The organism is Halorussus marinus (assembly GCF_004765795.1).
Taxonomy (GTDB): domain Archaea; phylum Halobacteriota; class Halobacteria; order Halobacteriales; family Haladaptataceae; genus Halorussus; species Halorussus marinus.
In genome coordinates this window covers 1-200834 of sequence record NZ_SBIV01000008.1, presented here as the reverse complement: position 1 = coordinate 200834, position 200834 = coordinate 1, and the positions used below count along the sequence as shown (strand labels likewise).

The 200834-nt window shown below is 68.9% G+C and carries 206 protein-coding genes and 6 tRNA genes; 129 read left to right on the top strand and 83 right to left on the bottom strand.

The features are described from left to right. Positions 1-245 precede the first annotated feature (245 nt). Both EPY72_RS16025 and EPY72_RS16020 read left to right on the top strand, forming a co-directional pair. Complete coding sequence (locus EPY72_RS16025) at positions 246-881, top strand: IS6 family transposase (RefSeq protein ID WP_135807068.1); 636 nt, start codon at positions 246-248, stop codon at positions 879-881. A gap of 59 nt (positions 882-940) precedes the next feature. Further along, positions 941-2005: a M20/M25/M40 family metallo-hydrolase gene (locus EPY72_RS16020; RefSeq protein WP_134669786.1), complete on the top strand. Its 1065-nt coding sequence runs from the start codon at positions 941-943 to the stop codon at positions 2003-2005. Here EPY72_RS16020 and EPY72_RS16015 read toward each other — a convergent pair. Both EPY72_RS16015 and EPY72_RS16010 read right to left on the bottom strand, forming a co-directional pair. Beyond that, positions 2002-2355, bottom strand: coding sequence for a 2Fe-2S iron-sulfur cluster-binding protein (locus EPY72_RS16015; RefSeq protein ID WP_135807067.1), 354 nt, complete (start codon positions 2353-2355; stop codon positions 2002-2004). The two genes, EPY72_RS16020 and EPY72_RS16015, sit on opposite strands and share 4 nt — an antisense overlap. A 66-nt stretch (positions 2356-2421) precedes the next feature. Beyond that, positions 2422-2772: a VOC family protein gene (locus EPY72_RS16010; protein ID WP_134669782.1), complete on the bottom strand. Its 351-nt coding sequence runs from the start codon at positions 2770-2772 to the stop codon at positions 2422-2424. 352 nt (positions 2773-3124) lie between these two features. Between EPY72_RS16010 and EPY72_RS16005 the strand changes: the two genes are divergently transcribed. Genes EPY72_RS16005 through EPY72_RS15995 form a run of 3 tightly spaced genes read left to right on the top strand, consistent with a single transcriptional unit; the run spans position 3125 to position 4964 of the window. Continuing rightward, the gene (locus EPY72_RS16005; protein WP_134669780.1) at positions 3125-3322 is read left to right on the top strand and encodes a DUF7996 family protein; all 198 of its coding nucleotides are present in this window, start codon (positions 3125-3127) and stop codon (positions 3320-3322) included. A 55-nt stretch (positions 3323-3377) separates the two neighbouring features. Further along, positions 3378-3638, top strand: coding sequence for a DUF8006 family protein (locus EPY72_RS16000; RefSeq protein WP_134669778.1), 261 nt, complete (start codon positions 3378-3380; stop codon positions 3636-3638). Positions 3639-3692: 54 nt separating this feature from the next. Then, positions 3693-4964, top strand: coding sequence for an amidohydrolase (locus EPY72_RS15995; RefSeq protein WP_135807066.1), 1272 nt, complete (start codon positions 3693-3695; stop codon positions 4962-4964). A gap of 380 nt (positions 4965-5344) precedes the next feature. Here EPY72_RS15995 and EPY72_RS15990 read toward each other — a convergent pair whose 3' ends face one another. Continuing rightward, positions 5345-6307 carry a succinylglutamate desuccinylase/aspartoacylase family protein gene (locus EPY72_RS15990; protein WP_135807065.1) on the bottom strand — a complete coding sequence of 321 codons (963 nt, stop codon included), beginning with the start codon at positions 6305-6307 and terminating at the stop codon, positions 5345-5347. Between the two features lie 79 nt (positions 6308-6386). Between EPY72_RS15990 and EPY72_RS15985 the strand changes: the two genes are divergently transcribed. Further along, on the top strand, positions 6387-6935 hold the full coding sequence (locus EPY72_RS15985; protein ID WP_135807064.1) for a peptidylprolyl isomerase: 549 nt from the start codon (positions 6387-6389) through the stop codon (positions 6933-6935). A 56-nt stretch (positions 6936-6991) separates the two neighbouring features. Continuing rightward, a tRNA-Leu gene (locus tag EPY72_RS15980) sits at positions 6992-7076 on the top strand. 163 nt (positions 7077-7239) lie between these two features. Here the strand turns inward: EPY72_RS15980 and EPY72_RS15975 are convergent. After that, a complete protein-coding gene (locus tag EPY72_RS15975) occupies positions 7240-9555 on the bottom strand; it encodes a PAS domain S-box protein (protein WP_244605607.1) in 2316 nt (771 codons plus the stop codon). Positions 9556-9654: 99 nt separating this feature from the next. Between EPY72_RS15975 and EPY72_RS15970 the strand changes: the two genes are divergently transcribed. Beyond that, positions 9655-10173, top strand: a complete 519-nt coding sequence (locus EPY72_RS15970; RefSeq protein WP_135807063.1) for a DUF5813 family protein — start codon at positions 9655-9657, stop codon at positions 10171-10173. A 9-nt stretch (positions 10174-10182) separates the two neighbouring features. Here the strand turns inward: EPY72_RS15970 and EPY72_RS15965 are convergent, their stop codons facing one another. Together EPY72_RS15965 and EPY72_RS15960 are read right to left on the bottom strand one after the other, a co-directional pair. Next, a complete protein-coding gene (locus EPY72_RS15965) occupies positions 10183-10413 on the bottom strand; it encodes an Lrp/AsnC family transcriptional regulator (RefSeq protein WP_135807062.1) in 231 nt (76 codons plus the stop codon). A gap of 1 nt (position 10414) precedes the next feature. After that, a complete protein-coding gene (locus tag EPY72_RS15960) occupies positions 10415-11119 on the bottom strand; it encodes a potassium channel family protein (protein WP_135807061.1) in 705 nt (234 codons plus the stop codon). Positions 11120-11202: 83 nt separating this feature from the next. On the opposite strand from EPY72_RS15960, the gene EPY72_RS15955 reads away from it, so the two are divergent. The 7 genes from EPY72_RS15955 to nadC all read left to right on the top strand — a co-directional run bounded on the left by EPY72_RS15955 (position 11203) and on the right by nadC (position 17951). Next, positions 11203-11433 carry an Lrp/AsnC ligand binding domain-containing protein gene (locus tag EPY72_RS15955; RefSeq protein ID WP_134669765.1) on the top strand — a complete coding sequence of 77 codons (231 nt, stop codon included), beginning with the start codon at positions 11203-11205 and terminating at the stop codon, positions 11431-11433. Positions 11434-11531: 98 nt separating this feature from the next. Continuing rightward, positions 11532-12179 carry a helix-turn-helix domain-containing protein gene (locus EPY72_RS15950; RefSeq protein ID WP_135807060.1) on the top strand — a complete coding sequence of 216 codons (648 nt, stop codon included), beginning with the start codon at positions 11532-11534 and terminating at the stop codon, positions 12177-12179. 99 nt (positions 12180-12278) lie between these two features. Next, complete coding sequence (locus EPY72_RS15945; protein ID WP_134669761.1) at positions 12279-12572, top strand: DdfA family disk-determining factor; 294 nt, start codon at positions 12279-12281, stop codon at positions 12570-12572. Positions 12573-12646: 74 nt separating this feature from the next. Continuing rightward, positions 12647-14179, top strand: a complete 1533-nt coding sequence (locus EPY72_RS15940) for an amidohydrolase (protein ID WP_135807059.1) — start codon at positions 12647-12649, stop codon at positions 14177-14179. Positions 14180-14453: 274 nt separating this feature from the next. Next, positions 14454-15587 carry a quinolinate synthase NadA gene (nadA, locus tag EPY72_RS15935; protein WP_135807058.1) on the top strand — a complete coding sequence of 378 codons (1134 nt, stop codon included), beginning with the start codon at positions 14454-14456 and terminating at the stop codon, positions 15585-15587. Positions 15588-15589: 2 nt separating this feature from the next. Beyond that, a complete protein-coding gene (locus EPY72_RS15930) occupies positions 15590-17152 on the top strand; it encodes an L-aspartate oxidase (RefSeq protein ID WP_135807057.1) in 1563 nt (520 codons plus the stop codon). Further along, on the top strand, positions 17139-17951 hold the full coding sequence (nadC, locus tag EPY72_RS15925) for a carboxylating nicotinate-nucleotide diphosphorylase (protein ID WP_134669754.1): 813 nt from the start codon (positions 17139-17141) through the stop codon (positions 17949-17951). Before EPY72_RS15930 ends, nadC begins: the two co-directional genes overlap by 14 nt. A gap of 67 nt (positions 17952-18018) precedes the next feature. On the opposite strand, the gene EPY72_RS19540 is transcribed toward nadC, so the two are convergent. Together EPY72_RS19540 and gpmI are read right to left on the bottom strand one after the other, a co-directional pair. After that, on the bottom strand, positions 18019-18177 hold the full coding sequence (locus tag EPY72_RS19540; protein WP_167599410.1) for a hypothetical protein: 159 nt from the start codon (positions 18175-18177) through the stop codon (positions 18019-18021). A 63-nt stretch (positions 18178-18240) separates the two neighbouring features. Further along, positions 18241-19758, bottom strand: a complete 1518-nt coding sequence (gpmI, locus tag EPY72_RS15920; RefSeq protein ID WP_135807056.1) for a 2,3-bisphosphoglycerate-independent phosphoglycerate mutase — start codon at positions 19756-19758, stop codon at positions 18241-18243. Positions 19759-19840: 82 nt separating this feature from the next. Here gpmI and EPY72_RS15915 point away from each other — a divergent pair, with 82 nt between their 5' ends. After that, entirely contained in the window at positions 19841-20122 is a 282-nt protein-coding gene (locus EPY72_RS15915; RefSeq protein WP_134669750.1) for an acylphosphatase, read from the top strand. A gap of 44 nt (positions 20123-20166) precedes the next feature. Here EPY72_RS15915 and EPY72_RS15910 read toward each other — a convergent pair whose 3' ends face one another. Beyond that, positions 20167-21069, bottom strand: a complete 903-nt coding sequence (locus EPY72_RS15910; protein WP_134669748.1) for an NAD(P)-dependent oxidoreductase — start codon at positions 21067-21069, stop codon at positions 20167-20169. A 93-nt stretch (positions 21070-21162) separates the two neighbouring features. Here EPY72_RS15910 and EPY72_RS15905 point away from each other — a divergent pair, with 93 nt between their 5' ends. Next, the gene (locus EPY72_RS15905; protein ID WP_135807055.1) at positions 21163-22659 is read left to right on the top strand and encodes an NAD(P)H-hydrate epimerase; all 1497 of its coding nucleotides are present in this window, start codon (positions 21163-21165) and stop codon (positions 22657-22659) included. After that, positions 22652-23134: a cyclic pyranopterin monophosphate synthase MoaC gene (gene moaC, locus EPY72_RS15900; protein WP_210423555.1), complete on the top strand. Its 483-nt coding sequence runs from the start codon at positions 22652-22654 to the stop codon at positions 23132-23134. The genes EPY72_RS15905 and moaC overlap by 8 nt, the downstream gene beginning before the upstream one ends. Here the strand turns inward: moaC and EPY72_RS15895 are convergent. From EPY72_RS15895 to EPY72_RS15880, 4 genes are all read right to left on the bottom strand, one after another. After that, entirely contained in the window at positions 23129-23992 is an 864-nt protein-coding gene (locus EPY72_RS15895; protein WP_210423554.1) for an ABC transporter permease subunit, read from the bottom strand. The genes moaC and EPY72_RS15895 overlap by 6 nt on opposite strands. Next, positions 23989-24915: an ABC transporter ATP-binding protein gene (locus EPY72_RS15890; RefSeq protein ID WP_134669743.1), complete on the bottom strand. Its 927-nt coding sequence runs from the start codon at positions 24913-24915 to the stop codon at positions 23989-23991. The genes EPY72_RS15895 and EPY72_RS15890 overlap by 4 nt, the downstream gene beginning before the upstream one ends. An 87-nt stretch (positions 24916-25002) precedes the next feature. Continuing rightward, entirely contained in the window at positions 25003-26298 is a 1296-nt protein-coding gene (gene hflX / locus EPY72_RS15885; RefSeq protein WP_134669741.1) for a GTPase HflX, read from the bottom strand. Next, positions 26295-26651 carry a DUF2209 family protein gene (locus tag EPY72_RS15880; protein WP_134669739.1) on the bottom strand — a complete coding sequence of 119 codons (357 nt, stop codon included), beginning with the start codon at positions 26649-26651 and terminating at the stop codon, positions 26295-26297. The genes hflX and EPY72_RS15880 overlap by 4 nt, the downstream gene beginning before the upstream one ends. Before the next feature lie 220 nt (positions 26652-26871). On the opposite strand from EPY72_RS15880, the gene EPY72_RS15875 reads away from it, so the two are divergent. The 3 genes from EPY72_RS15875 (at position 26872) to EPY72_RS15865 (ending at position 29471) form a co-directional block, all read left to right on the top strand. Further along, a complete protein-coding gene (locus EPY72_RS15875) occupies positions 26872-27678 on the top strand; it encodes an N-acyl homoserine lactonase family protein (RefSeq protein WP_134669737.1) in 807 nt (268 codons plus the stop codon). Continuing rightward, on the top strand, positions 27675-28985 hold the full coding sequence (locus tag EPY72_RS15870) for a hydroxyacid-oxoacid transhydrogenase (RefSeq protein ID WP_134669735.1): 1311 nt from the start codon (positions 27675-27677) through the stop codon (positions 28983-28985). Before EPY72_RS15875 ends, EPY72_RS15870 begins: the two co-directional genes overlap by 4 nt. Before the next feature lie 165 nt (positions 28986-29150). Beyond that, positions 29151-29471: an FUN14 domain-containing protein gene (locus tag EPY72_RS15865; RefSeq protein ID WP_134669733.1), complete on the top strand. Its 321-nt coding sequence runs from the start codon at positions 29151-29153 to the stop codon at positions 29469-29471. Positions 29472-29481: 10 nt separating this feature from the next. On the opposite strand, the gene EPY72_RS15860 is transcribed toward EPY72_RS15865, so the two are convergent. Then, the gene (locus tag EPY72_RS15860) at positions 29482-30207 is read right to left on the bottom strand and encodes a ribosome assembly factor SBDS (RefSeq protein ID WP_134669731.1); all 726 of its coding nucleotides are present in this window, start codon (positions 30205-30207) and stop codon (positions 29482-29484) included. Between the two features lie 85 nt (positions 30208-30292). Beyond that, positions 30293-31012, bottom strand: a complete 720-nt coding sequence (locus EPY72_RS15855) for a hypothetical protein (protein WP_135807053.1) — start codon at positions 31010-31012, stop codon at positions 30293-30295. A gap of 142 nt (positions 31013-31154) precedes the next feature. Between EPY72_RS15855 and EPY72_RS15850 the strand changes: the two genes are divergently transcribed. The 6 genes from EPY72_RS15850 (at position 31155) to prf1 (ending at position 38361) form a co-directional block, all read left to right on the top strand. Further along, positions 31155-31922, top strand: a complete 768-nt coding sequence (locus EPY72_RS15850) for a Nif3-like dinuclear metal center hexameric protein (protein ID WP_134669727.1) — start codon at positions 31155-31157, stop codon at positions 31920-31922. Positions 31923-32286: 364 nt separating this feature from the next. Beyond that, positions 32287-34608, top strand: coding sequence for a methyl-accepting chemotaxis protein (locus EPY72_RS15845; RefSeq protein ID WP_135807052.1), 2322 nt, complete (start codon positions 32287-32289; stop codon positions 34606-34608). Further along, positions 34605-35321, top strand: a complete 717-nt coding sequence (locus tag EPY72_RS15840; protein WP_244605605.1) for a bacteriorhodopsin — start codon at positions 34605-34607, stop codon at positions 35319-35321. The genes EPY72_RS15845 and EPY72_RS15840 overlap by 4 nt, the downstream gene beginning before the upstream one ends. A gap of 55 nt (positions 35322-35376) precedes the next feature. After that, positions 35377-36396 (top strand): deoxyhypusine synthase, encoded by a 1020-nt coding sequence (locus tag EPY72_RS15835; protein WP_135807051.1) that lies wholly within the window; start codon positions 35377-35379, stop codon positions 36394-36396. Positions 36397-36457: 61 nt separating this feature from the next. After that, a complete protein-coding gene (locus EPY72_RS15830) occupies positions 36458-37087 on the top strand; it encodes a SprT-like domain-containing protein (protein ID WP_134669721.1) in 630 nt (209 codons plus the stop codon). A gap of 164 nt (positions 37088-37251) precedes the next feature. Beyond that, positions 37252-38361 (top strand): peptide chain release factor aRF-1, encoded by a 1110-nt coding sequence (gene prf1, locus EPY72_RS15825; RefSeq protein ID WP_134669719.1) that lies wholly within the window; start codon positions 37252-37254, stop codon positions 38359-38361. Here prf1 and EPY72_RS15820 read toward each other — a convergent pair. Then, positions 38358-38747 (bottom strand): pyridoxamine 5'-phosphate oxidase family protein, encoded by a 390-nt coding sequence (locus EPY72_RS15820; protein WP_134669717.1) that lies wholly within the window; start codon positions 38745-38747, stop codon positions 38358-38360. The two genes, prf1 and EPY72_RS15820, sit on opposite strands and share 4 nt — an antisense overlap. A gap of 43 nt (positions 38748-38790) precedes the next feature. Continuing rightward, entirely contained in the window at positions 38791-39321 is a 531-nt protein-coding gene (locus EPY72_RS15815) for a hypothetical protein (RefSeq protein ID WP_134669715.1), read from the bottom strand. 127 nt (positions 39322-39448) lie between these two features. Here EPY72_RS15815 and EPY72_RS15810 point away from each other — a divergent pair, with 127 nt between their 5' ends. Both EPY72_RS15810 and EPY72_RS15805 read left to right on the top strand, forming a co-directional pair. Beyond that, a complete protein-coding gene (locus EPY72_RS15810) occupies positions 39449-40258 on the top strand; it encodes a manganese catalase family protein (RefSeq protein WP_134669713.1) in 810 nt (269 codons plus the stop codon). 5 nt (positions 40259-40263) lie between these two features. Next, the gene (locus EPY72_RS15805) at positions 40264-40500 is read left to right on the top strand and encodes a hypothetical protein (RefSeq protein ID WP_134669711.1); all 237 of its coding nucleotides are present in this window, start codon (positions 40264-40266) and stop codon (positions 40498-40500) included. Positions 40501-40587: 87 nt separating this feature from the next. Here the strand turns inward: EPY72_RS15805 and msrB are convergent, their stop codons facing one another. After that, the gene (gene msrB / locus EPY72_RS15800; protein ID WP_135807050.1) at positions 40588-40992 is read right to left on the bottom strand and encodes a peptide-methionine (R)-S-oxide reductase MsrB; all 405 of its coding nucleotides are present in this window, start codon (positions 40990-40992) and stop codon (positions 40588-40590) included. 111 nt (positions 40993-41103) lie between these two features. On the opposite strand from msrB, the gene EPY72_RS19535 reads away from it, so the two are divergent. After that, entirely contained in the window at positions 41104-41250 is a 147-nt protein-coding gene (locus EPY72_RS19535; protein WP_167599409.1) for a hypothetical protein, read from the top strand. An 80-nt stretch (positions 41251-41330) separates the two neighbouring features. Then, positions 41331-41747, top strand: coding sequence for a DUF7344 domain-containing protein (locus EPY72_RS15795; protein ID WP_135807049.1), 417 nt, complete (start codon positions 41331-41333; stop codon positions 41745-41747). Between the two features lie 74 nt (positions 41748-41821). Here the strand turns inward: EPY72_RS15795 and EPY72_RS15790 are convergent, their stop codons facing one another. Next, positions 41822-42328 carry a metal-dependent hydrolase gene (locus EPY72_RS15790; RefSeq protein WP_134669705.1) on the bottom strand — a complete coding sequence of 169 codons (507 nt, stop codon included), beginning with the start codon at positions 42326-42328 and terminating at the stop codon, positions 41822-41824. A 145-nt stretch (positions 42329-42473) separates the two neighbouring features. On the opposite strand from EPY72_RS15790, the gene EPY72_RS15785 reads away from it, so the two are divergent. The 3 genes from EPY72_RS15785 (at position 42474) to EPY72_RS15775 (ending at position 46626) form a co-directional block, all read left to right on the top strand. After that, complete coding sequence (locus EPY72_RS15785; RefSeq protein WP_135807048.1) at positions 42474-42683, top strand: hypothetical protein; 210 nt, start codon at positions 42474-42476, stop codon at positions 42681-42683. A 53-nt stretch (positions 42684-42736) separates the two neighbouring features. Next, the gene (locus EPY72_RS15780; RefSeq protein WP_135807047.1) at positions 42737-44824 is read left to right on the top strand and encodes a DHH family phosphoesterase; all 2088 of its coding nucleotides are present in this window, start codon (positions 42737-42739) and stop codon (positions 44822-44824) included. A 146-nt stretch (positions 44825-44970) separates the two neighbouring features. Then, positions 44971-46626 (top strand): tRNA uridine(34) 5-carboxymethylaminomethyl modification radical SAM/GNAT enzyme Elp3, encoded by a 1656-nt coding sequence (locus EPY72_RS15775; RefSeq protein ID WP_135807046.1) that lies wholly within the window; start codon positions 44971-44973, stop codon positions 46624-46626. 201 nt (positions 46627-46827) lie between these two features. Here EPY72_RS15775 and EPY72_RS15770 read toward each other — a convergent pair whose 3' ends face one another. Continuing rightward, positions 46828-48936, bottom strand: a complete 2109-nt coding sequence (locus EPY72_RS15770; RefSeq protein WP_168216057.1) for a PAS domain-containing protein — start codon at positions 48934-48936, stop codon at positions 46828-46830. 131 nt (positions 48937-49067) lie between these two features. Here EPY72_RS15770 and EPY72_RS15765 point away from each other — a divergent pair, with 131 nt between their 5' ends. The 6 genes from EPY72_RS15765 (at position 49068) to EPY72_RS15740 (ending at position 55284) form a co-directional block, all read left to right on the top strand. Beyond that, a complete protein-coding gene (locus EPY72_RS15765) occupies positions 49068-49937 on the top strand; it encodes an MBL fold metallo-hydrolase (protein ID WP_135807044.1) in 870 nt (289 codons plus the stop codon). 62 nt (positions 49938-49999) lie between these two features. Beyond that, a complete protein-coding gene (locus tag EPY72_RS15760) occupies positions 50000-50401 on the top strand; it encodes a hypothetical protein (protein WP_135807043.1) in 402 nt (133 codons plus the stop codon). A gap of 102 nt (positions 50402-50503) precedes the next feature. Beyond that, positions 50504-52600, top strand: coding sequence for a ribosome rescue protein RqcH (gene rqcH / locus EPY72_RS15755; protein WP_135807042.1), 2097 nt, complete (start codon positions 50504-50506; stop codon positions 52598-52600). A 96-nt stretch (positions 52601-52696) separates the two neighbouring features. Continuing rightward, positions 52697-53452, top strand: a complete 756-nt coding sequence (locus EPY72_RS15750; RefSeq protein ID WP_135807041.1) for a DUF4013 domain-containing protein — start codon at positions 52697-52699, stop codon at positions 53450-53452. Positions 53453-53504: 52 nt separating this feature from the next. Then, positions 53505-54188, top strand: coding sequence for a DUF4013 domain-containing protein (locus EPY72_RS15745; protein ID WP_167599485.1), 684 nt, complete (start codon positions 53505-53507; stop codon positions 54186-54188). A 28-nt stretch (positions 54189-54216) separates the two neighbouring features. Next, positions 54217-55284, top strand: a complete 1068-nt coding sequence (locus EPY72_RS15740; protein WP_135807040.1) for an mRNA surveillance protein pelota — start codon at positions 54217-54219, stop codon at positions 55282-55284. Here EPY72_RS15740 and EPY72_RS15735 read toward each other — a convergent pair whose 3' ends face one another. After that, positions 55285-56022 carry an MBL fold metallo-hydrolase gene (locus EPY72_RS15735; protein ID WP_134671828.1) on the bottom strand — a complete coding sequence of 246 codons (738 nt, stop codon included), beginning with the start codon at positions 56020-56022 and terminating at the stop codon, positions 55285-55287. A 423-nt stretch (positions 56023-56445) separates the two neighbouring features. Between EPY72_RS15735 and EPY72_RS15730 the strand changes: the two genes are divergently transcribed. Continuing rightward, positions 56446-59232 (top strand): ATP-dependent helicase, encoded by a 2787-nt coding sequence (locus tag EPY72_RS15730; RefSeq protein WP_135807039.1) that lies wholly within the window; start codon positions 56446-56448, stop codon positions 59230-59232. Positions 59233-59326: 94 nt separating this feature from the next. Here EPY72_RS15730 and EPY72_RS15725 read toward each other — a convergent pair whose 3' ends face one another. From EPY72_RS15725 to EPY72_RS15710, 4 genes are all read right to left on the bottom strand, one after another. Beyond that, positions 59327-60709, bottom strand: a complete 1383-nt coding sequence (locus EPY72_RS15725; protein ID WP_135807038.1) for a uracil-xanthine permease family protein — start codon at positions 60707-60709, stop codon at positions 59327-59329. Between the two features lie 182 nt (positions 60710-60891). Continuing rightward, the gene (hpt, locus tag EPY72_RS15720) at positions 60892-61437 is read right to left on the bottom strand and encodes a hypoxanthine/guanine phosphoribosyltransferase (protein ID WP_135807037.1); all 546 of its coding nucleotides are present in this window, start codon (positions 61435-61437) and stop codon (positions 60892-60894) included. A 128-nt stretch (positions 61438-61565) separates the two neighbouring features. Continuing rightward, on the bottom strand, positions 61566-63002 hold the full coding sequence (locus EPY72_RS15715; RefSeq protein WP_135807036.1) for a DASH family cryptochrome: 1437 nt from the start codon (positions 63000-63002) through the stop codon (positions 61566-61568). 30 nt (positions 63003-63032) lie between these two features. Then, positions 63033-64559, bottom strand: coding sequence for a cryptochrome/photolyase family protein (locus tag EPY72_RS15710; RefSeq protein ID WP_135807035.1), 1527 nt, complete (start codon positions 64557-64559; stop codon positions 63033-63035). 177 nt (positions 64560-64736) lie between these two features. Between EPY72_RS15710 and EPY72_RS15705 the strand changes: the two genes are divergently transcribed. From EPY72_RS15705 to EPY72_RS15685, 5 genes are all read left to right on the top strand, one after another. Continuing rightward, complete coding sequence (locus tag EPY72_RS15705) at positions 64737-65285, top strand: DUF4385 domain-containing protein (protein WP_135807034.1); 549 nt, start codon at positions 64737-64739, stop codon at positions 65283-65285. Between the two features lie 175 nt (positions 65286-65460). Further along, entirely contained in the window at positions 65461-66126 is a 666-nt protein-coding gene (locus EPY72_RS15700; RefSeq protein ID WP_135807033.1) for a glycosyltransferase family 2 protein, read from the top strand. A gap of 43 nt (positions 66127-66169) precedes the next feature. Next, positions 66170-66760: an FxsA family protein gene (locus EPY72_RS15695; protein ID WP_135807032.1), complete on the top strand. Its 591-nt coding sequence runs from the start codon at positions 66170-66172 to the stop codon at positions 66758-66760. A gap of 125 nt (positions 66761-66885) precedes the next feature. Beyond that, a tRNA-Ile gene (locus EPY72_RS15690) sits at positions 66886-66959 on the top strand. Positions 66960-67149: 190 nt separating this feature from the next. Further along, complete coding sequence (locus tag EPY72_RS15685) at positions 67150-67518, top strand: DUF7522 family protein (RefSeq protein WP_135807031.1); 369 nt, start codon at positions 67150-67152, stop codon at positions 67516-67518. Between the two features lie 21 nt (positions 67519-67539). On the opposite strand, the gene EPY72_RS15680 is transcribed toward EPY72_RS15685, so the two are convergent. Further along, positions 67540-69099 carry an ABC transporter permease gene (locus tag EPY72_RS15680; protein ID WP_244605604.1) on the bottom strand — a complete coding sequence of 520 codons (1560 nt, stop codon included), beginning with the start codon at positions 69097-69099 and terminating at the stop codon, positions 67540-67542. Positions 69100-69283: 184 nt separating this feature from the next. Here EPY72_RS15680 and solA point away from each other — a divergent pair, with 184 nt between their 5' ends. The 6 genes from solA (at position 69284) to ppk1 (ending at position 76949) form a co-directional block, all read left to right on the top strand. Beyond that, entirely contained in the window at positions 69284-70435 is a 1152-nt protein-coding gene (gene solA / locus EPY72_RS15675; protein WP_244605603.1) for an N-methyl-L-tryptophan oxidase, read from the top strand. Between the two features lie 164 nt (positions 70436-70599). Next, positions 70600-72093, top strand: a complete 1494-nt coding sequence (locus EPY72_RS15670; protein ID WP_134671838.1) for a COG1361 family protein — start codon at positions 70600-70602, stop codon at positions 72091-72093. A gap of 1 nt (position 72094) precedes the next feature. Further along, positions 72095-72802 (top strand): ABC transporter ATP-binding protein, encoded by a 708-nt coding sequence (locus EPY72_RS15665; protein WP_134671839.1) that lies wholly within the window; start codon positions 72095-72097, stop codon positions 72800-72802. Beyond that, the gene (locus tag EPY72_RS15660; protein WP_210423553.1) at positions 72795-73964 is read left to right on the top strand and encodes an ABC transporter permease; all 1170 of its coding nucleotides are present in this window, start codon (positions 72795-72797) and stop codon (positions 73962-73964) included. The genes EPY72_RS15665 and EPY72_RS15660 overlap by 8 nt, the downstream gene beginning before the upstream one ends. Positions 73965-74070: 106 nt before the next feature. Beyond that, entirely contained in the window at positions 74071-74811 is a 741-nt protein-coding gene (locus tag EPY72_RS15655; protein WP_134671841.1) for a metallophosphoesterase family protein, read from the top strand. After that, the gene (gene ppk1 / locus EPY72_RS15650) at positions 74703-76949 is read left to right on the top strand and encodes a polyphosphate kinase 1 (RefSeq protein WP_394346151.1); all 2247 of its coding nucleotides are present in this window, start codon (positions 74703-74705) and stop codon (positions 76947-76949) included. The genes EPY72_RS15655 and ppk1 overlap by 109 nt, the downstream gene beginning before the upstream one ends. Before the next feature lies 1 nt (position 76950). Here ppk1 and EPY72_RS15645 read toward each other — a convergent pair whose 3' ends face one another. Together EPY72_RS15645 and EPY72_RS15640 are read right to left on the bottom strand one after the other, a co-directional pair. After that, the gene (locus EPY72_RS15645) at positions 76951-77226 is read right to left on the bottom strand and encodes a DUF8060 family membrane protein (protein WP_134671843.1); all 276 of its coding nucleotides are present in this window, start codon (positions 77224-77226) and stop codon (positions 76951-76953) included. Then, entirely contained in the window at positions 77223-78230 is a 1008-nt protein-coding gene (locus EPY72_RS15640) for a DUF7490 domain-containing protein (protein ID WP_135807029.1), read from the bottom strand. The genes EPY72_RS15645 and EPY72_RS15640 overlap by 4 nt, the downstream gene beginning before the upstream one ends. A gap of 105 nt (positions 78231-78335) precedes the next feature. Between EPY72_RS15640 and EPY72_RS15635 the strand changes: the two genes are divergently transcribed. Next, complete coding sequence (locus EPY72_RS15635) at positions 78336-79121, top strand: HAD-IIA family hydrolase (protein WP_135807028.1); 786 nt, start codon at positions 78336-78338, stop codon at positions 79119-79121. Positions 79122-79158: 37 nt separating this feature from the next. Further along, on the top strand, positions 79159-80817 hold the full coding sequence (locus EPY72_RS15630; RefSeq protein ID WP_168216056.1) for a threonyl-tRNA synthetase editing domain-containing protein: 1659 nt from the start codon (positions 79159-79161) through the stop codon (positions 80815-80817). Positions 80818-80828: 11 nt separating this feature from the next. Here the strand turns inward: EPY72_RS15630 and EPY72_RS15625 are convergent, their stop codons facing one another. The 11 genes from EPY72_RS15625 to EPY72_RS15575 are packed head-to-tail and all read right to left on the bottom strand — an operon-like array spanning position 80829 to position 92409. Further along, positions 80829-82157: a P-loop NTPase gene (locus tag EPY72_RS15625; RefSeq protein WP_135807026.1), complete on the bottom strand. Its 1329-nt coding sequence runs from the start codon at positions 82155-82157 to the stop codon at positions 80829-80831. Positions 82158-82159: 2 nt separating this feature from the next. Further along, positions 82160-82987 (bottom strand): HEAT repeat domain-containing protein, encoded by an 828-nt coding sequence (locus tag EPY72_RS15620; protein ID WP_135807025.1) that lies wholly within the window; start codon positions 82985-82987, stop codon positions 82160-82162. Next, complete coding sequence (locus tag EPY72_RS15615; RefSeq protein ID WP_135807024.1) at positions 82984-83880, bottom strand: DUF8068 family protein; 897 nt, start codon at positions 83878-83880, stop codon at positions 82984-82986. Before EPY72_RS15615 ends, EPY72_RS15620 begins: the two co-directional genes overlap by 4 nt. Beyond that, entirely contained in the window at positions 83877-84590 is a 714-nt protein-coding gene (locus tag EPY72_RS15610; RefSeq protein WP_135807023.1) for a molecular chaperone TorD family protein, read from the bottom strand. Before EPY72_RS15610 ends, EPY72_RS15615 begins: the two co-directional genes overlap by 4 nt. Further along, positions 84587-85414 carry an ethylbenzene dehydrogenase-related protein gene (locus tag EPY72_RS15605; protein ID WP_135807022.1) on the bottom strand — a complete coding sequence of 276 codons (828 nt, stop codon included), beginning with the start codon at positions 85412-85414 and terminating at the stop codon, positions 84587-84589. The genes EPY72_RS15610 and EPY72_RS15605 overlap by 4 nt, the downstream gene beginning before the upstream one ends. A 44-nt stretch (positions 85415-85458) precedes the next feature. After that, positions 85459-86535: a nitrate reductase subunit beta gene (gene narH / locus EPY72_RS15600; protein WP_135807021.1), complete on the bottom strand. Its 1077-nt coding sequence runs from the start codon at positions 86533-86535 to the stop codon at positions 85459-85461. Beyond that, positions 86532-89468, bottom strand: coding sequence for a nitrate reductase subunit alpha (gene narG / locus EPY72_RS15595; protein WP_135807020.1), 2937 nt, complete (start codon positions 89466-89468; stop codon positions 86532-86534). Before narG ends, narH begins: the two co-directional genes overlap by 4 nt. Next, entirely contained in the window at positions 89465-89677 is a 213-nt protein-coding gene (locus EPY72_RS15590; protein ID WP_135807019.1) for a DUF8120 family protein, read from the bottom strand. Before EPY72_RS15590 ends, narG begins: the two co-directional genes overlap by 4 nt. Beyond that, positions 89670-91175, bottom strand: a complete 1506-nt coding sequence (locus tag EPY72_RS15585; RefSeq protein ID WP_135807018.1) for a cytochrome b — start codon at positions 91173-91175, stop codon at positions 89670-89672. The genes EPY72_RS15590 and EPY72_RS15585 overlap by 8 nt, the downstream gene beginning before the upstream one ends. Further along, a complete protein-coding gene (locus tag EPY72_RS15580; protein ID WP_135807017.1) occupies positions 91175-91834 on the bottom strand; it encodes a QcrA and Rieske domain-containing protein in 660 nt (219 codons plus the stop codon). Before EPY72_RS15580 ends, EPY72_RS15585 begins: the two co-directional genes overlap by 1 nt. Further along, positions 91834-92409 carry a hypothetical protein gene (locus EPY72_RS15575; RefSeq protein ID WP_135807016.1) on the bottom strand — a complete coding sequence of 192 codons (576 nt, stop codon included), beginning with the start codon at positions 92407-92409 and terminating at the stop codon, positions 91834-91836. Before EPY72_RS15575 ends, EPY72_RS15580 begins: the two co-directional genes overlap by 1 nt. Positions 92410-92666: 257 nt before the next feature. On the opposite strand from EPY72_RS15575, the gene EPY72_RS15570 reads away from it, so the two are divergent. From EPY72_RS15570 to arcD, 3 genes are all read left to right on the top strand, one after another. Further along, complete coding sequence (locus tag EPY72_RS15570; RefSeq protein ID WP_135807015.1) at positions 92667-93302, top strand: helix-turn-helix domain-containing protein; 636 nt, start codon at positions 92667-92669, stop codon at positions 93300-93302. Between the two features lie 106 nt (positions 93303-93408). After that, positions 93409-93570 (top strand): DUF7560 family zinc ribbon protein, encoded by a 162-nt coding sequence (locus EPY72_RS20195; protein ID WP_455429245.1) that lies wholly within the window; start codon positions 93409-93411, stop codon positions 93568-93570. 153 nt (positions 93571-93723) lie between these two features. Then, positions 93724-95181 (top strand): arginine/ornithine antiporter ArcD, encoded by a 1458-nt coding sequence (arcD, locus tag EPY72_RS15565; RefSeq protein WP_134671847.1) that lies wholly within the window; start codon positions 93724-93726, stop codon positions 95179-95181. Between the two features lie 48 nt (positions 95182-95229). On the opposite strand, the gene EPY72_RS15560 is transcribed toward arcD, so the two are convergent. The 3 genes from EPY72_RS15560 to EPY72_RS15550 form a co-directional block, all read right to left on the bottom strand. Further along, positions 95230-96018 carry a DUF502 domain-containing protein gene (locus EPY72_RS15560; RefSeq protein WP_134671848.1) on the bottom strand — a complete coding sequence of 263 codons (789 nt, stop codon included), beginning with the start codon at positions 96016-96018 and terminating at the stop codon, positions 95230-95232. Between the two features lie 71 nt (positions 96019-96089). Further along, entirely contained in the window at positions 96090-97130 is a 1041-nt protein-coding gene (locus tag EPY72_RS15555) for a dipeptide epimerase (protein ID WP_134671849.1), read from the bottom strand. Further along, complete coding sequence (locus tag EPY72_RS15550; RefSeq protein WP_135807014.1) at positions 97127-98140, bottom strand: N-acetyltransferase DgcN family protein; 1014 nt, start codon at positions 98138-98140, stop codon at positions 97127-97129. The genes EPY72_RS15555 and EPY72_RS15550 overlap by 4 nt, the downstream gene beginning before the upstream one ends. A gap of 186 nt (positions 98141-98326) precedes the next feature. Here EPY72_RS15550 and EPY72_RS15545 point away from each other — a divergent pair, with 186 nt between their 5' ends. After that, the gene (locus EPY72_RS15545) at positions 98327-99730 is read left to right on the top strand and encodes a serpin family protein (protein WP_135807013.1); all 1404 of its coding nucleotides are present in this window, start codon (positions 98327-98329) and stop codon (positions 99728-99730) included. A gap of 107 nt (positions 99731-99837) precedes the next feature. Here the strand turns inward: EPY72_RS15545 and gdhB are convergent, their stop codons facing one another. From gdhB to EPY72_RS15530, 3 genes are all read right to left on the bottom strand, one after another. Beyond that, positions 99838-101124 carry a glutamate dehydrogenase GdhB gene (gene gdhB / locus EPY72_RS15540; RefSeq protein WP_135807012.1) on the bottom strand — a complete coding sequence of 429 codons (1287 nt, stop codon included), beginning with the start codon at positions 101122-101124 and terminating at the stop codon, positions 99838-99840. A gap of 1 nt (position 101125) precedes the next feature. Then, complete coding sequence (locus EPY72_RS15535) at positions 101126-101275, bottom strand: rubrerythrin-like domain-containing protein (RefSeq protein WP_134671853.1); 150 nt, start codon at positions 101273-101275, stop codon at positions 101126-101128. Between the two features lie 82 nt (positions 101276-101357). Continuing rightward, the gene (locus EPY72_RS15530) at positions 101358-104222 is read right to left on the bottom strand and encodes a bacterio-opsin activator domain-containing protein (RefSeq protein ID WP_135807011.1); all 2865 of its coding nucleotides are present in this window, start codon (positions 104220-104222) and stop codon (positions 101358-101360) included. A gap of 102 nt (positions 104223-104324) precedes the next feature. Between EPY72_RS15530 and EPY72_RS15525 the strand changes: the two genes are divergently transcribed. Together EPY72_RS15525 and EPY72_RS15520 are read left to right on the top strand one after the other, a co-directional pair. After that, positions 104325-104906, top strand: a complete 582-nt coding sequence (locus tag EPY72_RS15525) for an NADPH-dependent FMN reductase (RefSeq protein WP_135807010.1) — start codon at positions 104325-104327, stop codon at positions 104904-104906. Between the two features lie 70 nt (positions 104907-104976). Then, positions 104977-105996: an NADP-dependent oxidoreductase gene (locus EPY72_RS15520; RefSeq protein ID WP_135807009.1), complete on the top strand. Its 1020-nt coding sequence runs from the start codon at positions 104977-104979 to the stop codon at positions 105994-105996. A gap of 22 nt (positions 105997-106018) precedes the next feature. Here the strand turns inward: EPY72_RS15520 and EPY72_RS15515 are convergent, their stop codons facing one another. The 7 genes from EPY72_RS15515 to EPY72_RS15485 all read right to left on the bottom strand — a co-directional run bounded on the left by EPY72_RS15515 (position 106019) and on the right by EPY72_RS15485 (position 113818). Beyond that, complete coding sequence (locus EPY72_RS15515) at positions 106019-106753, bottom strand: competence/damage-inducible protein A (RefSeq protein ID WP_135807008.1); 735 nt, start codon at positions 106751-106753, stop codon at positions 106019-106021. A gap of 61 nt (positions 106754-106814) precedes the next feature. Then, on the bottom strand, positions 106815-108095 hold the full coding sequence (locus EPY72_RS15510; RefSeq protein ID WP_135807007.1) for a DUF7405 family protein: 1281 nt from the start codon (positions 108093-108095) through the stop codon (positions 106815-106817). A 38-nt stretch (positions 108096-108133) separates the two neighbouring features. After that, positions 108134-109288, bottom strand: coding sequence for a DUF7350 domain-containing protein (locus EPY72_RS15505; RefSeq protein ID WP_244605602.1), 1155 nt, complete (start codon positions 109286-109288; stop codon positions 108134-108136). 4 nt (positions 109289-109292) lie between these two features. Beyond that, positions 109293-110183, bottom strand: a complete 891-nt coding sequence (locus EPY72_RS15500; protein WP_134671859.1) for a DUF7282 domain-containing protein — start codon at positions 110181-110183, stop codon at positions 109293-109295. 50 nt (positions 110184-110233) lie between these two features. Next, positions 110234-111736: an LVIVD repeat-containing protein gene (locus EPY72_RS15495; RefSeq protein WP_134671860.1), complete on the bottom strand. Its 1503-nt coding sequence runs from the start codon at positions 111734-111736 to the stop codon at positions 110234-110236. A 126-nt stretch (positions 111737-111862) separates the two neighbouring features. Then, positions 111863-113425 carry a DUF192 domain-containing protein gene (locus EPY72_RS15490; protein ID WP_135807006.1) on the bottom strand — a complete coding sequence of 521 codons (1563 nt, stop codon included), beginning with the start codon at positions 113423-113425 and terminating at the stop codon, positions 111863-111865. Between the two features lie 180 nt (positions 113426-113605). Beyond that, the gene (locus EPY72_RS15485; RefSeq protein ID WP_134671862.1) at positions 113606-113818 is read right to left on the bottom strand and encodes a hypothetical protein; all 213 of its coding nucleotides are present in this window, start codon (positions 113816-113818) and stop codon (positions 113606-113608) included. A 177-nt stretch (positions 113819-113995) separates the two neighbouring features. Between EPY72_RS15485 and EPY72_RS15480 the strand changes: the two genes are divergently transcribed. The 7 genes from EPY72_RS15480 (at position 113996) to EPY72_RS15450 (ending at position 118609) form a co-directional block, all read left to right on the top strand. After that, entirely contained in the window at positions 113996-114580 is a 585-nt protein-coding gene (locus tag EPY72_RS15480) for a thymidine kinase (protein ID WP_134671863.1), read from the top strand. A 7-nt stretch (positions 114581-114587) separates the two neighbouring features. Beyond that, positions 114588-115241, top strand: a complete 654-nt coding sequence (locus EPY72_RS15475; protein ID WP_134671864.1) for a YIP1 family protein — start codon at positions 114588-114590, stop codon at positions 115239-115241. A 61-nt stretch (positions 115242-115302) separates the two neighbouring features. Further along, positions 115303-115566 (top strand): hypothetical protein, encoded by a 264-nt coding sequence (locus tag EPY72_RS15470; protein WP_134671865.1) that lies wholly within the window; start codon positions 115303-115305, stop codon positions 115564-115566. A 70-nt stretch (positions 115567-115636) separates the two neighbouring features. Then, on the top strand, positions 115637-116332 hold the full coding sequence (locus tag EPY72_RS15465; RefSeq protein ID WP_134671866.1) for an SDR family NAD(P)-dependent oxidoreductase: 696 nt from the start codon (positions 115637-115639) through the stop codon (positions 116330-116332). 86 nt (positions 116333-116418) lie between these two features. Further along, positions 116419-117249, top strand: coding sequence for a ZIP family metal transporter (locus tag EPY72_RS15460; RefSeq protein WP_134671867.1), 831 nt, complete (start codon positions 116419-116421; stop codon positions 117247-117249). Between the two features lie 75 nt (positions 117250-117324). Next, positions 117325-117588, top strand: coding sequence for a YgaP family membrane protein (locus EPY72_RS15455; RefSeq protein ID WP_134671868.1), 264 nt, complete (start codon positions 117325-117327; stop codon positions 117586-117588). A 58-nt stretch (positions 117589-117646) separates the two neighbouring features. Further along, the gene (locus tag EPY72_RS15450; protein ID WP_135807005.1) at positions 117647-118609 is read left to right on the top strand and encodes an HhH-GPD family protein; all 963 of its coding nucleotides are present in this window, start codon (positions 117647-117649) and stop codon (positions 118607-118609) included. 27 nt (positions 118610-118636) lie between these two features. Here the strand turns inward: EPY72_RS15450 and EPY72_RS15445 are convergent, their stop codons facing one another. The 9 genes from EPY72_RS15445 to mbhE all read right to left on the bottom strand — a co-directional run bounded on the left by EPY72_RS15445 (position 118637) and on the right by mbhE (position 126186). After that, positions 118637-119221 carry a helix-turn-helix domain-containing protein gene (locus tag EPY72_RS15445; RefSeq protein WP_135807004.1) on the bottom strand — a complete coding sequence of 195 codons (585 nt, stop codon included), beginning with the start codon at positions 119219-119221 and terminating at the stop codon, positions 118637-118639. 66 nt (positions 119222-119287) lie between these two features. Next, complete coding sequence (locus EPY72_RS15440; RefSeq protein WP_135807003.1) at positions 119288-119962, bottom strand: class I SAM-dependent methyltransferase; 675 nt, start codon at positions 119960-119962, stop codon at positions 119288-119290. Between the two features lie 63 nt (positions 119963-120025). Beyond that, positions 120026-120358, bottom strand: a complete 333-nt coding sequence (mnhG, locus tag EPY72_RS15435; RefSeq protein ID WP_134671872.1) for a monovalent cation/H(+) antiporter subunit G — start codon at positions 120356-120358, stop codon at positions 120026-120028. A 121-nt stretch (positions 120359-120479) separates the two neighbouring features. Further along, entirely contained in the window at positions 120480-120776 is a 297-nt protein-coding gene (locus EPY72_RS15430) for an MrpF/PhaF family protein (RefSeq protein WP_134671873.1), read from the bottom strand. Next, positions 120766-121386, bottom strand: coding sequence for a Na+/H+ antiporter subunit E (locus EPY72_RS15425; RefSeq protein WP_135807077.1), 621 nt, complete (start codon positions 121384-121386; stop codon positions 120766-120768). The genes EPY72_RS15430 and EPY72_RS15425 overlap by 11 nt, the downstream gene beginning before the upstream one ends. Then, entirely contained in the window at positions 121386-122993 is a 1608-nt protein-coding gene (locus EPY72_RS15420) for a complex I subunit 5 family protein (protein WP_135807002.1), read from the bottom strand. Before EPY72_RS15420 ends, EPY72_RS15425 begins: the two co-directional genes overlap by 1 nt. A 1-nt stretch (position 122994) precedes the next feature. Then, the gene (locus tag EPY72_RS15415) at positions 122995-123336 is read right to left on the bottom strand and encodes a sodium:proton antiporter (RefSeq protein WP_134671875.1); all 342 of its coding nucleotides are present in this window, start codon (positions 123334-123336) and stop codon (positions 122995-122997) included. Between the two features lie 37 nt (positions 123337-123373). Then, on the bottom strand, positions 123374-123838 hold the full coding sequence (locus EPY72_RS15410; protein ID WP_135807001.1) for an MnhB domain-containing protein: 465 nt from the start codon (positions 123836-123838) through the stop codon (positions 123374-123376). Next, complete coding sequence (gene mbhE, locus EPY72_RS15405) at positions 123835-126186, bottom strand: hydrogen gas-evolving membrane-bound hydrogenase subunit E (RefSeq protein ID WP_134671877.1); 2352 nt, start codon at positions 126184-126186, stop codon at positions 123835-123837. The genes EPY72_RS15410 and mbhE overlap by 4 nt, the downstream gene beginning before the upstream one ends. A gap of 122 nt (positions 126187-126308) precedes the next feature. On the opposite strand from mbhE, the gene EPY72_RS15400 reads away from it, so the two are divergent. The 3 genes from EPY72_RS15400 (at position 126309) to EPY72_RS15390 (ending at position 128083) form a co-directional block, all read left to right on the top strand. Continuing rightward, positions 126309-126638 (top strand): ribbon-helix-helix protein, encoded by a 330-nt coding sequence (locus EPY72_RS15400; RefSeq protein ID WP_134671878.1) that lies wholly within the window; start codon positions 126309-126311, stop codon positions 126636-126638. A gap of 145 nt (positions 126639-126783) precedes the next feature. After that, positions 126784-127488: an RNase P subunit p30 family protein gene (locus EPY72_RS15395; protein WP_135807076.1), complete on the top strand. Its 705-nt coding sequence runs from the start codon at positions 126784-126786 to the stop codon at positions 127486-127488. After that, positions 127472-128083, top strand: coding sequence for a class I SAM-dependent methyltransferase (locus tag EPY72_RS15390; protein WP_135807000.1), 612 nt, complete (start codon positions 127472-127474; stop codon positions 128081-128083). Before EPY72_RS15395 ends, EPY72_RS15390 begins: the two co-directional genes overlap by 17 nt. A 1-nt stretch (position 128084) precedes the next feature. On the opposite strand, the gene EPY72_RS15385 is transcribed toward EPY72_RS15390, so the two are convergent. Both EPY72_RS15385 and EPY72_RS15380 read right to left on the bottom strand, forming a co-directional pair. After that, on the bottom strand, positions 128085-130343 hold the full coding sequence (locus tag EPY72_RS15385; RefSeq protein ID WP_135806999.1) for a PGF-CTERM sorting domain-containing protein: 2259 nt from the start codon (positions 130341-130343) through the stop codon (positions 128085-128087). A gap of 202 nt (positions 130344-130545) precedes the next feature. Next, positions 130546-130704, bottom strand: coding sequence for a ribbon-helix-helix protein, CopG family (locus tag EPY72_RS15380; protein ID WP_134671881.1), 159 nt, complete (start codon positions 130702-130704; stop codon positions 130546-130548). Positions 130705-130839: 135 nt separating this feature from the next. Here EPY72_RS15380 and EPY72_RS15375 point away from each other — a divergent pair, with 135 nt between their 5' ends. Both EPY72_RS15375 and psmA read left to right on the top strand, forming a co-directional pair. Further along, complete coding sequence (locus EPY72_RS15375; RefSeq protein WP_135806998.1) at positions 130840-131319, top strand: Rpp14/Pop5 family protein; 480 nt, start codon at positions 130840-130842, stop codon at positions 131317-131319. Between the two features lie 4 nt (positions 131320-131323). After that, positions 131324-132088, top strand: a complete 765-nt coding sequence (gene psmA / locus EPY72_RS15370; RefSeq protein ID WP_135806997.1) for an archaeal proteasome endopeptidase complex subunit alpha — start codon at positions 131324-131326, stop codon at positions 132086-132088. A gap of 70 nt (positions 132089-132158) precedes the next feature. On the opposite strand, the gene EPY72_RS15365 is transcribed toward psmA, so the two are convergent. Further along, positions 132159-132956, bottom strand: coding sequence for a M14 family metallopeptidase (locus EPY72_RS15365; protein WP_134671884.1), 798 nt, complete (start codon positions 132954-132956; stop codon positions 132159-132161). 45 nt (positions 132957-133001) lie between these two features. Beyond that, positions 133002-133664, bottom strand: a complete 663-nt coding sequence (locus EPY72_RS19710) for a DUF7344 domain-containing protein (protein ID WP_209019637.1) — start codon at positions 133662-133664, stop codon at positions 133002-133004. A gap of 215 nt (positions 133665-133879) precedes the next feature. On the opposite strand from EPY72_RS19710, the gene EPY72_RS15355 reads away from it, so the two are divergent. Then, positions 133880-134464, top strand: coding sequence for a MaoC family dehydratase (locus EPY72_RS15355; protein ID WP_134671885.1), 585 nt, complete (start codon positions 133880-133882; stop codon positions 134462-134464). A gap of 6 nt (positions 134465-134470) precedes the next feature. Here the strand turns inward: EPY72_RS15355 and EPY72_RS15350 are convergent, their stop codons facing one another. Together EPY72_RS15350 and EPY72_RS15345 are read right to left on the bottom strand one after the other, a co-directional pair. Continuing rightward, complete coding sequence (locus EPY72_RS15350) at positions 134471-135661, bottom strand: MFS transporter (protein ID WP_135806996.1); 1191 nt, start codon at positions 135659-135661, stop codon at positions 134471-134473. Between the two features lie 96 nt (positions 135662-135757). Then, a complete protein-coding gene (locus EPY72_RS15345; RefSeq protein WP_134671887.1) occupies positions 135758-136240 on the bottom strand; it encodes a DUF309 domain-containing protein in 483 nt (160 codons plus the stop codon). Positions 136241-136385: 145 nt separating this feature from the next. On the opposite strand from EPY72_RS15345, the gene sugE reads away from it, so the two are divergent. From sugE to EPY72_RS15330, 3 genes are all read left to right on the top strand, one after another. Beyond that, positions 136386-136706 (top strand): quaternary ammonium compound efflux SMR transporter SugE, encoded by a 321-nt coding sequence (gene sugE, locus EPY72_RS15340; RefSeq protein WP_134671888.1) that lies wholly within the window; start codon positions 136386-136388, stop codon positions 136704-136706. A gap of 168 nt (positions 136707-136874) precedes the next feature. Beyond that, positions 136875-137132 carry a DdfA family disk-determining factor gene (locus tag EPY72_RS15335; protein ID WP_135806995.1) on the top strand — a complete coding sequence of 86 codons (258 nt, stop codon included), beginning with the start codon at positions 136875-136877 and terminating at the stop codon, positions 137130-137132. 57 nt (positions 137133-137189) lie between these two features. Continuing rightward, a complete protein-coding gene (locus EPY72_RS15330; protein ID WP_210423552.1) occupies positions 137190-137969 on the top strand; it encodes a PHP domain-containing protein in 780 nt (259 codons plus the stop codon). 206 nt (positions 137970-138175) lie between these two features. Here EPY72_RS15330 and EPY72_RS15325 read toward each other — a convergent pair. After that, a tRNA-Leu gene (locus tag EPY72_RS15325) sits at positions 138176-138259 on the bottom strand. 238 nt (positions 138260-138497) lie between these two features. Here EPY72_RS15325 and EPY72_RS15320 point away from each other — a divergent pair. The 5 genes from EPY72_RS15320 (at position 138498) to EPY72_RS15300 (ending at position 142464) form a co-directional block, all read left to right on the top strand. Next, positions 138498-139406 (top strand): prohibitin family protein, encoded by a 909-nt coding sequence (locus tag EPY72_RS15320; protein WP_135806994.1) that lies wholly within the window; start codon positions 138498-138500, stop codon positions 139404-139406. Positions 139407-139433: 27 nt separating this feature from the next. After that, on the top strand, positions 139434-139862 hold the full coding sequence (locus EPY72_RS15315; RefSeq protein ID WP_135806993.1) for a DUF8108 domain-containing protein: 429 nt from the start codon (positions 139434-139436) through the stop codon (positions 139860-139862). A 101-nt stretch (positions 139863-139963) separates the two neighbouring features. Continuing rightward, the gene (locus EPY72_RS15310) at positions 139964-140761 is read left to right on the top strand and encodes an inositol monophosphatase family protein (protein WP_135806992.1); all 798 of its coding nucleotides are present in this window, start codon (positions 139964-139966) and stop codon (positions 140759-140761) included. Positions 140762-140825: 64 nt separating this feature from the next. After that, complete coding sequence (locus tag EPY72_RS15305; RefSeq protein WP_134671893.1) at positions 140826-141287, top strand: Lrp/AsnC family transcriptional regulator; 462 nt, start codon at positions 140826-140828, stop codon at positions 141285-141287. A gap of 52 nt (positions 141288-141339) precedes the next feature. After that, positions 141340-142464: a DUF63 family protein gene (locus EPY72_RS15300; protein WP_134671894.1), complete on the top strand. Its 1125-nt coding sequence runs from the start codon at positions 141340-141342 to the stop codon at positions 142462-142464. Here EPY72_RS15300 and EPY72_RS19530 read toward each other — a convergent pair. The 4 genes from EPY72_RS19530 to EPY72_RS15285 all read right to left on the bottom strand — a co-directional run bounded on the left by EPY72_RS19530 (position 142461) and on the right by EPY72_RS15285 (position 148060). Beyond that, positions 142461-142634 carry a hypothetical protein gene (locus EPY72_RS19530; RefSeq protein WP_167599487.1) on the bottom strand — a complete coding sequence of 58 codons (174 nt, stop codon included), beginning with the start codon at positions 142632-142634 and terminating at the stop codon, positions 142461-142463. The two genes, EPY72_RS15300 and EPY72_RS19530, sit on opposite strands and share 4 nt — an antisense overlap. A gap of 100 nt (positions 142635-142734) precedes the next feature. Beyond that, positions 142735-144471, bottom strand: coding sequence for a YcaO-like family protein (locus EPY72_RS15295; protein ID WP_135806991.1), 1737 nt, complete (start codon positions 144469-144471; stop codon positions 142735-142737). Between the two features lie 104 nt (positions 144472-144575). Next, a complete protein-coding gene (tbsP, locus tag EPY72_RS15290) occupies positions 144576-145400 on the bottom strand; it encodes a transcriptional regulator TbsP (protein ID WP_134671896.1) in 825 nt (274 codons plus the stop codon). A 449-nt stretch (positions 145401-145849) separates the two neighbouring features. After that, a complete protein-coding gene (locus EPY72_RS15285) occupies positions 145850-148060 on the bottom strand; it encodes a hypothetical protein (RefSeq protein WP_244605601.1) in 2211 nt (736 codons plus the stop codon). On the opposite strand from EPY72_RS15285, the gene glyA reads away from it, so the two are divergent. Continuing rightward, positions 148059-149306 carry a serine hydroxymethyltransferase gene (gene glyA / locus EPY72_RS15280; protein ID WP_135806990.1) on the top strand — a complete coding sequence of 416 codons (1248 nt, stop codon included), beginning with the start codon at positions 148059-148061 and terminating at the stop codon, positions 149304-149306. The two genes, EPY72_RS15285 and glyA, sit on opposite strands and share 2 nt — an antisense overlap. Positions 149307-149395: 89 nt before the next feature. Beyond that, positions 149396-150289 (top strand): bifunctional methylenetetrahydrofolate dehydrogenase/methenyltetrahydrofolate cyclohydrolase FolD, encoded by an 894-nt coding sequence (gene folD, locus EPY72_RS15275; protein WP_135806989.1) that lies wholly within the window; start codon positions 149396-149398, stop codon positions 150287-150289. A gap of 5 nt (positions 150290-150294) precedes the next feature. On the opposite strand, the gene EPY72_RS15270 is transcribed toward folD, so the two are convergent. Then, a complete protein-coding gene (locus EPY72_RS15270) occupies positions 150295-150681 on the bottom strand; it encodes a hypothetical protein (RefSeq protein ID WP_135806988.1) in 387 nt (128 codons plus the stop codon). 46 nt (positions 150682-150727) lie between these two features. After that, on the bottom strand, positions 150728-151450 hold the full coding sequence (locus EPY72_RS15265; RefSeq protein ID WP_135806987.1) for a DUF7117 family protein: 723 nt from the start codon (positions 151448-151450) through the stop codon (positions 150728-150730). A gap of 111 nt (positions 151451-151561) precedes the next feature. On the opposite strand from EPY72_RS15265, the gene EPY72_RS15260 reads away from it, so the two are divergent. The 7 genes from EPY72_RS15260 to EPY72_RS15230 all read left to right on the top strand — a co-directional run bounded on the left by EPY72_RS15260 (position 151562) and on the right by EPY72_RS15230 (position 158891). Then, positions 151562-151813, top strand: a complete 252-nt coding sequence (locus EPY72_RS15260; protein WP_134671902.1) for a hypothetical protein — start codon at positions 151562-151564, stop codon at positions 151811-151813. A 112-nt stretch (positions 151814-151925) separates the two neighbouring features. After that, complete coding sequence (locus tag EPY72_RS20090; protein ID WP_134671903.1) at positions 151926-152363, top strand: DUF7528 family protein; 438 nt, start codon at positions 151926-151928, stop codon at positions 152361-152363. Between the two features lie 46 nt (positions 152364-152409). Beyond that, positions 152410-153336 carry a DUF1028 domain-containing protein gene (locus EPY72_RS15250; RefSeq protein ID WP_135806986.1) on the top strand — a complete coding sequence of 309 codons (927 nt, stop codon included), beginning with the start codon at positions 152410-152412 and terminating at the stop codon, positions 153334-153336. 70 nt (positions 153337-153406) lie between these two features. Next, positions 153407-154723 carry a 3-phosphoshikimate 1-carboxyvinyltransferase gene (gene aroA, locus EPY72_RS15245; protein ID WP_135806985.1) on the top strand — a complete coding sequence of 439 codons (1317 nt, stop codon included), beginning with the start codon at positions 153407-153409 and terminating at the stop codon, positions 154721-154723. Between the two features lie 121 nt (positions 154724-154844). Beyond that, positions 154845-155465: a trimeric intracellular cation channel family protein gene (locus EPY72_RS15240; RefSeq protein ID WP_135807073.1), complete on the top strand. Its 621-nt coding sequence runs from the start codon at positions 154845-154847 to the stop codon at positions 155463-155465. A gap of 95 nt (positions 155466-155560) precedes the next feature. Next, positions 155561-156763, top strand: coding sequence for a chorismate synthase (aroC, locus tag EPY72_RS15235; protein ID WP_135806984.1), 1203 nt, complete (start codon positions 155561-155563; stop codon positions 156761-156763). A gap of 79 nt (positions 156764-156842) precedes the next feature. Further along, positions 156843-158891, top strand: a complete 2049-nt coding sequence (locus EPY72_RS15230) for a hypothetical protein (protein ID WP_135806983.1) — start codon at positions 156843-156845, stop codon at positions 158889-158891. Here the strand turns inward: EPY72_RS15230 and EPY72_RS20000 are convergent. Beyond that, positions 158888-159022, bottom strand: coding sequence for a DUF7503 family protein (locus EPY72_RS20000; protein WP_280178003.1), 135 nt, complete (start codon positions 159020-159022; stop codon positions 158888-158890). The genes EPY72_RS15230 and EPY72_RS20000 overlap by 4 nt on opposite strands. 196 nt (positions 159023-159218) lie before the next feature. On the opposite strand from EPY72_RS20000, the gene EPY72_RS15225 reads away from it, so the two are divergent. From EPY72_RS15225 to EPY72_RS15210, 4 genes are read left to right on the top strand one after another with little or no spacing between them, the layout of a single operon-like run. Next, the gene (locus EPY72_RS15225; RefSeq protein ID WP_168216055.1) at positions 159219-159533 is read left to right on the top strand and encodes a HalOD1 output domain-containing protein; all 315 of its coding nucleotides are present in this window, start codon (positions 159219-159221) and stop codon (positions 159531-159533) included. Position 159534: 1 nt separating this feature from the next. Continuing rightward, positions 159535-160125, top strand: a complete 591-nt coding sequence (locus tag EPY72_RS15220; protein ID WP_135806982.1) for a DUF7504 family protein — start codon at positions 159535-159537, stop codon at positions 160123-160125. Positions 160126-160178: 53 nt separating this feature from the next. Further along, positions 160179-160451 (top strand): hypothetical protein, encoded by a 273-nt coding sequence (locus EPY72_RS15215; RefSeq protein ID WP_134671909.1) that lies wholly within the window; start codon positions 160179-160181, stop codon positions 160449-160451. 55 nt (positions 160452-160506) lie between these two features. After that, the gene (locus EPY72_RS15210) at positions 160507-161139 is read left to right on the top strand and encodes a uracil-DNA glycosylase (RefSeq protein WP_135806981.1); all 633 of its coding nucleotides are present in this window, start codon (positions 160507-160509) and stop codon (positions 161137-161139) included. 7 nt (positions 161140-161146) lie between these two features. Here the strand turns inward: EPY72_RS15210 and EPY72_RS15205 are convergent, their stop codons facing one another. Both EPY72_RS15205 and EPY72_RS15200 read right to left on the bottom strand, forming a co-directional pair. After that, positions 161147-161347, bottom strand: a complete 201-nt coding sequence (locus EPY72_RS15205) for a hypothetical protein (RefSeq protein WP_135806980.1) — start codon at positions 161345-161347, stop codon at positions 161147-161149. Positions 161348-161405: 58 nt separating this feature from the next. After that, positions 161406-161777 (bottom strand): hypothetical protein, encoded by a 372-nt coding sequence (locus EPY72_RS15200; protein ID WP_135806979.1) that lies wholly within the window; start codon positions 161775-161777, stop codon positions 161406-161408. Positions 161778-161921: 144 nt separating this feature from the next. On the opposite strand from EPY72_RS15200, the gene EPY72_RS15195 reads away from it, so the two are divergent. The 3 genes from EPY72_RS15195 to EPY72_RS15185 all read left to right on the top strand — a co-directional run bounded on the left by EPY72_RS15195 (position 161922) and on the right by EPY72_RS15185 (position 163342). Beyond that, positions 161922-162677 carry a TIGR04282 family arsenosugar biosynthesis glycosyltransferase gene (locus EPY72_RS15195; RefSeq protein ID WP_135806978.1) on the top strand — a complete coding sequence of 252 codons (756 nt, stop codon included), beginning with the start codon at positions 161922-161924 and terminating at the stop codon, positions 162675-162677. 42 nt (positions 162678-162719) lie between these two features. Beyond that, positions 162720-162802: transfer RNA gene (locus tag EPY72_RS15190), tRNA-Ser, on the top strand. Positions 162803-163021: 219 nt separating this feature from the next. Beyond that, complete coding sequence (locus EPY72_RS15185) at positions 163022-163342, top strand: DUF5785 family protein (RefSeq protein WP_135806977.1); 321 nt, start codon at positions 163022-163024, stop codon at positions 163340-163342. On the opposite strand, the gene udk is transcribed toward EPY72_RS15185, so the two are convergent. Continuing rightward, positions 163339-164079, bottom strand: coding sequence for a uridine kinase (udk, locus tag EPY72_RS15180; protein WP_134671915.1), 741 nt, complete (start codon positions 164077-164079; stop codon positions 163339-163341). The two genes, EPY72_RS15185 and udk, sit on opposite strands and share 4 nt — an antisense overlap. 122 nt (positions 164080-164201) lie before the next feature. Here udk and EPY72_RS15175 point away from each other — a divergent pair, with 122 nt between their 5' ends. The 11 genes from EPY72_RS15175 to EPY72_RS15125 all read left to right on the top strand — a co-directional run bounded on the left by EPY72_RS15175 (position 164202) and on the right by EPY72_RS15125 (position 176511). Then, complete coding sequence (locus EPY72_RS15175) at positions 164202-164963, top strand: GTP cyclohydrolase III (RefSeq protein WP_135806976.1); 762 nt, start codon at positions 164202-164204, stop codon at positions 164961-164963. A gap of 95 nt (positions 164964-165058) precedes the next feature. Beyond that, positions 165059-165670, top strand: a complete 612-nt coding sequence (locus EPY72_RS15170) for a CBS domain-containing protein (RefSeq protein ID WP_135806975.1) — start codon at positions 165059-165061, stop codon at positions 165668-165670. 143 nt (positions 165671-165813) lie between these two features. Next, positions 165814-167709: an ABC transporter substrate-binding protein gene (locus tag EPY72_RS15165; RefSeq protein WP_135806974.1), complete on the top strand. Its 1896-nt coding sequence runs from the start codon at positions 165814-165816 to the stop codon at positions 167707-167709. A 55-nt stretch (positions 167710-167764) separates the two neighbouring features. Further along, complete coding sequence (locus tag EPY72_RS15160; protein ID WP_135806973.1) at positions 167765-168739, top strand: ABC transporter permease; 975 nt, start codon at positions 167765-167767, stop codon at positions 168737-168739. A gap of 1 nt (position 168740) precedes the next feature. Next, positions 168741-169928, top strand: coding sequence for an ABC transporter permease (locus EPY72_RS15155; RefSeq protein ID WP_134671920.1), 1188 nt, complete (start codon positions 168741-168743; stop codon positions 169926-169928). Between the two features lie 6 nt (positions 169929-169934). Then, positions 169935-170981 carry an ABC transporter ATP-binding protein gene (locus EPY72_RS15150; RefSeq protein ID WP_135806972.1) on the top strand — a complete coding sequence of 349 codons (1047 nt, stop codon included), beginning with the start codon at positions 169935-169937 and terminating at the stop codon, positions 170979-170981. Beyond that, positions 170974-172335, top strand: coding sequence for an ABC transporter ATP-binding protein (locus EPY72_RS15145; protein ID WP_134671922.1), 1362 nt, complete (start codon positions 170974-170976; stop codon positions 172333-172335). The genes EPY72_RS15150 and EPY72_RS15145 overlap by 8 nt, the downstream gene beginning before the upstream one ends. Before the next feature lie 171 nt (positions 172336-172506). Beyond that, on the top strand, positions 172507-173619 hold the full coding sequence (locus tag EPY72_RS15140) for a branched-chain amino acid ABC transporter permease (protein ID WP_135806971.1): 1113 nt from the start codon (positions 172507-172509) through the stop codon (positions 173617-173619). Next, positions 173616-174980, top strand: coding sequence for a branched-chain amino acid ABC transporter permease (locus tag EPY72_RS15135; protein ID WP_134671924.1), 1365 nt, complete (start codon positions 173616-173618; stop codon positions 174978-174980). Before EPY72_RS15140 ends, EPY72_RS15135 begins: the two co-directional genes overlap by 4 nt. Positions 174981-175012: 32 nt before the next feature. Further along, positions 175013-175810 carry an ABC transporter ATP-binding protein gene (locus EPY72_RS15130; RefSeq protein ID WP_209019639.1) on the top strand — a complete coding sequence of 266 codons (798 nt, stop codon included), beginning with the start codon at positions 175013-175015 and terminating at the stop codon, positions 175808-175810. Continuing rightward, a complete protein-coding gene (locus EPY72_RS15125) occupies positions 175807-176511 on the top strand; it encodes an ABC transporter ATP-binding protein (protein WP_134671926.1) in 705 nt (234 codons plus the stop codon). The genes EPY72_RS15130 and EPY72_RS15125 overlap by 4 nt, the downstream gene beginning before the upstream one ends. Before the next feature lie 100 nt (positions 176512-176611). On the opposite strand, the gene EPY72_RS15120 is transcribed toward EPY72_RS15125, so the two are convergent. Beyond that, complete coding sequence (locus tag EPY72_RS15120; RefSeq protein ID WP_134671927.1) at positions 176612-177922, bottom strand: ABC transporter substrate-binding protein; 1311 nt, start codon at positions 177920-177922, stop codon at positions 176612-176614. A 277-nt stretch (positions 177923-178199) separates the two neighbouring features. Between EPY72_RS15120 and EPY72_RS15115 the strand changes: the two genes are divergently transcribed. The 3 genes from EPY72_RS15115 to EPY72_RS15105 all read left to right on the top strand — a co-directional run bounded on the left by EPY72_RS15115 (position 178200) and on the right by EPY72_RS15105 (position 179970). Next, a complete protein-coding gene (locus EPY72_RS15115; RefSeq protein WP_134671928.1) occupies positions 178200-179399 on the top strand; it encodes a phosphoglycerate kinase in 1200 nt (399 codons plus the stop codon). Next, positions 179400-179879, top strand: a complete 480-nt coding sequence (locus EPY72_RS15110) for a GNAT family N-acetyltransferase (protein ID WP_135806970.1) — start codon at positions 179400-179402, stop codon at positions 179877-179879. Positions 179880-179896: 17 nt separating this feature from the next. Then, a tRNA-Thr gene (locus EPY72_RS15105) sits at positions 179897-179970 on the top strand. Positions 179971-180460: 490 nt separating this feature from the next. Here EPY72_RS15105 and EPY72_RS15100 read toward each other — a convergent pair. Together EPY72_RS15100 and EPY72_RS15095 are read right to left on the bottom strand one after the other, a co-directional pair. Beyond that, positions 180461-180661 carry a hypothetical protein gene (locus EPY72_RS15100; protein ID WP_134671930.1) on the bottom strand — a complete coding sequence of 67 codons (201 nt, stop codon included), beginning with the start codon at positions 180659-180661 and terminating at the stop codon, positions 180461-180463. A 245-nt stretch (positions 180662-180906) separates the two neighbouring features. After that, positions 180907-181131: a TrmB family transcriptional regulator gene (locus tag EPY72_RS15095; RefSeq protein ID WP_135806969.1), complete on the bottom strand. Its 225-nt coding sequence runs from the start codon at positions 181129-181131 to the stop codon at positions 180907-180909. Positions 181132-181305: 174 nt separating this feature from the next. Here EPY72_RS15095 and EPY72_RS15090 point away from each other — a divergent pair, with 174 nt between their 5' ends. The 17 genes from EPY72_RS15090 (at position 181306) to EPY72_RS15010 (ending at position 197315) form a co-directional block, all read left to right on the top strand. Beyond that, positions 181306-181929 (top strand): DUF7500 family protein, encoded by a 624-nt coding sequence (locus tag EPY72_RS15090; RefSeq protein ID WP_244605598.1) that lies wholly within the window; start codon positions 181306-181308, stop codon positions 181927-181929. A 57-nt stretch (positions 181930-181986) separates the two neighbouring features. Further along, positions 181987-182526 (top strand): chemotaxis protein CheW, encoded by a 540-nt coding sequence (locus EPY72_RS15085; protein ID WP_244605597.1) that lies wholly within the window; start codon positions 181987-181989, stop codon positions 182524-182526. A 92-nt stretch (positions 182527-182618) separates the two neighbouring features. Further along, positions 182619-182981 (top strand): chemotaxis protein CheY, encoded by a 363-nt coding sequence (gene cheY / locus EPY72_RS15080; protein WP_134671932.1) that lies wholly within the window; start codon positions 182619-182621, stop codon positions 182979-182981. Continuing rightward, on the top strand, positions 182978-184015 hold the full coding sequence (cheB, locus tag EPY72_RS15075) for a chemotaxis-specific protein-glutamate methyltransferase CheB (protein ID WP_135806968.1): 1038 nt from the start codon (positions 182978-182980) through the stop codon (positions 184013-184015). The genes cheY and cheB overlap by 4 nt, the downstream gene beginning before the upstream one ends. 6 nt (positions 184016-184021) lie before the next feature. Beyond that, on the top strand, positions 184022-186103 hold the full coding sequence (gene cheA, locus EPY72_RS15070) for a chemotaxis protein CheA (RefSeq protein ID WP_135806967.1): 2082 nt from the start codon (positions 184022-184024) through the stop codon (positions 186101-186103). Next, positions 186100-186711 carry a chemotaxis protein CheC gene (locus tag EPY72_RS15065; protein ID WP_134671935.1) on the top strand — a complete coding sequence of 204 codons (612 nt, stop codon included), beginning with the start codon at positions 186100-186102 and terminating at the stop codon, positions 186709-186711. The genes cheA and EPY72_RS15065 overlap by 4 nt, the downstream gene beginning before the upstream one ends. After that, positions 186708-187889, top strand: coding sequence for a chemotaxis protein CheC (locus tag EPY72_RS15060; RefSeq protein ID WP_135806966.1), 1182 nt, complete (start codon positions 186708-186710; stop codon positions 187887-187889). The genes EPY72_RS15065 and EPY72_RS15060 overlap by 4 nt, the downstream gene beginning before the upstream one ends. A 2-nt stretch (positions 187890-187891) precedes the next feature. Then, entirely contained in the window at positions 187892-188398 is a 507-nt protein-coding gene (locus EPY72_RS15055; protein ID WP_135806965.1) for a chemotaxis protein CheD, read from the top strand. Then, positions 188395-189216: a CheR family methyltransferase gene (locus tag EPY72_RS15050; RefSeq protein WP_135806964.1), complete on the top strand. Its 822-nt coding sequence runs from the start codon at positions 188395-188397 to the stop codon at positions 189214-189216. The genes EPY72_RS15055 and EPY72_RS15050 overlap by 4 nt, the downstream gene beginning before the upstream one ends. Positions 189217-189333: 117 nt before the next feature. After that, positions 189334-190848 carry a FlaD/FlaE family flagellar protein gene (locus tag EPY72_RS15045; RefSeq protein WP_244605596.1) on the top strand — a complete coding sequence of 505 codons (1515 nt, stop codon included), beginning with the start codon at positions 189334-189336 and terminating at the stop codon, positions 190846-190848. Next, on the top strand, positions 190832-191281 hold the full coding sequence (locus EPY72_RS15040; RefSeq protein ID WP_134671939.1) for an archaellum stator protein ArlF: 450 nt from the start codon (positions 190832-190834) through the stop codon (positions 191279-191281). The genes EPY72_RS15045 and EPY72_RS15040 overlap by 17 nt, the downstream gene beginning before the upstream one ends. Then, on the top strand, positions 191282-191737 hold the full coding sequence (locus tag EPY72_RS15035; protein ID WP_134671940.1) for an archaellum stator protein ArlG: 456 nt from the start codon (positions 191282-191284) through the stop codon (positions 191735-191737). It begins immediately after the preceding gene. After that, entirely contained in the window at positions 191734-192501 is a 768-nt protein-coding gene (locus EPY72_RS15030) for an archaellum protein ArlH (protein ID WP_134671941.1), read from the top strand. Before EPY72_RS15035 ends, EPY72_RS15030 begins: the two co-directional genes overlap by 4 nt. Before the next feature lie 8 nt (positions 192502-192509). After that, entirely contained in the window at positions 192510-194291 is a 1782-nt protein-coding gene (locus tag EPY72_RS15025) for a type II/IV secretion system ATPase subunit (RefSeq protein ID WP_135806963.1), read from the top strand. A 150-nt stretch (positions 194292-194441) separates the two neighbouring features. Continuing rightward, positions 194442-196169, top strand: a complete 1728-nt coding sequence (gene flaJ, locus EPY72_RS15020; protein WP_135806962.1) for an archaellar assembly protein FlaJ — start codon at positions 194442-194444, stop codon at positions 196167-196169. A gap of 83 nt (positions 196170-196252) precedes the next feature. Further along, a complete protein-coding gene (locus tag EPY72_RS15015; protein WP_135806961.1) occupies positions 196253-197107 on the top strand; it encodes a CheF family chemotaxis protein in 855 nt (284 codons plus the stop codon). A gap of 123 nt (positions 197108-197230) precedes the next feature. Next, positions 197231-197315, top strand: a tRNA-OTHER gene (locus tag EPY72_RS15010). A 102-nt stretch (positions 197316-197417) separates the two neighbouring features. Here the strand turns inward: EPY72_RS15010 and EPY72_RS15005 are convergent. Both EPY72_RS15005 and glmS read right to left on the bottom strand, forming a co-directional pair. Then, entirely contained in the window at positions 197418-198365 is a 948-nt protein-coding gene (locus EPY72_RS15005) for a polysaccharide deacetylase family protein (RefSeq protein WP_135806960.1), read from the bottom strand. Between the two features lie 79 nt (positions 198366-198444). Further along, complete coding sequence (gene glmS, locus EPY72_RS15000; RefSeq protein WP_134671946.1) at positions 198445-200265, bottom strand: glutamine--fructose-6-phosphate transaminase (isomerizing); 1821 nt, start codon at positions 200263-200265, stop codon at positions 198445-198447. Between the two features lie 420 nt (positions 200266-200685). Between glmS and EPY72_RS14995 the strand changes: the two genes are divergently transcribed. Then, positions 200686-200834: nucleotidyltransferase family protein (locus EPY72_RS14995; RefSeq protein WP_168216054.1), on the top strand; the 149-nt coding region annotated here is incomplete at its 3' end.

Genomic DNA, 200834 nt, shown 5'->3' with positions numbered 1-200834 from the left:
CATCGACGGCGGTCGGGCCGTGCCGCCGTCCGAGACGGTCTCGGGGTCTCGGCGACCCACCGAGAGCAACCGTCCCTCCGATTCGCCGGCGTCGAACGTCCAGTTGAACTCCGCGTCGTGGAAGTGTAGTTCGAGGATTCCCATACGGTCGGTTCGCCGAGCGCGGACTTAGCGGTTGGGGCAGGTCGGCGGGGCACTGTTCAGATAAGGATGAAGGATGAGGCGGTTCGATTTGCTAGTGATCCATGCCAGAAATCGACCGCCTCAACGGAGCTAGCGACTCGATCGAGTTAGAGTTTATGGAGCGAGAAGCGACACCGGAGCCGTTGATGAAGCTCAGTATCCACCTGCATGCGGCCAGACTATCACTCTCGGATACTGTTTCGGTCTTAGAACAATTCGGTGTCAAACGATGTCGCTCCACTATCCACAATTGGGTGCAGAAAGCCGATCTACAGCCGACTGACGGCAAAAACCCGAATCACGTTGCCGTCGATGAAACCGTGATTCAACTCAACGATCAACGCTACTGGCTGTACGCCGCCGTCGATCCTCAAACCAACAAATTTCTCCACGCCAAGCTCTATCCGACACGAACTATCGTTGTGACGAAGCAGTTTCTCACCGAATTACAAGAGAAACACCGCGTCGCCGACGCGGTGTTTCTCGTCGATGGCGCGCCGTGGTTACAGGCCGCACTCTTCGAGCAAAACCTCCGATTTCAGCATGTCACACATGGAAATCGGAATAGCGTCGAACGTGTCTTCAAAGAGCTAAAACGCCGAACGAAACAGTTCGCCAATCATTTTCGCCACGCGACTCACCGCTCTGCCGAAAATTGGTTGCAGACCTTCGCCTTCGCATGGAATCAGCTAATCTGAACAATGCCTCGGCGGAGCGAGTCGTGACGTTCTTTACCACGCGACGGGTTCGTCGAGACATGGACGACTCACAGCGAGCGTTTCTCGATCGACTTCTCACGACACCCAGTCCCTCGGGCTTCGAGGCCGACGTCCAGCGCGAGTGGGTCGCGTACGTCTCGGAGTTCGCCGACGAGGTCCGCACCGACGAGTACGGCAACGCCGTCGCCGTCGTCGAGGGCGACGAGCCCGCCGTCGCGTTCGCCGGCCACGCCGACGAGATCGGGCTGATGGTCTCGAGCGTCGACGAGGACGGCTACGTCCGCCCCTCGCGGGTCGGGGGCTCCGACCCGACGGTCACGAAGGGCCAGCACGTCGAGATCCACACCGACGACGGCGTCGTCCGTGGGGTCGTCGGCCAGACCGCCATCCACCTCCGGGACACCGACGACGACGAGATCGAGGACGTCGCCGAACAGCACGTCGACATCGGCGTCGAGACCGAGGCCGAGGCCCGCGAACTCGTCGACGTTGGCGATCCCATCACCTTCGACACGCCGGTCCGCGAGCTTCAGGGCACCCGGATGGCGGCCCGGGGGATGGACAACCGCGTCGGCATCTGGGTCGCCGCGGAGGCGGCCCGGCGCGCGGCCGCGGCCGACGTCGCGCCGACGGTGTACGCGGTCAGCACCGTTCAGGAGGAGCTGGGCAAGCAGGGCGCAAAGATGGTGGGCTTCGATCTCGACGCCGACGCCGCGATCGCGATCGACGTGACCCACGCGGTCGACTCGCCCGACGTCGGCGACGAGCGCCACCAGCACGGCGAAGTGGAACTCGGTGCCGGGCCGGTCGTCGCCCGCGGCTCGTCGAACCACCCCGAGGTCGTCGCCCTCGCCCGCGAGGCGGCCGCCGACGCCGACCTGCCGGTCCAACTGCAGGCGTCGGGGCGGTCGACCGGGACCGACGCGGACGCCTTCTACACCTCGCAGGGCGGCATCCCGTCGCTCAACCTCGGGCTCCCGAACCGCTACATGCACACGCCGGTCGAGGTGATCGACACCGAGGATCTGGACGCCGCCGCGGACCTGCTCGCGGCGTTCGCCGAGCGGTCGACCGGCCGGGACGGCTTCGGCGTCGACGTTTAGCGCTCGGCGGCGGTCGGCTCGCGGCGCTCGTCGCGCTCGACGGTCTGGCCCCAGAACCCGCGGTGTTTCACGACGCGCACGTCGCCGCGGACTTCGGCCTGACACGACAGCCTGAGCCCCGAGTCGAGGCTGTGGGGCGGTAGCGACAGCCGGCGACGCTCGTCGGCGTTCATCTCGCTCACTTCGCCCCGGACCTCGACCGCGCAGGTGCCACAGGTGGCGTTACCTCGGCAGTTGACCCACTCCGACGTGCGGTTGTGCGGCGACAGCCCGGCGTCCAACAGCACGTCGCGCAACGCCGCTCCCGCCTCGCAGTCGATTCTCTCCCCCCGGAATTCGACGGTCGGCATGGTCGGAAGTACGGGCCGGGATGTGTTATACGTTATCGTGGTTCGTTGAGGGTTCGGCGCCGCGGGTCACACCGGATCGGTCGGATGGAGGAACGTCTGGCACTCGACGGTCCGTCCGTCGGGGTCCTCCGCGAAGAACTGGTAGACCTCGTACTCGTCGTTCTCGCGGGGCTCCTCGCGGGCGCGGTCGGCGAGCGTCCGGTGCATCTCGTCGACGCCCGCCCGGTCGGGGTAGACGAACGTGAGGATGCCCTCGGTGTCCGGATCGTCGCGGTCGCAGAACCCGAGCAGTTGGTTGTCGTACTTCAGGATCGTGCAGTCGGTCTGTTCGAGCCACACCTCTGCGCCGATCTCTTCGACGTAGAAGTCGACGATACGTTCCAGGTCGGTCGTCCCGAAGAAGGTAATCGCGCTCACATCTCGACGGTCGGACGCCGCCGACAAAAAGCCACCCCCGGTGAGCCGGCCGTTTACCCCGCCCATCGGTCGATCGCCCGATATAGAGACCTATATTGAACAATTAGCGAGCCTTTTTACTATCCGATGGCTCGGAGAAAGCGTGGCGTGCGTCGCCCCCGATTCGCCGTCGCCTGGAACCGCCTGTCATCCGGCCCGCTGTGCTCGCACGCCACACGCCAGTCACTACAGCCACCGCCGCCGCGCCGTTTCTCTCCTGTTCGGGGCGCCGGTCCGCGCCCCGAACCGAGCCGTTAACTGTGCCAGAGTCCGAACGTGGCGATATGCGCGAACGATTCGAGGGTGGTCGGTGATGGGCTCGGACGAGAAACTCCGGTTCGGCGCCGCGCTCGCGATCGGCGTCGTCGCACCCGGCCTCGCCCACTACGCGCTGAGCGCCGCGGGGCACGGGACGCTCGGGTCGCTCGTGTGGGCGAGCGGCTATCTCACCGCGATGATCGCGATCTGGTTCGTCTGGATTCGGCCCCTCGACTTGCGTGGTACGACGTGATCACGGGGGTATAGCGGAACTTTAAAGGGTATTTCGGCTCGATTCTCAGCCAAGGATGTTCGAGTTCGTACCACTGCCCCTGGTCGACGACTTCGTGAACCAGTACAACGCCGGCCAGGCGTTGTTGCTGTTGTTCGTGCTCTCGCTGCTGGCGGCCATCCCGCTGGGCTCCCGGAAGGTCCTGTCGCTTAACGCCACCGCGTTCGGGCTGATCTTCCTCATCACGCCCGCCGACCTCGCGCCCCTCCAGTTCAAGTTCCTCGGTATCGCGCTCCTCGTGGTCGCGCCGGTGCTGTACGTCACCGCGAAGCGATAGTCCGATTGCCGACACCGTCACTCCTTTGTCCGTTTGCGATCGTCTCTCAGTATCATGGCCCAGACGAGCGAGCAGACGCTGACAGAACTGCGCAGAGACCTCCACGAGCGACCGGAGGCCGGCTGGAAGGAGTTCCGGACGACCGCGCTGGTCGCCGAGGAACTCGACGAACTCGGCTACGAGGTCCACCTCGGCGAGGCGGCGGTCGCGGCCGACGCCCGACTCGGGGTGCCGGGCGACGACGAGATCGACGCCGCGATCGAACGCGCCCGCGAGGAGGGCGCTCCCGAGGCGTACCTCGACCGGACCGGCGGCATCACCGGGCTGGTCGCCGAGCGCGCCTTCGGCGACGCCACCGGGCCCGCGGTCGGCGTCCGGGTCGACATCGACGCGCTCGAACGCGCCGAGGCGACCGACGACGACCACCGGCCGGCCCGCGAGGGGTTCGCGAGCACCCACCCCGAGGAGATGCACGCCTGCGGCCACGACGGCCACACCGCCATCGGCGTGGGCATCGCTCGGGAGTTCGCCGAGAACGACGGCTTCGACGGCACCCTCAAACTCTTCTTCCAGCCCGCCGAGGAGGGCGGTCGCGGCGGGAAACCGATGAGCGAGACCGACCACCTCGCGGACCTCGACTACCTGCTGGCGCTCCACCTCGGGCTCGGACTGGAGACCGGCACCGTCGTGGCGAGCTACGAGCGCCCGCTGGCCAACGCGAAGCTCGACGTGGTCTTCGAGGGCGAGCCGGCTCACGCGGGCGGGCGGCCAAACGAGGGCCGCAACGCCCTGCAGGCGGCCGCGACCGCCGTCCAGAACCTCTATGCGATCCCGCGCCACGAGGACGGCGCGACCCGGATCAACGTCGGGAAGGTCCACTCGCCGAACGCTCAGAACGTCATCGCCGAGCGCGCCGAGATGCGTGTCGAGGTCCGGGGCCGGACCGCCGACCTCAACGAGTACATGCTCGGGAAGGCCGAGCGCGTTCTCGATGCCGCCGCGGAGATGCACGACGTCGACCTCTCGACCAGCCTGTACGGGAAGACAACGACCTTCGGCGCCGACGATGCGGTGGTCGAGGCGGTGCTGGACGCGGCGCCCGAGGCCGCGGGCGTCGAGGAGGTCCGCGAGCGCAAGGAGTTCGGCGGGAGCGAAGACGCCTCGTATCTCATCCGGCGGGTTCAGGAGGAAGGCGGACGGGCGACCTACCTCGGGATCGGCGCGAGCAACCCCGCGGGCCACCACACCGCCTACTTCGACATCGAGGAGGAGTCGCTCGACATCGGCGTCGGCGTGGTCGCCGAGACGATCCGAAGCCTCGACTAAGCCGGCTCGGGCCCGCGACGGCGCTCGCGGCGCGTCAGACGTGTCTTTTATCTAACTTAATCTGCGTTCAGCGAGCATATTAGTGGCTCCCGCTCGAAGCGACGCGTGGCGCTCGCGCCTTCGACGACGGCAGTTGGGTCTCTTCAGGGCGGCGGCGTCGACCGCCGTCCACTCGACCGCCCAGCGCGCTCCGATCTCGCCGATCGCGACGGCGCGCAGGTCACCCCCGCTGACGCGATAGATTGCAGTCGCCGCCCTCGACCGATTCGCGAATCCAGACGACGCTCAGTTGCGACGCGACGACGCCAGCCCTCTGCCGCGAGGACGCCCGACCCGACCCGTCGTCGAGTCCTCTGATGGGACTGTCGGGCGCTATCCGGCTACTCGCGGCGCCACGCCACGTTCAGGAGCGTGTCGCCTCCGGCGACCGTCGCCTCTTGGGCCAGCGAGTAGAGGATACCGTCCCGATCTGCCCGCGCTTCTTGGAGCACCTCGTAGGAGGCGGGATCGTACAGCGTCCCGAGGTGTTCGCCCTCCTCGACCTCGTCGCCGACCGCGTGGTCGGGGCTCGCCCGAAACAGCCCCGAGTCGTCGGCGGTGACCCGCCCGAGGTGGTTGCGCGCCAGCGTCGGATCGCCGTTCTCCTCGATCGCGCCGTCGAGCACGCCGAGGTGCCGGAACGCGTTCAGCGTGCCGACAACCCCGCGCTCGACGGCGTCCTCGACGATCTGCTTGTTGTGCGCGAGTTCGGGCGTGATCGAGGGGATGCCCTCGTCGGTGGCCGCGACCCGGAGCTTGCCGCCGAAATCCCGGGCCGCCCACTCGGCGTCGGCGTCCTCGCCCGCCTCCTCAGAGAGCAGGAGGTCGGTGCCAAACGCCTCGGCGAGCGCCCGCGACTCCTCGTCGCCCTCCATGAACACGACGTGGGTCAGGTAGTTCGGGCCGCCGGTGTGGAGGTCGACGATGGCGTCGGCGTCGCCGGCGTACTCCCAGAGCGCGGCGGCCATCCGCTGGTGGAGCGTCCCGTCGGGGTCGCCCGGCCAGACGCGGTTCATGTTCGGGTTGACGCTGTCGAACTGCTCGGGAGTCGTGTACGAGACGTGATCGAAGGTCAGCGGGTCGGCGACCGGCACCGCGACGATCCGGCCGGCCCCCTCGGCGTCGAGCAGGCGGTCGTGGACCCGCCGGAGGGTTTCGGTGCCGTTGATTTCCTGACCGTGCTGGGCCGCCTGCACGTAGACGGTCGGCCCGTCGGCCGCGCCCTCGTATGTGTGGATGGTTGTGGCGATCTCGACGCCCGACGGGAGTCGCGCGAGCGTCAGTCGGTCTGCGGTGTGGTCCATCGTCTCACGCCTCGCCGCCGCGGTAGTTGAATGTCCGGTCTCCGGCAGGGTTTTCCCTCCGGCCGCCCTCCGATGAGCCATGGCAGACGAGCTAACGGCGACGCTTCACACGAATCGCGGCGACATCGAGGTCCGACTGTTCGACGAGCGCGCGCCGACGACGGTCGAGAACTTCGTCAATCTCGCGAAACACGACCCCGCGGCCGACGCCGAGCCCGCTCCGGAGACGAAGACGTGGGCCGACCCCGAGACCGGCGAGGTGCGGGGCGACGCGCTGTACGACGACGTGGTGTTCCACCGGATCATCGAGGACTTCATGATTCAGGGCGGCGACCCGACCGAGACCGGCCGCGGCGGCCCCGGCTACGAGTTCGAAGACGAGTTCCACGACGAACTCCGCCACGACGACGCCGGCGTCCTCTCGATGGCCAACAGCGGCCCGGACACCAACGGCTCGCAGTTCTTCATCACGCTGGACGCCCAGCCCCACCTCGACGACAAGCACGCCGTCTTCGGCGAGGTCGTCGACGGGATGGACGTCGTCGAGGAGATCGGGTCGGTCGAGACCGACCGCAACGACCAGCCTCGCGAGGACGTGGTGCTCGAATCGGTCGAGATCCACGAGTAGTCGCCCGGCTTTCGGACCGAAACCCACTTCTTGACCGACAGACAACCCCGAACCGCGCGAGGGTTGCCCAGCCTGGCCAACGGCGGCGGGCTTAAGACCCGCTCCTGTAGAGGTCCATGGGTTCGAATCCCATCCCTCGCATACCGACCGTCTTATCGCGAGCGTGGCCGACGGCGACGCTCGCTCGATACAAAGCTCGATCGAAAAACCTGGGCTCGTCCCTCCGGCCCTCGCTCGGCCCGCTCGCTCCCGTCGGTCGCTCGCGCCACGACTGCTTGCGCGCTACGGCACGGCGACCGCTCCGCTACTCTCCGCCGTCTGGGGCCGGTCGCGTCACGCCGCGGATCTCGAAGCGCGCGCCGCCGTCAGTTCCCTCGGTCGCGGCGACATCCCAGCCGTGGACCTCCGCGATGTCGCGGACGACCGCGAGCCCGATACCGGTCCCGCTCCCCGATGTGTAGCCGTACTCGAACACCTCCTCGCGCTTGTCGGGCGGGATCCCGGGCCCGTCGTCTTCGACGTAGAAGCCGTCGTCGTGGTGTCCGACGCGGACGGTCGTGCCGCCGGCCGCGTCGTCGGCCGGCGAGCCGTACTCCATCGCGTTGCGAAACAGGTTCTCCAGCACGGTCTTGAGCTGGTCGGCGTCTGCCACCACGCTCCCCGTCTCGTCCCCGACGACCAGCGTCGCGTCGGGCGTCTCGACGGTCTGCCATGCCTGCTCGGCGACGCCGGCGACCGCGACCGCCTCGGTCGCGGCGACCCCCTGCCCGCCGCGGCTCGTCGTGAGCAGGTTCCGGATGATGGTCTCCATCCGGTCGAGCGCGCGCTCGATCTGGTCGAAGTCCCCGGGGTCGCCGTCGTCCCGGGCCATGTCGAGGTAGATCTGGGCGATCTCCAGCGGGTTCCGGAGCCCGTGGGAGATGACGCTCGCGAACCGCTCCAGTCGGCGCTCGCGCTCCTTGCGCTCGGTGATGTCAAGCGACATGGTCATCCCGGAGGTGACCGTCCCGTCCTCGCGGTCGACCGGGACCGCGTAGACGACCCACTCCCGGCCGGCGTACGCGATCTCGATCGACTCCTCGTCGCCGTCGAGGGCGGCGTCCATCGTCTCCTCGATGGTCTCGGCGACCGTCTCGTCGTTCCACACGTCGGTCGGCGTTCGACCCTCGACGTCCGCCGGGGCGAGATCGAGCGAGTCGAACGCTTCGCCGGCCGCGACCGTGTACCGGTGGTCGTCGTCGAACAGCGTGACGATCCCGTTCGGGAAGTTCTCGGCGAGCGTGCGGTATCGGCGCTCGGAGTCGGCGAGCGCCCGCTCGCGGTCGATCCGCTCGGACACGTCCCGGAAGTACACCGACACGCCGGTCTCGGAGGGGTAGACGCTGGCCTCCACCCAGAGGTCGAGGGGCTCGAAGTACACCTCGTAGCTGGTGGCGGTCTGGGTGTCGACCGCCTCGTGGAAGCTCCCCCAGACGTCGTCGTCGTCGGCGGCCTCGGGGAATACCTCCCAGAGGCGCTCGCCGAGCAGTTCCGACTCCGAGCGCTGGAGGAGCTCTTGGGCGCGGTCGTTGACGTGGGTGAACCGGAACTCCTCGTCGAGCGCGTAGAAGGCGTCCGAGACCCGTCCGAGAATCTCCGCCAGTTCGGTTTCGAGTTCGCGCTCGCGTCGCTTGAGGTCGGTCACGTCCTCGCCCGCGACGATCACCCGTTCGAGGCCGCCGTCGGCGTCGAACACCGGCGCGGCGCTCACCGAGAGCCACCGGCGCTCGCCGTCGGCCGACTCTATGGGGACGAGTTGGTCGGAGACGGGCTCGCCGGTCTCCCGGACCCGTGCCGTCGGGAACGCTTCGCTCCCGCCACCCGCGTCCGGGACCGCTCTCTCGTCGAGGCCCCACCCGGTTTCGCCGAACAGCTCTCGGGCGCGTTCGTTCGCCAACTGCACCTCGCCCTCGGCGTCACGCACGGCGAGGGCCACCGGCGACGTCTTGAGCAACTGTCGGGTCTGGTCGCGCTCGCGGCGGAACCGCTGTTCGCGCTCGCGGCGCTCGGTCATGTCGCGGGTCACCTTCGCGAACCCTTCGAGCGTCCCGTCGTCGTCCCGGATGGCGGTGAGGACGATGTTTGCCCAGAACCGCGAGCCGTCCGCCCGGACCCGCCACCCCTCGTCTTCGGTGCGGCCCCGCTCGGCCGCGGCCGCGAGGTTCCGCTCGGGGACGCCAGCCTCGACGTCCTCGGCCGTGTAGAACGTCGAGAAGTGTTCGCCGATGATCTCGCGTTCGTCGTACCCCTTGATCGCGCTGGCCCCGGAGTTCCACGTCACGACCCGCCCTTCGGGGTCGAGCATGAAGATGGCGTACTCCTCGACCGCGTCGACGAGCGAGCGGAATCGAGCCGCTCCGAGCGCCTCGGGGTCCGGCGACCGCCACCACACCCGCTCGCCGCCGACGGACTTGGTCTCGGCGTCGCCGCGCTCGACGAGTTCGTCGAGGCGCTCGGCCGCCGCCTCCCGAGCGCCGCCGAACTCGGCTGCGATCTCGCCCGCGGTGACCGGTTCGCCCGCCGAACCGATCGCTTCGAGCGCTCCCAGCATCTCGGCGATCGTCCCGCCCCCGGAATCCATAGCGTCTGTATGTGTACTGAGCGGTATAGTGATTTTGATGGGCGTCGGTCGCATCCCAGTCGAAACTCACATTCCCCCGACTCCCCTACTCTCGCCCGAATGACCGACGACTCCGCCGAGCGAGCCTTTCGCCGTCATCCCGACTTCGAGCCGACCGACGGCGGCGCGTTCGCCGTGACTTCCACGCCGTTCGAGAACACCACCGTCGCGGATGACGGCGCGTACCGCGTGACCGTCCGGGCGCCCGAGATCGACGCCGTCGTCGCGGGCGAGACCGTCGCCGACGTGGTCGCGGACGGCTGGTTCGAGACGCTCGAACGCCGACTCGACGACGTCCACGCGGTCGCCGAGACCGACGACGCCGACCCGCCCGAGATACGCCGCGAGGGCGAGGCGGTCTCGGTCGTCGTCGGGTTCGCCCGCGAGGACCCCGCCGGCGCGCCCGACGACGCGAAGGCGATCGTCGACTACGTCGAGGGGACGTGGGTCCAGGGGATCATCCCCGGCTACGACTACCGAGAGCCGGCCGCGAGCCTGCTCGACCGGGCGACTCAAAACTACGACGACGAGCCCGGCGACGACGCGCCCGACGGTCCGTCGGGCGCCCCGCCGCTCTGAGCGGTTACGTCAGTCCATCGCGATGTACGTCTGGGTGTCCTCGACCCCCGCGACGTGCTGGATCCCGTCGGCCGCGATCTCCTTGACCGCCGCGGGCGACTCGACGTCGACCTTGGCGATGATGTCGACGTCGCCGGCCACGATGTGCGCGTCGTCGACCCCCCCGATGTCGAGGATCTGGGATTTCAGCCGGTCGGCCTCGCCGGTGTTGGCCTTGACCATGACGTAGGCGGTGACCATCTCAGTTCCCCCCCGCGTTCGCGGTCAGTTCGTCGGCCGCCCCGCGGCTCGCGTCGCCGACCAGGATCCGCCGCACGTCCTCTAACACGTCGAAGTCGGCGAGCACCGCCACCCGGTCGCCGACCCCGATCGAGTCGTCGGGCAGGGGAATGTCCATCGACTCGTCGCGTTTGCCGAACGCGAGGATCCGGGCGTCGGCCGGGATCGAGAGCTCGCTGATCGAGTAGCCTTTCACGGGCGACTCGTCGGTGATCGTGAGCTCGACCACCTGGAGGTTCTGGGCGATGTCGGCGATCGCGCGGATGTTGCCGCCGAGCAACGCGTTTTTCGCGCCGATCGCGCCGAGTCGCTCGGGGTAGACCACCTCGTCGACGTCGCTGGCGAACTTCCGGTAGATGTCCTCGCGGTAGTCCTCGTCGATCCGCAGGACCGTCCGACAGCCAAAGTGCTTGGCGACCATACACGCCGCGAAGTTGACGTTGAGATCCCCGGTCAGCGCCCCGAGCGCGTCGGCGCTCTCCAGGTCGACCTTGTCTAAGACCGCCTCGCGGGCGCCGTCGCCCTCGACCACCTCGAACTCGTCGTTGCGGGCGCGCTCGGCCTTGTTGGCGTCTCGCTCCACGATGGTGACGTCGTGGCCCTCCTCGCGTAGCACGCGGGCGGTCCGGAGGCCGACCCGTCCCGCACCGATGATAACAAATCGCATGATAGTCGTTACGCGCGACGGCCTGAATAATGTTACTACGCCCCAAAGGTTTTTCTCGCGTGGTACTGAACCACACACTACGGATGGTTCACGCGTTTATTATGGTAGAAACCGCCGCAGGGCGCTCTGAAGACATCGTGGAGTCGGTCCGGGCGCTCGACGCCGTCTCGGAGGCCCACATCGTGGCGGGGGAGTTCGATATCATCGCGGAGGCCGACGCCGAGGAAGTGTACGACGTGCTTCACGCCTCCTCGACCGACATCTCGGGGATGGAGGGGGTCGCGAAGACCAAGACGTACATGGCGCTCGACTGATCGGTCGGAACCGATCTGTCGCCTCCTTCTCGTGGGGTCGACCACTGCGTGTCCCCACGTCCCCAACCGACTTGGTCGTCGCGCCCGAACCGCGTACGATGAGCGTCATCGCGGAGGTGACGGTCCCCGTCGCGGACTTCCCGCTCGGGCGAGCACTGACCGCGGCTCCCGAGATGCGGATCGAACTCGAACGGGTCGTCCCGACCGGCGAGGGCGTCATGCCGTTCTTCTGGGTGTGGGGCGACGACGTCGACTCGTTCGTCGCGGCGCTCGAATCCAACCCCGCCGTCGACCGGGTGGCGGTCCTCGACCGCCTCGACGACGGCGCGCTCGTGGAGGCGGTCTGGAGCGACGACCCCGGGCTGATCGAGGGCGTCATCGAGTCGCGGGCGACGCTACTGGAGGTCGTCCGTCGCGAGGACTGGTGGGTGTTCCGGCTTCGGTCGCCCGACCACGGGGCCATCGCCGGCCTCCAGCGCTACTGCGCCGACAACGGCGTCGACCTCCGGCTCAACTGGATCCACACCCTCTCGGAGTTCGACGCGGGCGAACAGTACGGGCTGACCGACGACCAGCGCGAGACGCTGGTCGCGGCCTTCGAGGCGGGCTACTTCGACGATCCGCGCGGGACGTCGCTGGCGGCGCTCGGCGAGCGGTTCGGCATCTCGCCGCGCGCGGTGTCGAAGCGACTCCGGCGCGGGCTCCGGAACCTCGTGGACGCCGCGCTCGCCGACCGCGACCGGTGACGTATAAACCCGTTCGGTAGCGAACCATCAGTAGGTACTGGGGATCGTCCCGAACACATCGCAAGGACTGCGCCGGAAGCGCTCTGGCGGACCGTACCTATGATCGAACACAGATCCCACCAGCAGGACGCACAGACGGTACTGACGCGCGAAGTCGGCGGCGACGAACGAGTGAGCGAGGCGGTGGTCGCGGCGGTGACCGCCGCTTCGAACGTCGATCCGGCCGAGATGGCTCCCCTCGCCGAATCGGTCGACCCCGACGCGCTCGACGCGCTGTTCGCCGACAGATACGACGGAACGCCGCGCGCGGACGGGACCGCGCGGTTCGGTTTCTTCGACTACGAGGTCGTGGTGACCGACGCGTCCGAGGTCACGGTTCGGGGCGGCCGGTAACGGCCGATCGGCCGGCGCGCAAGCGGCCCGCCGGTTCCCCAACGATTATCGCCTCGCGCCCGCAGGCTCTGAGTATGACAGCGCCGGCTGACATCCTGTTCACGAACGCCGACGTCCACACGCTCGAGGAGTCCGACCGGACCGCCGAGGCGGTCGCGGTGCGGGACGGCGAGGTCGCCCGCGTCGACTCGGCTTACGAGGTCGAGTTCCTCGACGGCGTCGAGACGGAGGTTGTCGATCTCGGCGGGCGGACCCTGCTCCCGGGGTTCATCGACGCCCACACCCACCTCCAGCACCTCGGTCGCTCGCTGGTCTACGCCGACCTCTCGGGGGCCGACTCGCCGGCCGACGCGGTCGAGCGCGTCGCCGACGCCGCCGACACCGACCGCGAGTGGGTCCTCGGGTTCGGCTACGACGAGAGTACGTGGGACGACTCCCGATACCTCACCCGTGCCGATCTCGATCGAGTGAGCGAGGAGCGGCCGGTCGCGGCGTTCCGCGAGGACATGCACATCGCGGCGGTCAACTCCGTCGCGCTCGACCGGTACGGCGACGAGATGCCCGACGCCGACGTGAAGGCCGAGGGCGGCGAGCCGACCGGCGTCATCGTCGAGGAGGCGGTCGACGTCGTCTACGAGGCCATCGAACCGGACGCCGCGGAGATGCGCGAACTCCTCGAGGCGGCCCAGCGGGAGGCCAACCGCAAGGGCGTGACGGGCGTCCACGACATGGTCCGGAACTCGCGGGCTCCGGAGGTGTACCGCGAGATGGATCTCGACGACGACCTGTCGCTCCGGGTCCGGCTCAACTACTGGTCGGACCACCTCGACGCCCTGATCGAGACGGGGCTCCGGACGAACCACGGCTCGGAGTTCGTCGCGGTCGGGGGCGTCAAGACGTTCACCGACGGGAGCCTCGGCGGCCGGACCGCGAAGCTCTCGGAGCCGTACGCCGACGCCGACGGCGAGACCGGTCAGTGGGTGGTCGATCCCGAGTCGCTCCGGGCGTTCGTCGAGGAGGCCGCCGACGCGGGCTATCAGCTGACCGCCCACGCCATCGGCGACGAGGCGGTCCGAGAGGTGCTGGCCGCGTACGACGACACCGACGACCCCGGCGAGGCCCGCCACCGGGTCGAGCACGCCGAACTCACCGACGACGACGCGCTCGATCGGTTCGCCGACTCGGGCGCGGTCGCGTCGGTCCAGCCGAACTTCCTGAAGTGGGCCCGGGAGGGCGGCCTCTACGACGACCGGATCGGCACCGAGCGCCGCGAGCGCTCGAACCGCTACGCCGACATGCTCGAAGCCGGCGTGAACCTCGCGTTCGGGAGCGACTGTATGCCCCTCGACCCCCTGCTCGGGATCCACCAGACCGTCAACGCGCCCGCCGACTGCCAGCGCCTCTCGGTCACCGAGGCGGTCCGGGCCTACACCGGCGGGGCGGCGTACGCGGGCTTCGACGAGGATCGACTCGGGACGGTCGAACCGGGCAAAAGGGCCGACTTCACGGTGCTTGAGCGCTCCCCGTGGGACCACCCCGAGACGATCGAGGACATCGACGTGGCGATGACCGTCGTCGACGGCGAGGTCGTCTACGACGGACGATAAACCCGCGAGACTATCGACGAGGGGCGGTAGACCGGCGGAATCGTCGGCGGCGGCGAGTCGGATACCGGAATCTTCGACGACGTAACTGTCGGAGGCGTGCGCGCCGCGCTTTTCTCCGCGGCTCTCTCGGAGAATCCTATTCGAAACTACCTAAACAGACCTCTCCTCACTCTGTTCGCTCTTCGTAGTCTGCTTGAGCTCCGAACCGCGTCTGTGAAGAGAAAATATTTTCAATACAGTCCTATGATGCCTAGAGAACTCGGTGCAAACGACTGTGCCAAAAATGGAAACGGCAGACATCGAAACGGAACTGAGCCTCTTCAAATACGACGACGTCGAGCAGTTACCCGAAACGTATCGGGGGTTGAGCGAAGAAGAGCGAACGGAGCGCATCGCGGCCGCGAAGGCCGAACTGGGCGACGACGTCGTGATACTGGGCCACAACTACCAGCGCCGGGAGATCGTCGAGCACGCCGACTCCGTCGGGGACTCCTACCAGTTGAGCGTCGAGGCGGCCGAGGCCGACGCCGAGTACGTCGTCTTCGGGGGCGTGACGTTCATGGCCGAGTCGGCCGACATCATCACCGGCGACGACCAGACGGTCCTCCTGCCCTCGATGGAGGCGTCGTGTCCGATGGCGGGGATGGCAGAAGCCCTGCAGGTGGACGCGGCGTGGGCCGAGATCACTGACGCCGCGCCCGACGCCGAGATCGTCCCGGTCACGTACATGAACTCCTACGCCGACCTGAAGGCGTTCTGCGCCGAGCAGGGCGGGGCGGTCTGTACCTCCTCGAACGCCCACGACGTGTTCGAGTGGGCGCTCGACAGGGGCGACAAGGTGCTGTTCCTGCCCGACAAGCACCTCGGCGAGAACACCGCCCACCGGCTCGGCATGGCCGACGAGATCGCCGAGTGGGACCCGTGGGATCCCGCGGGCAAGTCGGCCGCGGAGGTCGCGGCGGCCGACATCGTCCTCTGGGACGGCTACTGTCAGGTCCACGAGCGCTTCGGGGCCGACCACGTCGAGCGGATACGCGACGACCACCCCGAGGCCGAGGTGGTCGTCCACCCCGAGTGCCGCCGAGAGGTCGTCGAGGCCGCCGACGTGGCGGGGTCGACGTCGACCATCACCCGGACGATCGAGGCGGCCGACCCCGGCGAGACGTGGGCCGTCGGGACGGAGATCCACCTCGTGAACCACCTCCAGCGGTGGCACCCCGAGGTGAACGTCGTGCCCCTCTGCGGGGAGGCCTGCATGGACTGCAACGCGATGCGCCAGATCGACCCCAACTACCTGACGTGGGTGCTAGAGGAACTGGTCGCCGGGCGCGAACGCAACGTCGTCGAGGTCCCGCCCCGGGAGGCGAAACTGGCGAACGCGGCGATGGAGCGCATGCTGGAGCTATGACGATGCACGAACGCCACACCCCATCGGAGCCCGACGTACTCGACGCTCCGACAGAGACCGACGTCCTCGTCGTCGGAAGCGGTATCGCGGGCTGTGCAACCGCGCTCGCGGCCGCACGCGAGGGTGCGGACGTGCTCCTCGTCACGAAGGCGACTCGGCCCGAGGAGACCACCACCCATTGGGCGCAGGGCGGGGTCGCCATCGCCCGGAGCGATCCCGAGTCGTTCGAGCAGGACGTGCTCGCCGCCAGCGCCGCCACCGCCGACCCCGAAGCCGTGGCGGTGCTGGTCGACGAATCGCGCGAGGCGGTCGAGGACGTACTGGTCGAGACGCTCGAGGTGCCCTTCGACCGCGTGGCGGACGAGTCCGACTCCGCCGGGTTCGACTACGCCCGCGAGGCCGCCCACTCCGAGGAGCGCATCCTGCACGTCGACGCCAGCACCGGCAAGCACGTCCGCGGACCGTTCCTGAATCATCTCGACGCCCACGAACGCGTGACGTTGCGAGAGGACACCGCCGCGCTCGACCTGATCGCCGACGAGGGCCGGGTCCACGGCGCGGTCGTGGAGACCGACGGCGAGACGGCCCCGGTCTTCGCGGGCGCGACCGTCCTCGCCACCGGCGGAATCGGCGCGCTCTACGAGCGCTCGACCAACCCGGCGACCGCGACGGGCGACGGCATCGCGATGGCCGCGCTGGCGGGGGCAGACGTCGAAGACGTGGCCTACGTCCAGTTTCACCCCACTGCGTACGCGGGCGAGGACCCCTTCCTCGTCAGCGAGGCGGTCCGGGGCGAGGGCGCGCTCCTCTGGAACGGGGACGGCGAGCGCTTCATGCCCGACTACCACGAGGACGCCGAACTGGCCCCCCGCGACGTGGTCGCCCGCGCCGTCGCCGACGAGCGCGAGCGCACGGGCGAGGTCGCGCTGGACGTGGGGCCCGTCGAGTTCGCCGGGGAGTTCCCCGGTCTCGCGGCCAAGTGCGAGGCCCGGGGCGTCGACTGGCGCGAGGGGATTCCGGTCGAACCGAGCGAGCACTTCCTCTGTGGCGGGATCGCGGTGGACGACCGCGGCCGGACCGACCTCGACCGGCTGTTCGCGGTCGGCGAGTGTGCCCGGACCGGCGTCCACGGCGCGAACCGCCTCGCCTCGACGAGCCTGCTGGAGGGGCTGGTCTGGGGCCTGCGCGCCGGGGAGTCGGCGGCCGACGAGTCGGCGACCGGCCTCGACCACGACCGCGTCGACGCGCCGGACTGCCGCGATAGCGACCCCGACCTCCCCGAGGGGTTCGCCCGCGAGAAGTTCGTCCGCCTGCGTCGCGTGATGGACGACCGGGTGGGACTCCGGCGGACGCCCGAGGGACTCGAGCGGGCGACTGCGGTCCTTCGGCGGCTCAAGGGTGAGGTCGACGCCTACACGCGCACCCGGACGAGTCGGAGCCTCTACGAGCTCAGAAACGCCAGCGTCGTCGCGCTCCTCGTCGCGCGCGAGGCGATGGCGGCCGAGCCAGTTGGCTGTCACGCGCTGGCGGACGCCGAGGAGGTGACCGCGAATGCGAGTGACTGACCGGACGGTCGAGGAGTGGCTCCGAGAGGACGTGGGCCACCGCGACGTGACCAACCACGTTCCCGGCGAGACCACAGGTCGCCTCGTCGCGAAGGAGGGCGGCGTCGCGGCGGGACTCGACGCCGCCGGGGCCGTCTTCGAGTACCTCGACGCGGACTGCGAAGCGACCGCGGAAGCCGGCGACAGGATCGCACCGGGAGAGACGGTTCTCGCGGTCGAAGGGCCCGCGGAATCGGTCCTCCGGGGCGAGCGCGTCGCGGTCAACATCGCGGGCCACGCCTCGGGGGTGGCGACGAAGACTCGCCGGGCGGTCGAAGCGGTCCGCGAGGTGAACGACGACGTCGCCGTCGCGGCCACCCGCAAGACCACGCCCGGCCTCCGCGGGGTGGAGAAGCGCGCGGTCGCGGCCGGGGGCGGAGACACCCACCGACTCACGCTGTCGGGGCTGGTGATGGTCAAGGACAACCACGTCGCCGAGATGGGGCTGGAGGATGCGGTGGCGCACTTCCGCGCCGAGAAGTCGTTCGCGACGAAGATCGAGGTCGAGGTCGAATCCCCCGACGACGCCGTCCGGGCCGCCGAGGCCGGGGCGGACGTCGTGCTGTTAGACAACATGGACCCCGAGACGGTCCGCGAGAGCGTCGAGACGCTCCCGGACGGCGTTCTCGCCGAGGCGAGCGGTGGGATCACCGTCGAAGCCGTTCGGGAGTACGCGGCCACCGGCGTGGACGTGATCTCGATGGGGTCGCTGACCCACTCGGCGGCGTCGCTGGACCTGTCGTTCCGGACCGGCGAGTAGCGACCGAACGGGGCGACTGGGACCCGCGGCGAACACGGCCGAGAGCTGGGGCGGTCGGCCCTGTCGGCTACTCCGCGTCGTCGGGCGCTGGCGACTCGGTCGGGGCGGCGTCTCGGGTCGACCGATAGAGGTTGACCGCGAGCCCCGCGACGAACGCGACGAGCCCGGCCGCGCCGACCCAGAGCAGGTTCGGATGTTCGACCCCGACGTGCAACGGTGAGATCATATCACGGTCGAGACGGCCGGGCCACTAAACGGCTTCCACTTCCGGAGGCGACGTCGACGACGGCTACTCCAACAGCGACCGGCCGGTCATCGCGGCCGGCCGGTCGACGCCGACGAGTTCGAGTAGCGTCGGCGCGACGTCACAGAGCGACCCGCCCTCCCGGACGAGTCGCCCGGCGTCGTCGCCGGCCGGCGACCGGTAGACGAACGGCACCGGGTTGCGCGTGTGGGCGGTGTGGGGGTCCTCGGGCGTCCCCATGTCGTCGGCGTTGCCGTGGTCGGCGGTCACCAGGACGTGGCCGCCCGCCGATTCGACCGCGGCGACGAGCCGGCCGAGCTGTTCGTCGACCGCCGCGACCGCCGCGACCGCGGCGTCGAAGTCGCCGGTGTGGCCCACCATGTCGGGGTTCGCGTAGTTGAGCACCAACACGTCGGGGTCGTCTTCCTCGATTGACGCGATCGCGGTGTCTGTGACCTCGGGCGCGCTCATCTCGGGCCGGCGGTCGTAGGTCGCCACGTCCGGCGAGGGGACGATCTCGCGGCGCTCGCCCGGGAACTCGACTTCTCGGCCGCCGTTCAGGAAGTAGGTGACGTGGGCGTACTTCTCGGACTCGGCGATCCGCAACTGGGTGAGCCCCGCCTCGGCGAGCACCTCGCCGAGCACGTCCTCGGGGCGGTGGGGCGGGAACGCGACCGGCAGGTCGAACGCCGCGTCGTACTGGGTCATCGTCGCCAGTTCGATCTCGGGCGGGTCGGTCTCGAACGGCCACGCCGGCTCGATGTCCGCGAGCATCCGGGTGAGCTGGCGCGCGCGGTCGGCCCGGAAGTTGAAAAAGAGCGCCGCGTCCCCGTCCGAGAGGGCGGGGCCGCCCTCGATCAGCGTCGGCTCGACGAACTCGTCGGTCTCGCCCCGGTCGTAGCTCTCCTCGACGGCGCCGACCCCCGACTCGGCGGTGTGGTCGGCCTCCCGGTTCACGATGGCGTCGTACGCCCGCCGGGTGCGATCCCAGTTCTGATCGCGGTCCATCGCGTAGTAGCGTCCCGAGACGGTCGCCACCTCGCCGGTCCCCTCGCGGTCGATCACGTCTCGGAGGTCACCGAGGAACCCCGCGCCGCTCTCGGGCGGGGTGTCCCGACCGTCGGTGAACGCGTGGGTGACGGCGTCGACGCCCCGGTCGGCCGCGAGCGCGATCAGCGCGTGGAGGTGGTCCTGATCGGAGTGGACCCCGCCGTCGCTCACCAACCCCACGAAGTGGACCCGGCCGTCGTTGTCGGTCGCGTAGTCGAACGCCCGGGCGATCGCGTCGTTGTCGCCCAGTTCACCCGCCTCGATCGCGTCGGTGATCCGGGTGTACTCCTGTTTGACGACCCGGCCCGCCCCGATGTTGAGGTGGCCGACCTCGCTGTTGCCCATCTGTCCCTCCGGGAGGCCGACCCGCCGTCCGGACACGGTGAGGGTGCCGTCGGCGCCGGTCGCGACGAACCGATCGAAGTTCGGCGTGTCGGCGGCCTCGACCGCGTTCCGTCTCCCGTCCTCGGGTCCGAGCCCCCACCCGTCCAGCACGATGAGCGCGGCTTTCATGGTCGGGACGTCGGCGTGGGCGCCTAACTACTCTTCGAACCCCGACCGACTTTACCCCTCCCGGACGAACTCCCGACCGACTATGTCCGAGGACCGAACCCGCGCACACGTCTTCGTCTCCGGCACGGTACAGGGCGTCTACTACCGGGCGAACACCCGGGACGCGGCCCGCGAGAAGGGCGTCGACGGCTGGGTCCGCAACCTCGCCGACGGTCGGGTTGAGGCCGTCTTCGAGGGGCCCGTGGCGGCCGTCGAGTCGATGGTCGAGTGGTGTCACACCGGCAGTCCGGCCGCCGAGGTCGGGGACGTCGCGGTTGAGTACGCCGACCCCGAGGGCGAGGACGGGTTCCGGATCCGCCGGTAGCGTCGCCCCGACGCCGACGAGCGGTCGCCCCGACGCCGCCGGTGTCACTCCTCGTCGACCCGGGCCTCGGTTCCCGCGAGCATCTCGACCACCTGCATGACCCCGGAGTTGTCGTCGAGGCCCATCCCGTTTTCCTCCATCGACTTGTACATCTCGTGGGTGACCTCGGTCGCCGGCATCGGCGCGCCGAACGCCTCGCCCGCGTCGGTCGCGATCCGGAGGTCCTTGTACTGGTAGCTCGCGAAAAAGCCCGGCTCGAAGTCGCCCCGGATCATCGACGGCGCGCGGTTGTCGAGCGCCCAACAGCCCGCGGCGCCGCCGCTGATCGCGTCGACTACCGCCTGCAGGTCCGCGCCCGCCTTCTCGGCGAACACCAGCGCCTCGCTGATCGCCTCCATCGTGTTGGCCACGACGATCTGGTTGCACGCCTTCGTGACCTGCCCCGAGCCGGCGGGCCCGCAGTGGGTGATGGTCTCGCCCATCGCCGAAAGCAGGTCGCGGTGGTCGTCTACCACCGCCTCGTCGCCGCCGACCATGATCGAGAGCGTCCCGTCGATCGCGCCCTCCTCGCCGCCGCTGATCGGCGCGTCGAGCATCTCGACGTCGATCGCCGCGAGCTCCTCGGCGAGCTCCTCGGTCACGGTCGGCGAGATGGTCGACATGTCGATCACCGTCTCGCCGCCGTCGAGCCCCGCGATGATACCGTCGTCGGCGCGCATCACCTCGGCGACGACCGCCGAGTCCGGCAGGCAGGTGATCACCACGTCCGACCGCGAGGCGGCCTCGCTCGCGGTGTCGGCGCCTTCCCCGCCGTACTCGACGATCGCCTCGACCGGCTCCTGCGAGCGGTTGTGGCCCACCACGAGGTAGCCCGCGTCGAGGAGGTTTTTCGCCATCGGTTCGCCCATGAGTCCGAGGCCGACGAAGCCGACCGTCTCGGGTGACATACTCTCTCAATTGCGGGCCGCCCCGATAAAACGTGTCCTCGCGGCGATCCGTCGACGACAGCATTTAACGCGCTCGCAGGCCAACGCCCGGGTATGATTTCCGCCGAGCGAATGGCGCAGGTCGACGAGAACGCGGCCGCACTCGGAATCCCGCGCAAGCAGTTGATGGAGTCGAGCGGCAACGCCGTCGCCCGCGAAGTCCGAGCGGTCGCGGATCCGGGCGCCCGCGTCGCGGTCGTCGCCGGGCGGGGTAACAACGGCGGTGACGCCTTCGTCGCCGCCCGGTTTCTCTCGGCGTACGACGTGTCGGTCCACCTCCTCGGGAGGGCCGAGACGATCGCGACCGACATCGCCCGCGAGAACTGGGACGCGCTCGGGCGGGCGGGGATCGACCGCGAGGCGGTCGGCGATTCCCGTGACGTCGACCTCCCGGACGCCGACGTGGTCGTCGACGCGATGCTCGGGACCGGGGTGACCGGCGCGCTTCGGGACCCCGAGGCCACCGCCGCCCGAGCGATCAACGACGCCGAGGCGACCGTCGTCGCGGTCGACGTCCCGTCGGGCGTCGACGCCGACACGGGTGTGGCCCCGGGCGCCGCGGTCGCGGCCGACCGCGTCGTGACCTTCCACGACCAAAAGCCCGGCCTCGACGCGCTCGAGGCCGCGGTGACGGTCGCGGACATCGGCATCCCAGCGGCCGCCGAACGATACCTCGGGCCCGGCGACATGCGACCGGTCCGTCGCGGTCCCCCGGCCGACGACGCCCGGGTCTTCGTCGTTGGCGGCGGCCCCTACACCGGAGCGCCGGCGCTCGCCGCGCAGGCCGCCCTCCGGGCGGGCGCGGACCTCTCGTTCGTCGCCGCGCCCGAGACGGTCGCCGACGGGATTCAGGGGTTCGCCGAGGACCTCATCGTCCAGTCGTACGACGGCGAGCGACTCGCGCCCGATCAGGTCGACGCCCTCGTCGAGACCGCCGAGGCGTACGACGACGTCGTGGTGCTCGGGCCCGGCCTCGGGACCGCCGACGAGACCGTCGAGGCCGCCGAGCGCTTCCTCGAATCGTTCTCCGGGAGGGCGGTCGTCGACGCCGACGCAGTGTCGGTGGTGCCCGCAGTCGAGACCGACGCCGAGCTGGTCTGCACCCCGAACCGCAAAGAACTCGCGGAGATGGGCGGCCCCGAGATCGAGGGCGCCGACGAACTGGGCGAGCGCGCCGACGAGATCGCGGACTTCGCGGCCGACCTCGGCCACGTCGTGGTCGCGAAGGCCCGCGAGGACGTCGTGGCCGACGGTCGGAAATCGGCGGACGATTTCCGAGCCCATCAGAACTCCCAGAGTTCTGAGGACGGCGAGCGGACCCGCGTCTCGCGAGCCGGCACCTCCGGCATGACCGTCGGCGGCACCGGCGACACCCTCGCGGGCGCGATCGCCGGCCTGCTCGCCGGCCACGACGCGTTCGCGGCCGCCTGCATGGGGACCTACGCGAACGGCCGGGCGGCCGAACTGCTCGACGACCGCCGCGGCGGACTGGTCGCCTCGGACCTGCTGGATGCCCTGCCCCGCGCCGTGTGGGGTGATCGCGATGAGTGACTCCGACGACCTGACCCACACCGACGCCGACGGCGACGTCCAGATGGTCGACGTGGGCGACAAGCCAGACACCGCCCGGCGGGCGGTCGCGGCGGGCGAACTCACCCTCCGGCCCGAGACGATCGCGGCCATCCGCGACGACGAAGTGAGCAAGGGCGACGTGCTCGCGACCGCCCGGGTCGGGGCGGTGCAGGCGGTCAAACACACTTGGGAGACGATCCCGATGTGCCACCAGATCCCGATCACGAACGTCGAGACCGACTTCGAACTCGACGACGATCGGGTGACTCTGGAGGTCGCGGTCGAGACGACCGGCAAGACCGGCTGTGAGATGGAGGCCTTAGAAGGGGTCACGACCGGGCTGAACGTGGTCTGGGACATGGTGAAGGCCGCCGAGAAGGACGCCGACGGCCAGTACCCCGACACCGCGATCGACCGCGTCCGGGTCCTCGACAAGCAGAAACGCGAGCTATAGGTCGGCGCTCCGGAATCGGAGGTGGCCCGCGATCACGGGCAGGACGGTCCACGCCCCGAGGATGACGAGCATGAACCAGTCTTTCAGGTAGAACGGCTCTGCTCCGGCTATCCGGCTCTGGAAGGGGTTGGCGGCGCCCTCGCCGCCCCCGCCACCGCCCGCGGTCATCTCGGCGCCCGAGCCGAGTGCGGCGTCCACGAGCTGGCTGAACGCCCGCGAGGGGTTCGACTGCTCGACGAGCACCTGCCAGGCCGGCACCGTTCCGCCGAGATCCAGCCCGCCGGTCCGGAGGTAGGTGAGCGCGAACGGGACCAGATCCCACAGGAGCGCGAACACGAAGAACACCCCGATAGCCAGCGCCATCGCCCGCGAGCGGGTGCTGGTCGCGGCCGAGATGCCGACCGCGATGCCGACGAACGTCACCCCGAGCGCCGCGGTCAGCACCGTCACCGAGACGAACTCGCCGATCGCGAGCTCGCCGTAAGCGACCACCGCGACCAGCCCCGCGACGACGAACCCGGCGAGCACGCCGACCAGAACGACGCCCGCGCGCCCGACGAATTTCCCGACGGTCACGTCCAACCGCGAGTGGGGCGCCCCGAGCAGGAGCTTGATACTGCCCGACTCGCGCTCGCCCGCGATAGCGAGGTAGGCCGCGACGAGCGCGGTCACCGGCACCAGCGTCTGGGCGAGGTCCGCCGCGAAATTGTAACCGAGGGTCGCTCCCCCGATATCGAGGAGGCTCGGGACGAGCGCCGAGACCCCCATCAGGAGCGCGAACAGCCCGACGATGCCCCACAGCATCCGCGACCGGACCGCGTCCGCGAAGTCCTTCCGGGCGACGACGCGCCAGCTCACGCCCGAACCCCCTCCGTTTGGCGGTCGACCGTGTAGGCCGTAAAGAGGTCTTCGAGCGACGACTCGCGGGTCGTGATGTCCCGGATCGCGGCGCCCTCCTCGCGGACCCGATCGATCACGGCCAGCTTCGCGCTCGGGTCGAGGCAGGTCGCCCGGATCGTCCCGTCCGCCGCGGTCAGGTCGCTGACGCCGTCGATCGACAGCGACTCGACGCCGTCGGGAACTCGATCGACTTCCAGTTCGATTGTCGCGCCGCTCCCGATGGAGTCTCTGAGCCCGTCGATGGTGTCGACCGCGACAAGCCGCCCCTCGCGCATGATGCCGACGCGGTCACACACCGCCTCGACCTGCCCGAGGACGTGACTCGAGAAAAACACCGTCGTCCCGCCGTCGGCGAGGTCCCGGACGATCCGGCGGACCTCCCGGGCGCCGTTGGGGTCGAGACCGGTCGAGGGCTCGTCGAGGATCAGCAGGTCGGGGTCGCCGACAAGCGCCATCCCGAGCACGAGCCGCTGGGCCATCCCCTTCGAGTAACCGCCGACGGCTCGCTCGGCGTCCTCGGCGTCGAGCCCGACCAGATCGAGGAGCCGGCCGGGATCGTCGTCGACCTCCTTCGACTCGATCATGAACTCGACGTGCTTCCGGCCCGAGAGCCGGTCGTAGAGCCCGTAGCCCTCCGGCAGGATCCCGACGCGCTGGTGGATCTCGGTCGGCGACCGCTGGGCGTCGTAGCCGAGCACCTCCGCGGTGCCCGCCGTCGGCCGGACGAAATCGAGCAGTATGTCGATCGTCGTCGACTTGCCCGCGCCGTTCGGGCCGAGAAAGCCAAACACCTCCCCGGACTCGACGGTCAGATCGAGCTCCTCGACCGCCCGTACGTCGCCGAACCGCTTGGTCAACCCCGTCGTTTCGATAGCCGCCATGGCCCGGGGTACACCGAACCGCTAATTATAGGTGTTTGTCAGTTATGGGGTCGCGCCGGGCGAGAAAAACCGGGCCGAGAGCGCCGCTCACGCCGAGGGCGCGGACGCCAGATCGCCGGCCTTCGCCCGCGCCCGTTCGACGACCGAGGGCCGGGCCTCGAAGTCGACGACCACTTCGTCGTCGGCGTAGGTCACGTCGTCGACCCGCGCGTGGTCGTGGATCCACGACACCGCGCTCATGGTGTCGTCGGTCATCGGGAGGACCAGCCGCTCGCGCCGCCAGTCGGGGAGCTCGGCGTCGATCCGGGCCCGAAGGTCGTCGAGGTTGAGCTGTTCTCTGCCCGAGACTGCGATCGGATCGGGCGCGAGCGCCGAGAGGGCCTCGCGTTTCTCTTCGAGCTCCGCGTCGCTCACCGCGTCGATCTTGTTGAGTACCGTGACGATCGGCGCCTCGTTGCGCTCGTAGAGGGTGTCGTGGCAGGTGACCAGCTTCTCGCGGATCTCGTCGATCGGCTCGCTCACGTCGACGACGAGCAACACCAGATCGGCGTAGTACACCGCATCGAGGGTGGACTTGAACGACTCGACCAGCCAGTGGGGCAGGTCGCTGATGAACCCGACCGTGTCGGTCAACAGCACGTCCCGGCGGTCCATGTCCATCTTCCGGGTGGTGGTGCCGAGCGTCGTGAACAGCCGGTCCTGTGCCTCGGCGGTGGTGTCGAGGTCGGGGTGGAGGTCGTCGTTCTCGCCCAGTTCGATGTCGGCCGCGAGGCTCTGCATCAGCGTCGACTTGCCGGCGTTGGTGTAGCCCGCCATCGCCACCAGATCGAACCCCGACTCGCGGCGCCGGTCGCGGCGGTCGGCCTCGGTCCGGGCGATGGAGTCTAGCTCGTCGTTGATCCGGGAGATCTGGTCTTTGATGTCCTGCTCGCGGCTCTCGTCGTACTCGCCCAGTCCCATGAACCCCGGGCGCTCGTCGCGCTTGGCGAGGCTGGTCTTGGCCTCCGCACGCGGCAGTTCGTACCGGAGCTCGGCGAGCTCGACTTGGAGCTGGGCCTTCCGGGTCTGTGCGCGCTGGCCGAAGATCTCGAGGATGAGCCGGAACCGGTCGATCACCTTGACGCCATCGGGGAGCTTCTGGCCCAGATTGTACGTCTGGTACGGCCCGAGCTCGTTGTCGAAGACCACGACCTCCGCGCCGGTGTCGGCGACGGCCGCCGCCAGCTCCTCGGCTTTCCCCTCGCCGATCTGGAGCGCGGCGTCCTCGGTGCGCGTCTGGGTGAACTCCGCGACCACGTCGTAGCCCGCGGCGCGGGTCAGGTCGCGGATCTCCTCGGTGTCTGGCGTGCCTGAGTCGACTCGCTTTGCGATTATCGCTTTCATAAGAGCAGTTTTCGGGCGGCGTACGCGGCGTGGTGTGCGGCCTGCACTGTCTCGCGTTGAGCTATGCTTTCGACGTACTTGAACTCCGTGTCGAAAAACGGCGCGACCTCCCACTCGGGCTCCTCGTAGAACTCGCCGCGCTCGGCGACCACGGGGCCGTCGGGCGGCGCGGGGAGGTCGGCGACCGCGTCGGCGACGAGTCGGGCGACGTTCTCGAAGGTCGGCGGACTGCGGTCGGTGGCAAAGCCCATCCCCTCGACGCTCCGCGGAGCGGTAGCGCCGACGACCGCGTGGACGGCCGCGGCCACCATGAGGTACTCGCCGTCCTCCTCGTGGCGGCCGCTCACGTCCACGCCGACGACCTCAGCCGCGCCGGCCCTTCACCTCGGTTGGCGCACCCACGGTGCCCATACCCCCGGGTACGTCGTCGGGCCTTTTGAATCCGACTTTTCGTTTCGCGCTCCATCGTCCGAACGCATCCCGGGATCGGTTTCCAGCGTACGTATTCGCACCCGGATAAGTTAACACGCACAGAAAGTTTATGATACTGACATCCGACGTACCGTTCGCAACATGGTTCAGGCAACCGTCGACGTGCTCGACCGCGGCGGACTCAAGTGCGACCTCAACTACCTCGTCGAGGCGAACACCATCGGCTCCCACGACGCGCCGAACCCCGACACCGACTACGTCGAGATTCCGGTGTGGAGCCTCGTGATCGACCACCCCGAGGGGACGATCCTCTGGGACACCGGCTCGCACCACGAGGCGCTCGACGGCTACTGGCCCGAGGGGCTCCTCCAGGCGTTCTACCCCCACGACGTCCGGGACCACCGGCTGGACGACGACCTCGAGGCCGCGGGGTACGCGCTCGACGACATCGACTACGTGTTCCAGACCCACCTCCACCTCGACCACGCGGGCGGACTGGAGTTCTTCGAGGGGACGGACGTGCCGATCTTCGTCCACGAAGAAGAGCTCAAGTTCGCGTACTACAGCGCAAAGACCTCGAAGGGAAGCGACGCGTACGTCCTCGAGGACTTCGATCGGGACCTCAACTGGCGGGTCCTCCACCGCGACCGAGAAAAGCACTTCGAGGACGTGGAGTTCGTCCGGTTCCCGGGCCACACCCCGGGGCTGACCGGAACCGTGATCCACCTCGACGGCGACGGGACGGTCATCTTCACCGGCGACGAGGTGTACCAGTCGGAGAACTACGAGGACGAACAGCCCCTCGGCGGCCCGCTGACCTGGGCGAAACGCGACTGGTTCGAGAGCCTCCAGCGCATCAAGGACCTCCAGCGGACCCACGACGCCGAGGTGGTGTACGGCCACGACCCCGACCAGTTCGAGGCGATCCGCTCGGGGTGGGGCCAGTGAGCTACGACCGCTCGGTCTCGGCGTCGGCCCACGAACTCGGCTCCGAGACTGTCTGGCACATCCAGATGCCCGAGATCAGGTTCGGCGCGAACGCCGTCGAAGAGCTCGGATTTCAGCTCGGGGACCTCGGCGCGGCCGAGGGCGCCGCCGGACTGGTGGTGACCGACCAGACGCTCGTCGACCTCGGTCACGCCGATCGGGTCACCGACCAGCTCGAGGCCGCCGGGTTCGGCGTCGACGTCTGGGACGGCGCCGAACGCGAGCCCTCGATCGAGACCGTCGAGTCGTGCATCTCGTTCGTCCGCGACGAGCGCGGCGAGGACGGCTACGACTTCTACGTCGGGCTCGGCGGCGGGAGCTGTATCGACATCGCGAAGACGACCCGGGCGGTCACCGCCAACGGCGGTGAGATCCTCGACTACGTCGCCGAGCCCACCGGCCGCGGCGAGGACCTGACCGAGTCGGGGCCGCCGCTCGTGTTGATGCCGACGACCGCGGGCACCGGGGCCGAAATCTCGCCGGTCGCCATCCTCTCGGTCGAGGACAAAGACATCAAGGAGGCCATTTCGAGCCACCACGTCCGGGCCGACGCCGCGGTGCTCGACCCGACGCTCACGACGACTCTGCCCGCCGACGTGACCGCCAAGACCGCGATGGACGCGCTCGGCCACGCCATCGAGGGGTACACGACCCACCGCTACGACGACCTGCTCCGGCCGTCTGACCCGGCCGAACGACCGGTGTACGCCGGCCGGACCGACTTCACCGAGGCGTTCAGCGAACGGGCGATCCGACTGCTGTCGAACAACGTCCGGCGGGTCGTCAACAACGGCGACGATCTGGAGGCCCGCTCGAAGATGCTGAAGGGGGCGCTGTTCGGCGCCATCGCCGGACTGACCGCCGGCGCGAGCCTCTGTCACGCGATGGCGTATCCGGTCGGAAACAAGTACCACACCTACCACGGCGAGACGATCGCCGCGCTCACCCCCGCGAGCACGCTCGGGTACAACGCCGCGAGCGACCCAGAACGCTTCGCGCGGATCGCGGAGATGCTGGGCGCCGAGACCGACGGCGTGAGCACGCGCGAGGCCGCCGACCGCGCGAAAGAGGAGTACGTCCGGTTACAGCGAGACCTCAACGTCCTGCCGAGCGGTCTCAACGAGCTGGCGGGCATCACCGAGGAGGACGTGGGCTGGCTCGCCGACCAGACCGTCGAGACCCAAAAGCGTCTGCTTCGGTGCAACCCCCGACCGGTGACGAAAGAAGACGCCGAGGAGATCTTCACCGACGCCCTCTACAACTGGTAATCTCGGCTCGGCGTCGGCGTCGATCGCTCGGGGTCGGGTCGAAAGCCCGCCCCGAATCGAACGCCCGTTCCCCGAACTCCGGGATCGTCGACCGACCCAGAAACGTTCAGCGCCGAACCTCTCTAACCCACAAAAGTCTTAACGTAGTACTTAGATCATCCGGCCATGGAACTCGGAATCGACCCCCAGCAACTCGGGCTGGAATTCGGCTCGGGCGCCGTCATCGGCGGCGTGATCGGGTTCGCGGCGAAAAAGATCGCGAAGCTCATCGCGGTGATCGTCGGCATCGAACTCGCGCTGTTCAAATTCCTCGAATCTCGGGGCATCCTCACGGTCGACTGGGACCGGCTCTCGGCCGGGGTGCTGAAGACCGGCGAAGTCGCACAGAACGGCACCCCGCCCTCGTGGCTGACTTCGGTCATCTCGACGCTCTCGATCGGCGCCGGGTTCACCGGCGGCTTCATGGTCGGCTTCCGGAAGGGATAGTTTCCCGCGCTCACCGCGTCTGCAGTTCGTCTTCGTCCTTGATGATCTGGGTCTCGGCCTCGCCGCTCGTGATCTCGTTGACCAGATCGTAGAACTCGTTTTGCATCCCCGCCGGGAACGTGAGTACGCCGACCCACGAGCCGTCGTTCTGCCACTCCTCGCGTTCGAGCTCGCCGAACTGCCGGATTTGGGACTGGGCGCTCCCGGCGTAGTCGGCCGGCACCTGGACCGCGATGGTGACCTCGTCGAACCGGATCGGGATCACCGGCCGGAGCGCGTCGAGCGCGTCGTCGACCTGCGTCTCGACCGGCTCCATCGGGTCGATGCGAAAGTCGGTCTCCTCCAGAGCGCTCTCGATCCGCTCGGGCGGGTGGGGCGCGTTGTCCATCTGGGGGTTGACCGCGTTGCGCGTGATCCGGTTGACCAACTGCTTGTGCTTTTGCTCTTGCATCTCGCGGCGCTGTTCGGCGGTGATCTGAATCTCCCCGCGCTCGATGACTTCGGGGATGACTTCGAGGGGCTCGGTCGTGTCGAACACCTCTTCGAGCGCGCTCTCGGCGGGGCGGTCGCCCCGGCTCGCGTCCTCGAAGACGTCCTCGGCCGCGATGACGTCTTCGAGGTCGCCGTCGAACTCCCCGCGCTTGATCGCGAGCGCGGCGTCGGGGTCGACCAGCACTTCGAACCGCTCGCCGTGGGATTCGAGGCGCGCGGTCACCGCTTCTTCGAGTGGTATCATACCGTACGGTACTCCCCCCCGGCTAAACAACTTTTTCCTGCACGCCGAGGGGTTCGGCCGACGCGACGCTCGCCGATCGGCGCCCTCAGTCCCCGTCGGTCGTCGTCTCGGTGTCCGTCGGGAGTCGCGTCGCCTCGCTCGTCGGCGCCGGTGCTGGCTCGGGTGTCGTCCTCGCGGCGGCGTCGGTCGTCGCGGGGTCCGCCTGCTCGCCGGCGGGGGCCGTCTCGGAGTCGGCTTCGACGGTGGTCGAGGGCGGTTCCGGATCGTCAGTCGTTGTCGTTTCCGGATCGTCAGTCGAGGGCGGTTCCGGATCGCCGGTCGTCGTGCGACCGTCGGCTGACCGTGTTTCCGGTTCCTCGGTTGACTGCGATTCCGGACCGTCGCCGTCGGATCGAGTCGACGTGTTCTCCGGCGTGCCACCGCTGTCGCCACATTCCGCGCCGGCGCGGAGGCGAACGCGGACGTTGCCACACCTACTCTCCTCTCCGGTCGACTCGACGCGGTACCTGTCGCCGGGCGTCGGCTCCGAGGCGCCGTTCGCCACGAGGAGGTAGAACGCTACTCTCTCGCACGTCCGACACCGATAGACCTTCCCGTCGTTACACAGGTTCATTCCCCGGTGCTGAAACGCCTCGACGACGCTCACCCGCCCGGTGATCTCGGTCCGGTCGCCGCGTATCACCCATCCCTGTATCTCGGCCTCGAACTGCGCTTGGTCGGCTCCGGTCGTCCCGGTCGCGAAGCCACCGCCGAGCACCGCACCCCCCAGTTCGAGCACTCGCCGACGCGATATGTCGTCTGTCACTCCCGTTGCACCCCGACGACCTTCGACCCGGTGTGTGTTAACTGTTATCAATTAAGCGGGCGGTCGGACCCGCGGCCCCGACCTCGTCGACGAAGCGTCGAGTCATACAGATACAAGCCCCTCCCGGCCACACACCTCACGCATGGACCTCGCCGACCTCACCGCGCGATACGACGAGAAGCTACGCACGGGCGATTTCGCCGACGTGGACGCCAGCGCCAACGGCCTCCAGGTCGGCCCCGACCACCGGGAGGTCGAGACCGCGGCGTTCGCGGTGGACGCCGCAGAGCAGACGATCGAGACGGCCGCCGACCGCGGTGCCGACGCGCTCGTCGTCCACCACGGCGTCTCGTGGGGCGGCATCGAGCGCGTGACCGGCCGGGCGTACGGTCGCATCGCACCGCTCGTCGAGAACGATCTGGCGCTGTACGTCGCACACCTCCCGCTCGACGCCCACCCCGAACTGGGCAACGCGGCCGGCGTCGCCGACGTGTTCGACCTCGGCGACCGCGAGCCGTTCGGCGAGCTGGGCCCCGAACACGTCGGCCAGCGCGGTCGCACGCCCGACCCGGTGCCGACCGACCGGATGCGCGAGACGCTGGAGGCGGAACTCGATCACTTCGGGCAGGGCGTCCGCGTGCTGGAGTTCGGCCCCGAGCGCATCGAGGACGTCGCGGTCGTCACCGGGAGCGGGGTCGACTGGATCGACGAGGCCGCCCGGAAGGGCGTCGACGCCCTGATCACGGGCGAGGGCAAGCAGAAGGCCTACCACGAGGCCCGAGAAGCCGGGCTCACCGTGTTTCTGGCCGGCCACTACGCGACCGAGACGTTCGGCGTGCGCTCGCTACAGGCGCTCGCCGAAGACTGGGGGCTGGAGACGACGTTCGTCGACGCGCCGACCGGGCTCTGACCGCCGCCGGGCGTGGCGTCGCTCGTCGGACGCGGTCGAAAGGGATACTATTAAAACCCCTCCGGCGAAGTTGATTTACGTGTCCGCCGGGTTTCAACAACCCCTGCGGTTGCCGGAGCTATCGGTCACGCGACGGTTCTCGCCGGACACGGGCCGCGGCCAACCGGCCCCAACAGCCGAACCTCACGGTTGCGGCTAATTGAACCGCCGCTGGCGACCGACCGCCGTCACGCGGGCCCCCGCGGTAGTTGGCAACACCGCTTTTCGAGCGACGTATCGGTCCCCAGAGCGTGATTATCACCAATGATACGACCACGTACGCTTATACTGTATCAATCCAAATATCCAGAATAAGACACAATAGATGGAACAAGGATCGTCAATCGTCGAGCGTATTCGACGAAGCTACGCGTTGAAGTTGGCGGTCGCGCTGGTGTCGATCGTCGCGCTCACGGTCGCGGTGGGCGCGGTGGTTCAGGCCCAGACCGCCGATCAGGTACGGACCGACGTACAGGAAGAGTTGAGCGCGCTCTCGGAGTCGCGGGCGGACAACCTCGATACGTGGCTCTCGAGCGTGAAGTCCCAGACGCGGATGACCGCGGACCACCCCACCCTTCGGACGGGCGACACCGACGCGATCGACTCGCACGTCTCGGGACTGGTCGAGGACGGAAAGACGCCTGATGGCGTGGTCGCGGTCCACTACTACGACGCCGCCGAGGGAACGATCGTGGCGAGTTCGAGCGACGCGATGACCGGCGTCAGCCCGGCCGAGCAGGGCGCGCCGTTCGCCGCCGATCCGCCGTCGTTCGACGGCGACGACGTCTACGTCTCCTCGCCGTTCACGGTGCCGGCCGTCGACTTCCCGGTCGTGGCGGTGATTTCGCCGGTCGCCGATCGACCCGACAAGCGCGTTATCTATATGGTGAACATCGAAAAGCGCACCGCGTCGGTGACCGGCGGCGTCGAGGGCGGCTACACCGCGGTTCTCAACTCGACGGGGCACTTCATCGCACACCCCGACGGCGAGAAACTGCTGACCCAGCATCACGGCGGCGCCGACAGCATGGCGGTCGAGAACGGGCTCGCTGGCGAGACCGGCTTCATGGAGATGGACGGCGGGACTCTGATGGCCTACGCTCCGATGTCGTCGTCGGACTGGGTGGTCGTGGTCCACGCGCCGGCGAGCGAGGCCTACGCCCTCAGCGAGACCGTCACGTCGAACATCCTCGGGCTCATCCTGATCGCGGTGGTGAGCCTCGGGCTCGTGGGCGTCTCGGTCGGGAGCAACACCGTCATCTCGCTTCGCCAGCTCTCCCGGAAGGCCCGGGCGATGGAGGACGGCGACCTCGACGTCGAACTCGAGACCCCGCGGACCGACGAGTTCGGCACGCTGTACAAGTCGTTCGCCGGCATGCGCGACTCGCTTCGCGAACAGATAACCGAGGCCCGCGAAGCCCGCCAAGCGGCCGAAGCCGCGAAAGCCGAGGCCGAGACCGCACGCGAGAAGGCCGAGGCCGAACGCGAGGAGGCCCAGACGCTGTCGACGCACCTCGAAACCAAGGCGAGCCACTACGAGGAGGTGATGAACGCGGCCGCCGACGGCGATCTCAGCGTCCGGGTCGAACCCGAGAGCCGGAGCGACGCGATGGTCGCCATCGGCGAGTCGCTCAACGACATGCTCGTCGACATCGAGCGGACCGTCGCCAACGTCAAGCGGTTCTCCTCGCACGTCTCGAACGCGGTCGTCGACGTCGAGGAGAGCGCCGAGGACGTGATGGCGACCGGCGAGGAGGTCAGCGAATCGGTGTCGGAGATCTCGGCCGGCGCGACCCGCCAGACCGACCACCTCGGCGAGGTCGCCGACGAGATGAACACCCTCTCGTCGAGCGCTCAGGAGGTCGCGGCGACCGTCGAGGAGGTCGCGGCCACCTCCGAGCAGGCGGCCGCCGCGGGCGAACTCGGCCGCGAGGCCGCCGAGGACGCCCTCGCCGAGATGGACGCCGTCGAGGAGGCGACCGAACAGACCGCCTCCGAGATCGAGGAACTCGACGAGGAGATGGCCGCGATCGGCGACGTCGTGGAGGTCATCACCGAGATCGCCGAACAGACCAACATGCTCGCGCTCAACGCATCTATCGAGGCCGCACGCACCGAGGCGGGCGGCGAGGGCTTCGCGGTCGTCGCCGACGAAGTGAAGGCGCTCGCCGAGGAGACCAAAGAATCGGCCGCCGAGATCGAGGGCCGCATCGAGCGGGTGCAGGCCAAGACCGAGCGGTCCGTCGAGGGGATGCACGAGACGAGCGACCGCATCTCGGCCGGCGTCGAGACGGTCGAGGGCGCGATCGACGCGCTCGAAGAGATCGCCGAGTACGTCGAGGAGACCGACCGACGGATTCAGGAGATCCACGAGGCGACCGAGGCCCAGGCCGACTCCTCGGGCGCGGTCGTCGAGATGGTCGACGAGGTCGCCTCGATCAGCGAGGAGACCGCGAGTCAGGCCGAGGGCGTCGCCGACGCCGCCGAGCAACAGACTCAGACGCTCGCGTCGGTCAGCGAGGACGCCGAAGACCTCGCCGAACGCTCTGCCGAACTCTCCCGGCTCCTCGACGACTTCCGGGTCGCGCAGGGCGCCGGGCCGATGGACGAGACCGACTTCCAGTCCGCGGAGGTGAACGACGCGTGATCGACCTCACGTCGGTGTGGTTCCTGCTGGGAACGATCGGGATGGCGGCCGGGACCGTACCGCCGCTGTGGCGGCTCGCGACCGACCCCCGCGATCGGGCCTACTACGCGGTGCTGGCGGGCGTCACCGGGTTCGCGGCGGTCGCGTATCTGGCGATGTTCTTCGACATCGGGCGGATTCCGGTCGGCGAGGGCGTGCTGTACGTCCCCCGGTACGTCGACTGGCTCGTGACGACGCCGCTTTTGGTGTTGTTCCTCGGGATGCTCTGTCGGCCCGACCGGCGAATCTACACCGCGCTTGTCGGGGTCGACGTGGTCGTCATCGGTGCGGGCGTGGCCGCCGGACTGTTGCCGGACCCCTACGGCCTCGCCGCGTACGTCGTCGGCTGTGTGGCCTACGTGGGACTGCTCTACCTGCTGGTCGTGGTGTTGCCCCAGCAGGCCACCCTCCACGGCGATCGGGTCGATGCGGTGTTCACCAAGCTCCGGAACCTGACCGTGGTGCTGTGGACGCTCTACCCGGTCGTGTGGATCCTCGGGCCGCTCGGGGCCGGACTGCTCCAGCCGGGGACCGAGATCATGGTCGTCACCTACCTCGACCTCATCAGCAAGGTCGGGTTCGTGGCGATGGCGGTCAACGGCGCCGACGCGCTCGACCAGCTCCGGACGGGCGCGGCGCTCGCCGACTCGGCCGAGCTGTCGACCGCCGACTGACCGCGCTCTTTTTCGTACCGCGGCGTTCAAGCCGCTGGACCTCACACGTCGGACCATGAGCGACGACCACGACGACGCCCACGAGCCCCACCGCGAGGAGTTCCGCCACGACCCCATCGCCCACGCCGAGGCGCGGGCGGGGATGACCGTCGGCGAGCTCGTCGACGAGTACGGCGCGGCGGGCATCGGCGCGGCCGACCTCCACGAGGCGGTCGACGTCTACGCCGAGATGCTCGACGACGACGTGACCACCTTCTTCGGACTCGCGGGCGCGATGGTGCCGACCGGGATGCGACGGATCGTCGCCGATCTGATTCGGGACGGCCACATCGACGCGCTGGTCACCACTGGTGCGAACCTGACCCACGACGCGATCGAGGCAATCGGCGGCAAGCACCACCATGGATCGGAAGAAGCGCCGGACAAGACGCCCCGCGAACACGACGAACGGCTTCGGGACGAGCAGGTCGACCGGATATACAACGTCTATCTCCCCCAGGAGCATTTCGCGCTGTTCGAGAACCACCTTCGATCCGAGGTGTTCCCGCCGCTCGAAGCGGAGGGCGTCGTCAGCATCCAGCGGTTCACCGAGGCGCTCGGCCGGGCGAACAGCGAGGTCAACGCCCGCGAGGAGATCGACGAGGGGCCGGGAATCGCGGCCGCGGCCTCCGAGAACGACGTGCCGATCTACTGTCCGGCGGTTCAAGACTCCGTGCTCGGCCTGCAGGCGTGGATGTACTCCCAGACGTCGGAGTTCTCGCTCGACGCGCTCGCGGACATGACGACCATCACCGATCAGGCGTTCGAGGCCGAGGAGGCCGGCGCGGTGGTGGTCGGCGGCGGCGTCCCGAAGAACTACGTCCTCCAGACCATGCTGGTCGCGCCCGACGCCTACGACTACGCGGTCCAGCTCACGATGGACCCGCCCCAGACCGGCGGCCTCTCGGGCGCGACGCTCGACGAGGCCCGCTCGTGGGGCAAGCTGGAGAAGGCCGCGCGCAACGCCTCGGTGTACGCCGACGCGACGATCACCCTGCCGCTGGTGGTCGCGGCCGCCCGCGAACGGATCGAGTGATCGACCCGGCCCGCGAAGCCGGGAGACCGATGAGCCCCGACTGCGTCGCGTCCGCCGACGGATGACAGCGTTCGAGGCGATCGACGCGCCCGAGTCGCCCTCCCCGACCGAGCGGGCGCTCGGCGCGGTCGGGCGTCGGGAGGAGCTGATTCCGGCCTCGCGGGCCTACTGCCGCGAGGCCGCCCGCGAGTACGGCCTCGACGTGGCGTTCTCCCGGCTCGACTGGGAGGTCTCGACCCGCGCGAAGCGCCGGGCGGCCGCGGTCAAGCGACCGAAGATCCCGGACGCGGAGATCGGCGACCCCCTCGACTGGGCGTCGCTCGCCGGCGACTGGGCCGACGGGACCGACCCGCGGCGGTGTACGGTGTCGCTGACGTGGGCGGCCTACGAGGCGTTCGACCGGGCGGAGTGGGCCGCGACGCTCCGCCACGAACTGATCCACGTCGAGCAGTTCCAGCGGTTCGGAACGACCGACCACGGCGCCGCGTTCCGCGAGCGCGCCGAGGCGGTCGACGCCGCGGTCCGGTGTCGGCCGTTCGCGGACCCGAAGTACGTCCTCCGGTGTTCGGCGTGCGGTACGGTGGTCGGACGACGGTATCGGGAGTGTGCTATCGTCCGCGAGCCCGAGCGGTACCGTTCGTCCTGTTGTGAGGCGAGCGTCGAGTGTTCCCGGTCGCGCGACGGCGAGTGAGTTCCGAGTGCGCGGCAGTGTCGCGAGGCGAGTCGGCTCGTTCCGGCCCGCAGGCCTTTGACCCGCCGGGTCGTCACCCCGACGATGGACGACCCACTCGACTCCCGGCCGGCGCCCGCCGACGAGACAGCCCCGACCCTCCGCGGGAGGGTAGCCGATCGCCGATGAACGTCGAGAGCCACGAGCTCCGCGAGCGCATCGAACGCGTTCGGGCGGCGAGCGCGAACGGCGACGATCTGGTGACCCTCGCGGTGCCGCCCGACGAGTCCCTCGGGGCGGCGCTCGAACGGATCGAGGAAGATCGGGCCCAAGCCGAGTACATCGACGCCGACGAGTCCGACAAGGCGGTTCGTCGGGCGCTCGAACGCGTCCGGCGGGTCGTGCAGGGGTACGACGGGACTCCCGAATCCGGGCTCGTCGTCTACGCGGGGGTCGTCGACGGCGAGGTCGTCGACTACGTCTTCGACGACTTGCCGACGCCGGTCCCGGAGTACCAGTACGTCCGGGACAACGAGTTCGACCCCGGTCCGCTCGACGCGGTCGCCGAGTCGTCGGGCACCTACGGCCTGCTGGTGGTCGAGCGCGGCGGCGCGGCGCTCGGTCTGACCGCCGGCGACTCGGTGACGGTCGTCGAGACGATCGACAGCGACGTGATGGGCAAGACGAAGGCCGGCGGCCAGTCGGCCGACCGGTTCGAGCGCGACCGCGAACGCCAGAAAGAGGAGTTCTTCGAGACGGTCGCCGACGAGGCCCGGCGGGCGTTCCTCGGCGAGCACGCCGCCGAGTCGGCCAGCGCCGAGACGACGGTCGAGGGGCTGGTGCTCGGCGGAACGACCGTCACGGCCGAGGACTTCCGGGAGGGCGACCACCTCGATCACCGCCTCCGCGAGGCGCTGGTCGACACGTTCTCGGTCGAGTACGCCTCCGAGCAGGGGCTCCGCGAACTCGCCGAGAAGGCCACGGATCGCATCGAAGACGAGGAACGCCGCGAGACCGACGCGGCGCTCGATCGCTTCTTCGAGGCGCTTCACGACGGCGACGACGGGGACGTCGTCTACGGCCGCGAGGACGTGGAGACGGCGCTGGAGTACGACGCGGTCGAGACCCTGCTGGTCTCCGGGGCCCAATCGATCGCCGATGTCCGGGAGTTACAGGAGCGTGCGACCGAAGCGGGCGGGGACTGTCTGGTCGTCCCCGAGGACTTCGAGCGGGGCGTCCAGTTCCGCGACGGGTTCGGGGGCGCGGGCGCGCTCCTCCGGTTCCCGATCGACTAGTAGGTCTGGTAGCTCGCGGACCCGACCTCGACCCGGACCAGCAGGTTCTCGGGGTACTCGTCGGGGTCGGCGTCGTACTTCGGGTTGATGCGGGCGGCGGCCTCGCGGCGGGCGTCCTCGTCTTCGAGGACGGTCGCGGTGCCGCGGAGCGACACCATCCACTCGGCGCGCCCGCCCTCGTCTTTCTGGACCGAGATCGCGACCCGCGGGTTCTGTCGGACGTTCGCGAGCTTCCGGCCGCCGGTCAGCACCTCCACGACGCCGTCGTCGTAGTGGTACCACACCGGGGCGACGTGCGGGCGGCCGTCGGCACACGTCCCGAAGTGGGCCATCAGCGGCTCGCTGGTCAGGAGCTGTTCGGCGGCCTCGGGAACCGGGTTCGACATGGCGCGACACACGGCCGACCCCGACAAAACGGTTTGGTCCGGATCACAGCACCAGCCACGCCACCAGCGCCACGATGAGGAGCTTCTTGACGACGATGACCGCGATGATCAGCTGTCTGGTGGTCATCGTCCGGCCGATCCGGACCAGCCGGCGAAAGACGCCGGGCGTCTGAGCCAGTTCGCGGGCCAGCAGTCTGCACTCGGTGACGAACGTCTCCCGGACCGACCCCTCGTCGGGGGCGTACCCCCGGTGGGCGCTCGGCACCCAGCCGCCCTCGGTGGCGACCACCGGCAAGCGCTCGCCCTCCAGAAACGAGACGTGCTCGAACTCGAAGCCCTGCGACTCGGCGAGCGCCTCCAGCTTGAGGACGTCGCGGTCGTCGGCCAGATCGTAGGCGAGCCGCTCGGTGTCGGTCGTCCACTCGAACCCGAGCGTGAGGACGACCCGCTCCTCGCCGACGAACACGTCCCGAACCGTCGCGACCTCCTCGTTGCCCGTGCGCCGCTTTTTGCTGGCCCGAAGTCGCTCGTACTCGCGCTTCTCGGTTCCCGTCCGCTGGGCGGCTCCCTCCATGCGACGGTCGATAGTACCCGGCCGACACGCATAAGCCTCGGGGAGTCCGGGTATCAGGCCCGTTATTAATGGATCGTGAGACGTGGCCACGACCGTTAAGAACGTTAGCGTAGCAACAGTTCCCGGAATGTTCTTCCACGACAACGAACTGCAGTACGAGGTCGAGGTCGAGGAACCGGATCCGTACTTCGCGAAGATGCTCCAGCAGGCGGTCGGCGGGGCCGAGGGCGAGATGCGGGTCGCGCTCCAGTACATGTTTCAGGCGTTCGGCGTGCCCAAGGAGATGTCCGAGTACCGCACCCTGCTGATGGAGACCGCGGTCGAGGAGCTGGGCCACATCGAGATGCTCGCGACCGCCATCGCGAAGAACCTCGAAGGCGCGCCCGAGGAGGTCCGCGAGCAGGCCCGCGACGACGCCGTGATCGACATGATGCTGAGCGGCGGTCAACCGCGCCAAGCCCTCTCGGCCGGGCTCAACGCGATGCCGGTCGACGCCAACGGCGCCCCGTTCACCGGCAACTACGTCGTCGCCAGCGGCAACCTCGCGGCCGACATGTACGCCAACGTGATGGCCGAGTCGACCGGGCGACTGCTCGCCAGCCGGCTCTACGAGATCACCGACGACCCGGGTATGGAGGACATGCTGTCGTATCTGATCGCGCGGGACACCATGCACCAGAACCAGTGGCACGCCGCCCTCGAGAGCCTCGGCGAACACGTCCCGGTCCCGGCTAGTTTCCCTCAAGAGAAAGAGAACCAGGAGTTCAACTACGAGTTCATGTCCACGTTCCGCGAGGAGCACGAGGACCCCGAACAGCCCTGGACCACCGGCACGTCGTTCGACGGTAAAGGGGAGTTCTCGTTCGGCCGCCAGCCCGGCGGGGGCGAACCCGACCTCGAAAAGGCAATCGAGGAGATGCACAACGAGGTCAACTGATCGCCATGGCGGCGTTCTCCGACGACCACGTCGGCAAGCGGGTCCTCGCCCAGAACGGAACGCGGCTGGGGACGGTCGAGGACGTGCGCGACGGGGACCTCCACGTCGGCGTCGACCCCGACGCCGACCGGGACGCGGTGTCCCAACTCGGCTGGGACGGACAGGTGAACCAGGACGTCCACCGGCTCGAAGACAGCTACGTGACCGATATCACCGAGCAGACGGTCCGGTTGCGAGTGTAGTCTCGCGCGACAGTCCCGGACGGTGCGGGCGCAAGCGCGCTCGTCGCCGCTCGGTGATCGCCGCCGAGTCGAGCGACGCGCCGCGGGTCACTCCCCCTCGAAGTCCATCGCGACCGAGTTGATGCAGTAGCGCTTGCCGGTCGGCTCCGGGCCGTCGTCGAAGACGTGGCCGAGGTGACCGCCGCAGTTCGCGCAGACGACCTCGGTCCGGACCATGCCGTTGGACCGGTCCTCGCGGGTCTCGATGCGGTCGTCGTCGGTGTCGTAGAAACTGGGCCACCCGCAGTTCGACTCGAACTTGGTGTCCGAATCGAACAGTTCGGCCCCACAGCCCGCACAGGCGTACGTGCCGTCGTCTTTGCGGTCGACGTGCTCGCCGGAGAACGGGCGCTCGGTCCCCTGCTCGCGGAGCACGCGGTACTCCTCGTCGGTCAGTCGCTCGCGCCACTCGGCGTCGGTCTCGGGCACGTCGTCGGTCGCCTCTCCGCTCATACCATCCGTAGGGGCGCGAGCCCGTTAGGGCTTGCGCGTGTCCGACAGCCGACGCCCCGGCGCCGGGACTCCGGGCGAGAGATTGAAACCCTCCGGCGCCGAACCGGAGCTATGCGGTTGTGTGACGTCTGCGAGGAGCGCAAATCCGACGGCACCAGACTGGTCGCGCGGACCGGCGCTGACCTGTGGGTGTGTCACGGCTGTATGATGCGGGCGGTCACGAACAAGGCCGACGAACTCAGCTATCGGGAGTGGTAATATCACGACGAGGAAATTTTCACGGACGTGCCAGTTCTACGTAGATTTATAATGAAGGTCTACATACGGCCGCTAGAGTCATGGGTCAGACTCCCAACACCTTTGCCGGGGTACAACAGACAAGCGAGCCGTCCGGGGCGGGCCATGGCTCGCGCGATCGGTCGCTGGACGCGGTCTTCGAGATGTTGCGGTCGGAGCGCCGACGGAACGCGCTGTACGTGTTGTACCGGCGTCCCGGCCCGATTCAGGTCTCGGCGCTCGCCGACGAGGTGGCGACCCGCGAGGGCGTCGAACTCCCCCGCGTCGCCACCGCGCTCCGGCACGTCCACCTGCCAAAGCTCGACGACGCCGGTGCGGTCGAGTTCGACCACGAGACGGGAAGCGTCCGGCTCGGCGACGACTCGGGGCGCTTGCGCGAGTACCTCACCGCCGCCGCGGCCGACGAAGGGCTGACCCTCCGCCGGGCGTCGGCGAGCGCGACGCTCTCGGAGTTCTAGGTTCCCGGTTCGGATCGCGCGTCGGCCGCCCGGTCCGGTCTCACGACCGCCGCGAGGGTCGCCCGTCGCGGGCGCTACGTCGGTCCGCCGGCGAACAGCACGACTCCGAGGTACGTCGCGCTCGCGGCGGCGAACACCCCGAGCGCGAACAGCGCGGCGTTCGCGAGGCGGTTGTCCGCCCGGCACAGAGACACCGTGTACCGGCGACCCGTCGCCGGCCAGAGGAGGGCGACGCCCATCGGCGTGAGCAGGTCGGCCGCGAGGTGCGCGAGGACGGCGAGCCCGCCGATGCCGGCCGCGAACGTCCGGAGGTCGATCGGCCCGATCGGGGCCGAGCCGAACCCGGACGCGGTCGCCGCGACCCACCCGGCGCCGGCGACCAACGCCCCGAACGGGAGCGTGTGGGTCGGTCCGCGGTGGGAGACGAACGGGAGCCGGGAGTCCCAGTCGGGGAGCATCGCGAGCCACAACAGCGCGGCCCCGCCCGCCAGCGCGGCGGTTGGCTCGCCGAGCACGAGGAGCCAACACCCCACGGGGGCGTACAGGACCAGCGAGACCCCGTAGTGGCCGGGTCGGAACATGGCCGACCGTGGGCGCTCGCCCGGCTTAACCCCGGCGATGGCGCGGCCTCGTCCGGGGATCGCGCGGCGGTTCGCCGAGCCGTCGATCGGACGGGACGTTCGACGCCGCCAAGGTTCAAGGGCCTCGGCGTCGCGACTACTGTCGATGGAGCCAGACGACCCACAGCAGGCCGACCACTACCAGCACGGCGACGGCACCGACGAGATCGTCTTCGCGGTCGAGGAGGGTCGCGTCCTCGCGGTTCGGGAGTATCCGAGCGTCGAGGCGTTCGCGGCGGCGGTCGCCGACGCCGACTACCTCGGCACCCACGACGGCATCGCCGACCTCCCGGGGGTCGAGGCGTTCGAGGAGTAGCCCGAGGATTTCGACAACAGTTTTAGGCCGGGGCTATTTTGCTCGCGTATAAGATGGGTTCGTGTATCATCTGCGGGACTCCTGCCGACGGCGCGATCTGTCAGAGCCACGAGCAGGACGTCCTCTTCGAGTTTGCCGGCGATTCGCCCGATCAGCTGACCTCGGGTCGCTACTACAAAGGAACAGTCGACGGGTTCGCCGAGTTCGGCGTGTTCATCAACATCAGCGACCACGTTACGGGGCTCCTCCACAAGAGCGAGCTCGACCGCCGTCTCGACTCGCTCGACTGGGACGACGGCGAGACCGTGTTCGTCCAAGTTACCGGCGTCCGCGACAACGGTAACGTCGACCTCGGCTGGTCGCTCCGCCAGTCCGAGCGCGAGTTCCGCGGGAAGCTGATCGACGACCCCGAGCGCGGGGCGGTCCCCGCCGACGAGTCCGACGATGACGACGACGGGGCGGTGTCGGCGTCGACTCGCCGCGCCGAGCCCGACGAGACCGACGCCGACCGCGGGACCGACACCGACGAGACCGACGACGCCGACGACGGCCAGCAGGCGACCACCGACGGCGCCGGCGCGAACGCCGTCGGCGCCGACGCCGACTCGGAGACCGAGTCGGCCCCGCCCCGCGCCCAGATCGCGTCGCTTCGCGACCGGGTCGGCGAGACGCTCCGCATCGAGGGCGAGGTCGTCGGCGCCCGCCAGACGAGCGGCCCGACGGTGTTCGAGGTCCGCGACGAGACCGCGACCGTCGACTGCGCCGCGTTCGTCGAGGCCGGCGTCCGGGCCTACCCCGAGGTCGACACGGGCGATTTCGTCCGGCTCGACGGCGAGGTCGAACTCCGCCACAACGAGCTTCAGGTCGAGACCGAGGAGCTCGAGAAGCTGACCGGTGAGGGCCGCGAGACGGTCGAAACCCGGCTCGAAGACGCCCTGCGCGACGAGGCCCGCCCCGAGGACGTCGAACTGCTCGCCGACCACGACGGCGTCGCGGCGGTTCACGACACCATCCGCGACGCGGCCGAGGCGATCCGCCGGGCGGTCATCGAGTCCCGGCCGGTCATCGTTCGGCACAACGCCACCGCCGACGGCTACGTGGCCGGCGCGGCCATCGAGCGGGCGGTCCTCCCGCTGGTCCGCGACGAGCACGCCAAAAGCGACGCCGAGTACCACTACTTCGACCGGCGTCCCTTGGAGGGCGGCGACTACGACATGGCCGACGCCACCAAGGACGTGACCCAGATGCTGGAGAACCGCGATCGCCACGACGAGAAGCTCCCGCTATTCGTGCTGGCGGCCGCCGGAAGCACCGACGAGTCCCGCGACGGTCTCGAACTGCTCGACATCTACGACGCGCCGCGGGTCACCGTCGACGCGACCTTCCCCGACGAGGGCGTCGCCGACCTCGCCGACGTGGCGGTCAACCCCCACCTCGACGGCGGCGACGCGAGCGACGTGACCGTCGGCGCGCTGGGCGCGAACCTCGCGGCCCACGTCAACGACGACGTCCGGAGCGGCGTCTCTCACCTCCCGGCGGTCAGCTACTGGGAGGACGCCCCGCAGGCGTACGTCGACCTCGCCGACGAGGCCGGCTACGACGCCGACCACACCACCGCGCTCCGCGAGGCGGTCGCGCTCGAAGCGTTCTACCAGTCCTACGAGGACAAACGCGAGCTCATCACCGACCTCCTGTTCGAACACGAGAAGCGCGACCTCGCCGAGCACGTCGCCGAGCAGTTCCGCCAGAAGCTCCAGACCGAACTCGACACCGTCGAACCGAACCTCTCGGTCCGGGGCGTCGGCGACGTGTCGTTCACCGTCCTCGACGCCGAGTCGTTCACCCACCGGTTCGACTTCCCGCCGGCCGCCCTACTGGTCGAGGAGGTCCACCGCCGGAAGCTCGGCGCCGAGGGCGCCCCAGGCGAGGACCACGTCACCCTCGGCGTCGACGAGGACGACATCCACATCCGGAGCGACGGTCGCGTGAACGCCCGCGAGGTCGCGGCGGCCGCCGACGAGATCGCCCCCGAGGCCGGCCTGTCGGCGTCGGGCACCATCGACGGCACCATCGACTTCCTCGCCGGCGAGCGCGAGGCCGCCGAGGACGCCGTCGTCGAAGCCATCGCCGACCGGCTGTAAGTCGGCCGGTTCGGGTTCAGCTCTCTTTTCGAGCGCGGACTCGGCTTTCGAGGCCCGAGCCGACCCGTCCGCGAGGGCCGAGTCGAGGCGCCGAGCGCACCCGTAGACGACACCCTTATCCCGGCGAACCGACCAATTAGCACCTAATGAGTACCGAGACGCCGGACGCCACCGAGACCGAGGCGTTCGAGCGGGTCTGTGAGGAGCTGGTCGAGCGCATCCTCGCCGACGACATCGAGCGCGACGACCTAGAGAGTGCGAAGCTCGAGGTCTGCTCGGAGTTCTCCTCGCCGAAGGTGCCGAAGAACTCCGAACTGCTCGACTACGCGCCCGACGAGCGACGCGAGGACCTCCAGGAGGTCCTCCAGAACAAGCCCGTCCGCACCGCGTCGGGCGTCTCGCCGGTCGCAATCATGACCAGCCCGCACCAGTGTCCCCACGGCAAGTGTCTCTACTGTCCGGGCGGGCCCGGTTCGGAGTTCTCCTCCTCGCAGAGCTACACCGGCCACGAGCCGGCGGCCGCCCGCGGGGTCCAGAACGACTACGACCCGTACGGACAGGTCACCTTGCGGCTCGAACAGCTCCGGGAGATCGGCCACCCCGTCGACAAGGTCGAGCTCATCCTGATGGGCGGGACGATGACCGCCCGGAGCCACGACTACCAGGAGTGGTTCGTCAAGCGCGCGCTGGAGGCAATGAACGACTACGACGTGAACGGCGAGCCCGCGCCCGCCGAGGGCGAGAGCTTCGCCGAGGACCCCGACGAGGTCGAGTTCCGGTACCTCGAAGACGTCATCGCCGAAAACGAGACCAACGACGTCCGCAACATCGGCACTACCTTCGAGACCAAGCCCGACTGGTGTGATCCCGAGCAGATCGACCGGATGCTCGATCTGGGCGGGACGAAGGTCGAGGTGGGCGTCCAGACCACCTACGAGCGAATCAACCGCGAGATGCACCGGGGCCACGGCGTGCAGGCGTCGATCGACGCGAACCGGCGGCTCCGGGACGCCGCGTTCAAGGTCGGGTTCCACATGATGCCCGGCCAGCCCGGCATGTCCCAGGAGATGTGTCTGGAGGACTTCCGGCGGCTGTTCGAGGACGAGAAGTGGCGCCCGGACTACCTCAAGATCTACCCCACGCTGGTGGTCCGCGGGACCGCGACCTACGACTGGTGGCACCGCGACGAGTACGACCCGCTCACCAACGAGGAGGCCGCCGAGCTCGTCGCCGAGATCAAGTCGATGATCCCGAAGTACACCCGGCTCCAGCGGGTCCAGCGCGATATCCCCGCCGACTTCATCGACGCCGGCGTCTGGAAGTCGAACCTCCGCCAGCTCGCCCGAAAGCGCATGGACGAGCACGGCTGGAGCTGTGACTGTATCCGGTGTCGAGAGGTCGGGATGAACGACGAGAACCCCGAGAACGTCGAACTCGACGTCACGACCTACGAGGCCGCGGGCGGCACCGAACACTTCATCAGCTACGAGGATCCCGACAAGGACCTCCTGATCGGGTTCTGTCGGCTCCGGTTCCCGGGCGACCCCGTCCGTCGGGAGCTCACCGACGCCGCGCTCGTCCGGGAGCTCCACGTCTACGGCCCCATGGTCGAAGTCGGCGACGAGAGCCACGACTGGCAGCACAAGGGATACGGACGGAAGCTCCTCGGGAAGGCCGAGGGCCTCGCGGCCGACGCGGGCTACGACAAGGTCAGCGTCATCTCGGGGATCGGCGCCCGGGAGTACTATCGCGAGAAATTAGGGTACCATCAGGACGGGCCGTACGTTTCGAAGCGACTCTGAGGGCTTTTCGTCGACGTTTTGCAAGCGAGAGCGCGACCGGAAGTCGCGATCGAGCGCCGGAAAAGGTCGAGTGCTATCGCGAGAAATTAGGGTACCATCAGGACGGGCCGTACGTTTCGAAGCGACTCTGAGGGCTTTTCGTCGACGTTTTGCAAGCGAGAGCGCGACCGGAAGTCGCGCGAGGGCTGTTGACGGGCGAGCTCAGAGACACGGCGGGTCGCGCTCGACGTCTCGGAACTCGAATCGCGCACCGCCGGCGTCGCTCTCGGTCGCGGTACACTCCCAGCCGTAGACGTCGGCGAGCTCCTGAACGAACGCCAGCCCGAGGCCGGTTCCGCCCCCGTCGGCCGCGGTCGTGTAGCCGGCCTCGAACACCGCGTCGCGCTCGTCGGGCGGAATCCCGGCGCCGTCGTCGGCGACGTAGAACCCGGTCTGCAGGTCGCCGACCGTCACCGCCACACCGCGGCCGTCGCGCTCGGCGGCAGACGGCTGATCCCCCGTCGAACAGTGTTCCACGGCGTCATCGTCCTCCGGACGATTGCTCGTCGAGCCGTGCTCGACGGCGTTCTCGAAGAGGTTCCGGAACAGGTGGCGGACGTACGTCTCGTCCGCCCGAATCGTGCGGTCGACCGCGACTGTGAGCGTCGCGTCCGGGACCGAAAGCTCGTCCCACACGGAACGAGCGACCGCCGCGAGATCGACCGGCACTCGCTCGCCGACCGCTTCGGTGCCGCGGGTCAACACCAACATCACGTCGATCATGTCTTCGATACGGTCGAACGCCTCGGTGACGTACTCGACCGCCGTCGAGTCGGTTTCGTCGGGGAGCTGGCGGGTGTAGATCTGGCCGATCGTGACGGGGTTGCGGAGCTCGTGTGCGAGCATGCTCGCGAAGCTCTCGAGGCGCTCGTTCGAGGCTTCGAGTTCGTCGACCGCCGCTTCAAGCTTTCGCTCGCGCTCGACCTGCTCGGTGATGTCGCGTCCGACGCCCGCCAGAACGCGGTCGCCCGACGGGCTGTCGAGCGCCGAGGCGACGAACTCGAAGGGGACTCGATCGCCGGTCTTGGTCACGGTCTCGGCCTCGATCTGTACGCTCCCGTTCTCGAACCCCTCCCGGATCGCCGCCGCGACCCGCGCCCGATCCGACTCGTCGAAGAACTCGAGCGGGGACATCGAGGCGATCTCCTCGTCGCGGTAGCCCGTCACCGCGGGCACGCTGTCGTTCCACTGTCGGAACTGTCCGGACTCGTCGAGGATGTAGAACACGTCGTCGATCGCGTCGAGGACGGCGTCGATGTACTCCTGATACCGCTGGAGCCGCCGCTCGCGCTCCTTGCGTTCGGTTACGTCCTGCGACATCCCCAGTGCCGCGAAGACGTCGCCGGCGTCGTCCCGGACCGGGAGGAAGTGAAACCGGTAGGATCGGTCGCCGACCGCGGCCTCGAACTCCGAGGACTCGCCGTCGAGCGCCGCCTCGTAGCCCGGGACGACGACGTCCGCGAGCTCTTCGGGCAGTGATTCCCGGACGCCTTTGCCTTCGAGGTCCGTCCGGGTCAGCTCCTCGGTGCTCTCGGGCGAACCGCCAAAGACCTCGTACCGGAGGTCCGGGTCCACCAGCGCGACGGCGCCGTTCGGGAAGTTCTCGACCAGCGTCTCGTACTGCGAGCGGTACTCCTCGATCTCGCGCTCGCGTCGCTTGCGGTCGGTGATGTCCCGAAAGTAGACCGACAGCCCGGTCTCGGAGGGGTATGCCGAGACCTCGTACCACGCTTCGAGCGGTTCCGGGTAGTAGAACTCGAAGGCGGTCGGCTCCTGGGTCTCCATCGCGGTCCGGTACTCCTCGCCGAGCGTCGAGTCGGTCGCCCACTCGAACACCTCCCAGAAGTCCTGCCCGACGAGACCCGCGTCGCGGTAGTCGATGAGTTCCTCGGCGCGGTCGTTGACGTACGTGAACTGCCAGTCGTCGTCGAGCGCGTAGAACGCGTCGGAGATTCGCTCGAACATCTCGCGGAACTCGCTCTCGAGGCGGTCGGACTCGCCGCCGTCCGGCGGGACGCCGTCGAGGCCGGCCGTCGCGGGCTCGGGCGGCGCGTCGCCGTCGTCGGGGAGCCACCAGACGCGGCTCCGGGCGCCCACCTTCTTGGTTCGGATCGTCCCCCGGTCGGCCAGCGTATCGAGTTTGCTCAGCGCGGTCCGGCGAGTACATCCCACCTCCGCGGCGACCTCGCTTGCGGTCACCGGCTCGTCGCGGATTCCCGCGCGCTCGCTCGCGGCGAGTACCGCCTCGGGGCTGATTCGACCGGGAGTCATTGGACTCTCTCCGCCGGTCAGCGTCAAAAGCATTTCCTTGGAAGGAACGACCACCCAGCGTCCGACGGGTCGGCTCTCGGGGCGGTCGGTCCGGCCACCGAGTTCTTTACCGCGGGTCGGCTACCGGTTCCATGCGTCTCACCCTGCTCGGCTCGGGCGGCGACTCCCAGACCCCGATGCCGACCTGCGAGTGTCGCGTCTGTGACCCCGCCCGCGAGGAGGGCCTTCCCCACGCGAGATACGGCAACGCCACGTTCGTCCACGAGGCCGACGCCGTAGTGGACGCCCCCGAGTCCGTCTGGGCGATGCTCAACCGCGAGGACGTGCGCGACGTGGCGTACATCTTCCTCTCGCATCACCACATGGACCACGTCGGGGGCCTGCGCGTCGTCCAGGCGATTGGTCGCCCGCAGTACCCCCTCGACGACTGGGACAACGAGGACCCCGCCACCGTCGTGATGAGCGAGACCACCTACGACCGCATCGCCGACTCGCTCGATATCGAGGCCCAGTACGACGATCGGGGCTACGCCGAGTTCGAGTTTCTGGCCGACGGCGAGACGATGGCGCTCGGAGATGGCGTCGAAGTGACGGGGCTCGGCGCGCCCCTCGACCCCGGCGGTCCGGCGGACGCCGCGATGGGGTATCTGTTCGAGGAGAGCGACGACTCGGCGCTCGTCTCCCCCGACGAGACGACGTTTCTGGACCTCGAGAAGGTGCCCGAGGACCTCGACCTGTGGGTCAAAGAGTGTGGCATGTTCCGCGAGACGCCCGACGGCGACCCCATCCTGAGCGACGACCTGTGGGCCGACGAGCGCGACCACCAGACCACCTTCGACCAGACGCTCGAACAGGTCCGGACCGTCGACCCCGACCGCACCGTCCTCACCGAAATCGAGGAGATCTACCGGCGCCGCCCCGACGAGTACGCCCGACTGGCGACCGAGCACGCCGATCTCAGCGTCGAGTTCGGCCGCGACGGGATGGACATCGAACTCTGAACGCCCGGTCCCGGAGCCGGCCGGGGCCGAAGCGTTTTGGCCTCGACGCCCGTTCGGACCGTATGGAGTACTCGGGACTGGTGGTGGGCCGCGACCGGGCGACCACCGAGCGACTGCTGACGGTCGCCGTCGCGGTGTTCGTCGCCGTCTTCGTCTTCCACACCCCGCCGTCGGTTCTGGGGGTCGACCTCGCGGTCCGGCCGAATCTGGCGGTCCTGTTCGGGCTCGCGACGGTTCTGCCCGTCGCCGGGGCGTATCTCAACGACGGGGCGCTGGTCAGCGTCGCGCTCGCGGCGGGACCGGCCCTCGGGTTCTACGTCCCGCTGACGCTGTTCGAGCTTGTTTCCCCGAGCGAGTCGGTCCTGTGGGGGGTCGCGAGCGCCGCGACGTTCGCGGTGCCGCTCGGGCTCGTGGGGTTCGCGGTCGGCGCCGGAGCCCGACGGCTCGTGGCGCTGGCCCTGTGAGGGGCCGTCGAGTGGGTCGAACGGGCGCCGTCGCGCCCGACTCCGGGGGCGACGACCCGACGTAACGATAGGCCTTTCCCCCGCAACGGAAAACGGGTAGGCATGGACAGCAAGCGGGAACTGTCGAGCATCGACCTCGCGGCCGTGGTCGCGGAGCTCGGGGCCTACGAGGGTGCGAAGCTCGACAAGGCGTACCTCTACGGCGACGACCTCTTGCGACTCAAGATGCGGGATTTCGACCGCGGACGGGTCGAGCTCATCGTGGAGGTCGGCGAGAACAAGCGCGCCCACGTTTCCGCGCCCGAGAACGTACCCGACGCGCCGGGCCGGCCGCCGAACTTCGCCATGATGCTTCGCAACCGGCTGTCGGGCGCGGACTTCGCGGGCGTCGAGCAGTACGGCTTCGACCGGATTCTGGAGTTTCACTTCGAGCGTGACGACGAGGACACGACCATCGTCGCCGAGCTGTTCGGTCAGGGCAACCTCGCGGTCCTCGACGAGAGCCGCGAGGTCGTCGACAGCCTCGACACCGTCCGGCTCAAGTCCCGGACGGTCGCGCCCGGGAGCCAGTACGAGTTCCCCGACGAGCGCATCGATCCGCTGGACGTCGACTACGAGACGTTCGTCGCCTACATGGAGGAGTCGGACACCGACATCGTGCGGACGCTGGCGACCCAGCTCAACTTCGGCGGACTCTACGCCGAGGAGGTGTGTACGCGCGCCGGGGTCGAGAAGGGAATCGACATCGCCGACGCCGACGAGACCGACTACGAGGCGATCTTCGACGCCATCGAGCGGCTGGCCGACCCCGTGCGAGAGGCCCAGTTCGACCCCCGCGTCTATCGGGAGGACGGCCGGCCGGTGGACGTGACGCCGCTCCCGCTCGCGGAGTACGACGACCTCGAATCGGAGGCGTTCGACACCTTCAACGAGGCGGTCGACTTCTACTACCACAACCTCGAACCCGACGAGCCCGGCGACGCCGACCCCGGCGACCAGCGCCCCGACTTCGAGGCCGAGATCGAGAAACACCGCCGGATCATCGAACAGCAAGAGCAGGCGATCGAGGGGTTCGACGAGCAGGCCGACGCCGAGCGCGAGCGCGCAGAGCGCCTCTACGGTCACTACGGGCTGGCCGACGACATCCTCACCACGGTCCGGAACGCCCTCGAGGAGGGGACCTCGTGGGCGGAGATCGAAGCCCGGTTCGAGGAAGGCGCCCAGAAGGGGATCGAGGCCGCCGAGGCCGTCCGGCGCGTCGACCCCGAGTCGGGGGTCGTCACGGTCGAACTCGACGGCGTCGAGGTGCCCCTCGACGCCTCGATGGGCGTCGAGAAGAACGCCGACCGGCTCTACAAGGAGGCAAAGCGCATCGAAGACAAAAAGGAGGGCGCGAAGGCCGCGATCGAAGACACCCGCGAGGATCTGGCCGCGGCAAAGCGCCGCAGGGACGAGTGGGAGGCCGACCCCGACGACGAGCCCGACGACGAGGGCGACCGCGAGGACGTCGACTGGCTCTCGCGGCCCTCGATCCCGATCCGCAAACAGGAGCAGTGGTACGAGCGCTTCCGGTGGTTCCGCACGAGCGACGACTTCCTCGTGATCGGCGGCCGGAACGCCGACCAGAACGAGGAGCTCGTCCAGAAGTACATGGACGGCAACGACCTGTTCTTCCACGCGCAGGCCCACGGCGGCCCGGTGACGATCCTGAAGACCTCCGACCCGAGCGAGCCCTCCCGGGACGTGGACGTGCCCGACGCGAGCAAGCGGGAGGCCGCCCAGTTCGCGGTCTCGTACTCGTCGGTCTGGAAGGACGCTCGGTTCTCCGGGGACGCCTACATGGTGACCCCGGATCAGGTGAGCAAGACCCCCGAGAGCGGCGAGTACCTCGAAAAAGGCGGGTTCGCGATCCGCGGGGACCGCACATACTTCCGGGACGTGGCGGTCGGGGTCGCGGTCGGGATCGCCTGCGAGCCCCACACTCGGGTGCTCGGCGGGCCGCCCGAGGCGATCGTCCCGCGAGTCGAGACCCACGTCGAGGTCGAACCCGGCCGGTACGCCCAGAACGACGTCGGCAAGCGCATCTACCGGACGTTCCGCGAGCGCTTCGAGGACACCTCGTTCGTGCGGAAGGTCGCGAGCCCGGACCTGATACAGGAGTTCCTGCCCCCCGGCGGAAGCCGGACGAAAGACGACTGAGTCCGGTCGGCTCGCCCGACCCCGCCACACAACGGTTAAGCCCGTCGCGTGTGTCTGTACGTCAATCGAGCCGTTTCTCTCGATCCGGAGCCCACGATGTTCGAAACAGCACTCACGTATCTCGTAGAGAGCGACGACGGCGTCGAAACCACCCTGACCGGGAGTATCCTCACGCTGCTCGCGTGGCTCCTGATCCCGGCGATCGTCGTCGCGGGCTACTTCCAGCGCGCGCTCGCCGCCACGAACGCGGGCGAGCCCGCCCCGTCGTTCGGCGACTGGGGCGGCCTGTTCGGCGAGGGACTGCGAGCGATCGGCGTCGTGGTGGCGTACGCCGCGCTCCCGGTCGTCCTGCTGGGTGCGGTCTTGGCGAGCCTGCTCGCGTTCACGGTCGAGACGACCGTGGTGACAGACGCCGGCGTCGCGACCGATCCCCGGGCGGTCGTCGAGCCGGTGGCCTCGGCCGATCCCGGGCTCCTCGGAGTCGCGGTCGTCTTCGGCGGCCTCGCGCTCGCCGGCGTCACGGGACTGGTGGCGTGGTACGTCCTGCCCGCCGCGCTCGCCCGGCTGGCGGTCGAGGGGCGGTTCGGCGCGGCGTTCGAGCTCCGCGAGCTCGCGAGCGTCGTCGCGACCGCCCCGTACGCGACCGGCTGGCTGCTCGCGCTCGCCGTGCTCGTCGTCGACGGCGCCGTCGTCGGCGCGCTGGCGTCGATCCCGTTCCTCGGGTGGGCGCTCGCCCCGTTCGCGATCTTCTACTTCACCGCCGTCGCCGTCTCGCTCTACGGACAGGGCTACCGCGAGGCGACCCGGGCCGGCGGTCGCGAGGCCGCCGGGGATCGCCGGACAGTCGCGTAGTCCGACGACCCCGAGTAGTCAGACCTATCTTCCCGCGTCCGAATGCTCGACCGTGTTCCGCGAGGCGCTCACGTACCCCGGTCGGGCCGACGAGGAGACCCTGCTTGCCGGGGCGGCGCTCGCCGTCGCCGCCGGACTGTTCGCTCGCCTCGGCGCGCTCGCGGTGCTGGCGGTCCCGGCGGTGGTGTTGCTCGCCGGCTACGCGCTCGCCGTGATCCGGACGACAGCCCAGGGCGCGGCCGAGCCGCCCGCGTTCGCCGACCTCCGGACGCTGGCACGCGACGGCGCGCGCGCGCTGGCGGTCGCGGTCGGCTACCTGCTCGTTCCGGGCCTCGCCCTCGGGGTCACGCTCGACGGTGCGGCCGCCGCCGGGCGCCCCGAGACGCCGGCGACGAGCGTCTTCGTCTTCGGCGCGGGGACGGCGTTACTCTTCGTCTCGGCCGGTCTCGCGTACCTGTTGCCCGCGGCGCTCGCCGCGACCGCCGAGCGTCGGTCGCTCCGCGGTGCGCTGGATTCGAGCGCGCTCCGGACCGGCGCGACCGACGGGGGCTACTTCGTGGCGTGGACGTTCGCGCTAATTCTGCTCGCGGTCGGCGGTACCGCGGGGTTCGCGCTCGCCGGCTTGGGCCGGGTCGGCGAGCTGGTCGGGCTCGCGGTCGGCGCCTACGCGCTCGTCGCGGTCGCTCGCCTCGCGGGGCTGGGCGCGCGGGCGGCCGGCGGCGTCGACCGCAGGTGACTTATCGACCGGCGGCCCACGTCGACACATGCGAATCCAGAGCCGCCAGCGCGTCGAGGGCGGCGGCGAGCGCATCTCGCTCGTCCCCGAGAGCCTCGACGACCTCTGGCATCTCACCTACGTGCTCGAACCCGGCGACCGGGTGTCGGGCGACACCACCCGGCGCATCCAGCGCAACGACGACCAGATGCGCGACACCGGCGGCGAGCGCGAGCACATGTACGTCACCATCGAGGTCGACGACGTGGAGTTCCACAAGTTCGCCAACCGGCTCCGGGTGAGCGGCACCATCGCCGACTGCTCGCGGGAAGATCAGCTCGACCAGCACCACACCCTCAACGTCGAGGAGACCAAAGAGATCGAGATCGAAAAACGCTGGAAGCGCGACCAGCTCGACCGACTCGAAGAGGCCGAGGCGGCCACCGACAACCCCGACGTGGCCATCGCCACCGTCGAGGAGGGCAAGGCACACATCCACGCCGTCACCCAGTACGGCGCCGACGAGCAGGGGGAGTTCTCGGGGACGACCGGCAAGGGCGAGTACGCCCGCGGTCGCGACGAGCTGTTCGCCGAACTCACCGACGCGCTCGCGCGGATGGACGTCGACGCGATCGTGCTCGCCGGTCCGGGGTTCACCAAGCAGGACGCCTACGACTACATCGAGGAAAACGCGCCCGACCTCACCGAGAAGATCTCGACGGTCGACACCAGCGCGGTCGGCGACCGGGGCGTCCACGAGGTGCTCAAGCGCGGCGCGGTCGAGGAGGTCCAACAGGAGACCCGGATCGCCGAGGAGGCCGAACTCATCGACGAACTCACCAAGCGCATCGGCGAGGGCGCGAGGGTCGCGTACGGCATCGATCAGGTCGAGAAGGCCGCCGACTTCGGCGCGATCGAGCACCTCCTGATCCTCGACGAGCGACTCCGGGCCGAGCGCGGCGGCGAGGGCGAGTGGGACCTCGACGTCAACGACCTCATCACGTCGGTCGAGCGCAAGGGCGGGGACGTGACCGTCTTCTCCAGCGAGTTCGCCCCCGGCGATCAGCTCTCGGGGTTCGGCGGGATCGCGGCGCTGTTGCGCTACCGCCTGGAGTGATCACACCTCGATCGACCGGAGGTCCTCGGCGAACCGCACGTCGCCGTCGTAGGCGGCTTCGATCGACTGGAGCATCTCCTCGTGGCGACCGTCGGTGTGGGGGTAGAGGTGGGTCAGAAACACCGTCTCGACCCGGGTCTCCGAGTCGGCGAGCGCCCGGCCGAGCTGGGTCGGCGTCGGGTGGTTGTCGACGTCGACGTCGTCGGGGAACGAGCAGTCGTGGACCAGCGCCGAACAGCCGTCGGCGAAGTTCGCCAGCCCCTCGAACGCCTCGCTGTCGGCGCCGAAGGTGACCGCGTCGCCGAAGCGGTAGGCCAGACACGGCACCGAGTGGCGGGTCTCGAACCCTTCGATCTCGAATCCCGCCGCCTCGAAGCCGTGCTCGCCGACCTCCCGGACCTGCAGATCGACCCGGCCCTCGAGGTAGTCGTGGACCCCGAGCAGGTCGTCGACGAAGTCTTTCGTGCCCGCCGGGCCGACGACTTCGAGGTGGTCTTCGCCCGCGAGCCACCGGGCTTTCAACAGCGGCAGGAGGTCCGCGACGTGATCGAGGTGGTGGTGAGTCAAAAGCACCGTCGAGATCGCCTCGTAGCCGACGCCCGACTGCTGGAGGCGGTGGAGGATCCCGCTCCCGCAGTCCACGAGGAGGGTGCGGTCGTCGTCCTCGACCACGAGGCCGGTCTGGTAGCGCTCGCCCGTCGGCATCGCACTCCCGGTTCCGAGAAACGTGACTCGCATGTGGGAACCGGCGGGTCGGACCCGGTTAACGGCTTCGGGTGCGCGCCCTATCGCCAGTTATTCGGGGGCCCGTGGCACGGCCGGCGACCGACGGCCAGCCTGGGGCCCTTTCGCCCGAATCGCTCTCGGTATCCCGGCCTCAGAAACCGGCTCGCTGGTCGCTCACCGGCGCATCGGGGACCGACCCGAATCTCTTTAAGTAGTACGTGTGATGGCGCGACCGCTCCTAAGCAGAGCAGGAAGCTGTCTCGGATCGGAATACACTTCCACAAGGTGGCATAAATTTAAATACTATTTTCGCTTGCCTCCTCCGAGGAGGTATCGAACCGAACTCCCCCACACCGCAGGCGATCGACCGGTGGCGGTTTCACTTTCACTCCGGTGGCCAAACGGTCTTATGCGCCGGGTCCCAACCGTGGGTAAATGGGAGCCCGCGAGTTGCTGGCGCGCGGGGAGAACGACTTCGACCCGGAATCGGTCGAGATAGACGACGCCCCGGTGCTGGAGTCGCTGGAACCCGCGGTCCGGGAGTGGTGGGTCGATCGGTTCGGCGAGTTCGTCCCGGAGAACGGCGGCTTCTTCACGCCGCCCCAGAAGGAGGCGATCCCGCTTGTCCGCGAGCGCGAGAACGCGCTGGTGGCCTCCCCGACCGGGAGCGGGAAGACGCTGGCGTCGTTCACGGCGATACTCAACGAACTGTTCCGCCGCGAACGCGAGGAGGGACTCGAAAACTCCGTCTACTGCCTGTACGTCTCGCCGCTCAAGTCGCTTGCCAACGACATCCACCGGAATCTGGAGGTACCCCTCTCGGGGATCGCGGCGCGGGCCGACGGCGACCCCGAGATCCGCCACGCCATCCGGCACGGCGACACCGAGGACTCGGCGCGCCAGCGGATGCTCGAGGAGACGCCACACATCCTGAACACGACTCCCGAGACGCTCGCGATCTTGCTCAACTCCCCGAAGTTCAAGCGGAAGCTCGAAACCGTCGAGTACGTCGTCGTCGACGAGATTCACAGCCTCGCCGGCGGCAAGCGAGGCACCCACCTCGCGGTGAGCCTCGAGCGACTGGAGAACATGACCGAGTCGTCGCCGACCCGGATCGGCTGTTCGGCGACCGTCGAGCCCCTCGACACCATCGCGGAGTTCCTCGTCGGCCGGGAGCCGAGCGCTGGCGCGGACGACGGCGACGGCGCTTCGACCGCGCCGGTCGGACCGCCCCGCGACTGCGAGATCGTCGACACCCGGTTCGTCCGGGAGTTCGACATCGAGCTCCGGTGTCCGACCGACGACCTCGTGAACACGCCCCGGGAGGTCGTCACCGACCGGTTCTACGACCAACTCCACGATCTGATCGGGGAGCACACCAACACGCTGGTGTTCACCAACACCCGGTCGGGGGCCGAGCGCGTCCTCCAGAACCTCCGGGAGCGCTACGACGCCTACGACGAGTCTAACTCGGGCTGTCACCACGGCAGTCTCTCGAAGGAGGCCCGCCAGTCGATCGAGGCCGACCTCAAGACCGGGAGCCTCGACGTGGTGACCACTTCGACCAGCCTCGAACTCGGCATCGACATGCCTTACATCGATCTGGTGGTGCAGGTCGGCTCCCCGAAGTCGGTGGCGTCGCTCCTCCAGCGCGTCGGACGGGCGGGCCACCAGCTGGGCCAGACGGTCACCGGTCGGGTCGTGGCGCTCGACCGCGACGAACTCGTCGAGTGTGCGGTCATGCTCAAGAAGGCCCAAGAGGGGTTCGTCGACCGGGTGTTCGTCCCCGAGGAGGCCTACGACGTCGCGGCCCAGCACGTCTACGGGATGGCGATAAACGCGGTCCGGCCCGAGCGAGAGGTCCGGGAGACGCTCCGGCGGGCCTACCCGTACCGGGGGTTCGACGACGGCCAGTTCGAGACGCTGTTCCGGTATCTCACCTCGGACTACGAGGGGCTCGAAGACAAGAACGTCTACGCGAAGATCTGGCGCGACGACAACGACCCGCCCGACGGCGAGTACCACTACCCCGAGTACGACGTGGGCGAGGCGCTGGTCGGCAAGCGCGGCCGGCTGGCTCGGGTCATCTACATGACCAACATCGGAACCATCCCCGACTCGTTCACCTGCGACGTGTTCACCCGCGCCGACGACGAGTGGGTCGGCGACCTCGACGAGTCGTATCTCGACACCTTGGAGAAAGGCGACGTGTTCGTCCTCGGCGGCCAGAACTTCGAGTTCCGGTACCGACGTGGCTCGAAGGTGTACGCCGATCGGACCAACGCCCGGCCGACGGTCCCGTCGTGGTTCTCCGAGCGACTCCCGCTGTCCTACGACCTCGGTCGGGGGATCCTCGCGTTTCAGGCCGACCTCCTCGATCGCTTCGAGAAGCGCGGTCGGCCGGCGGTCCGGGTGTGGCTCCGGGAGTTCCCGCTCGACGAGAACAGCGTCCGGGCGATCGCCCGGATGTTCGACGAGCAGGTCCGGTACGCCGGCCCCGCGAGCGTCGCGACCGACGCGCGGCTCCCGGTCGAGGTCGAACTCGACCGGTCGGAGTACGAGCGCCGGTACTACGTCCACTCGAACTACGGCCGGCAGTTCAACGACGGCCTCTCGCGACTGGTCGCCTACCGGTGTGCCAACGCCGCCAACACCAACGTCTCGGTCGCGGTCGCCGACCACGGTTTCACGGTGTCGATGCCGCTGAACCGGAAGGTCGACGTGGCCCAGATCGTCCGGGACATCGACCCCGACGACGTGCGGCCGGACCTCCGGGCGGCGCTCGGGGGCACCGAACTCCTCCAGCGGTACTTCCGGATCAACGCGACTCGGGCGCTGATGATCCTCAAACGCTACAAGGGCTACGAGAAGTCCGCGAGCGAACAGCAGATCTCGAGCGAGATGCTCCTCGGGTTCGCCGAGGAGTTAGACGGGTTCGCGGTCGTCGAGGAGACCTACCGCGAGATCGTCGAGGACAAACTGGCGGTGTCGGCGATCGAGGACGTGATCGCCGACGTGCGGGCCGGCGACATCGAGGTCGTCCAACACCGAGTCGACTCCCCGACGCCGAAGGCGTTCGGACTCGCCACCCTGATGGCGAGCGACGTGGTGCTCGCCGAGGACGAGAGCGCGGTCCTCCAGGAGTTCCACGATCGGGTCCTCGACGAGATCGGCGACGACTACGAGTACGACGCCGGGAGCGGCGCGTCGGCCGCGGAGTGACGCACGAAAAGAACCGTTCGGCGATTCGGACCGGTGGGTCGACACGCCGGCCCGACGACGCGGAGACGGGCCGACTCGGTCGAGCGCCGCCCGGTCAGTCGTCGGTCGGGGCGGGGCTCTCGGAGACCTCGTCGACGGTCTCCTCGGGCGGCGCGTCGAACAGCGGACTCTGGTCGCCGGGCGTGAGCGTGTTGAACACCAGCGCCGTGAGCGCGGTCACCACGACGGGCTCGCCGAAGAACGTCTGGGCGGCCTGCGGGAGGCCCTGGAGCGCGTCGGGGCGGGTCGCGACCCCGAGCCCGAGCCCGAGCGAGGTCGCGAGGATGACCATGTTCCGCCGGTCGAGGTCGACGTGGAGAAAGACGAGCCGCGCCCCGCTGGCGGCGACCATCCCGGCCATCAGCAACACCGCGCCGCCGAACACCGCGCTCGGGATGGTAGCGACCGCGGCGCCGACCTTCGGGCTGAGTCCCAGCACGGCGAGGATCACTCCGGCGACGCCGACGACGTGGCGGCTCATCACGCCGGTGAAGTTGACGATGCCGGCGTTCTGGGAGAACGAGGTGACGGGGAACGCACCGAAGGCCGCCCCGATCGAACTCAGCAGGCCGTCGGTGAACAGCCCGCCCCGGAGTTCGTCGTTGTCGGGGTTTCGCCCCTCGGCGGCCGTGATGCCCGACATGTCGCCGACCGTCTCCATCGCCGACACCAGAAACAGGAACGCGAAGGTGACGATCGGGACCGGTTCGAACGCGAAGCCGAACGCGCCCGGCTGGGGCACCGCGACCCACGACGCCGCCCCGACGGGCCCGAAGTCGACCAGTCCGATCCCGAGCGCGGCGACGTAGCCGACCGCCAGCCCCACCAGCGTGCTCAGTAGGCGCGTGACGCCGTCGGTAAAGAGGTTGAGCCCGACCGAGACGAAAAGCACCAGCGCGGCCAGCCCCACGTTGTGGAGCGCGCCGTAGTCGCTCGCGCCGACGCCGCCGGCCGAGTAGTCCATCGCGACCGGGATCAGGTAGAGCCCGATGATGAGGACCACGAGTCCGGTCACCAGCGGCGGGAAGAAGGGTTTGATGCGTTTGAACTGCCAGCCGATCAGCCCCTCGACCGCGAAGCCGGCGACGAGTATCGCGCCGAACACCGCGCCGAGCCCGTAGTTCACGCCGATGGTCGAGGCCGCGCCCACGAAGGTGAAACTGGTCCCCATCACGATCGGGAGGCGCGCGCCGACCGGCCCGACGGTGTACGCCTGTACCACGGTCGCCAGCCCGGAGAACAGCAACACCATCTGGACGATGTAGGCGGTGTTGGCGGCGTCCAGCCCGACCGCGCCCGCGACGATGTACGCGACCGCGGTCGCCGGCACGATCATCACCGCGACGTGCTGTACCCCGAGCAGGAGCGACTTCGCCAGCGGCGGTCGCTCGTCGAGGTCGTACTCGATGTCTATCTCTCCGTCCGTCTCGCTCGACATTGTGTACGCCCCACGAGACGGTCGCCCTCAATAATAGTTCCGCGTTCGAGCGTATATTCGGGCCCTGAATGCAGAGATATGGGCAAATTCGTGCATAAGAATCTGGCGACCCGCAGAGACCGACGGCGCGGTTCGCCGATCACCGTCGCGCGCTCGGCGTCCGCGACGGCCGGACCTGCGGGTCAGTGGATGGTCACTTCGTAGTCCTCGACCGAGATGTCGACGAGGCTGGTCGCCTCGTAGTCGGTGTCGTCGAGCGCCGATCCGCCGACTTTCCGGATGACCACCGCGATGTCGGCGATCTCGGCGCCGATGTCGTCGAGCGCGTCGGTGATGCCCACCAGCGTGCCACCGGTCGACAGCAAGTCGTCGACGATCAGCACGCGGTCGCCCGCCTCGACGTCGTTGATGAACATCTCTGACTCCGAGTAGCCGGTGGTCTGGTGGAGCGCGACCTCGCCGTCGAGGCCGTACTCGCGCTTGCGGATGACCACGAGGGGCACGTCGGTCTGGAGCGACAGCGCGGTCGCGATGTGGATCCCCATCGCCTCGGGCGCGACGATCTTGTCCACGTCGAGATCGGCCGCCTGCGTGATCCCGACCACGACCTCCCGGAGCAGTTCGGGTTCGAGCATCGGCACCCCGTTGCTGATGGGGTGGACGAGGTACTGGTAGCCGTCCTTGTCGACGATCGGTGCGTCGTGGAGCGACTCGCGTAGCTTCTCCATGGCGCGTGTTCGGACAACCGCTCCAAAAACCGTTCGCTCTCCGCCCACGGAGACCGCGGGCACGCGACGCGGTCGGACCTCGTCGGCGACGCCGCGCCGGCAAGCGCGAGGTCGGTCCGCCCCGCCGGTCACTCGTCGGTCTCGTCGGCGGGCGGGAGTTCGAGCACCGGGTCGGGGTACTCGACGCCGAGTTCGCGTCGGCGCTCGGCCGAGAGCCGCCACGGTGCGTGGGCGTCCGCCGGCTCCAGGGGCTCGACCGCGGGCACCCAGCGTTTCACGTACGCCGCCTCGGGGTCGTAGTAGTGGGCCTGACCCAGCACGTCGAACTTCCGGTTCCGCGAGTCGTTGCCGACGCCGGCGACGTACGCCCAGTTGCCGTAGTTCGACGCGGGGTCGTAGTCGACCAACCGAGTCTCGAAGTACGCGGCGCCGCGTCGCCAGTCGATCCGGAGGTCGTTGGCGAGAAACGACGCGGCGATCTGGCGGCCCCGGTTCGAGAGGTAGCCGGTCTCGGTGAGTTCGCGCATCGCGGCGTCGACGAACGGGATCCCGGTCTCGCCCCGCTTCCAGCGGGCGAGCGCCGCGGGGTCCTCGCGCCAGTCGATCTCCCGGCGCCGGATCCCCTCCCGCGCGAAGAACTGCGCGCCGTGTTTGGCGAACTGGAACTGGAAGAAGTCCCGCCACAGCAGTTCGAAGACGAGCCAGTAGGTCGAGTCGTTGGCGACGCGTTCGGCCTCGTATCGCTCGACCGCCTCGTGGACCCGTCTCGGGGACAGACACCCTTCGTTGAGCCACGCCGAGAGCTTCGAGGAGTAGTCCCGACCCACCAGTCCGTTGCGCGTCTGTTTGTACTCCCGGAGGCTGTCGGTCGTCCAGAGGTACGTCTCCAGTCGGTCGAGTCCCGCGGTCTCCCCGCCCTCGAAGGCCAGCGCCGCCCGGTCGTCGTCGGTCGCGGGCTCGACGCCGAGTGCCTCGGCGGTCGGGATCTCGCCCGGTTCGACCGCCGGTCGCGCCGGCACCGCGGGCCGATCGAGGGGCTCCCGGACGGTCGCCTCCGACTCGACGGCGTGTCTGAACGGCGTGTACGTGTCGTCGATCTCCTCGACGCTCGAGGGGAGGTCCTCGGGCCGATAGAGCGTGTGGCCCCAGTACCGCTCGAACGCGACGCCGGCGTCGGCGAGCCGCTCGGCGAGGGCGGTCTCGACGGCGCGCTCTTCGGGCGTCGGGCGGGTGTGTGCGTACACGGCGTCGGCGTCGACGTCGTCGGCGAGGTCGGCCACCGTGGCCGGCGCCGGGCCGACGCGGACGAGGAGGTCACTGCCCGCCGCCCGGAGCCGCGACCGGAGGTCCGCGACGGCCTCCAGACGGAACCGCGTGCGAAACCCGCCGGTCTTCTCGTAGGCGAACGAGTCGTCGCCGCCGAACTCCCGCGTCCCGTAGCGTTCGGGGTCGAACACGTAGACCGGCAGGAGCCGGTCGGCCGCGGCGGCCTCGACGAGGGGCTCGTGATCGTGGGTCCGGAGGTCCCGCCGGAACCAGACCACGGCGGTCCGGGGCCGGCTCATCGGTGCCTCCGGTCGGCGATCGTCGCCATCTCAGACCACCCCGTCGTCGGTCATGCGCCGGACCGTCTCGGCGCGCTCGCGGATCGCCTCGACGTCCTTGTCTTCGAGGTGCGAGTAGACGAGGCCCATCCGGTAGTTGTCGCCCAGGCGCTCTTCGTTCCGATCGAGGAAGTCCCAGTAGAGGGCGTTGAACGGGCAGGCGCCCTCGTCCGTGGTCGCGTCGGGATCGTAGGCACAGCCCCCGCAGTAGTCGCTCATCCCGTCGACGTAGTTGGCCGACGCGGCGTACGGCTTGCTCGCGAACGCCCCCGCGCCGTAGAGGCCCATCTCGACGACGTTGGGCGTGGTCACCCAGTGGTAGGCGTCGACGTAGCCGGCGTGAAACCACCGGTTGAGCCGGCGGGGCTCGACGCCGTACAGGAGCCCGAAGTTCGAAAGCACCATGAGCCGCTGGATGTGGTGGCTGTACCCGCGCTTTCGAACTCCGTCGACCGCGTCCGCGAGGCAGGCCATCTCGGTCTCCCCCGTCCAGTAGAACTCCGGGAGGGCTTGGCTGGCTTCGAGCTGGTTCGCGGTCGCGAGCTCCGGCATCGTCTCGGCGTAGACGCCCCGGACGAACTCCCGCCAGCCGAGGACCTGGCGGACGAACCCCTCGACGCTGTTCAGCGGGACGTCCGGATCGGCCCGGGCGCCGTCGAGCACTCGCTCGATGACCTCGTCGGGACCGAGGAGCCCGAGGTTGAGCGGGACCGACAGCAGGGCGTGGTGCATGGCCCACTCGTCTTCGAGCATGGCGTCCTGATACGGCCCGAAGGCCGCGAGGCGCTCGTCGACGAACCGATCGAGCGCGTCGAGGGCGTCGGCGCGGGTGACCGGCCAGCGGAACGGCTCGGGGTCGGCCCAGTCGCCGCCGTACGGCGGCGCTTCGTACCCGCCGTCGAACTCCTCGCGGACCCACTCGGCGACTTCGCGAGTGCGCTCGTCGGGGTCGTACGCCGGCGGGTCGGGCGGATCGTACGACTCGTCGGGGAACTCGCGGTTCTGGTCGTCGTAGTTCCACTCGCCGCCGACCGGCTCGCCGTCGGCCATCAGGTAGCCGGTCTTCCGGCGCATGAACCGGTAGAACTCCTCGTGGCGGTACGGCTGGGTCCGATCGCTCGCGAACGACGCGAACGCCGACCGCGAGCAGAGAAACAGGTCGTTGTCGACGACGTCGAGCCGGCCCCCCTCACGCTCGACCAGCCGTCGGAGCCGCTCGGCCCCGCCGTGGCTCGACGGTCGCATGACCGTCAGGTCGTCGTTCGGGTGGGCGTCGAAGTGGGTCGCGAGCCCCTCCCGGAACGTCTCGGCGCGGACGTACTCGACCTCGCGGCCCGCGTCTCGGAGCTCGTCGCGGTACGCCCGCATGGCGCCGAACACGAGCGTGAGCTTGTGGGGGTGGTACGGCAGCCGACGGGCGAACTCGCGGGCCTCGATCAACAGCACGCGGTCGTCGGGCCGGGCCGCGACCGGCCCGACCCGCCGCGTGAGCTGGTCGCCGAGCACGAGGACCGTCATCGCGGCCCTCGCGGTCGTCTGTCGCGATCGGACCCCGACGCGGCCGGCCGCGGTCGGCCCTCCGCGGGGACGGACGTGCTGTTCATACCGGCCCTTCGGACGACAGGCCCATGGTTGTTTTGTCGGTCGGCCGGCGGGTGAGCAGGACATTTCACCGACGAACGCGAACTCGAAAGCGTGACACCCGACGACTCGCACCCGGACGAGAAGACGGTCGGAGCGTCCGACGGCGACGAGGCCACAGACTCGCCGCCCGATAGCGCCGAGGCGACCGCGCCGCCCCACGTCCGCGACGAGGCGGCCCACGACGTCGATTACCGGCGACATCCCGAGCGCTACGATATCGGCCGCGGCGAGGAGGGCGTGTTCAAAGTCCAGCCGTACAAGTCCGAACTCCTCCCGCTGTGGGGGTACGCCGACCGCGAGACCGCCGACGAGGCCGGCGAAGCGATCTACAACCAGTTTCGGGCCTACGGCCGGACCGGCGAGTTCGTCGGGATGGATATGGCGCGCAAGTACCTCCAGATGGGCTACACCCGGGCGATGCGCTACGCCCGGTACCCCGGCGGGCGCAAGTACGAGGACGGCGAGCCTCGCGAGCCGGTCCACTGGGCCGACCACGACAAGCGAGAGGCCGCGCTGGTCTACGCGGTCTGGCTGGAGCGAGCGCGGGCCGACGACCGATACCAGCGGCTCGAAGCGCGTCATCGCGAACGAAACGAGTGAGCCCCGTCGGCTCGAACGGCGTCGGCCTCGGCACTCATAGGGCTCGTCACCGCCGGCTGCCGAGACCGGCTCGGAGCGATCGCCTCGTCATCGGCCGGTCGGTCCTACGACCTCCGGCGGAAAGACCCTTACTCCTCGCCCTCGAACTCCGTCGACCCGAACCGGAGTCCCCACCATGCCCGCAGTCAGCTTCGTCGTCCCCGCGAAAGACGAGGCGGCCTACCTCCCGGACGCGCTGGCGAGCATCCGCGACCAGCGGACCGACCGAGAGTACGAGATCGTCGTCGTCGATGGGGACAGCGACGACGACACCGCCGCGATCGCGCGACGGTACGGCGCCGCGGTCGTCGACCAGCGCGACCCCGGCATCGGCGCCGCCCGCCACCGCGGGGCGCAGGCCACCGACGGTGAGTGGCTGGCGTTCGTCGACGCCGATACCGCGGTCGATCCGGACTACCTCGACGCGATGCTGGCGTTCGTCCGCAAGAACGGGCTCGCGGCCGCGTCCTCGCGATGTCGCATGCCCGACTGTCTGCGAGCGACGGCGATGGCGGCGACGATCAACCACGTCTTCCCGCGGCTCGGTCGGCCGATCCTTCCGGGGTTCAACTGCTTCGTGCGCCGGAACGCGTACGCCGACGTCGGCGGGTTCCCGAACGTGCCCAACGAGGACACCGCCTTCAGCCGCGAACTCGCGCGGCGGTACCCGACGGGCTACCACCCCGAGGCGCTGGTCGAGACGTCCCCGCGACGCGTCGAGCGCCTCGGGCTGACCGGGACGCTGGTTCATTACCTCCGTCTCGACTGGAGACGGCTTCGCGACGAAAGCCCTCGCACCTAAAGGGTTTTACCGCGCGAGCGACAATCCGGATCAAGAACGACCGATGAAACGCGCACTCGCCGCGCTCCTCCTCATCCCGCTGCTGGACGCCCTGTTCCTCGTCTTCGTGGCGGCGCAGTTGGGCGCGGTCCCGACCGTCGCGCTCGTGGTGTTGACCGCACTGCTCGGCATGCTGTTCGTCCGCGCCGAGGGCCGCCACACCGTCCGCAAACTCCAGCGGCGCCTCGCCGAGGGCGGCGTCCCGACCGACGAACTCACCGACGGCGCGCTCCTCATCGCCGCGGGCGCGTTCCTGCTCACGCCCGGGCTGGTGACCGACGCGGTCGGGTTCCTGTTGGCCTTCCCGCCGAGTCGCATCCTCGTCCGCGAGGCGGTCCAGAAGTGGGTGATCAAACCCTACGTCGAGCAGAAGACCGGCGGGTTCGCCACCGGCAACGTCTACACGTTCGGGTTCCCGAACGCCGAGGACGCGAGCGCGGGTCCGGGCGCAGGCGGCGGGTTCGGTCCCGGCGGTCCCGGCACGGGCGGTACCGACTCCGGGGAGGCGACGCGCGACTCGTCGACCGACGACGACACCTATCGGATGGACGACGACGCCTACGACATCGACTTCGAGGACGACGAAAACCGGTAGACCGGCGGCTTCGATCGGATCGCCGTGGGGGGCTCGGCGTCGAAAACCCCGTGAGGGCGTACCGAACCGTCGGCGAAAGGAAACGCTTAAACATCCGAGGGGGCAACCAAAGAATGCGCTCACCTGGGCCAATAGCTCAATCAGGTTGAGCGCTCGGCTGATAACCGGGAGGTTCGCGGTTCAAATCCGTGTTGGCCCACCTCCTTTCCGGGCGGGGACTGTCCGTCCGGAAACTGGGGCCGCAACTCCCCAGCCACCTAACTTCGGCACTTATCTTTCGACAGCGTCCCGCTCGTCAGCGCCGGTCGGCGGACGTCGGTCGATCCGGACGAGGCCGACGGTGATTCCGTACCACTAGCTCTAAGTGGGGGTGTTGCCATCTCCAGCGCATGCCGTCTGCCACGGGCGAGCGACTGGCGGGCTACGCGACCGATCAGTTAGGCGACGCCTTACGGACCGTGTTCGTCCTCTTCGAAGACGACTGGAAGCCGATCTACATCCGCGACGACGTCCGACAGACCTACACCGAGGACCGCTACGAGCGAGTCGCCGAGTCGTTTCGGATCGACTTCGAGGCGGGGGTTCACGAGCGTCCCGAGACCGAGATCGGATCGAAGGCCGCGATCGTCCACTACCACGACAACGCCTACGTGTTCCAGTTCCCCCACGAGCAGTGTCACAGCGTCCTGTTGAGCGTCGAGCCCGAAGTCGGGTCGAAGCTCTCGTCGTTCATCGACGGGTGTCGCGATCGGCTCTGAGGCCGGCGACCGGGGGCTTGCTCACCGACCGTCGGTTTCGTTGCGAGCGCCCCGTTCGATCTGGATCGACTCGTTGCCGTACACTTCCAGCGTTTCGAGCACGGTGCCGTTATCGGCGACGCGCTGGACGATCATCTCGGGGGCGTCGCCGTCGGTCGACCCCTCGCCGTCGCCGGCGTCGGGCGCGACGGTCGCGCCCCGCAGGAACGCCGACACCTCCTCGGTCTGCTCGACTTCGACGACGTCGCTCGATCGCGCGTTCACGAACGCGATGTACGCGATCCCACTGCTGTCCTCGGGTACCACCCGGACTTCCCAGTAGAACTCCCCGTCAACGACCACCGGGATCGGCTCGGAGGGGGTAAACCGGTTCCAGTCGGTCGTCCGGGCGGCCTGTCGCACGTAGTCGGTCGCCTTCCGGGGCCCGAACAGCGACTCGTTTGGCGAGTACCGCTGGAAGTCGCCGGTCCGGCTGTCGACGGTCCAGACCTCTTTGAGCCCCTGTGCATCGCCGTAGGGCTCGACCGCCACCACGTACTCGGGGCCGTTCTCGGTCAGCACCACAAACGGCTGGTCGTTGTCCTCGCCGGGGACCGGCGCGACCTCGATCTCGTCGCGGTGGCTCGTGAAGGTGTTGACGATGCCGTTGCGGTACTTGGTCGCGGCCACCTTCTGGCGCGCCAGCGAGAGCGGGTAGAGCTTCTGGCCTTCGAGGACCGGATGCGACCGGGCCTCGGCCGGCGAGAGGTCTTCGAGCGAGCCGTCGCTGTCGATCAGCGCGACGCCGCCCCACTCGGGCGTCGTGTGGGGGACCGGCGTCCAGTGAAACTCCGGTTTGGTGTAGGGGACCGCGACGTACTGTTCGCCCTCGTGGACGACCATGAACGGGTCCTCGTAGTCGACGAGGTACTCCCCGTTCTTGACGGTGTGCCACTTGTAGTGGTTGTAGAACGCGGTCCCGATCCCCTTCCGGAGGTCGCCGGTGACGACCTCCGTCTGGGCGTTCTGGCGGGTCATATCGACCAGAACGGTGCCGTGCTGTTGTTTCGTCAGGTGGTTCCACGTCCCGTCGGGCGAGAGCGCGTACGACCAGTGGGGCGTCCCGTTGTAGACGGTGATGTCGCCGCCGCTGATCCGGTACTGGGGGAAGTTCAGCGTGTTCGAGGCGTACCGGCTCGCGACGCTCTTGGTGACGACCCGCGGTCGGTCGGGGTCTACCTCCGAGAGCCCGCCGGTGACCTCGGAGTCGGCCATCGTCGAGGTCCCGAGTTCCTCGCCCGCGAACAGCCCCGCGGCGCCGGTGCCCGCGACGAGCACGACGACGAAGATGCCGAGCGCGGCGTTCGCGGTGAGCGGGAAGTCCCGCCGCCACAGCGTCGCTGTCACCGCGGCCGCGACCGCGCCCGCGACGAGCACCATCGGCGTCGTGTACAGGAGGTAGACGAGCCCCTGGAACCACGGCCTGAAGTACCACCCTATCGCGAGCGCGACGGCCACCAGGACCGCCGCCGCGACCGCGACGCCGCGCGTTATCTCTCTGCCGCCGCCGTCGTCCGAACCGGGAAGCGATTGATCAACCATATTCGAACTCTCCGTTCGGTCGTCTGTGCGTTTACACGTCACGCATAAGTATTAGTCGACGTACATTCCCGGCCGGTCGGTCGTCCCGTTCGCGACCGACGGATCGAGCCCGCGCGAAGCGAGTCGGCCTCGCGACCCTGTCGGACGGGAAAGATATAATATCGCGCTCTCGGGAGTACCGTCAGTGTCTCGCGCGAACGACACCGGCGCGCGCCGCGACGTCATCGTCGTCGGCGTCGGCGGCATGGGAAGCGCGGCCGTTTACCACCTCGCCCGCCGGGGACTGGACGTCCTCGGACTCGAACGCTACGACGTGCCACACGACATGGGGTCTTCGCACGGCGAGACCCGGATCTTCCGGCTCGTCCAGACGAAACATCCCGACTACGTGGGGCTCGCGAGCCGGGCCGGCGACCTCTGGGACGAGCTGGCGGCCGAGACCGACCGCGACCTCCTGCACCGCACCGGGTCGGTCCACGCCGGCCCCGCCGACGGCGAGTACGTCGCGGACGCGATCGAGTGCTGTGAGGCGAACGCCTTCGAGTACGACCTGCTCACCGGCGCCGAACTGTCCGAGCGATACCCCGGCTACGATCTCCCGGCGTCGTACCGCGCGGTCGTCCAGCCCGACGGCGGCTTTCTCGTGCCCGAAGACTGCATCGTCGGCCACGTCGAAGGCGCGCTCGACGCCGGGGCCGAGATCCGCGCCCGGGAGCCGGCGGTCGACTGGCGGCCCGTCGGCGACGGCGTCGAGGTCACCACCGAGCGGGGTCGGTACCGTGCGGACCGACTCGTCGTCGCCGCCGGAGCGTGGACCGGCGAGGTCCTGCCGGCGTTGCGCGAGCACCTCACGCCCGAGCGCCGGGTCATGGCGTGGTTCCGTCCGGAGGCGCCCGAGCGGTTCACCCCCGAGTCGTTCCCGGTCTTCATCGTCGACGGCGAGGACCACCACACCTACGGCTTCCCGATCCACGACGTGCCCGGCATCAAGATCGGCCGGACCCCGGAGGATCCGGAGGCGGTCGACCCCGATCGGATGGACCGCGAGCCGACCGACGCCGAGGCGGCCCGGTTGCGGGCGGCCGTCGAGGCCCAGTTTCCGGCCGCCGCCGGGACCACTCTCGGGCTCAAGACGTGTCTCCTGACCCGGTCGCACGACGGCCACCACTACCTCGGGCGCCACCCCGACCACCCGCAGGTGGCGGTCGCCGCCGGGTTCACCGGCCACGGCTTCAAGTTCTGTAGCGCGGTCGGCGAGGCGCTCGCGGACCTATCAGTGGATGGGGTTGTCGAGCGCGAATACGACCTCGACCTGTTCGCCCTCGATCGGCTGTAGACCGACACTTTCCTGTCTGTATCGTAATAGTTATCCGGCCGCTTTCCCGTGTTACGTCTACACAGGTAGCCGAACGGTTCAGTCGACGGCGCCGAACCACGACCCTCCACACGCGGAGTCGCCGTCTGACGCCGCTTCAACCCCCACGAGATTCACTGTACACAATGACGCGAAAATCCGTCCCAACGTTGCTCGTAACGATTCTCGTCGTCGCGACCGTCGCGCCAGCAGGCGCGGGCACCGCGGTCGCCGACGACGACTTCGTCTCGGTGTCGGTCGACGCCCCCGACTTCCCGTCGCCCGAACAGCCGTTCCGGATCGCGGCCACCGTCACGAACGCCGAGTCGTCGAACACCGCCTACAGCGTGAGCCGGCTCGAACTCCGCGACGGCGAGATGCGAAGCTCGAAGCTCCGCGAGAGTCACCAGCCCGGCCCGACCACGGTCGAACCGGGCGAGACCGAACGTCGCGGGTTCGAGGCCACGCTCAACAACACCGGCGAGCGCGACCTCTACGTCCACGTCGTCCTCGAGAGCCGCGACGGCCAACAGCGGCGGGTCGTCCACCCGCTCACGCTCCGCGTGAACGGCGAGCACCCCCAGCTGTCGCTCGACACCGAGTCGGCGGTCTCGCTCGACGCCCGCACGATGACAGTCACCGTCTCGAACGGCCGCGACGACGCCATCAGACAGCTCTCGGTCGACGTCGACGGCGAGGACGTCTCGATCGAGGAGGACGCCAAGATCCGAGCCCGCCTCGAGAGCGGCGCGGAAACCGACTTCGAGTTCACCGGCGGGGTCGAGGAAGCCGGCGAGTACCCCGTCGAGGTCGAGCTCTCGTACACGACCGCCGACGGCGAGAGCCGCCGGCTGACCCGGCTGTTGCGGGCTGACTTCACGCCGCCGGCCCAGCCGACCGACCACCCCCAGCTCGCGGTCGAGACGGAGTCGGCCGTCGAGGGTGCGTGGCGGTCGCTCAACGTCACCGTCTCGAACGGGATGGAGAGTGCGGTCCGACAGGTCTCGCTCGAAGCCGACAGCGACGACGTCACGATCCGCGAGAACCGCCGGGTCGTTCCCTCGCTGGCCGGCGGGTCCGAGCGGACGTTCTCCTACCGCGCCCGGAGCGCCGAGTCGGGGACGTATCCGGTGAACCTCACCCTGACCTACACCGACGGCGACGGCGTCGAACGCCGGATCACCCGGACCGCCACCGCCGACCTGACTCCGCCCGACAACCCCGGTAACGTCTCGCTGACGGGCGTGAACGCCGAGTGGCAGGGCGACCGGCTCACCGTCTCGGGGAGCGCCGCCAACCTCGGCGGCGAAGCGGTCGAGAGCGTGGTCGTGAGCGTCGCCGACGCCCAGAACGTCCGGAAGGCCCAGCCCCAGCCCGAGTACTTCGTCGGGACGGTCGACTCGAGCGACTTCGTCACCTTCGACGTGAACGCCGAACTCTCGAACAACCGGACGACCGTCCCGCTTCGGGTGAGCTACGTCGTCGACGACGTGACCCGGACTCGGACCGTCGAGGTCGACGTCGGCCCCGCGCCGTCCGGCGACGAATCGAACTCGGGCGGGAGTTCGATCCCGCTGGTCCCGATCGGCGGGCTGGTCGCGCTCCTGATCGTCGCGGGCGTCTGGTGGACCCGCCGGTAAGATGTCGCTGGTCACCGGAACCGACGTCGTCAAGGAGTACGAGACCGGCGGGGAGACGGTCCGCGCGCTCGCTGGCATCGACTTCGAGGTCGAGCGCGGCGAGTTCGTCTCCATCGTCGGCCCCAGCGGGAGCGGGAAGTCGACCCTGCTCAACATCCTCGGGCTGCTCGACGTCCCGACGCGGGGAACCGTGTTGCTCGACGGCGAGGACGTCTCGACGCTGACGACCGCCGAGCGGACCGACCGCCGGAGCGAGACCATCGGATTCGTCTTCCAGAGTTTCTTCCTCGTGCCGACGCTGACCGCCCGGGAGAACGTCGAGGTCCCGCGACTGCTCGCGGGCGAGCCCAAAGAGACCACCCGGCGGGCGACCGAACTGCTCGAACGCGTCGGGCTGGGCGACCGGCTCGACCACTACCCCGACGAGCTGTCGGGCGGCCAGAAACAGCGGGTCGCGATCGCCCGGTCGCTGGTGAACCAGCCCGACCTCCTGTTGGCCGACGAGCCGACCGGCAACCTCGACCGGGACACCGGCGACGTCATCCTCGACGAGTTCGGCCAGATCTGCGAGGACGACGACGTCGCGGTGGTGACGGTCACCCACGACGACTACGTCGCCGACTACGCCGACCGGGTGGTCGAGCTCATCGACGGCTCGATCGTGTCGGGCGCGGACGCCGAACACAGTCGGGGTGACCGGCGTGCTTGAGCCGCTGTGGCGGCGCGTCCCGACGTTCCTGATGGCCCGCCGAAACCTCGCGCGGGCCCGCACCCGGACCGCGCTCGCGGTGCTTGCGATCGTCATCGGCGTGGTCGCCATCGCGTCGCTCGGGATGTTCGGCGTCGCGTTCAAGGAGGCCCAGCTCGAGACTATCGGCGAGATCGGGAGCGACCTCCAGGTGTACGCGAGCGGCGAGAAAGACCCCGCCTACCTCACCGACAGCGACGTCCAGATCATCGACCGCCTCGCCGGCGACAGCGAGATCGTGCCGCTGAAACAGCGACAGTCCCGGACGGTCGGCGAGGGGTCGGGCGGCGTGACCGTCTACGGAGTCACAGATCCCGAGTCGCTCTACGAGGTCCGTCGGGGGTCGATCCCGGGCAACTGGCGGAAGGGCGCGCTGATCGGCCAGACGTTCGCGGATCGGAACGACCTCGAACCGGGCAACAAGCTCGAACTCCGGCGCACCGTCACCCGCGACGGCCAGCCGGTCGAGGTCACCGAGACCTATCGAGTGCAGGCCGTCCTCCAAGACGAGGGTCAGGCCGCGCCAGCGCGCCCGAACGACGCGGTCGTCCTGCCGGTCGAGCAGTTCGACGGCGAGGGCTACAGCCAGGTCATCGTCCGGACCGACGGCGCGACCGAGGCCAACGCGACCGCGATGGCGATCCGCGACGAGTTCAACGGTCGCGAGGAGCTCATCAACGTCTTCGAGCGCGCCGACGTCTCCGAGCAGATCGATCAGGCGTTCGCACAGATCAACCTCTTTCTCATCGGGATCGGCGCCATCTCGCTGGTGGTGGCGGGGGTCAGCATCACCAACGTGATGCTGATGAGCGTCATCGAACGCAAGCAGGAGATCGGCGTGCTCCGGGCGGTCGGCTACCACCGGATGGACGTGCTCCGGATCATGCTCGCGGAGGCGGCGCTGCTCGGGCTGACCGGCGCGATCCTCGGGACCGCGATCAGCTTCGCGGTCGGGTCGCTGATCAACGGCGCGTTGCTCGGCGATCCGCTCGCGTTCAGCGCGGAGGCGCTCCGGTACGCCGTGGTCGGGTTCGCCTTCGGCGTGACCGCGAGCGTCGTCGGCGGGCTCTATCCGGCGTGGAAGGCCGCCGAGTCCGAGCCCGTCGAGGCCCTCCGGGGCTGAGGTCCCGACCGCCCGCCTCGACCGTCGGTTTCGGACCGCTACCGGCCCCTATATAGCGTTCATAGCAATCCGTTAATACCGGCTCTCCGAACCGCTGGACGATCACATGGGAGTTACACGGACCGAGCGACGCGATTCGGAGATCCGACCGGTGTTCGGCCCCGCAGTCGAGCCCCGCCACGAGCGCCTCGACGCCGACGAGTGGCACAGCGTCACCGTCGTCGGCGACGTCCACGGCTGTCGTCGGGAGCTAGAAGCCCTCCTCGATCGGCTCGACCCCGGCGACGACGACCTCGTCGTGTTCGTCGGCGATCTGGTCCGGAAGGGCCCCGACACCCGGGGCGTGCTCGAACTCGTCCGCGACAGCCCGAACCTCAGGAGCGTGCTCGGGAACAACGAGGCGAAGTACCTCCGGGGAGAGACCGGACTCGACCTCCCCGAGTCGCTCGCGACGTTCGTCGAGAACCTCCCGGTCGCGATCTCGTGGCCGGGCGGGCTCGTGGTCCACGGCGGCGTCGACCCCCGGCGGGCGCTGGCCGACCACGATGCGACCGACCTGCTGAACATGCGCGCGCCCCGGGCCGACGACGCCTACGAGGGCCCGCTCTGGTACGACGAGTACGAGGGCCCGCCCCGGATCTTCTTCGGTCACACCGTCCACGGGCGCGCGACCGAGCGCGAGCACGCGGTCGCGCTCGACACCGGCTGTGTCCACGGCGGCGAGCTGACCGCCTACGACTGTGCGGCCGGGGCGTTCGTCTCGGTGCCGGCCCGCGAGCAGTACCTCGACAGGAGCGACGACAAGGTCGTCGCGCCCGACGGCGACCGCGACGCCGTGATCCCGTAGTCATGGCGGACGACGAGTCGATAGCCGGCGACGCCGAACCACCGGCCGACGACGGGACGCTCGACTGCTTCGATCGGACCGACCCCGACCTCTATCTCAACCGCGAGCTCTCGGAGCTCGCCTTTCAGCGGCGCGTCCTCGCGGAGGCCCTCGACGACGACAACCCCCTCCTAGAGCGGGTCAAGTTCCTCGCGATCGTCACCACGAATCTCGACGAGTTCTTCCGCAAGCGGGTCGGCGGGCTGAAACAGCAGATCGCGGCGGGCGTCGAAGAGCGCACCCCCGACGGCCGCACGCCCCGCGAGCAGTGGATCGAGGTCTTGGAGACGGCTCGGCCGCTCTTCGAGCGCCAGACCGAGTGCTACCGCGAGGCGATCCGGCCCGCGCTCGCCGAGATCGGCGTCGAGATCCTCGAGTACGACGATCTCACCGACGCCGAGCGGGCCGACCTGCGGACGTACTTCGAGAGCTCGGTGTTGCCGACGCTGACGCCGCTGACGTTCGACCCCGCGCATCCGTTTCCCCACATCTCGAACCTGAGCCTGTCGCTCGCGGTGCTGACCCGCGAGGACCCCGGCGCTGATCCGACTTTCTCGCGGGTGAAGGTGCCCCAGAACCGCTCGCGGCTCGTTTCGGTCGGTGACGACGCCGACGACCGGTTCGTCCTGCTCGAAGACGTGATCGCCGACAACCTCGAACTGCTGTTCCCGAACGTCGAACTCGTCGACCACTCGCTGTTTCGGGTGACACGGAACGCGGAGGTCGGCCGCGACGGGGAGGTCGCCGAGGACCTCATCGAGATGATCGAGGAGGTCCTCGAAGAGCGCCGATTCGCCACCGTGGTCCGACTGGAGATCGAGTCCGACGCCCATCCCGCGATCCGCGAGGTGCTCACCGAACAGCTCGGGCTCACCGAGCGGGAGGTGTTCGAACTGCCCGGCCCGCTCGACTTCCGGGACTTCGCGTCGCTGACCGACCTCGAGTACCCGGACCACAAGCTCGCCGAGTGGACTCCAAAGCCCCACCCGCGGCTGGCCGACAGCGACGACATCTTCGCCACGATCCGGGACGACGACGTGCTCGTCCACCACCCGTACCACTCGTTCGGAGGCACCGTCCAGCGATTCCTCGAATCCGCGGCTCGCGACCCCGACGTGCTCGCGATCAAGGCCGCCATCTACCGGACCGCCAGCGACTCGCGGATTATCGAGACGCTCATCGAGGCCGCGCGCAACGGCAAGCAGGTCGCGGTGATGGTCGAACTCAAGGCCCGGTTCGACGAGCAGAACAACCTGGAGTGGGCGAAGAAGCTCGAATCCGAGGGCATCCACGTCGCCTACGGGACGATCGGCTACAAGACCCACACCAAGGTGTCGCTGGTCGTCCGCGACGAGGGCGATCGGGTCCGGCTCTACTCGCACGTCGGGACGGGCAACTACCACTCCGAGACCGCAAAGCGTTACGAGGACCTCGGACTGCTGACCGCCGATCGGGACGTGGGCCAGGACCTCGTGAAGCTGTTCAACTACTTCACCGGCCACTCGCTCCACGAGCAGTACCGCAAGCTGCTGGTCGCGCCCGGCAACATGCGCGAGCGGTTCGTCGACCTCGTCCGGAACGAGGCCGAGTGTGCGCGTCGGGGCGAGGACGCCCGCATCGTCGCGAAGATGAACCGGCTCGAGGACCCCGAACTCGTCGCCGAACTGTACGAGGCGTCGATGGCCGGCGTCGACGTCGACCTCGTGGTCAGAGACATCTGCCGGCTCCGACCGGGCGTGGAGGGCGTCAGCGAGAACATCGACGTTTACAGCGTCGTCGGGCGATTCCTCGAACACTCGCGGGTCTGGCGCTTCGCGAACGACGACCCCGGCTACTACCTCGGGTCGGCCGACTGGATGAGTCGGAACCTCGACAATCGAGTCGAGGCGGTGGCGCCGATCGAGTCGCCGGCGTTGCGGGCCGAACTGGATCGGCTCCTCGACGCGTTGCTCTCGGACGATCGGAACCGATGGGAGATGGCCGCCGACGGGAGCTACGAGCGAGTCACCCCCGAGGAAGGCGCGTCGACCGGCGCGGCCCAACAGCGGTTCATGCGGGAGGCCGAAGACGCCGCCCGTCGGCTCGACGACCGGCGGTGACTCACTCCCCGCTCAGTCGGCGGACGCTCCACGAGATGCCGATCCCGGCCGCGAGAAGCACCACCAGATTGAACGCGGTCCGGTACAGCGGCTGGTAGCGCCGCGAGATGAACGTGTCGATAGTCGCGCCGACGCTGGCGTAGAGTTGCGCGACCGCGACGACCGCGAGCAGGGCGAAAAGCCCCAGCGCGCCGCGGTAGATGTTTGTCCGCACGTCGAAGCCGGTGGTCGACGGAGCCGGTTCCTCGGTCGCGTTCGGATCGTCTGTCTCGGTCATGTCTGTCTCCGTGCGAGCAGTACCGCGCCGACGAGCGCCGCGAGCGCCCCGACGGCGGTGAATCCGGGGATTCCGCCGCCGCCGCCGTCGTAGCTGGCCTCGGTCGTCTCGCGCCTCGGTGCGTCCTCGCCGCGTTCGAAGTCGCTCACCTCGACGCCGACCTCCCGGACGGTCTCGTTGACCGAGAGGGTCTCGGTCGGGTTCAGGTTCGCCGCGCTCCGGGCGGTGCCGACGACCACGCCGTCCTTCCAGAGCACCGCGTCGAGGTAGTAGTTGTAGCCGTCGGGCACCTCGAGTTCGGCGCTCGGCGAGGCGGTCCGCCCCGGCGCGATGGTGCCGACCCGGACGGTCGTGCGGTCGGCGACGATGTTCGAGTCGGCCTGCCGGGCGGTGAGGACGACCCGGAGCTGTTCGGAGGCGGCGTCGCCGTCGTTGGTGAGGGCGGTCGAGACGTTCAGGACGGTGCGGTTCCCGTCGGTCTCGGCGACGCTGTACTCGACGGCGGGGAACTCGCCGCCGAGCCAGTGGAATCGCACGTCGGTCTCGGCGTAGGCGGGGGTGAGCGTCCCCACGCCCCGGACCGCTTTACTGCCCTCGCCGATGCGCTCGCCGTCGCGGAACACCACGGTCTCGATCCGGTAGCCGCCCGATCGCTCGACCGAGAGGTTCTGGACCACCGACACCTCGCGGTCGCCCGAGATCGGCGGGACCGCGACCTCGTCGGTGGTCTCGACCAGCCCGGAGTCGAGGTGGACCGCCCGGACGAGGACGGTGACGTTCTCGTCGTCGCCGCCACGGTGGTCGAGGCGGGTCTCGACCGACAGCGTCGCCGTGGCGCCCGACACCTCGCCGGGGGTGATCGACACCTCCTCGATGTCGAGGTAGCTCGGGCGGACGTCCTCGGGTTCGGCGTCCGCCACCGCCCCCGGGACCGCGGCGGCCGCGACGACCGACACCGCGACGACGGCGGCGATCGCGACTGCCAGCATCGTCTCGCGGTTCATGTTCGTGCGGTTACGTGTGGCGGGCAAGTACTTTGTGGTCGGGCGATCGGACCGACGCGACCGCGGGCCACAGACCCTTGTGGCGGCGGTCCTAACCCCCGCTCGATGACTGGCTTCGAAAGCGTCGTCCTCGACGTCGACGGCACGCTGGTCCGGGGCGGCGACCCCGTCCCGGGCGCGATCGGCGCGCTCGACCGACTCCGGGAGACCGGGGCCGACGTGTTGCTGTTCTCGAACAACCCCACCCGGGAACCCGCGTCCTACCGCGAGTGGCTCGCCGACCTCGGGTTCGAGGTTCGCCCCGGCGAGGTGCTGACCTCCGGGGTCGTCACCGCCGAGTACCTCGCCGACGAGCACCCCGACGATCCCGTCTACGTCGTCGGCGAGCAGGGGCTGTGTGACCTGCTCGCGGCTCGCGACCGCGCGTTGACCGACGATCCCGAGGCCGCGGCGGTCGTGGTCGGCTCGATCGACCGGGAGTTCACCTACGACCGCCTGCGCGACGGGCTGTGGGCGCTCGACGGCGCGACGTTCGTGGCGACCGATCCCGACCGCACGATCCCGGTCGACGGTCGCCCGTTGCCCGGTTCGGGCGCGATCGTGGCCGCGCTCGCCGGCGCGGCCGACCGCGACCCCGAGGCGGTGCTCGGCAAGCCCTCCGAGCGGGCCGCGACCGCGGCGCTCGACCGCGTCCGGGCGGACGCCGGGTCGTGTCTTGTGGTCGGCGACCGCCTCGACACCGACCTCGCGATGGGCGAACGGGCGGGGATGACGACCGCGCTCGTGCTGTCCGGCGTGGCGACCCGCGAGGACGCCGCGGCCGCCGACCCGGCGCCCGACTACGTGCTGGAGTCGATCGCGGACCTCCCGGCCGCGCTCGCCGACCGGTAGGGCCACGCTTTTGGCGCCGCGACCGGTCTCGATGCACATGCGAGTGCTGTTCGTCCACGCCGACCGCGTCGCGTTCGAGGCGACGACGGCGGTCGAGCCGGGGGTCGACGCCGCCGAGCCCGACGGCGCTCCGTCCGCGGGCGAGCTCACCGACTGCGTGGCCGCGTTCGTCGGCGTCGAGTCGGCCGACGCGACCGCCCTCGACGCGGTGGTCGCCGACGCGGCCGACGAGCTTCGGGCCGCGATCGACCGCCTGAACGCCGACGGCGCCGTCCTCTCGCCGGCTGATCACCTCGTCGACGACCCCGCCGACGCCGAGCGCGTCCGGACCGTCCTCCGGGGGCTCGACGCCGCGATCGCTCCCGAGATCGAGGTGGTTCGCGCGCCGGTCGGGTGGCACGCCGCGCTCGACCTCTCGGCGAAGGGCCACCCGTTCGCGCGCCGATCGGTCCGGATCGACCCCGCAGACGCCCGCGAGGCGCCGCCGACCGAGCGCCGACTGCTCGGAGCCGACGGCGAGCTCACCCACCCCGAAGACCTCGACGCGGCGCTCGACGACGCCCGCGCCGTCCTCGATGCCGACCCGACGGGAGCGTTCGCGGGCGACCGCGGCGACGGGCTCGCGGTCGAGCGCCTGCGCGAGTCCGGACTCGCCGACTCGCCCGACGACGACGGCGGGCTCCGGTGGCTCCCCCGCGGCGCGGTGGTCCGGGACGTGCTGGCGGCGTACGCCGCGGACCTCGCCGCCGAACGCGATGGGGCGCCGATCGAGACCGCCGGCGTCGACGGCGTTCGAACCGGCGGGGACGCCCCGTCGGTCGCCGATCCGGGCGTCGAGTCGACCGATCGGCCGGCGTGGCGCTTCGATCCCGGCCGCGAGACGCCCGAACTCCGCGCCGCGACGCGCGACCCCGAGCGCGCCCGCGAGGCGTTCCGAGCCGGCGTCGAGGTGGCGAGCCGGGCGAGCGAGGCGCTGGGCCTCGACGTCCGGCCGATGGTTCGGGCGACGCGGGCGTTCTACGCCGACAACGAGACGTGGCTCGCCGAACTGGCCGGGGCGTTCGACGCGCCGGTCCCCGTCGAAGTCTCCGAGAAGAAGCGCGGCTCGCGGTCGCTCGCAGTCGATCTGCTCACGATAGACGCCGACGACCGTGCGCTCGCGGTCGCCGGGGTTCGGCTCGACCGCGCCGCACCCGACCGCGATGGCCCGGAATCGGACGGCCCGGTCAGACGCGTGCGGTGTGCGCCGGTCGGACGGCTCGACCGCGCGGTCGACGCGCTGGCCGCGAGCGCGGCCCGCCGGGACCCGCCGGGGATCCCGACGTGGCTCGCGCCGACGCAGGTCCGGCTCGTCCCGGTCGCCGACCGACACCTCGCCCGATGCGAGGCGGTCGCGACCGCCCTCGACCCCGGCGGCGTCCGGGTCGATATCGACGACCGAACGGCGACCGTCGGCGACCGACTCGCGGACGCGGCGGCCGACTGGGTCCCGTACTACGCGGTCGTCGGCGACCGCGAGCGCGACGCCGACGCCCTCGACGTGACCGTCGGACGCGAGGCGACCGAGCGCGAACTGACGGTCTCACAGCTCCGCGAGGCGGTGGCGGCGGCCGTCGGCGACAAGCCCCGATCCAGACTGTCGACGCCCCGGCGTGTGAGTCGGCGGCCGCGGTTCGCGGACCGGGGGGGTCGGTAACCCCGGCTCGGTCACGGGCGGGTGGCGGTGAGCACCCAGTCGTCGGGGGTCCGGCGTTCGACCTCGAACCCCTCGATATCGGAGGGTCGGCTGTCGGTCACCTCGGCGAGATACTCTCTGACCGGCGCGGGATCGCGGTCGCTGACGAGCGCGAACGTCTCGCCGCTGTCGAGCGCCTCGAAGCGCTCGGCGACGCGCTCGCGGCGCCGCTCCGGAGAGTCCCCGCGGATGTCGAGGGCGCCGTCCGGCGGATCTGGGTCCCACGCGGTCGCGGCGGCGTCGGCGACCGACTCGGCGACCCCGGCCAACTCGGCGATCGGCTCGCCGGGCACCGGCGTCTCCTGGAACTCGGTCGCGAACGGAAGCTCGGCGAGGACGGGCGCAGACAGCGTCTCTGCAGGCGAGCTTCCGGGGAAGAGGTCGTGGTCGTCACCGCACGTCGGACAGGTGAACCCGCCCATGTTGACGACCGCCCCGAGCACCGGCACGTCGTTGTCGCGGAACAGTTCGACGCTCCGGGCGGTGTCGTCGAGGCTCGCGGGGAAGGTAGTCGTCACGACCACGACCCCGTCGACCGGCACCTCCTGCAGGGTGGTGAGCACCACGTCGCCGGTCCCCGGCGGCAGGTCGAGGACGAGCGTGTCGTCGGCACGCCACGCGGTGTCCTCGAACAGTTCGGTCAGCGCGTCGTGAGCCATCGCGCCCCGCCACGCCAGCGGCGCGCCCGACTCCATCAGGCCGACGCTCATCACGTCGAGGTCGGCGTCCGGCCCCGACGCCTCCACCGGGAGCGGGCGGCCCGCCTGATCGGATCGGACGGGGCCCGAGACCTCGAGCAGCGACGGCACGTTCGGCCCGTGGATGTCGGCGTCGAACAGTCCGGTCGGCCGGTCGGCCGCGAGCGCGCACGCGAGGCCGGTCGAGACGGTCGACTTACCGACCCCGCCCTTCGCGCTCGCGACCGCGATCACCGTGTCGAACTCCGCGACCCCGCCGGTCCGGTCGTCGCCGGTCGGCGCGACCGGCTCGACGTGAGCGCTCTCGACGCCGGGGACCTCCCTGACCGCCCGGAGCATCGCCTCCATCGCGGCGGTCGCGCTCGACTCGTCGAACTCGGTGACCGCGGCCTCGACGGTCGCCGCCCGCCCGTCGACGTCGATCGACTCGATCAGTCCAGCTTCGAAGACGGTCACGTCGGCGTCCGGGTCCCTGACCGCCCGGAGCGCGGCCTCGACCCGGTCTTCGAGCGAGGCGTCGTCGGGCGGGTCTCGTCGCGTCTCGTCCGAGTCGTCTTGGGGCGGCTTCGGTCGGTTGCGGTCGGTGGATGGGGTCTCGGTCATTGTCAGAGGTTCGGGGTTCGGTTGAGGTCGTCCTCGCCCGGGAGCGTCCGATCGGTCTCCTCGAGTGCGCCGGTGAACTGCCGGCGGAAGCTACCCGCGTCGACCTCGCGTGCGCGGGCGGCCGTCTTCCGGACGATGTCGCTTTCGTCGTCGGCGAGTCGGGCCAGCGCCTCCTCGGCCCGCTCGTCGTCGATGCCGCCGAGCAGGTGGGCGGCCCACTCGCGGACCCGCTCGCTCGGATCGTCGACCAGCCCGAGCAGGACCGACAGCGCGCCCTCGCCGCGGCGCTTGAACAGCGACACCGCGGCGTTCCGCCGGACCGCGTGGTGGTCGTCGTCGAGCGCCGCCTCGATGGCGGGCTCGTGGGCCGCCCGATCGAGCCGATCGAGCGCGACGACCGCTTCCGCCCGGACCCACGGCTCGGGATCGTCGGTCAGCGCGAGCGCGGTCTCGGCCGCGACCGACCCGCCGAGCTTCGCGAGCGCCTCGACCGCGAACTGCCGGACTTCGGCGTCGTCGTCGGTCCTCGCGGCCGCCGACACCGCCTCGACGATCGCTGGAGCCGGCTCGCGGTCCGCGAGCGCCAGCGCGGCCCGCCGGCGCTCGACGACCTCGTCGCCGGCGAGCGAGTCGAGCAGATCGGCCACCTCGTCGTCGGCGACCGGCTCGGTGTCGCTGGCCGCGAGCTCCGCGGGCGTTGCCTCGCCGATGGTCACGTCCCGATCGACCTCGATGTCTTCGAGCCCCGCGGGCTCGGCGTCGAACCCGGGGCTCCGCTCGGGGTCGAGTTGCGGGTCCGGCGGGCCGTCGGTCGCCTCCTCGTCTCTCACGCAGACTCACCCCCGTCTGCGAGCAGCGCGAGCGCGACGACGACGCCGAGCGCCCCGAGCAGCGTTCCCGGGACGCCGGCCGCGACCACCAGTCCGGCCCCGAGCGAGCGGTCGGGCCTGCGGCGCCGACCCCCGCGGACGATCCCGGCGACGCCGCCGGCGACCGCGAACGCGACGAGCCCGAGCGGCGCGTCGACGACCCCGCCGCCGACGAGCATCACCGCCCCGGCGACGTAGGGGGCGCTCGTCGCGAGCCCGAACGTCAGGCCGCCCGCGAGCGCGCCGGCCGCCAGGCTCGCCCGGTCCCAGCCGACGAGCGCGGGGGTCAGACCGATCCCGACCAGCGCCGCGACCGACCCGATCGGACGGAGCGTCGCCGGCGCGACGCCCGCGCTCGCCGCGAGCGAGACGCCGACGCCGGTCGCGAGGACGGCGCCGACGCCGACCCGGCAAGCCCTCCGCAGGCTCGCGTCAGCCCCGAGGCGGCGCGCACGCTCCGCGACAGCGAGCGCGCCGCCACAGACGGTTCCGGCCGCGGCGGGGTACCACGCCGCCGGCGACGCGATCGCGAGCAGTCCGAACCCGCCGGCGAACGCGAGGCCGACCCGCTCGCCGGGCGCGTCGGCGAGCGCCGCGAGCACTAGCGCCGCCACCGCCGGGCCCGCGACCGCCGTCGGGAGCCCGACGGCGGCGAGTTCGGCGACCCCGGCCGGCACCGGTCCGGGGGCGTTGTGCGCGACCCGGTACAGCGTCGCTCCGGCGACCGGGACGACCGCGAGCAGTCCGGCGACGACGCGGGGCGAGACCGGCACGACCGCCGAGAGCCCCGCCAGACGCGCCCCGAGGCGATCGCCGGGCGTTCGGGCCGTCCGCTCGGCTCGACGGCGGCTCACTCGGGGTCACCCCCTTCGAAACGATCGGCGAGCGCGGCCTGATCGGCGGTCACCAGCCGGTCGAGGAAGCCGGCGAGTTCGCCGTAGATGCTCGTCCCGGACTCCTCGGCCAGCCGGTCGGCCAGGCCGCCCGCGACGACGTGGAGGTGGCGGTCGTGGAGGTCGAGCCGGGCCCGCGCGGCGTCCGTCGACGACTCGGCCTCCCGGCGCGCGAGGTAGCCCGCGAACTCGAGCTGGTACGGGAGGTAGTCGTGGTTGTCGCGGGCCGACTCGTCGACGTCGAGCCCGAAGTAGTCGTACGCCCGCGCCAGATCGAGGTTCACGTCGTTCCACGACGCCTCGGGGCGGTAGGCGGTCTCGTACAGCGACACCGGCGGCCCCTCGCTGTCGAGCGACCCATCGGTCCGGTCCTCGTACTCGGCGTAGCCGACGGTGAACAGGTCGTTGAACCGGGCACACAGCGTCTCGCGGTCCTCGGCGACGGTGAGGTCCGGCGAGTCGACCGCGAGCCCCGAGGCCTTGACCAGCGCCCGGCAGGTCTCGTCGACGTCGCCGGCCGCCAGCCGGGCGTACGTCGCCTCGTCGGGCTCGTCGAACAGCGTGGCGAGCAGCCCGTAGAGCCCGCCGCGGGCGGCCGCCCGGCGGTCGAGGTCGTCGGCGCCGAGGCGGTCGGTATCGACCGGTGGGTCCTCGCGAGCGTCGGCGGTCATTCGGCTCCACCTCCGGTGTTCCGGACCGCCTGGATCGTCACCAGCGAGACGCCGACGATGGCGAGCCCCGCGATCGTCCACAGGATCGACTCGTAGGGCGGGCCCTGCGGGCCGGGGCCGAGCCGGAAGTGGTACCACTCGCTGACCGACTTCCGCCCCGACCGCTCCATCTCCGAGCCGTTCCACGCCGCGAACGACACGTCGACGTCGCGCTCGACCGCCAGCGTGGTCCTGTTGGCGGCGTCGGCCGCGGTCGGCCGCGAGAGCACGACCGTCCAGCGCCCGTCGTCGTGGGTCGCCGAGGCGTTCACCGCGGGCCGCTCGAAGGGGGTCGTGGTCCCCGCGCCCCCGGCCAACAGCTCCTCGGTCCCGGCGTCGCCCCGCCAGTACCAGACGTTGACCGGGTTGCGGGTGCTACCCATCGCGATCGGCGGGCGGACGCTGGTGTTGGCCGGCACCTGCACCGCGACCGCGTCGGCGAACTCCCGGGGGGCCGAGGCGTTCAGGTCGGCCGTCTCGTCGGCCCACGACAGTCGGAGGTAGAATCGACCGTCGGACTCGGCCGACTGGACCCGAATCCCCTCGATCGACGTCTCGTCGGCGTTCGGCAGTCCGCTCGGGGCGCTGGTCATCGGCACCTCGACGGCGGGCACGGCGTCCCACGCCTCGCCGGTCGGCCGCTGGGGGTTCTCGTCGGCCCGGACCGACTCGACCGGGATCTGGTTCGCGGGGCGGGCCGACGCCAGCGTCGGCGCGAGCGCGCCCGTCACCACGAGCAGGCAGGCGAGCGCCGCCCAGACCGCGAGGAGGCGGTCCTCAGCCATCGTCGAACACCTCCGGACCGACGGTCCGGCGAGTCCGACGCTGCTCACGCATCGTCGAACACCTCCAGTCGGTACTTGCGCGCGGGGTTGGTGTCGGTCAGCATGTCGAGCAGTTCGCTGTCGCCGCCCCGATCGACCTTATCGCGCTCGCGCTCGATCGTATCGAGCGCGTCGTGGACGCGCTCGCCGAACAGCTCTTCGAGGTACGTCCGAGGGATGCGGTCGACGTCGATCGTCTCGCCGTCCTCGGAGTGCTGGGGCGGTGCGAACGGCGGGATGTAGTAGACGTTGGGCTGAGTCCGGTACTCGGGGTGGAGCGGCAGGGCGACCTCGTACTCCTCGACCAGCTTGTAGATCGGGCCCTGCTCGTCGTCGAGGAAACCCACGAGCCGGAGCTGTGGCGGACACTCCTCGGCGCAGGCCGGCGCGAACGTCTCGCCCTCGGGGCCCTCGCCTTCGAGCCGCGGGTAGCAGAAGACGCACTTCTCGGAGGTCTTCTGGGCCGCGTTGTAGTAGACTTTCTTGTACGGACACCCCTCGACGCAGTAGCGGTACCCCCGACACCGCTCCTGGTCGATCAGGACGATGCCGTCCTCCTCGCGCTTGTAGATCGCCTTTCTGGGGCAGGCCTCGACGCACGAGGGGTGGGTGCAGTGGTTGCAGATGCGCGGGAGGTAGAAGTAGTAGGAGTTGGGGTACTCGCCGGCGCCCTGGTCCTCGTCCCAGTTGGGGCCCCACTCGGGGTCCGACTGGGGCCGGAGCGGCTGGTCGCCGCCCTCGTACATGATCTCCTCGTGGTTGAACTCCCACGACTCGCCGTAGTCTTCCTTGTCGGGGATCTCGCCGGGACTGCGCTCGCTGTGGTCGGACGACTGCCAGCCGCCGCCCGACTCCTCCCAGCCGCGGGGGTAGCCCTCGCCGGGCTTGGTCTCGACGTTGTTCCAGTACATGTAGTCGCGACCCCCGCCCTCGGTCCACAGCGACTTGCACGCGACCGTACACGTCTGGCATCCGATGCACTTGTTGAGGTCCATCACCATCGCGACCTGGTGGTCGACCCCGTCGGCGAGGTCGACGGACTCGCCCTCGCCGGCGGCGGTCGTGGTGTCCTGACTGCTCATTCGCCGTCACCTCCCGGCTTGCGCACGTCGACCCGGACGTCGCTGTTGACCCCGGTCGGCCCCCAGTAGTTGGGGAAGAAGTAGAGGTGTTCGCCCGACTCCTCGGGGTACTGGACCAGCTGGGTCGGCTTCATGTACATCGGGACGAGCGTGTTGAAGTTGTTCCGGCTGTCGTACTGGAACTTCTCCCACGAGAAGAAGTGCCGGACGGTGCCGGGTTCCCCGGACGGGTAGAGCTTCGCCTGGACCTCGACGCTCCCGAGGTCGTTGAACACCTCGACGGTGTCGCCGTCCTCGATGCCGCGCTCGGCGGCGTCCTCCGGGTGGAGGTAGACGACGGGCTCGCCCCGCTGGAGCCGGAGCATCTTCTCGCTGTCGCGCCACGTCGAGTGGATCGCCCACCTGCCGTGGGGCGTGTTGTACTCCATCGGGTAGTCGCCGCCGGTGTTCGTCGGCCCCTCCTTGTGGGTCGGCAGCTGCTCGTCGAGTTCGAGGAACCAGTCGTGGTCGATGTAGTACTGCTGGCGCCCGGTGACCGTCGGCCACGGGTTCTTCTCCTGCACGAAGTCCTGCCACGGCGCGTAGGCCTCCCCCTCTTCGATGTCGGAGGTCCAGTGGTCGCCGGCCTCCAGCAGGCGCTGGGGCTGTTCGACGGTGTCGGCGAACTCGATCTGCTCGTCGGTGCCGTCGGGGTTCGTCTCGGCGGAGTTTTCGAGGATGTACTCGCAGGCCGCTCGGTCCTCGGCGAGCGCGCCCGCCTCGCCGGTCTGCCAGTCCCGGACGTAGTCGTCGTGGATCGATTGGAGGTCGATCTCGCGGTCGAACTGCCGATCGGCGATCGGCTCGACACCCCGCTCGGTCGCCACTTCCTGAATCTTCTCGGCGAGCTCCCGGAAGATTTGCCAGTCGGTCTTGGACTCGCCCAGCGGCTCGACCGCGGGCGTGAACGGGTGCACGTAGGTGTGCATGTCCGTCATCGAGAGGTCGTGTTTCTCGTAGTGGCTCGCGGTCGGGAGCACGATGTCGCTGTACATCGCCGTCGAGTCCATCCGGAAGTTGATGTCGACCACGAGGTCGAGCTTCGGCCACAGCTCCTCCTCGACCGCGACGTTGCCCTTCGCCTGATTGAAGTAGTTGCCCCGCCAGACGAACATCGTCGTCGGGTCGGGCCGCGAGCCGTCCTCGCGCTCGGCGGGGTAGACCGGCATCCACCCCTCGTCGACGGCTTCGCGGATCTTCGCGGCGGTGTCGGGGTCGGTGTTGTCGAGGATGCCGGCGTGGTAGTACGTCCACAGCGTCGTCGGCACGCCCCTGACGCTCCCGGTCGGGAACGACAGGGACTTCCACCCGTCGAACGTCCAGATCTTCTCCTGGCCGACGTAGTGGTCGAGGCCGGTTCCCTGCTCGCCCATGTTGCCGGTCAGGGTCACCAGGAGCTGGATCGCGCGGTTGCCGAGGTCGTTGTGGTACCAGTCATTGACGCCCTTGCCGTGGATGATCTTGGCCTTCTCGGCCTCGGCGAACTCCCGGGCGAGCCGCTGGTACGTGTCGGTGCCGACGCCGGTCTCCTCGTGGACGGTCTCGGGGCCGTACTCCGCGAGCTCCTCGCGGAGCTCGTTCCAGACGGTCCGGACTTCGACCTCGCCGTCGTCGGTCCGGACGGTCCGCTCGGCGTCGAGTCGCGGGTCGAAGTCGAGTTCGATGCTCGCCGAGTAGTCCGTCTGGCCGTCGCGCTCGCCCAGCGAGCCGGGCGTCTCCCGGAGGTCGCCGTCCTCGTCGACCATCAGGAGCATCCACTTCGGGCGGTCGGCGTCGGTCTCGACGCCCGGCACGTCGCTGGCCCGGAGGAACTTCCCGGTGTCCTGACGGACCAGCAGGGGCATGTCGGTCTGCTCCTTGAGGTGGGCCTCGTCGTACAGCCCCTCGTCGACGATGGTCCGAGCCATCCCGAGCGCGAGCGCGGTGTCGGTGCCGGGCTCGGGGCTGACCCACTCGTCTGTGTGGATCGCGGTCTGAGAGTAGTCGGTGAACACGCCGACACGCTTGGTGCCGTCGTAGCCCGCATCGAGGAAGTACTTCGCGTCCGGGATGCGAGTGACGTTGATGTTCGATCCCCACGCCACGATGTAGTCTGCGTTGTACCAGTCGGCGCTCTCTGCGTTGTCGGTCTGGGTGCCCCAGGTGATGGGCTGGCCCGGCGGCAGGTCCGAGTACCAGTCGTAGAAGCTGTGAGAGACGCCCCCGAGCAGATTGACGAGCCGCGAGCCGCTGGCGAACGACACCGGACTCATCGCCGGGATGGGCGTGAACCCCGAGATGGCGTCGTACCGGCCCGCCTGCACCTCGTCGACGACGTGCTCGGCGATCTCGGTGAGCGCCTCGTCCCACGAGACTCGCTGCCACTTGCCCTCGCCGCGCTCGCCGACCCGCTTGAGCGGGTGTTTGATGCGCTGGTCGGCGTTGACGTAGTCGGTGTAACACGCCCCCTTCTGACAGCCCCGGGGGTTCGGGTCCGGGAGGCTCTCGTCGAATCGGGGGTAGTCGCCCGACTGCTCCTCGCGCCAGACCTGCCCGTTCTTGACGTAGACGTTCCACGAGCAACTCCCGGTGCAGTTGACGCTGTGGGTCGAGCGGGCGACCGAGTCCCAGTCCCACTCCTCGCGGTAGAGGTCCTCCCAGTCGCGGTACGGGTACTCCCCGATCGGGTCCTCGACCGTCTCCAGCCCGTCCATCCGGAACAGGTCGTCGTCGGCCGCCGCGCTACCGAGGCCGAGCACCGACGCGACCCCGAGGCCTTCGAGGAACCCCCTTCGGGAGACGCCGGGCGACTCCGTCGGGTCGCCGGGCGGGTCGCCCACGTCCGGGGCGGTGTCGGTCGGCTCCTCGTGGTCCGATTCGCCTGTCGTCTGGTCGTCGAGTGAGTTTCGGCTCATTCGTCTCTCCGTAGGAAAACCGTCGCGAGTGCGAGCGCTGCGCCGACCGCGCCGAGCGCGAGCCCCGCGAGCGTGTCGCCGCCAGCGTCGAGGCCGAGCGCGACCAGCCCGACGCCGAGGAGCTTGCTCGCGCGGTCGAGGTGTCGATACGTCCTCGCCGACAGTGCGACGCCCGCGGCGTCGGGGTCAGCGGTCGGGCCGTCAGTCATCCCCGTTCACCTCCGCGGTCTCGTCGGCGCGCTCCCGGTCGTCGCCGCCCGCCAGCACCCGGTAGGTCACCAGGCCCGAAGCGATCGGGACGACCACCAGCGCGACCGTGAGGATCGGGTTCACGACCCCAGTGCCGACCCCGATCGCTCGTCCGAGGAGGTTGTTCATCCCCGCGATCGAGGCGATCATGACGAACTGGACCGCCGCGACCCCGACAGCGGTCTGGCGCGGCCGGTCGAGCGGATTCGCGGTGAAGTGGGTCGGCTCCTCGCGGGAGTCGACGAACGGCCAGATCGCGACCGCGCCGAACACGAGCGTCGGGAGTACGACGCCGCCGACGAACTCGGTCGAGACGTGGACGTCGACCACCGGGATCGTGAAGCTCAGCCACGACGGCAGCAGCTTCAGGAAGCCGTACACCCACATCAGGAACCAGTCGGGCATGATGAGCTCCGGGGTCCCGGCCGGGTCGTTCGGGCCGTATTCGGCGATGTTGTGGACCGGCAGGAACCCGGCCAGCGCCGACAGGGTCGCCAGCGTCAGGAAGAAGACGACCGCGCTCACGGCCGCCTGGTTCGGGAACGCCGGCAGGCCGACGACGACGCCGTCGTCGTCCGCCGAAACCGTCGCGTCGGCGGTCGCGGTCCCGCCGTCGCCGATCGCCGGCTCGCCGTCCGAGGCGGTCGTGCCGGGATTGGCCGATCGGGCGCCGGTCTCCGCGTCGGCCGATCGGCTGGCCGCCCCCGGACCGGGAACGTCGCCGTCGCGGGGCGCCTCGGTGTGTTTCTGGCGGACGAGGATCACCATGTGGACCGCGAGCAGTCCGGCGATGAGCGCCGGGATCACGAGGACGTGGAGGAAGTACAGCCGCGGGATGGTGGCGCTCGACGGGAACTGGCCGCCGAACACGACTTTGCCGATCACCTCCCCGACGACGGGGACCGAGATGGCGAGGTTGTAGCCGATCCCGGTCGCGGTCGCGGCGAACTCGTCGAACGGCAGCGCGTAGCCGGTGTAGGCCGCGCCCATCGCGAGCCCGGCGAGTCCGGTGCCGACGACCCAGTTGGGCTCGCGGGGGTTGCGGTACGCGCCGGTGAAGAAGACTCGGAGCATGTGGAGCCCGATGGCCGCGACGAACAGGTGGGCGGCCCAGTGGTGCATCCGCCGGATGAACATCCCGAACGGGACGTCGTAGGTGATCTGGAGCACGCTCGCGAACGCCTCGGGCACCTCCTGACCCTGGAACTTCTGGACGCTGCCCTCGTACTCGACGCCGCTGGTCGAGGGCTCGAAGAACATCCCGAGGAAGATCCCCGTGAGCACGAGCATCACGAAGCAGAACAGCGCGACCTCCCCGAGCAGGAACGAGTCCTCCGCGGGGAACGCCTTCCCGAGGAACGACCGACCCCGATCGAGGTCGAACCGGTCGTCGAGCCACGCGTAGGCCCGGTCGCCGGCGCCGGTCGCTCGCTCGGTCAGCCGGTCGGCTCGGGACATCACTCACCCCCGGGGCCGACCGGCCCCTCGAAGTCGCCCGTGGCGACCAGATATCCGTCGCTCGATACCGTGATGGGGAGTTGGGGCAGTGCCCGCGAGGGCGGCCCGCCCACGACCGCGGCGCCCGCCGTCGGATCGAACTTCCCGAAGTGACACGGACAGACCAGCGTCTCGCCGTCCTCGTCCGAGACCATACAGCCGGCGTGGGTACAGACCTTCGAGTAGGCCGCGTAGCCCGCGACCGTGAACTCCATGTTCGTCTCGCCGCCGTAGGCGTCCTCCGGGTGCCGAACCAGCAGCGTCGGCGCCTTCTCGATCCCCGGTCGGGGCTCGGGGAAGACGGTCATCTTCTCGCCTTCCGACAGCGCCGACTCGGAGATCGGCTCGCCCTCGCCGTCGACGAGGTTGATCCCCTCGGAGTAGATCGGCCCGGTGTAGGACCGCTCGAACACGCGGGTGAGCCCCGCCAGCGGCGCGGCGAGGCTCCCGACCGCGGTCAGCCCGCCCGCGGTCGCGAGCAGTTTCGCGTAGTCACGTCGCTCCATCGACGCCCGGGCGTCGGTGAAGATGCTGGGCCGACCGCCCGCGTCGGCGTCGGCGTCGGTCCCGCAGTCGGTACAACAGCCGTCGCAGTCGTCGGATTCGGTGTTCGGTCCCATCAGTGTGTCCTCCGTTCGGCGACCTCGACGTGCGGGAGGAACCACGCGTAGTACGCGACCGTGAGCAGCGCCAGCGAGACGAACATCCCCGCGGCGTACACGCCGAAGTACTGGGTCCGCGCGAGCGTGAGGTACTCGCCGGTGAACAGCGCGGCGAAGACGATGGCGAGGACGGTGAGCCCGCCCATCGCAAGAATCCCCTCGATCGCGTCCGAGGCGTCGTGATATTCGACCACCCACCGGTCGTCGGTCCGGAACCACGGGAGGCCGACAGCCCCGCCGTCGGCGACCGGTTCGGGCTCGCCGTCGTCGGGCCGGACCGCGGAGTTCATGAACCGGTGGACCGCGGTGAGCACCCCGACCAGCCCGAACAGCGCGACCCAGACGATGACGCCGACCTGGCTCGGCGCGAGCTTCTCGGGCGTGTCGACGATGTCACCCAGCGGCCGCATCTCGGTGACGCCCCGGTCGATCGCTATCTCCTCGCTCGGCGGTTCCCCGTGCAGCGCGACGTACCACATCGGCAGGAGGACGGCGGCGATCAGGAGGGCGACGACGACCGTCTCGCGCCTCACGGGCGACCACCCCGCGGACGCCGGCGGTCGACGGCGTCGGACGGCTCCCGACCCGCGCCCGGTCCGGCCGATGGGACTGTGGTTCGAGCCATAGTTCCCCTCGGTTTGAGATTCCGACTCGACGCCGGTAACCCACGGACCATCGTATACTGGGGGTTTAAGTCCCGAGCCGGTCGGGTCGCGATTCCCAGTCGGTAATAGGTGTGACTAACCCGTTCGGTAGAATTTTTATCCTGCCGACGGAGGTACCTTCACGTATGTCCGAGGAGGGCGTTCACGCCGAACTCGCGGTCGAGGATCGTTCGGTCTGCCGCATCGCCAGCGCCTCGGAGTCGGCACGGATCCAGTCGGTCTCGCGGTCGGGGCGGACCGGCGACGCCGTGACCGTCGAGTTCACGGCCGAGGCGGCCGCCGACCTCGACGACGTCACCGAGGTGTTTCACTACGGCGACGAGGTGATCTACCGGTTCGAGTGCCCGACGGGCGCGACTCCGGAGTGTGCCTGCGAACTCGTCGAGAGCCACGGCTGTCCGGTCCGTCACCTCGACCCGAACGAGGGGGCGATCGCGCTGTCGTTCGTCGCCTCGAATATCGGCGCGCTCCGGGAGATCGTCTCGGCGCTCCGAGAGACCTACGACGGAGTCACGCTCCGGCGACTCACTCGATCGACGTCCGCGGAGGGCTCGGACGACCTCGTGTTCGTCGACCGCACGGAGCTCACGAGTCGCCAGCGCGAGGTGCTCGAGACCGCCCACGAGATGGGGTACTTCGATCACCCGAAGGGCGCGAACGCCACCGACATCTCCGAGACGCTTGGCATCAACCGCTCGACGTTCGCCGAGCACCTCTCGGCCGCCCAGTCGAAGATCCTCACCTCCGTCCTCGAAGCCTGAGCCGGCGCGGCGGGCCGATCGACGCCGCCGGAGGTTTCAACGCCCACACGATGTGGGGACGGGGGTTATTCAGGTTCGGGCGGTGGTGTGAGCCAACGGGGTCACCGTGGCACCGGAGTACGTCTTCGACTGTCCGGAGTGTACGGCGCAGGTGATCGTCGACGCCGACATCCGGTCGGAATTGCTGACCACTGGGTGCGTCCTGTGTGAGACGCCGGTCTCGTCTAACGCGTTTCTCCGGGCGACCGACGCTTGCCGATCAGAGTGATCGTCGCCGACCCACTCTGAGTGACGCGTGCCGAAATCGCCGCGCCGTCTGGGAACTGTTAGTACGACTTGCGGTACCGACCCACACTTTAAATATTCTTTATACGAATAAAAAGAACGAGTTTTAATACTCTCAGTCATTAGACGGTGGCGAATGCCTTCGCTCGACTTCGAACCGCTGACCTACGAGGAACTGTCGCCGGAGCGTCGGCCGACGCTCTCGCAGGCGCTCGTGCCGGTTCTGGGGGTCGTCGTCTTCCTCGGGATCGGCTCGGGGTATCTGAAGCTCGCGCCCCACGCGCCGTTGCTCTGGAGCATCGTGTTGACCGGACTGGTCGCGACCTACTGGCTGGGCCTGTCGTGGAACGACGTCTACGACGGGATCGCGAAGGGGCTGATGATGGGCCTGCAGGCGGTGCTCATCCTCTTTACGATCTACGCGCTCATCGCGACGTGGGTCAGCGCCGGGACGATCCCGGGGCTGATGTACTACGGGCTGTCGGTGCTCACCCCCGAGGTGTTCCTGCCCGCGACCGCGCTGCTCGCGGCGGCGGTCGCGTTCTCGATCGGATCGTCGTGGACGACCGCCGGGACGCTCGGAGTCGCGTTCATCGGGATCGGCTCGGGACTGGGCATCCCCGAGCCGATGACCGCCGGCGCGATCCTCTCGGGCGCGTACGCCGGCGACAAGCAGTCGCCGCTGTCGGACACCACCAACCTCGCGGCCGCGGTCACCAACACCGACCTCTACGACCACATCCGGTCGATGCGGTGGGGGACCCTGCTCGCGTTGGGCATCTCGGTCGTGCTGTACGCCGCGCTCGGCCTCCGGGCCGGCGGCGCGATCCCCGCCGGACAGGTCGCCGAGATTCAGGGCGCGCTCGCGGGGACTTACGACATCTCACCCCTCGTCTTTCTCCCGCTGGTCGTCACCTTCGGACTCGCGCTGTCCGGCTACTCGGCACTGCCGTCTCTGGTCGCGGGCGTGTTCGCCGGCGTGCTCACGACCGTCCTCCTGCAGGGCCAGTCGTTCGTCGTCGGCTGGGAGATATTCCTCAACGGCACCGAGCCCGCGACCGGGGTAGAACGGGTCGACAGACTCCTGCACAGTGACGGCCTCTCGGGCTCCGCGTGGACTATCACCGTGGTCGTCGCGGCGCTGTCGCTGGGCGGCCTGCTCGAATCGACCGGCATCCTCGCGGTGCTGGCCCACCGGCTCGCCGCCAGCATCCGGAGCCGATCGAGCCTCATCGTCAGCACCGGCGTCGGCGCCATCGTCGTCAACGTGCTCTCGGCCCAGCAATATATGTCGATTGTCGTGCCCGGGATGTCGCTCCGGAACCTCTACGACGAGTACGACCTCGACAGCGAGAACCTCTCGCGGGCGGTCGAGGCCGCCGGGACCCCGACCGGCGCGCTCATCCCGTGGCACGCCGGGGCGGTGTACATGTCCGGCGCGTTCGGCGTGGCGACGCTGGAGTACTTCCCGTACTACTTCTTCGCGTTCCTCTCGCCGCTCGTCCTGTTCGCGATGGGTCTGACCGGCTGGGGGATCACCGAAAAGCGGGTCGACGCCGGCGACGGTCGGTCGGCCGCGGCGGCCGACGACTGACCCGGACGCGAGGTCGCGACGAGCGCCGACGGCCCGGTCCGCGTCCGTTCAGTCGGCTTTCGCCGGGCTGTCCTCGTCGTGTTCGACGCCCGGGATGTTGCCGATCGCGAAGTCGCCGTCGTCGTCCTCGCCGCCGGCGATCCCGGTCGTGACGATCGTCCGGACTCCCTCCTCGACGGTCATGTCGACGTCGTACACCCTGTCTTCGGGGATGTGAGCCAGATAGCCGCCCATCACGGGATTGGGAGCGAACGGCAGGAACATCGCCACGAGCTCGTCCTCGCCGACCGCCTCGCCGATCGCGGGCGGCGACTGTGCCGTCTCGAACCCGAGGACGTACGACCCGTCGCGGGGGTACTCGACTACCTTCACGTCCTCGAAGTTCTCGGCCTCGCTCCCGAGCATCGCGTCGCCGACCCGTCGGACGCTCTGGTAGACCGTCCCGATTCCGGGAATCTCGGCGAGCGCGTTGTCGACCACGACCACGATGCGCTCGCCGTACCTGACGTGTGCGAGGCTCCCGACGCCGACGATACTGCCCACGAGGATGATGACCGCGACCACCTGCGGGAGGTAGCCGAACACCGCTCTGGGCACCGCCATCCCGAGGTCGACCCACACCGACCGGAGGACCCCGACGACGCCTGTCCACTCGAGCGCCGCCACCATCGGCGCGAACGCGCCGGCGATGAACTGGATGACCGTCGCCAGCACCCAGAGTGTCACCACCAGCGGCACGATGATGGCGATGCCTGTTATCGCGACAGTGAGCAGTCCGTCGTAGATCGATTCCCCGCGCTGTCGGGCCGCCTCGGTCGGCGATTCTGCGCGTCCCATCGTACGGTACCGACTCCACAGCCGACAATAGGGGTTGTGGCGGATTCGCGGAAAGCGAGGCCGGCTACCGGCTACTCGGCGCGGACGCCGGTTCCCGGGCGGTCGATCGCTTCGAGGTCGATCTCGCCGCCGTCCATCGGGACGCCCGCGTAGGGGTCCTCGGCGAGCAACAGCGAGCCGTCGAGGTCGGCGTAGTCGAGCAGGGGTGCGAGGTGAGTCGCCGCCGCGATCGAGGCGTTCGACTCGATCATGCACCCGAGCATCACCTCCATGCCGTGGGCGCGCGCGGCGTGGATCATCCGGACCGCCTCCCGGAGTCCGCCACACTTCATGAGCTTGAGATTCGCGATGTCGGCCTTGTCGGCGATCCGGGGGATGTCTTCGAGCGTGACACACGACTCGTCGGCCGCGATCGGCAGGACCGACTGCTCGCGGACGAATCGCAGGCCCTCGGGATCGCCCGCCGGCACCGGCTGTTCGACGAACTCGACGCCGTAGCCGTCGAGCATCTCGACCTTCCGGACGGCCTCGCGGGGCGTCCACCCCTCGTTGGCGTCGACCCGGACCGTCGCGTCGGGCGCGGCCTCCCGGACGGCCGCCAGAATCTCCTCGTCGCGGTCGGTCCCGACCTTCACTTTCAGCGTGGAGTACCCCCGCTCGACGGCGCGCTCGGTCTTCTCGCGCATCCGCTCGGCGGTGTCGATCCCGATGGTGTACGAGCTCTCGATCGACTCGGTCGGGTCGAGCCCCCAGTACTGGTACAGCGACAGGTCGAGGCGTTCACAGACCAGATCGTGGAGTGCGATGCTGACCGCACACCGGGCGGCCGCGTTGCGCTCGACGACGTCGGTCAGCCGGCCCTCGATGCGTTCGAGCTGGTGGGGGTCGTCGACCTCCTCGACGGCCGCCAGCAGGTCGGGGAGCACTGCTTCGACCGTGTCGGCGGTCTCGCCGTAGTGGGCCGAGGGCGCGGCCCCGCCGACGCCCTCGTTGCCCTCGCCGTCCGAGATCCGGACGATCACGTTCTCGGCGACCTCCTGAGTGCTCCGGGAGATGGTGAAGGCGTCTTCGAGCGGGAGCTCGACCCGCTCGAACTCGGTCGAGAGGCTCATAGGATCGCCTCCAGCACGTCGTCGGCGTCGAACCGGACGGGGTCGGTCGCCGGCGCGCCGAGTTCGTCGGCGAACGACGCGACGGCGTCGCGGGCCGCGTCGTCCTCCTCGACCGACCGGGTGTTGAGCGCGCCGGCGACCACCTCGGTCTCGTGGACCGGCCGGGCGAGGTTCTCGTAGAGGTCGACGTACTCCGCGACCGGCGGGAGGGCGGTGTCCTCGTAGCCGTGGATCGCCTCGCGGCCCGCCTCGTGACACAGCACGAGCTCGTCGGCCATCGACCCGTGGAGGATGCCGCAGGTGACCGCCGAGTAGGCCGGGTGGACGATGCTTCCCTGCCCCTCGACGAACAGGTAGTCGTAGTCGTCGCCGCGCTCGACGATCATCTCCTCGACCGCGCCGGCGGTGAAGTCCGAGATCACCCGGTCGATGGGGTTGCCCCACCCCTCGATCATGATGCCGGTCTGGCCCGTCGGGATGAATCCGGCGTCGACCCCGCGGTCGCGGGCGGCTTCGAGTAGTTCCATCGTGGCGGTCATCTTCCCGACCGAGCAGTCGGTCCCGACCGTCAGGACGACCTCCGCGTCGACCTCGTCGGCGACCCCGTCCGCGACCGAGAGGTCGGTCGGCGGGTTTCGCACGTCCCAGATGTCCCCGCCGTGCTCGGCCGCGAGCCCGGCGAACTCCTCGTCGTCTTCGAGGAAGTAGTGGAGCCCCGAGATCAGGTCACAGCCGCGTTCGAGCGCCGTCCGGACGTCCGAGCGCCACGAGTCGTCGAACCCGCCGCCGATCGGCGCGATGCCGACGATGAGCGCGTCGACCTCGGGGGCCTCGTCCATCCCCGCGACGATGGGGGCGTCCTGCACGTCGGCCACGTAGTCGGCGACCCGGCCGCCGGCGGTGTCCCGGTCGAGGACCGCCTCGATGTCGTAGTCGGAGTATCGCAACAGGCCGAGCGCGGTCTTGGCACCGTCCGGGAACTTCTCGTGAGCGAGTATCGCAACTCTCATGACTCAATCGTCGTAACACCGGGGCTTAAAGCTCCCCGTGTCGGTAACCGCGTTCAGACGCGGTGACACGTCCGGGTTCGGCCGCCCGCCCGACCCGACTCGGCCGCCCGGACCGGAGGACAGATGACTCAAACGCGGGCTTCACCCTACAGAAAGCGTTTAGGACGCCGGACCGAACCGCCGCGCATGCCCTTCCGACGACGCGAGACGCTCGCGCTGACCGGCGCGTTTCTCGCCGGACTCGCCGGCTGTGCCGGCGACGAGCCCCGCGCGGAGACGACCGCGACCTCCGAGACGACCGACCGGCCCGACCCGACCGACACGACGACCGAGCCGACCGGCTTCGACGACTTCGAGGCGCCCGCGTTCCCCGACCCCGACTTCGCGACCGATCCCGATCTGGACGAGGACCTGCTGGCCGACCAGCTCCGCGGGAACGTCGCCTTCGGGCTCGACCTGCTGAGGGTTCTTGGCGACCGCGAGGGCGGCAACGTCTTCGCCTCGCCGTACAGCGTCTCGGTCGCGCTGGCGATGACGTACGCCGGCGCCCGCGGGACCACCCGCGAGGAGATGGCCGGGGCGCTCGACTTCGAACTCGACGGCGAGCGCCTCCACGCGGCGTTCGCCGCGCTGGAGGCCGAGTTCGCCCGACGGAACGAGGACGGGACGGACGCGGCCGTCCGGACCGCGACGGGCGAGGCGGACGGCGAGGACGCCGGCCCGGCGTTCGAACTCACCGCGGCCAACAGCGCGTGGGGCCAAGAGGGCTTTCCCTTCGGCGAGGCGTTTCTGGACCTGCTGGACGCCTACTACGGCGCCGGGCTCAGGCTCGCGGACTTCACGGGCGACCCCGAGGCCGCCCGCGAGCGGATCAACGGGTGGGTCGCCGACCGGACGAACGACCGCATCGAGGACCTGCTCCCGAGGGGGTCGATCGACACCGCGACGCGGCTCGTGCTCACCAACGCCGTCTACTTCTCGGCGCGGTGGGCGATGCCGTTCTCCGAGGACGAAACCGAGCCCCGTCCGTTCACCGCGCTCGACGGCTCGACCGCCGACGTGCCCACGATGCGACAGGAGCTGAAGACCCGGTACGCCGAGATCGAGGGCCACCAGCTCGTCGAACTCGACTACGCGAACGGCGACACAAGCATGGTCGTGGTCCTCCCGGCCGAGGGGGCGTTCGAGGCGTTCGAGTCGTCGCTGACGGTCGACCGGCTCGCGATCATGGTAGAGCAAGCGAGCCGCGCGCAGGTCACGCTCTCGCTCCCGAAGTTCGAGTTCGAGACCGGGGTCAGCCTCGTGGAGACGCTCCGCGAACTCGGCATGGACGAAGCGTTCACGCCGCGAGCCGACCTGAGCGGGATGAGCGACGACCGGGACCTGTTCGTCGACGACGTCTTCCATCAGAGTTTCGTGTCGGTCGACGAGCGGGGCACCGAGGCCGCGGCCGCGACCGCCGCGGTCATCGCCGAGACCGCGCTCTCCGACCGGGTCGAGATGACCGTCGATCGACCGTTCCTGTTTTACATCCGGGACAAGCCGACCGAGACGCCGCTGTTCGTCGGTCGAGTGACCGAAATAGAGTGATCGACCGCGTCCCGCCCCTGACCCGGCGCATCGCCGTCCGTGCAAGCAAACCCATGTGAAGCGAACGCGATGCGCCCACCGTGTCGGCGGTTCGCTCCGGGTGCGACCTACGGCCAGAGCCCGCGGGTCGCTTTCGCCTCGCCGATTCGACCGAGCGCGACGACGTAGGCGGCGTCGCGCCAGCTCACGTCGCGGGCCTCGACCTCGGCTCGAACGTCGTTCCACGCCGAGAGCATGTGGTCTTCGAGCTCCTCGTTGACGCGTTCGCGCGACCACTGGCGGCGGTTGATGTCCTGAAGCCACTCGAAGTACGACACCGTGACCCCGCCGGCGTTCGCGAGGATGTCGGGCACCACCGGCACGCCCCGCTCTTCGAGGATCGTATCGGCGGTCGACGTCGTCGGGCCGTTCGCGCCCTCGACGACCACGTCGGCGTCGACGTCGCCGGCGTTGTCGGCGGTGATGACGTTCCCGATCGCGGCCGGGATCAGCACGTCCACGTCGAGTTCGAGAAGTTCCTCGTTGGTCAGCGTGTTCGGGGCGTCGTACTGCATCACGGCCTCGGGCTGTTCCTCGTGGGAGGGGACCGCGTGGGTGTCCAGCCCGGTCGTGTCGTAGGCCGCGCCGTTGACGTCGCTGACCGCCACCACGTCCGCGCCCCAGTCGTCGAGCGCCCGGGCCGCGTTGGCCCCCACGCTCCCGAACCCCTGGACCGCCACCGTCGCGTCCTCGATGCGCTTCCCGTAGTAGTCGATGGCTTCCCGGGCGATGATAGCGACGCTCCGGCCGGGGGCTTCCTCGCGGCCGTAGCTCCCGCCGATCACGGGCGGCTTGCCCGTGACCACGCCGGGGATCGTCTCGCCCTCCTGCATCGAGTAGGCGTCCATGAACCACGCCATCGTCTGGGCGTCGGTGCCCATGTCCGGCGCCGGGATGTCGCGTTTCGGGCCGATCGTGTCGCGGATCTCGCCAGCGAACCGGCGGGTGAGCCGCTCTTTTTCCTCGGTGCTCAGTTCCTTGGGGTTCACGACGACGCCGCCCTTCGCGCCGCCGAACGGCAGGTCCATCACCGCACACTTCCAGGTCATCCACATCGACAGCCCCACGCACTCCTCGGCGGTGACCTCCGGGTGGAACCGAAGTCCGCCCTTGTACGGGCCCCGGACGTCGTCGTGCTGGGCGCGGTAGCCCGTGTACACCTCGACGCTCCCGTCGTCGCGTTCGAGCGGGACCGCGACCTCCACGACGCGAGTGGGGTGTTTGAGCCGCTCGATCACGCCCTCGTCGGTGTCGACGTGCGCGGCGGCCGCCGAGAGCTGTCGCAGGGCGGTTTCGAGCGCGGATTCGGCCTCGGCCTCGTCGGGTTCGGCGCCCTCTGCAGTGTGGGTCGCCATCTTACTCGTAGGGCATCCGTCGGTTTCGCATCGGACTCGCACACTCCGGACACCCGCCGGGGTGACCGGTGGCGCGCACCGTCTCGGCACACCGGAGACACTCGTACTCGTAGGCGTCGTCGGCGTCGTAGGTGACATCGCGTTGGCTCATGCTCGGTGACTACTGGTATCCGAGCCAGCCACATGGGCGTCGCAGTTGAATAGTAAACCGTGAATATCTCTGACACGGGTTACTATTCAACGTCCGCGGCTCCCGGCGCGGTTTCGAGCAGGGAGGCGAACAGCTTCCGCTGGATGCGGTTGACGTGGTCGTAGAACGCGGTGTGAGAGATGTCGAGCATGGCGGCGACGTCGCGGCCGGTCACGTCGCGCTGGCTGTCGAAGAAGCCGCTGTGGTAGGCCACCTGCGCGACCTCCAGTTGGCGGTCGGTGAGCTCGTCGGCCAACCGTCCGGGCCGCCCGCGGGTGTCGAGCGGACGGGTTCGCTCGCGCTGTGCGATCAGGTCCGCGCCGGGGTAGGCGTTCGAGATCACCTCGTCGATCGACCGGGCGCTGACCGAGTCGGGGACGTCCACCGTCAGCGAGAGGCCCTCGGGCGTCGCGCGCAGTTCGCGGACGAGCGCCCCGTGGTCGGCGAGAGTCCGCGTGAGAAAGTGGTCGCCGACCCGGAGACAGACCAGCCCGCCGTCGTCGGTCTCGCGGAGCGCCTCGACGCTCGTGATCCCGACCGACTCGGCGGCGGCGTCGACCACCCGATCGAGCGGCGCGCCCTCCACGGTGACGAACACGAGCGTCGTGCCGTCCTCGCGGGTCAGGTCGCTCTCGGCGCGCAACGCCGCGCCGGTCTCCTCGGCGAGCCGATAGAGCACCGCGCTCCGGTCGGCGATGCGGTACTCCAGTTCCACCGTGGTGTCGCTCCGGAGCGCCTCGGTGCGCTGGACGGCGTTGATGGCCGACGCCACCGTGTCGCCGAGCTCGCACAGCACCGACCGCACCATCTCGTCGAACGCCGCGGGCTCGTTCGCGTAGACGGTCAGCGTCCCGAACAGCACGTCGTCGTAGGCGAGCGGGATCGACAGGACCGACTGGAACCCCCGGGCCGCCGCCTCCGGACACCACTCGGCGTCTCGGAGGCGGTCGGCGACGTTCGAGACGAACGTCGCCTCGCGTTCGGTCGCGGTTCGGACGCTCGGCTCGACGCCCGCGGCGTCGGCGCCGGGCTCCAGCGAGACGCTGTCGAGATAGCCCCGTTCGTCGCCCGCCCACGCCCGCGGTCTGAGCGTCGCGTCCGAGGCGGCGGTCTCGCCGATCCACGCGAACGCGAACCGGTCGTCGCTCGTGAGCCTGTCGCAGACCGCCTCCTCGATGGTCTCGCGGGTCCGTGCGCCGACCAGCGCCTGATCTATCTCGCGGATGAACTCGTTCACCCGATTGAGCTGGGAGAGCCGACGGTTCTGTCGCTGGAGGGTCCGGTCGCGCTCCCGGAGTTCGGTCTCGCGCTCGATCCGGTCGAACGCCGCCTCCGCGGTCGCCGCGAGCAGTTCGGCGACCTCCTCGCTCACCTCGTCGAAGGCGTCCGGGTCCGCCGCGGCGGCCACGAAGACGCCGTGGTCGCCGAGCGGAACCGCGACGAAGTCGCCGAACTCCGAGAGCGGCGCGGGGTCGATCTCGTCCCGGTCGGCGTCCGCGCGCGTCGTGGTCTGCTCGTCGACGAACGCCCGGCTCACGGCCGTGGTCCGGTCGGGCGACAGCTCCGCCAGCCCGCCGGCCCGCTCGTCGAGCGCGCCCGCGACGGCGGCCGGCACCAGCGCGTTGGCCTCGCGGTCGAAGCGGTAGACCGCCGCCGCGGGCGTCCGGAGGACCGCGGTCGCGTCGGTCACCACCTCGGTCGCGATCTCCGACTTGGTCTCTGCGTACAGGAGGTTCCGGCTCGTCTGGTGGAGCTGGGTGAGCGCCGTCTCGCGCTGTTTGCGCTTGGTGATGTCCCGACAGCTGTAGAGGGTGGTCCCGCCCTGAATCGAGACCTGCCGGACGTTCACGAGCAGGGTGTGCTCGCGGCCGTGCTTGTCGGTCGCGGTGCACTCGACGTTCGTCAGGACGTTCTCGGCGTCGAGCCGGTCGCGGTCGAACAGGTCCTCGCCGAGGAGTTCGTCGATGGTCCCGAACTCGTAGAGCTCCTCGACGCTGTAGCCGAAGATGAAGTGGACGTTCGGACAGACGTAGGTGAACGCCCCGTCATCGTCGGTGACCAACACCGTGTCGGTCATGTTGTTGAGCGTGACGCGGTGTAGCTCCTCGGACTCGCGGAGCTCCTCTTCGAGTCGGACGCGCTCGGCGACCTCGTGGCCCTCGACGACGAGGCCGGTGACGTCGTCGCCGACCGGCCGGACCGTGAACTCGAAGCGGCTCCTGTCGTCGCCGGCCAGACCCGCCTCGAACGTGGCGTACTCGCCCGCGGCGCCCCGCCGGACCGCGCGCTGGAGGTCCCGGCGCGAATCGTCGAAGCTCACCCACGGCAGTCCCCAGAACCGCTTGCCGATCGCGGCGCTCTCGTCGAGCCCGAGCGCGTCGAGGGCCGCCGGGTTCGCCCGGACGACCGTCCCGTCGGGATCGAGGACCGCGACGAACCGGTCCGGGTCGGCGAAGAAGGCCTCGAACCGGCTCGCCTTCGCCGCCCGATCGCGGTCCTCGCGGGCTCGGGCCACCGCGGTCTCACACCGGCTCGCGAGGTCGGCGTCCGCGCCGCCGTCGCCGATCGGGACGTAGCCGTCGACGCCCGCCGCGACCGCCTCGCAGGCGAGCGATTCGGTGCCGTCGATCGGCGCGAGCACGAACGCCACCGACGATCCCGCCGATCCGAGCGCCTCCAGCAGATCGAGCCCCGTCCCGGCGTCGAGGCGGTGGGCGCTGACCACGCAGTCGACGTCGGACGACCGGCCGGTCACCGCCCCGAGCGCCTCCTCGCGGTCGCCGACCGACCGCGCCGCGAGGCCCTCCCCGCCGAGCGCCGGTCTCACCCGCTCTCGCCACGGCTCGGGTCCCACGAGGAGGACCGATACGGGACCGCTCGCGTCCCGAGGTGACCGAGTCGTATCCATCGTTTCCGCTATGGAACTCCCGGCGATAAAGCTTCGTATCGTCGGCGGGAGGCGGGACGCGCCGGGGCCAGCGATTAGTGGATCGCGGGCGAACCGACGGGTATGACCGATTCACCCCGAATCGCCGCACTCTGTGGCAGTCTCCGCGACGAGAGCACCACCCGTGTGGCCCTCGGGCGCGCGCTCGACGGCGTCGAGGCCGCCGGGGGCGACCCCGCGCTTCTCGACCTGCGCGAGTACGACCTGCCCGCGTTCGACCCCGACGTCGACGCGGCGGGCGACGCCGCCGCGCTCGCCCGCGAGGTTCGGGCGGCCGACGCCGTGATCCTCGGGACGCCGATGTACCACGGCTCGTACTCCTCGACGCTGAAGACCGCGATCGACTACTGCGGGTTCGAGGAGTTCGGGGACAAGACCGTGGGACTGCTCGGAGTCTCGGGCGGCCAGTTTCCCATCACCGCGCTCGAACACCTCCGGTCGGTCTGCCGGGCGCTCGACGCGTGGGTCCTGCCGTATCAGGCCGCGGTGGCCCGCTCGCACGCGGCGGTCCGAGACGGCTCGTTCGCCGATCCGGACCTCGAAGCTCGGGTGGTCCGACTCGGCGAGGAGACGGTCAGGTACGCCGACATCGAACCCACCCCGTCGACGATGGAGAGCGAGGAGAACGTCGGGGCGACCGAGTAACCCTCGCCGAGTCGACCCCGAACCTGCCGGGACCGCAGTGCCCTTCCGGCCGGCCGTCCACGGTCGAACCATGAGCGACACCAACCGGAAGTACCTGCTAGCCGAGCGCCCCGACGGCACGCCCGACCGCGAGACGTTCGAACTGGTCGAGCAAGCCGTCCCCGACCCCGCGCCGGGCGAGGCGCTGGTCCGGACGCTGTACCTCTCGGTCGACCCCTACATGCGCGGTCGGATGGACGCCGGCGAGTCGTACGCCGAGCCGTGGGACGTGGGCGAGCCCCTCCGTGCGGGCGTCGTCGCCGAGGTCGTCGAGTCCAACGGCGCGGGCTTCGAGGCCGGCGACGTGGTGACCGGCAACCTCGAGTGGGCCGACTACGCCACCGCGCCGGGCGCCCAACTCCAGCCCGTCGATCCGAGTCTCGGGCCGATCTCGACCGCGCTCGGCGTGCTGGGGATGCCCGGCCGGACCGCCTACTTCGGCACCCGCGAGGTCGCCGACCCGAAGGCCGGCGACACGTTCGTCGTCACGGGCGCGGCGGGCGCGGTCGGCTCGGTCGCGGGCCAGATCGCAAAGCGGTCGGGCGCCCGCGTGGTCGGGTTCGCCGGCTCCGACGAGAAGGTCGCGTTCCTCGAAGACGACCTCGGCTTCGACGCCGCCATCAACTACAAGGCGACCGACGACTACCGGGCGGCGCTCGACGAGGCCGCGCCCGACGGGGTCGACAGCTACTTCGACAACGTCGGCGGCCCGATCACCGACGCCGTCTTCTCGAAGCTCAACGTCGACGCCCGGGTCGCGGTCTGCGGCCAGATCTCGCTGTACAACGCCGAGGAGCTACCGACGGGACCCCGGAAGCTCGGCACGCTCGTCGAGACCCGGGCCCGCGTCGAGGGCTTTCTGGTCGGGGACTTCGCCCCCCGGTTCGAAGCCGCGACCCGACAGCTCGCCGAGTGGGTCGCCGACGGCGAGGTGACCTACCGCGAGACGGTCACCGACGGGCTACAGAACGCCCCCGACGCGTTCCTCGGGCTGTTCGAGGGCGAGAACATCGGCAAACAGCTCGTGAAGGTCGGCGAGCGCGAGGCGTAGCGACCCGACGCCGCCCGCGTGATTACTCCTCGGCGCTGACCTCGACCCGATCGCGGAGCCACGCGGCCGCCGCCGCGACCGCTTCGGAGTCGGTTCCGGTCACCTTCAGCCGGTTCTGTTTCTCGGTCGCGGGGTAGCTCCCCACCGTCACGTCGAATCGCTCGCGGACGCCCGCGACCGCCTCGACCACCGACGCCTCGGGCTGTGGGGTGTACAGCGTGGTCGAGACCGCGTCGCCGCTGAACTCCCCGGCGACTGTTTCGAACAGCGCCTCCATCTCGGCGGGGACGCCCGGGAACGCGTAGACGTTCTCGACCACACAGCCCGGACAGAGCCCCTCGGGGTTCATCAGCGGCCGGCTCCCCGCCGGGAGCGCGGCCCACGCGTCGACGTCGATGTCGAGGTCGTGGGCCGCGACCGTCTCGGGGTTCTCGTCGCGGTAGGCCGCGACGGTCGCGACCACGTTTTCGCGGACCGCGTCGTCGACGACGAGGTCGCGGTCGAACGCGTCGGCGACCGCGTCGGCGGTCACGTCGTCGTGGGTCCCACCGAGCCCGCCGGTGACGACCACGGCGTCGAACGCCCGGGCCCACTCGGCGACGGTGTCGCCGACGAGTTCGCGGTCGTCGGGCACCGTGAGGATGCGCGCGACGGTCGCGCCGCCCTCGGTGAGCCGGCTCGCGAGCCACGTCGCGTTCGTGTTCGCGGTGTCGCCCGCGAGCACCTCGTCGCCGACGGTGAGGATAGCGACTTCCATCGACAGGACCCAGGGCGCTCGCGGACAAAAGCGGCGCGGTCGGCGCGCGCCGGCCGGGTCCCTACCCGGACCGCGGCGTCGGGAGCGCCCGCCGGCTCCGGGGCGGGAGGAGGTAGTTGCCCCGGCGCTTGACGAACGTGTACTCGAGGATGCCGTTGTTCACCCGCTGGCGGATCTCGAGGTTGCGGGTCTGCTCGGTGCCGTTCATCGCCTCCCGGGTCTTCACGAAGTCGGCGATCGACCGCTGGAGCGACAGGAAGTGGACCCCGGCCTCGTCGCCGTCGGTCGAGTTGAAGTCCCGCCGGAGGATGATCGGCGAGCCGTCCTCTCGCACCGTCGCGTTCTTCTGGGCGTGGCCGATCCGGCCGTGCTCGCGGGCGGTCGCGTCCAGATCCTCGGGACACTCCTCGACCCGGCTCGAATCGCCGAGTTCCTCGCCGGTCTCCTCGACGAGGCCCTCCTCGGCGTGGAACGGACAGAACATCTCGCCCACCCGTTCGTCGTGGTCCTGCTCGCCGTACCAGTCGTCGAGCCGGAGCCGGATCTGGGAGATCTGCTGGGTGGTTCCGTCGGCGAACGGCCCGGACTCGATCGCGACCCGGTCCTCGCTCGCCTGATTCTTTCGGAACCCCGACTTGAACCCCATGTAGAGCGGGGCGTCCTCCGGGACCGGCTCCGAGTCGGGAATCCCGGCGACGTCCTGATTGTCGGCGGGCAGGCCGTCGCCGATGAACCCCGTCCGGCGGTCGACCCGCTCGAAGGCGTCGGCCAGCGACGCCTGCATCTCGACGTCGCCGAGCGACTCGCGGTCGCCCATCAGCGCCTCCTCGGCCGCCAGCACCGCCTCGCCGTGGTCGCTCGCGAGGTGGACGACCGCGTCCGGCCGGTCGAGCGCCGGGTCCTCGAACGACGAGAGCGCCTCGGGTTCGGGCAACTCGACCGATTCGGGGAGGTCGGCGCCGAACCGCTCGAAGTACGCCGGCGAGTAGCTCACGGTGAAAAGCAGGCCGTCGTTGCTCCACTCGTAGGCGCGTTCGAGGCTCCCGAGCGCCGCCTCGGTCCGCTCGCGGTCGGCGTCGGTCGGCTCGCCCTCGCGGGCGTAGTCGAGGTACAACAGCACGCGGTGGCGGGGCCCGAGGTGGTTGCCCGCCTCGTCGGTCGCGACCGACTCGTCCCACGCGAACTGTCGCTCGGGGAGCGACTGTCCGCCGTCGGGCGGTCGCGCGGCGTCGGGCGCTCCCCAGCGTTCGATGCAAGCGTCGAGTGCGGGCGCTCCCCCGATCGCGACGGCCGTTCGGACGAACGCCCGGCGCGACAGCCCCCGGTTCGCACTCGGTGTCATCGCCCCGTAGGTATGGGACGAACTCCCAAGAGTGTTTCCTACACCGTCAGCTCCATCTCGGGCATGTCGAGAAACGCCGTCTCGTACCCCTGATGGCGGGCGACCTGCGGCGGCGTCGACACCGACAGCGCGACGGTGTCGCCGGCCGCCAGCCCCGGGACGGCCGCGCCGTAGTGGTAGCCGGCCTCGGGGTCGAGCGTCCGTTCGAGTCGGCCCTCGAACGCGGTCTCGCCGTCGCGGGTGACGGCGGCCTCGACGCCCATCATCGGCAACACGAGATCGTTGTACGGCGTCCGGGCCGACGCGAGGAGGTACGGCTCGCCGTCGGTGAACCGGCCGGCCTCGTCGGCGGGCACCCGGCTCACCGCGAACCGGGCGTCGCCGCTCTCGGCGGTGCCGACGACCGATCCCGGAAGCTCTTCGAGCGCGGGCGCGCGACCGAGCGGCAGTGCCTCCATCTCCATTGGCCGGAGCGCGCCGCGCTCGCCCGCCTGATCGATCTCTCGAATCCGGATCTCCGAGCGGGTCGCCTCGGTGAACGTCAGTTCGAGCTCCGCGCTCGCCGGCTCGCCGAACCGGCCCTCGAACGCGCCGGTCCGGGGGATTTGGAGCCCGCCGACGCTCACGCGCACGCCGTAGGTTCCGTCGCCGTCGAGCGTGAAGTTCCCGCCGTAGTGAAAGCCCATCCGCTGGGAGAGCATCGGGTAGATGACCTCCTCGGAGACGAGTTCGCCGTCTCGGGTGATCTCGATCGACAGCCCCGCCTCGGGCAGGACGGTGTCGGTCTCGGGGTCCCACACTTGCGCCATGACGTGGGCCGAGGCGTCCGGAGACAGCGGCTGTCTGGACCGGTCGCTCCCGGTCACCGTCCAGAAGACGTGCGGGACGGTGTACAGCAACGCGACCGCGTAGTCGCCGACCTCCGCGGTCCCCTGCATCGACATCGATTCGAGGAACGGCTGGACGTAGACGCCCTCGGGCCGGTCTTCGACCGTCGTGCGCTGGGGACCGGCGGTCTCGTTCCCGGTCGTGGTCTCCTGTCGGTTCGGTCGGTCGCGCGTCGAGGCGCCGCCGACGGCGCCCGAGAGCGCCGTCCCGGCGGCGAGCCCCGACCCGAACGCGAGAAACGCGCGCCGCCTCATCGTCGCCCGTCGGTCGATCGGTCCGTCGTCTGTGCCGGTGTCGTCGGTCATTGGATTAGCTCTGTGTGGTCTGGTTCTCGGTCGGCGTGTTCACGAGCGACTCCTCGGTCGTCGTCGCGGTCGGCTCGGCGGTGTTGACGAGGCCGCCGTCCTCGCCCGCCTTCCGGAGGTCGAACAGCGACCCGACCGTCGCGTCGCCGACGGTCACGGCCTCGTCGGCCTCGGGGTCGAACTCCCCGTCGCCGTCGTCGGCGTGGATCATCGCGTACAGCCGGTAGCGCTCGTCGAGCGACTCGTAGAACGACTCGTCTATCTCGACGGTCACGTTCTGGTGGACGCCCGGCTCCAGGCGGACGTGACCGACCACGTCTCCCGGCGAGTAGTCGTCTTCGACGGCGTGGATCGCGAGGTAGCCGGGCTCGGCCAGCGACGCGTTCTCGATCGCGACGGTCGGGCCGTCGGTCGCCTGTCGGGCCCCCGACGCGCTCGCGGCGACGACGTACGACCGTCCGTCGTCGGTCTTGCCGACGCTAATCTGCGTGCCGGCGAAGCTACCGAACGACCGGAAGAGGTCGTCGTCGCCGTTGGGCTCGAACTCGCCGTCGCCGTCGTCGCGGTGGAGCGTCGCCCAGACGGTCGTCGCGTTCGTCTGCTCGGCCCAGTACTCGGCGTCGGCGGTGACCGACACCGCGCTCCGGTAGCCCGCCCCGAGGCGCTCGTACCCGAGCACCCGGCCCGGACTCTCGCCGTCGTCGGCGCGGACCGCGAGGTAGCCGCCGTTCTGGAAGAAGAGGTTCTCGACCACCACCGTGCCGTCGCTCGAAAGCTGGGCGTCGGCACTGAGGTGGTTGCCGTGCGCGGTCGCGATACCGGCTCCGAGCGCGACGGCGCTCCCGACGAGCAGGCAGGCGACCGCGAGTGCGAACGTGCTGTTTGTCGTTGACATTGGGACGAAACTGTGGTCGGACGAGGTCGATCCCGTCCGGTCGAAAGCCGCTACTGGCTCTGTCGGGCCGACCGGAGGACCTGCTGGAGCCGGTCGGTGGTCATTTCGACGTTATCGCCGGCGACCCCCGTGTTGGGTACGGTCTCGCCGTCCTCCCAGTAGGAGATCGCGCGCTGGACATCGGCCTGGGTCAGCTCGCCGTCGCCGTCGCGATCGAGTTGCTCCTCGACGGTCCGGACCGGCGACTCCTCGTCGCTGACTCGGAACACGTACAGCCCGGTTTCGAGGTCGCTGACCGCGACGAAGTCCCGCTCGTCGTTGTAGTTCGCGCCCCACGCCATCGGGGGGTCGCCGATCCAGTCGGCGCCCTGTGCTTCCTCGGCGCCGTCGATGGTGAGATACTGGTGGGCCGCCACGGGGTTGGTCGGGTCCGAGAGGTCGTAGACGACCGCTCCCTCGTGGTAGCCCCCGTCGACGAGCAGTCGGGTCCCGTTCTTGTAGACGACCTCGTGGTTGTGGGTCGTCCAGTCGTAGAGCGCGAACTCCCCGTCCTGGGACTTCGCGTTCGGCGAGTGGACGAACCCGACGTGGACGGGGTCCTCGAACGAGCCGTCCTGCCACCCGACGTCGAGTACGTGCTTGCCGCCGGGGAGTCCGGTCCCCTTCTCGTCGCCGACGATCACGAGGTCTTCCTCCGGGTCGGGGTGGGCGTAGTGACACAGTTCGAACCCGACCTCGCCGACCTCCGAGTAGTTCGGCCGGTACTTGTAGTCGAAGGTGCCGACCAGCTCTGGACTCCGGGGATCGCTGATGTCGTGGACGGCGTAGCCCACGAACTCCCCGGCGATGAACGCCGAGTGGAGCATGTCGCGGTTCTCGTCGACCACGACGTCGTGGTTCGACCCCAGCGGTTCGACCGTGGTGACCCGTTCGGGATTGGCGGGGTCGCTCGTGTCGACCACCGTGATGCCCGGTGCCGACCCCGATGGGTTCTCGGCGTCGCCCATGTCATCTACTCGCGAGTTGACCAGATAGAGGACCGGCTCGCTGTAGTGGGCGTCCATGTTGTGAACTCCCGAGGGGCGGTCGACCCGGCCGACCACCTCGGGTTCCGAGACCGACCCGGCGTCGTGGCCGTAGTCGACGACCTCGACGCCGCCCATCCCCTGGTCGTCGTTTGGCTCTTGGGATCGGTAGTACAGGCCGTCGCGGCTGTCGAACTTCACGTCGGCGTTCCGGGTCGAGGCCGACGACGGGAGCCGGTGGGCCTCGGTCGGGTTCGACAGGTCGCTCAGGTCCGCGAGGAACGACCCGCCCTCGCCGAGATAGCTCCCCATGACCGTGTACTGGCCGTCGGCCCGGACGTCTACCTCCGAGAACCCGCCCGGCGGGTCCGACAGCAACGAGTGGGCCTCGAGTTCGAGGACGCCGCTCGTCGCAGTTACTTGCTCCTGACCGCCGGATTGCTGTGCCCCCACTTTCCCCACGCCGCCGACGGCGAGCGCCGTCGCACTAAGTGTCTTCAGGAACGCGCGTCGAGTGTTTTCGACCATTCGACTTCCCAGTGGTAACCCAACACATTCGATAATCAATATTCTCCATTGTTCCCTTCTGCCAGCTATAAAGTCTTAGTGAGGTCGAGCGCGCGGCGGGTCGGCCCGCCGAGGCGCCGACCGCGTTCACGAGTCGGTCTGGTTCGGCTCCAGGGACCCCTCGACGTCGAACTCGACTTGCGCGCCCGGCCCGATGCCGGTCTCGTTAGCGAACCCCTGTTCCATCTCGAGGACGTACTTCGCCGGGCCGTCGCTGGCGTAGGTCGCGAGCTCGTCGTCGGACGCCTCGGGCGCCGGCGGGTCGGCGTGCTCGACGTTGCGGACGGTGCCGTTCGCGTCGACGAACACCATGTCGAGCGGGATCAGCGTGTTCTTCATCCAGAACGACCGCTCGTCGGCCTCGCCGTAGACGAACACCATCCCGCGGTCCTCCGGCAGCGACTCGCGGTGCATCAGGCCAGTCGCCCGCTCGTCGGGCGAGTCGGCGACCTCCAGCGTCACGTTCGCCACCGCCTCGCCGTCGACGAGGAACGTCGCGTCGACGGTCTCGGTGATGGTTTGGGGCTGGGCCGCCGCTTCGGCCGCGGTCGTTTCATTGCCTTCGGTCGCGGTCGTTTCATTGCCCTCGACCGCGGTCGTCTCGTTGTCTTCGGCCGCGGTCGTTTCGTTGTCTTCGGCCGCGGTCGTTTCGGCTTCTGTCGTCTCGGTCGCTTCGCCCTCAGCTTGCGCGTCGGTCGTCGTCTCGGCCGCAGTGGTCTCCTCGGAGACGGCGGCCGTCGTCTCCTCGCTCGCGGTCGTCTCGGTCGCCGTCTCGTCGGCCGCCTCGGTGACGGTTATCGCCGCCGCGCTCACGGCCGACTCGCCGTCGGCGTCGTACCCTCGCACCGAGACGTAGTACTCGCCCGGCTTCACGTCGTCTGCCGGACGTACCACCGCCGAGACGGTCGTCGACTCGCCGGGCGCGAGCGGTTCGGTCGAGAGCCACTCGGCGTTGCCCTCGCTGAAGTTGACGTTCTCCCCCGACGACTGGTCGACGATCGCCCAGCCGGCTGGTACCACGACGCCGACGGCGGGCGCCGTGCTGTCGGCCTCGCCGTCGTTTCGCAGGGTCACGTCCATCGTGACGTTCTCGCCCTGCGCGACGGTGTCGGCGACGCCGGTCTCGAGTGTCAGGTTCGCCTCGGCCCGATCGACCGGGAACGTCACGACCGCCGTGTCGGACCCGCCCCCGGCGTCGCTGGCCCGCGCCGAGACGTAGTACTCGGTCGGCGCCTCGTCGGCCGCGAGCCGGAACGTCGCCTCGACGGTCATCGACTCGCCGGGCGCGAGCGACTCGGTCGAGATCCACGCCCGCTCGGACTCGCTGTAGGTGACGTTCTCCCCGGCCGACTGGTCGACGACCTCCCACTCGCCCGGCACGCTGACCAGTTCGATCGCCGGACTCGCGGCCGGCTCGTCGCCGTCGTTCGCGAGCGTGAACGTGGTCGTGACGTTGTGATCGGGCACGATCACGTTCGACCCCGACGCGGTCAGGTTCAGCCCGTCCGCCGACGTCTGGACCGCCGCCGGTCCGGCCCCGTCAGCGTCGCTCTGGCTCACGACCGACCCCTGTACCCCCAGCGCCCCCATCGACACCGCCAACAGCACTGCGAACACGACTGCGAAAACTCTCCCCCGATTCGTTGTCATTTCCCCAGCACCACAGACAATACATCCGCATATAGTGATTCGGCATGTTCTCACCCAGCAGTCTTTCAGAATAAAGCGGTCGCTCGGCGACGCCGGCGTTCCCGCCCGAGACGGTCGTGCGACGCGGTTCCCGCCCTCGACACCGCCCGGCCCGTCGCGGTGAGCCGACGCGCCCGTCGCTTACCGCCGCGGGCCGGTCGGGGCGTGGACTCGCAGGGCGCCGGCGGGCAGCGAGGCGTCCGAGTTGAGCCGGACGAACCCGCAGTCCCGACAGTAGACGGCGCCTGCGTCGCTCGACGCTCGCTCGCCGTCGGCGTCCGCGGGCACGCTGAAGTAGCGGTCGACCGACCCGTCGAGCGATCGGCCGCAGTCCGAGCAGACGTCCGCCCGCATACGTGCCCGCTCGACGCCGCGGGGCTTCAGTATACGCCGCCTGCGACGGTCCGTAAGTGGGTAACCACTCCCTGTGACCGCGCGCCGACGCCGGGGCGGGTCGGGCCGTCCCCGATATCGCCGGCGACGCGGCCGAATCGACAACAGTTTTGAGGCAGGCTTGAGCGCACTCTCGACGTGCACAAGATAACGAACAGCGGGTGGGTCGAGGTCGTCACCGGGTGCATGTTCTCCGGGAAGACCGAGGAACTGCTCCGCCGGCTCCGCCGGGCCGAGATCGCCGGCCAAGAGGTCGCGGTGTTCAAGCCGGCTCTCGACGACCGCTACGGTGACGCCACCGTGGGCTCGCACAACGGTCGCCAGTGGGACGCGACCGTGGTCGACGCCGAGGCGGGCGTCTGGGAGATCGCCGAGAGCCTCAACGGCGAGCAGGTGGTCGCGATCGACGAGGCGAACTTCTTCTCCGAGGAGTTGGTCGAGGTCTGCGAGGCGCTTGCGGCCGACGACCGCAGAGTGATCGTCTCGGGCACCGACCAGACGTTCCGGGGCGAGCCGTTCGAGCCGGTGCCGCGGCTCATCGCGCTCGCTGAGTACGTCGACAAGTATCAGGCCATCTGTGCGGTCTGTGGCGAGCCCGCGACCCGAAACCAGCGGCTCATCGACGGCGAACCCGCCCACGTCGAGGACCCGACCATCATGGTCGGCGCCGAGGAGTCCTACGAGGCGCGATGTCGCAACTGTCATACCCTTCGAACCGAGTAGTTCGACTGTGACCCAATGGGTCGAGAACCCCACGGGCGGGCGCGACCGCGGGCCGGCCGCGATCGCTCGCGCGTGGATCGAGGTACTGCGTGCACCCACCCGGTTCTTCGAGCGCGGCGTGGCCCCCGGCGATCAGGCGCCGGGACTGGTGTTTGCGATGACGGTCGTGCTCGTCGAGGAGGCGACCCGGTTCGCGCTGGTCCCGGGCGCGGCGCCGGTCATCGGCGGTCAGCCCGGCCTCTCGGCACTGCTCGGCCTGCTGTTGGCGGTCCTGTTCGTCGCGCCCGCCGCCCTCCACCTCACCGCGGCGCTCCAGACGCTGTTGCTCATCGCGGCGGTCCCCGATCGGGGCGGAATCAGCGAGACGGTGCAGGTCATCGGGTACGCGACCGCCCCTTGCGTGCTCGCCGGCGTCCCGAGCCCCACGCTCAGGGCCGCCTGCGCGATATACGGCTCGGTGCTGTTCGTGATCGGACTCCGGACCGTCCACGCCACCTCGACGCTCCGGGCGGTGCTCGCGGGCGCGATCCCGGCGGCGCTGGTGTTCGGCTACGCCTTCCGGGGGATCGCGGCGTTCGAGGAACTGCTCGTCGTGCGGGGCGACGAGATCTGTCTGCGCGCGGTCGAACTCGGATTCGAACTCTGCCTGCCGGTGGCGTGAGCGCGGGCGGCGTCGGTCCGTCCGCCCATCTATAAGGCCGCGGCCCGCGAACTCCGGGCGCATGCTCAATCTCATCGTCGAGGACTTCATGGTCGAACTCAAGGACGGCGCCATCCAGAACGTCGGCCCCTCGAACAAGACCGCGAGCGCGAAGCTGTTCGACGTCGAGTCGGCCGAGGCACGGGAGTTCGGCGACAAGCGCGTCAAGATCGTCTGCGAGGACGAGGAGGGCAACGAGGTGCAGGTCGCGCTGTTTCCCGAAGAGGTCCGGGAGATCGCCGCCGACATCGAGGCGATGGAAGACGACAGCCCGGTCTTCGAGTGATCGCGGCTGACGCCGGGCCACCCACCCCGGGACGGAAACCGGTTTGGGGCCCGAGCCCTTCCGAGACGGTATGGACGGACAGACTGCGGTCGTGACCGGCGCGAGTCGTGGCATCGGCGAGGCGGTCGCCCGACGGTTCGCCGAGGAGGGCGCGCGAGTGGTCGTCTGCGCCCGCGAGAGCGACGGGCTCGACGAACTGGTCGCGGACGTCGAGGCGGCGGGCGGCGACGCCGAGGCGCTCCGGGCCGACGTGCGCGACGAGTACGACGTGGAGCGACTGATGGAGACCGCCGCCCGGGGGAGCGAGCGCGGCATCGACGTGGTGGTCGCGTGCGCGGGCGTCTATCACGGGCGCCCGGGCGAGACGCCCCTCGACCGGGAGTCGTACGCCGCCTTCGACGACACGCTCCGGACGAACGCGCGCGGGGTGTTCACCGCGATCCGAGAGGCGATACCCCATCTCGCGCCGGACGCGCGGGTGCTGGTGCCGTCCGGACGCGTCGCTCGGGAGGCCAAGCCGGGGTACGGGGCCTACGCCGTCTCGAAGGCCGGCGCGGAGGCGATCGCGCGCGGGTTCGCGGCCGAACTCGACCGGACGGTCGGGATCGTCGATCCGGGGCAGGTCGCGACGGACCTCACCGGCGGCACGGGGCGTGATCCCGCCGATGCGGCCGGCCTCGTCCACTGGGCCGCGACCGACGCGCCGGCCGAGGACCTCGACGGCGAGATCGTGGGGCTCCGCGAGTACAAGAAAGCGACGGCGTGAGCCGCCCGTCGCCGCGAACTCCTCGGCGCCGGTCGACCGGGCCGCGACCGACGGCCTTATTAACTTCTCAGATCTGGTTAACAACAATGCGATTCTCTCGACTCGGCGTTCTGGGACTGCTCGCGCTCGTCGCGCTGACGCCGCTCGCGATCCGGGGCGGCGCCGGGAAGGTCGTCGTCATCGCGTGGGTGGCGTTCGTCGCGATGGCGGGGGCCGGACTGCTCGGCGAGCGCGCCGCGGCCTCGACCGACGCGGGGCGGCTGGTCTGGGGGTACGGGCTGGCGAGCGGCGCGATGATCACGAGCGCGGCGGTGTTCATCGTCCCCGACGCGATCTCCCACCACGCCAAGTTCGGCGGGTTCGGCATCGCGCTCGGCGTGCTGGTCGGGTTCGGCGCCCACACCCTCGGCCACCGGGTGACCCACGTCGACCTGCCGTTCGACCGCACCGCGGCCGAGCTCACCGCCCACTCGCTTGCCGCCGGGGCGATCATCGGGCTCGTCTACGGCAACATGCCCGATCCCGGTCTCCTGCTCGGACTCGCCATCGTCTCGCACAAGGGGCCGGCGGGCTACGCCGCCGCAAACCGGCTCCGGCGGGCGGACAAGCACGTCTCGATGCTGTTGCTCCCCGCGGCGGGGGTCGGCATCACCGCGATTCCGGCCGCGCTCCTGACTCTGCCGAGTAGCGGCCCGGTGAACGGCGTGGTCTTCGGCTTCGCGGCGGGCGTGTTCCTCCACGTCGCGATGGACTTCCTGCCCGAGTGCGAACTCGGCGGCGAGGTCTACGAGGTCGCGCAGGTCGACGACCACGCCCACTCGCTGCTCGACCGGCTCCGGACGCAGGCGGTCCTGAGCACGACCCTCGGCGGGGTCGCGGTGTTCGCGGCGTGGTCGGCGCTCAAGTACGGCGGGTAGGTGGCCTCGCGTTCCCGGGAGTCGGTTTTCGCGATAGCTTCAAGTGATCCGGCGTCGTCGCTCAGTCCGAGACACATGAAGCGAAACGTCGGCGGACTCGATCAGGGCGTCCGGATCACCCTCGGGCCGCTTCTCGTGGTCGCCGCGGTCGGATCGGCGCTCGGGAGCCTCCGACTCAGACCCGCGGTCGCGCTCGCGGCGTTGGGCGTCGGCGGGGTGCTCACCGCCACCGGACTGACCCAGCGGTGTCCGGCCAACGAGGCGCTTGGCATCGACACGTACGGCTCGGGCGAGCTCTCGGAGGCGGCCCGGACGGTCCGAGACCGGGCGCGCCAGTAACGCTCCGCCCGGCTCCGAACCGCCGCGCCTTTAGTCGACTCGTTCCTATCGGGGGCCAATGAGCGACGCCCAGTCCGACTGGTCGCTACCCGACGACCGCGGGGCGGTCCGGGACGCCCTCGTCTCGTGGTACGAGGCCGACCACCGGTCGTTCCCGTGGCGCGAGACCGACGACCCCTACGAGATTCTGGTCTCGGAAGTCATGAGCCAGCAGACCCAGCTCGGCCGGGTCGTCGAGGCGTGGGCGGCGTTTCTCGACCGGTGGCCGACGCCGGCCGACCTCGCGGCGGCCGACCGGGCCGACGTGGTCGGGTTCTGGACCGACCACAGCCTCGGGTACAACAACCGCGCGAAGTACCTCCACGAGGCCGCGGGTCAGGTGGTCGACGAATACGACGGCGAGTTCCCGACGACGCCCGAGGGCCTTCAGGACCTGATGGGCGTCGGCCCGTACACCGCCAACGCAGTCGCGTCGTTCGCGTTCGACAACGGCGACGCCGTGGTCGACACCAACGTCAAGCGGGTCCTCCATCGGGCGTTCGACGTGCCAGACGACGACGCGGCCTTCGAGGCCGCCGCCGGCGCGCTCATGCCCGCCGGCGAGTCCCGGGTCTGGAACAACGCGATCATGGAACTGGGCGGCGTCGCCTGCGAGAAGTCACCGAACTGCGACGCGGCGGGCTGTCCGTGGCGCGAGTGGTGTCACGCCTACGAGACCGGCGACTTCACCGCGCCCGACGTTCCCACCCAGCCGAGCTTCGAGGGGTCGCGCCGCCAGATGCGCGGGCGCGTGATCTCGGCGCTGAAAGAGTACGAGGAACTGCCGCTGTCGAAGCTCGGGCCCCGCGTCCGGGTCGACTACGTGCCGGGAGTCAGCGACGGCTCGGCCGACGAGAACGGCGATTCGGACGCCGAGTACGGCCGCGAGTGGCTCCGAGGGCTGATCGCGGACCTCGAAGACGACGGGCTTGTCGAGGCCGTCGAGTCCGACGGCGAGACCCTCGCCCGACTCCGGCGGTAGCCCCCGAGTCCGACCCGGGGTCGAGGCTCAGTCCGACAGGAGTTCCGAGAGGAGGTTTCGCTCGGCGCGCTGGAGGTGCTCGCTGACCGTCGAGCCGTCCAGACCCAGTTCGGCGGCGACCGCGCTCGCCGGCACCTCGCGGGGGACCTCGTAGTAGCCCATCTCCCACGCCGTCTCGACGACCTCGCGCTGTCGGTTGGTCAGGCAGTAGAGCGGACGACCCCGACCGTCCGACTCGCCGGCCGCCCGGAGTTTCGGGGCGGCTCCGGCGTCCCCGTCGTCGCCGAGCCGCCCGGCGACACCGCTCTCGGGTCCGACGCGGCCCTCGCTCGGATCGCGTCGCCGTTCTGGGGATGGCGGTGCGCTCACGGAGACGACGTACAGGTGCGAGCCCTCTCGGTCGGCGACGTGGGTCCACTGATCGACGTACTCCAGCGACGAGAGGCGCCGCTCGTCGCACCGCGACTCGACTCGCATCTGGACGACCCCGTCGTCGCCCTGCCCCGAAAGCTCCTCGAACTCGAGGAGTCCTGCGTCGCGACCGAGCGCGAGGAGGGCTTCGTCCCCCGCCTCGAAGTCGGCGTCGGCGACCTTGATCTCGGTCTCGTGCATACGGTGGGTCACCGGAGAACCCACATTAGCGTTGTACCTACCATGGAAGGGTCGGCTCCGACGGGGCTACTCGCCGGGCTCGGCTCGGATGCCGGTGAGGATCCCGAACGCCCACGTCGCGTACTCTCGGACCGCGAGTTCGGACCCCGAGACGAGGTCGAGCGGTTCCTGATTCCACCGGCAGTTGTGCTTCTCGAAGTGGGCGTCGGCCCGCCAGTCCTGAAACCGCGCGATCGCCCCGACGTCGCTTCGGCCGTGTTCGAGCAACAGGACTTGTCCGTCCGGCGCACACACTCGGCTCATCTCCGCCAGCGCCGCGAGCGGGTCGGGGAACGTACAGGTCGACAGCGAGGAGACGACCGTCTCGAAGCTGTCGTCGGGGAACGCGAGCGACTGGGCGTCCATCTCGAACAGCGTCTCTCCGCGCTCCAGTTCGGGGTGGCGGTCGGCCGCCGCGTCGAGCATCTCCGGGCTGAGGTCGATCCCGACGTACTCGGTCCCGTCCGGGAGGGCGCGGTAGTTCGTCGCGGTGCCACAGGCGACGTCAAGCACGCGGCCCTCGGCGGTCCGGAAGGCCGAGCGCCGGTAGCGCCCCGTGATCAGTCGGTCGAGCCACCCCAGCCGCGCCATCGTGGAGGCGTTCTCGGCGTAGGTCTCGCGGATGTCCGCGAGCGACTGGCGGTGGCGGTCGGCGGTCGGCGCCGACGCGATCGAGTCGTCGGTCGTCGGTTCTCTGGCCATGAGCGTCTCTTTCTCTCTGGAACCCCGTAATCGTACTGTCGGGACGGCCGGTGGGCTCGATCGCTACTCGTCGTCGGACTTGCCCGGCCACGTCACGTTCCCGAGGAAGGGGACGCCGGTGCGCTGGGCCGACCGCGAGATCATGTGAGCGCCGGTCGGCACCGTCAGGAACAGGAAGGCGATCCCGACCAGCGAGGTGAGTCCGGCGCCGCCGGGACCGAACCGGACGAACCCCGCGAGGAAGATCGAGGCGGTCCCGAGCGTCGTCGGCTTGCTGGTGGCGTGCATCCGGTTGTAGACGTTCGGGAGCCGGAGCAGTCCCAGCGTCCCCACCGCGAGGAAGAAACAGCCGACGGCGACGAGCCCGACCGCGATCGCGGCGCGTACCGCGACCATCCTCACGCGCCTCCCGGACCCCGCGGGTCCGGAATCTCGGTGGCGGTCGGGAGCGGTGCGTCCGGAGTCGCTCGATCGCGGCGGTGTGAACTCGCCGATCTGCTGTGGTTTCGGAGCATGATTACTCGCGTCGCTCGATGATGTCGCCTTCGGTGACGAACTTCGCCACGATGACCGTCGAGAGGAAGCCGATGATCGCCAACACGAGGCTGACGGTCACGAACAGCCCCCGGCCGGTCTTGAGCGCGAACAGCACCGCGATGGCGACGACGTTCGTCGCGATGGTGTCCAGCGCGACCACCCGATCGGGGACGGTCGGGCCGCGGATCGCACGGTAGCTACAGAGGACACAGAGCCCGCTCACGACCACCAGCCCGACGTCGGCGGCCGCGTTCAACAGGCCGGCTTCAGCGGCCACCGTCGCCACCTCCTTCGTCGGGCACCTCGGGGTGGTCTGCGGGCCGGGGCGGGTTCCGGTCCTCCGGGTGGACCGACACCGCCGGCGCGGGGTCGGCCGGCGACCGCTCCTCGTCGAATATCACCAGCGCGTAGTCCTCCCACGTCCGGATCGGGTCGACGATGGCTCCCACGTCTCGGCCGTCGATGACGTGGACGTACAGCGCGTTCTCCTCCTGATCGTGGTCCAGCGTGAGCGTGCCGGGCGTGATGGTGATGCTGTTTGCGATCGTCGTCACGCCGAGGTCGGTCTCGACCCGCAGGGGCACGAAGATCACCTGCGGTTCGATCTGGTCCCCGGGCGCGAGCACCCGGTAGGCGACGTCGAAGTTGGCGACGACGATCTCCCGGACGAACACGATGGCGTACAGGACCGCGTACGGGATCGACTGGACGGCCGCCCCGAGGTCGATCCCCTCGGAGTAGAGCCGGCGGAACAGGTACGCGACCGGCAGGCCGACGGCGATCCCGATCAGGAACTCGCCGGCGACGGCGTCGACGGTGAGCTCGACGCCGCGCACGAACAGCCACAGCACCCCGAACGCCACCCCGGCGACCAGCCAGCGACGGATCACGCGTCCTCACCTCCCGTCGGCGCGACGAGGTCGACGTACCCCTCGCGGTCGAGCGCCGCGTCGGCGGCCGCGCCCGCGAACTCGAAGACCGGATCGAACCAGATCCCGACCCCGACGATCGCGAGCGCGAGCGCCGCGAGCACCGCGGTCTGGCGCGGGTCGACGCCGGCGTCCTCGACCGCGGGGGTCCGCTCGCCCCAGAAGCTCGCGGTCCAGATCCGCGTCGTGTAGAGGATGGTGAGCACGGCGCCGGCGAGTAAGGCGATCAGGACGATCGCCCCGAGCGGGCCCGGCGCGGTCGCGAACCGCCGAGCCGCGGCGTCGAACACGAGGAACTTCCCGAAAAAGCCCGTCAGCGGCGGGATTCCGACGAGCGAGAGGCTCGCGAGGAAGAAACACGCCGACAGGACCGGCGCGCGCCCGCCGAGCCCGCCGAGGTCGGCCAGCCGGTTGGTGCCGGTGGCGCTCCGGATCGCGGCGGTCGCGAGAAAGAGCAGCGGCTTGGCAAGCGCGTGGTGGAGCGCGTACACCAGCGCGGCCGCGAGCCCGAGCCGGCGGAGCGACCCCGGCGGCGCGGCGGCCGCGAGCCCGACCGGGACCGCGACGAACCCGATCTGGGCGACGCTCGAGTACGCGAGGGTCTCCTCGATCGTGTCCCGGACGACGGCGCCGACCCCGCCGACGAGGATGCTGGCGATGCCCATCGCCAGCAACACCGGCGCGAGAAACGACAGCGGCGACGAGCCGGCGACGCCCGCGATCGAGGGCCCGACGGTCGCCCCGCCGAACACGGTGAAGTAGACCCTGACGATCGCGTACATCCCGACTTTCTTCGTCACGCCGGCGAGCATCGCGGTCACCGGTAGCGGCGCCGACCGGTATGCCCCGGGGACCCAGAACTGGAACGGCACCAGTCCGGCCTTGAGTCCGAACGTCACCAGCGCGAGCGCCGCCAGCCCGACCGCGGGCGCGGGATCGACGCCGTAGGCGCCCGGGGCGGCCATCCGCCGCGACACGTCGGCCATGTTGAGCGTGCCGGTGACCGCGTACAGCCCGCCGACCGAGAGCAACAACAGCGCGCTCCCGACGACGTTGAGCACGAGATACCGGAACCCCGCCGCGGTGTGTTCGGGCCCGCCGTAGAACGCGACGAACACGTAGCTCGCCAGCAACATCACCTCGAACCAGACGAAGAGATTGAACAGGTCGCCGGTGAGAAACGCCCCGGTAACGCCGAGCAACAGGCAGTGAAACAGGACGTGGTAGAACACGCGCTGGTTCGCGCGGTCGACGTACAGCACCGAGAAGACCGCAGCCGAGAGCCCGACGGCCGCCGCGATCGCGAGCATGAACGCCGACAGGGCGTCGACCACCAGCGTGACGCCGAACGGCGCGACCCACCCGCCGACCTGATAGGCCGCCGCGCCGGGCGCGTCGGGCGCGAGGACGACGCTCCACGCGACCGCGCCGACCGCGAGCGCGTACGCGAGACCGCCGCCGACGCTCGCGGACCGCTGGACCCGGGGCCACCGGCGGAGCCCGAGCAGGGCCACGATCGTCGTCAACACGACGAGCATCGGCGCGGCGACGAGCTGGTCGGTCATCTCACTGCCACTCCTGGACGTCCATCGTCTCGTTTTCCTCGTAGGCCCGGTAGGTCAGCGCGAGCGCGAACGCGGTCGTGCCGAAGCTGATGACGATCGCGGTCAGGACCAGCGCCTGAACCAGCGGGTCGGTGGTCTCGGGCACCGGCTCGCCGTGGCCCGCCAGCACCGGCACCGAGTCGTGGGTGCCCGGGGCGACCCCGCCCATCGAGATCAGATAGACGTTGGCGGCCTGCGAGACCACCGCGACGCCCCACACCACCCGGACGAGGTCCCGGCGGAGCAACAGGAAGGTCCCGAGCCCGAACAGCCCGCCGACGACGAACGCGAGCGCGACGCTCACGGTCCCACACCTCCGTCGACGGGGTCGGCGGTAGCGATCATTCGGCTCCCACCACCGAGAGGATCGTCAGGAGCACGCCCACGACGACGCAGTAGACCCCGAGGTCGAACGCGAGCGCGCTCGCGACCTCGATCTCGTGGTAGATCGGGATCGACTCGACGATCACGAACGTCTGGGAGAGGAACGGCTCGTCGAACGCGAGCGCCCCGAGCCCGCTCGCGACCGCGATCGCCAGCCCCAAGATGAACGTCCGGCGGAACGCGGTCACCGACCGGTGCTCGAAGATCCCGCGGCCCGGCTCGACGTCCCGACCGAGCACGCCGGCGTCGAGGTAATCGAGCCCGTAGGCGACGTACACCAGCGCGAACGCGACCGTGGTCAACACCCCCGCGATGAACCCGCCGCCGGGGAGGTTGTGGCCCTGCAACAGCAGCGAGATCGCGAGCACGAGGATGATCGGCACCATGATCCGGGCGGTCGTCTTCATGATCACCGTCGTCACCGCGTCTCACCCCGGTTTCGCATCGCGATCAGCACGACGACCGACATCGCCGCGATCGAGACCACGAACAGTTCCCCGAGCGTGTCGAACCCCCGGAAGTCGACGAGGATCACGTTGACGACGTTGGTCCCGCCGCCCGCCGGGACCGCCTCGGTGGCGTAGAACCGGGCGATCGCCGTCGGCTCGGCCCCGATGTCGGGGCTCGCGAGCATCACCGTCAGGAACGCGGTCGCCCCGACGACGACCGACAGGACGGCGTCGCGGGCGGCGACCAGCCGGTCGGTGTCGGCGTAGAAGGCGGGTAGCTGTTCGAGCACGAGCAAGAAGATGAGCAACACGAGCGTCTCGACGACGAGCTGGGTCAGCGCGAGGTCGGGCGCGCTCGCGAGGATGTAGAAGATCGCGACCATGAACCCGAGTATCGATAGCGCGAGCACCCCGACGACGTGGGAGGGCGCCGAGACCACCGCGACCGCGGCGACGACCGCCACGAGCAACACGAGCGTGATCCCGGGCGTGACCCGGACTCCCTCGACCGCGGGGACCAGCCCCGTCGTCGCGGCGTAGCCCGCCAGCGCGAGCGCGCTCGCGGCCGCGAGGACCCACACGACGTACGTCCGGAGCAGTCCGTTGTGGACGGTGCGGGCCACCCGCGGGCCGGCGGCCTCGGTCCCAGACAGCAGTCGGTCGTACCACCAGTTGGGCCGCGCGATCGGCGTCGCCCCGACGACTGCGCCGATCGCCCGCTGGAGCCGGCCGAGAACGGGGTAAGCGGCCGCGCCGGCGACGATCGTGACCGCCGACATGGCGACCGGCGGAGTGAGGTGGGTCGGGAGGCCGACGTGGACGTCGGGGCTCTCGGCGGCGGTCGCGCCGATCGCCGCCTCGACGACGGCGTCGACCGCGAGCTGGGGCGCGACGCTGACGACCGCGGTCGCGACCCCGAGCACGGCCGGCGGCGCCACCAGCGCGGCCGACGGCCGATGGACCGACGCGACCGCGCCAGGTCGCTCGCCGACGAAGATGGCGAGCAAGCGAAGCGAGTACAGCACCGTGAGCACGCTCGCGAACACCGCGACCGCGGGGTAGAGCCACGCGAGCCCGCCCGCGGCGTGGGCCGCCTCGTAGGCGGCCTCGAAGAGGAGCTCCTTCGAGTAGAAGCCGCTGAACGGCGGGATGCCGGCCATGCTGAGTCCGGTCACGCCCGCAACCGCGGCGGTCACCGGTAGGTCCCGCCAGAGCCCGCTCAGTCCGGCCAGCCGACGGGTGCCGACCTCGTGGGCCACGATCCCGGCCACCAGGAACAGCGCCGCCTTGAACAGCGCGTGGTTGAAAAGGTGGAAGGCCCCGGCCTCCGCGCCGTAGACCGACTGGAACCCGAACCCGGCCACCATCAGCCCGAGGTGGCTCGCGGTCGAGTAGGCGAGCAGTTCCTTGATGTCGGTCGCCACGACCGCGAGCGCCGCGCCCGCGGTCATCGTCGCGAGCCCGACCGTCGCGAACAGGACCATCCACTCGTCGCCGCCGAGTAGCGGCCGGAGCCGGCCGACGAAGTAGACGCCGACCTTCACCATGGTCGCCGAGTGGAGGAACGCCGAGACCGGCGTCGGCGCCGCCATCGCGTTCGGGAGCCAGAAGTGAAGCGGTACCTGGGCGGATTTGGCGCCGGCGGCGACGGCGACGACCGCGAGGGTGGGGACGAACAGTCCCAGTTCCCGGAGCGACGACTCCATCGCGTCGGCGTTCGCGAGCATCGCCGCGAGGTCGAACGACCGGGCGCCAAGCGCCTCGGTCGCCGCGATCGACAGGAACGCGATCCCGACGAGCAAGAAGAGCCCGCCGCCGACGGTCACGATCATCGCCATCCGGGCGGCGTACCGCGAGTCGGCCTCGTCGGTGTGGTGGCCGATCAGCACGAACGAACAGAGGCTCGTCAGCTCCCAGAACAGGAAGACCGCGAGCAGGTCGGCCGCGAACGCGACCCCGAGGATCGAACCCATAAAGGCGAGCAGGGTCGCGTAGTACCGCGCGAGGGTGTGCTCGTCGGCCATGTAGCTCGCGGAGTAGACGAACACGAGCGCCCCGATGGCGCTCGCGAGCAGTGCGAACAGCACCGCCCAGCCGTCGACGTAGAACCGCAACGAGACGTCCATCGAGGGGACCCACGGCACGCCGACCGCCCCGCGGCGGCCGAGTTGCGACCCAGCGAGCGCGAAACACGCGATCGCGACCGCCGCGCCGAAGTAGCCGGTCCGGGCTCCGACGAGCCGATAGACCAGCGGCGTGGCTCCGGAAGCGACGAACGGCAGCGCGACCGCAGTGGCGACGAGTGCCAGCTCGGGGGCCATCCAGCACTCTACCGAACGACCACGCCGGACTTAGTCGTGGTGCCCGTCTCGGTCCGAACGCCCTTCGCGGACGGTTCGACCGGGTCGAAAGGCGTTTCCCGCCGGCGCCCGACGCTTCGGGCATGAGTCTCGACGACCTTCAGGACGAACTCGAAGGCGAGTACGCCGACCTCGGCGACGAGGTCGGGGTCGCGCTCGACCGCGAGACAAGAAACGAGCTCGCGATGCTGAACGCCGCGTTCGACCCGGACGACACCGACGAACTCCTCCGGCGGGCGGTCCACATGCTGTTCCAGACCGCGGTCGAGACCGGGAACCTCGACTTCCACCTCCGGAGCGCCTACGACACGACCTACGACGAGTACCTCTCGGGGATGACCTTCGACGAGATGACCGGCGCCGATCAGTTCCCCCAGCAACAGCAGAAAGACGACCGGCGATACCAGTTCTGAGCGGTCCGCGCGACCGGGCCGTCGAGAGTCGGCAGTTCCGGTCGGCGAGTCGGACACCCCCGACCCCGATCGGGGGAGACACCGCCGCCGATCGGGGAAAGACAACATCCAAGCCCCGCCCCCGAGTACGAACCGACAGAGGATGATCTACGAGGGCGTCTACGCCCACCCCGACGGGGACAGCACGGTCTCGCGCCTCGCGGCCACCGCCGCCGACTACGGCTTCGACGGCGTCGTGGTGTGCAACCACAGCGACGCGCTCGCCGACTACGACCCCGAGCGGGTCGCCGGTGAGTACGGCGTGGACGTGGTCGACGCGGTCGAGATCCGGGCGGACAACCCCGAGGTCGCGGCCGGCCACCTCGGCAACTACCGGCCGAAACACACCGTGCTGGCGGTCCACGGCGGGACGACCGCGCTCAACCGCTTCGCGGTCGAACACGACCGGGTGGACGTGCTCGCCCACCCGATGGCCGATCGCGGGGACTTCAACCACGTCCTCGCGAAGGCGGCCGCCGACCACGGGGTCCGCGTGGAGTTCGACCTCTCGCGGGTACTCCGGGCCGACGGCGGCCGCCGGGTGCAGGCTCTACAGGATCTCCGGAAGCTCCGGGAGATCGTGACCTACTACGACGCGCCGTTCGTCGTCAGCGCGGGCCCGACGAGCCACCTCCAGCTCCGGGCGCCCCGCGAACTCGTCGCGGTCGGGAAGACCGTCGGGTTCCCCGAGGACCAGATTCGGGCGGGCCTCGAAGAGTGGGGTCGGCTCGCCGAGCGCAACCGCGAGCGACTCTCCGACGACTTCATAGCGCCGGGGGTCAAACGCGGCAGGTATGAAAAAGAGCATTGAGACCCACGCGGCCCGGTTCGACGAGATCGCCGGCGAGTACGACGACAGCCAGAACGACACCGAGGAGTACCGCGCCTGCGTCTCGCTGGTCGTCGAGCACGCCGACCCGCGACCGGACGACGTCGTGGCGGATCTGGGCACCGGCACCGGCGCCATCGCGCTGGCGCTGGCCGGGGACGCCGGCGAGGTCGTCGGTCGGGACATCAGCGACGGGATGATGGAGCGCGCCCGCGAGAAGGCCGACGAGCGCGGAATCGAGAACGTCGACTTCGCCGAGGGCCGGTTCCGGGAGCCAAACGTTGAGGCCGCCGACGTGGTGGTCTCGAACTTCGCGATGCACCACCTCGGCGACGAGGAGAAACGCGAGGCGATCGAGGCCGTCGCCGACCTCGGGCCCCGGAGGTTCGTGCTCGGCGACGTGATGTTCTTCGGCGAGCCCGACCCCGACGAGCCCTTCTACAGCCCCGAGGTCGACGACCCCTCGACGGTGGGCCACCTCGCGGACGCGCTCACCGACGCGGGGTTCTCGCTGACCGCGGTCGAGCGCGTCCACGATCAGGTCGGCGTGCTGGTGGCCGAGCGCGCCGACGAGTGAGCTACCGCTCGCGGCGACTCCCCAGCGCGGCGGCGGCGACGAGCGCGACCACCGCGGCGACGACGCCGAACCCGGGCGTACCGGTCGACTGATCGGGACCCGCCCCGTCGCGTTCGGCGTCCGTCTCGTCGGACTCGACCCCGTCGTCGGAGTCGCTCTCGTCGGATCGAGTCGTCTCGGTCGACGCCGACTCGGCGGTGACGTTCACGGTGTCGAGCACGGTGTCTCCGGATCGAACCTCGTGTTCGCCCGGTTCCTCCAAGGAGAACGTCGGGTCGACGTAGACCTCCATCGGACCCCGGACGCTCCCGGGGACGGACTTCGTCTCGCCCGAGACATTCAACGGAAGGTGGAACACGCCGCCACACTCCTCGGCGGGCATCAGATCGATGATCCATGTCACGTCGTCGCCGGGGTTGATCGCCGACACGTTCTCGTACTCTACCGACCCGGACTCCGCCGAGTAGACGCGGGAGATCGAGACGGACGTGACGGTCGCCGAACACGCCCCGGCCTTGGACTCGATCTCGATCTCCGCGACTCCGATCTCCTCTTTCACTTTGAGCCGCGGTGCGTACCCGCTGATCGTGACGGCGCTGTCGTTCGACGGCGTCGTCGCCCGGATCCGGTAGGTTCCGAGTTCGGACGGCGCGGTGAAGTTGAACCGGACGCCGCTCGTTCCCGACCCGACGGTCACGGTTCGACTGGCGACCGTCCGATCGTCGACCCGAAGCGCGACCGTCCGGGTGAGGTTCAGGTTCTCCCCGCCGGCGCTGATCTCCGCGCGGACCGACACTCGCTTGCCCGGCTTGACCAGCTCGTTCTCGATCCAGCCCTCGGTCCCGTTCGGCACCGAGACCGAATCCACCTCCAGCGAGACCTCCGGCTCTCGGACGTACACGGTTTGGGTCTGGGTCCGATTGCCGAACGCGATCTCGTAGTCGTAGGTGCCGGGTTCCAGATCGGCCGGGATCGCGTGGTCGAGAGAGATCTGGCGGGTCTCGCCGGCGTCGAGGGCGAGGCGCTGTGAGCTGACTTGCCGGTCCGCGAAGCGCACGTCGACGGTCTCGGTCCCCGCGATCCCACGGTTGTGAACGGTCAGGTTCAGCGACACCGTCGCGCCAGCAAACGCGCGATGGTCGGCGTCGCGGTCGGCGGGGTAGGTGAGTCCCGCCCCGCGCTCCACGTCGGACACGTCGAAGACGGATTCGCGCGCGGTCCGATCGAGACCCATGCTGGCGTCGAGTAGATCCTGTTCGGCCCGGCGTCGCTCGCCGTCGACCGTGACGTACAGCGTGACCGTCGCGTTCGCGGGATCGTCGACGGTCCGGGTGACGGTCGGCCCGGTCGCCTCGATCTGACCGTCGCCGTCGAAGTCCCACTCGTACGAGTCGGCCTCGCCGTCGTACCACGACCGGCCCAACTCCTCTATCGCGGCGGGCGTCCGCGCGTCGAACGTGACCTCTTGGCCGGGCTCTGGCAGGAACGGGTCGTAGGTGAACCCGACCAGCGGGGCTCCGCCGTCCTCCATTCGGGACTGCTGTTCGGGGAGCTGATCGTAGAACTCCTCGATGAGTTCGGGGTAGTCGCCGTCGGACAGGCTAGCGACCTCGCGGGGGTCGGAGGCGGTGTACAGCACGTCGAACCCCCCTCGACCGTACTCGTGGAGCACGAACTCCGCGAACAGCGCGAGGTCGTCGTACTCGTCGAACGTCGCCTTCTTGGTCGTCATCGGAACGTCTTCGGCGCGGAACGACGCGCGCTCGGCTATCTCCTCGGGCGACGCGCCGAGGTAGCGGGCGGTGCCCTCGACGAACACCTCGTGTTTGTCGAGGGCTCCCGGCGGGTTTATCCAGGTGGCTCCCTCCATCGATTTGGCCTGGAACCGGTGGGCCAACTCGTGGTAGAACACCGACCGGTCGTCGTCGGTGACGTAGATAGTCGCCTTGATCCCGCTCTTGTAACAGCCCTCGGCGTCTCCCAACTCGCAGTCCACGTCGTCGACGACCCGGACCGGCACCTTCTCGTCGACCGGTTCGACGCCGAACCGCTGGAACAGCACCTCGTAGTAGGCGTCGGCGTACTCGGCGACCGCCTCGGCGTCGTCGCGGTTCCCGTCCTCGTAGCTGATGGCGAAGTAGTCGGTCTGGATCGTCGCGTTCGCGTCTTGGGCGGTTCCGGCGCCCGACGCGCCTGCGCCCGCGATCGCGACCAGTCCGACCACCGCGACCAGCGTCGCGAGCCGTCGCGCGCCGATCATCGAGGCGCACCCGCGTTGGGGTCTCTGCGTCGGTTCGCTGTCGGTGCGGCCGTCTCCGTCGCCAGTCCGAATCCGTCACTCATCGGTGCACGAGCGAGTGGTGATAGGAAAACGACTTAATTGTGTTCCTCTCTGAACCCAGATACGACGCGCGAGCGCCGACGTGCCGAACCGGCCTTCGAACGGGCGCTCGGCGTCGGATTCACTCCTCGCGGTCCTTCAGCCACTCGTCGAGCAGGTCCCGGACCGCCGCCTCGCGGCTGTCGCGGTAGTCGGCGAACGCGAGGTCGTCGAGCGCCTCGATTTCGGTCTCCTCGAGTTCGATCGCGACCTCCTCCATGTCGAGGTGGTCCAGTGTCATCTTCCCGAGAGTGCACCCGGGAGGCACATATACGTTCGTCAGACGGTCGTGCGACGCGGCCGCGAGCCCGCCCGGACCGTCGATCGAACAACCGACCTTTCAAGCCGACGCCGACCCAAGCGCCGACGAGTACCCGTGAAACACCTCCCGAAGCACCTCCGGCCGCGGTGGCGCTACCTCGCGGTCCGGCTCGACGCCTGGCCCGACGCCGACTTCGACCGCCGCGACTTCCAGCGGTCGGTCTGGTTCGCCGCCCAGAACCTTGTGGGCGACGCCGCCAGCGCCGACGCCGACCTGAAAGTCCTCCGATTTGACTTCGCCGACGGGACCGGGGAGGCCATCGTCAGAGTCCGACGGGGCCACTCGGAGCCGGCACGGGCGGCGCTTGCCTGCATCGACGGGGTTAACGGCGACCCGGTCGGGGTGCGCGTCGTCGGTATAAGCGGTACGGTACGTGCCTGTGAAGAAAAGTATTTACGGCGAGACGGCCAATTTCGTGACGAGAGAAAAGTCGTGTTCGAGGACGCTCGACGCTCCGCAGTCGTCCGAGGCGACCGCCTCGACGTGCGGACCGACGGCGCGTTCGCGGGCGCGACGGAACTCGATTTCGAGTGATACTATGCAGGGACAAGCCCAACAGCAGGCCTACGACCGTGGGATCACCATCTTTTCCCCGGACGGACGGCTCTACCAGGTCGAATATGCCCGCGAGGCCGTCAAACGCGGCACGGCGAGCATCGGCGTCCGAACTGACGACGGCGTCGTGCTGGCCGTGGACAAGCGCATCCGCTCGGAACTCATGGAGCGGACCAGCGTCGAGAAGATTCACAAGGCCGACAACCACATCGGCATCGCCTCGGCGGGCCACGTCGCCGACGCCCGCCAGCTCATCGACTTCGCCCGCCAGCAGGCCCAGGTCAACCGCCTGCGCTACGGCGAGCCCATCGGGGTCGAGACGCTGACGAAGGAGGTCACCGACCACATCCAGCAGTACACGCAGGTCGGCGGCGCGCGCCCGTTCGGCGTCGCGCTCATCATCGGCGGCATCGAGGACGGCGAGCCCCGCCTCTACGAGACCGACCCGTCGGGGACTCCCTACGAGTGGAAGGCGCTGGCGGTCGGCGCCGACCGCGGCGAGCTTCAGGACTACCTCGAAGAGAACTACGCCGAGTCGATGGACCTCGACGGCGGCATCGAGCTCGCGCTCCGCGCGCTGGGCTCGGTCAACGACGGCGAACTCAGCCCCGAGGGCGTCGGCGTCGCCACCGTAGACGTCGAGAGCGAGTCGTTCATCGAGCTCTCGAACGACGAGGCCGAGGAGTACCTCGCGGAGCTCGAACTGCTCGGCGGCGGCGACGACGACGAGCAGGAGCCCGAGGAGTAACGACCCCTTTCTTCCCGCGGTTTCGACGCCTGCACAGCCGTGGCGCTCCGGATCGAAACGCCGCCGGCGACTACCCCTCCAGAACGCCGATCCGGTCGCTCCGGTAGCCGAAGATGTCCTCGTAGCCGTACGCCGACAGCAGGATGGGGTAGAACGGCTCGTCGGCGACGAGCCGGCGGTCGTCGGCGGCCGCGAACGCCTCGCCGCCCTCGACGCGCTCGAAGTTCTCGGCGAACACCTCGTACTCCGTGGCCGGTGACTTGGAAATCCGGCTGTCGAGTCGGAACACCTCGACGGGGTCGGCCCCCTCGTCCGGGAGCGACTCGCCCGCCGGGAGGACGCCGGTCGCCCGCAGGAACCCGCGGGTCAGCTCGACCGCGTTCTCGGCGGCCTCGGTCGAGCCCTGATAGCCGCACTCGACCTCGACGGTGTGTGGGTACTCGATGAGCCGGCCGTCGGTATCGTTCTGGGTGTCGACGAGCTCCGAGATCGGCAGGTGGGGACAGACCGTTCGGGCGACCGCCCCGACCTCGTCGGTCACCGCGAACGGCTCGCCGTACGACTGGGTGGAGTGGAGCGCGAGCGTAGTGCAGTCGCGGACCTCGCGGGCGAGGTCGGTCGCGAGCCGGCCTTCGTGGGTGTCTGCGTCCGGGTCGCCGGGGAACGCGCGGTTGAGGTCCTCGTCGACGTACCGGACCTCTCGTTCGAGTGCGAGTTCGTTCGCCACGATGAACTTCACGGGGCGCTCGGTCTCGGGGTCGTCGGCCAACAGGCGCTCGACGGCGTGGACGCCGCAGGGCTCGTCGCCGTGGATCGCGGCGACGACCGCCACCTCCGGCGTGCCCTCGCCTAGCTGCTCGATTCGCATCTCCCGGAACAAAGGGCGGTTCGGCGTTTGAGCGTTTCGGAACCGCTACTCGATCGAGGAACACAGCGACCGGACCGCGGGTTCGAGTTCGCGGCCCGCGTCGGTCAGCGCCACGAGGTCTCGCTGTTGGTCGTACGCGACCAGCCCCGCGTCCGAGAGCTTCGGGACGTGGGTGTGGTACAGCGAGAGGTACACCTCCAACACGGTCTGGGCGTCGACCGACGAGAGCGGCCGGCCCCGCTCCTCGACGGTCACCTCGTCGGCGAGGTCCGCAAGCGGGAGGTCGGCGTGTGAGAGTAGCGCCGCGAGGACACACCGCCGACGGAAGTCACCGAGAGCGTCCAACAGCGCGTCGAGGCCGACCTCGGCGAGTTCGTCGAGATCGTCGGTCGCCGCGAGGACGGCTTCGAGGCGGGGCTCGGACCGGTAGCTGACCGTCCGGCTCTCGGCGTCGTAGTCGAGGAAGCCGGCGTCGTCGAGTTTCGGCAGGACCGCGTGGTGGAGGCAGTCGACGTCGACCTCGTCGGCGAGGTCCGCGACGGCGGTCTCGATTCTCTCGCCGTCCGCGCGCTCGGCGAGGTGGTCGAGGAGGCTTCGACAGCGGGCGTCCGCGACCGCGTCGAAGACCGCGTCGGTCGGGGCGTCGGGCTCGGCGCCCCGCGGGCCGGCGTCGGCGAGCATGTCGTATCTGCGTTCGATCGTCGTCACGTAGATCCCTCCGTTTGGACGGGGCGGTCCCCTACGTTCGAACCGTGTTCGGCCGAGATGTATAAGGTGTCGATTTCGCCCGACCGGCTCGATCGGCGGGATCGACGCCGTCGGAGCTCGCGCGATCGACCGACACCGACGTGGCTCACACTTCCGCGAGGAGACCCTTGGCGGCCGCGTGGTACTAAGTGTCGCTGTCGCGTCGGCTCGCACGCATGGCCGAAGACGACACCTCCGAGGGCGACGGCGCCCCGACCGACGACAGGCGGCTCGTCGCCGGCTGGCAGGGCCGCTACTACGAGGATTTCGCGGTCGGCGACGTGTACAAACACCCGTACGGGCGGACGGTGACCGAGACCGACAACGTCTGGTTCACCAACCTGACGATGAACGTCAACCCGATGCACTTCAACGAGGCGTACGCCGCCGACACCGAGTTCGGCGAGCGCCTGGTCGACGGCACGTTCGTCATCGCGCTGGCGGTCGGGATGAGCGTCGTCGACGTGTCGGCGAACGCGACCGCGAACCTCGGCTACGACGAGGTTCGCCACCACGCCCCTGTCTACCACGGCGACACCATCTTCGCCGAGAGCGAGGTGCTCGACAAGCGCGAGAGCGACTCGCGGGACCACGTCGGCATCGTCACCACCGAGCTCCGGGCGTACAATCAGGACGACGAGCTGGTGCTCTCGCTGGAGCGGACCCCGATGGTGCTCAAACGCGACCACGTCGAGCCCTCGCCCGCCCGGCCCACCGGCTGGCCCGAGGGCGTCGGCACCCAGCCCGAGGACCTGGAGTGAGCCGGCTCACTCCGCGGCCGGGGTGACGTCGCTCGGGGGCTCGGTCGCGATGACGCGGGCGACGAACCCCGCCGCGACCAGCGCCAGCGCCGCGAGCATGAGCCAGCTCGTCCGATAGCCCACCGCGTCGGCGAGGTAGCCGAACGCCGGCGGCGCGAACAGCGCGCCGCTCGTGAGCGCGAGCTGGCCGCCCGCGGTCGCGCCGCCCATCTCGTCGGCCGAGACCAGCGTCGCCAGACAGGAGTAGTAGACGCCGGTACATCCGAGGATGAAACAGCCGAGGACGACGAACGCGCCGGCCGCGAGGAGTCGCCGGTCGACGACCGCGACGCCGACGAACGAGGCCGCGCTCAGAAGCGACTGGACGAGCAGGACCGCGCCGATGCGCCTGCGGGGGTCGCCCGGCAACGCGTCGCTCAGCCAGCCGGTGACGACCCGGCCGACGCTCCCCGAGACCTGCACCGCCGCGAGCACGAGCCCGCCGAAGGCGACCGACGCGCCGACCGACTCCTCGACGTAGATGATCGTGTACCCGGTGGTGGTGAACAGCCCGGCGCCCAGACAGACGCCGGCGCCGGCGAGCGCCCGGTAGGGCCGATTCGACGCGAGCCGCCGGAAGTCGGGGTAGCTCGCCTCGCCGGCGCCCCCGGAGCCCCGGTAGACCGCCCAGAAGGCCGCCGCGACCGCCAGCCCGCCGGCCGCCGCGACGTAGAAGCCCGCCTCCCAGTACAGGACGCCCGCGATGCCGGTGACCAGTAGCGCGCTCGCGCCGCTCCCGGCGGTGACGCCGACCTGCTTGATCCCGACCGCGAGGTTCTGGCGGCCGGGCGGCGTGGTGTCGAAGATCGCCTTGTTCGTCCCGGGCATCGCGGTGCCGTACAGCGACCCGAGCAGGAAGGTGCTGACCAGCAGGGTCGGGTACGACCACGATCCGGTGACGAGGATCGCGCCCGTCGAGAGCCCGAGCAGGCCGGCGGTGAGCGTCCGGCGCTCGCCGTACCGGTCGGTGATGGCCCCCAACGGGAGCAGAAACGCCGCGTAGCCGAGGGTCAGCGACGTGACCACCAGACCGACTTCGGTCCCCGAGAGCCTGAACCGATCGCGGAAGAACGGCGTCGCCGCGAACACGGCGTAGTAACAGACGCTGGCCGCCAACTGCCAGACGAAGACCAGCGACACGACGCGATACAGACCCATTTACTCCGGCGAAGGTCTGGGACCGGCTAAAGCGGTCCGGTCGCGGAACCGCTCGCGCGGTCTGGCCCGACCGCGCGGCCGCCTCGCCCGGCGCGATTAGTCGAGCGCCTCGGCGTACTCGAAGTCCGTGGGGCCGGCTTCGGGGCGGTCGCCGTCGAGGCGAATCGCCCACCCCTCCAGCGCGGCGGGATCGTCGAGCGCGTTCGTCGCCGTCGCTCGCACGTCAGTCACGTCCACGCCGTAGAAGTCCGAGGGCACGCCGTGGAGGTACTGCAGGGCGGTCTCGAACAGCGACCGCATGCCGGCGTCGTCCTCGAAGTCGAAGTGCTTGTACGCCCCCGCCGCGATCTGGACCATCCCGTGGCAGAACTGCGATTCGGGCGCGCCCGTCCCGTAGTTGTACCACTCGTCCTCGAAGCAGTCGTGGGCCTCGTGGAACGCGCCGGCGTTGAACAGCCGAACGCCGTGTATCGTCGCCCGGCGGAGCGTGCCGTGCTCCCACCGGCGCTCGTCGGGGCGCCACCCCGACGGTTCGCCGGCGGGCGGGCCGACCGTCCGATCGCGGGTGTGGTCGTCCATAGTCGGCGTACGCGTCGGAGCCGGATACCGTCGTCGGACTCCGAGCGACCCGTTCGGGGCTCCGAGGCGGGGAGCCGGCGTCGGGCGAGGGGCCGGGCCGTCTCGAAGAGCAAACTATACGCCCGGGCCGGCCCGAGACGGCGGTATGTCGTGGACCACGCTGGTCGTGGCGGGACTGTTCGAAGTGGCGTGGGCGGTCGGGCTGACCTACTCGGAGGGGTTCACGAACCTCCGGGCGTCGGTCGCGACTCTGCTCGCGCTCGCGATCAGTATGGGACTGCTCGCCCGCGCGGTCGAGACGCTCCCGGTCGGGACGGCGTACGCGGTCTGGACCGGCATCGGCGCGGTGGGGACCGCGATTCTGGGGATCGTGCTGTTCGAGGAGTCGGCCGACCCGGTCCGGCTCGGCTTCGTCGGCGTCATCGTCGTCGGCATCGTCGGCCTGCACGCCACGTCCGGACACTGACGCGGGGGTTCCGTTTTCGACTCGAACGAACTCAGACGCAGTGACCCCCGACTGTCGACGCCTGCGAAGCGAGGTACGACGGCCGACGCCGGGACTCGCGGCGAGAGTGGTTGGCTCGGTTTCACTCTCCGATACGTTTTAGGACGCCCGTTCTGTACCCCTCGGACAATGCAAGCAGCACGCGCACCACTCGAGAGCGACGACAGCGTCAGCCAGTGCGTCGTCGAGGCGGTCGCAGAGGCCGAGGGGGTCGCGCCGACGGAGCTCTCGCCGCCGCTCTACGAGGTCGTCGACCCCGACGCGCTCGATCGACTGTTCGCTCCCCGACCGGCGCCGTCCGGCGGTCGTGTCGTCTTCTCCTACAACGACTACGAAGTCATCGTCGACGCCGCGGGTGACGTCTCGGTCTCGGCGGCCGACGCCTGAGTTCTCGGTCCCGGCTCGTCCCGAATAGCTACGTTCCTCCCGTTCGAAGGGGCGAGCGTGTCGGTCATCCACGACTACCACGTCCACTCGAACTACTCCGACGGCTCGGGCATGCCCCTGATGGTCGCGGCCGCGGCCTACGCCGGCCTCTCGGCGGTCGGGTTCGCCGACCACTGCAACGTCGCCGAGCGCGACCGGCTGATCCGCGCGAAACGCGAGTACGGCTTCAACCTCGATCGGACCTACCCGCTCCGGCGCGAGGGCATCGAACTGCTCCGCGAGCGAGCCGACCTCGACGTCTACGACGCCGTCGAACTCGACTACGCGCCCCGCGACGAGGACGATATTGCGACCTTCCTCGACGAAGCGGGCTTCGACTACGCGATCGGTAGCGTCCACCGGGTCGGCGACGCAAACGTCCAGCGCAGTCGGCCGTTCGAGGACAAGTCGCGGGCCGAGCGCCGCGCGGTGGTCGACGACTACTACCACCGACTCGTCGACCTGATCGACTCGGAGCTGTTCGAGATCGCCGCCCACGTCGATCTGATCGAGCGGACGCCGGAGCTCCGCGGGTACACGACCGACGACCACCACACGATGGTCGCCGACGCGTTCGAGCGCTCCCGGACCGTCCCGGAGCTGAACGCCGGGCGAGTGCTCGACGACTACGGCGCGTTCCACCCCGAACCGGGGTTCCGGGAGACGCTCCGGGAGCGCGGCGTGAGGTTCGTCGCCGGCTCCGATTCGCACGCCCCCGGCGAGCTTCGGGACCGGATTCCGGCGATCGCCGAGGCGTTCGACGCCCGGGACGCCGAGCCGGCCACTCTGTTCGAGTGAGAACGCCGTCGCTCGCCCAGCGGCGCCGAAAGGAAGTTGCGAGGGCCCGCGTGGGCCGAGTTTTGCGAGGGAAGAGCGCCCCCTGAGGGCGTCTTCTGCACTCGTGTGAGTTCGAGGGAAGGGATTTGAACTTCAGCCGGACTACGTCCGACAGCGTTCAAATCCTTCCGTCGTGCAGTCACGCGCTCACTGTCTTCGCGCGGACATGCGAGGGAAGGGATTTGAACCCTTGGACCCCTACGGGAGCGGATCTTGAGTCCGCCGCCGTTTCCAGGCTTGGCTACCCTCGCACGCACGACGACGTACGCGCTTTGCGGGTTTTAACCCCTGTGTTTCCGATTCGGTGGGCCGTCTGGGGACGTCGGGCTGGGTCGCCCGACGTCGTTTTCGCGGAGGCCGACCCCGTTCCGGTATTCAGGACCCGCCGTAGGAGTCGAGTCGGACCGTCCGCCGTCCTCCGAACGTAGACCTGATAATATCGGTAAGTAGCCAGAATTATATGCGTTTGATTCCCACGCCGACACGAAGATGAGCAGTGACCCTCCAATCGACACCGGCGGACTCGCTCAGTCCGCCACGGTAATCGGTCTCGTACTAGTGCTTATCGTCTCGCTTATCGGCGGCGTGATGGCGTTCGAAGGCGTAGACGAAGGCGAAGTGAAGGTCGTCAAGAACCAGGGCGCGGTGACGGGCGACATCCTCGAACCCGGCTGGCACTTCATCACGCCCCTCGTCGAGGGCGTCGTCAGCGTCCCCACCCGACCTCAGACCTATACGATGAGCCACCAGAGTGGCGAAGGAGCTAACGCGGCTCAGGACGACTCGGTGCGCGTCCTCACGCAGGACGGCCTGCACGTCGATATCGACGTGACCGTCCGCTACCGGGTCACGCCCCGCGACGCGCCGCGGTTCCACGAGGAGTACCGGGACCTCCCGACCGCCGAAACGCGGCTCATCCGCCCGACGGTCCGGTCGGTCCTGCGCACCGAAGGCGGGAACATCGACGTGACCGACATCTACACCGGCGAAGGGCAGACGCGGCTCAAAATCGCGGTCGAACGGGCGCTCAAGAACGAGACCGGTGGCGGCGGTATCGTCATCGAGAGCGTCCAGATCCGGAACGTCCGACTCCCCGACGAGTACGCCAAATCCATCGAACAGAAGAAGGTCAAACAGCAGAAGATCGAGGAAGCAGAGTACGAGATTCAGGTCGCCGAGAAGAACAAAGAGCGTCAGGTCATCGAGGCCGAGGCCGAGTCCGAACAGATTCGGATCAAGGGCGAGGCGCTCCGCGAGAACCCCGAAGTGCTCGATCTCCGGTATATCGAGGCGCTCCGCGAGAACAACAACACGATCTACGTCCCGGCCGAGGGCGGGGTCACTCTCACGCGCGACGTGACCGACGACGCCAGGTCCGGGAACCAGAGCGAAAGCTGACGGACAGACGAACACGGGAGCTTCGAGATGCGACGATACCTTACGTTCGCGCTGGTCACCGCCGTCGCGTTCGCGCTGTTAGCGGCGATGGCCCGCGTCTCGGGCTTTCTGTTGGTACCGCTCCTCCTCGCGGCCCTCCTCGGGCTCGGATACGTGGGCGTCCGGATCGCGACCGGGACGTCGTCGCCCTACCCGCGGATCGCCTCGGGCGTGGTCGAGCGGACCGAGTCGACACCGATTCGGCTCTCCGAAGAGACTCCCTGTGATTCCTGCACCGACTGGGAGGGGCCGGGCGAGCGCCGCATCACGCATCGAGAGGTCGTCTTTCTGGGCGTCCCGCTGGTTCGGCTCTCGACGACGCGGACGGTCCTCTGTGAGGTGTGTGCCGATCCGCTCGCGACCGTCGAGGACCCGACCCGGGACGCGATCGACCGCGAACTCGAACACGATCGGTGAGACGCCGTCGCGGGGCGGCGATACGACGGGGCTCCGGGACGTCGGACCGCCCGGTATTTCGAACCGACAACGCTTTTCCCGACACGCTCTACCGCTGGCACATGAGCGACGCCCAGACCGACCCCCGACTCGCGGTCGCCGAGCGCGCGGCGCGAGCGGGCAGTGAGGTCGCCGCCGAGGGGTTCCGCGACGACATCGACGTCGAGATCAAGTCGGGCAAGACCGACGTGGTCACCGAGGCCGACCGGGCCGCCCAGCGACGGGTCATCGAGGTCATCCGCGAGGAGTACCCCGACGACGCCGTCGTCGGTGAGGAGGAAGACGAACTCAAAGCGGTGCCCGAGACCGGCGACGTCTGGATCATCGACCCGATCGACGGCACGAACAACTTCGTGCGGTCGACGCCCCTCTGGACGACCAGCGTCGCGGCGGTCCGGGACGGCGAACCGGTCGCGGCCGCCAACGTCTCGCCGGCGCTCGGCGACACCTACCTCGCGGGCCCCGACGGGACGCGGCGCAACGGCGAGCCCGCGTCGGTCAGCGACAAGACCGACCCCGAGACGTTCGCGGTCGCGCCCACGATCTGGTGGGACTTCGACCGCCGCGACGAGTACGCCGCCGTCTGCCGGGAGATCGTCGAGCGGTTCGCCGACATGCGCCGGCTGGGGTGTGCCCAGCTCACCCTCGGTATGGTCGCCACTGGCGGGCTCGAAGGCGCGATCACGAACGTCGTCCCGAACCCGTGGGACACGGTGGCCGGCGTCTACATGATCCGGCAGGCCGGCGGGGTCGTCACCGACCTCGACGGCGAGCCGTGGCGACACGACAGCGAGGGGCTGGTGGCTTCGAACGGTGAAGCCCACGAGGAACTGCTCGCGGCCGCCCGAAACGTCCCATAAGGAATCGTCCGAGAACGCGGCCTGAATCTAAGGATATTTAGTCTGAAAGAATCTGATACTACGTATGGAACTCGACGACACCGATCGTGCGATACTGGAAGCGCTGCAGGAGAACGCGAGAACGCCGTTCAGCGAGATCGCGCGCCGGATCGACATGTCGAGCGCGACGGTTCACGATCGGGTCAACCGAATGGAGGAAGCAGGGGTCATCGAGGGGTACCACGCGAAGGTCGACCCGAAGGCGCTCGACTACGGCATCTCGTCGATCGTCGGGCTTCAGGTCGAGCAGGGCCAAGAGCAAGAGACCCTGGAGCGACTCGAAGACATTCCTGGCGTCCAGGAGGTCCACCTCACCACCGGATCGTGGGACGTTCTGATGCGCGTCTACGCCGAGGACGCCGACGAACTCCGCCGGCTCATGTTCGACAACGTCGCCCAGATGGAGGGGTTCGCCCGCTCGCAGACGATGGTGATCCTCGGGACCCCCTACGAGGCCGAGGAGCTCCCGGTCGACGGCGTCGAGTGATCCGACGGCCGATACCGGAACCGTAAAACCGCCCCGATACGCCACCTAACCCATGGTCACCGCTATCGAAGAGCTTGATTCCGAGCGGCTCTGGGTCGGCGCGGTCGCGGCCCTGCTGGTCGCGCTGATCGGCGGGTCGATCGCGTTTCCCGAGCGGGTCTACTACGGGTTCGTCTGGCACTACTTCTGGGGGCCGGTGCTGGCGGACGCACAGAGCGCGGCGTGTGCGGTCTACGCCGACGGATCGACGACGTACCTCTCCGACGCCGCGTCGTGTGCGGCCGCGGCCGAACCGGTCGCGTACCCCGGCTACACGATCGTCTCCGAGATCGGCTACGCGGTGACGCTGCTGGTCGCGTTGATCGGCGTGGTGTTTCTGCTGCGCCGGCTCGACGTCGGCCGGGACCGCGAGCTGTTCTACGCGCTGTTCCCCTACATGCTGGTCGGCGGCGCGCTACGCGTGGTCGAGGACGCGTTCGACGCCGTGCCCGAGGGCGTCGACATCGCGATCGCGTTCCCGTGGAACACGCTCATCATCAGCCCCGTGATCTACTTCACGATGTTCGCGATCACGCTGGTCGCGCTCGTCGCCAGCGTCCGGCTGACCGGCGGCGACGCGAACTACCGCTATCCGCTCGCGGGCGTCGGCACCGCACTGCTCGCGGTCATTCTCGGCTATCTCACCTTCCTCGCGTTCACGACCGACTACGTCCAGTTCTACCCCCAGATCACGGCCGTCGTCGTGGTCGCGGCGACGCTTTTGACCGCCGGCGTCTGGTGGGCGATCGAGCGCTACGCCCCCCAGATCAACCGCGGCACCCGGAACATGGGCATCGTGGTCCTCTGGGCCCACACCGTCGACGGCGTGGCGAACGTGGTCGGGATCGACTGGGCGCGCGAACTCGGCCTGCCCGCCGATCTGGTCCCCAAACACCCCGTCAACCGCGCGCTGATCGGCGTCGGCGAGCAGTTCCCCGAGGCGGTCCAGCAGGTCATCGGAACCGCGTGGCCGTTCCTGATCGTGAAGCTGATCGCCGCGGTGTTCGTCATCTGGGTGTTCGACGAGCGCATCTTCGAGGAGAGCCCGCGCTACGCGATCTTGCTACTCATCGCCATCGTCGCGGTCGGGCTCGGCCCCGGGAGCCGGGACATGCTCCGGGCGACGTTCGGCATCTAAGGTTCCAGGCGTCTGAGCGCGGCCTCCGGGAAGTAGCGCCCGCCGCAACTGGGACACTCCGCCACCTCGATTTCCGTCTCGCCCCCGAATCCGAGCCGCTGGGCCGCTACCGTCCGTCTGGCGAGCGACTCGTCGCACTGGACACAGCCGAGGTCGAACTCGGTCGTCATCGGTCCCCCTTCGGCGGCCGGCGCAGAACGATCCGTGCCATACGCTACCAGCCACAACGGGCGGGACGATAAAACTCCCCGACGTCTGGAGTCGACTTGCTCAGGGGTACGGGTGGAACGGGCGGTCGGGTCGGAACTCGAACCCGAGCGCCGCGGGCACCTCGCGGGCGCGCTCGCCGAAGAACGGCTCGCCGGTGAAAAGCGGCTGGGCCTCCGGAACGAGCGTTCGCACCGCCTCGAAGTCCAGTCGCTCGACGTCCCGTGTGGTCGTTGACGCGGCGTAGGCCGACAGGTCGGCGTCCGCGAGCCTGTCGAGGACGGCGTCGAGTTCGGCGAGGCCCTCGGGCGGGTCCGCGGGGCCGACGCTGGCGCTCGGGACGGTCGTCTCGGTCCGGACGAACTCGCGGGCGGCCTCGGGGAAGTCGGCGTACCGGCCGATCGCGCCGTCCTCGTCGGCGGCGTCGGCCTCGCCCATCGAGCGCAGTTCCATCCAGTTTTGGAGCGCCTCGGCCAGCGCCGACGCCGCGGCCGCGTCCGGGTCGAGGTCGGCGTCGGATCCGACCGCGAACCGGGGCCACGCCCCATCGCGGTGGACCGCGACCGCGACCACCGGCACGTCGACGTTTTGGGTGACCAGCAGGGGCGTCACGTCGAGGCCCTCGGCCCGGGCGCGCTTCGCGAGCGCGTCGAATCGTTCGGTGTCGACCGCGAGCCCGAGCGGTTCGAACGTCGAGTACCACGCCAGCATGGTCGCGTCGCGCTCGATCGCCTCGTAGAGCCCGGACAGCGTCGCCTCGACCCCGGAGTTGCCGAGCCCGAGCCCGGTCGTGATCGAGGGCCTGTGGCGGACGTCCGGGGGCGGGAAGTGGACGAACTCGGCGGGGAGCGCGACCGGGTCGCCGGTCTGCAGGTCCTCGCCGTCGACCCACGCGAGTTCGTCGTCCGGGCCGGGGTCGGTCCACCCGTCGGGGCGGACGAACGCCGCGGGCGGAACCGGCGCGTCGAGGTCGACCGACCGGGCGATCCGGAACGACGACTCGCGGTAGACGCCCGCGGCGTACCGTTCGAGCGCCTCGCCGAGCGCCTTCATCAGCGCCTCGTTCCAGTCGACGGCGACCCCGGCGGCCTGCTCGGCCGATCGCGCGTCGCTGAAACCGGTCGTGTCCGCGAGGGTCGCCAGGTAGTACGGCGCGGGGAACGACTCGGCCTCGCCGAGCGTCGAGACGATGCCGACCCGGTCGTCGACCGCCAGTTCGGCGCGTGTCAGCGACGCCTCGAGGGTCGCGTCGACGAACTCGCGATCCAGCCCGGGCTCGGCCTCCGGGTCGGCGCCACAGATCGAACAGCCCGGAACCGGAAGCAGGCGCCGCTCGGCGTGGGGGACTTCGAGGACGCCGCCGAGGACCGCCGAGTCCTCGCCGTCGAGGAGCCTCGCCGCCTCTCGGCCGGCGAGCGCGCCCGCAAACCGGGCGGTGGCCGGCGCGGTCCCGGCGCCCGACTCGGCGTCTCCGTCGTCGGCGTTCGCCGCCACGCGCGCTTCGAGGCACTCGTAACAGGCCGTCCGGACTGTGAACCCCGAAACCGCGGCGTCGACGGCCGATATCGGCCGACCGCCGACACCGCCCAGCTCGACGGCGAGCCACGGCGTCTCGCCCGCCCGGGCCGCGCGGTTCGCCCGCGAAAACGCGGGGGCGCCGGCGTCGTCGACGACCACGCCGAAGTCGGCGCGGCCGAGCTGTTCGGGGTCGAGCGCGACGATTTCGGCCCCGTCGATCGCCGCGCGAACGGCCTCGACCGCGCGACCGGCGCCCGCGATTCCGACGGTCGGTGTGCTCATGGGTCGACGGACGGACCCGGGGACCGAAAAGACCGGTGCTATCGCTCGGAGGTGACGCGAGAAAAACCGAACCGAGAGCGAAGCGCCTCCGTGCTCGGGCGGCGTCAGTGAAGCAGGCTCTGGGCGACGCCCGCGAGCTGGTCGGTGTCGGCGTCGCGGAGGTCGTCGTTCGCGAGCTTGAGACGGAGACGCGGGCGTCCCACGTCGATGGGGACCTTCTCGGTGCCGATGAGCCCCATGTCTTCGAGCTTCGTTTTGGTGCGCGAGAAGGTGGCCTTGCTCGCGATGCCGACGTCCTCGCCCCACTTGCTGATGTCGTACAGCAGGGCCTCGTTTTTCGCCGCGACGAGGAGGCTGATCGTGACTTCGTCGAGGCCGTCGCCGTCCCCGCGGGCCGTCTCCATCGAGGAGAGCACCGCGTCGAAGTCCTCCTGGGCGTCGGGGCTGATCTCCTCGCCGAGGGTCTCTCGCACTCGGGTGATCGGGGGCGTGCGAAGCGAGAACTCGTCGGCGGCGTCCCACTCGTCGGTGTACGAATCGAACGCGTCGCCGACGAACGCCTCGTCGGTCGCGGTGAGGCCGCCGACGTGGTCGTCGGCCGTCACCAGCGCGACGACGACCTCGTCGGTGACGAGCAGGGAGTTGCTCGGCACTTCGTCGCTGGTCCGAAGCGACAGCGCGCCCTCGTCGATGAGGTCGGCGGCGTTGCTCGCGACGATGAAGTCGTCCATCACGTCCTTGAGGCTACCTTCCTCGGCGAGGAGTCGAAGCGTCGGGAGCTCGCCGTCGTAGTCGGTGGCGACGGAGACGAGATCCTCGATCGCGTCCGCAGACGGATTAATTACGAGCAGCGACTCCGGAGCGTCATCGATAACCGCCCGGAGGATTTCAGCTATCTCTCGGTCGAGTAAATTCGATCCAGTTTCCATACGCGCACAAAGGCTCTTACCCTACTTAATTTTAACGTTAGTAACGGGGGGAAATCACGGATTATTTCCGGATATGAAGTCGCAGATCGGATAATTCTAATCGGACGCCGGTCGCGGCCCGAGTTCCGTGAACGTCGTCGGTTCGTGTGGGCCGGCGAACCGGAATCGACCACCGGCGGTCCGGTTCAGGTATCGAGGGATCGAACGGCCGCCGGTTAGGAGTCGGTTTCTCAGCGCAATCGTATCATACTAACGTATAGTCACCCCGAAACAATAAAGTAGTGTCACTGTATAACACTGCACAAGCCATGCGAGCCAAACTTCGACAGTGGTTGATGGATAATCCGCGCGCGCTGAACGCCGCGTTCGCGCTCACCGCGGCCGGAACGGTCGTGGTAGAGGTCGGAACGAACGCGTCGGCGGGAGCGTCGACGGGCCCGTAATCTCGACTACTCGGTCACTATTTTCGCGAGTTCGTCCGACCAGTAGAGGTCGCCGTCGTAGACGAACGGCGCCTCGGCCCGACCGAGGAACGATCGGAGTTCGTCGGTGTCGAGCGTGAACGTCGACTCGTTGCCGTGGAGGCGCATCTCGTCGCGGTCGGGGAGATACACCTGATAGCCCCCGCCGATCGACCGGGACGCGAGCTGGTTGTACGTCACCTCGAACGCGCCGTCGCGCTCCTCGATGCGGCCGGCGCTCGAATACCGGTTGTCGGTCTGGGTCAGCGTGTGCGTGCCGTCGCCGACGACGGCGTAGTCTTTCCCCATCATGATCCGGCGGCGGGCGAACTGGAGCGCACGCTGGATGCTGAACCCGTGGATCAGCAGTCGGGCGAACGCCGCCCCGACCGTCGCGGCCTGCTTGTTCAACACCTTGGTGAACGTGACCGCGCCGGCGGCGCTCCCCTTTCTGACGAGCTCTCGGCCCTCGTAGTAGGAGCCACAGGCGTTCAAGAAGAACGTCTGGACGTTGCTCTCGCCGATGTCGGCGACCGAGAGGTTCCCGCCCCGACACCGCAGTCCGTCCTCTTCACAGTGGCCGATGTAGTGGACGAAGTCCCGCGACGACTCGAAGACGTCGGCGAGCTCCCCGGTCGTGAGCCGCTCGTGGAGGGTCAGATCGATCGGGAGGTCCTCGCTTCGCTCCCGGTAGATCTCCGAGACGGTCGCGCGCTCGTCGGCCATCTCCTCGTCGTTGAGGACGACCGTCACGTCGATGTCACCGGTCGTCTCGTCGAGGTACTTGAACCGGTTCTCGTAGGCGTCGGGCACCGCGTTGAACACGTCGATCGGCACCCCGTCGGCCAGCCAGCCGCTGATGCGAGCGTCGTGGAGCACCGGGTCGCGCCGGTCGACCGACTCGACCTCGCCCGCGGTCGACCGGGCGAACCCCTCGGCGGCCGTCGGCGACGCCGCCGTCGCGTCGGCGGCGTCCGACCGATAGAAGTCGTCGATCGACCGGCTGAGGAGCTCGCTCTTGTCGAGTTCCGTGGACTCGGGTCGGTAGACGAGACTCAGCGAGTCGAGCAGGTACGGGAGCACGCCGGCGTTGGCCGGCTCGTCGGCGACGTGAACCGCGAGGTGCCACGCCGGGAGATCGCCGTCGATGCGCCCGTAGTCGGCGTCGAGATACGTCCCGAGTTGTTCGGCCGGCGTCGCCTCGTAAGTCGCCGCGGGGTCGAGCGCCAACTCTTCGAGCAGGTCGAGTTCGGCGAGTTCCCAGCTGAACTCCCCGGCGTTCCGGACCAGACAGTCGAGGAAGAACACCCGACGAAGCGTGTCGGCGACCTCGTGTTGGAACGCGGGCAACGGGGAGAACTCCCGATCGACGCCGGCCGACGGCGCGCGCAATACCGGTCTGGATCTGTCGGCAACGGTGAGTTCGGCCTGCAGGTAGTGGGCCAGCGGGGCCGCGACGTAGACGGACGCGAACTCGTCGGGGACCACCAGTTCGATCCCGACCTCGGGGCGGGCCCGAGCGAGCCCGTCGGGAATCTCGGTTCGGTCGCCGAACGCGATCCGGGGCGGGTGACCCCGGAGGTTCGGAAACGACCGGTCCGGGCCGGTGGTCTTGTGGGCCGCCGACGAGTAGGTGACCGCCGTCGCGACCCCGGCGGGAGTCCGGGGGACGGTGACGGTTCCGATCGGCTCCTCGTGGTGACTCCGGAATCCGAACGTCACTAGCGTACGCTCGGGGAACGAGACGTACAGGTGGTCGTAGTCCTCGGACTTCCAGACGGTCGCGGGGCCCGAGAACTTCAAGTACGTCTTGATGTTGAGAGTGACGTCCAGCAGGTACTCGTCGTCGGGGAGTTCCAGCGGGTCGGCGTCACTGCCGTGGGTGTACTCGGCGTCGGCCTTCCCGCCGTGGGCGAAGACGAGCCCGGGCGGGAGCCGGATTTCGGAGGCGTAGCCCGCGAGGCGCTCGTCCAGCGGGCGCTCGATGGCGTCGACCGCGTCGGCCGGCTCCCAGTCGTCGGCGTCTACTCGCACCTCCGTCTTCGTGCTGTCGAGCACCCGCAACCCCGAGTCCGTCTCCTCCCAGTCGAGCATGTCTGCGTCACGAATCGTATCCCACGCGTCGTTTATAGTTTTGTCGTCCTCCAGAAGCGCCGCGAAAGGTAAGCTTATACGCCGGGACATACCGATTTCGTGCATGGAGTACGACCGCGTCCGTGCCGCCGACCCGGAGGTAGCAGACGCCCTCGAGGCTGAAGTCGACCGCCAGCGCGACACGCTGGCGATGATCGCGAGCGAGAACCACGTCAGCGAGGCCGTGATGGAAGCCCAGGGGAGCGTCCTCACGAACAAGTACGCCGAGGGCTACCCCGGTTCGCGCTACTACGGCGGCTGTGAACACGTCGACACGGTCGAGAACCTCGCCATCGAGCGCGCCAAGGAGCTTTGGGGCGCCGAGTACGTCAACGTCCAGCCCCACTCGGGTTCGCAGGCGAACATGGCGGTCTACTTCGCGATGCTCGACCCCGGCGACAAGATCCTCTCGCTCGATCTGACCCACGGCGGCCACCTCAGCCACGGCCACCACGCCAACTTCACCGGCCAGCTCTACGAGGTCGAGCAGTACGAGGTCGACCCCGAGACGGGGTACGTCGACTACGACGCCCTCCGGGAGCACGCCGAGGAATTCGACCCCGACATCGTCGTTTCGGGCTACTCGGCGTACCCCCGCGAGGTCGAGTGGGAGCGCGTCCAGGCGGCCGCCGACGCCGCCGACGCCTACCACCTCGCGGACATGGCCCACATCACCGGGCTGGTGGCGTCGGGCGAGCACGCCTCGCCGGTCGGGATCGCGGACTTCGTGACCGGGTCGACCCACAAGACGATCCGTGCGGGTCGGGGCGGCATCGTGCTCGCCGACGAGGAGTACGGCGACGCCATCGACTCCGCCGTCATCCCGGGGATGCAGGGCGGGCCCCTCCTGCACAACATCGCTGGCAAGGCGGTCGGCTTCCGAGAGGCGCTCGACTCCGAGTTCGACGAGTACGCCGCCCAGACGGTCAAGAACGCCGAGGCGCTCGGCGAGAGCCTCCAGGAAGACGGTTTCTCGCTGGTCTCTGGGGGCACCGACACCCACCTCGTGCTGGTCGACCTCCGGGAGTCCCACGAGGACGTGACCGGCAAGCAGGCCGAGGAGGCCCTCGAAGACGTGGGCATCGTCCTGAACGCCAACACCGTCCCCGGCGAGACGCGCTCGCCGTTCGTCACCAGCGGCATCCGGGCGGGAACCCCCGCACTCACGACCCGGGGCTTCGACGAGGACGACTGCCGGTACGTGGGCGACCTCATCGCCCGGGTCGTCAACAACGTCGACGACGAGGACGTCAAAGCCGAGGTCGCCGAGGACGTCAAAGCGCTCTGCGAGGCGAACCCGCTGTACGAGTAATCCACGGTCGTGCATAGAAACTGATTTTCCACCCGGGAAATACGCACGAACCCGAGGGTTGAAATGGCTCGGCGCCGATCCGATACGTAATGACCGAGATAATCGACGGGGACGCCGTCGCCGCCGAGATCCGCGACGAACTTCGAGAGGGCATCGAGGCGCTCGCCGACGCGGGCGAGCGTCCCGGGCTCGCGACCGTCCTGATGAGCGACGACCCCGCCAGCGAGACCTACGTCTCGATGAAACAGCGCGACTGCGAGGAGGTCGGCATCGAGGGCGTCAACGTCGAACTCGACGCCGACGCGCCCGCCGAGGAGCTGTACGACACCGTCGAGGAGCTGAACGACGACCCCGAGGTCCACGGGATCCTCGTCCAGATGCCGGTGCCCGACCACGTCGACGACCGGCGGGTCCTCCGGTCGATCGACCCCGAGAAGGACGTCGACGGCTTCCACCCCGAGAACGTCGGCCGGATGGTCGCCGGCGACGCCCGGTTCAAGCCCTGCACGCCCCACGGCGTCCAGAAGCTCCTCGAAGCCGCCGACGTCGAGACCGAAGGCGCCGAGGCGGTCGTAGTCGGGCGATCGGATATCGTCGGCAAACCGATGGCGAACCTCCTCGTCCAGAAGGCGCCGCTTGGCAACGCGACGACCACGGTGTGTCACTCCCGGACCGAGGACCTCGCGGCCCACACCCGACGCGCCGACGTGGTGATCGCGGCCGCCGGGGTCCCGGAGATGATCGACGGCTCGATGCTCACGGAGGGCGCGACCGTGATCGACGTGGGCGTCAACCGCGTCGAAGCCGACACCGAGAAGGGCTACGAACTGGTCGGCGACGTGGACTTCGAGTCGGCGACCGGGACCGCGGGCGCGATCACGCCCGTCCCGGGCGGCGTCGGCCCGATGACCCGCGCGATGTTGCTGTACAACACGGTCAAGGCCGCGAGCCGGCAGTCGGGCGTCGCGGTCGACCTGCCCTGAACGGCCTACGGCCGGTCGCGGCCCTCGCGGTCGGCCTCGGCGACCTCGGCCGCCCGCTCGCGGATGCGCTCGCCCTCCCGGCGCGCTCGCTGTTGGTTGTTGTAGGCGTACGGCGCGTACACCTCGCCGGTGCCTTCGGGCTCGCGGTCGCGTCGGTGTTCGGGCGAGTCTGTGACTTCCCGGCCCCGAGCCCGGCGCTTCTGTGTGACGAGCACCGCGAGGACCGCGAGCACCGCTCCGGCCCCCGTCAGTCGCGCGAGCAGGGCGGTATCGAGCGCGACCGGGAGCGCCTCGACGGCGTCCGCGAACGGAACCGCGACCGGGACGACCACGAGGACGAGAAACAGGAGTCTGAACGCCCACCCCAGCCGCGAGGTGTCGTCGGTCGCCATGGTCGATGGTATGGCACCGAGTAACAAAAGCGTTCGCCGGCCGGCGCTACTCGGCGAGTCGGTCGAGGCGCTCGCGGGCGCTGGCGAGCGCCTCGGCGTCGTCCTCGCGCAGGAATCGGGACGCGTCGCGGGCCGCGGCCACGAGCGCCTCGGCGTCGGTGGGGTCGACCTCGCCGTCGAGCGCCCGCACACGCTTGAGGTGCGAGCCGAGCGTTTCGAGGACGGATCGGTCCCGGGTCTCGGGCTGTTCGTCGAGCCAGTCGAGCATCTCTCGGCGGTACTCGCGCACGGCGTTCGCGTACGCCAGTCCCCGCACGCCCCGCATCGACGCGGGCACCTCGTCGGGCGCGGGCCGGTCGGGCTCGGCGGCGTCGGCGCCACGCAGGAGCGCGAGGAAGTACCACTCCTCCTCGTCGCTTGGGTCCATCCGCCGACCGATCGCGTCGGCGGCGTGTCGGAGTTCGTGGGCCGTCAGATAGCGGTCGTCGAGCGCGCGTAGCTCCCCGGCGTCGACGAACCCGCGCTTGCGGACGTACTCGCGGGCGACCTCGCCGGCCCGGTCTGCGGTCTCGCGGAGCGACTCGTCGTCGAGCGCCGCCCGGGCGTCGCTCAGGTCGAGTTCGACCGGCGCGTCGGTGTGGAGGCGCCGCTCGTCGTCGACGCCGACGCTCCGGAGGCTCTCGCACGACGGGCACGCCACGCTCCCGGTCTCGTAGTAGGACCACCGGGCCCCACAGTCCTTGCACTCGCGCTCGCCGCGGACTTTCATGGCCGCGGGTACGGCCCGGGAGCACAAAACGACCGCGGACTCGCGGCTCGCTCCCGTCCACGCCCTTCCGGCGCCTGAAGACTTATGTCCGCGGGGTGAGAGGTAGCGCGCATGCCTCGGGATTCCGAGGAGTCGGTCGTCAGGCTCCGCCTCCCCGTCTCAGAAACCTACTGGCGGGAGTTCGGCCCGCCGGTAGCCGCCGTGGCCGGCGGCCTGCTCGCGTTCGCAGTCGCGCTCGCCGAGACCGCGACCGAGGCCGCGATGCTGGCGACCGTCTACGTCGGGCTCTCGGTCGGCGCGATCGCGGCCGGGCTCGCGGTGTACAACGTCGTCGTCGCCGTCCTGCTGGTCACCCGGCGGTGACCGGACCGCCCCGACGCTTATGTTGGGGCGGTGCGTATCGACTCTCACATGACGCCACGACCTTCGTCGCCCGGGGACCCGGAGGATAGGGGAAGTCGCCAGCCGGCGGCTGATCGAGAAATTCCGCGCCGAACGTAACGTCGACGCCGACCGCGTCGCGGTCACGCTCGCGGGCGAGACGCACGACCTCACCAGAGCCGAGGCCGATCGGCTTCGGACCGCGCTCGGCGAGGCGCTGACCGAGCGCCGGGCGTTCGAGCAGACGGCGGGCGAGCACCGCGAGGACGGTAGCTACGTCGTCGCGCGCTCGCGAGCGGACTCGTCGGGCCACCGGAAGGTGTTCGAGAGCTTCGAGGAACTGCGTCGGTTCTACGACCGACTGCCTCGAACGTTCACCGCCGAGGACGTGGGTCGGCCCGGCCTGACCGGCGGCCGGCGCCACATGCTCGTCCACCACTTCGCCGAGCATCCCGCGTTCGACTGCGAGCTGGCCCGCCGCCAGCCGCTGACCGCGCGAAAGCGGGCGAGGGACGGCGAAACCGGTGATTGACGCCGCCGCGCGAACGCTTTTTCTGGTCGGGTGCCAGTCGTGTCGCATGGAACCACGACCAGCCACGTTCTCGATCGTCGCCCGCGACCCCGAGACCGACGCGGTCGGCGTCGCGGTCCAGTCGAAGTTCGTCTCGGTCGGCGCGGTGGTCCCGTTCGCCAGCGCCGACGCCGGCGCGGTCGCCACCCAGAGCTTCGCAAACGTCGCGTACGGGCCCGACGGTCTCGACCTGCTTCGGGAGGGCCGCTCGGCGGCCGAGGTCGTCGACGAACTCACCGACGGCGACGACCAAGCCCCCCAGCGACAGGTCGGCGTCGTCGGGCAGGACGGCTCGGTGGCCGCGTTCACCGGCGAGGAGTGTCTCGACTACGCGGGCGACGTGCAGGGCGACACCTACACCGCGCAGGGCAACATCCTCGAGAACCGCGAGACGGTCGAGGCGATGGGCGAGGCGTTCGAGTCGGCCGACGGCGGCCTCCCCGAGCGGCTCATCGAGGCCCTCCACGCGGGCAACGCGGCGGGCGGCGACAAGCGCGGCGAGCAGAGCGCCGCCCTCTACGTCGCGAAGGCCGAGGGCGGGTACGCGGGCAACAACGACCGGTGGATCGACGTGCGGGTCGACGACCACGAGTCGCCGATCGACGAGCTCGAACGCGCGTTCAAGGTGTACGACGTGACCCTGCTCGAACGCGAGGCGCCCGACGACTGCCGGGAGCTGTCGGGCGCGACCGCCGAGACCGTTTCCGAGACGCTCGCCGACCTCGGGTTCTACGACGGCGAGCCGACCGCCGACTTCGGCGAGGCCGGACGCGAGGCGCTGGAGTCGTTCCGCGGGATGAACAACTTCGAGAACCACGACCTCTCGGTGCTGGAGGACGCGCTCGCCCGCGGGTGGGACGACGCCGACGGGGAGGGCGAAGACAGGCTGGTCGACGCGATCTGGCACGGCCTCTCGCGGCTCGACCGCAAGTGAGCTCCGGTCGGCGGGCGCCAGACCTGTCACGTCCGGTATCCTGATACGGGACCGGGTCCTCTGGTCGCGCATGAACGTGGAACTCTCGCCGTCGACGCTCTCGGGGGCCGCCCGGGCGCCCTCCTCGAAGAGCTACACCCACCGCGCCATCCTCGCCGCCGGCTACTCCGGGGGCGCGCTGGTGTACGATCCGCTCGTGAGCGCCGACACGGAGGCGACGATGCGCGCGGTCGAGGCCTTCGGCGGGGCCGTCACCCGCGAGTCGGACCACGTCGACGTCGACGGCTTCGACGGTCGTCCCGACGTGCCGGCCGACGTCGTCGACTGCGCCAACAGCGGGACGACGATGCGACTCGTGACCGCGGCGGCCGCGCTCGCCGACGGCGCGAGCGTCCTCACCGGCGATAGCTCGCTCCGGTCGCGCCCCCACGGTCCACTGCTCGAGGTCGTCGAGTCGCTCGGCGGCCGGGCCGAGAGCACCCGGCGAAACGGGCAGGCTCCGCTGGTGGTCGAGGGACCGATCTCGGGCGGGCGCGTCTCGATGCCCGGCGACGTCTCCTCGCAGTTCGTCACCGCCTTGCTGATGGCGGGGGCGGTCACCGACGACGGGATCGAGATCGAACTCGAAACCGAACTCAAGTCGGCGCCGTACGTCGACATCACCCTCGAACTCCTCGAGGAGTTCGGGATCGACGCCGAGAAGCGCGGCCCCGACGCGGCCGGGCCGGCCGGCGGGACCTACAGCGTCGGTGGCGGGCAGTTCTACGAGCCGACCGACGGGGAGTATCACGTCCCGGGCGACTTCTCGTCGATCTCGTACCTGCTGGCGGCGGGCGCGATCGCGGCCGACCCCGACGAGGCGGTCCGGGTCGAGGGCGCGTACCCGAGCGCGCAGGGCGACTCGGAGATCGTGGGCGTCCTCGACCGGATGGGCGCCGACGTCGACTGGAACCGCGAGGACGGCGTCGTGACCGTCGAGCGCTCGACTCTCTCGGGCATCGAGGTCGACGTGGGCGACACCCCCGACCTGCTGCCGACGGTCGCGACGCTCGGCGCGGTCGCCGACGGCGAGACCCGACTCGTGAACTGCGAGCACGTCAGGTACAAGGAGACCGACCGGGTGAGCGCGATGGCCGAGGAGCTGTCGACCCTCGGCGTCGAGACCGAGGAGACCGCCGAGACGCTGACGATTCGGGGCGGCGACTCGGAGCTGACCGGCGGCGCGGTCGACGGCCGCGGCGACCACCGGATCGTGATGGCGCTGTCGGTCGCCGCGCTCGCGGCCTCGGGCCCGACGACCGTCTCGGACGCCCAACACGTCGACGTCTCGTTCCCGGAGTTCTTCGACGTGCTGTACGACCTCGGCGCGACGCTCGACCGGGAGTGACCCGCCGACCCCGGCGCGAGCCGGGCAAACGGATGCGTAGCGCTCAAGACGCTCGCTTTCGTGGGCTGAGGTAGTGACGCAGTTTCTCGGAGCGCTCCCGGCCGTCGACCCGTTCGCCGTGATGAACGCGGTCGGGCTGGTCGCGTTCGCGCTGGTCGGCGCGACGAAGGCGATCCGCGAGGAGTTCGACGTGTTCGGCCTCGCGGTGGTCGGGCTCGCGACCGCGTTCGCGGGCGGGGCGACCAGAGACCTCCTCGTGAACCGCGTCCCGCTGGCGCTCAGGGCGCCCGGCGAGATCGGTCTCGGCCTGTTGGGCGTCGGACTCGCGGTCGGGCTGAGCGTCGTCCTCGACTCGCCGGACGACCACCCGGTCGCGCTGTTGTCCGACGGGGTCGGGCTCGCGGCGTTCACCACGACGGGGGCCATCGTCGCGACCGAGGCCGGGCTCCCGGGGTTCGGCGTGGTCGCGGTCGCGACGATCAACGCGGTCGGCGGCGGGGCGTTCGCCGACCTCCTGCTCGACCGCTCGCCGTTCATCCTCCTGGAGGACTTCTACGCGAGTTGTGCGGTGCTCGGCGGATGCGCCTACTGGCTGGCGACGGCCGTCGGGGCGACGGGGAGCACCGCCGCGACGGTCTGTGCGGTCGCGACCCTCGGAATTCGCGGCGTGGCGGTGTCGCTGGGCTGGACCCTTCCGACCGCACAGTCGCTCGGGCTGGCGCGGGCCGACGAGGAGCGGTAGCGAGATGCGAGCCGGCCGTCTGACTCCGGAGCCTCGCGGACACAGCCTTGCGTCTTCTGCAAACCCTAAATAGGCCGCCCACACAACAACCGCCAATGAACGGCAACAGCTTCGGACGCCTGTTTCAGGTGACCACCTTCGGCGAGAGCCACGGCGACGCGATGGGCGTCACCGTCTCGGGCTGTCCGGCGGGGCTCGAACTCTCGGAAGACGACGTGCAGGCCGACCTCGACCGGCGCAAGCCCGGCCAGTCGATGATCACGACGAGCCGCGGAGAGCCCGACGCTGTCTCGATCAAGTCCGGGGTCCAGGACGGCTACACCACCGGCACCCCGATCGGGATGGTCATCGAGAACAAGGACGCCCAGTCGGAGAAATACGAGCCGTTCGTCACCGCGCCTCGGCCCAGCCACGGCGACTTCACCTACTCGGCGAAGTTCGGCACGCGAAACTGGGGCGGGGGCGGCCGGTCGTCGGCCCGCGAGACCGTCAACTGGGTCGCGGCGGGCGCGATCGCGACCAAGATCCTCGCCGAGGCGGGCGTCGAACTCAAGGCCCACGTCAACCAGATCGGCGACATCGAGGCGCCGGAGGTGTCGTTCAAGGAGATCAAAGCACACAGCGAGGACAACGAAGTGCGGTGTGCCCACCCCGAGACCGCCGAGCGGATGCGCGAGCGCATCGACGAGTACCAGACCGAAGGCGACTCTATCGGCGGCTCCATCTACTTCGAGGCCCGCGGAGTCCCGCGCGGGCTGGGTGCGCCCCGGTTCGACTCGCTGGAGGCCCGACTCGGACAGGCGATGATGAGCGTGCCCGCCTCGACCGCCTTCGAGTTCGGACTCGGCCGCGAGGCCCGCGAGTACACCGGCAAAGACCGAAACGACGACTGGGAGTTCGGCGATAGCGAGGCGCAGGGCCCCTCGGAGGATTCGAGCGGTGACGAACCGCGAGAACGCGGCGACCCGAAGCCGGTCGAGAACGACCACGGCGGGATTCAGGGCGGGATCACGACGGGCGAGCCCATCTACGGCGAGGTCACCCTCCACGCGCCCACCTCGATCCCCAAGACCCAGACCACCGTCGACTGGGAGACCGGCGAGCAGAAGGAGGCCAAGGTCATCGGACGCCACGACCCCGTGCTTCCGCCCCGGGGCGTCCCGGTCGTCGAGGCGATGCTGGCGCTGACGCTCGTCGACTTCATGTTGCTCAGCGGCCGGATCAACCCCGACCGGCTCGACGACCGGCCCGGCGAGTACGACACCGACTACCACCCGAGTAGCCCGCGAAACGAGTAGCGCCCGGCGCCGGCCGCCGACAGGAGACTTTTGGAGGTCGAACGAGTGGCCGCTGGTAACGCTCGCTCCGAGGTGAAACGTGGTTACGTTCGAACCGTGCGACGACGGACTCGACATCGTCGACCCCATCGAGCGGCGCCGCTACCGGCTCCGGACCGGCGGTCCGGTCGCCCCGTCCGAGATCGACGAGGCGGCGTTCTACTTCCCGGTCGACGCCGCGGTCGCGGTCGACGCCGCGACCGTGAGGGTCGCGGGCATCGCGGACGCGTACGTCCGTCGCGAGGACGGCGGGATGGTGGCCGCCCTCCGGCCGGGAGCAGAGATCGAACTCCCGGCCGACAGCTACGAACTCGAACTCAACGGGCCGGTGAAGTGCTACTTCCGGGTCGAGGGCGCGGTGGCGGCGAGCGCCGACGGCGATCGGATCGCGTTCTCGTTCGACGCCGACGAACTGCTGGTCGGCGCGCGGTCGTACCACCAGCGGCCCGCGGCGACGATGACGATCACCTCCGACCCGGCGGACGCGCTCCGGGCGCTGTCGTATCTCGGCTCGGCGCTCAAGACCACCTCGCCCGAGCGGTCGTACCCGACCCTCCGGGGTCACCCGCCGACCGTCGAGGTCGGCGCGACGCTGTCGATCCCGGACGGCCTCTCGACGCCCGACACCGGCGTCGAGATCGAGGTGCCGCCGACCCACCGCGCGGCCGCGATCGCCGCGCCGCTCGCGTTCTACCTCGGCGCCGAGCTCGTCCCGGGCGAGTCGGGCCGGCTCCGGTGTGTCGACCGGGAGTTCGCGCTCGACGAGCCTGACCTCCAGACGGGCGTCGAGCGCGCGCTCAAGCAGTCGTTTCTGTTCGACTGCCTCGTCCGGACCGAGGGCTACTACCGGGTGGACCTCCACGAGCGGGCGGCGCTGGCGCCCCGCCTCGACCTCGATCTGGCGGCGCTGTACGACCGACCGCTTGCCGACCGGCTCGGGGCCTACCTCTCGGTGCCGTTCGAGACCGTCGCCGACCACGTCCCGCGGTGGAACCTCGCGGCGTACGTCGACGCCTCCCCGACCGGCCTCGAAGCGCTCCCGTTCGTGGTCGGGGACCTCGCGATCGTCCGGCCCGCGACGGGCGAGCGCGTCTCCCCGGCGGCGTTCCGGGAAGGCGTCCTCGACGACTTCATGGGCGCGACCCGGGGCGACCGCGTCCGCGGGCCGGACCGAGACGCGGGCACGCTCGGGCTGATCCGACCCCCAGAGACCGACGCCGTCGAATCGGCGTGGTTCGGCGACGGCACGCCGATCGGGGCGACGAAGGCGACGCTGGCGGCGTTCCGAAACAAGCTCGATCGCCGGCCGGACGCCGGCGACATCGAGATCGCAGTCGTCGGCAACGACCCCGAGATGCGGGCGGAGAACGACGCGGTCCGGGCGGCCTACGGGTCGCGGACGGAGCTCCCGTTCGACGTGACGGTCCGGCGAGACCGGACCACCGGCGAACTCCGAGGGCTTCTGGGGCAGGACGTCGACTTCCTCCACTACATCGGCCACGTCGACGAGCGGGGCTTCGAGTGTGCGGACGGCTACCTCGACGCCACCGACATCGACTCGGTTGGCGTCGGCGCGTTCCTGCTGAACGCCTGCCGGACCTACGAGCAGGGGATGGCGCTCGTCGAGGCCGGAAGCGTCGGCGGGGTCGTCACGCTCAACGATGTCGTCGACAGTGGCGCGCTCAGAGTCGGGAAGACGATGGCTCGGCTCCTCGATCTCGGATTCCCGCTCCGGGCCGCGATCGAGATCGCTCGCACCGAGAGCGTCGTCGGCGGTCACTACACGGTCGTCGGCGACGGGCGGGCCGCGGTCGTCCAGGAGGACGACGGGCTCTCGATGCTCTGTCGGATCGCGGGCGCAGACGACGGGTACGAGCTCACTATCGACGCGTTCGTGCCCAGAGAGCGCGGGATGGGCACGATGGCGAGACCGATGGTGGGCGGGGCAAAGCGACACTATCTCGCACCCGGCGTGATCGGACAGTTTCAGCTCTCTCGCGAGGAGCTTCGCGAGTATTTGGACCAGCACCGGTACCCGATCAAAAAAGACCGATGTCTGTACTGGCAGAGCAGTTCTCTGGACCTCTAAGGGCCGTACGTCGCGGTCACGCCGGTCGCGGCCGCGCCGCCGACCTGAGCGAGCAGGAGGGTGATCGTGAACAGTGCGCCGACGAGTCGCGGTCGGTCCGCGATCTCCGAGCGTAGGGTAGTGTCTGACATAGTACGGTAGTCGGCGGGATCGCCGACGTTCTGTTCGACGAGCGGCGACTATTTTGATATGTGGGACCTACCGCGGAACAAACTCGGATTACCGTCCGGTATGGAGTGGATACGAGTCGATCGCGCCCGCCGTTGTTACAGCAATAGTTTTATTAAGCGAACATCGAAACCAATCCGGGAGGTCGGGAAGATGTCAATGAGTCACTGGGGGGACGACGATTCGGGGTTCGTCGAAGCGGCCGACGAACCCGGCGTGTACTACGCTCACCACGACCCCGACGGCCCGCTGACCGTCAGCGGCACCGTCATCCGAGCGGTCGCCGAGATCGCGGGCGTCGATCCGATGACCACCAAGATCCCCCTCGACGAGAGCGTCGATCCCGACGCGCTCGACGAGCTGTTCGCGACGGCCTCGAGCGAGGCGAGCGTTCGGTTCGACGTCTGCGGGCTCGACGTCGTCGTGAGAAGCGACGGGACCGTCCGAATCAGCAACGCGGTCTCCGAGTCGTAGCATGACGACGGCCTACGAGGCGAAACTGATCCGGACCTGCGTCGACGCCGACCCCCACACGCTCGTTTTCCGGCGGTCGCAGCGCGACCGAACGCCGTTCGCCCTGCTGGCCGACGACGATCCCGACGACGTGCTCGGGGTCACGTTCGATCGGCCCGCCGGCTTCCTCGAAGACTGGACCGCACGCGTCGGAACGCGACCGCGACGCGTCGGGGTCGTCGGCGTCGGCGACCGGATGCGATCGACCGCGGCGTCGGCCGGTTCGGACTCGAACGCGGTCCGGGGCGTCGCGGATCCGACCGACGGAGCGGCGATCCGCGCCGCCGCCGCCGACTACCTCGACGCCTGGCCCGACGACGGCCGCGCGGTCGTCTGCTTCGACTCGGCGACCGCGCTGCTCGAACACCGCCCGGTCGACGAGGCGGCCGATTTCCTCGTCGACTTCCGCCAGCTGTTGGACGAACACGGCGCCGCTGGCTACGTCTGTCTCGACCCGTCGGCCCACGACTCGGACGCGGTCCGGACGATCGGGTCGCTGTTCGATACGGTCGTCGAGTGTCTCGACGGGGGCGCCACCGGCGGCTCGGAGTGAGTCGCCGAGACGGGGCTACAGATTTATGCCGAGGGGCGACGAACCGCCACTCGATGAGCGACGATTCTCGATCGACGGCTGATCGTCTCGACGCGTTCGCGGCGGCGAGCGAGTTCGACGTGGACCGTCACGGCGAGGAGGTGGCAGTCAGGGTCGTCGTCGACGCCGACGGGTTCCGGACCGATCTCTCGGACCTTTTCGACGCCGCGGCCGAGCACGGACTGGTGGCGTTCGACGGCTGGGTCGGCGGACAGGGCGTGGCCTCGATCCGGTTCAAGCCGGCCGAAGGGGCGGACGGCGTCACACTCGACGCGGACGCGAACTGATTCGGTCGGGGCCGTTCGACCGGTTTTTCCCGCTCGACTCCCTATCGGACGGACGATGGACGCGAACCAGCAGACCGCCTCGAACCCCTTCGGCATGGACGCCGACTGCGAGAACTGCCCGGCGCTGTGTGAGACCCGCGAGCGCGTCGTCCACGGCTACGGGGACGTGGGCGCTGACTTCCTGTTCGTCGGCGAGGCGCCCGGGTCGGGGGCCGACCGAACCGGCGTCCCCTTCACCGGCGACGAGCGCGGCGAGGCCCTCCAGGACGTGCTCGGGCGACTCGGGCTCAACAGCTCGCTACCGAGCGCCGACGAGCCCGAACTCGACAACGCCTTCGTGACCTACCTCGCGCGGTGTCGGGACCCCGAACGACCGCCGACCGACGCCGAGGTCGGGACCTGCGAGCCGTACCTGAACGCCGAGATCCGGATGATAAACCCCGAAATCCTCGTCCCGGTCGGCGGGCGCGCGCTCCGCGAGCTCGCGGCCGAGTACACCACCTCGCCCGCCGAGTCGTTCGCGTTCCCCGACGCCCACGCGACCACGATCCGGGGCCGGGGGTTCGAGCTGGTCCCGCTGGCCGATCCCGTCGATCTGACTGGCGAGCGCAAGCGGGCGTTTCTCGACCACTTCGAGTCGCTGATGGCTCGGGACTACCGCCAGACGAAGGGCCGGCGGAGCCGCTGAGTCGAGCCTACCAGTAGGAGGTCGATAGCCGACTCGCGGGGCCCGAGCCCAGCCGGCCCGCCGCCAGCACGCACGCGGCGACCACCGCGATCACTGCGAGCGCGGCGGTGCTCGCGGTCACGGTGTCGAGGAGTCTGACGAGGCTACCGACCGCCACGAACGCAACCGAGACGGCGCCTACCGCGGCGAGGAGTCGCCACCAGTACATACCCGTGCCGACGCATCCCCGAGATAAAAGCGTGTAGGAATCCGGGTCGCGGGTCGGCTCACTCGGCGTCGTCGCGGTCGTCGTCGTCGACCGGTTCGCCGCTCTCGACGTCGATCCGGTACACCTCGGTCTCGTCGCCGTGCGTCTGGTCGCCGAACAGCTTCGATCGGAGGTCGTCGGCGACCGACTGGACCTGATCGCGGATCGTCTTCATCTCGGCCTCGAACTCCTCGACCGACCGCTCGACGTAGTACACCCGGTTCGCGGGAATCCGCCGGACGACGTCGTGGTCGGCGTCGTGGTCGTCGGTCTTGACGAGCCAGTGATCCTGAAAGTAGGCGACGTGCTCGTTCTCGACGGTGCGCTCGACGGTGCCGTCGTCGGGATCCTCGTAGACGATCGTCGCGTGTCCGAGTTCGCGTTCGACCATACGGTGGGTAGGGGCTCGGGCGGCGTAGGTGCTGTGGCCCGTCGACCCGTTCGACCGCTCGATAGGGGGTCGGCGCCCAGTCCGTCGCCCGACCGGACGCGACGAATGGCGGCTTTCAAGACCGCGGCCGCCCGAGGTACTCCCATGACAGTCATCGCGGTCTTCGCCGACCCGCCGCGACCGGGGCTCGTACTGCCGGAACTCGCCGAGTCGTCGCCGCTCTCGGCCGAGGAGGCCACAGAGCTCTACGCCGCGTCGCTCAAAGACACCTTCCGGGCCGCCGAACGGAGCGGGGGCGAACTCCTCGTGAACTACCGCCCCGACGACCTGCTGGCCGACGAACACGTCGGCGAGGAGAGCGCCGAGGCCCAACTCCGGGCGCTCGCGGCCGACGCGCTCGCCGACCCCGGCGAGGCGCGCTTTGAGGTGCAGGCCGGCTCCACGTTCGCCGCGCGGGCGGGCAACACCGTCACCCACCTGCTCGACCGCGAGGAGGTCCAGTCGGCGGCGGTCGTCCCGGGCACCGCCCCGATGCTCACGCGCAAGGAGATCGACAGCGCCGCGATGAAGCTCCGGCGCAACGAGGTCGTGCTCGGTCCCAGCGAGCGCGGTCGGGTCTACTTCGCGGGGTTCACCGATACCGTCGACTTCGAGGGGGCGTACGCGACGCCGGCGATCGAGACCCTGACCAACCGCGGCGTCGACGCGGGCCACGACGTCGAGTATCTGGACCGCGAGACAAGCATCGAGACCGGCGAGGACCTCCGATCGCTGGTGCCGACGCTGAACGCCCGGGTCGCCGCGGGCCGCATCGTCCCCGAACACACCGCGACGCTCCTCCGGGAGTGGGGGCTCCGGGTCGTCGAACGCGACGGGGAGCCGACGCTGGTCCGCGAGTAGACCGACAATCCTTATACGGGTCGGGCGGTTACGCCGAGACGTGGTGGGATGGCAGAGCGGCCTATTGCGCCTGCCTTGAAAGCAGGTGGCGTCAAGCCTCCTGGGTTCAAATCCCAGTCCCACCGCATTCTCCGACGAGCGACACCGCGAGCGACCGGAGTCGTCGCCGTTCGAGATCGAACGCTCGCCGTCTCGTTCGGTGATAACGCGCCGCTGTTGTCAGCGACGCCACTGTTCCCGACCGGTAGCGTGCGCGGGTCGAGCCGTCCCGCGGGGTCGAGCGAGCCCAAGCGGATCGCCAGCGAACGGTAAACCCTTTTAGCGACCACTCCCACGTATCAGGCATGGACTGGCCGCACGATCCCGACGGCGAAGAGGGAAGCGAAGGCGGGCGCAAGTACGGCATGGCCGTGCTCGCGAAGAAACTCGACGACGAGGAGGACTTCCCGCTGTCCCGCGAGGAGTTCGTCGAGGCCCACGGCGACGAACCGGTGCGGATCAACTACCAGCGGGTCGTCAGCGTCGCCGACATCTTCGAACACGTCGAACAGGCGGAGTTCGAGTCGATCCTCGACTTCCACAAGGCGGTCGGCCCGGCGATGCGCGCCGGCGGGTTCTGGGACTACCACCCGAAGGGCGACGATCCCGAGAAAAAGAGCGCCTAGTCGTCCATCGGAAACTCGTCGTTGTCCTCGGCCTCGTCGCCGACGCCGCCCGTCACCGCGTAGCCGCCCCGCTCCTCTCGCTCGACGCCGTCGTCGCCGAGTCGCCACCCCGATCCCGAGTCGGTGTAGGTCTCGGCTCGGACCTTCTCCTCTAGTAGTCCCACCGCGACCGCGTTCGCCCCTTCGGGGATGATGATGTCGGCGCGCTTCTTGGTGGGTTCGACGAACTGCTCGTGCATCGGCTTCACCGTCGAGAGGTACTGGTCGATCACGCCTTCGAGGTCCCGCCCGCGATCGACCACGTCACGTTCGATGCGTCGGAGGATACGCACGTCCGCGTCGGTCTCGACGTACACCTGCAGATCGAGCATGTCGTTGAGCTCCTCGTCGTAGAGCGCGAAGATGCCTTCGAGGACGATGACGTCGGTCGGCTCGACCGTCACGGTCTCGTCCTTTCGGTTGTGCACCGAAAAGTCGTACTGGGGCATCTCGATCGGCTGGCCCGACAACAGCGAGTCGAAGTGCTCGCGGAGCAGTTCCCACTCGAACGCCGAGGGGTGGTCGTAGTTGACCTCCGCCCGCTCCTCGTAGTCGAGGTGCGAGAGGTCCTTGTAGTAGTTGTCCATCGGAATGCGGGTCACCGAGTCGTCGACCTCGTCGGTGATCTCGCGGGCCACCGTCGTCTTTCCTGCCCCGGTCCCGCCGGCGATGCCGACGACGAAGGAGGGGATGGTCATTAGCGGGGTGGAGGGGAGACTGCGGTTTGAATCCCCCGGAACGGGCGGGACGTTCTCAGTTCTGGAAACACTACCACGATTAGGATAGCTTATAAGCCGGGGCTCCTAAACTCGAACCAACAGTGACGAACACGCAGGTCACCCTGATCCAGATCGACAACTACGGACCGTGGACAGTGACGCCCGAGCCTCGCCGAGAGGTCGACCTCCAGACCCTGCAGTCGCGGCTCTACGCCGACCTCTCGCAGCTCGTCGGCAACCGGGAGGGGTACGTCTTCTTCACCCGGTTCGACAACATGATCGCGGTCACGAACGGGATCGACCGCGACGACCACGGCCTGATGCAGGAGTCGGTCGCGAACCGCTACCCGGTGACGGTCAGCTTCGGTATCGGCGTCGACCCGAGCCCGGCCGAGGCCCTCGAAACGGCGACCGCCCACATCCAGGACGCCGGGAGCGCACAGGACGGTTCTCGGACAGAGATCCTCCGAGGTGAGACCCTCGACACCGACGACCGGGCGGGCGACGACGTCCAGCTCGCGCACTTCGACGTGAACGACGCCACCGGCAAGTACACCGATCGAATGAACGCCTACGACTCGTTCATCCGGATCGAACAGGGGTACGCCGAACTGATGCGGTACCTCCGGAAGGCCCACGACGGGCTGGCCTTCTTCGTCGGCGGCGACAACATCATCGCGACGTGTCCGGATCTCGACCGGGCGGCCTACGAGGACGCCCTCGAGCACGTCCAGGAGACGGTGTCGGTCGAGCTCAAGGTCGGAGTCGGACAGGCCCGGACCGCCCAGTCGGCGGGGATGGCGGCGAAACACGCCCTCGAAGTGTGTCGGGACGACGGCGACCGCGTCGTCATCGACCGGTGAGATCGGACCGGGTCAAACAACCGTTAACGTAGGGCCGTCACCGGCTTAAGCTTGCCGGGGATACTTTTTAGAGAGACTGTGGCAATGGTTCGCATATGGAAACCGAAGTGACTGTCAGGGACGTGATGTCCCGCGAATTCGTCGGGGTCAGCGAGTCGGACACCGTGCTGGGCGCGGTGGGGCTCATGGACGAGGAGGGGGTCGGGAGCGTGGTGGTCCTCCGGGGGAGCGAGCCGGTCGGCATCATGACCGAGTCGGACGTGCTCGGGGTGGTCGCCGACGAGGCCGATCCCGCCGACACTCCGGTTTCGGAGGTGATGTCCGAGCCGATAATCTCGGTCGAGGCCGACCGCGGGCTGGCGGACGCCGCGGGGACGATGTCGCGCGAGGACATCCGACGCATCGTCGTCGAGGAGGACGGCGAGCTTCTGGGACTGCTCGACGAGCGCGACATCATCTCGGCGTCGGCGTCGCTCTCGGGGGTTCCGTCGTTCCGGGACGGGCGCCACCCCGTCGCCGGCAGTCCCGTCGCCGACGCCCCCGCCGAGACCGATCCGGTCGGCGCCGACCCGATCGGCGGCGTCACCGACAACGGCGACAGCGCGGAGTACTCCGACCGGAGCATCTGCGAGGCCTGCGGTACCCTGAGCCGGGAACTGTCGAACGTCAACGGCCAGTTGATCTGCGTCGACTGTCGGGACGTCTGAGTTCGAAAGCGACCGGTTCGGCACGGTAAGTGTCGATTTATCCATTTGTACTCGCTTACAAGCGGCGGTAATTACGGGATAGTGGCGACCTACGCTCTAAAGATGTCGCAGTTTTTAAGTACCCCCTCTATTATTGGGATGTTATGCCACACGACATTGACAGGCGTGGTGACGAGGCACATCAGATGAAACGGCGGCGATGGCTCCAGGCGCTGGGCGTCGCCGGTGCTGCGGGCCTCGCTGGCTGTTCGGGCGGTGGCGACCAGGAGACGACCGCAGAGACGACCGAGGACGACCCGATGGGCGGCTCGGAGACGACCGAGGGCGACGGCGAACTGCCCTCCGTCAGCGGCACGTACAACAGCCTGGCGTCGGCAACCTACGAGACGCTCAACCCGATATACAACGACACCTACGGCGCCGGCGTCGCCATCGAGTACACGCTCGATCCGAACTACAGCTTCCGACCGGGGACCGAACAGCTCCCGCTCACGATGGAGCTCTCCAGCGACGACAACGAAGTGTGGGTCGCGAGCCTCCGCGAGAACATGGAGTTCAGCGATCCCTACGGCGAGGTCACCGCAGAGACGTTCACCTATCAGATCCAGGAGGTCCAGCAGACCGAGTGGGCGAACACCCCCGACAGCACGAACTGGTACCGAAACGACGAGCCGCTCAACGTCGAGCAGACCGGCACCTACGAGTTCCAGATCGAGCTCCCGAGTCCCGACCCGCTCTACCTCGAAACCTACGACCCGTCCCTCTACCCCATCCCGATCGACCTGATGAAGCCGTACGTCGACGAGGAAGACGCCAAGGGGTTCCAGGAGGACGAGGACCTGCTGGAACTCACGTTTACCGGAAACCTCGGCGCCTTCAGCCTCGACGAATGGAACAGAGGCTCCGGCATCACGTTCTCGCGAAACGACGACTACTACCTTCAGGAGGCCGACGACCTCCCCGAAGCCTTCAGCAACGCGCCGTACTTCGAGGGCATCGAGATCAGCGTCGTTGGCGAGGAGGCCTCGCGCCTCGCGGCGCTGGAGACCGGCGAGGCCGACACCGCGGCGGTTCCGCCGAATCGCGTGTCGGAGTTCCAGGACCTCGAGAGCACGTACGTCAGCGTCCAGCCTCAGTCGTACAACGAGGTCTGTACGTACAACATGCGGGACAACGGCTGGAGCGCCGGCCCCGGTAACCTCTTCCGCGAGAAGAAGTTCCGGCAGGGGCTCGCCTCCGCCATCAACAAGGAACGGCTCGTCAAGGGCGTCTATCGCGGCTACGCCGACGTCGAGTACACCTGGCAGCCCCCGTGGTCGAAGTGGTTCCCCGGCGAGGACGAACTGATGACCTTCGGGACCGGCGACCTCTACGGACCGAAGGAGACCCGTAGTCGTATCGAGAGCGCCATCGAAAACGTCGAGTACGACTACAGCTACGACGGCGACCGACTGGTCACCCCCGAAGGCGATCAGGTCTCGCTCAGTCTCTACCACGTCGCCGGCCAGAACACCGAGAAGAACTTCGCGCAGTACATCGCTCAAGAGCTCGACAAGAACGCCGGTATCAACGTCGAACTCAACGCCATCGACGCCACGAAGTTCGCCAACGACTACTGGCAACAGCAGGTTCCCGACAACCCCGACCAGTACGAGTGGAGCAACGGGCGGAACAACGCGGGTCCCCGCGAGGTCACCAGCAAGAACGCGTGGGACATGTCGGTGGTGTACGGCCTGAACGCCTATCCGCTGAATCCGCTGACGGCCGACGTGTTCTTCCTCAAAGACTCCGTCTACAACCCTTACGGCTACTACCCGTCGTGGAACGCCAAGGAACTGTTCCAGGAGGCGAAGAACGCCGAAAGCGAGGAGGCGCTGAAGGAGGCGCTGGCAGAGATCTTCGTCAAGATCTCGGAGGACCAGCCGATGGGGATGCTGGCGTTCCCCTCGGACACTATCGGGTACAACAGCAGCCTTCAGGGCCCGATCGAGAACTACTTCAGCGGCTGGGACTTCCCGACCTGGCACTTCGAGGAGTAACGCGACGACCGACTTCGCCGTTTTATTCGCGACACAATGAGAGATTAGTGATACAATGGGACTCGAATGGTATATAACGAGACGCGTGGCATGGGCAGTGATCGTGACGTTCATCATCGTCACTCTCACATGGGCACTGCTGACCGCGGCGCCGAACCCGCAGGTATCGCAGGCCGCGACGCAGGCGGCGCTACAGGGCGGTGATCCCGCAGAGGCCCGCGAGCGGGCCCGCGAGCTTCGGGGCCTCGACGCACCGCTCCACGAACGGTACATCGACTACGTGACGGGCGTGTACACCCTCGAATGGGGGTGGTCGGAGTCGCGCAACCAACCGGTGACCGAGGCGCTCCTCGAATCGCTGTACTACACCGCCCAGTACTCGGTCCCCTGGACCATACTGACGATCCTCTTGGGACCGCTGGTGGGTATCTACTCGGCGGCAAACCAGTACAGCTGGAAGGACCACGTAGCGACGGGCTTTGCGTTCTTCGGGTACGCAATACCGAACTTCTTCTTCGGTATCATACTCCTGTTGGTGTTCGGCGTGTATCTGGACGTGGTACCTATCGTGTACAACACCGACGTCGCGGTGTTCAGCCTCGAGAACGCGATACAGCTCGTGCTCCCGGTGTTCGTACTGGTGACCGGTTCGATCGGCGGCACGATGCGGGTCTCGCGTAACGAGTCGGCCGAGTACATCAACGCCGACTTCGTGAAGACCGCCACCGCGAAGGGGGTCTCGCCGCTCCGGATCTACGCGAGACACATCCTCCGGCCGACCATGGTGCCGCTGTCGACGACGATCGTCGCCCAGTTGCTCTACCTGTTCGTCGGGTCGTCGCTGCTGGTCGAGGTCGTCTTTGGCATCCCCGGACTCGGCCAGACGACGTTCCAGGCCGTGATCGCTCAGGACACCAGCCTCGTGCTCGGATCCACGCTGTTCTTCACGTTCATCGCGACCGTGGGGAACCTGCTTCAGGACGTGGTCTACACCGTGCTCGACCCCCGAATCAGCTTCGACGAGAGATAACATGGCGACTGACAAATCCAACCCCAACTTCGATCAGGTCGACTGGGACGACATCGCCAGCAACAGCGGCCGGGAGCTATCGACGAACGCGATCGGGACGCTGATCTCGACGGGCGTGCTCGTTGCGATCCTGCTGTACGATTACTTCATCGTGCCGGCAAACAGCGCCACGTTCGAGGCCGTCGGCTGGGGCTACGACGTCATCCCGCTCGACTACATGTTCGCGTTCACCCTCATCCTGTTCGGGTTCTACGCGGTGTTGCCGCTGTATCAGAACCCCCGGATGACTCGGTACTACTGGAAGGAGTTCCGAAAGAACCGCCCGGCCGTCGTCAGTCTGATCTGGCTGATCGCCATCTTCCTGCTCGGCGTGCTCGGACCGCTGTTCATCAGCCCGACCGAGAGCGAACTGTTCCGGAAGTACCAGCCGCCGATCTGGATGACGATCGACCAGAATTACGTCATCGAGTGCGTGGGCACGCTCGCCGGCGGCGCTTGCGCCGGAACGTGGCAGCATCCGCTGGGAACCACCCAGGGCGGTAAAGACATTCTCACGATGATCATCTACGGGATGCAGATCAGCATGAAAGTCGGGTTCATCTCGACGCTCATCGCGGTCGTGATCGGCACCGCGTTCGGCACGGTCAGCGCGTACGCCGGCGGGATGGTCGACGAGGTGCTGATGCGGTACGTCGACATCCAGCAGTCGATCCCGACGCTCATCCTCTACCTGCTCATCATCTACATCTTCGGCGGTGGCCTGTGGCTGTTGATCCTGTTGCTCGGGATCTTCTCGTGGGAGGGCATGGCCCGGTACGTCCGGAGCAAGGCGCTCTCGGTCACCGAGGAAGAGTACATGAAAGCGACCAAGATAAGCGGAGCGAGCTCCTACCGGATCATCCGCCACCACGTCATCCCGAACTCCGCGAGCAGTATCATCACCGACATCACGCTACTGATCCCGGCGTTCCTGCTCGCCGAGGCCCAGCTCTCGTTCCTCGGGCTGGGCGACTCGTCGGTCCCCTCGTGGGGCCAACTCATCTCGGCCGGCCGGAGCGACCTCTCGTTCGCGCCGTGGATCGTGCTGGCGCCGGGACTGGTGTTGTTCCTGACGATCCTCGCCTTCAACTTCCTCGGCGACGCACTGCTAGACGCACTGAACCCCGAAGCGGAAACGGAGTCGGAGTGATTCCACATGAACGACACACCACTACTCTCCGTCGACAGTCTCACGACGACGTTCGAGACCGACGGCGGGACGCTGACTGCGGTCGACGGCATCGACTTCGACGTCCGCGAAGGCGAGACGCTCTGTATCGTCGGCGAATCGGGCTCGGGCAAGACCGTCGCGACCGAATCGGTCACCCGGCTCGTCAAGTCGCCGCCCGGACAGGTCGAAGGCACCGTCCGGTTCCGCGGACGGGACATCACGGAGATGAGCGAGTCCGAGCTCAGGGAGATCCGGGGCAACAACATCGCTCACATCTTCCAGAACCCCCAAGACGCGCTCAACCACTGTTACACGATCGGGTGGCAGATCGCCGAGGCCATCCAGATCCACGAGCCGGACGTCTCCGACGAGGCGGCCCGCGATCGGGCGGTCGACTTGCTCGACAGGGTCGGCATCGCCAACGCCACCGCGCGGTTCGACGACTACCCCCACGAGTTCTCGGGCGGCCAGCGCCAGCGGGTGATGATCGCGATGGCGCTGGCCACGAACCCGGATCTGCTCATCGCCGACGAGCCGACGACCGCGCTCGACGTGACCGTCCAGGCCCAGATTCTGCGCCTGCTCGACGAGCTACAGGACGAGTACGGCATGAGCATCCTGTTCGTGACCCACGACCTCGGAGTCGTGGCCAACGTCGCCGACCGCATCGTGGTGATGTACGCGGGCAAGGTCATGGAGCGGGGCGGCGTCTACGACCTCTTCGAGCGGCCGGCCCACCCCTACACGCAGGCGCTGATGGAGTGTCTGCCCGGGAAGGGACAGGGCGACGGGGGCATCCCCGGCTCGCTTCCGGACCCACTCAATCCGCCAGACGGCTGTCGGTTCGCGCCTCGGTGCGACCACGCCGTCGACGCGTGTCGGACCGGCGACCAGCCCGAGGAGATAGAGATCGGGGACGGCCACCGCGTCTCCTGTGTCTACTACCAGTCGGGCTACGACGAGTCGACCGTCGCCGACGAGTCGCTGGGAACCGGGACCTCGACCGCGACCGGAGGTGTCGGCGATGACTGATCCCGACGAGCCGCTGGTCTCGGTCCGGGACCTCAAGAAACACTACCCGATCAAGGAGGGAATCCTCTCCCGACAGGTCGGGGCCGCGAAGGCCGTCGACGGCGTCAGCTTCGACATCTACCCGGGCGAGACGCTCGGACTGGTCGGCGAGTCGGGCTGTGGGAAGTCGACCGCCGGGTCGTCGATCATTCGGCTCGAAGACGCCACCGGCGGGGAGGTCCTGTTCAACGGCGGCGGACGGGCCGGTCGGACGCGCAACGACGACGGCACCCACCCGAACGACGTCACGCGGTTCGACGAGCGGGAACTGAAGGCGTTCCGCCGGGACGCCCAGATGATCTTTCAGGACCCCTCTTCGAGCTTCGACCCCCGGATGACCGTCGGCAACTCGGTCGCCGAACTCCTGCAGGTCCACGGGATGACCGACAGGGACCGCCGGCGCCGCATCGTCCAGAACTTGCTCGAACGCGTCGGCCTCTCGGCCGACGACTACGATCGGTACCCTCACGAGTTCTCCGGCGGCCAGAAACAGCGGATCGCGCTGGCGCGCGCGCTCGTGCTCAACCCCGACTTCATCGTGGCCGACGAACCGGTGTCGGCGCTCGACGTCTCGATCAAGGCCGAGATCCTGTCGCTGATCAACGACCTCCAAGAGGAGTTCGGGCTGTCGTTGCTTTTCATCAGCCACGACATGTCCGTGATCCGCGAGGTGTGTGACCGGGTCGCGGTGATGTACCTCGGCGAGATCGTCGAGATCGGGAAGACCGAACAGATCTTCTCGGACCCCGCACACCCCTACACCGAGGCGCTTTTGTCGGCGATCCCGAACCCCGACCCGCGGTCGACCCACGAGGGCATCGAGCTGAAAGGCACCGTCCCGAGCCCGAGCGACCCGCCCAGCGGCTGTCGGTTCCACACGCGGTGTCACCGCGTGATCCAGTCCGAGGAGTTCGACCTGGACCAGTCCGCGTGGCGGTCGGTGCTGAACCTCCGGGATCGAGCGATCGCCCGCGAGATCGACGTCGAGAGCGTCCGGGAGTTCGTGGCCGCCGAGACCGACACCGACCCCGAGTCGGTCCCGCCCGACGCCGTCAAAGCAGAGATCCGCGCCGAGTTCGACCTCCCCGAACAGCTGTCGGACCCCGAGGCCGAGCGCGTGCTCTCGGACGCGCTCGACCGGATGGTCGACGACGACGTCGAGGCGGCAACCGAGACGCTGATGGAGGTGTTCACGACGCCGTGCGAGGAGACCAAACCCGAACTCCTCGACCACGGTGACGGCCACCAGTCGTCGTGTCTACGAAACGAACCCGACGTGGGCGCGGAAGCCGTCGCAACGGCCAGCGACGACTGAACCCCTGCGGTTCGGGTTCGACACGTCGGTCCCGGAACCGTAACGTCACGTTACCGCTACTCGGCCGGCGGCCGCCGTCGAAAACGAGCGCTTTGTCGTCCCCTATACCGATTATCGGTCGCAAATCTTCTTATAGATCGATTCCGCACTTCGTGTGGGGAGTGTTATCGAATGGGTGTTTCCGAAACGTACGTGCGCGGTCGGCGACTCGTCGTCGACCAACCGCTCGCCATCGTGGTCGGCCTGATCGGGCTCTGGATGGCGTGGTTCCTCGCCGCGGGGTTGGCGGCCGGGCGCGTGCAGTTTCACGACGTCGCGGCCCTCCTCTGGGACGGGCTGCTTCGGGGGCTCATCGTCGGCCTCGCCGGCATCGGCCTCTCGATGACGTACAGTATTCTCAACTTCGCGAACTTCTCGCACGGCGACTACATCACCGCCGGCGCGTTCTCGGGGTGGGCGGTGACCTACCTGCTGGCCGGGCTCGGTGAGGCGGACGTCGGCTCGCTGTTGCTCGTCGGGGCCGGCGGCTCGGTGTTCGGCGGCGCGCTCGGCATCGGGGTCACCACGTCGCCGATCGCCGTCGCCGCCGGAGCGGTCGTCGCGGGCGTCGCCACGGTGGCGCTCGCGCTGGTGATCGACCGCGTCGTCTACCGGCCGATACGCGACGAGAGCGGCATCACGCTGTTGATCACCTCCATCGGGGTGGCGTTCGCGCTCCGGTATCTCCTCGTGTTCGTGTTCGGCACCGACGTCCGCGGGACGACCGCCGCCGGGTTCGTCCCTCGGGCCAGCGTCCCCGTCGTCGACGGGACGGTGAGAGTCACGGCCCACGACGCGACGCTGCTCGTCGTCTCGGTCGGGCTGATGCTCGGGGTCCACCTCCTGCTCCAGCGCACGAAACTCGGAAAGGCGATGCGCGCGATGTCCGACAACGAGGATCTGGCCCGCATCACCGGCATCCCCACAGAGCGGGTCGTCCGCGCCACATGGATCATCGGCGGCGGGCTCACCGGCGTCGCCGGCTACATGTTCGTCCTCTGGAAGGGAACTCTCGGGTTCAACGACGGGTGGCTCCTGCTGTTGTTGATCTTCGCCGCGGTCATCCTCGGCGGGATCGGGTCGATCTACGGCGCGATCGGCGGCGGCATCATCATCGGCGTGACCGCCTCGACGTCGGTCATCTGGGTCCCCTCGGAGTTCGGCCGGGCGGCGGCGTTCATGGTGATGATCGTCATCCTGCTGTTCAAGCCGAAGGGCATCTTCGGCGGGAGGACGACGGCATGAGCGCCACCGGCCTCCGCGACCGGGTAGCCGACCTCGGGGACCGGGACGTGGGACTGGTCCTCGCCGTGCTCGCGGTCATCTACGTGGTGTACGTACTCGCGGGCGTCGTGTTCGGATACAGCCTCCGGGGACAGCTCAACTCCATCGCCAACCTCACGTTCTACATCGGGGTGTTCGGGATGCTCGCGCTGGCGCTCAACCTCCACTGGGGGTACACAGGGCTGTTCAACATCGGCGTGGTCGGGTTCATGGGGATCGGCGTCTACGTGACCTCGGTGATCACCAAGCCGCCGGTCGCGCAGGGCGGGGCCGCGCAGGTCGGCGGGTTCGGGCTCCCGCTCGCCGTCGGGGTCGTCGGGGGCGTGCTCGCGGCGGCGCTGTTCGGACTGCTGGTCGCGCTCCCCGCGCTCAGACTGCGGGCCGACTACCTCGCGATCGTGACGATCGCGTTCTCGGAGATCGTCCGGTTTACGATGATGTCCCGGACGTTCCAGACCTTCCAGGTGCCCGACACCGTGCTCGGAATCGATCTCGCGGCGGACACGGTCGGGCTCGGGGGCGGCGGCGGACTCATCCTCAACTATCCGTCGCCGCTCGAAGCGCTCCTGCGGACGCTGTTCCTCTGGGACCCGTACCTCGGGTTCGTCGGGTTCGTCGAGTCGAACCTGATCGCGAACAACCCGAAGCCGGTCGTCGACGGGGTGGTGTACGGGCTCGTGTTGTTGCTCGTGGTCGGGCTCTACTACTGGCTGCTCACCTGGACCGGCAAGTCGCCGTTCGGGCGCGTCCTGAAGGCCATCCGGGAAGACGAGGACGTCGCCAACGCGCTGGGGAAAGACACCAACCGGTTCAAGCTCAAGTCGTTCGTGCTCGGCTGTGCGCTGATGGGGCTGGGTGGCATCCTCTGGTACGCCGGCCGCGGGAGCATCACGCCGCCGTCGTTCCGACCCAACATCACGTTCTTCGTCTGGATCGCGCTGATCATCGGCGGCGCCGGCTCGAACACCGGCAGTTTCCTCGGCGGCGCGGTGTTCGCGGCCCTGCTGTACGAGGGTCCCCGGTACTTCAAGAACCTCGTGGAGGCCGCGCTCGATCTCGGCGACGGGCCGGGGAGCTTCGGGCAGGCGATGGCGGCGGTCGGCTCGCTCGACCCGGTGCCGTTTTTCGTCTACACGCTCAACAGCATCAGCCAGCTCCGGCTCGTCATCATGGGGGTCGTGCTCATCTGGCTGATGCACAACCGACCCGAGGGCATGTTGGGCCACCGCAAGGAGACCGCCTCGACCATCGACCTCTCGCGGCCCGACCGCCGCGACGCTCCCGAGGAGGCCGCCGCGACCGACGGGGGTGAACGCCCGTGAGCGAAGCCGACGAGTCCGCCGAGGACCCCGCCATCCCGGTCGAGGACGCGGCGGTCGACCGATCGACGCCGCTCGAAGTCGAGGGGCTCCGGAAGACGTTCGGCGGCATCGTCGCGGTCGACGACGTGAGCTTCGAGGTCGAGAAGGGGACGCTCACCGGGCTCATCGGCCCGAACGGCGCGGGCAAGTCGACGACGTTCAACCTCATCACCGGGATGCACGACCCCGACGACGGCGCGGTCCGGTTCAACGGCGAGGACATCACGGGGCTGGCGCCCCACGAGATCGCCAACCGAGGTCTGGCCCGGACCTTCCAGATCGCCCGCGAGCTAGAGGAGATGACCGTTCTGGAGAACATGATGCTCGCGCCGAAGGGCCAGGTCGGCGAGTCGCTGTGGCGGTCGGTCACCCCGGGCCTGCGAAACGACGTCCGGAGTCAGGAACTCGACCAGCTCGAACGCGTCTGGGAGGTCCTCGACTTCTTCGAGATCGATCACCTCGCCGAGGAGTACGCCGGCAACCTCTCGGGGGGCCAGCGCAAACTGCTCGAGATGGGGCGAGCGCTCCTGACCGACCCGGACGTGCTGTTGCTCGACGAGCCGTTCGCGGGCGTCAACCCCTCGCTGGAGAAGCGACTGCTCGCGCACGTCCACGAACTCCGCGAGCAGGGCTACACCTTCCTCATCGTGGAACACGATATGGACCTCATCATGAACAACTGCGAGCGGGTCATCGTGATGCATCAGGGCCGGATCCTGAAGGACGGCACGCCGACGGAGGTCAAACAGAGCGAGGACGTCATCGAGGCGTACCTCGGGGGTGAGGTATGAGCCTGCTGGAGGTGCGGGACCTCGACGCCGGCTACGGCGACCTCCAGATCCTCACCGACGTCGACCTCGACGTCGGCGCCGACGAGTACGTCACTATCGTTGGGCCGAACGGCGCGGGCAAGTCGACGGTGATGAAGTCGGTGTTCGGACTGACGACCCACATGGCCGGGACGGTGACGTTCGCCGGCGAGGACATCACCGCCACGAAGCCCGAGGACGTCATCCACAAGGGGATGGGCTACGTCCCCCAGAGCGACAACGTGTTCGCGGCGCTGAACGTCCGGGAGAACTTAGAGATGGGCGCGTACATCCTCGACGAAGTTCCGGAGGCGGCGCTCCGGGAGGTGTACGAGCGGTTCCCGATCCTCGAAGAGCGCCGGGACCAGAAGGCCGGCACGATGTCGGGCGGCCAACAGCAGATGCTCGCGATGGGCCGGGCGCTGATGTTGGACCCCGACCTGCTGTTGCTCGACGAGCCGAGCGCGGGGCTGGCGCCCGACCTCGTCGAGGAGATGTTCGACAAGATCGACGAGATCAACGACGCCGGGACCGCGGTGCTGATGGTCGAGCAAAACGCCAAGGAAGCGCTTCGGCGGTGTGATCGGGGCTACGTGCTCGCGAACGGACAGAACAGGTACGTCGACGAGGGCCGGAAACTGCTCAACGACGAACAGGTCAGACAGGAGTTTCTCGGCGGGTAGGTTCGTCCTCGAATGCGGACCGACGGCGCCCGCCGGTCGCGACCGTCGGCGGGTCGGTCAGCCGATCGGCGAGGCGGTCCGAAGGCCGCGAAAACGCGGGTCAGTTACCGCTCGACAGCGCCTGATTGATGACGCTGGTGTACGACGATTCGCCGATGTTGAAGCTGATCTGGTCGTACACCTCGCCGTCGAACTCCTCTTCGAAGACGCCGCTGAACCGCTCTGAGAGCTGCTGGCCGTAGTCGTTGTTGACGTACAGGGTCGCCGCGCTCTGGGCGCCGAGTCGCTCGGAGGCGACCTGCGCCATGACCCGCCCCTGAAGCTGGTCGCTCGGGGCCGTCCGGAAGATGAAGTCGTCGTCTTCGAGATTCGTCACCGACAGCGCGGTGCTCGACGGCGAGCACCCGACGACCTCGTTCGGGATGAACACCTCTTGGGACACCGGGACGTTCACGCCCGACGACGCGGTGCCACACACCGCCGGCACGCCCGAACTGATGAGCGACTGCGCGCCGCTGACCCCCTGATCGGGCGAGGTGTTCGTGTCCTCGAACTGGGCGTTGACCGTCAGATCGAGGTCGGACTCGTTGACCTGTTGGACCGGAAGCTCGGCCGCTCGAATCATGGGCTGGCCGACCGACGCCAGATCGCCGGTCTCGGGCAGGAGGATACCGACGCTCACCTCGCGGCCCGTCCCGCCCGGCGACTCCTCGGCGCTGGGACCCGCGCCCTCGGGGTTCTCGCCCTCGAACGTCTGGGTCTCCATGGTCTCGACCGATTCGGCGTCGATGCCGCCGAACTCCCAGATGGAGTAGGCCGCCGACGCCGGGTCGCCGTTCTCGTCGAAGTTCACCGCGCTCGACGCGCCCTGGTAGTTGATGTTCTCCCCGTTCGCGACGGCTTCGACCGCCTCGACGAACCGCTCGGGGCCGTACTCCTCGCCGTCGGGGTTCGCGATCCGACGGAGTTGATCTCTGATCGCGGGCCCGCTGTTCTCGCCGGCGGCGACGTTCGCCAGCACGAGCGCCGCCGTCGAGTCGTACGACTGGGACGTGAACACGCCCGGACTGGCGTCGTACTCGTCGCGGAAGAGCTGAGTGAACGCCTCCTGATTGGGCCCCCCGGCGGCCGGAGCGGTGCCGGTGACGTTGTCCATCGGATTGCCGACCTGTCCGGGGAGCGCGGCGTCCTGAAGCCCGTCGGGGATCAGGATGTCCTCGGCGCCGTCCGAGACGCTGTAGTAGTCCCGGAACAACTGGATGCCGCTCTCGGGGTAGCCGATCACCGTCAGCAGGTCCGGACCGCCGTCCTGACTCGCGCTCGCGGTCGCACCCACCTGCCCCGCGAGACCGATCGTGCCAATCGCGCCGACGCCCCGAAGGACGTCACGCCTTCTCGTGTGGTATGACATGGCAGTACAACTCCAACATCATCTGACATAAGTATGAGCCTATCAATTCAGGTAAACAGTTGAATAACGTGCGTATTGGCGTCGTTTCCGCGCGACCGACCGGTCGAGAGCGCCGCTAGCGCCCGAATCCGTCCGACACGGACCGCCGTGTGAAAGTGGGTCGGGTCGCCGAACTCGCGGTCGCATGGTCGGTGACTCAAACAATTCACTCGCTACCGAATTTGTATCTGTCGTCCAGCCCGACACATATATTGCTCGCGCTGTCGCACGGACACGTATGGCGATCCAGACCCTTGACGACCTCGCCGTTCAAGGGACCACACTCGGCGTTCGAATCGACATCAACAGTCCGCTCACCGACGACGGCGATCTCGCGGACGACGCTCGACTCCGCGCGCACGTCGATACCCTCTCGGAACTGCTCGACCGCGGCGGCCGGGTCGCGGTGCTCGCCCACCAGGGCCGACCCGGCGGCGACCAGTTCAGCCCTCTCCGGACCCACGCCGACCGCCTCGACGAACTGCTCGACGCCCCCGTCGGGTACACCGACGCGACGTTTTCGAGCGACGCCCGCCGGGCAGTCGAGGGGCTCGGCGACGGCGAGGCGGTCGTCCTGGAGAACACTCGCTTCTACAGCGAGGAGTACATGGAGTTTCCCCCGGAACGAGCCGCCGAGACCCATCTGGTCGAGGGACTCGCCCCGGCGCTCGACGCCTACGTCAACGACGCGTTCGCGGCCGCTCACCGCTCGCAACCCTCGCTCGTCGGCCTGCCGGTCGAGCTTCCGGGGTACGCCGGACGGGTGATGGAACGCGAACTCGACGTGCTTGGCGGCATGGAGGGAACCCCCGAGCCCCGGACCTACGTGGTCGGGGGCGCGAAGGTGCCCGACTCGCTGGCGGTCGTCGAGAGCGTCCTCGACCGGGGGCTCGCCGACGCGGTGCTGACGACCGGGGTGGTCGCGAACGTCTTCCTCCTCGCCGACGGCGTCGACCTCGGCGACGCGTCGGCCGATTTCATCTACGAGCAGGGCTACTGGGACGAGATCGACCGGGCGGCCGACCTGTTGGCCGAACACGGCGATCGGATCCGGCTCCCCGAGGACGTGGCGGTCGAGCGCGACGGCGACCGCCACGAGATCCGAGTGGCCGACCTCCCGCCCGAGGAGGGCGAGGCCGCGATGGACATCGGCGCGGCGACCGTCGAGGCGTACGGCGAGACCGTCACGGGGCCGGGGACGGTAGTGCTCAACGGACCGGCGGGCGTCTTCGAGGACGAGACGTTCGCCGACGGGACCCGGCGGCTCTTCGAGACCGCGACCGACGCCGAGTACAGCGTGGTCGGGGGCGGCGACACGGCCGCGGCCATCCGCCGGTTCGGAATCGAGGGGTTCGACCACGTCAGCACCGGTGGGGGCGCGGCGCTCGCCATGCTCACCGGCGAACGGCTCCCGGCGGTCGAAGTACTGCGCGGGTGAATGGTCGTCGTCGAAGCCGCCACGGTCGAGGACGCGGGCGCGGTGGCCGATCGGTGGGTCGAACTGGCCGCGAGCCAGCGGGCGTTCGGCTCGCACCTGCTCGCCGAGGAGAACCGCGAGACCGTCCGCGAGGCCTTCGTCCGACAGTCGGTCGCCGACCGGCTGTTGGTCGCTCGGGAGGCAGACTCGATCGTCGGCTTCGTCGGCTTCGCCACGGAGTCGGGCGCCTACGAACAGGACGTCGACCGCGGCGTCGTCCGGAACATCTACGTCGACCCCGACCGACGCGGCGAGGGGATCGGCTCGGAACTGCTCGGCGCCGCCGAGTCCGCGCTGGCCGAGGCCGGCGTCGACACGGTCGTGCTCGACGTGCTGGCCGACAACGACGCCGCCCGGCGGTTCTACCGCCGGCACGGCTACCGCCCCCACAGGGTCGAACTCGAAAAACGACCCGAAAGCGATACGCTCACAAAGGAGTAGCGCGAACGTCGATCCGCGCCAGGGGAGCTTGGGCGGTCCAAGCACCCGACTTGTAATCGGGAGTTCGTGGGTTCAAATCCCACCCCTGGCTTCCGAGCCGGCGGCTCTCCTCGAACCGATACTCTCGATCGAGCCGTCGGTCGCTTCGCCGACTTCTGGACCGATCGAACCAACGTGGCCCCGAGATCTCGGGGTCGTCGCCGAACGGAGACCATCGTGGCGGCTAATCTGTCCGTTAAAGTGCAGTTACTCCCGGTTCCGGCGAGACAGTGGCTCGTTGATCCCGACGGATCGGTGGAGTGATCTCGGGGGTCGTCGCGGTCGACTCCCCGAGATCCGATCGCTTGTCTACGCTCCAGTCACGATCGGACGCGGCGCCGGTCGTTCTCGGGCCGGCGACGTGATCTTCGACGCCCCGCCGCGATCTCCCGAATACAACACAGCCGACGCGCCGGCGGCTTCGTGGGGCCCATCGTACCGAACCGAATCACCGGTGGTACGGGTCGGTGAGCACAGGGTAGGCGTTCGCTCCGATGGTACCCCGCTCGGACGGTCGGAGAGATACCGACCCTCGATTGCTGTCACCGAAACTTGCCGACGTTCGCGAAGTCGTCGTTCTCGCAGTTCGAACACTCCGACGGACGCGAGATGAACACCTCGCCACAGCCCCGACACTCGTAGAGGTCGGGCCCGGCGTCGCGACCCCCCTCTTCGGACTCGGAAGTCGACGACCCGAGGTAGCGTTTCACCCGGCCGACGACTGCGGACAGCGTTTTCTTCAACGGTTTCTGCTGGTCGTTCCCGGTATAAAATATTTGTTCCCGAGTCGACGATTCGAGTCGGCCGGCGCGGCCGTGCCGGATGGACGGCGATCTGACAGTTGCCCGCCGTCTTTTTACCCCTTCCGTGAGTCCCATCGTCTATGACGCTCTCGGAGGACGAACGCGAACGCATCGAGCGGTTCGTCTCGACGCCCCGGTACGAACGGACCCCCGAACAGCTCTGTCCCGAAGAAAAAGAGGAGTAGCTACTCTAACACCGCGAACTCCTCGTCGCGCTTTTCGACCAGATCGCGCTCGCGGAGCGTCCGCAGGATGCTGTACAGCGTGATCTTCTTCAGTTCCAGATCCGATTCGAGGTCGTCGAGCGACGCCGCCGCGGTTCGGAGGTAGAGATACACCAGCTTCGCGCGCGGCGACTCTAGTTCGGTCGGCAGTGCTCGGTCGCGTGTCGTCGGTCGTTGAACGCTCATCCTGATACTGGGAGCCAGTAGTTCGACGATAATAAACCCTGTCTACAACGATCGTCGAAAATCGGGGTCGGGCTGTCCGCCCTGTCGGGTGTCCCGAGCGGTGGCCGACCGTCACTGTCCTCTACGTTCGTACAGGCGGAGGCTTTATATGAAATCGAACGATAGACCTTCACAATGGCTCCGACGTCGGACGACGGCCTCGACCCCGAGGAGTTGGCCGCCCTGAGCCGCGACGATACGCCGGACGCTGGCGAAGGCTCGGCGCTGTCACCCGACGAACTCGACATCGAGGACGACGACAGCGTGGTCCAACTCGACAGCGGGCGGTACGTCGTCGGCACCGACGGCCGGCCCTCCGTCCCGGAGCAGTCGACCGACGAACTCGACCCCGCCCCGCGGGAGGCCGCCGACCGCTCGGTCGACGCCGGGCCGACCGACTCGGGCGCGGTCAAAGAGTGGCTCGAAGACGACCTCCAGGGGACCAGCGCCCGCTACGGCTTTCACGTCTCCGCGAAGTCCGACGACGCGGTCAGCCACCAGCAGATGTTCTCCGACGACGTCGGAACCGTGTTCGACAGCCTCCTGCGGTGGTACGCCCAACAGCTCACGACCGACACGGCGGTCGAGGACGTGCTCGGTATTCTACTGACCGAGTCGAACGTCCGGGTCAGATACTCGCCGTCGTGTCTCCAGGCCATCCTTCGGGCCTACGACCTCGGCCCGGACGACAGCATCGCCGACCTCGTCGAAGCGGTCCGCGAGGACCGCGGGATGGTGTTCCCGCCGGAGAACGTCTGAGATCGCCCCGATTATCATCTCCGAGAGCCGAGGCCGGGTTTTATGTCGTGGCGTTCTATGTTCGAAGTAGAGAGTATCATGCAGGCACAGGAGACCGACGGGACCGCCGAGGAAGTCCCCGTCGAAGCCCGGGACGTCGAGACCAAGCAGGTCGTGGAGTTCCGGCTCGGCGAGGACCATTGTGCGGTCGACATCGACGAGGTCGACAGTATCGTCGAGATAAAGAAGGTAACTCGGATCCCCCGGACGCCCGACTCCGTCGACGGGGTGATGGACCTCCGGGGTGAGACGACCGCGATCATCGACCCCCGGACGTTCCTCGGCGTCGAGGGCGAGGCTCCCGACTCCGACGAACAGAACGTCCTCGTGCTCGATCGGTCGGACGACAAACAGAAGATCGGCATCCGCGTCGACGAGGTGCTCGAAGTCGCGACGTACGCCGAGGACCGGATCGACACCGAAGAAGACCTCTCGAACCTCGAGACCCAGGGCATCTCCGAGCGCGTCTCGCGAGGCATCATCCGCAAGCCCGACGAGGCGGGGCTCGATCTCGTCGTGTGGATCGACATCGACGCGATCATCGACCAACTCCAATGACCTGACCGACCGACGGCGACGCGACTTCACGACTGATAATCGCAGGGGAGCATTTATTTCACCCCCTTTCAAACAACCGGTAGGTAACTGATATGGCACGCAACGTCTTGATCGTCGACGACTCGGAGTTTATGCGGAATCTGCTGCGAGAGATCCTCGAAGAGGAGTTCGAAATCGCGGCGGAGGCCGAAAACGGCGTCGAAGCGATCGAACTGTATCAGGAACACGATCCGGATCTGGTGATGATGGACATCGTAATGCCGATCCGAGACGGCATCGAGGCCACGACCGAGATCAAAGAGTCGAACCCCGACTCGAACATCATCATGTGTACGAGTATCGGCCAAGAAGAGAAGATGAAGGCCGCGATCAAGGCCGGGGCCGACGGCTACATCACCAAACCGTTCCAGAAACCGAGCGTGATGGACGCCATCGAAGACGTCATCTCAGCATGACGAAGGCAGTCGTCGTCGACGACTCGCACTTCATGCGGACGGTCATCTCCGATATCCTCGAAGACGCGGGGTTCGACGTGGTCGCGCAGGCCGGCGACGGCGAGGCGGGCGCGGCCGCCGTCGCCGAACACGACCCCGACGTGGTGACGATGGACGTCGAGATGCCCCGGATGGACGGCATCGAGGCGGTCGAGGAGATCATGGCGCGCAACCCCACGCCCGTGGTGATGCTGTCGGCACACACCGACGACGGCGCCGAAGCGACGTTCGAGGCGATGGAGAAAGGCGCGGTCGACTTCCTCGCCAAGCCCGGCGGGGAGGTCTCGACCGAGATCTCGGCCCACGGCGACGCGCTGGTCGAGAAGGTCCGGTCGGCCGCGCGGGCCGACCCCGCCTCCGCCGGCGACGTGAGCGCGACCGACGAGGTCGTAGCGGCCGACCACGAGTACGTCGAGAACCCGACGCTGATCGTCGGCGCCTCGACCGGCGGCCCGCGGATCGTCGAGAAGGTGCTCTCGGACCTGCCCCGGGACGCCGACCTCCGCGTGCTGATCGTCCAACACATGCCCGACGGGTTCACCGAGCGGTTCGCGGCCCGTCTCGACCGTCGGAGCGAGTACGACGTCTCGGAGGCCGAGGACGGGATGCGGATCGGGGGCGGCCAAGCGGTCGTCGCGAAGGGCGACTACCACATGGAGGTCGCCGGCTACGGCAACGGCCGGCTTCGGATCCGCCTCCAGCAAGAACCTCAACTTCACGGCGTGCGGCCCGCGATCGACGTGACGATGGAGACCGCGGCCGAGACCGTCACCGGTCCGCTCACCGGCGTCGTCCTCACCGGCATGGGGAAAGACGGCGCGGCGGGCATCGAGGCCATCAGCGCGGTCGGCGGCGCGACCCTCGCCCAAGACGAGGCGTCGTGCTCGGTGTTCGGCATCCCGGCCCGCGCCATCGAGACCGGCAGCGTCGACGACGTGCGGTCCGCAGACGAGATGGGGAAGGCGATACTCGACACGATCCGAGAGGACGGGTGAAAAGACATGGACGACTACTTACAAGACTTCATACGCGAGAGCGAAGAGAACGTCACAGAACTGAACAACTCGCTCCTCGAACTCGAAGACGACCCGAGCGACGAGGCGGCGATGGACTCGATATTCCGGACCGCCCACACGCTCAAGGGGAACTTCGGGGCGATGGGCTTTCAGGCCGAGAGCGACCTCGCCCACGCCATCGAGGACCTGCTGGACGAGATCCGGCAGGGTCGGATGGAGGTCGGCCCCCAGATCATGGACCTCGTGTTCGACGGCGTCGACGAGATCGACTACGCGCTCGATCAGATCGCCGAGGACGGCGAGTCCGACATCGACGCCGACGACACCATCGCCGAGATCCGGGACGCCATCCAGCGAGGCGGCGCACCGGGCGAGGAGGACGCGGCCGACGACCCGAGCGCCGACGACGAGTCCGACGGATCGGCCGACGACGCCACCAGTGACGGTGCGGTCGCGGAAGCGATCGCGGCGTTCGACGACCCCGAGACGCTCGCCGACGCGGACGGGGACGTTTTCCACGCCGACGTCGACATGGGCGATCCCGACATGAAGGGCGTCGACGGGATGTTCGCGCTCGAAGGGCTCTCCGAGGACCTCGAACTTCTCGGCACGACGCCCGAGGTCGACGCGATCAACGACGGCGAATACGACGACGGCTTCGACGCGTTCGTCGCGGCCGAGAGCGCCGGCGAGGTCGAGGCCGTGATCGAATCGGTCGGCAAGATCGCCGGCGGGACCGTCTCGGCGGTCGACGCCGACGCCGTCGGGGCGGCGGCCGAGGCGGCGGACGAGGAACCCGACGAGGCGGCCGAGGCCGACGACGAGGCGTCAAGCGATGGGGACGACGACTCGGAGGACGCCGACGCCGATTCCGAGTCCAGCGACTCCGACCGCGGCTCGAACGACTCCGGCCCGGACACCGAGCAGATCGAGGAGATCCAGACGGTCCGGGTCGACGTCGACCAACTCGACGACCTCCACGGACAGGTCGAACAGCTCGTGACCAGTCGGATCAAGCTCCGACGGTCGGTCGAGCAGGCCCAACTCGACAGCGCCGAGGACCACCTCGACGAACTCGACAAGATCACCTCCAGCCTTCAGGACACCGTGATGGACATGCGGCTCGTCCCGCTCAAGAAGGTCGTCGACAAGTTCCCGCGGCTGGTCAGAGACCTCGCGCGCTCTCAGGACAAGGATATCGACTTCGAGATGGAGGGGACCGACATCGAGCTCGACCGCACCATCCTCGACGAGATCAGCGATCCGCTGATGCACCTGCTTCGCAACGCCGCCGACCACGGCGTCGAGTCCCCCGACGAGCGCGAAGCGGCCGGCAAGCCCCGCGAGGGGAACATCCGACTGCGCGGGTTCCGCGAGCGCGACCGGGTCACGATCGAGGTCGAGGACGACGGCCGGGGCATCGACCCGGACGCGATCCGGGACAAGGCGGTCGAAGAGGACGTGATGACTCGCGAGGAGGCCGACGGACTCGACGATCAGGAGGCCCAAGAGCTCATCTTCCACGCGGGGTTCTCGACGACCGAGGAAGTGACCGACGTGAGCGGTCGCGGCGTCGGGATGGACGTGGTCCGGGACACCGTCACGCGACTCGACGGCACCATCGAGGTCGACTCCGAACCCGGCGAGGGGACGACTATCGGTCTCTCGTTGCCGGTCACCGTCGCGATCGTCAAGATCCTGTTCGTCCAGTCGGGCGACGAAGAGTACGGCATCCCGATCAAGAACGTCGACGAGATCCGCCGGATGGAGGACGTCAAGACCGTCGAGGGCGAGGAGGTCGTGACCCACGACGACACGGTCTACCCGCTGGTCAGGCTGGGCGAGGCGCTGAACGTCCCCGGCGAGACCAAGAACGGCGACGGGATGTTGGTTCGGGTCAAAGAGTCCGAGCGCCAGGTCGCGATCCACTGTGACGCCGTGAGTCGTCAGGAAGAGGTCGTCGTCAAGCCGTTCGAGGGCATCCTCTCGGGCATCCCGGGGCTGTCGGGTGCGGCCGTCCTCGGCGAGGGCGACGTGGTGACTATTCTGGACGTGGAGACGCTATGAGCGGAGCTGATTCGAACTTGAAGGTAGACATACGAAAGCTCACCATCTTCAATCAGATGGCAAAGGAGGGCGCGAACACCGTCGCTGACCATCTCAACCAGATGACGGGAATGGAGACCGAGATGGAGATCACGAAGATAAACTTCCTCGACATCGAGGACATCAAGACCCATGTCGGCCACGACAAACAGGTCGGCATCCACATCCAGCTCACCGAGTCCCCGCACGGGTACATCCTGTTCCTGTTCAGCGCTCGGAGCGCGAAGACACTGGCGTCGGGGATGCTGCCGGGCGACTCCGGTGGGTCGTCGAACGGCTTTTCCGACATGGAGAAGTCGGCGGTCCAGGAGATCGGCAACATCATGACCAGCGGGTTCATCGACGGGTGGGCGAACGTCCTCAACACGACGATCGACATCTCGACGCCGAAGTTCACCTACGGCGCGGGGTCGCGGATGGTCGAGAACCTGATGGGGAGCCGTCCGGATGAGATGGCGCTGGTGTTCGACTCACGGGTTCACGCCCGCGACGCGGACGTGGAGGTCAAGGTGTACACCTTCCCGGAGCTCCCCGAGCTCGTCGAGCTCATGAAGCAGATCGACATATGAAAGTAGACATCGAGGCGCTCGGATCGTTCAGCCGAACCGCCCACGACGGCGCCGAGCGCGCGGCCGAAAATCTCACCGGACTGACGGGGATCGAGACGACGGCCGACGTGACCGCGGTCACGCTCGCCCGCGAGGACAGCCTCGTCCGCGAGGATCGGGACCGCATCGGTGTGGTCGTGGACTTCGACGGCGAGATTTCGGGGGCGACGGTGCTGTCGTTCCCGCCACAGGGCGTCGAGACCGTGCTCGGGGCGCTGTTGCCGGGCGACGGCCTCGACGAGAGCGCAGTCCAGGAGGTCGGCAACATCGTCACCAGCGGGTTCGTCGACGCGTGGGCCGACCGGCTGTCGACCACCCTCGACATCACGCCGCCGACGTACGTCGAGGGAACAGACGCGGACATCCTCGAGGCGGCGTCGTTCGAGAGCGACCGCGCGTTCGTCTTCCGGAGCCGGCTGAGCGCGGTCGGCGAGGCCCTCGACTTCGAGTTCTACATGTTCCCCGACAACGATTCGATGACGCGGATGCTGTCGGACGGTAGCGGCGACGGCTCGGTCCCGCTCGCGAAGCTCTCGACGCTCCAAGAGATGGCCCAATCGGGCGCCGCGACCGCGGCTGACAGCGTCTCGGCGATGACCGGAATCGACACCTCCGTCGACATCTCCGAACTCCGATTCGCGCCGATCGAGTCCATCCCCGCCGAACTCAGCGACCGCCGTCACGTCGGTGTCGTGCTCGGATTCGGCGAGGGGCCTGACGGCTACGTCCTGATCCTGTTCGACGAGTCGTCGGCCAGAGCGGTCGTCGACGCGCTCGCGCCCGACGCGGCCGCAACCGACTCGTTCGACGAGATGGCCGAGAGCGCGATCCGGGAGATCGGGAACGTGATGACGAGTAGCTTCGTCGACGGGTGGGCGAACGTCCTCGACACGACCATCGCCATCTCGACGCCCCAGTTCGTCGACGACATGGGCCGGGCGGTCGCCGACTCGGTAGTCGCGCGGCTCGGCCAGCGACAGGCGTTCGCGTTCCTGTTCGACGCCACCATCCGGGCCGACGACCGGGCGTTCGACTGCGAGATCTACGCGATCCCCGAGGAGACCCAACTCGAGGCAACCCTCGACGACATCGATCCGGACGCCACGGCCGAACGCTCGACCAGAGCGGGGTCGCTGTGACGATGACCGCCGAGCGCCCGCTCCGGGGCGACGGGCCGCCCGACCGCGTTCGAGTCGGCGTCGCCGAGATCGGCGTCGCCGCCGCCGACACCGTCCTCACGACCAGCGGGCTCGGCTCGTGTGTCGGGATCGCGATCGGGGATCCCGCCGCGGGCGTCGCCGGGCTCGCGCACGTAATGCTTCCGACCCCGGCCGACGACGAGGCGCGACCGGCCAAGTCGGTCCCGACCGGAGTCGAGGCGCTGCTGGAGGCGGTCGCCGACGCGGGCGCCGACCTCGACCGCGTCGAGGCCAAGCTCGCGGGCGGCAGTCAGATGCTCGACTTCTCGGGGGTCGGCGCCGGCGTCGGCGAGCGCAACGCCGAGGCGGCTCGCGAGGCGCTCGCCGACAGGGGCATTCGCGTCGTGGCCGCCGACGTCGGCGGGAGCCACGGTCGGTCGGTTCGGGTCCACCCGCGGACGTGGACGCTCACGATCACCAGCGCGACCGACGGGGAGGTGGAGCTGTGAGCGACGACGCGTTCGACCGGCTGCTCCGGTACGTCGAGGACGAGCTCGACTTCGCCACCAGCTACTACGACAACGCGTATCTCGATCGCCGGGTCTCCTCGCGGATGCGACGGACCGACTGCGAGGAGTACGGTGCGTACCACGAGCTGTTGCGCGAGGACGAAGACGAACGCGAGGCGCTGCTCGACGCCTTCTCGGTCAACGTGACCAGCTTCTTCCGCAACCCCGACGTGTGGGCGGAGATCAGATCGGTTCTGCGGTCGCTGTCGGCCGAGAACCGTCGGGTCCGGCTCTGGAGCGCGGCCTGCTCGGACGGCCGCGAGCCTTACTCGCTGGCGATGCTGGCGCTGGACGACCCGGAGGTAGACGAGTCGAAGGTCGAGATAACCGCGACCGACATCGACCGCGAGATACTCGCGGCCGCGCGCCGAGGCGTCTACCAGAGCACTCGAACCACCGACATCGACGAGCAGCTCGCGCCGCTCGAGGAGTACGAGCGGTACGTCGAACCAGACGACGGCCGTTTCGAGGTCGCAGACGTCGTCAAGGACCTCGTCTCTTTCGAGCGCCACGACCTCATCAACGGCGATCCCAAGAGCGACTTCGATTTCGTCGTGTGTCGGAACCTGTTCATCTACATCGACGCCGAGCACAAGCTCCCGATCCTCGATACCGTCTCGAAGTCGCTCCGAAAGGGCGGGTATCTGGTGATCGGGAAGACCGAGACGTTGCCCGAACAGCTCAAGCCGTGCTTCGAACCGGTGGCTCGCCGACTCCGCGTATATAAGAAAACTGACGATATACCCATTCGGCGATGACGCACCGAAACGGGTCGTAGAACCGATTAGGATCCGGATTATTCCCCGTCATAGACAGTATCAGTACTGATAACTCAGGGGGAAGATTAATGTGGCGGAAGTCCGCTGTTGTCGGTAATGAAACTTCTCGGCCTCGGCGACCAGTTCGTCTACCTCCTCGGGACGGGCTTGGTCGGCATGGGTATCATGGACTTCATGGACGAGGAAGAGGGTGAGAACGCCGACGGCGACGGCGAAGACGACGACCTGTTCGGCGACGGAATGGGCGAGGAGATGGACGACGACTTCGGGGGGATGGACGACGGGATGGAGATGGACGACGACTTCGGGGGGATGGACGACGGGATGGAGATGGACGACGACTTCGGGGGGATGGACGACGGGATGGGCGGCGGTGGCGAGGAGTTCGGCATGGGGGGCGGCGGCGGAGGCGGCGGCGCCGCGACCCAGGAACTGGAAAACCGGATCGACGAGCTCGAAAACGAGGTCGCGGAGATCTCCTCGACCGTCGGGACGGTCCGAAGCGAGAACGAGCAGATCAGCGCCAAGGTCGACGACACCGAGGAGAACGTCCGCAAACTGCTCGAGATCTACGAGATGGTCACCCGTGGAGTCAACCCGTTCGTCGACGACGTCCAGGGCGGCGGCATGGGTGGCGACGGGTTCGACGGCGCGGGCGGTGGCGGCGGGAGCTTCGGCCTGTTCGACGGTGAGGAGGAGACCGAAGAGGAAGAGGACTTGGACGACGACGTGGCAGACGCCGAGGCCGAGAGTTTCTTCGAAGACGACTTCGAGGAGGAGGCCGACGATGAGTTCGAGGACGACTTCGAAGAGGAAGCCGACGAAGAGTTCGAGGACGACTTCGAGGCGGATGCGGCCGACGACCTCGGCTTCGACGATCCGGACGAGGGTATGGGTGACGACGCCTTCGGCGACGGAATGGACATGGACGGCGGAATGGATATGGGCGGAGATATGGACGACGACGGCGACGACGGTGGACAGGCCGGCGGTTCGACGTTCGCCGAACTGAAAGAGGAGTACGAGTCGGGCGACGCCGACTGGGCGAACGGCGAGGAGACCGCCTCGGAGGTCGACACAGAGGTGGAGCCCGAACCCGAACCCGACCCCGACCTCGACCCCGAGCCAGAGCCCGAACCAACCGTCGAGAGCGAACCCGACGACGGCGGCTTCGAATTCGAGGAGCCTGCCGACTCGACCGACACCGCCGAGACCGAACCGGTCGCGACCGAAACCCGACAGTCGGGACTCGACAGCAAGCCCTACCTCGCGGAGCTTCCGAGCGGCTACGTCGCGGACCTCGTGGTGATGGAGTGGCTCGAGTTCCTCGTGACGGAGTTCGGTCCCGAAGACGCGGTCCGGACGATCACCTACTACGGGGACATCGGCTGGGTCAGCGAGTCAGTCGAGGAAGAACTGCTGGCGTACGTCGGCGGGTTCGCCGACGTCGAGGAGGTCGATCCCGACGAGACCGGGCCCGCGACGCTCGCCATCGACGACCACATCCAAAGCCTCACCTTCCTGAGCCAGCTGACCGGCGATGCTGTCCAGCGGAAGATCGTCGAGCACTGCGCACAGATCCGTGGTGGGAGCGATGGGATTCAGCGTTAGCGGCGGGACGGTGGTCCTGTTCCTCGGCATCGTCATCAGCTTCGGGATGGCCTACACCGCGGCGAGCAACGGCCTCGAGCTGGTCAACGACGCCTACGAGGACAGCACCGACGACGAACTCGTCCGGGAGAACACGGACGTGAGCATCGGTCAAGCCTCGAATACGGGCTCGACGACGCTGAACGTGACCGTCGAGAACACCGGCTCGACGACCCTCTCGGTGAATGACACCGACCTTCTTATAGATGGAAACTACACCTCCCTCACGGACGAAAATATGATCACGCTGGACGTCGACGGCAACTCGGAGACGGACCTCTGGGTGCCCGGCGAGACCCTCCACATCGAGTACGATTACGGCTCCGATCCCGCTCCGAGCCGGGTGAAGATCGTCACCGAGCCGGGCGTCTCCGCGTCGGCGGGGGTGAGCTAAATGGCGAGCGTCTCCAGTTCCCACCTCATCCTGTTCATCGCGAGCCTGCTCATCGCGGCGAGCGTCGCGGGGACGTTCACGCAGGGCGTCCAGCGGCTGTCGTCGGCGCTCGGCGACCGGAGCCTCGATGTCTCCCAAGACGTCCGAACCGACGTCGAGATCATCAGCGATCCCGCGAGCACCGACGCGATTTACGACGACGGTAGCAACACGGTGACCGTGCTGGTGAAAAACACCGGGTCGTTGGATCTCCCCGCCGACAGTGACCAGATTGAAGTGCTGGTAGACGGCACGTATCAGGTAGACGTTACGGTGGAAGTCCTCGACGGCGAGGCGTGGCGGGTCGGAAACGTCGCTAGGTTGGAAATACCGCTCGACAGCGGGCTCGGCGCCGGCGACCACCGCGTGACCGTCATCGTCAACAACGACGAGGAGGTGCTTGAGTTCCGAACATGACACGAGACAATCTCTACTCGCTCGGCCTCGAAGACCACGACCGACTGAACCACGAACTCGGGGGCGGCATCCCCCGCGGCTCGATCATCCTCATCGAGGGCGACTACGGGGCCGGCAAGTCCGCGATGAGCCAGCGGTTCAGCTACGGGCTCTGCGAGACGGGTCACTCGGTCACGCTGTTGTCGACCGAACTCACCATCGGCGGGTTCATCGACCAGATGCACTCGCTGTCGTACGGCGTCGAGGACCACCTCCTCGACGAGCGCCTCCTGTTCCTTCACGCCGACGTCGACACCGGTAGCGGCCGGCGGCTCACCCGTCCGGACGAAGACGACGAGGGGAATCGCAAGGAACTGCTCAATCGGCTGATGAACGCCGAGGCGATGTGGAACGCCGACGTGGTCGTCATCGACACCTTCGACGCCATCCTCCGCAACGACCCCATGTTCGAGGCGCTCATTCGACAGAACGAGGAGCGTCAGGCGGCCCTCGAGATCATCTCCTTTTTCCGCGATCTGGTCTCGCAGGGGAAGGTCATCGTCCTGACGGTCGACCCGTCGACGGTCGACGAGGAGGCGATCGGACCCTTCCGGGCCATCGCGGACGTGTTCATGGAGCTTCAGATGGTCGAGGTCGGCAACGACGTACGACGGAACATCTCCGTCAAGCGGTTCGCCGGGATGGGCGAACAGGTCGGCGACACCATCGGGTTCTCGGTGCGCGCCGACGCCGGAATCGTCATCGAGAGCCGTAGCGTGGCGTAAGGACCACCATGACCGAACACGGGACCGCACAGATTCAAGACGACCTTCGGGAAGTCGCCATGCGCCGGCCCCACCTGCGGGACTACCTCAAGCGGTTCAAGCAGTTCACCGGGGAGTTCCCCCGACTCATCGACGAACCCTCCGACGAGTGGGAGGCCGACAAGCCGAACGTGATCTACCCCGTCGGCGGTCCCATCTACTGTCACATCTACGGCGACGTGGGTCAGGACACCGAGTACTACGCGGTCGAGCCCGACCTCTCGGGGACCGAACAAGAGCTGTTCGGCAACGTTCGGAGTCAGATCCTCGAACGGAGTGTGAACAAGCCCGCGCCCGCAAACGAGTCCGAGTACGACGACCGCATCGAGGAGTTGCTCGACGAAACGGTCGCGATCAACGACGGCGACGGGGGCGCGGGCCGAAGCGTCACCAACCTCTCGCCCCAGGAGATCCTCCAGTGGATCAAGGAAGTCTCGTACAACGACTTCAAGCAGGGCGTCCGGTCGTTCTCGACCGAGGACGTCGTCCGAACGGTCAAAGAGCTGACGAACATCGGCACCTACGAGGTCTCCGAGCAGACCTACGAGAACATCCGGTATCGGCTGAACCGCGACATCGTGGGGTTCGGGCCGCTCGAACCCATCATGCGCGACCCCGCAAACGAGGACATTCACGTCATCGGCCCCCACGAGACGTACGTCGACCACGGCACGTTCGGGATGTTGGGAACCAGCGTCGACTTCGGGACGCCCGAGCAGTTCGACAACTGGCTCCGAAACATGGGCGAACGCATCGGCGACCCGGTTTCTGACTCCGACCCCATCGTCGACTCGACGCTGCCCGACGGGTCGCGTATCAACATCATCTACTCCGACGACGTGAGCCTGAAGGGCCCGAGCCTCACCATCCGGCAGGGCGAGGGTACGCCGCTGTCGGTCGCCCAGATTACCAAGTGGGGGACGCTGTCGCCGAAGCTGGCGGCGTACCTCTGGCTCTGTCTGGAGAACGAACAGACCGTGTTCGTCGTCGGGGAGACGGCGTCCGGGAAGACGACGACGCTGAACTGTATCATGTCGTTCATCCCGCGGGACTCGAAGATCTACACCGCGGAGGACACCGCCGAGGTCCTGCCGCCCCACGACACCTGGCAGCAGTTGCTCACTCGGGAGGGCGGCGGCGAGGATTCCTCGGACGTCGACATGTTCGACCTCGTCGCGGCCGCGCTCCGGTCGCGCCCCGACTACATCATCGTCGGGGAGGTGCGTGGCGAGGAGGGTCGAATGGCGTTCCAGGCGGCCCAGACCGGCCACCCAGTGATGCTGACGTTCCACGCGAGCGACATCGTCTCGATGATCCAGCGGTTCACCGGCGACCCGATCAACATCCCCGAGACGTTCATGGACAACGCCGACGTCGCGCTGTTCCAGAACCGCGTCAAGCAGGGCGACGACGTGTTGCGCCGGGTCACGTCGGTCCAGGAGATCGAGGGCTACTCGAAGGAGATGGGCGGGGTCGTCACCCGACAGGCGTTCTACTGGGACCCCGTCGAGGACGAGATCGTCTTCCAGGGGATGAACAACTCCTTCGTGCTCGAAGAGCAGATCGCGACCCTGCTCGGGTACGAGAACACCCGCGACATCTACAACGAACTCGATTTCCGGGCGGAGCTGTTCGAGCGCATGATCGAGGAGAACATCCTCGGCTACCACGAGGTCAACGAAGCCATCGAGGCGTTCCAGCGCGACGGCGTCGATGGGCTCCCGTTCGACATCCACCGGTCGTTCGACTAGTCGGAGTCTGCCCTATACCGATTGCGGTCTGTCTGTGGGTTTCGGCGCCCGAGCCCCGCTCGCACCGTGTTTTGGATCGACGTTCCCGGCTTACAAGATTTATGACGGTGGGGCCTAAATCCCGCGAACACGACTCGACTCTCGACGACCATGGCAGGCACCGAACAACCCGCGTCGAACGCGAAAGACCTCCTCGCAGGCTTCGCCTCCTCGACGGTCGAGTCCTACCAGCAGATGGAGACGCCAGTCTCCCGGTACCTCGCGGTGGTCGTCGGGCCGTCGATCCTGTTTTTCGTGCTCAGCGTCGCGGTCTTCGTCATCACCGACTTTCCCCTACTCGTCTCGGTGCCGATTCCGCTGCTCGGAACGCTCGCGCTGGTCGTCGCGGTCATCTACCCCAAGATCCTGCGCGATCAGAAGCGCAAGGAGATCGAGGATCGCCTTCACCTGTTTATCACCCACATGACGATCCTCTCGACCGCGAACATCGACCGCGTCGAGGTGTTCCGGACGCTCGGTGAGGAAGAGGAGTACGGCGCGCTCTCCGAGGAGATGCGCCGGATAACGCAACTGGTCGACACCTGGAATCAGAGCCTCGACGACGCGCTCCGAATCCGAGCGGACAAGTCACCGAGCAAGCCGTTCGCCGACTTCCTCGACCGCCTCGCCTACACCATCAACGCCGGCCAGGAGATCCAGGACTTTCTGCTGAGCGAGCAGGACGTGGTCATCCAAAACTACGTCACGATCTACGAGGGTTCGCTTCAGAACCTCGAAGTGATGAAAGACCTCTACCTCTCGATGGTGCTCTCGGTGACGTTCGCGCTCGTGTTCGCTACGGTTCTGCCCATCCTGACCGGTACGAACCCGACGATGACGGTCGGAGCCGTTGTATTGCTGTTCGCGTTCGTTCAGACGGGTTTCCTGCTGCTGATCCGGAACACCGCCCCGTACGATCCGGTGTGGTTTCACCCCGAGCACCGGACGACCGGCTCGGAGTGGCGGATTCGCATCGCCGTCGCGGTCGGCGTGGTGCTCACGCTCGTGGCTATCGCCGTCTGTCTGCTGGTGTTGATGGGCCAGACCGGCATCGACCCCGACTCGATCCCGCTGCCGTTCTTCGCCGCGATCCCGACCACGCCGCTTTTGATCCCGGGTATCGTCGTCCGGAGCGAAGAAGAGGAGATCAAGGAGCGCGACGAGGAGTTCACCAGCTTCATCCGGGCGCTCGGCGCGACCGAGACCGCGAAACAGAGCACGACGACGAAAGTTCTCGAGAGCCTGCGCGGCAAGAACTTCGGCGCGCTGACCGACAACGTCGACGACCTCTACAAGCGGCTCAACATGCGGATCGAAGCGGAACTGGCGTGGCGCCACTTCACGGCCGAGTCGCGGTCGTACCTCATCCAGAAGTTCAGCGAGATGTTCCTGATCGGCCGCCAGATGGGTGGCGATCCGAAGAAGCTGGGCGAGCTCATCTCGAGTAACATGAACGAGGTGCTTCAACTCCGGGAGCGGCGCACCCAGTCGACGGTGACGCTCATCGGCGTCCTCTACGGCATCACGGCGGCGTCGACGTTTGCCTTTTTCATCGGACTCGAAATCGTCGATGTGCTGGCAGGGATGTCGATCGGACTGAATACCGCACAGTTCGACTTCGGCACCATCATCCACACTGAGGTGTACGATATCCAGACCATCGAATACCTGTTGTTGATTATTATCCTGCTCAACTCCATCCTGTCGTCGCTGATGATCCGGATCGCCGACGGCGGTCACAAGGTCAACACCTACGTCCACTACGTGTTGTTGACCTGGGTGTCGAGCGTGATCGCGGTGTTCACTCAGTTCGTCGTGGGCTCGTTCCTGAACGTCTGACCGGCGGCGAACCGAAAAAATATGTACATCCTGTTCGAATGTCCGTCCAACGAGACGGCCGACTCGCCGGGTCTCGACCAACCATGTCCGAAAAGGTCATCGCCGACTTCGTCGCGCGCTTCACCCTCGACACGTTCGACACCCCCGAGCCCGTCCGGGGTCGCATCGTGTTGAGCAAAAAGCGGCTGGTGATGGCGACCGACGACTCCAAGACCACGATCCCCCTCACGGCGATCTTCGACGTCAACGTCGGCCACGTCCCCGGCGACCTCGAATCGTTCTTTCAAGACACCATCACGATCGCGTACCGTGACGGCGACGCCCGGCGGACGGCGGTCGTCGAGGCTGGCTCCGAGGAGGTCTCGCGGTTCAAGACCGTCTTGTTCAAGGCCGAGCTCACCGGATCGAAGGCGAAAGTCAAACACCCCGCTCGGGTGGGCGGTCGAGTGACCGACGCGACGTTTCGCCCCGCCAAGCTCCGGATCGCGCCCGGAACGGTCCGGTTCGAGGGACCCGGATCGATGACCGTCGAGCTCGCCAACGTCACCTACTTCCAGAAAGAAGAACGTGAGAGCGAGCAGGTGATCGTGTTGCGCCACGCCGAGGAGGGCCAGTCGGTCACCTCGGAGTTTACGCTCCAGAGCGAGCGCAAACTCAACCTGCTCGGCCGATACCTCCGGCTGGAGTACTCCGAACTCGCCCGCGAGGTCGAAGACGTCGAGCTCTCGGAGGACGCGATGGAGGCGCTGGTCGCTATCTACTCCGGCGCGACCAGCGGGGACCTCGCCGGGATGTTGGGGCTCGACTCGAGTCAGGTCACGATGGTCCTCAACGACCTCACGGACGAGGGGCTAATCGAGGAGGGCCAGAAGGGCGTGTCGCTGACCGCGCAGGGGCAGTTGGTCGTCAGCGACCGCATCGAGTCGGTCAACACCTGAGGGCCCACCGCTCGTCGCCCCACCGATACAGAGCGGACGCCCGCGATCCCCAAACGTAGCGAAACGGTTACTTCCGTCCGCGCTAAACATGACAAAGACACCGCGATACGAACTGACGACCGTGGAAGGGTAGCTCAGTGGTAGAGCGCCACCGGTTTTCCGGTGGCAGCCCGACAGGCTTCGCGTGGTTCGACTCCCGCCCCTTCCGCTCTCGTGACAACTCGCCCGGCACGCACCGTCGAGCGAGACTCGCTTCTCGCGGCGCGCGGACGAACTCCATCGGTGAGACGGCTTCTCGCGGAACGCCGCGTTACCGGGGGCCGATCGGCTCGCGCGGCAGGGGCTCGTCGTCTTTGAGGTCCGCGGCGATCTCGCCCATCGTCTCGACGGTGAGCGGCGTCCGGTCTCGGACCGCGGCGAGGTGTTCGAGGATCGCCCTCATCCGGTCGAAGTCCCGCTCGTCGGTCAGGTTGTTCGGATGGAGCCACATGTGGAACACGCCGTCGCCGGTCGACGCCCGGTCGATACCTCGGCGGGCCATCTCGACGACCGGATCGCCGGTCGCCCGTTCGACCGCCGAGCGCGCTCGCCCCTCGAAGCCGAACAGGTAGAGCGACGCCGGCACGTTCACCAGTCCGTACTCGTCGATCTCCGGGATGACCATCGTGGGCGAGACCGCGCCGGTCGGCCAGCCCAGGAGCTTCGCGGCCGACCCGAGCGGGCCGCGGTCGTACCACCGTCTGGGTTTGGTCCCTCGGTAGGACGTGACGCCGTAGGCCGCAAGCACGTCCCGGTGACCGACGTAGTTTCGGGGGAAGACGACCGAGTCGACCGAACTGCCGCGGTCCTCGGCGATCTCGACGCACTCGCGCATCTCGGCGGCGGCGATCTCGCGGGTCGTGTGCCCGAACTCGACGTGCGAGAAGGTGTGGCTCCCGATCTCGTGGTCCGCGTCGGCGGCCTCGATCGCGTCGACCAGCTTCGAGCCGTACCACCGGTCGTCGCGGCCCTCCCAGCTCCCGGGGTCGCGCTCGAACCAGCCGTCGGGGGTCGGGTGGCCGGCGTGCTCGCCGTCGCAACTGTCGAGCATGAGGTGGCCTACCACGGCCCACGTCGCGGGCACGTCGAAGTCGTCGAACAGTTCCAACAGCCCGAGCCACGACTCGCGAGCCGCCGAGACCCGGTCCTCGGCCAGTTCGTCGTGATCGTGGAAGCCCCACGCGAGTTCCGCATCGAGCGAGAGTACGACAGACCCCATCGTAGCGAATCTATCGGAGCCTCGGCGAGTAAATCGGTCCGACCGTTCAGAAGCGTTCTCCACGGTAATCGGGTGTTTCCTACTCGACGGTGACGCTCTTCGCGAGGTTTCTCGGCTTGTCGATCGGTCGATCGAGCAGGTCGGCGGCGTAGTACGACAGCAACTGGAGCTGGACGTTCGCCAGCACGCCCGCCACGTCTGGATGGGTGTCCGGGATCGTCAGCACGTCGTCGGCGTACTGGCGGGCGCCGTCGGCGTCGCCGCGGGCGATCGCGACCACGGGCGCGCCCCGCGCCTCGGCCTCCTTGACGTTGCCCAGCGTCTTCTCGTCGTTCCGACCGGTGAACACCGCGAAGACCGGGGTGTCGGGGGTCACCAGCGCGAGCGGCCCGTGCTTGAGTTCGCCGGCCGCGAACCCCTCGGCGTGCTCGTAGGAGATCTCCTTGAACTTCAGCGCGCCCTCCAGGGCGACCGGGAACACCGATCCGCGACCGATGAAGAAGTAGGCGTCGCTGTCGCGGTACTCCGCGGCGACCCGTCGGGCGCTCGTGTAATCGAGGATCTGCTGGACGTGGCCCGGTAGCTCCGAGAGTGCCTCGAGGCGCTCGCGCGCGCCGTCGGTCCGGGTGCCGGTCACGTCCCGGACGAGTCGCTCGCCGAGCAGCGCCAGCGACACCACCTGCGAGGAGAACGTCTTGGTCGCGGCGACGCCGATCTCGGGGCCCGCGCGGATGAACAGCGCGTCGTCACACTCCCGTGCGGCGGTCGAACCGACGACGTTCGTGACCGCGAGCGTCGGCGCCCCGCTGGCGGTGGCCTGCCGCAGGGCCGCCAGCGTGTCGGCGGTCTCGCCGCTCTGGGTCACGCCGATCACCAGCGTCTCCTCGTCGACGGGTGGCTGTGCGGTCGCGTATTCGCTGGCGAGAAACGCCTGGGCCGGGACGCCGCCTTCGGAGAGGAACTGGGCGCCGACCAGCCCCGCGTGGTACGAGGTGCCACAGGCGACGAACTGGACCCGCTTCACGCCCTCGAAGGTCCCCGGCGGGAAGTCTTCGAGGTGGATCTCGCCGGTCGCGGGGTCGGCCCGCCCGCGGAGGGTCTGGCGGAGCGCGGCGGGCTGTTCGTGGATCTCCTTGAGCATGTAGTGGTCGTAGCCGCCTTTCCCGGCGTCTTCGGGGTCCCAGTCGACCGTCCGGATCGCCCGGTCGACCCGCTCGCCGTCGGCGCTCGTGATCCGGTGGCCGTCGGGCTCGACGACGACCACGTCGCCGTCGTCGAGGTAGACGACGTCGTCGGTGAAATCGAGGAACGCGGGCACGTCGCTCGCGAGGAAGTACTCGCCGTCGCTGACGCCCAACACCAGCGGCGACCCCCGACGGGTCGCGTACACCGCGTGGTCGTGGCTGGTGATCATCGCCACGGCGTAGCTCCCCGACAGCTTCTCGATAGTCCGCCGAAACGCGGTCTCGGGGTCGTCACCGTCGTCGAGCGCCTCCTCGACGAGGTGGGGGACGACCTCGGTGTCGGTGTCGCTCGTGAACTCGTGGCCGCGGTCGGCGAGTTCGGATTTGAGCTCGTCGTAGTTCTCGATGATTCCGTTGTGGACGATCGCGACGTCGCCGGTGCAGTCGGTGTGGGGGTGGGCGTTGGCATCTGTCGGCGGCCCGTGGGTCGACCACCGCGTGTGACCGATGCCGAGGCCGCCGTCTGGCACCTCGTCGGCGAGAGCCTCCTTCAGGTGGGAGATCTCGCCCTCGCGTTTGACCACTTCGGGTCCGCTACCGTTCTTTACCGCCAGCCCGGCCGAGTCGTACCCCCGGTACTCGAGGTTCTCGAGTCCGGTGAGCAACTCGTCGACCGCGCCGTCGTTACCGCCGATACGGGCGATGATACCACACATTAGTGAGCCCCCGTCGAGTTCGTTCCTGTCATAGTTGAGTTCGTCGCGACACGGCGTTCGCTCGGGACGGCGTCCCGCGGTCTGTCGAGCGGCAGTCGGCTAGGGTGTCCGTAGTTCATATCCATCACACGTTGTGTCGTCCAGACCGCCCCGAAGAACGGGGAGCGGGCGATACTCCAGTGGAGGCGTCGGCTCCCCTTTGTTATACGCCTGCTGACCCGGTCGTAGGCGCTGATACGCTCGACGTAGGACCGACTTAAGCTCCGGACGCCCGCCCGAGCGCCGATTCGTCCCGACACCGGGCTGACCGTTCGGGATCGCCTTCCCGGTCAGATGTGTGCGCCCACGTTTCGGGTACCGGACGCTTACCGAGCCACAAGAGGGGGGTAACAAAATATCGCGTGCTGGTTAGTGTCGACGATGACACGGACGCAAGCGGTCGTCCTCGCGGCGGGTGAAGGCACGCGGATCCGCCCGCTGTCGGCGTCGCTCCCGAAACCGATGTTGCCGGTCGCCGACCGGCCGCTGGCCGCCCACGCCGCGGCCGCCGCCGTCCGGGCCGGCGCCGA

Bases quoted from the DNA above. Each gene is read 5' to 3' on its own strand.
- EPY72_RS15210 (WP_135806981.1), top strand. From the start codon at position 160,507: ATGGACGCGAACCAGCAGACCGCCTCGAACCCCTTCGGCATGGACGCC.
- narH (WP_135807021.1), bottom strand. From the start codon at position 86,535: ATGAGCAGTCAGGACACCACGACCGCCGCCGGCGAGGGCGAGTCCGTC.
- mnhG (WP_134671872.1), bottom strand. From the start codon at position 120,358: ATGGTCGCGGTACGCGCCGCGATCGCGGTCGGGCTCGTCGCCGTCGGC.
- EPY72_RS15805 (WP_134669711.1), top strand. From the start codon at position 40,264: ATGGCGGCGTTCTCCGACGACCACGTCGGCAAGCGGGTCCTCGCCCAG.
- EPY72_RS16005 (WP_134669780.1), top strand. From the start codon at position 3,125: ATGGGCTCGGACGAGAAACTCCGGTTCGGCGCCGCGCTCGCGATCGGC.
- EPY72_RS15905 (WP_135807055.1), top strand. From the start codon at position 21,163: ATGATTTCCGCCGAGCGAATGGCGCAGGTCGACGAGAACGCGGCCGCA.
- EPY72_RS16015 (WP_135807067.1), bottom strand. From the start codon at position 2,355: ATGCCGACCGTCGAATTCCGGGGGGAGAGAATCGACTGCGAGGCGGGA.
- EPY72_RS15710 (WP_135807035.1), bottom strand. From the start codon at position 64,559: ATGACGGTCCTCGTGCTCGGCGACCAGCTCACGCGGCGGGTCGGGCCG.
- EPY72_RS15835 (WP_135807051.1), top strand. From the start codon at position 35,377: ATGAGCGACGACCACGACGACGCCCACGAGCCCCACCGCGAGGAGTTC.
- moaC (WP_210423555.1), top strand. From the start codon at position 22,652: ATGAGTGACTCCGACGACCTGACCCACACCGACGCCGACGGCGACGTC.
- EPY72_RS15385 (WP_135806999.1), bottom strand. From the start codon at position 130,343: ATGATCGGCGCGCGACGGCTCGCGACGCTGGTCGCGGTGGTCGGACTG.
- EPY72_RS15030 (WP_134671941.1), top strand. From the start codon at position 191,734: ATGACACGAGACAATCTCTACTCGCTCGGCCTCGAAGACCACGACCGA.
- EPY72_RS15735 (WP_134671828.1), bottom strand. From the start codon at position 56,022: ATGCGAGTCACGTTTCTCGGAACCGGGAGTGCGATGCCGACGGGCGAG.
- EPY72_RS15145 (WP_134671922.1), top strand. From the start codon at position 170,974: ATGACTGATCCCGACGAGCCGCTGGTCTCGGTCCGGGACCTCAAGAAA.
- EPY72_RS15860 (WP_134669731.1), bottom strand. From the start codon at position 30,207: ATGATACCACTCGAAGAAGCGGTGACCGCGCGCCTCGAATCCCACGGC.
- EPY72_RS15025 (WP_135806963.1), top strand. From the start codon at position 192,510: ATGACCGAACACGGGACCGCACAGATTCAAGACGACCTTCGGGAAGTC.
- EPY72_RS19535 (WP_167599409.1), top strand. From the start codon at position 41,104: ATGCGGTTGTGTGACGTCTGCGAGGAGCGCAAATCCGACGGCACCAGA.
- EPY72_RS15345 (WP_134671887.1), bottom strand. From the start codon at position 136,240: ATGGACGACCACACCCGCGATCGGACGGTCGGCCCGCCCGCCGGCGAA.
- EPY72_RS15215 (WP_134671909.1), top strand. From the start codon at position 160,179: ATGAGCGACGATTCTCGATCGACGGCTGATCGTCTCGACGCGTTCGCG.
- EPY72_RS15730 (WP_135807039.1), top strand. From the start codon at position 56,446: ATGGGAGCCCGCGAGTTGCTGGCGCGCGGGGAGAACGACTTCGACCCG.
- EPY72_RS15365 (WP_134671884.1), bottom strand. From the start codon at position 132,956: ATGCGAATCGAGCAGCTAGGCGAGGGCACGCCGGAGGTGGCGGTCGTC.
- EPY72_RS15160 (WP_135806973.1), top strand. From the start codon at position 167,765: ATGGGACTCGAATGGTATATAACGAGACGCGTGGCATGGGCAGTGATC.
- EPY72_RS15165 (WP_135806974.1), top strand. From the start codon at position 165,814: ATGCCACACGACATTGACAGGCGTGGTGACGAGGCACATCAGATGAAA.
- aroC (WP_135806984.1), top strand. From the start codon at position 155,561: ATGAACGGCAACAGCTTCGGACGCCTGTTTCAGGTGACCACCTTCGGC.
- EPY72_RS15995 (WP_135807066.1), top strand. From the start codon at position 3,693: ATGGCCCAGACGAGCGAGCAGACGCTGACAGAACTGCGCAGAGACCTC.
- EPY72_RS15990 (WP_135807065.1), bottom strand. From the start codon at position 6,307: ATGGACCACACCGCAGACCGACTGACGCTCGCGCGACTCCCGTCGGGC.
- EPY72_RS15890 (WP_134669743.1), bottom strand. From the start codon at position 24,915: ATGGCGGCTATCGAAACGACGGGGTTGACCAAGCGGTTCGGCGACGTA.
- EPY72_RS15505 (WP_244605602.1), bottom strand. From the start codon at position 109,288: ATGACCGACGACACCGGCACAGACGACGGACCGATCGACCGACGGGCG.
- msrB (WP_135807050.1), bottom strand. From the start codon at position 40,992: ATGAGCGGAGAGGCGACCGACGACGTGCCCGAGACCGACGCCGAGTGG.
- EPY72_RS15865 (WP_134669733.1), top strand. From the start codon at position 29,151: ATGGAACTCGGAATCGACCCCCAGCAACTCGGGCTGGAATTCGGCTCG.
- EPY72_RS15125 (WP_134671926.1), top strand. From the start codon at position 175,807: ATGAGCCTGCTGGAGGTGCGGGACCTCGACGCCGGCTACGGCGACCTC.
- EPY72_RS15790 (WP_134669705.1), bottom strand. From the start codon at position 42,328: ATGTTCCGACCCGGCCACTACGGGGTCTCGCTGGTCCTGTACGCCCCC.
- EPY72_RS20000 (WP_280178003.1), bottom strand. From the start codon at position 159,022: ATGTCAGACACTACCCTACGCTCGGAGATCGCGGACCGACCGCGACTC.
- EPY72_RS15455 (WP_134671868.1), top strand. From the start codon at position 117,325: ATGAAGCGAAACGTCGGCGGACTCGATCAGGGCGTCCGGATCACCCTC.
- arcD (WP_134671847.1), top strand. From the start codon at position 93,724: ATGCCTTCGCTCGACTTCGAACCGCTGACCTACGAGGAACTGTCGCCG.
- flaJ (WP_135806962.1), top strand. From the start codon at position 194,442: ATGGCAGGCACCGAACAACCCGCGTCGAACGCGAAAGACCTCCTCGCA.
- EPY72_RS15775 (WP_135807046.1), top strand. From the start codon at position 44,971: ATGAGTACCGAGACGCCGGACGCCACCGAGACCGAGGCGTTCGAGCGG.
- EPY72_RS15110 (WP_135806970.1), top strand. From the start codon at position 179,400: ATGGTCGTCGTCGAAGCCGCCACGGTCGAGGACGCGGGCGCGGTGGCC.
- cheY (WP_134671932.1), top strand. From the start codon at position 182,619: ATGGCACGCAACGTCTTGATCGTCGACGACTCGGAGTTTATGCGGAAT.
- EPY72_RS15810 (WP_134669713.1), top strand. From the start codon at position 39,449: ATGTTCTTCCACGACAACGAACTGCAGTACGAGGTCGAGGTCGAGGAA.
- EPY72_RS15115 (WP_134671928.1), top strand. From the start codon at position 178,200: ATGGCGATCCAGACCCTTGACGACCTCGCCGTTCAAGGGACCACACTC.
- EPY72_RS15320 (WP_135806994.1), top strand. From the start codon at position 138,498: ATGAGCAGTGACCCTCCAATCGACACCGGCGGACTCGCTCAGTCCGCC.
- EPY72_RS15640 (WP_135807029.1), bottom strand. From the start codon at position 78,230: ATGAACCGCGAGACGATGCTGGCAGTCGCGATCGCCGCCGTCGTCGCG.
- EPY72_RS15380 (WP_134671881.1), bottom strand. From the start codon at position 130,704: ATGACACTGGACCACCTCGACATGGAGGAGGTCGCGATCGAACTCGAG.
- cheA (WP_135806967.1), top strand. From the start codon at position 184,022: ATGGACGACTACTTACAAGACTTCATACGCGAGAGCGAAGAGAACGTC.
- EPY72_RS15985 (WP_135807064.1), top strand. From the start codon at position 6,387: ATGGCAGACGAGCTAACGGCGACGCTTCACACGAATCGCGGCGACATC.
- EPY72_RS19540 (WP_167599410.1), bottom strand. From the start codon at position 18,177: ATGATCTCACCGTTGCACGTCGGGGTCGAACATCCGAACCTGCTCTGG.
- EPY72_RS15550 (WP_135807014.1), bottom strand. From the start codon at position 98,140: ATGAGAGTTGCGATACTCGCTCACGAGAAGTTCCCGGACGGTGCCAAG.
- EPY72_RS15915 (WP_134669750.1), top strand. From the start codon at position 19,841: ATGTCCGAGGACCGAACCCGCGCACACGTCTTCGTCTCCGGCACGGTA.
- EPY72_RS15975 (WP_244605607.1), bottom strand. From the start codon at position 9,555: ATGGATTCCGGGGGCGGGACGATCGCCGAGATGCTGGGAGCGCTCGAA.
- EPY72_RS15390 (WP_135807000.1), top strand. From the start codon at position 127,472: ATGAAAAAGAGCATTGAGACCCACGCGGCCCGGTTCGACGAGATCGCC.
- EPY72_RS15780 (WP_135807047.1), top strand. From the start codon at position 42,737: ATGGGTTCGTGTATCATCTGCGGGACTCCTGCCGACGGCGCGATCTGT.
- EPY72_RS15445 (WP_135807004.1), bottom strand. From the start codon at position 119,221: ATGCACGAGACCGAGATCAAGGTCGCCGACGCCGACTTCGAGGCGGGG.
- EPY72_RS15750 (WP_135807041.1), top strand. From the start codon at position 52,697: ATGTTCGAAACAGCACTCACGTATCTCGTAGAGAGCGACGACGGCGTC.
- EPY72_RS15085 (WP_244605597.1), top strand. From the start codon at position 181,987: ATGTTCGAAGTAGAGAGTATCATGCAGGCACAGGAGACCGACGGGACC.
- EPY72_RS15700 (WP_135807033.1), top strand. From the start codon at position 65,461: ATGCCCGCAGTCAGCTTCGTCGTCCCCGCGAAAGACGAGGCGGCCTAC.
- EPY72_RS15305 (WP_134671893.1), top strand. From the start codon at position 140,826: ATGGAACTCGACGACACCGATCGTGCGATACTGGAAGCGCTGCAGGAG.
- gdhB (WP_135807012.1), bottom strand. From the start codon at position 101,124: ATGGCGACCCACACTGCAGAGGGCGCCGAACCCGACGAGGCCGAGGCC.
- rqcH (WP_135807042.1), top strand. From the start codon at position 50,504: ATGGACAGCAAGCGGGAACTGTCGAGCATCGACCTCGCGGCCGTGGTC.
- prf1 (WP_134669719.1), top strand. From the start codon at position 37,252: ATGAACGTCGAGAGCCACGAGCTCCGCGAGCGCATCGAACGCGTTCGG.
- EPY72_RS15155 (WP_134671920.1), top strand. From the start codon at position 168,741: ATGGCGACTGACAAATCCAACCCCAACTTCGATCAGGTCGACTGGGAC.
- glmS (WP_134671946.1), bottom strand. From the start codon at position 200,265: ATGTGTGGTATCATCGCCCGTATCGGCGGTAACGACGGCGCGGTCGAC.
- EPY72_RS15765 (WP_135807044.1), top strand. From the start codon at position 49,068: ATGCGTCTCACCCTGCTCGGCTCGGGCGGCGACTCCCAGACCCCGATG.
- EPY72_RS16020 (WP_134669786.1), top strand. From the start codon at position 941: ATGGACGACTCACAGCGAGCGTTTCTCGATCGACTTCTCACGACACCC.
- EPY72_RS15965 (WP_135807062.1), bottom strand. From the start codon at position 10,413: ATGGTCACCGCCTACGTCATGGTCAAGGCCAACACCGGCGAGGCCGAC.
- EPY72_RS15655 (WP_134671841.1), top strand. From the start codon at position 74,071: ATGGGAGTTACACGGACCGAGCGACGCGATTCGGAGATCCGACCGGTG.
- nadC (WP_134669754.1), top strand. From the start codon at position 17,139: ATGCGAGTGACTGACCGGACGGTCGAGGAGTGGCTCCGAGAGGACGTG.
- EPY72_RS15295 (WP_135806991.1), bottom strand. From the start codon at position 144,471: ATGAGCACACCGACCGTCGGAATCGCGGGCGCCGGTCGCGCGGTCGAG.
- EPY72_RS15035 (WP_134671940.1), top strand. From the start codon at position 191,282: ATGGCGAGCGTCTCCAGTTCCCACCTCATCCTGTTCATCGCGAGCCTG.
- EPY72_RS15300 (WP_134671894.1), top strand. From the start codon at position 141,340: ATGGTCACCGCTATCGAAGAGCTTGATTCCGAGCGGCTCTGGGTCGGC.
- EPY72_RS15055 (WP_135806965.1), top strand. From the start codon at position 187,892: ATGACCGCCGAGCGCCCGCTCCGGGGCGACGGGCCGCCCGACCGCGTT.
- EPY72_RS15420 (WP_135807002.1), bottom strand. From the start codon at position 122,993: ATGACCGACCAGCTCGTCGCCGCGCCGATGCTCGTCGTGTTGACGACG.
- EPY72_RS15240 (WP_135807073.1), top strand. From the start codon at position 154,845: ATGAACGCGGTCGGGCTGGTCGCGTTCGCGCTGGTCGGCGCGACGAAG.
- EPY72_RS16000 (WP_134669778.1), top strand. From the start codon at position 3,378: ATGTTCGAGTTCGTACCACTGCCCCTGGTCGACGACTTCGTGAACCAG.
- folD (WP_135806989.1), top strand. From the start codon at position 149,396: ATGACCGAGATAATCGACGGGGACGCCGTCGCCGCCGAGATCCGCGAC.
- EPY72_RS15580 (WP_135807017.1), bottom strand. From the start codon at position 91,834: ATGGGACCGAACACCGAATCCGACGACTGCGACGGCTGTTGTACCGAC.
- EPY72_RS15945 (WP_134669761.1), top strand. From the start codon at position 12,279: ATGATCGAACACAGATCCCACCAGCAGGACGCACAGACGGTACTGACG.
- EPY72_RS15590 (WP_135807019.1), bottom strand. From the start codon at position 89,677: ATGACTGACGGCCCGACCGCTGACCCCGACGCCGCGGGCGTCGCACTG.
- EPY72_RS15315 (WP_135806993.1), top strand. From the start codon at position 139,434: ATGCGACGATACCTTACGTTCGCGCTGGTCACCGCCGTCGCGTTCGCG.
- EPY72_RS15465 (WP_134671866.1), top strand. From the start codon at position 115,637: ATGGACGGACAGACTGCGGTCGTGACCGGCGCGAGTCGTGGCATCGGC.
- EPY72_RS15095 (WP_135806969.1), bottom strand. From the start codon at position 181,131: ATGAGCGTTCAACGACCGACGACACGCGACCGAGCACTGCCGACCGAA.
- EPY72_RS19530 (WP_167599487.1), bottom strand. From the start codon at position 142,634: ATGACGACCGAGTTCGACCTCGGCTGTGTCCAGTGCGACGAGTCGCTC.
- EPY72_RS15270 (WP_135806988.1), bottom strand. From the start codon at position 150,681: ATGGCGACCGACGACACCTCGCGGCTGGGGTGGGCGTTCAGACTCCTG.
- EPY72_RS15530 (WP_135807011.1), bottom strand. From the start codon at position 104,222: ATGGATACGACTCGGTCACCTCGGGACGCGAGCGGTCCCGTATCGGTC.
- EPY72_RS15940 (WP_135807059.1), top strand. From the start codon at position 12,647: ATGACAGCGCCGGCTGACATCCTGTTCACGAACGCCGACGTCCACACG.
- EPY72_RS15605 (WP_135807022.1), bottom strand. From the start codon at position 85,414: ATGGCTGAGGACCGCCTCCTCGCGGTCTGGGCGGCGCTCGCCTGCCTG.
- EPY72_RS15850 (WP_134669727.1), top strand. From the start codon at position 31,155: ATGGACCTCGCCGACCTCACCGCGCGATACGACGAGAAGCTACGCACG.
- EPY72_RS15820 (WP_134669717.1), bottom strand. From the start codon at position 38,747: ATGTCGAACCCGGTTCCCGAGGCCGCCGAACAGCTCCTGACCAGCGAG.
- EPY72_RS15250 (WP_135806986.1), top strand. From the start codon at position 152,410: ATGGAACCACGACCAGCCACGTTCTCGATCGTCGCCCGCGACCCCGAG.
- EPY72_RS15625 (WP_135807026.1), bottom strand. From the start codon at position 82,157: ATGACCGAGACCCCATCCACCGACCGCAACCGACCGAAGCCGCCCCAA.
- udk (WP_134671915.1), bottom strand. From the start codon at position 164,079: ATGACCATCCCCTCCTTCGTCGTCGGCATCGCCGGCGGGACCGGGGCA.
- EPY72_RS15685 (WP_135807031.1), top strand. From the start codon at position 67,150: ATGCCGTCTGCCACGGGCGAGCGACTGGCGGGCTACGCGACCGATCAG.
- EPY72_RS15200 (WP_135806979.1), bottom strand. From the start codon at position 161,777: ATGGTCGAACGCGAACTCGGACACGCGACGATCGTCTACGAGGATCCC.
- EPY72_RS15440 (WP_135807003.1), bottom strand. From the start codon at position 119,962: ATGGCCAGAGAACCGACGACCGACGACTCGATCGCGTCGGCGCCGACC.
- EPY72_RS15350 (WP_135806996.1), bottom strand. From the start codon at position 135,661: ATGGGTCTGTATCGCGTCGTGTCGCTGGTCTTCGTCTGGCAGTTGGCG.
- EPY72_RS16025 (WP_135807068.1), top strand. From the start codon at position 246: ATGCCAGAAATCGACCGCCTCAACGGAGCTAGCGACTCGATCGAGTTA.
- aroA (WP_135806985.1), top strand. From the start codon at position 153,407: ATGAACGTGGAACTCTCGCCGTCGACGCTCTCGGGGGCCGCCCGGGCG.
- EPY72_RS15355 (WP_134671885.1), top strand. From the start codon at position 133,880: ATGGCCGAAGACGACACCTCCGAGGGCGACGGCGCCCCGACCGACGAC.
- EPY72_RS15220 (WP_135806982.1), top strand. From the start codon at position 159,535: ATGACGACGGCCTACGAGGCGAAACTGATCCGGACCTGCGTCGACGCC.
- EPY72_RS15725 (WP_135807038.1), bottom strand. From the start codon at position 60,709: ATGTCGAGCGAGACGGACGGAGAGATAGACATCGAGTACGACCTCGAC.
- EPY72_RS15335 (WP_135806995.1), top strand. From the start codon at position 136,875: ATGCAAGCAGCACGCGCACCACTCGAGAGCGACGACAGCGTCAGCCAG.
- EPY72_RS15585 (WP_135807018.1), bottom strand. From the start codon at position 91,175: ATGTCCCGAGCCGACCGGCTGACCGAGCGAGCGACCGGCGCCGGCGAC.
- EPY72_RS15950 (WP_135807060.1), top strand. From the start codon at position 11,532: ATGAGCGTCATCGCGGAGGTGACGGTCCCCGTCGCGGACTTCCCGCTC.
- EPY72_RS15015 (WP_135806961.1), top strand. From the start codon at position 196,253: ATGTCCGAAAAGGTCATCGCCGACTTCGTCGCGCGCTTCACCCTCGAC.
- EPY72_RS15045 (WP_244605596.1), top strand. From the start codon at position 189,334: ATGAAACTTCTCGGCCTCGGCGACCAGTTCGTCTACCTCCTCGGGACG.
- EPY72_RS15740 (WP_135807040.1), top strand. From the start codon at position 54,217: ATGCGAATCCAGAGCCGCCAGCGCGTCGAGGGCGGCGGCGAGCGCATC.
- EPY72_RS15120 (WP_134671927.1), bottom strand. From the start codon at position 177,922: ATGTCATACCACACGAGAAGGCGTGACGTCCTTCGGGGCGTCGGCGCG.
- psmA (WP_135806997.1), top strand. From the start codon at position 131,324: ATGCAGGGACAAGCCCAACAGCAGGCCTACGACCGTGGGATCACCATC.
- EPY72_RS15460 (WP_134671867.1), top strand. From the start codon at position 116,419: ATGCGATTCTCTCGACTCGGCGTTCTGGGACTGCTCGCGCTCGTCGCG.
- EPY72_RS15060 (WP_135806966.1), top strand. From the start codon at position 186,708: ATGAAAGTAGACATCGAGGCGCTCGGATCGTTCAGCCGAACCGCCCAC.
- EPY72_RS15795 (WP_135807049.1), top strand. From the start codon at position 41,331: ATGGGTCAGACTCCCAACACCTTTGCCGGGGTACAACAGACAAGCGAG.
- EPY72_RS15875 (WP_134669737.1), top strand. From the start codon at position 26,872: ATGGTTCAGGCAACCGTCGACGTGCTCGACCGCGGCGGACTCAAGTGC.
- tbsP (WP_134671896.1), bottom strand. From the start codon at position 145,400: ATGGAAACTGGATCGAATTTACTCGACCGAGAGATAGCTGAAATCCTC.
- narG (WP_135807020.1), bottom strand. From the start codon at position 89,468: ATGAGCCGAAACTCACTCGACGACCAGACGACAGGCGAATCGGACCAC.
- EPY72_RS15005 (WP_135806960.1), bottom strand. From the start codon at position 198,365: ATGGGGTCTGTCGTACTCTCGCTCGATGCGGAACTCGCGTGGGGCTTC.
- EPY72_RS15310 (WP_135806992.1), top strand. From the start codon at position 139,964: ATGAGCGACGCCCAGACCGACCCCCGACTCGCGGTCGCCGAGCGCGCG.
- EPY72_RS15645 (WP_134671843.1), bottom strand. From the start codon at position 77,226: ATGACCGAGACAGACGATCCGAACGCGACCGAGGAACCGGCTCCGTCG.
- EPY72_RS15400 (WP_134671878.1), top strand. From the start codon at position 126,309: ATGAGTCTCGACGACCTTCAGGACGAACTCGAAGGCGAGTACGCCGAC.
- EPY72_RS15485 (WP_134671862.1), bottom strand. From the start codon at position 113,818: ATGCGGGCGGACGTCTGCTCGGACTGCGGCCGATCGCTCGACGGGTCG.
- hflX (WP_134669741.1), bottom strand. From the start codon at position 26,298: ATGAAAGCGATAATCGCAAAGCGAGTCGACTCAGGCACGCCAGACACC.
- EPY72_RS15195 (WP_135806978.1), top strand. From the start codon at position 161,922: ATGACAGTCATCGCGGTCTTCGCCGACCCGCCGCGACCGGGGCTCGTA.
- EPY72_RS15150 (WP_135806972.1), top strand. From the start codon at position 169,935: ATGAACGACACACCACTACTCTCCGTCGACAGTCTCACGACGACGTTC.
- EPY72_RS15225 (WP_168216055.1), top strand. From the start codon at position 159,219: ATGAGTCACTGGGGGGACGACGATTCGGGGTTCGTCGAAGCGGCCGAC.
- EPY72_RS15520 (WP_135807009.1), top strand. From the start codon at position 104,977: ATGAGCGACACCAACCGGAAGTACCTGCTAGCCGAGCGCCCCGACGGC.
- EPY72_RS15560 (WP_134671848.1), bottom strand. From the start codon at position 96,018: ATGGGACGCGCAGAATCGCCGACCGAGGCGGCCCGACAGCGCGGGGAA.
- EPY72_RS15450 (WP_135807005.1), top strand. From the start codon at position 117,647: ATGAGCGACGCCCAGTCCGACTGGTCGCTACCCGACGACCGCGGGGCG.
- EPY72_RS15185 (WP_135806977.1), top strand. From the start codon at position 163,022: ATGGACTGGCCGCACGATCCCGACGGCGAAGAGGGAAGCGAAGGCGGG.
- EPY72_RS15830 (WP_134669721.1), top strand. From the start codon at position 36,458: ATGACAGCGTTCGAGGCGATCGACGCGCCCGAGTCGCCCTCCCCGACC.
- EPY72_RS15205 (WP_135806980.1), bottom strand. From the start codon at position 161,347: ATGTACTGGTGGCGACTCCTCGCCGCGGTAGGCGCCGTCTCGGTTGCG.
- EPY72_RS15695 (WP_135807032.1), top strand. From the start codon at position 66,170: ATGAAACGCGCACTCGCCGCGCTCCTCCTCATCCCGCTGCTGGACGCC.
- EPY72_RS15510 (WP_135807007.1), bottom strand. From the start codon at position 108,095: ATGACACCGAGTGCGAACCGGGGGCTGTCGCGCCGGGCGTTCGTCCGA.
- EPY72_RS15610 (WP_135807023.1), bottom strand. From the start codon at position 84,590: ATGACCGCCGACGCTCGCGAGGACCCACCGGTCGATACCGACCGCCTC.
- EPY72_RS15715 (WP_135807036.1), bottom strand. From the start codon at position 63,002: ATGAGCCGGCCCCGGACCGCCGTGGTCTGGTTCCGGCGGGACCTCCGG.
- EPY72_RS15135 (WP_134671924.1), top strand. From the start codon at position 173,616: ATGAGCGCCACCGGCCTCCGCGACCGGGTAGCCGACCTCGGGGACCGG.
- EPY72_RS15760 (WP_135807043.1), top strand. From the start codon at position 50,000: ATGGAGTACTCGGGACTGGTGGTGGGCCGCGACCGGGCGACCACCGAG.
- cheB (WP_135806968.1), top strand. From the start codon at position 182,978: ATGACGAAGGCAGTCGTCGTCGACGACTCGCACTTCATGCGGACGGTC.
- EPY72_RS15265 (WP_135806987.1), bottom strand. From the start codon at position 151,450: ATGAAAGTCCGCGGCGAGCGCGAGTGCAAGGACTGTGGGGCCCGGTGG.
- EPY72_RS15570 (WP_135807015.1), top strand. From the start codon at position 92,667: ATGTCCGAGGAGGGCGTTCACGCCGAACTCGCGGTCGAGGATCGTTCG.
- EPY72_RS15670 (WP_134671838.1), top strand. From the start codon at position 70,600: ATGACGCGAAAATCCGTCCCAACGTTGCTCGTAACGATTCTCGTCGTC.
- EPY72_RS15260 (WP_134671902.1), top strand. From the start codon at position 151,562: ATGCCTCGGGATTCCGAGGAGTCGGTCGTCAGGCTCCGCCTCCCCGTC.
- EPY72_RS15090 (WP_244605598.1), top strand. From the start codon at position 181,306: ATGGCTCCGACGTCGGACGACGGCCTCGACCCCGAGGAGTTGGCCGCC.
- EPY72_RS15960 (WP_135807061.1), bottom strand. From the start codon at position 11,119: ATGCGATTTGTTATCATCGGTGCGGGACGGGTCGGCCTCCGGACCGCC.
- gpmI (WP_135807056.1), bottom strand. From the start codon at position 19,758: ATGAAAGCCGCGCTCATCGTGCTGGACGGGTGGGGGCTCGGACCCGAG.
- EPY72_RS15815 (WP_134669715.1), bottom strand. From the start codon at position 39,321: ATGGAGGGAGCCGCCCAGCGGACGGGAACCGAGAAGCGCGAGTACGAG.
- EPY72_RS15470 (WP_134671865.1), top strand. From the start codon at position 115,303: ATGCTCAATCTCATCGTCGAGGACTTCATGGTCGAACTCAAGGACGGC.
- EPY72_RS15490 (WP_135807006.1), bottom strand. From the start codon at position 113,425: ATGACAACGAATCGGGGGAGAGTTTTCGCAGTCGTGTTCGCAGTGCTG.
- mbhE (WP_134671877.1), bottom strand. From the start codon at position 126,186: ATGGCCCCCGAGCTGGCACTCGTCGCCACTGCGGTCGCGCTGCCGTTC.
- EPY72_RS15635 (WP_135807028.1), top strand. From the start codon at position 78,336: ATGACTGGCTTCGAAAGCGTCGTCCTCGACGTCGACGGCACGCTGGTC.
- EPY72_RS15525 (WP_135807010.1), top strand. From the start codon at position 104,325: ATGACCGATTCACCCCGAATCGCCGCACTCTGTGGCAGTCTCCGCGAC.
- EPY72_RS15930 (WP_135807057.1), top strand. From the start codon at position 15,590: ATGCACGAACGCCACACCCCATCGGAGCCCGACGTACTCGACGCTCCG.
- EPY72_RS15665 (WP_134671839.1), top strand. From the start codon at position 72,095: ATGTCGCTGGTCACCGGAACCGACGTCGTCAAGGAGTACGAGACCGGC.
- EPY72_RS15065 (WP_134671935.1), top strand. From the start codon at position 186,100: ATGAGCGGAGCTGATTCGAACTTGAAGGTAGACATACGAAAGCTCACC.
- EPY72_RS15040 (WP_134671939.1), top strand. From the start codon at position 190,832: ATGGGATTCAGCGTTAGCGGCGGGACGGTGGTCCTGTTCCTCGGCATC.
- sugE (WP_134671888.1), top strand. From the start codon at position 136,386: ATGTCGTGGACCACGCTGGTCGTGGCGGGACTGTTCGAAGTGGCGTGG.
- EPY72_RS15970 (WP_135807063.1), top strand. From the start codon at position 9,655: ATGACCGACGACTCCGCCGAGCGAGCCTTTCGCCGTCATCCCGACTTC.
- EPY72_RS15495 (WP_134671860.1), bottom strand. From the start codon at position 111,736: ATGGTCGAAAACACTCGACGCGCGTTCCTGAAGACACTTAGTGCGACG.
- hpt (WP_135807037.1), bottom strand. From the start codon at position 61,437: ATGGAGAAGCTACGCGAGTCGCTCCACGACGCACCGATCGTCGACAAG.
- EPY72_RS15555 (WP_134671849.1), bottom strand. From the start codon at position 97,130: ATGAGCCTCTCGACCGAGTTCGAGCGGGTCGAGCTCCCGCTCGAAGAC.
- EPY72_RS15770 (WP_168216057.1), bottom strand. From the start codon at position 48,936: ATGACTCCCGGTCGAATCAGCCCCGAGGCGGTACTCGCCGCGAGCGAG.
- EPY72_RS15500 (WP_134671859.1), bottom strand. From the start codon at position 110,183: ATGTCAACGACAAACAGCACGTTCGCACTCGCGGTCGCCTGCCTGCTC.
- EPY72_RS15955 (WP_134669765.1), top strand. From the start codon at position 11,203: ATGGTTCACGCGTTTATTATGGTAGAAACCGCCGCAGGGCGCTCTGAA.
- EPY72_RS15680 (WP_244605604.1), bottom strand. From the start codon at position 69,099: ATGGTTGATCAATCGCTTCCCGGTTCGGACGACGGCGGCGGCAGAGAG.
- EPY72_RS15785 (WP_135807048.1), top strand. From the start codon at position 42,474: ATGGAGCCAGACGACCCACAGCAGGCCGACCACTACCAGCACGGCGAC.
- EPY72_RS15515 (WP_135807008.1), bottom strand. From the start codon at position 106,753: ATGGAAGTCGCTATCCTCACCGTCGGCGACGAGGTGCTCGCGGGCGAC.
- EPY72_RS15170 (WP_135806975.1), top strand. From the start codon at position 165,059: ATGGAAACCGAAGTGACTGTCAGGGACGTGATGTCCCGCGAATTCGTC.
- EPY72_RS15140 (WP_135806971.1), top strand. From the start codon at position 172,507: ATGGGTGTTTCCGAAACGTACGTGCGCGGTCGGCGACTCGTCGTCGAC.
- EPY72_RS15535 (WP_134671853.1), bottom strand. From the start codon at position 101,275: ATGAGCCAACGCGATGTCACCTACGACGCCGACGACGCCTACGAGTAC.
- EPY72_RS15285 (WP_244605601.1), bottom strand. From the start codon at position 148,060: ATGCACGAAATCGGTATGTCCCGGCGTATAAGCTTACCTTTCGCGGCG.
- EPY72_RS15910 (WP_134669748.1), bottom strand. From the start codon at position 21,069: ATGTCACCCGAGACGGTCGGCTTCGTCGGCCTCGGACTCATGGGCGAA.
- EPY72_RS15630 (WP_168216056.1), top strand. From the start codon at position 79,159: ATGCGAGTGCTGTTCGTCCACGCCGACCGCGTCGCGTTCGAGGCGACG.
- EPY72_RS15845 (WP_135807052.1), top strand. From the start codon at position 32,287: ATGGAACAAGGATCGTCAATCGTCGAGCGTATTCGACGAAGCTACGCG.
- glyA (WP_135806990.1), top strand. From the start codon at position 148,059: ATGGAGTACGACCGCGTCCGTGCCGCCGACCCGGAGGTAGCAGACGCC.
- EPY72_RS15545 (WP_135807013.1), top strand. From the start codon at position 98,327: ATGCCCTTCCGACGACGCGAGACGCTCGCGCTGACCGGCGCGTTTCTC.